Source organism: Rhodococcus sp. NPDC047139 (assembly GCF_040643435.1).
Classification (GTDB): Bacteria; Actinomycetota; Actinomycetes; order Mycobacteriales; family Mycobacteriaceae; genus Rhodococcus.
In genome coordinates this window covers 1-225,571 of the sequence record NZ_JBEYUH010000007.1, presented here as the reverse complement: position 1 = coordinate 225,571, position 225,571 = coordinate 1, and the positions used below count along the sequence as shown (strand labels likewise).

Sequence of the window (225,571 nt, the reverse complement as noted above, 5' to 3'; positions counted from 1 at the left end):
GGCGACGGTCGTCGTAGCGGGCATCGGCGGATCTCTCGCCTTCGGCCGGTGGCTCGGCGTGGGCTGGACACAGCGCCTGCTCATCGCGTGCGGGTTCTCGATCTGCGGTGCAGCGGCAGCGGCAGCGGTCGACGGCGTGATCGATTCTCGCAAGCGCGAACTCGTGACCACGGTTGCGCTCGTGGTGGTGTTCGGCACGGCGATGATCCCGCTCGTTCCGCTCGTCGCGGAGTTGTGTGGACTCGGACCGCGGACCGCCGGGCTCTGGGCGGGCGCGGCGATTCACGAGGTCGCTCAGGTCGTCGCCACCGGCACCGCTCTCGACGCCGCTGCGGGAGGAGTCCTCGCGGCGGCAGTAACGGTCAAGCTCGCGCGGGTCGCCCTGCTTGCTCCGGTGGTCTCGATCATCGGCGTCGTCGCCCGTCGCCGCGGCGACGCACGCGGCGACGATGAGGCACCCCCGATCATGCCGTTCTTCCTGCTGGGTTTTCTCGCATGCGTCGCCCTGCGATCGACGGGACTGCTCGGCCCCCTCGCCCTGGACACGGCGCAGACCGTACAGACCGCGCTGCTCACGACCGCGATGTTCGCACTGGGGGCAGGGGTGCGCCGGGAGGTGCTCCGCGGAGTGGGGTGGCGCCCGATCGCGCTCGCAGCGGCGGCAACCGTCTGGGTCGCGGCGGTGGCACTGGCCGGCGTGCTGTCGGTCAGTCCTCGGTGAGGATCAGTACCACCGACGAGATCGTGAGCACCATGACCGTGACGGTGACGGCGAGATTGCGCCACCAGAAGTAGGGCGCGCGACCTTCGACCAGACCGCGCACCCGCGCGCGGTGCCCCACCCGGCCCGCTAGCAGCACCACGAGAGCCGGCGCGAGACAGACGAGCCCGATGGTCGCGACCACGGGGCCAGGACCGGGAACGAACCTCATGAAGCCGAGCACCACTGCCCCGAGTACGGCACCGGTGCGCATCCACGCCAAGCTGGTCCGCTCGGGCTGCAACCCCACGTCGCCGTGTTGCAGATCGTCCGGCCTCACCGCGCCCCCTTCTCACCGGATGATCGCGACGGCGAGCACCACCCCTGCGGCCGCGAGGGCCGCGGCGAGCAGATAGGCCGTCCACGGCACCGGAAGGGGACGTCCGGTCCGCATCGCGTGTTCGACACTGTGCCAGCGGATGAGCGCGAAGACCACGAGCACGGTAGCGAAGGCGAGAAGGGTACAGACGACCGTCGTGCGGACTCCCCCGGAGATGATGTCGCCTGCGAACGCCTCGAGTCCGATCGCCGCGGCGATGATGCCGAGCGAGGTGCGAACCCACGCCAGGAAAGTGCGCTCGTTGGCGAGCGTGAAGCGAGGATCGGGATCGTTGCCTTCGCGCAGCGCCTTCGGGCGCCAGCCTCCGCGGGTCTCCACGGAGCGGACTCTATCCCCGCAGACGGTCAGCCCACGACGAGATCGGATCCGCGAGCCGCCACGGGACGGGACTTCAGGGGGCGTTTCGCCGGTCCATCGACCGGCACCCCGTCGAGGTCGAAGCGGCTGCCGTGACACGGGCAGATGATGCGGTCGCCCTCGACACCGCTGAGATTGCACCCCTGGTGACTGCAGATCGCGATGAAGGCGCGGAAGTCGCCCTCCGCGGGCTGGGTGAGGACGAGCCTGTCCGATTCGAGGAGCACGCCACCACCGACCGGCACGTCGGCGACGGCCGCGACGACCTCGGCTTCGGGGCCGGGGGGCGCGGTGGTTGTGGGTGCCTGCGCTGCCGGCCGATCCTCACCGGCGTCACCGGACGATCCGCAGGCTGTCAGTGCCGCCCCGGCGGCAACCACGCCCGCGCCTCCGATGAGTGTGCGTCGCGTCAACGCCGTACGGTCGAGGAAATCGTTGCTCATGCACATGTCCGTTCGGGTCGAGATCTGGTCTCCCGAGCCTATCGACGAACGTTCGAACGGGCCGCGACCTGGGTCACCTGCACGCCACTACCTGCGCAGCGACGCGAGCAGCGGCAGGCGACGACGGCGGCGGCCGACCTCGACGAGGGTCTCCCGATCGGTGATCTTGACCCGCGGGCGGCCCTGGTCACGCCCGGCCCTGCGCTCGGCGGAATCGATCGCCTTCCAACCGTCCAGGTCCACACGATCCGGCCTGCGCCGGTCGAGCAGTCTGTTCAACGCACGGCGGTCGCCACGAGGTGCGGTGAGCACCCCGGAGTCGAAATCGGACAGCAGCGCTGCGACCGTCTGCTTCGCGCAACCCTTGTTGGTCCCGATGACGCCGCTCGGCCCGCGCTTGGCCCAGCCGGTGACGTAGACGCCGGTGTCGACGCGACCACCGGTGTTGGGGACGACACCGCGGGCGTCGTCGAACGGCACTCCCGGCACGGGTACCCCGCGATAGCCGATCGACCGCAGAACGAGCGTCGCGGGCAGATCCTCGAACCGGCCGGTGGGACGGGCGGTGAGGCGAGCCCCGTCCTCGACGAGTTCGGTGCGTTCGACCCGCACACCGGTCACGTGGTCGGCTCCGAGGAGTTCACTCGGCGCGGCGAGATAGCGGAAGACGATACGGCGGTGACCGGGACGCACGGGGCGTCGGGCGTACTCGCGGGCGAGCCGCACACGCAGCGCGGTGGCCGGATCGTCTTCTGCGGCGCGCGCGCTGAGCGGATCGAGTTCGAGCTCCGCTTCGTCGATCACTACATCGACACCTGCGAGCTCGCCGAGGGCGAGGAATTCCGGATTGCTGTACGCGGCCTGGGCCGGACCACGCCGTCCGAGTAACACGACTTCCCGGATGTTGCTCGCCCGCAGTGCCTTCAGCGCGTGGTCGGCGATATCGGTGCGCGCGAGCTCGTCGACGTCCATCGTGAGGATCCGCGCGACGTCCAGAGCGACGTTGCCGTTCCCGACGATCACGGCGCGTTCACCGGACAAGTCGAAATCGCGGTCGGCGTAGTCGGGATGGCCGTTGTACCAGGCGACGAACTCGGTGGCGGCATGACTGCCGGGCAGATCCTCCCCGCTGATGCCGAGTCGCCGATCGGACGACGCCCCCGTCGCGTAGATCACGGCGTGATGGTGGTCGAGCAGCTCCGTGTGGGTGATATCGCGACCGACCTCGGTGTCGAGATGGAGGGCGAACTCGTCTCGCCGGAACGACCATTCGAACGACTCCGTGACAGCCTTGGTCCCAGGATGATCGGGAGCGACACCGGCACGCACCAACCCGAAGGGGGTCGGGAGCCGATCGAACATCTCGACCTCGACGTCGGATCGTTCGAGCAGTTCCTGCGCGGCGTAGCAGGCGGCGGGACCGGCACCGACGATCGCGACCCGCAAGGTCCCGCGATCGCGCGGGGGCGCCGGAGTGGGTGCGAGAGGTTGCCAGCCCTCCGGCGCGGGGTGGCTCTCGTACCACGCTGCGTTGATCTCGGCGAACCGGGCCTGGGAGGGGGCGAGCTTGTCGTCGGGAAGGATCGCCTCGACCGGGCAGGCATCGGCACACGCACCGCAGTCGATACAGGTCTGCGGGTCGATGTGCAGCATCTCCGCCGTCGCGAATTCGGGCTCGTCAGGCGAGGGATGGATGCAGTTCACGGGGCAGACCGCGACACAACTCGCGTCGTTGCAGCAGGTCTGGGTGATCACGTAGGCCATGGAAAGGTCCTCGCAAGCCGGGCGGAGTACCCGCCAAGTTCATGTAACAGTCCGTAACAGTTAATACGACTCTAGCGTCAACCTTCCCCGGTTCGCAAGAGAACCTGCGACCGCGTGCGGAAGCTGCGAGAATCGCACGATCCGATCCGAAGCGGGGGACTCATGGCCACGCCGACGCCGACAACCGATCAGCCCTGGACCCGGCCGTTGACGGCACTACCCGACGGCGCGAACCCCTACTCGACGGTGCGCACCGTCCGCACGGGCGATGTCGACACCGGGAAGCGACTCCGACTCGACGGCGTCGCCCGCTATCTCCAGGACATCGGTACCGACAACCTCATCGCAGTGGGCGCGAACGACTCCGACCCTTTGTGGATCGTCCGGCGCACCGTCGTCGACGTCCATCGCCCGGCCGAATACGGCCGAAACCTCCGCCTTCGACGTTGGTGCGACGCCCTGTCGACGCGCTGGGCGAATGTCCGTGTTCGACTGGACGATCCGGACGACGATCCCCGAGGGCCCCTTATCGAGACGGCGGCGTTCTGGATCGACATCGGGCCGACGACCGGTGCCCCGACCCGGATCAGCGACGGACTGTTCGCACACATGTCCCGCTACGCACAGGACACACGTCTCAAGTGGAAGGCCTGGTTGCCCGGCCGCGCACCGGACGAGGTGGACGACGAGCGCGTTTTCCCCTTGCGCGCCACCGACTTCGATCCGTTCGGGCACGTGAACAATGCCGTCTACTGGCACGGCCTCGAAGAGGTCCTCGCCCTGCAACCCGGCCTCTCGGCCGCACCCTGTCGCGCCGTGATCGAGCACCTGCGCCCCACCGCCGCCGGCGAGACCATCACCCTCAGGACCAGCCTGCGCGAGGACGGAATGACGGTGTGGTTCACCGTCGAGGATCACAGTCGTGCAGTCGCGTGGATCGCCCGGAATCCGGACGCTCTACGGTGGACCCCATGACCCGTACCCTGATCTTGCTGCGCCACGGCAAGTCCGCGTACCCGGACGACGTGGACGATCACGACCGGCCCCTCTCCCCCCGCGGACGCCGCGAAGCCGGACTCGCCGGCCGCTGGATCCGGGCGAATCTGCCCGATGTCGACGCCGTGCTGTGTTCCACGGCCACGCGGGCGCGCAAGACACTGACCGAGGCCGCGGTCGAGGCACCGGTGAAGCATCTCGAAAGTCTGTATCACGCGAACCCGAAGACGCTGATCGCCGAGATCCGGGGAGTTTCCGACGACGTGCACACCCTGCTGGTGGTCGGACACGAGCCGACGCTGTCGGCCACCGTGCTCGGATTGATCACCGACCACAGCACCGATGCCGCCCATCAGGTGGCCGAGAAGTTCCCCACCTCCGCCCTCGCGGTTCTGACCGTGAGGGGCTCGTGGGCCGAATTATCCCATGGCGCCGCAGAACTCGTGGACTTCCATATCGCGAGGTAACCCGCCGAGACGCATCGATGCCGATCTCGACGGCACACCGGGCCCACCGCGAGATGCTCCCTCCCGGGAAATGACGAAGGCCCCGCCCCCGAAGAGAAGAGGGCGGGACCTTCATCGCCTACTACGGCAGCGAACTACCGGTAGTCGTTGGAGTAACCGTAATCGTCCAGCGGTACCGCAGCGCCGGTGTTCTGGCCGAAGCCGTCCGGCGAGTAGTACTGGTCGTCGTACGCCGGGATGGCGTACGCGGCTGCGCGGGCCTCCTCGGTCGGCTGAACCTCGATGTTCCGGTACTTGTTGATGCCGGTACCGGCCGGGATCAGCTTGCCGATGATCACGTTCTCCTTGAGACCGATCAGCTTGTCCGAGCGGCAATTGATCGCCGCGTCGGTCAGCACGCGAGTGGTCTCCTGGAACGACGCCGCCGACAGCCACGAGTCGGTGGCCAGCGACGCCTTCGTGATGCCCATGAGGACCGGGCGACCGGCGGCCGGCTCGCCACCCTCCTGGACCACCCGGCGGTTCGCAGCCTCGAACTCGCTGCGCTCGACGAGCGAACCGGGCAGGAACTCCGTCGAGCCCGAATCGATGATCGTCACGCGACGCAGCATCTGGCGCACGATGACCTCGATGTGCTTGTCGTGGATCGACACGCCCTGGCTCCGGTAGACCTCCTGGACCTCGTGGACCAGGTGGACCTGAACCTGACGCGGGCCCATCACGCGCAGCACCTCGTGCGGATCGGCAGAGCCCTCGAGCAGCTGCTGACCGACCTCCACGTGGTCGCCGTCCGAGAGCACGCCCTCGGTGCCGTCGGCCTTGCGGATGACGTGCAGACGCTGACGCTTGGACAGCTTGTCGTACACGACCTCCTCGCCACCGTCGTCGGGAACGATCGTGATCTTGTAGAAGCGATCGTCGTCCTCGAGACGGATACGTCCGGAGACGTCGGCGATCGGGGCCTTGCCCTTGGGGACACGGGCCTCGAACAGCTCCTGGACACGCGGCAGACCACCGGTGATGTCCTCACCGACGCCACCCTGGTGGAAGGTACGCATCGTGAGCTGCGTACCGGGCTCACCGATCGACTGGGCGGCGACGATGCCGACGGCCTCGCCGATGTCGACGAGCTTGCCCGTCGCCATCGAACGGCCGTAGCAGGTCGCGCACACGCCGGTGCCGGTGTCGCAGGTCAGGACCGAACGGACCTTGACCTTCTGGATACCTGCCTCGAGCAGCGCTTCGATCGCCGGATCGCCGAGGTCGGAACCACGCTCGACGACGACGTTACCGTTCGCGTCGACCGCGTCCGTCGCCAGCGTCCGGGCGTAGGTGCTGGTCTCGATGTGAGCGTCGCGCACGAGCTCGCCGGTCGGCTGACCACTCGCGTCGCGAGCAGGCTCGGCGATGGTCATCTCGATGCCACGCGGCGTGCCGCAGTCGACCTCGCGGACGATGACGTCCTGCGAGACGTCCACCAGACGACGGGTCAGGTAACCCGAGTCGGCGGTACGCAGAGCGGTATCGGCCAGACCCTTACGCGCACCGTGCGTGTTGATGAAGTACTCGGCGACGGTCAGGCCCTCACGGAAGGAGGACTTGATCGGGCGGGGAATGAACTCGCCCTTCGGGTTCGTCACCAGACCCTTCATACCCGCCAGCGAGCGGATCTGGGTCATGTTGCCCGCAGCGCCGGACTTCACGATCGTGGGGATCGGGTTGTCGTCCGGGTAGTGCGCCTCCATGACCTGGCCGACCTCTTCGGTCGCTTCCTGCCACAGCTTCACGAGGGAGTCGCGACGCTCGTCCTCCGAGAGCTTGCCTCGGTCGTACTGCCGCTGGATAGCGTCGGCCTGCGTCTCGTACCGCTCGAGGATCTCCTTCTTCTCCGGCGGAACGAGGACGTCCGCCATCGAGATGGTGACACCCGAACGCGTAGCCCAGTAGAAGCCCGCGTCCTTGAGCTTGTCGACGGTCTGCGCGACAACGATCATCGGGTACCGCTCGGCCAGGTCGTTGATGATCGCGGCCTGGCGCTTCTTCGGCATGATGTCGTTGACGAACGGGTAGTTCGTCGGGAGCAGCTCGTTGAACATCACACGACCGAGGGTGGTGTGCGTGGTCCACGGCTGACCGAACTTCCAGCCCTCCGGGAACAGCTCGCTCTCGACATCGCGCGGCGGACGCTGCTGCGTCAGACGCACCTTGATCGGAGCCTGGACCGACAGCACGCCGCGGTCCACGGCCATGATGGCCTCGGCCGGCGACGAGTACACACCCTGCTCGGGCTCGTCGGCCGTCGCGGGCTTGTAGGCGCCGGGGGCATCCTCGACCAGACGGGTCAGGTGGAACAGTCCCGTCACCATGTCCAGACGCGGCATGGCGAGCGGACGGCCCGATGCCGGCGACAGGATGTTGTTCGACGACAGCATCAGGATCCGGGCCTCGGCCTGCGCTTCCGCCGACAGCGGAAGGTGCACGGCCATCTGGTCGCCGTCGAAGTCGGCGTTGAAGGCCTCACACACGAGCGGGTGCAGCTGGATGGCCTTGCCCTCGACGAGCTGCGGCTCGAACGCCTGGATACCGAGGCGGTGCAGCGTGGGTGCGCGGTTCAGCAGCACCGGGTGCTCGTTGATGACCTCTTCGAGGACGTCCCACACCTGCGGACGCTGACGCTCGACCATGCGCTTGGCGGACTTGATGTTCTGCGCGTGGTTGAGGTCGACGAGACGCTTCATGACGAACGGCTTGAACAGCTCGAGCGCCATCAGCTTCGGCAGGCCGCACTGGTGCAGCTTGAGCTGCGGACCGACGACGATGACCGAACGGCCCGAGTAGTCGACACGCTTACCGAGCAGGTTCTGACGGAAGCGACCCTGCTTGCCCTTGAGCAGATCGGACAGCGACTTGAGCGGGCGGTTACCGGGACCGGTGACCGGCCGGCCACGACGGCCGTTGTCGAACAGCGCGTCGACGGACTCCTGCAGCATCCGCTTCTCGTTGTTGACGATGATCTCGGGAGCACCGAGGTCGATCAGTCGCTTGAGACGGTTGTTGCGGTTGATGACGCGGCGGTACAGATCGTTGAGATCGGAGGTCGCGAAGCGGCCACCGTCGAGCTGCACCATCGGACGCAGCTCCGGCGGGATCACCGGAACAGCGTCGAGCACCATGCCCATCGGCGAGTTGCCGGACTGCTGGAACGCCGCCACGACCTTCAAGCGCTTGAGAGCACGGAGCTTCTTCTGGCCCTTGCCGCTGCGGATGGTCTCGCGCAGCGACTCGGCCTCGGCGTCGATGTCGAAGTTCTCGATGAGCTTCTGGATCGCCTCGGCACCCATGGCCCCGGTGAAGTACTCGCCGTAGCGGTCCTGGAGCTCGCGGTAGATCATCTCGTCGACGATCAGATCCTTCGGCTTCAGCTTCGTGAAGGTCGTCCAGATCTCGTCGAGACGGTCGAGCTCACGCTGCGCACGGTCGCGGAGCTGACGCATCTCGCGCTCGCCACCGTCCTTGACCTTGCGGCGGACGTCGGACTTGGCGCCCTCGGCCTCGAGCTCGGCGAGGTCGGCTTCGAGCTTCTGTGCCCGGGCCTCGAGGTCGGCGTCGCGCTGATCGGCGACCGCCTTCTTCTCGACCTCCATCTCGGCTTCGAGCGTGGAGAGCTCGTTGTGGCGCAGTTCGTCGTCGACCGACGTGATGACGTACGCGGCGAAGTAGATGATCTTCTCGAGATCCTTCGGCGCGAGGTCGAGCAGGTAGCCGAGGCGGCTCGGCACACCCTTGAAGTACCAGATGTGGGTCACCGGAGCGGCGAGCTCGATGTGGCCCATGCGCTCACGGCGAACCTTGGCGCGGGTCACCTCGACGCCGCAGCGCTCGCAGATGATGCCCTTGAAGCGGACACGCTTGTACTTGCCGCAGTAGCACTCCCAGTCCCGGGTGGGACCGAAGATCTTCTCGCAGAACAAGCCGTCCTTCTCGGGCTTGAGCGTGCGGTAGTTGATGGTCTCGGGCTTCTTGACCTCGCCGTACGACCAGTTACGAATGTCCTCGGCGGTGGCCAGGCCGATTCGGAGTTCATCGAAGAAGTTGACGTCGAGCACGTAACTTCCTTTCCCCTGTGCGGGTTGTATTGCTGCTAGTTGTCGCTATCGCTGCCGGGACCCGACGCGGTACGCCCGGTTGAATCCGGTTGCGTACCGCATCGGCTCGGCTCCTAGTTCGCGAGGTCGTCGACCGTGGCCGACTCGTTGCGGGAAAGGTTGATGCCCAGGTTGGCGGCCGCCCGCTCGAGGTCCTCGTCGTCGCCGTCGGCCATGGCGATGGCCGCGCCGTCGCTGGAGAGCACCTCGACGTTCAGGCACAGCGACTGGAGTTCCTTGAGGAGCACCTTGAACGACTCGGGGATACCGGGCTCGGGGATGTTCTCGCCCTTGACGATCGCCTCGTAGACCTTGACGCGGCCGACCACGTCGTCGGACTTGATCGTGAGCAGCTCCTGGAGCGTGTAGGCGGCACCGTAGGCCTGCATCGCCCAGCACTCCATCTCACCGAAGCGCTGGCCACCGAACTGGGCCTTACCACCGAGCGGCTGCTGCGTGATCATCGAGTACGGACCCGTCGAACGCGCGTGGATCTTGTCGTCGACGAGGTGGTGCAGCTTGATGATGTACATGTAGCCGACCGAGACCGGGTACGGGAACGGCTCGCCGGAACGGCCGTCGAACAGCGTCGCCTTGCCGTCGGGTCCGACCATGACCTCACCGTCGCGGTTCGGCAGCGTCGAGGACAGCAGACCCGTCAGCTCCTCCTCGCGGGCACCGTCGAACACCGGGGTGGCGATGTTGGTGTCGGGCTCGGCCGCGAGCATCTCCTCGGAGAGGTTCTGCGCCCAATCGGGACGGCTGCCGTCGTCGGCGACCTGGATCTTCCAGCCCGCCTTGCCGATCCAGCCCAGGTGCGTCTCGAGCACCTGACCGATGTTCATACGACGCGGAACGCCGTGGGTGTTCAGGATGATGTCGACCGGCGTGCCGTCGGGCAGGAACGGCATGTCCTCCTGCGGGAGGATCTTGCCGATGACGCCCTTGTTGCCGTGGCGGCCGGCGAGCTTGTCGCCGTCCTGGATCTTGCGCTTCTGCGCCACGTACACGCGGACGAGCTCGTTGACGCCCGGAGGCAGATCGTCGTCGTCCTCGCGCGAGAAGACGCGCACGCCGATGACCTTGCCGTTCTCACCGTGCGGCACCTTCAGCGAGGTGTCGCGAACCTCACGCGCCTTCTCGCCGAAGATGGCGCGGAGCAGACGCTCCTCGGGCGTCAGCTCGGTCTCGCCCTTCGGCGTGACCTTGCCGACGAGGATGTCGCCGTCGCGGACCTCGGCGCCGATGCGGACGATGCCGCGCTCGTCGAGGTCGGCGAGGACCTCGTCCGAGACGTTCGGAATGTCGCGGGTGATCTCCTCGGCACCGAGCTTGGTGTCGCGGGCGTCGATCTCGTGCTCCTCGATGTGGATCGAGGTGAGCACGTCCTCCTCCACGAGGCGCTGCGACAGGATGATCGCGTCCTCGTAGTTGTGGCCCTCCCACGGCATGATCGCCACGAGCAGGTTCTTGCCGAGCGCCATCTCACCGTTCTCGGTGCAAGGGCCGTCGGCGAGGACCTGGCCGGCCTCGACACGCTGACCCTCGTCCACGATCGGACGCTGGTTCGAGCAGGTGCCCTGGTTCGAACGATCGAACTTGCGCAGACGGTAGGTCTTGCGGGTTCCGTCGTCGGCCATCACGGTGATGAAGTCGGCGGAGACCTCTTCGATCACGCCGCTCTTCTCGGTGACGATGACGTCGCCGGCGTCGACGGCAGCACGAAGCTCCATGCCGGTACCGACGATCGGGGACTCGCTGCGCACCAGCGGCACGGCCTGACGCTGCATGTTCGCACCCATGAGGGCACGGTTGGCGTCGTCGTGCTCGAGGAACGGGATCATCGCGGTCGCGACCGAAACCATCTGGCGCGGCGAGACGTCCATGTACTCGACCTGGTCGGCACCGACGTACTCGATCTCGGCGCCCTTCTTACGGACGAGCACGCGCTCGTCCGCGAAGCGGCCGTCGGAACCGATCGGCGAGTTGGCCTGCGCGATGAGGTAGCGATCCTCCTCGTCTGCGGTCAGGTACTCGACCTCGTCGGTGACGACTCCGTCGACGACCTTGCGGTAGGGCGTCTCGATGAAGCCGAACGGATTGACCCGCGCGTACACCGACAGCGAGCCGATCAGGCCGATGTTCGGGCCTTCCGGGGTCTCGATCGGGCACATGCGGCCGTAGTGAGACGGGTGGACGTCGCGAACCTCGAGGCCGGCGCGCTCACGCGACAGGCCGCCGGGGCCCAGTGCCGACAGGCGGCGCTTGTGGGTCAGACCCGACAGCGGGTTGTTCTGGTCCATGAACTGCGACAGCTGGGAGGTTCCGAAGAACTCCTTGATCGCGGCGACGACCGGGCGGATGTTGATCAGGGTCTGCGGCGTGATCGCCTCGACGTCCTGGGTCGTCATACGCTCGCGAACCACGCGCTCCATGCGGGACAGGCCCACACGGATCTGGTTCTGGATGAGCTCACCCACCGTACGCAGGCGACGGTTTCCGAAGTGATCGATGTCGTCGACCTCGACGGGGACCTCGACGCCACCGGGGACCGTCATCTTGTTCTCGCCGGCGTGCAGTCGCACGAGGTACTCGATCGTGGCGACGATGTCTTCCTCGGTGAGGGTGGACGCCTCGATCGGCTGGCCCGTGTTCAGGCCGAGCTTCTTGTTGATCTTGTAGCGGCCCACGCGCGCCAGGTCGTAGCGCTTGTCCTTGAAGAAGAGGTTCTCCAGCAGGGTCTGCGCGCTCTCCTTGGTCGGCGGCTCACCCGGACGGAGCTTGCGGTAGATGTCGAGCAGCGCTTCGTCGGTGCCCGCGGTGTTGTCCTTCTCGAGCGTCGACATCATGATCTCGGAGAACCCGAAACGCTCGACGATCTGCTCGGTGGACCAACCGAGCGCCTTCAACAGCACGGTGACCGGCTGGCGACGCTTGCGGTCGATACGCACACCGACGGTGTCGCGCTTGTCGACGTCGAACTCGAGCCAGGCACCGCGACCCGGGATGACCTTGACGCTGTGCAGGTCCTTCTCGGTGCTCTTGTCGACGGTCTTGTCGAAGTACACGCCCGGCGAGCGCACGAGCTGGGACACCACGACACGCTCGGTGCCGTTGATGATGAAGGTGCCCTTGTCGGTCATCATCGGGAAGTCACCCATGAAGACCGTCTGGCTCTTGATCTCACCGGTGTTGTTGTTGATGAACTCGGCAGTGACGAACAGCGGAGCCGCGTACGTCATGTCCTTGTCCTTGCACTCCTCCACGGAGGCCTTGACCTCGTCGAACCGAGGATCGGAGAAGGAAAGGGACATCGAACCCGAGAAGTCTTCGATCGGCGAGAGCTCGTCGAGGATCTCCTCCAGGCCACCGACGACGTGGCCGTCGCCGCGCTCGGCAGCCTTCGCGCGCCAGCGCTCCGAGCCGATCAACCATTCGAACGAATCGGTCTGTAGATCGAGGAGCCCGGGAACTTCCAGGGGTTCGCGAATCTTCGCGAACGACACCCTCGTCGGGGCTCCGGGGATTCCGGCTACTGCCTTGGTCTGGCTAGAGACTGCCAAGATGCGTCCTTCCAGCACCTCACGCGGGCCGCTCCAACCGGTGCGACCGCCGCTGTACCTGCTTCTTCATGTGGGGCGTTTTCGCTGGTCGCAACCCGATTGCGAACCCCACCGACACAACGGGACGGTCTCGCCCGTACGGGCGAATTCCGACTCGACGATCAGAAGGTGAACAGGAGGCAGCCAGCGCAAAGAACTAACGTACACCTGAAGAGGCGAAATGTCCACAGGGGTGCCTGAAAGAAACCTGGCAAACGACCACGAGCGGCTCATGAGGAGGCCTCGGGTCGAACAGGCGTACCGATAGAGTGACCGCTCGCGTCGCCTTCGTCAAGACTGGACGTCCGGAAGAGTGGGCGCGTCGCACGCGCGGACCCCGCCGTCCGGGGCAATTGCGCCCCGTCGTCACCGATCGGCCGTCACTGGTCGCGAATCTCCGATACCAGCCATCGCCCGTCGGACTTCTCCATTCTCACCAGCAGTGGCGCAGCGGCACTCCCCTGCGCGATGCCGTCGCCGGTGGCGCTCACGTTGATGTAGGCGGCTACCTCGGCGCGCGTGTCGTCGAGCATCGTCGCGCCGATGTGCTCCACCATCACCTCGGTCACGGTGCGGGTGTCGACCGCGGCCTTCTTGGTCACCTCGGCCGTCGAATCGAATTCCTCGAGCCGCTCCGGGGTGAGCAGATCCCGGATCTGCGCGAAGTCCTCGTCGATGGTCTGGTAGTCGTAGCCGTGCATCGTCTCGATCGCGACCTTCGCGGCCTCGGTGACCTCCTGTGTGGCCGCGTTGTCGACCCAGGCGGCATTCGAGACCTCGGCACCGGGGCGGAAGGCGGCGACCACCGCGAACACAGCGAGCACCACCGCCACCGTGCCGACCGAGAGCACCGGGCGCCACCCACCGGAGGCATGCGGTACGTCGGTATCTCCCGGACGTCCGGGAGAGGTTTCCGGCTTCTTCGGTGTCCCGGTCTCGGCGGTGGGGCTCTGGCTCTCTCGCGCAGCCGTGCCGGTCGCCGGCTTCTCCAGGCTCACCTCGGCGGGTGGTGTCTGCGTGGGGGGAGCGTCCGCCGGTTCGGAAGGTGTGACCGGCCGGTCCGGTGCGGTCGAGCGCTCGTCCTGGGCAGGTGTCACCCGGGGCGGGCGGGACGATCCCGCGACCTTCGGCCGTCGGCGCGGGGGTCCGCTCGGGCCGGATTTCCGTCGCTGTTGCGGGGGCACTACACGTTCTCCTTCGTCGACTCGCCGAACATCACGGACCGGCCTCTCCCTCGGGTGCGGTCTCCGCTCCGGGAGCAGGGGCACCGGGCGCGGGCGCCGGCGGCGGTGCACCGGCTACCGGGCCCGACTCCATCTCGACGGAGGCGAGCGGTTCGATGGTCTCTGCCTTCCACACGTCGCCGTCCTTGCGCAACGACACGAGTACCGGCACCTTGTTGGTCGCGAAGAGCTCGGGAGTCTCCGTCCGCACCGCAAGCACCACGAGGGCCTTGGCCACTTCGTCGTCGGTGTTGAGCTCGGTGAGCGTTCCGAACAGAGCCTCGGCCGACATGCTCGTGCCGGTCTCGGCGACCCGGGCCCGGATGTCCTCCTCGGTCGCTTCCAGATCGTTGCGCAGCGCGTCGCCGGTGATCGACGATCGCATGTTCTCGATGGACAGGTCGACATTCTCCGCGTCGACGCTGTTCAGGTTGACGGCTGCCTGCACGGCTCCGGACAATGCGGCATCGCGCGCCTCCGCAGCGGCGCGATCCACCAGGAGCGCGCGCCCCCAGCCGTAACCGAACCACACCGCCGCCGCGAGAGCGATGACAGCGAGCACCGAGACCACGATGAAAGCGGTCCTGCGTGCCGTGCCCGTCACCCGCACACCCGCCCGCGACTCGTCGCCGGCGGATGTGGACGGGATGGACGGAGCGTCGGAGGATCTTGGTGCACTCACTCCACAAACCTACTTACTGCTCACTTCGGGGTGACTCCGAGCAACGGCGCGAGCTGCGTCGCGATCGGATTCAGGTTGAGCCTGTCGGGGTCCTTCTTCGGCTTGAAATCCCAGGGTTGAATCGTATTGGGGTCGGCGAAGACGATGCGGTTCGCGCTCCGCACGCCGGTGACACTGCCCTGCGGAACCTCGCACGAGACGTTCGTGTCGTAGGGGAAGTCCTGCTGGGTGTCGTCGAAGTCCGGATTCTCCGCGCGCAGACGAGCCAGGAGTTCCTGCGTTCCTTCGTACCCGATGGTGCACGACGGCGGATTGTTGGTCTCGAGCACGATGCCCTGCCGCACCGCGCCGTCGCCCGGCGCGACCGTACTCGCGCTACCCGCGACGGCAGGCAGGAAGGCCAGCAGCGGCTGCAGAGCGATCGCCTGCGGCGCAGCCGTCTCCGCCAACGCCGCGAGATTGGTCAGATCGGTCGTCAGACCCGGCCCGGAACCCTCGATGAGTTGCGAGAGCTGGTCGCCGGCATCGGTGCCGGTCTCGATCAGGCGGCGCAGATCGGGGTCGCTGTCGCGGAGCTGTGCGGTCACCAGGTCCAGATCCGAGCTGAACTGCTGGATCGCCGACGCCTGCTCCGACTGCGTGTCGAGGACCGTGAGGCTGTCCCGGATGAGAGTGACCGTCTGCGGCAGGCTCTCCGCCCCCTTCCGGCTGAGACCGGAGAGCGCGTCGACGAGCACCTGCAGGTCGTCGCCCCGCCCGTCGAACGCCGCCCCGAGTTCGGTGACGACGGTGCGCAGCGGCTCTAGCGGAACCGAATACACGAGGTCGTTCGTGCTCACCAGCAGCTCTTCGACCGGTGTGGGCAGATCTTCCTCGGTGCCCTCGATGACGGATCCCTCTTCGAGGTAGGGGCCCTCGTCGTTCGGGGGCTGCAGGTCGACGTACTGTTCACCGATCGCCGACCGGTTCGCCACCACGGGCGTGGCCGACGCGGGGATCCGAGGTCCGCCGTTGTCCAGACGCAGCTCGACGTTGATGCCGTCGTCGGTGAGGCTGAGCGAACCGACCCGCCCCACGGGCACGCCGCGGTAGGTGACCTCGGCGTTCGGGAAGATGCCGCCGGCGGTCGGGAACCGGCTGTTGACGGTGTACTGACCGAACCCCAGCAGGTTGTCGAGGCGCACGTACTGCGCGCCGACGAACACTATGCCGAACAGCGCGATGATCACGAAAAGCGCGAGTTGCACTTTCACCAGGCGCGATCTCACTGTCCACCCCCGAGTCCGAGCCGATTCAGCAATCCTTCCAGCGGCCCCGGTGGCGGAGCCGGTTCACCTTCGGTGCTCCTGTCCGCGCCTGCATCGGTGACGCCCGGAATCTCGATCCCGTCGGGCAGCACGCCGTCGGGCAGTGTGAGCCCTTCCGGCAGGCGCGGGGCAGGCAGCACCGGCAGCAGCGACACGGTGGGCCAACCGGGTGCGGGCCCGTTCCCGCCGTAGTACGGATTGGACGGGTCGACCAGAGGTTTCGGATTTCCGAACCGCGGCTCGCGGTAGACCGGCTCACCCTGGCCCACGCCGAGCGCGGCCAGCGCATCACCGATCTGCAGGTCGACCACGAGGAAGAGGTTCACCGAGTTGCCCAGCGCGATCTTCTCCACACCGTCCGGGAAGGGCACGGTGGGCACGAAGGCGAGTGCCTCGACGAGGTCGTCGCCCGACGCTGCCAACTGCTGAAGGGTCGGACGCAGTGCGAGCAGATCCGCGATCAGGTCTTCCTTGGACTGGTCGAGAATGTCCACGCCCGTGCTGCCGAGCCGGTCGAGCTGGGCCAGCAGCTGCGTCAGCTCCGGCCTCTGCTGCTCGAGTACCTCCGTCGCGACCGGCAGTTCGTCGAGTATCCCGGCGATCTTCTCGTTCTGCTCGGCGACCCGCACCGTCAGCTGATCGAGGCCGTCGAGTGCCCGGGTGATGTCGTCGCGTTGCTGTTCGAGGCCGGTGATGAGTGCCTCGGCTTGCTCGATGAGACTGCGCGTGGTGTCCTCGCGCCCGTCGAAGGCCGTCGACAACTCTCTGACGATCGGCGCGAGCTGACCGACCCCGCCACCGTTGAGCAGCAGCGACAGCGCGCCGAGCACCGGTTCGAGTTCGGTGGCGTGCCGCGTACGTTCGAGCGGGATGACGTCACCGTCGGCGAGCCGTCCGGTCGGAGGCTCGTCCTCGGGAGGGGTGAGCTGGACGAACTTCTCGCCGAGCAGGCTCGACTGCTCGACGGTCGCGAACGCGTTCGCCGGTAGATCCACCGTCGAATCGAGCACGATCCCGACGTCCGCGGTCCAGCCGAAGTCCGATGCCACCGAGATGGATTCGACGCGCCCCACCGGCACACCGTCCACCTTCACACTCGACTGCGGAACCAGGTCGAGCACGTCCTCGAACTGAATGGACAGACGGATCGGGTTGCTACCCACGTCGGCGCCACCGGGCAGCGGGATGTCGGACAGACCGCCGCAGCCCGTGATCGTCACCGCGACCACGCACGCGCCCGCGCCGAACGCACCTGCGCGACTCGCCCTCTTCGCGCCGCTCACCGATCTCCTCCCTGGATGTCCAACCGAGGCGAGACCACTCCGGGCACCGTGCCCGGGGTGACCTGCCGCTGGATGTTCTCGCCGCTGAGGACGCCGAACGGCAGGATCAGATCCGGGGACCTCTGGTCCTCGGTGATCTGCGTCGCGATGTCGCGGCAACGGTCGATCAGGGGCTGCATCTGCCGGCCGAGTTGCTCGAAACGTGGGTCGCCCGGAACGAGATTCCCCAGGTCGATGAGCTTGCACACCGTTCCCGCGGGATCCTGCAGGTCGGGCAGAACGAGCCGCGACGCGAGCACCCCGGCTTCGGCGTCGTAGGAGTTGACGAGATTGCTCACGGCGAGCGGCAGCAGGGTCAGCGAATCCACGAGTTCCTGGCGACGATTCGCCAATGTCTCGGTGATCGGCACCAGCGCGTCGACGTTGTCCTTCACGGCCGCCTGATTGTCGCGGACGAACGTCGCGACGTCGCCGAGGGTGACCGACAGGGTGTTCAGAGCCTCTCCGAGATTCTGCCGCTCCCCCGCCAGGAAGCCCGACAGATCGGCGAGCTGCGCGTTGAACTGCCGAACCTGCTCGTCGTTGGCCGCGAGCGCACTGACGAAGACCTGCAGGTTCTCGATCGTGCCGTAGAGATCGTCACGGGACTGGTCGAGTGTGCGTGCGGCCGCCGACAGGTTCTCGATGCTCTGGCCGAGTGCCTCACCGTTTCCGGCGAGGTTCTGGGCTCCGACCTCCACGAAGTCGGTCAGCGCACCCTCACGGTTGGCGCCGTTCGGACCGAGCGCGCGCGACAGCTCGTCGATGCTCGCGTAGAGCTGGTCGACCTCCACGGGGGTGGCGGTGCGATCGCGTTCGATCACCGCGCCGCTGCTCATCTTGTCGCCCCCGCTGTAGGCCGGGGTGAGCTGCACGTACCGGTCGGCGACCACCGAAGGCGTGATCTGCACGGCCCGGGCGTCTGCCGGGATGTCGATGCTCCGATTCACCCTCAGGCCGACCTTCACGAGATCGCCCTGAGGTTCGACGGACGTCACCGTCCCGACCTCGACACCCAGCACTCGGACGTCGGAGCCTTCGTAGATCCCGACGGCTTTGTCGAAATAGGCGGTGATCTCGGTGGTGCCCAGACGGGTGAACAACCACCACCCCACCCCGGCCAGTGCCACCGCACCCGCCACGACGGCCGCGATCAGCGCGATGCGCCCGCGATTGCTGCGGGACTCCCCGTTTTCGGAGTGTGCCATCAGTTGCCCCCTTCCAGGCGGCGCCCGGGCTCGCGGTATCCGGGGATCTCCGGCAGACCCGGCGGGGTGAGGTTCACGATGACCTGGTCGAACCACCGGCCGTTACCGACGACGTTGGTGTAGACGCGGACGAAGGGCTCGTACAGTTCCATGGCCCGATCGAGGTTGTCGTTGTTCTCCTGGAGGATGTCGACGACACCGCGCAGCTGCTGCAGAGCGGGACCGATGGTCTCCCGGTTCTCCTCGACGAGCCCCGTGAGTTCGGCCGACAACCGTTTGGTGCCGTCGAGCAACTGGGAGATCGCCTGCTGCCGGTTGTTGAGTTCGGCGACGAGCAGGGCACCGTCGGAGAGCAACCGGTTGAACTCGGCATTGCGGTCGGCGAGCACCTTCGAGACGTTGCCGGTCGCGTCGAGAAGCTTCTTCAGCTCCTGATCTCGGCTCGAGATCGTCTCGGACAGGCGGCTGACGCCGTCGAGCGAGGCCCGGATGTCGTCGGGCGTCTCCGAGAACGCCTCCGACAGGGTCTCGAAGCCCGTCGCGAGCTGTTCGGTGTCGATCTCGCCGATGGTCGTGGCCGCCGACGAGAACGCCTCGATCACGTCGTACGGCGCCACGGTCCGGTCGAGGGGGATCCGATCGTCCGGGTCGAGCACCTCCGAACCCCGCGGGTCGAGCGCAAGGTATTTCTGCCCGAGGATGGTCTTGATCTGGATGGAGGCAGAGGTGTCGTCGCCCACCCAGGCGTCCTGGACCTTGAACGAGACGATCACCCGGTCTCCCTCGAGGTCGACTCCGGTGACCTTTCCGACCTTCACACCGGCGATCCGCACCTCATTGGTGGGCTTGAGACCCGCGGCCTCGCTGAACTCGGCCTTGTAGGTCGCGCCCGCCCCGATGATGGGCAGTTCGTCGAGGAAGAAGGCGGACAGTGTCCCCAGCAGCACCACGACGATGCCCAGAGCACCGGCGGCCGCCGGACTACGACGTTTGCTCATCGTCCCTGCAACTCCTGCATCCCGTCCTGCGAGCAACGCTTCGCCGCATTCGTATAGATGGGTTGGTTCACGGTGGGCAGCCCCGTCGGCAGGTTCAGGTACGGAACCGAACCGGGACCTGCGACGACGTCGATGCCGCACAGATAGAACTGGAACCACGAACCGTAGCTGGCCACGCGCCCGAGCTTGTCGAGCTTGACCGGCAGGGTCTCGAGGACCCGGTCGACCTCGTCGCGGTTCGCGTTGAGATTCGAGGTCACCTGTTCGAGAGCCGTGATGGACTGCGCGATCGACGGACGGGTCGGTTCGAGCACGTCGGAGACGGCGTCGGTCAGCCCGGCCAGCGACTGCACGGCCGATCCGACCGTGGCCCGGTCGGCCGACAGCCCGCTGACCAGGGCCTGCGTGTTGACCAGCAGCGAATCGAGCTGCGCGTCGCGCTGGTCGATCGTGGCGAGGACGGTGTTGAGGTTGTCGATCACCGCACCGATCACCCGGTCCTTGTCGGCGATGGTGTTCGTCAGCGACGCGGTGCTGCGGACCAGATCGTCGATCGTGCCGGCCTCGCCCTGGAACACCTGGATGATCTGGAACGAGAGCTTGTTGACGTCGTCGGCGCTCAGGGTCTGGAACAGCGGCCGGAAGCCGTCGAAGAGCGTCGTGAGGTTCACCGCCGGTTTCGTGCGTTCGATCGGGATCGTGTCCCCTTCCGTGATCCTCTCGCCCTGCGGCCCTTCTCCCTGACCGAGGGCGATGTACCGCTGGCCGACGAGATTGCGGAACCGGATGGTCGCGGTGGCACCCGCCGGGAGCCAGTCGCGCTCCTCGAGTGAGAAGGTCACCCGCGCCTGCCGCTCGTCGAAGACGGAAATGTCCTCGACCTGCCCCACTCGCACCCCCGCGATGCGGATGTCGTCACCGGGGTTGAGCGAGGTGACGTCGGAGAAGATCGCATGGAATTTCGTTCCCCCTCCACCGCCGACACTCGCGATGGTCGCGGCGAGGACACCTGTCGCGACGACGGTGACGACGGCGAAGACGACGAGTTTGATCAGTGGTGCTGCCAGGCCTCTCACTGGAAGCTCACCTCCGTCCCGCGAATCGCCGGAGCGCCGAGCCGGGTGGTCCAGGACGGAACGTCCTCGGGTTCGACACCGGTGGCCTGTCCGTAGATCACGTCGAGCGTGTCCTGTTCCAGACGCGACCCCGCATAGGAGACGGGAGTCGCTCCGGCGTTCGGGGTGCCGATGATCTCGCCGACCGAGTCGGGCACGCCGGATCCTTCCGGAGCAGGGAAGAACTCGATGTTCTCCGGGCCGGGGTTACGCGACGGGATCTGATACGAGCCATCGTTCACCGAACCGCCGGGATACTGCGGGAACTTCCGGCCGGGGGCGGTGACGTCGTCGTAGCAGGCCGGCCCGCGATCGTCGAGAAGCCGGGGTTCGTCCTGATTCGGCAGATAGCGGCCCTTTGGATTGGTGAACTGGACGTTCGCACGCACCCCCGGGAACGGGTCGTCCACGGCGAGCAGGTCGGTCGCGGCCGGCTTCGCGTCGGCGAAGCCCTTCAGCGCACAGGGGAAAGACGGCGAGTACCGCGCGAGCAGTTGCAGGGCCTCCTTCGAGTCCGCCGACAGCCTGATGATCGAACGGGAGTTCTGCTCGAGGAAATCCGCCGTCTGCGACGACGCCGCGGTCGCACTGGCGAGCAGCGTGCGGATCTGGTTCTGCTGTTCGACGATCGTCCCACCGGTGGTGCGCAGGTTGTTCAACGCCTCGACAAGATCCGGTGCGGCCTCGGAGTAGGTCTGGGAGAAGTCTGCGAGTCCACGCAGGTCCTCCTGCAGCGTGGGCAGTTCGACGTTCACCTCGCGGAAGATCCGTTCGAGATCGTCGACCGTCCGTCCCAGCTTCTCGCCGCGTCCGCTCAGTCCCTGTGCCAGGGCACCGAGCGTGTTGGCGAGATCCTGCGGTGGAATCGCCTCGAGGAGCGGGAGCAACCCGTCGAGCACGTCGCCGAGTTCGACGGTGCGTTCGCTGGTGTCCTGCACCAGGACGTCGCCGTCGGCGACTGGGCGACCCGGATCGTCGGGAAGGATCAGCGAGACGTATCGCTCGCCGAACAGGGTCTTCGGCAGCAACTGAGCGGTAGCGTTCACCGGAATCTGGGCGGCCTTGTCGGGGTGGAGGGCGAGATGTGCCGTGACCTCTCCGCCTTCGGCGCTCGTTCCGCGCACTTCACCGACGAGCACACCGCGCGCCTTGACGTCGGCGTTGAGCGGGAGTGCGTTGCCGATGCTGTCGGTACGGAGATCGACCTTGACCACCTTGGTGAAGGTCTTGTTGTACATCGCGATCGAGACGTACAGGAACAACGCCAGCACCACGAAGAAGATCAGTCCGAGGGTGCGGCGACGCAGCGGAGACGGGGTCGTATCGCTCATCCGGCCACCCTCACCGTGGTCGTCGTGCCCCAGATCGCGAGGCTGAGGAAGAAGTCGAGGATCGCGATCGTGACGATCGCGGTGCGCACCGCACGACCCACTGCCACACCCACACCGGCCGGTCCGCCGCTGGCATGGAAGCCGTAGTAGCAGTGGATGAGGATCACAACGAACGCGAAGACCAGCACCTTCGCGAACGAGTACAGGACATCCTCGGGTGGCAGGAACAGATAGAAATAGTGGTCGTACGAGCCGCTCGACTGGCCGTTGAACAAGGTGCTGATCGTGCGTGTCGCGAGGTAGGCAGCGAGAAGCCCGATGATGTACAGCGGGATCACGGCGACGAATCCGGCGATCATCCGTGAGGTGACCAGGAACGGCAACGACGGCACGGCCATCACCTCGAGAGCGTCGATCTCCTCGCTGATCCTCATGGCGCCCAACTGTGCCGTGAAGCCGCAGCCCACCGTCGCCGACAGCGCGAGGGCCGCGACGATGGGGGCCAGTTCACGGGTGTTGACATAGGCCGACAGGAAGCCGGTGAGCACCGACGAACCGAGCTGCTCGAGCGCGGCGTAACCCTGCAGTCCCACCACGACGCCGGTGAAGCCGGACATCATCGCGATGACGCCGATCGTGCCGCCGATCACGGCGAGCGCACCACTGCCGAAGGTGACCTCGGCGAGCAACCGCAGGACTTCCTTGCGGTAGTGGGTGAGGGTTCTCGGTGTCCACGCCACGGCCCGCGCGTAGAAGGACATCTGGTCGCCCGCGCGGTCGAGCACGTCGAGCGGTGCGCGCACCGCTCGGCGACCCCGGAGAAGGACGAGATCTCCGCGGCCTCTGGAGACTGTCATCTGGTCAGGATCCCTTCGCAGGAACGATCTGCAGGTACACCATCGTCAGGATCAGGTTCGCGAAGAACAGCAGCAGGAACGTGATGACGACGGTCTGGTTCACGGCTTCGCCCACACCTTTCGGTCCCGCGCCCGGGTGCAGGCCCTTGTACGACGCGACGACCCCGGCGATCAAGCCGAAGATGGCGGCCTTCAGCTCGGCGACATACAGGTCGGGTAGCTGTGCGAGAGCCGAGAAGGATGCGAGATAGGCGCCGGGTGTGCCGCCCTGCAGGACAACGTTGAAGAAGTAGCCACCCGCGATACCGACCACGGAGACGAGTCCGTTGAGCAGGATCGCGACGAGCACCATCGCGAGTACGCGCGGAACGACGAGACGCTGGACGGGGTTGATGCCCAGCACCTCCATCGCGTCGATCTCCTCGCGGATCGTGCGCGAGCCGAGATCTGCGGTGACCGCCGAACCGGCGGCGCCGGCGATCAGCAGGGCTGTCACGATCGGACTGCCCTGCTGGATCACCGCGAGCACGCTCGCCGCGCCCGTGAACGATTCGGCACCGAGCTGCTTGATCAGCGAACCGGTCTGCAGCGACACGACCGCCCCGAAGGGGATCGCGACGAGCGCGGTCGGCAGAATCGTGACGCTGGCGATGAACCACGCCTGTTCGATGAACTCCCGGAACTGGAACGGTCGGCGGAAGGTATTCCGCACGACGTCGACGAACAGTTCGACGATGTTGCCGGCCTGGGTGAGTGCGCCGTGAACCGGTCGCACGAGCGAGCTGCCCGCCCCCATCTAAACTCCTACTTCTCCAGCCTGCGGCTGTACTTCTTCTGGGGCTGTACTACCTCGGGGCTGTATTACTTCTGGACCTGCGCCTGTTCGTATCCCTCTCCGGAGTAGACGGGAATGACCTGGGTGTCGTCGTCGGTGTAGCCACTGTGAGCGGCAGGCGCGCCGCCGTGATCGAGCGATTCGAGGATGGCGCTCTGCGCGGCCTGGGGCAGGGTGTGCAGGATCGACCGGACCCGCTCCTGACGCCGCCGCACCGCCTGACGTTCCGGCATCCCCGGGGTGGCCTGCATCTGCGGCACGATGCCTTCGATGTCGTCCACACCACCGGCGTGATGACCGGCTTCGACGAGCGCCTGCTCGTGTGCCATGGTCGCTTCGTCCTTCTCCTCCGACATGCCGATCGGACCGATCATCGTGCCGTTGAGGAACTGCTTGACCACCGGCTCGTCCGAGGTCAGCAACACTTCCCGTGGACCGAACATCACCAGCTGCCGCCGGAACAGCATGCCGATGTTGTCGGGCACCGTCCGGGCCAGGTTGATGTTGTGCGAGACGATCAGGATCGTCGCGTCGATCTCGGCGTTGATGTCGATCAGCGTCTGCGAGATGTAGGTGGTGCGCACCGGATCGAGGCCCGAGTCGGGCTCGTCGACGAGGATGATCTCCGGGTCGAGCACCAGCGCCCGGGCCAGTCCGGCGCGCTTGCGCATACCACCGGAGATCTCACCGGGCAGTTTGTCCTCCGCGCCGAGCAGGCCGACGAGTTCGAGCTTGCTCATCACGATCTGCCGGATCTCGGATTCGGGCTTCTTGGTGTGCTCGCGCAGCGGGAATGCCACATTGTCGTAGAGATTCATCGAGCCGAACAGCGCACCGTCCTGGAACAGCACGCCGAACAGCTTGCGGATCTCGTAGAGTTCCTTGCTCGAGCACTGCAGGATGTCTGTGCCGTCGATCACGATCGAACCCTGCTCCGGGCGCAGCAGGCCGATCAGCGACTTGAGGAACACCGACTTACCGGTACCCGACGGGCCGAGCAGAGCGCTGACCTCGCCCGCCGGCAAGGTCAAGGTCACGTCCTGCCAGATGCGCTGCGAGCCGAAGGACTTGGTCAGCCCCTCGACGGAAACCTCGACTCCCACTATTACCTCCGCTGTCCGATACCGTCGCCCCCGTGTGGGTTGGGCCACTCTATCGCATGGATAGTGGTACCTGTGACAAGCGATCCTACTCATGAGTAAGGATCTCGGACAAGGGGGTTCACATATGTTGAGTTACGCCGTGACCTGCGCGAACACGGGCGGAACCATTTTCGCGATACCGGGCGTTTTGCTCGGAGTTCCTTTTCAACGATATGCAGAAGGGCCGTTTCCGCGAAGCGAATTCGCGGAAACGGCCCTTGTGCGAAACCGTTTCCGAAGAGCGCCGGAGCGCTCTCGGAAAGTCCGGAAACCGTCTTACTTGACGGTGACCTTGGCGCCGGCCTCTTCGAGCTTGGCCTTGGCGGCGTCGGCAGCGTCCTTGGCGACCTTCTCGAGGATCGGCTTCGGAGCACCCTCGACGAGGTCCTTGGCTTCCTTCAGGCCCAGGCCGGAGACGATCTCGCGAACGACCTTGATGACCTGGATCTTCTTCTCGCCGGCACCCTCGAGGATGACGTCGAACTCGTCCTGCTCCTCAGCAGCCTCGGCAGCGGCAGCCGGGGCGCCGGCAGCAGCGACGGCGACCGGAGCAGCAGCGGTGACCTCGAAGGTCTCCTCGAATGCCTTAACGAACTCCGAGAGCTCGAGCAGGGTCAGTTCCTTGAACGCGTCGAGCAGCTCTTCGGTGGTGAGCTTCGCCATGGTGGCGGTCCTTCCTGATAAGTCCCATGTCGCCGGTCCGCGACTCGATGGGATGGTGCGTACCGGAGCACGCGTGGATGTATCTTTCGCGGTGATGCGGATTCGCAATGATGCGGATCAGCGTCAGGCGGCTTCTTCGCCCGCCTTCTTCTCCTGCAGAGCGGCCGCGAGGCGGGCCACCTGCGAAGCGGGGGCGTTGAACAGGCCTGCGGCCTTTGCCAAGTTGCCCTTCATCGCGCCGGCGAGCTTGGCCAACAGCACCTCGCGGGACTCGAGGTCCGCGATCTGGTTGACCTGCTCCACGGACAGCGCAGCGCCGTCCATGTAGCCGCCCTTGATGACGAGTGCCTTGTTGTCCTTTGCGAAGGTCTTCAGGGCCTTCGCAGCGTCCACCGGCTCGCCCTTGACGAACGCGATGGCGGTCGGACCGACGAACAGATCGTCGAGACCCTCGACGCCCGCCTCAGCGGCGGCACGCTTGACCAGGGTGTTCTTGGCGACGGAGTAGGTGGCACCCTCTCCGAGAGCGCGACGCAGCTCGGTCAGACGTCCCACCGACAGACCACGGTATTCCGTGATCACGGCGGCCGTGGAGGTCTTGAACTGCTCGGTGATCTCCGCAACCGCGGAAACCTTCTCGGGCTTTGCCATACTTCGCCTCCTCTCAGTAACAGTCGTTTTCCCGGTGTCCCGACTGGGACGCTCCACCGGGGGACCGCAGGATCCGGAAACGACGAACGCCCCGGCGCAGGGCACACGGGGCGTACAGGAGGAGGAACATCGATCGCGCTCGAAGCACGTTCGCGGTTCACATCTTTCCTGACCTCGTCCTCCTGCGTGGGCCGCCGGACGAATCCGGACCTTCAACCGATCCGCACGCGGATTCGGTGACCAACGGTCTTGGGTAGAACATGATCGGGGTGGAGATCGGCACACGCCGAACTACCCGACCACTGTAGCGGATGACGTCGCCGCGATGCAAAACGGCCGGCACAGCAATGCTGTGCCGGCCGTTCGGATGCGTACCTACTGCGCAGGACCTGTTGCAGTAGTGAACCTGCAGTGCGAATCTACTCCGCGGTCTCGAGGAGGTTGCGGGTGCGCTGCGGATCCACCGGGATGCCCGGGCCGGTGGTCGTAGCGATCGTGACCTTCTTGATGTAGCGGCCCTTCGCGCTGGACGGCTTGGCGCGGAGCACCTCGTCCAGAGCGGCGGCGTAGTTCTCGACCAGCTTGGTCTCGTCGAACGAGGCCTTGCCGATCACGAAGTGCAGGTTGGCGTTCTTGTCGACGCGGAAGCTGATCTTGCCGCCCTTGATGTCGGTGACGGCCTTCGCGACGTCCGGGGTGACCGTGCCCGTCTTCGGGTTCGGCATGAGACCGCGGGGACCGAGGACGCGGGCGATACGGCCGACCTTCGCCATCTGGTCGGGGGTCGCGATCGCGGCGTCGAAGTCCAGCCAGCCGCCCTGGATACGCTCGATGAGATCCTCGGCGCCGACCACGTCGGCACCTGCGGCCTCTGCCTCTGCAGCCTTCTCGCCCACCGCGAAGACGATGACGCGAGCGGTCTTACCCGTGCCGTGCGGCAGGTTGACCGTGCCGCGCACCATCTGGTCCGCCTTACGGGGATCCACACCGAGTCGCATGGCGACCTCGACGGTGGCGTCGTAGTTCTTCGAGGTGGTCTCCTTCGCGAGCTTGGCAGCTGCGAGGGGGCTGTACAGAGAATCCGAGTCGATCTTCTCGGCCGCGGCGAGGTATGCCTTGCTGCGCTTTGCCATGTTCTTTCCTAACTTCTCACCATCAGGTGAATGGTTCGGGCGTGGTAGCGGGCCTGGCCGGCCCTCCCACGAGTGCTACAGCGGGTTGGGGTCGTCCCCCACCCTGTCGAGGACTCAGCCCTCGACGGTGATGCCCATCGAGCGAGCGGTGCCGGCGATGATCTTCGCGGCCGCCTCGATGTCGTTGGCGTTCAGGTCTTCCTGCTTGGTCTTGGCGATCTCGCGCACCTGATCCATCGTCACCTTCGCAACCTTGGTCTTGTGCGGCTCGCCGGAGCCCTTCTGCACACCCGCAGCCTTGAGCAGCAGCTTCGCGGCCGGCGGGGTCTTCAGCTTGAAGTCGAACGAGCGGTCCTCGTAGACCGTGATCTCGACCGGCACGACGTTGCCGCGCTGCGACTCGGTCGCGGCGTTGTACGCCTTGCAGAACTCCATGATGTTGACGCCGTGCTGACCCAGCGCGGGGCCGACCGGCGGAGCCGGGTTGGCCTGGCCGGCCTGGATCTGGAGCTTGATGAGCCCGGCGATCTTCTTCTTCTTGGGGGGCATCTCTATTCCTAGTTTCTTGCTCGGTGTGGTTCTTGCGTACTGCTACTGCAAGCTTGTGCGCCGCATGCCGGCGCCGTCGGGTCCGAAGGACCGTCAGATCTTCGACACCTGGTTGAACGACAACTCCACGGGAGTCTCACGGCCGAAGATCGACACCAGGACCTTGAGCTTCTGCTGCTCGGCGTTCACCTCGCTGATGGACGCCGGCAGGGTGGCGAACGGCCCGTCCATCACGGTGACGGACTCGCCGACCTCGAAGTCCACCTCGATGGTGGGCTTCGCAGCGGCGGCGGGAGCCTGCTCCCCGGCTGCCGGGGCGCCTGCCGCCGGCTTCTTCTTCGTCTGCTGCGGCAGGAGGAACTTCACGACCTCCTTGATCGTCAGCGGCGACGGGCGGGAGGTGGCTCCGACGAAACCGGTCACGCCGGGCGTGTTCCGCACGGCACCCCACGACTCGTCGTTGAGTTCCATCCGCACCAGGATGTAGCCGGGCAGGACCTTGCGGTTGACCTGCTTGCGCTGACCGTTCTTGATCTCGGTGACCTCTTCGGTCGGAACCTCGACCTGGAAGATGTAGTCGGCGAGGTCCAGGTTCTGCACGCGGGTCTCGAGGTTGGTCTTCACCTTGTTCTCGTAGCCGGCGTACGAATGCACGACATACCAGTCGCCGGGCTCGCGCCGCAGCTGCTTCTCGAGGGCCTCGGCCGGATCGACCTCCTCGGCTGCCTCTGCGTCGTCGGAGCCGGCAACGTCGGACTCGGAGACCTCGGTGTCCGCATCCGCCGACTCGGCCGTCACGTCGTCAACCAAGGCCTCGTCCGAAACGTGGTCCTCGGCCGAAGCCTCGTACGAGTCGTTCTCGGGGGTGCTCACCGGGCACTTTCCTCTCGTCGATCACATTTTTCGTCTCGCGCGGACAGGCGCTAACCGAACAACCAGCTGACACCCTGCACGAACGCCAGATCCAATCCGAAGATGAACGCCGTCATGACGGTCACGAACGCAAGGACCACGATTGTGTAGGTGGTCAGCTGTTTGCGATTGGGCCAGATCACCTTGCGGAGCTCGGCGACGACCTCACGGAAGAATCGGGCGAGACGCTTGAAGATATTCTCGGACTTCGCGGCGGGGTGATCGCGCACGGCCGTGGCCGTGCGGGGAGCCTTCGTCGTGGACACCCCACTCGTCGCTGCGGCGGAGCCCCGACGGGCAGCACGCTTTCCGGTGGGCCGAGCGGCCACGGAGGAACCGTCGGGGGTCGCGCCGGTGGCCGTGTCGGCATCGCCGGGAGTGTTCCCTGCGGTACCGGTGTGGCGCTGACCGCGCTCCTCGCTCACATCGTTCCTCTCGGTCGCTGGCAGTCCGGGGGCAGGGGCGACAGGACTTGAACCTGCAACCTGCGGTTTTGGAGACCGCTGCTCTGCCAATTGAGCTACGCCCCTTTGGTCGGACATCGACACTCCTCGTACGAGGCGAGTGTCCGGAACCGACCCATCTGTGACCACATGACACGCGCGCTACTCCGTCGGGCCCGTCGGGGCCTTCGAAGAGCAGCGCGCTGCTACGCGATCCCAGAAGCCTAAGTGTACTGCATTGCCCCGGGACAAACCCAATCCGCTCGGCCGTCAGGCCAAACGGACCGTTGCCGTGGCCCGTCCGAAGATCTTCCGACCCTCCGACTTCGCCACGATAGCGACCACTGCTGTCTTGCTTTCCTCGTCCACCGACTTGATCTTGCCGGTGAACTCGATCTCGGCGGCCTTGTCGGCCTCCACATATACCGGACTGGTGAATCGAACGTTGTATTCGATCACCGCTCCGGGGTCGCCCAGCCACTCCGTCACGAAGCCGGCCGCGATGCCCATCGAGAGCATGCCGTGCCCGACGACATCGCGCAAGCCGGCCAGTTCGGCAACCTTGTCACTCCAGTGGATCGGGTTGGGATCCCCCGATACACCGGCATAGTTGACCAGATTTCCGCGGGTGAGCGTGACGACCTTCGACGGAAGTTCGTCACCCACCGCGATATCCACGAAGCTACGGAGTGTCACTGTGCATCACCACATCCTTGACCGCATGCGCGATGTTGTCGTCGACCTCGCCACCGGATCGCGCCACGAGCGTCGTCCAGGAGGTGAGGACGAGGTTGTCGTGCTGATCCGTGATGACGTTCTTGGTGGTGATGATGTCGCTGCCGGCCGCCTGACGGAAATCGTCGAGGTGGACGTCGCAGAACAACCGGTCTCCGGCCTGGATCGGCCGGTGGTAGACCATCCTCTGGTCGGTCTGCATGATCTGGCTGAGGTCGTATCCGGTGACGATCTCTTCGAACAGCTTGCGCTGAGCGATCATGCCGATGATCGACACGAAGGTCAGGGGTGCGATCACTCCGTCGTAACCCAGGCCTCGGGCCACTTCGTCGTCGTGATGCGCCGGGTGCGAATCCCGCACGGCACGGGCGTACTCGCGAATCTTCTCGCGACCCACCTCGTAGTAGTCGTCCACCCGGTAGTGGTGCCCGACCATCGACTTGGCGTGCGCGGCGACATCGAACTGGATCCCGGCCTGTTCGGTCGCGTCTACCGATTCCTGGTTCTCGAGTACGTTCGTCATACGCAAAACCTCCGCAATTCCGACGACGCCAACTGGCGCGGTCGATATTGCGGAGACCTTACGCGTCGACGTCGTTCCTACCGGCTACTTCGACTCGCGGTGCGACTGGTGCGTACCGCAGTTCGGGCAGAACTTCTTCAGCTCGAGCCGGTCGGGGTCGTTGCGACGGTTCTTCTTGGTGATGTAGTTACGGTGCTTGCACACCTCGCAGGCCAAGGTGATCTTCGGCCGAACGTCAGTAGAGGAGGCCACGGGATGCCTTCTTTCGCGTCAATCCGATCAGTATCGATCAGGGTGGATCAATGAACTTTTGGTAGCGGTGACCGGACTTGAACCGGCGACGCAACGATTATGAGTCGTTTGCTCTACCAACTGAGCTACACCGCCTCGGTGCCGAGTGTCGCTACGAAGGCGGCACCCCAATCCAGCGAGCCCCCTGACGGAATCGAACCGTCGACCTTTTCCTTACCATGGAAACGCTCTGCCGACTGAGCTAAGGGGGCGTGGCCTTCGGAGCATCTCTGCTCGCTGCGGCCTCCAAAAGATTACACACACTCCGTCGGAGTGCAAAATCCGCTGGTAGTGGCACATAAACGTGGCTCCTTCCCCAACCCGACGAACCGAACCCCGGCTGCGGACCGATACGGGACGGCACCGGACACCACGATTCGGGACGCACCGGACACAGGGATTCGGGGACACCCCCCGGAACGCAGAACGGCCCCGGTTCCGAAGAACCGGGGCCGTTCCGGTGGCAGGTGTAGGATTCGAACCTACGTAGGCGTAAGCCGACGGATTTACAGTCCGCTCCCATTGGCCGCTCGGGCAACCTGCCGGGTGCGATCGGGACCGCGTCCTCGATGCGTTTGGAAGAATACAACGCACACCCCCCCGAAACGCAAACCGGGTGGTCACAGCCCCGATGGACCCGATAGCGTCGGCTGGGTAACAACCGTTGAAGATCGATCCGGAAGTGAGTGAGACGTGGCTGATTCGTCGTTCGATGTGGTGAGCAAGGTCGACCGCCAGGAAGTGGACAACGCACTGAACCAGGCAGCGAAGGAGATCGCCAACCGCTTCGATTTCCGGAACACCGGGGCCCACATCGAGTGGTCGGGCGAGGAGGCCATCACGATCACGGCCGAGACCGAGGATCGTGCTCTCGCCGCACTGGACGTCTTCAAGGAGAAGCTGATCCGCCGCGACCTCTCGCTGAAGTCCTTCGACGCCGGCGAACCGACCCAGTCCGGCAAGGTCCACAAGATCACCGGCACTCTGGTGCAGGGCATCAGCCAGGAGAACGCGAAGAAGATCTCCAAGCTGATCCGCGACGAGGGCCCCAAGGGCGTCAAGGCCCAGATCCAGGGCGACGAGCTGAGGGTCAGCAGCAAGAAGCGCGACGACCTGCAGGCGGTCATCGCCCTGCTCAAGAATGCCGATCTCGACATCGCCCTGCAGTTCGTCAACTACCGCTGAGGCATTCCACCCCTACGGCTCCGCCCGCGGCCATCGTCGCGGGCGGAGCCGTGTTCGAGGTGGGATCGGCATCGCCGCGGGGATCAGCGGATCCCGGCCATGCGCTCGAGACGGACGATGCGGTCCGCCATCGGCGGGTGCGTCGAGAACAGTCGGCTCATCTTGTCGCCCGTCCGGAACGGGTTGGCGATCATCAGGTGCGACTGCGCCGCGAGCTGCGGCTCGGGCGGTAACGGCGCGACTTGGGTGCCCGCTGCAAGTTTCCGCAGCGCCGATGCGAGGGCCAGCGGATCACCGGTGAGCTCGGCACCCGACTGATCGGCCTGGTACTCGCGCGACCTCGACACGGCGAGCTTGACCACCGACGCCGCGATCGGGCCGAGCAGGGAGACCAGCAGAAGCGCCAGTGGATTCGCTCCTCCCTCCCGATTACCGCCGAAGGCGGAAGCGAAGAACGCGAAGTTCGCCAGACCCGAGATGACGGCGGCCATGGCCCCGGCCACCGACGAGATGAGGATGTCGCGGTTGTAGACGTGCGCGAGTTCGTGCCCGAGCACCGCACGTAGTTCCCGCTCGTTCAGGATCTCGAGGATGCCCGTCGTACAGCAGACGGCGGCGTTACGCGGATTACGCCCGGTCGCGAATGCGTTGGGTGCGTTGGTCGGACTGATGTAGAGGCGCGGCATGGGCTGGTGCGCTGTGGTCGCCAGCTCGCGCACGATCCGGTACATCGCCGGCGCCTGCACCTCGGTGACCGGTTGGGCGTGCATCGCCCGCAGCGCGAGCTTGTCACTGTTGAAGTACGCGTAGGCGTTCATCCCGACCGCGAGGACGATCGAGACCAGCAGGATCGTCGAGTTGCCGAACAGCGCCCCGATGAACACGATCAGCGCGGACATCCCGATGAGGAGACCGGCCGTCTTGAGACGGTTCGAGTACCCGTGCACGTCGCACTCCTTCCGCACCACGATTGCCCACTCGTTCGTCCAACGAACAAGCTCGCGGTGCGGTTCCCGGCCGTCGCCGCAGCGACGTGCACGAGGGCCGTCTAACCGACCCTGGCGACCGTGAAGTCCACGAGACGACGCAGGGCCTCGTTGGCCGGCCCCTGCGGCAGGGCGGCCAGCTCGGTGTGGGCACGCTCGGCGTAGGTCGCGAGCGTCGCCTTCGCCGCAGCCATCCCGGGCGAGGACACGAGCAACTCCAGCGCCTCGGCTACGTGTGCTTCGTTCTCGAGAGGCCCGACGAGCAGTTCGCGCAACCGGTCGGCGTCCGGTCCGGTCTCCTGCAAGGCATAGAGCACGGGAAGGGTGTGCACGCCCTCGCGGAGATCCGTTCCCGGTGTCTTGCCCGACTCCGAGGTGTCCGACGAGATGTCGATGATGTCGTCGACGATCTGGAAAGCCGTACCCACTGCATCACCGAGTCGCTCGAGGCGCTCGACGTGTTCCTGGTCGGCTCCCGAAAAGGTACCGCCGAAGCGTCCGCTTGCGGCGATCAGCGACCCGGTCTTCTCCCAGATCACCCGCAGATAGTGCTCGACCGGATCGTCGTTCGCGCGTGCGCCGATCGTCTCGCGCATCTGGCCGGTCACCAGTTCGGCGAACGTCTCCGCGATGATCTGCACGGCGGAGGGACCCAGGGTCGACACCAACCGCGAGGCGTGCGCGAACAGATAGTCACCGGCGAGGATCGCGATGCTGTTGCCCCAGCGCACGTTGGCGCTCGGTGCCCCACGCCGCATCGTGGCCTCGTCCATCACATCGTCGTGGTACAGCGTCGCGAGATGCACGAGTTCGACGACGGTCGCCGCGGTCACCACGGCGGGGTCGGTCGGCTGCGGCCCCAGCTGCGCGGTGAGGATCGTGAACAGCGGCCGGAACCGCTTGCCGCCCGCCTTCGCCAGGTGCAGTGCGGCCTCGGTCAGAAAGTCCTCACCATCGGACAGCTCGTCGACCAGGAGTTTCTCGACGCTCGCGAGGCCGTCCCTGACGGTCGCAGCAAGGATCGGATCGCCGAGTTCCACACCGGCCACGACGGTGCTCGGCGCCGCATCGGCCGAACCGGCGGTGCGTGCCGCCCCCTCAGTGCTCACGATGACGTACCCATCCTGTTCTGTCGCCTCGACTCCACGGTAGTGAACCTAGTCGTTCGGTCCCCCGTCCACCTCGTCGAGGCAGCCGATCGCGGCCTGAGAAGATGGAACGGTGGTGGCCGAACACGCCGCGCGAGATCCGCGGCAACCCCAGTCCTGCGTCCCCGACACTACCGATGTTCTCGTCGTCGGCGCCGGTCCAGCCGGTTCCGCTGCCGCCGCGTGGGCTGCCCGAGACGGTCGCGACGTTCTGCTCGTCGACGCCGCAACCTTCCCCCGCGACAAGACCTGCGGGGACGGACTGACGCCACGCGCCGTCGCCGAACTGGACGAACTGGGACTCGGCGACTGGCTGCGGACACGCACCGTCAATCGCGGTCTGCGCCTCGAGGGCTTCGGGGGACGCTTCGAACTCCCGTGGCCCGAGTCGTCGTTCCCCCGGGTGGGCAGCGCCGTGCCCCGCACCGAGCTCGACGCCCGAATCCGGCAGGTCGCGCTCGATTCCGGTGCACGCGCCGTGGACGGCACGAAGGCCGTCGACGTCGAACGCGACGGCGACCGGGTCACCGGCGTGGTCTTCGACACGGCCGAGGGCCCGAGGACCGTCGCCTGCCGGATGCTCGTCGTGGCCGACGGAGTGCGCTCGCCGCTCGGCAAGGTGCTCGGCCGCCGTTGGCATCGCGACACCACGTACGGCGTGGCTGCGCGCGCCTACGCCAGCTCCCCACGCAGCGACGATCCGTGGATCACCTCGCATCTCGAATTGCGCGACGACACCGGTGCCGTCCAGCCGGGCTACGGCTGGGTGTTCCCACTCGGCACCGGCGAGGTGAACCTGGGAGTGGGAACCCTCGCGACCGCTTCGCGGCCCGCGAAGGGATCGCTGCGACCGCTCATCGACCTCTACGCGCGCCAGCGCCGCAGCGAGTGGGAACTCGGAGAGGTGACGCGCGTGGCATCGGCACTGCTCCCCATGGGCGGAGCCGTATCGGGTGTCGCGGGGAGGAACTGGGCGCTGATCGGCGATGCCGCGGCCTGCGTCAACCCACTCAACGGCGAAGGCATCGACTACGGACTCGAAGGCGGTCGCCTGGTCGCCGGGCTGCTCGACGCGGACGACCTCACCGTTCTGTGGCCCGAGATGCTGCGCTCGCACTACGGCCGCGCATTCTCCACCGCGCGCCGTCTCGCGAGTCTGCTCACGATTCCGAAGTTCCTGCCGACGACGGGCCCGATCGCGATGCGGTCGCGGATGCTCATGTCGGTTGCGGTGCGGGTGATGGGCAACCTCGTCACCGATGAGGACGCCGACCTCGTCGCCCGGCTATGGCGGACGAGTGGTCACTTCTCGATGCGATGGGATCGGCAACCGCTGTTCGTCTGAGTCGCTGCACACCGCCCGGTCGAGGCGTGGCCGCTACCGCACCGCGTGGTGCAGAGCGGTGATTCCGCCGGTGAGATTGCGCCACTTCACGTCCGCCCACCCCGCGGCCTCGATGCGCCGGGCGAGTTGCTCCTGGTTCGGCCAGGCCCGGATCGACTCGGCGAGGTAGACGTAGGCGTCGGGGTTGCTGCTGACCGCCCGCGCGACGCGCGGCAGCGTCCGCATCAGATATTCCATGTAGACCGTGCGCAGCGGTTCTCGCACGGGAGTGGAGAACTCGCACACCACGAGGCGCCCGCCGGGCTTGACCACCCGCGCGATCTCACGCAGACCCTCGTCCGGATCGGCGACGTTGCGCAGACCGAATGAGATGGTCGCAGCATCGAAGACCGCATCGGCGAACGGCAGTCGCATCGCGTCCCCTGCAACCATGGGAACGTTGCGGAACTCGCCGGCCTGCAACATTCCCTTGGAGAAGTCGGTGGCCACGACCCACGCGCCGGACCGCCCGAGTTCGACCGTGGACACTCCGGTTCCCGCTGCGAGGTCGAGAACGCGTTCTCCCGGCTTCAGGTCCAGGGCCGCGCGCGTCGCCCGTCGCCAGCCGCGGTCCTGACCGAACGACAGGACGGTGTTGGTCAGGTCGTAGCGTGCAGCCACCCCGTCGAACATGGACGCGACCTCACGCGGGTCCTTGTCCAGGGACGCACGTGATCCGTGAGTTGTTGCCACGGCCGAAACGTTACCCGCTCCCCTACCGGACACCGCCCGTCGTGCGGCACCGGGAGAGGCGTGTGCGGGCCCGGGGTCGTTCCGCTCGTCACACCTGCGGGTCTCCGCGCCTCGGCACGAGGTCGTCCGCGGGCGCTGCGGTTCTGCGCCGGATCAACATCAGAATCGGCACGGCCACCGCCCATGTGACGACAATCACCGAGCCGGTGGGCACCAGCGCGACGCGCGCATCGCGACCGGTCACGCGCACGAGATCCGGATCACTGCGTGCGTATTCGACAGCGATGCGCTGCCCCGTGGTCAGTCCGGTCGGGTACAGGATTCCCAGTTCCGGGTTGTGCGTGACCCCGTCGGGAGTGACGAAACTCACTGCCGAGCGGAGAGATCCCGCGGACAGTACTTCCGCGACGGCCGTACCCGTGTCCGAGCGGATGGTGTGGTCGTTGCGCAAGGCGCCGAGGAAGAGGATCACCGCGAGCGCGGAGATCGCCACGGCGACGACGAGAACCGCGCGACGTGCGCGCTCGGGTCCGCTCACAGCTGTGCCCGCACCGCCGCGTGGAGTTCTCGCAAACCCGCACGATCGGTCGTCACCTCGACCACGCGGATACCCGTGGGGGGCGCCGCGGTGTCCGCGAGAGCCAGGGCCAGGCCCTGCAGGTCCACTCTCTCGTGCGGGATCCGGTAAGCCGCGCACAGCGCAGCGAGATCCATGCCGTGCGGTGTGCCGAAGACCCGCTCGAAAACTCCCGCGTACTGCGGATCACCCTGTTCGAGCAGTTCGAAGATGCCGCCGCCGTCGTCGTTCGCGACGACGATGGTGAGATTGCTCGGGCGCGGTTCGGAGGGCCCGAGGAGCAGACCCGAAGCATCGTGGAGAAAGGTCAGGTCGCCGAGCAGCGCCACGGTCCGTCCCTGCTCGTAGGCCAGTGCGGCGCCGACCGCCGTGGACACCGTGCCGTCGATCCCCGCGACACCGCGATTGGACAGCACCTTCACACCCGGCTTCGGGTAACTCACGAGTGCCGCGTCGCGCACCGGATTCGACGCGCCCAGCAGCAGCTGGTCGCCTTCCTTCAGCGCGTCCGTCACCACCGCGGCGACGTGCAGGCCGGTGGCCTTCGGATGTCCGTCCAGCTGGGCGCGCACGGCCTTGTCGGTGTGGGCCGACAGCTGCCGGCAGCGTTCGAGCCACGCCTCGTCGGGCGTTCCGGACACCACGGCTCGGGTGCCGGTCGCGATCACGTTGCCCGACACGTCGGGCCAGCGTGGACCGGTGGTCAGGGCGTACACGGTTACCGCTGGGTCGGCGAGCAGGTTGGATACGGGGCGGTGCAGCGTGGGCCGGCCGGTGATGATCGCCTGGCGCGGCTTCAGGTGCGGCAGCGCCATCGGATGCAGCGGGATGCCGTGCAACGGCGCGGTGGGTTCTGCGACGGTCGGCAGACCCGACAGTTCCGGCCGGTAGGCGGAACCGTGACCGGAGACCACCACCGTGTCCGGGGTCAGTTCGATCTCGAGCGGGACGTCGAGGGTGGCATGCACCGTGGTGGTCCATGCCTTCCCGTCAGGGCGCCCCTCGGGCTCCGGGCCCTTCGCGTCGAGTTCGGGAACGAGGGGCTCGCGTAGGGGGATGTCGAAGTGGACCGGTCCGGCGTTGCCCGAGCGGGTTCCGCGGGCGGCGGCGAGGACACGTGACACCGCCGAACGCCACTGACTGTTCTGTTCGATGCCCTCGGCGAGACCCAGGCTGATCGTCGCGCGCACCTGGGTTCCGAACATCCCCAGTTGTTCGACGGTCTGATTCGCGCCGGATCCGAGCAGTTCGTAGGGACGGTTGGCGCTGAGCACGACCAGCGGGACGCGGGCGTAGTTCGCTTCGAGCACGGCCGGGGCAAGATTGGCCACGGCGGTACCGGAGGTCATGACGACGGGGACCGGCCGCCCCGACGACAGCGCCAGACCGATCGCGAGGAATCCGGCGGTGCGCTCGTCGATGCGCATGTGCAGCCGGAGTCGTCCTGCTCTGTCGGCGGCCTCGAGCGCGAAGGCAAGCGGCGCGTTGCGCGAACCCGGGCACAGGACGACGTCCCGGACACCACCCCGGGCGAGTTCGTCTACGACAGCGGTGGCCTGGGCAGTGGACGGATTCACGGAGTCCAGGGTAGTTGCGCCTGAAGCACGGCCGGTCCGGGTGTGGTCAGAATGGAGGCCGTGCGCAGAGTATTCGATCCCACCGAGTCGAGTCCGGGCCGCTTCTACGGGCTTCTCACCGCGACCGTCGTCCCACGACCGATCGCGTGGGTGTCGACGGAGTCGGAGGACGGTGTGTTCAATCTCGCGCCGTACAGCTTCTTCACCGTCGCCAGTACGAACCCACCCGTCGTCCAGTTCACATCCGTGGGGCGGAAGGACAGCCTGCGGAACATCGAGCAGACCGGCGAGTTCGTGATCAACATCGCGACTGTGCGGTTGATGGATCAGGTCAACGCCTCGTCGGCGCCGTTCTCCCACGACGTCGACGAGTTCGCGGAGGTGGGCCTGCACGCCGAGCCGAGCGAGCGGGTCCGGCCCCCGAGAGTCGCCGAGGCGCCGGCATCGATCGAGTGCCGGTTGCGCCGCGTGATCGAGGTCGGCGATTCGTTCGTCGTGATGGGCGACGTGCTTGCCCTGACGGTCGATCCGGAGGTGCTGGCCGAGGACGGCATGCCCGACTTCGCGGCCCTCGGCGCGGCGAGCCGGCTGGGGCGGACGGAATGGGGTCTGACCCCTCGGGTGCGGAAACTCGAGCGGCCCGGCAGCCCGGTCTGAGGTCGCCCCGCGGCGAACGCGGGGCGGGACGTCGCCGAGACGTCACCCGGGCGAAACGACGAACGTCGCGGTACCGACCGGAGAAACCGGTTCGGGACCGCGACGTCCTGTCGTCGACGAATCAGCCGGCGTGCTTCTGGATGAGAGCACCCACGCGCGGCAGCGCCTCGATGACGTGCTTCTTGGCCGAGGGGCGCAGCGAGTCGTAAACCTTCTTCACAGCGCTCTTCGACGAGCCCTCGATGCGCTCGTCGGTCACGCCGAGGAGAGCGTCGGCGACGGTCTCACCGCGAGCGACCAGGAAATCGGCGAACGATCCGTTGCCCGCGTACTCCACCCAGAAGGGCTGGAGCTTCTCGACGAATTCGGGCAGCAGGCCTTCGACAGCGCCCGGCACGATGTTCGGGCCAACCTTCTTCACTGCTGCGTATCCGCCCTTGAGGGCAAGACCGGACGCACCCTTCTTGTCCGACACCTCTGCATCGATCAGGGCCTCGACGTCTGCCTTGACCGCCGGGAACTTGTCGGCGCCGAGGAGGGCATCGCCCAGAGCTGCAACCACTTTCACTGCCTCCGTAGATGTGACACTTGTGACTGTTGGGACTCGGGGAACGATATACGACGATCCCGCCGCATCACAGCCCGCATCCGGCGAGCACGCTGCGGCACCGCCTGAGGCGTTCGTACCACCACTCGGTCCGGTCGGGCGCAGCTCGCACGGCGGCGAGCATGTCCGGATCCGGGGCGACGGTGGCGAGGTCGAGCGCTCCCTCCGAGATGCGCAACGGCGGAGCGACATCGGCGTCGAAGAATCCGCCGGTGCCGAGACCGCAAGCGTACGGAAGCGCAGGTAGGGAGGCCGCGGCTGCGAGCCCGCTGGCGATACCCACCACCGAGTCGAGGGCGCTCGACACCACCACATCGACACCCTGTCCGGCGAGTTCGTCGGCGAGGGCCACGAGACGCCGGACTCCTCCGAGCGGCGCGACCTTCACGACAGCGACGTCGGCTCCACCGGCGCGCACGACGCGGAGTGGATCCTCGGCTCGGCGGATGCTCTCGTCCGCGGCGATACGCACCCCGGGAAGGCGCCGGCGAACCTCGACGAGTTCGGGCACGCTCGCGCACGGCTGCTCTGCGTACTCGAGTGGCCCGTCCGCCGTGAGCGCGGTCAGTGCCCGAACGGCCTCGTCCACGCTCCAGCCGCCGTTCGCATCGATCCGGACGTTCGGCAGGTGCTCGCGTACGGCTCGGACCCGGGCGAGATCCTGCGCGAGGTCCTGGCCCGGTTCGGCGACCTTCACCTTCGCGGTACGTGCGCCGTCGAAACGAGCGAGAATCTCGGGAATCCGCTCCGGCCCGACGGCGGGCACCGTCGCGTTCACCTCGATCCGCGATCGGTGCGGGGCGGGGTGGCCCTGCCAAGCCGCCTCGACCGCCGACTGCAACCAGTGCGCGGCCTCGCTGTCGCCGTACTCGGGGAACGGTCCGAACTCGCCCCACCCCGCCGGTCCGTGCAACAGGAGCACCTCGCGCTCGGTGATGCCCCGGAAGCGGACCCGCATGGGCAGCGAGACGACGACGGCTCCGTCGAGGAGTTCGTCGGCGGACGGCAGAAGCCGGGTGTTCACGGTTGGCCCGGCAACAGTTCGATCATCAGGGCTTCGCAGTCTGCGAGCAGGGCTCCGTCGAGGTCGCGCAGTTCGGCCTTGCAGAATGCCTTGCGCCCCTCGACGCGATCGACCCAGCCGTCGACCACGAGTTCGGTCTCGATCGGGGTGATCTTCCGGTAGTTGACGTGCAGATACGCGGTGCGGGCGATCGGACGGCCGTTCGCATGGATGACCATGCCGAACAGGTCGTCGAACAGCAGTGGCAGTGTTCCGCCGTGCGCGGCACCGTTGCCCCCGAGGTGGAAGCGACGAAAGACACCGCGTTCACGGACCCCGTCCGGCCCGTATCGCTCGATCGTCCACGGCAGGAGCAGCGAGCTGCCCCGGCCGGGCAGGTCGACGTTGAAGCCGGCGGGCGACCGCCCTTCGGACACGGCATGATCGGCGAGAAGATCGACGAGGGCCTCGGTCTGCTCGATGGCGCGGTCGACGACCTCGTCCGGCGGGTTCGTCGACACCATGAGGTCCTGCAACCGCCGGAAGCTCTCGACGAAGCGACCGTAGTTCGGTCCGGCCTTGACCGGTTCGTAGACCGGGAAGCCACCGTGGTGCTCGTACTCGTCCCGGGGATCGGTCTGCTCGCTCATGCCTGTGCACGTTATCGGGCCGCAGGCCGCGGCGGACCGGTGCCCGGGCCTTTATGGTGACGAGGTGACCTTCGATCCAGAACTGTGGCGCCCGGTACCCGGGTTCGAGAACCTCACCGACATCACCTATCACCGGCACGTGACGCAGGGCACCGTCCGCATCGCGTTCGACCGTCCGGAGGTGCGCAACGCATTCCGTCCGCACACGGTCGACGAGCTCTTCCGCGCGTTCGACCATGCGCGGACCACCTCCGATGTCGGAGTCGTGCTGCTCACGGGAAACGGCCCGAGCCCGAAGGACGGCGGTTGGGCGTTCTGTTCGGGGGGCGATCAGCGCATCCGCGGCCGCAGCGGTTACCAGTACGCCAGCGGTGAGACCGCCGACACCGTCGACAAGGCACGCGCCGGCCGACTGCACATCCTCGAGGTCCAGCGGCTGATCCGATTCATGCCGAAGGTTGTGATCGCACTGGTCAACGGATGGGCCGCAGGCGGCGGCCACAGCCTGCACGTGACGTGCGACCTCACGCTCGCCTCACGGGAGCACGCCCGGTTCAAGCAGACCGACGCCGATGTGGGCAGCTTCGACGGTGGCTACGGCAGCGCCTATCTTGCGAAGATGGTGGGCCAGAAGTTCGCGCGGGAGATCTTCTTCCTCGGTGACACCTATACGGCCGAGGAGATGCACCACATGGGAGCGGTCAACAAGGTCGTCGATCACGACGACCTCGAGAACGTCGCACTGGAGTGGGCGCAGAAGATCAACGGCAAGTCGCCGCAAGCCCAGAGGATGCTGAAGTACGCCTTCAACCTGCAGGACGACGGGCTGGTGGGACAGCAGTTGTTCGCAGGTGAGGCCACGCGTCTGGCGTACATGACCGATGAGGCGATCGAAGGTCGCGATGCGTTCCTCGAAAAGCGTGACCCCGACTGGTCGCCCTATCCGCACTACTACTGATCCTCACGCGACGAACCGTGGTCCGCTTTCCCCGGAAGGGATGCGGACCACGGTTCGTCGCGTGGAGAACTGTGGGATCAGACGCAGTCGCGGCAGTACGCGTGATCGCCTACGACGCCGGCGCGACGGCTGTGGTGCTGGACCAGGAAACAACCCATGCAGGTGAATTCGTCGGACTGCTTCGGCAGTACCTGAACCGAGAGTTCCTCGGCCGACAGTGCAGAAAGGTCGGCTCCGGGAAGGACGAGGGTCTCGAGGATCTCTCCCTCGTCGGTGTCGGCGGCCACCGTGGGCTTCAGGTCCAGCTCGTCGAGGGCAGTGCCACCGCCACCCAGGATGTCGGTGGTGCGGGGAGCGTCGTAGTCGGTCGCCATGCAGATCTCCTCACTCGTTTTCGGCGGCATCGCGCAGTCGGAAATTCGGCTGCGACAGAGTCGCTGTGGCAGGGGCGGTGCTGTCATGGGCACCGTTGCCGTCAGTAATGTCCCAATGGGAGCTTCGTCAAACGCATATGTGGAGTTACGTTCAAGATCTGTGCTCTCGGGCACACTTGGGGTCATGAGCGACCGGCAGACCCCGCGCACCGCACACATACGCCCGGATGGTGTCTCCGACGCCACCGTGGAAGCGATGGGCAAACTCTCGGAGGCCTTCGAGATCGTCGAGCGGGCACGCGGCCACCTCTATGCCTTCCACCAGTTGATGGGCCGTGCCGACCTGTACGCCGGAGACGCCGAGGACCTGCTCCGCGAGGCCGGACACCCCGATATCGCCGAGCGGCTCGCCACCGGGATCGTCGGACGCAACATCGTCGAGGGCCGATGGACCTTCCAACTCGTCGAGGAGTTCGACGACGGCTACTGGTCGGATTTCCGGAACTTCGAGAAGCAGGTGCGCGACGAGCTCGTCGGCGGCCGGCGTCATCTCTTCGAAGCGGAGATGAAGGAGTCGCGGCGCACACACGGCCGGCGTCACCACGAAGCCCGCCCGCTCGAGGGGCAGTGACGTGGAAATTCTCAGCAGCCGCACCATCCTCCGACCGCGCGACTACGAGGCCACCCTCGACTTCTACGGCTCGACCCTCGGGCTGGCCGTCGCCCGCGAGTATCCCGCCGGAACCGTCTTCTTCGCGGGGCAGTCGCTCATCGAGATCGCTGCGCACGGCAGATCCGACGACAACGACGGGGTCTTCCACGGAGCGTTGTGGCTCCAGGTGCGGGATGTCTACGACGCAGAGGCCGAGCTGACCGTCAAGGGAGTTCGCATCGTCCGGGGCGCACAGCAGGAGCCCTGGGGACTGCACGAGTTGTGGATCGCCGATCCCGACGGGATTCCGATCGTGCTGGTCCAGATCCCCGAGGATCATCCCCTGCGCCGCGATCTCCGCTGAAGAACAGCGATACCCGGATCGAAGCGAGGTCGATCCCCCGGGCGCGGTGATCTTGCACACAAGCCCCACGGTCCGCTCTCGCCTCCGCTCATGGTCGGAGTCGGAAACCACCGCCGGAGTCCGTCGGTGAGGCGCAGAGTTCACAGTGCCGTCGCTGTACATTCACGTGCCCGCTACCCCACAATCGACAGACGTGACCGCAGAGTTCGTCGTGCTCCTGGTGGTGGTCGTCACTGCCCTCGCATTCGATTTCACCAATGGCTTCCACGACACCGGCAATGCCATGGCGACATCCATCGCCACCGGCGCCCTCAAACCCAAGACCGCGGTCACTTTGTCCGCGATTCTCAACCTCGTAGGCGCCTTCCTCTCCGTGGAAGTCGCGGCGACCGTCGCGAAGGGTGTCGTCGACCTCGACACCGTCGGTGGCAGCGATCTGTTGCTCATCGTCTTCGCAGGCCTGGTGGGCGCAATCCTCTGGAACATCGCGACCTGGCTGTTCGGGTTGCCGTCGAGTTCTTCGCACGCCCTGTTCGGCGGACTCGTCGGTGCGGCGCTGGCGTCCATCGGCGTCCAGGGCGTGGTGTGGGACGGAGTGCTGGGCAAGGTCCTGCTTCCCGCAGTGCTCGCGCCCGTCATCGCGGCTCTGGTGTCCACGGTGGGCATCTGGTCGATGCACCGTCTGACCCGCTCGGTCTCCACGGAGCACCGCGACCGGGGATTCCGGATGGGCCAGATCGGTACCGCGTCCCTGATGTCGCTCGCCCACGGCACCAACGACGCCCAGAAGACCATGGGCGTGATCTTCCTGGCCCTCGTGGCGCACGGGAGCATCACCGCCGAGACCGAGATGCCGTTCTGGGTCAAAGTGGCCTGTGCCGTCGCCATCGCTCTGGGGACCTACCTCGGCGGGTGGCGCATCATCCGTACCCTCGGCAAGGGTCTCGTCGAGATCGCCCCGCCGCAGGGTCTGGCCGCCGAGTCGTCGTCGGCTGCCATCATCCTCACCTCGAGCCATTTCGGTCTGCCGCTGTCGACCACGCATGTCGCCACGGGATCGATCCTGGGCACCGGACTGGGTACCAAGGGTGCCGAGGTGCGCTGGTCCGTGGCGCGGCGCATGGTGGTCGCGTGGCTGATCACCCTGCCGTGTGCCGCCGTCGTCGGAGCAGTCTGCTGGGCGATCGCCCATATGATCGGCGGCATGCCCGGTGTGCTCGTGGTCTTCGCCATCCTGTGTGCGCTGGCCCTGCTCATGTGGCTCCGCTCGCGCCGGCAGCCGGTCGACGCCTCCAATGTCACCGCCGACTGGGACGACTCGCGCGCCCCGGCGACGGAGACCTCCGGAACGGTCGTCGGGGAAGGACGCTCGTGAACCTGTTGACACACACCCTCGACTCGTTGTGGCAGGTCGTTCTCGTGGGCCTGCTCCTCGGCGCCGGTCTGCCCTCGCTCTTCGCCCTGGGGGTACGCGCGCTCGACACCGGTCGCGGCAGCGACGGCGCGCCGACTCCGACCGCCAAGTCCGCAGCCGTCCTGTGCTTCGCTGTCGTGGCATGCGCCGTCCTGGCAGGAATCCTCCTGCTGGCCGACGACTTCCTGGCCGGAACCTTCGGCATCGACCTCTTCTGATCGGGGTGACGGGTGGCTCTCCCGCCGTTTCTCGCTTCCATCGTCGAGTGGCTCCGCGCCGGCTACCCCGAAGGGGTACCGGAGCAGGACTACGTCCCGCTCTTCGCACTCCTCGCGCGGCGCCTGTCCGACGAGGAGGTCGCCCAGATCGCGGACACGCTCGTCGAGGACGGTGACCTCCCGATCACCCGTATCGACATAGCCGTCCTGATCAGCAAGATCACCAACAATATGCCGTCGTCCGACGATGTGGACCGTGTCCGCCGCCAGCTCGAGGCCGGCGGATGGGACACGACACAATTCGATCTGTGACCACACTCGAACTTCTTCCCGTCCCGGCCGGGGCAGCTGTTCGCACCGTCCTGCCCGCTCTGCACCGGATGCTGTGCGGCGACGGCCCGGCGCTGCTCCCCGTCCCGGCCGGGGACGACCGGGAGACCTTCCGGCTCTGCGACGCGCTGCGGCCCGGTGAGCCGGTCGCGGGAGGCGTCGGGCTGGTGGTCGCGACCTCCGGTACGACCGGGATCCCGAAGGGAGCGCAGCTGTCTCCGGACGCGCTGCGCGCGAGCGGTGACGCCACCCATTCCCGGCTGGGCGGAAGGGGCTCGTGGCTACTCGCACTGCCCGCCCACCACATCGCGGGGATGCAGGTGCTGCTGCGCAGCGTGCTCGCGGATACCGAACCCGTGGTCGTCGACGTGTCCGCCGGTTTCGATCCCGGCGACCTTCCCGCGGCGGTGGACGCCATGCCGGGACCGCGGCGGTACAGCTCGATGGTTCCCACTCAGCTGATCAAAGCCCTCGACCATCCCGACGCCACCGCAGCGCTCGCACGTCTCGACGCGATCCTGCTCGGCGGTGCCGCGACCCCGCTACCGGTTCTGGAACGAGCCCGTGCGGCCGGCATCACCGTCGTACGCACCTACGGCATGAGCGAGACGTGCGGCGGCTGTGTCTACGACGGCGTTCCGTTGGACGGCGTGCACATCCGCGTGGACGCCGACTCGCGAGTGTGGCTCGGGGGCACGACCCTCGCATCGGGCTATCGGGGTCTTCCCGACCATCCGGCCTTCGCCGAACCCGGTTGGTTCCGTACCGACGACGCGGGGATCCTCGAGGACGGGGTCCTGCGCATCCTGGGACGACTGGACGAGGCCATCTCGACCGGTGGACTCACGGTGGTTCCCCAGGTGGTCGAGACCGTCCTCGCCGAGCATCCGGGTGTGCGGGAGGTCGCGGTGGTCGGTCTGCCCGACGAACGACTCGGGCAGCGGGTAGCGGCGGTCGTGGTGCCCACGCCCGGCGCCGCGCCGACGCTGGAGGAATTGCGCACGCACGTCGAAGCCACGCTCGACGCGACCGCGGCACCTCGTGAACTGCGGCTCGTCGATGCGCTGCCCCTGCGCGGACCGGGCAAGGTGGACCGCCACACCCTGGTATCGCGCTTCTCCTGACGGGTGCGCGCCACTCGCCGCCCCGGCTCGAGTGCAAAGATCGGTTCATGGCAACGGCTGGTCAATGGATCGAAGGCGCTCGTCCGCGCACACTCCCCAACGCGATAGCGCCGGTCCTGGCAGGTACCGGTGCCGCCGCGGCGCTCGGAGAGGCCGTGTGGTGGAAGGCGCTGCTGGCACTCGTCGTGGCGCTCGGCCTGATCATCGGCGTGAACTTCGCCAACGACTATTCCGACGGTATCCGCGGTACCGACGACGAACGGGTCGGGCCGATGCGGCTGGTGGGTTCGGGAGCTGCGAGCCCGGGTGCGGTCGAACGGGCGGCCTTCGTGTGCTTCGGCATCGCGGCGGTCGCGGGTCTCGCGCTCGCGGTCACCACCGCATGGTGGCTCGTCCTCGTCGGTGCGCTCTGCATCGCCGGCGCCTGGTACTACACGGGCGGGAAGAATCCCTACGGCTACAGCGGTTTCGGGGAGATCGGCGTATTCGTGTTCTTCGGCCTCGTAGCGGTCCTGGGGACACAGTTCGTGCAGGCCGGCAGCGTCGACTGGGTGGGTCTGGCGTGTGCGGTCGCCGTCGGTTCGCTGTCGACGGCGGTGCTCGTGACGAACAACCTCCGCGACATCGCCACCGATGCGGAAACCGGCAAGCGGACCCTCGCGGTGAAGTTGGGTGATCCGAGGACCCGTACGCTCCACCTCGTCCTCGTCGTCGTGCCGTTCGTGATGTCGCTCCTGCTGGTCGCCGCGACGCCGTGGGCGCTCGCAGGCTTCCTCGCGGCTCCGTTCGCGATCCGGGCCCATCGGCCGGTGCGTGCCGGGGCACTCGGGCTCGCCCTGATCCCGGCGCTGAGCGATTCGGGCGTCGCGATGCTGGTGTGGGCGGTGGCCACCGCGCCCGCGCTGGCCTTCGGCTGACCTCGCGCGGGTTCGGCGGCGCACGCGATCAATCCCGGTCGGGTACGACCAGGCCGAGGACGAAGTTCACGATGGCGATGATGATGCCGCCCCACAGCGCCGGCCAGAAGCCGCTGATGGTGAGGCCGTACTCGGTGAAGCCGCTGAGCCAGGCGGTGAGCAGGAGCATCAGGGCGTTGACGACCAGCAGAAACAGCCCCAGAGTGAGGATCACCAGCGGCAGCGACAACATTTTCACGAGCGGTTTCACGAGGGCGTTCACGACGGTGAAGATGAGCGCGAGGACGACGAGGGTGATGATCCTGCGCGTCGTGTCGGTCGTGCCCGCCGGGTCCGTGAAATCGATTCCGTCGACGAGTTCGACCGCGAGCCACAACCCGACGGCGTTGATGATCAGCCGTAGTATCAGAGAAATCATGGTGCCACTGTGGCACATGTGAGCTGACCGCCGGAACGGTCGAAACGGACGCCGGTGGGGGCGCCCCTCCCCACTGGGAGTCGGCTCGATGAGGGTCGGTAGCGTCGACGGGCGTGCGTTCACGTCTTCTCCCTCTGGTCCTCTCCCTGACCGGCCTGCTCCTCGTGGTCACGGGCTCGATATCTGCTTGGCTCGACACTCCGGAGACGACGGTCGTCGCGGTTTCGGAAGAGACCGCCCCCTCGACGGAGGGAGTCGACGCGGCGCGCAGCAACCTTCAGCGAGCCGGACTGCCGTTGTCCGTGCTCGACGGCGGCGTCGGGCAACTCACCGAGGGAAGCACCCAGTTGAACGACGGTGCCCACCAGCTCTCGGACGGCCTCCGGCAGGCTCGCGAGGGCGGGGAGCAACTCGCTGCAGGGCTCGGGGAACTCGACGGCGGTGTAGACCTGCTGGGTGACGGTGCGCGCCAGGTCAGCGGCGGGGTCGACGAGGTCGTCGGGCGGCTCTCGGGTTTCGGTGAGATGCAGGGCGACGTGACCACCCGTCTCAGCGCCGTCGCCGATACGCTCGGCGTCTCGCCGGACCCGGTCTCGCGGAACGCGGCCGCACAGGTGCGCGAGCTCGTCGAGACGCTCGACACGCAAGGCCTCGGCCCGGACACCCTCGGCCAGCTCGCGCAGTTGCGGGAGGGAGCCCGGCAACTCGCCTACGAACTCACCGATCCGAATGCCCGATTCGTCGCCGGTATGGCGCAGGCCGCCGACGGGTCACAGCAGCTCCGGGACGGCCTCGTGCTTCTCGACGACGGCGGGCGGGCGCTGACGGACGGTACCGGACAACTCGTCGACGGTGTCGGGCCGGTGGCCGATGTGGTGGGAGGCATCGCAGACAACGTCCGCTCGGCCACCGAGGCGCTTCCTCGGACCGCGGCCGGTGCCGCCGAGGCTCAGCCCGACCCGGTGGTCGCGACGGCCGATCGGCAGTGGTGGCCGTATGCGGTGATCGCGATCGGCGCGATGCTGCTCGTCGCGGCGGTCGTTCTCCCGATCGCGGCGCCGGAGCAACCGTCCCGGCGTTCCCGCTCGGACGTCTGAGCGACCGAAAGGTCAGGCAGCGGTGTCGAGGTGCGTGTTCAGCCGCTGCCGAAGTTGCTCGCGCGGAATTCGGGCTTCGACGAGGGCGGTGGTCGACGGATCGTCGCTGCGCAACAGTCCGAGCAGGATGTGCTCGGCCCGGATGACGCGTTCGCGGCGCGCGATCGCCTCGCGGAGCGCGAGTTCGAGAGATTTCTTCGCTGCCCGGTCGAACGGAATATGTCCGAACCGGCTCGCGAGACCTCGCCGGCCTGCGCTTCCCCGGTCGAGTACCCCCTTGCCGAAGGTCGCTTCGAGACGGGCCCGGACCTCGTCGAGATCGATGCCGATCGCTTCGAGCGCCGCGGCGTCCTCGGCTCCGAACGGGGAGTCGTCGTCGGCGCGTGCGGCGCGCTCGGAGCGGAGAACGTCGACCGTGAGCCCGGCCTCTCCGAGCAGCGCCCGGAGCGGTTCGTCCGCAGCGATGGCCGCCCCGACGAGCAGGTGCGACGCCTCGATGCGGGGCTCGTGGACCCGGACGGCCTCCTGCTGCGCTGCAACGACGACGGATCGGGCATTGTCGGCGAATCGTTCGAACATGTCGATCACCTGCGCTTCCGGTTGTGTTTCTGGTGTACCGCCTGTCGGCTGACCCCGAGTTCGTCGGCGATGGCCTGCCAGGACCAGCCTCCTTCGCGAGCGTTGGCAACCTGAACCTCTTCGAGCCGTTCCAGCAGCCGACGCAGGGCGCGTACGGCTCGCAGGCCCACTGCGGGATCGGAACTCGCGGCAGCGGCGGCGAGGGTGGTGGCTTCACTCATACTGTCAATATAAATTGACACCGAAGGCGCGTCAACAAAAGTTGACACCCGAATTCGCGCGCCCCGCCCTATCGCGCCGTCACTTCACCAGGGCCCGCTCTACCAGGACCCGCTTTACCAGGACCCGCTTTACCAGGACCCGCTTTACCAGGACCCGCTTTACCAGGACCACTGCCCGGTGGCCGTGAACTTCTCGAGCCTCGCGAGGGGAGCGCCCAGATCCATGCCTTCCGCAGCGACCCACTCGTCGGAGAAGTAGGTGCCGGTGTAGCGCTCACCGCCGTCGCACAGCAGGGTGACGACGCTCCCCTCTCGACTGTCCGAGAGCATCTCCGCAATCAGCCCGAAGGCTCCCCACAGATTCGTGCCGGTGGACCCACCCACGCGACGTCCGAGCAGGGCACTCGCGTGGCGCATGGCGGCGATCGACGCCGCGTCGGGCACGCGGATCATCCGGTCGACGACTTCCGGCACGAAGGAGGGTTCGACGCGTGGCCGTCCGATCCCTTCGATGCGCGAGGGCATGCCCGTGGTGAAGTCCGCCGATCCCGTCTCGTAACCGCCGAAGAAGGCGGAATTCTCCGGATCGACGACCGCGAGGCGCGTGCGGTGCCGGCGATAACGGATGTACCTGCCGAGGGTCGCGCTCGTCCCGCCGGTCCCCGCTCCCACCACGATCCATTCGGGGACGGGATGACGCTCGAGCCGCATCTGCGAGTAGATGCTTTCGGCGATGTTGTTGTTTCCGCGCCAGTCGGTCACCCGCTCGGCATTGGTGAACTGGTCCAGGAAACAGCCACCGAGTTCGTCGGCGAGGCGCTGTGCCTCGCTGTAGATTTCCGGCGGGCGATCGACGTAGTGGCACCGGCCACCCTGCGCCTCGATGAGCGCGACCTTGGCCGGCGACGTACGGCGCGGCACCACGGCCACGAAATCGAGGCCGAGAAGCCGCGCGAAGTACGCCTCGCTCACGGCGGTGGAACCGGACGACGCCTCGATGATCGGTGTCCCCTCGCGGACCCACCCGTTGCACAGCGCGTAGAGGAACAGCGAGCGTGCCAGACGATGCTTGAGACTGCCTGTGACGTGCGTCGACTCGTCCTTCAGATACAGATCGATCTTCCAGTCGGCCGGCAGTGGGTAGCGCAGCAGGTGGGTGTCGGCACTGCGTTGAGCGTCGGCCTCGATGAGACGGACGGCGTCGTCGACCCAGCCCCGGGGTGCGCTGCGATCGACGACCGCGCCGGTGCCGGTCACCGACCGTTCTCGCCACGCATGCGGTTCTCGAGGTCGGCGCGTTCCGTGCGACGGCGCTCGTCCACCGCAGCGATGCCTTCGTTGACCCGGCGACGGAGGGAGGAGAACAGCACGAGCGAGAGGGGCAGCGCGATGAGCACCGCGAACAGAGCCGCGATGAGGAGGGGGATTTCTACACCGAATACGCGCGGAACATAGAGAATGAGCAGGGTGAGCACTACCACGAGAGCGAGGCGGGCCACCGAGTACAGCGCGACATCCTTGATCAGGGAGCCCGTCCCCGCCCGACGACCGGCTGCGGTCGCGCCTTCGCCGTGAGGAGTCGGAGTGCGCTGAGAGGAGGTGTTCGAGGGTTCGTTCCGGCGTTCATCGTTCACAAGTCCAGGTTAACCGGCCTCGGAGCGCGCGAAATCGCGGTCGATTCCCCGGAGTAGGACACTCGTCCGTTTTGTCTATTACCTCCGCTTTACCAACCGTAGACCGTTCGAGCAACCAGGGGTATCGGTGCCACCATGTGCATGGACATCCCGATCGAACAACTCGATCACCTCGAAAAACTCGATCACGACAACCGGGAGGACATTCGCAATGAGCGCACCCACTTTCAACGGCGCGAAGGAATCCCTGCTGACCCCGGGACAGGTGGCCGCCCTGTTCCACGTGGACCCCAAGACCGTCACCCGGTGGGCTCACGCAGGCCGGCTGGGCTCGCTGCGGACGCCCGGTGGCCACCGCCGATTCCGTGAGTCCGAGGTTCTCGCACTCCTCCGCTCGCTCACCACGGAGGCGACGCGCTGAATTCGAGGATCTGCATCTCCGGCGTGCATATGCGGGACCCCGGCCACCCGCCCCACGGAACCCACGTGCCGGATCCGGTTCCGCACACATAGAATGTGGACAATCCGGTCGCCGGTAGCCGTCGGCCGGAAGTGTACGGAAAGGGAACACCCACGTCCGGCACTGCCACGGCCAGGAGGTGCAACGTGCTCTATCTGTTGGCACTCATAGGTGCGGCGACCCTCGCCGTCCTGCTGTGGAAGGCGTACGGTCCCGCCTCGCGGCCTCCGACACGGGTGGTGGGACCGGACGACGACCCCGACTTCCTGTGGAAGGTCGATCGGGAGGTGCACCGTCGCCGCGGCGGCAGCGAGGGTCCGACGGATTCCGATCAGGAACGGGGCGACTGACCGCCCGGACGACGCTGGGATACCGCGAAGCCGTCGGCGATATCGGCGGCGAGACCGAGCAGCGCTCGGCGCGTTCCCGACTGCAAACGTTCCAATTCGATCTCGGCCCCCTCTTCGAGGTGAGGGTCGAAGGGTAGGACGTGCACGGCGCGGCAGCGCTGTGCGAAATGGCGCACCACGAGATCGAGATCGACTTTGCCCGACCGTGGACGTACCGCGTTGACCACGGCCACCGACCCCTCTACGAGTTCGCGATAACCGTGAGCGTCGAGCCAGTCGAGGGTCGCCGATGCGCTGCGGGCACCGTCCACCGAACCGGAGCTGATCACCACCAGCGTGTCGGTCTTCTCGAGGACCGCATTCATGGCCGAGTGCATGAGCCCGGTGCCGCAATCGGTGAGGACGATGCTGTAGAACCGCTCGAGCAGCGCCAGCGTGCGCTCGTAGTCGTCGGCGCTGAACGCCTCCGAGACAGCGGGGTCGGTGTCGGAGGCGAGCACCTCGAGACGATGCTCGTTCTGTGAGGTGTAGGCCCGGACGTCCGCATACGTCTCGAGCAGCGCTTCGTCCCGCAACAGTGTTCGTACGGTGGCCGGTGTCTGTCCGGCGACCTTCTGACTCAGCGTGCCGCGGTCCGGATTGGCGTCGACCGCCACGATCCGATCACCGCGCAGGTCGGCGAACGTCGAGCCGAGAGTGACCGTAGTGGTCGTCTTCCCCACTCCGCCCTTGAGGCTGAGCAGAGCGATCCGGTAGCAGCCGTGCAGCGGTGCACGCACCCGCTCGGCCAGTTCGTCCTTGCGCTGTTGCCGGGCGCTCTCTCCCATGTGGACGCGGCCGCCGGTTGCGCGGTAGACCACGCGCCGCCAGCCCTTTCTCGGTGGGGCCGCGATCGGGCGTACCAGTAGCGACGAGTCCAGCGCCGTCGCGTTCAACGAGTTCGCGTCGAGCCCCGACGAATCGATGCCGGCCGCATCCACCTGTTCTCCCCCCGCCGACTGTCATGGACGACGGCGCGACGATAGCAGTCTCAGTTGAGTCCGGCGTACGAGTGCAGGCCCGAGACGACCATGTTGATGATGAACAGGTTGAACAGCACCGTGACGAAACCGACGACGTTGATCCACGCCGCGCGGGTGTTCCGCCAACCGGAGGTCGCACGCGCGTGCAGATAGGCGGCGTAGACGACCCACGAGATGAACGAGACCGTCTCCTTCGGGTCCCAGCCCCAGAATCGTCCCCATGCGGCCTCGGCCCAGATGGCGCCGAGGATGATGCCTGCGCCGAACAGGGGGAAACCGATGATCGTGGTGCGGTAGGCGAGCCGGTCGAGGGTCTGGGCGTCGGGCAGTCGCTCGGCGATCGCCGCGAGCACACCGCTGCGTGCCTCGCCCTTCGGGAAGCGGATGCGCAGCAGGAACAGCACGCTCGCGACACCCGAGACGAGGAAGATGCCGCTGCCGACACTGATGATCGTCACGTGGATGGGCAGCCAGAAGGACCGGAGCGCGGGAACCACGGGGGCAGCGTCGGCATAGAGCACCGTCGCAGCGAGGAACATGAGGATCAGCACCGGCACCAGCAGGTACACCCACATGATCCGGTAGGCGGGCTTACGGAGGACGATCAACCCGAAGATCACCGCTGCGGTGCACGCCATCGAGACGAACTCGTACATGTTGCCGAGCGGGAAACGCTCGGTGGCCAGCCCGCGCAGCACGATCGAGGCGACCTGCAGTCCGGCGACCACGACGACGAGCGCGCGTCCCATGTTGCCGAGACGCTGCGACAGGCTGCGCTTCGGTGTCTGCTCGATCCTGCCCGGCCCGGCCGCGCGCTCCACGCTCGCAGGAGCCTGCTTGCCGGCGGCCACGAGTTCACGTTCGCGCTCCGCCACGACGTCGGCCCGGTAGGTCGCGTACTCGGCGATGAGCAGGACCAGAGCCAGCACGAGCACAGCGAAGGCCGACTCGAAAGCCCAGTCGCTGTACTGCGCGAGGGTGTCGTTCTCTGTCATCAGTTCTTCTTCTCCTGTGCCGCCTGGGCGGAGGGTGCATCATCGCCGAGAAGGCGCTCGACCAACCGGTCGAACTCGTCGCCCCATCCGGCCTGATCGGTTCGTGCGAGACCGCCGAGTTCTACTACGGTTCGTCGTTCGCCGTCGTTCACTGTACCGTCCGGGTACGCCCGCGCCCACACTCTGCGTCGTTTGACCAGCAGCGACACGAGCAGTCCGCCCATCATGAAGATCGCCGCGACGAGCACCCACTGCTGGGCCGGGTCGTGCGAGACCTGCAGGTTGACGAAATCGGTGGCCTTGTCGAACCGTACCTGCGTGCCGTCGGCGAGCGTCACGCTCTCCCCCGGCCGCAGATTGACGCGGTCCTGCTTCACCAGGCGGCCCTGGTTGATCAGCTCCTTGTTGAGCGAGAACAGGGACTGCGGGTTGCCGGTGTCGAGGCCGGAGTCGCCCTTGTAGACGTCGATCGCCACGGCCGGGTCGAGCATCGCCGGGAAGGTCGACGTCAGCAGCGTGCCGTGGAAGGACGCCGTCGGGGCGAACAGCCCCTCGATCGCGATCTGGTTCTTCCGGCGCTCGTCGGCGTCGGGGAACATCCCGCCGGGCGGGTCGAAACGCATCGCCCCGCTGCTGAGGAAGGTCGTCGCGTCGTCGGGTGCCCACTGCAGCGTCTCGGTGCGGGTCTCACCGTTGGGCCAGGTGACCGTGAACGTCGGGGCGTATCCGTGGCCCTGCAGGTAGACGCGGTCGCTGCCCACTCGCAGCGGATGGTTGACCTTCAGCTGCGTCTCGCGCCAGGTGTTCGTGACGAGGTCCTCGCCGTACTGGTATTCGATGTCGGAGGTGAACATCTCGGCCTGACCGTTGTCGAGATAGTCGGCTGCGAAGGTGTTCACCCGCACGCACAGGGGATTGAGGCCGGTCCCGTCCAGCGTGGTTCCGGCCCGGAACGAGTCGAACGAAGCCGGGGAGGTCGTGCAGAACTCCTCGCCGTTCGCGACCAGGATGCGCTGCCCCTCGTAGCCGAAGAGCTTGCCGACAGCGACGGCGACGAGCAGCCCGACCAGGGAGATGTGGAAGACGAGGTTGCCGGCCTCGCGCAGATAGCCCTTCTCCGCCGACAGGGTCAGCTCACCGTCGCGCCCCCGGGCGTCGCCCTCGCGCCGTACGACCTTCCATCCGCGCAGCTGCGCCTGGATGCGGTCGAGGGCCGCATCGGGGGTCTCGTCCACGGTGGTCTCCGCGTGATGCGGAAGACGCTTCAGGTTGCGGGGTGCGGCGACCGGCGGTGTCCGCAGAGCGCGCAGATGCTCGACACAGCGCGGCAGGATGCAGCCGACGAGCGAGATGAACAGCAGCACGTAGACGGCCGTGAACCAGAAGCTGCCGAAGACGTCGAACAGCTCGAACCGGTCCATGATGGGTCCGAGAGCCGGACGGGCCGCGATGTACTCGTCGACCTTCTGGGCGTTGAGGCTGCGTTGCGGCAGGAGCGCACCCGGGATCGCTGCGAGCGCGAGCAGGAACAGCAGGACCAGCGCGGTCCGCATCGAGGTCAGGCCGCGCCAGGTGTTGCGCACGAGAGCCATTGCACGTCCGACAGCGCTCTGCCGCGGCGGAGACGACGGCTGAGGTGCGGGAGTCGGGGTGTCTGTCGCGGTCATATGGGGAGAACCACTTCCGAGATGAACGAGTCCCGGACCCAGGACACGAACAGGTCCCACGCACCGGTGACGAGAGCGATACCGACGGCCATGAGCATCACGCCGCCGACGATTTGCACGGTACGCGCGTGCCTCCGCAACCAGCCGACCCCCCGCAGTGCGCGCGCCGAACCGAGCGCGAGCACGACGAACGGCAGGCCCAGACCGAGGCAGTACGCGACGATCAGCGCGACACCCCGAGCGGCGGTCGTACCCTCCGTACCGGCGGCGAGTGAGATCACCCCGGCAAGGGTCGGCCCGAGACAGGGGGTCCATCCGAGCGCGAACACCGCCCCGAGCAACGGCGCTCCTGCCAGGCTGGAGATGCGCCGCGGCGTCGGCCGCGTGTCGCGCTGCAAGGCCGGGATGAGACCGAGGAAGACCAGGCCCATGACGATGGTGATCACGCCACCGATACGCATGAGCAACTCGCGGTTGACGGCGAGCGCGGAGATCGCACCGAAGATCGAGGCTGTCGCCAGGACGAAGACCACCGTGAAACCCGCGACGAACAGCGCTGCGGCGCCCGCCACCCGGAGCCGCCCGTCGCTGCGGACGGTCGTCGTGCGGGCACCGGCCTGCTCGGCGGTGACCGCGGGAGCCTCCGCCCCGACGACTCCTGCGAGATAGGACAGATAGCCGGGCACGAGCGGGACGACACAGGGGGAAGCGAAGGAGACGAGGCCAGCCAGCAGGCACGCGCCCATGGCCAGCAGCAACGGGCCCGACAGAGCCGCGTTCTGGAAGGTCTCCCCCACTCCCGACGCAAGGATCACGATTACCGCTCCGAATCCGGCTCTGCCGCGACGCGCTCGACGACCGGTTGCAGGTCTTCGGCGAGCAACTCGGTCAGGTACACCGCGGCGACGCGATGCTCACGGTCGAGGACGACCGTCGTGGGCACCACCGAGGTGGGGTAGTTCCGTCCGAGGGCGAGCAGGGAACGCATCGGCGGGTCGTAGATCGACGGGTAGCCGATCTGCTGGTCGGTCACGAAGTCCTGCGCCTTGTCGCGCTGGTTGTCGCGGACGTTGATACCCAGGAACGCCACCCCGAGATCCTTGGTGGCCTCGTAGACCTGCTCGAGGTCGTCGGCCTCGCTGCGGCAAGGTGCGCACCACTGGCCCCAGACGTTGAGGACGACCACCTGTCCCTCGAAATCGTCGAGGGAGATGGTTTCACCCTCGTTCATGAGGTCCTCACCGGACAGTTCACCGAGGGTGCCGCGTTCGGCCGGCGGGTCGTAGAAGATCCGGGTCTGGCCACCGGGAGAGACGAAGTCGAAGGTGCCGCCGGTGGCGACGGCGTCGTCTCCGGTGGCACAGGAGGTGAGAAGGACGGCGCCGAGTATCGCAGCAGCCGCCGTTCGGAATGCCTTTCTCATGCGCCGTGAACGTTCGGGTCGGAGGCACCGGCCGGCTCGGAGTACACCAGGTCGACCAGGGTGTCGCCTTGGTAGACCAGCGAGGTCAACGACGCGAGGCTGCACTGGCGGCGGCGCGGATCGTGCCACAGGCGCTCGCCCTCGAGGAATCGGCGCAGTGTCCACACCGGAAGTTGATGGCTCACGCACACCGCTTCCCGCCCCACCGCGGCCACACGGGCGGCGTTCACGGCGGCGAGCATTCGGTGGGCGATCTGGAGGTAGGGCTCGCCCCACGAGGGGGTGAACGGATCGCGCAGCTTCCACCAGTGCCGCGGGCGGCTGAGCGCACCGTCGCCGACAGAGACCTTCAGGCCCTCGAAGTCGTTGGCGGCTTCGATGAGGTTGTCGTCGGTACGGATCTGCAATCCGTGCTTCTCGGCGATCGGAGCAGCCGTCTGCTGCGCCCGCTCGAGCGGAGACGCGACCACGTGGGCGATGTCGTGATCTGCGAGCGACGCCGCGACCGCTCGTGCCTGTGCTTCGCCGGTCACCGACAACCGGAAACCGGGCAGGCGACCGTAGAGGATTCCGGAGGGATTGTGCACCTCTCCGTGGCGTAGCACGTGCACGATCGTGCGGGTCTCGGACGGGGCGGCGTCGGTCACGTCGGTGTTCCTCGAGGGTGTGGGAGGGCGGGCTCGTCTGGTCGGGAGGGGTACGGCTACTGCGCGCTCGCCGCGGCGGCCGCGCGCGCGGCATGCGGCAGTGCATCGGCGATCCGCGAGAGGGCGTCGTCGTCGAGCGCGGACGAGACGAACCATGTCTCGAAGGCGCTCGGGGGTGCGTAGACACCGCGCTCGAGCAGGGCGTGGAAGAAGGCGGGGAAGCGCCAGGTCTGCGCGGCCTTGGCCTGCTCGTAATTCGTCACCGGCTCCTCGGTGAAGAACACGCTGAACATCGTGCCGGCGTACTGGACGCGGTGCGGCACCCCTTCTGCGGCGAGCGCGTCACCGAGCAGGCGGCCGAGAGTCTCGGCGTTGCGGTCCAGCGCTGCGTAGACGTCGGCGTCCGCGGCACGGAGGTTCGCGAGGCCGGCGGCGACGGCGACCGGGTTACCGGACAGGGTTCCGGCCTGGTAGACGGGACCGCTCGGGGCCAGGTGGGCCATCACGTCGGCGCGACCGCCGAAGGCAGCGGCAGGAAGGCCACCGCTCATGACCTTGCCGAAGGTCATCAGGTCGCCGGCGACCCCGTCGATGCCGTACCAGCCGGTCGCGCTCGCGCGGAAGCCGGTCATCACCTCGTCCATGATCAACAACGCGCCGTGCTCACGGGTGAGCTCGCGCAGCCCCTCGTTGAAACCGGGCACGGGCGGCACGGTGCCCATGTTGCCGGCAGCAGCCTCCGTGATCACCGCCGCGATCTCGCCGGGGTTCGCCTCGAAGACGGCACGCACGGCGGCGAGGTCGTTGTAGGGAACGACGACGGTGTCACCTGCCTGCGCGCCCGTGACGCCGGGCGAGGTGGGCAGACCGAAGGTCGCAAGGCCGGAACCGGCTTCGGCGAGCAGGGCGTCCACGTGACCGTGATAACAGCCTGCGAACTTCACGATCTTCGAGCGACCGGTGAATCCGCGCGCGAGCCGTACCGCACTCATCGTCGCCTCGGTCCCGGAGTTGACCAGACGGACCTGCTCCACGGGAGCGATGCGCGCGACGATCTCCTCGGCGAGCTCGACCTCGCCCTCGGTGGGGGCACCGAAGGACAGGCCGGCCGTAGCGGTGGATCGGACGGCCTCCACGACGGCGGGATGAGCGTGTCCGAGAATCATCGGGCCCCAAGAACACACCAGGTCGACGTAGGTATTTCCGTCGACATCGGTCAGCAGCGGACCGGCTCCCGAGGCGAAGAACGGCGGGTTGCCACCGACCGATCCGAATGCGCGAACCGGCGAGTTGACACCCCCGGGTGTCACCTTCGATGCCCGGTGGAAGAGTGCGGCGGAGCGGGTGTCGCGGGTGGACGAAGCATCGGGGGTCGCAGTCACGACTTCCAGTGTCCGTAGTTTCGCGAGATTTGCCAAAAATCCGCCTCACCAAACCTGGTGTGTCATTTCTCCCGTACCAGGAAAATCGGGCGCCGCGAGTGACTTCGCGCACCTATCGTCTTCAGCATGCCGACCACAGCTGAACACCTCCGCAGAGCCCTCGACGGCGCGTGGCACGAAGCCCGCGAACGCGCGCGCACCGACCTCGCGCACGAGAAGTTCGCACCGCACTACACCCCCGAGATCGACAAGGCCCGGGCCATCACACTCGAGCAGATGCGCCTACTCGCCGATCACGGCTATGCCGCCTCCGGCTTCTCCGTCGAGTCGGGCGGCACCGGTGATGCGGGCGGCGCGGTCGCGTCGATCGAGATGCTCGCGATGTCCGATCTGTCGCTCATGGTCAAGGCCGGGGTGCAGTGGGGGTTGTTCGGCGGCGCCATCGAGAACCTCGGCACCGAGCGCCACCACAAGAAGTACGTCGAACGGCTCATCGATCTCGATGTGCTCGGCTGCTTCGCGATGACCGAGACGGGGCACGGCAGCGACGTGCAGTCGCTCGAAACCACGGCGACCTACGATCCCGACACGCAGGAGTTCGTGATCCACTCCCCCACGCCGTCGTCCCGGAAGGACTACATCGGCGGTGCGGCGCAGCACGCCCGGTTCGCGGCGGTCTTCGCCCAGCTCGTCACGAAGGGCGAGACCCACGGGGTGCACTGTTTCGTCGTGCCGATCCGCGACGACGCCGGAAACGACCTGCCGGGAGTGACGACCTCGGACTGCGGATACAAGGGCGGTCTGCCCGGCGTCGACAACGGCCGCATCGTGTTCGACCAGGTGCGCGTTCCGCGCGAGAACCTGCTCAACAAGTACGCGGACGTCGAACCGGACGGCACCTACGTCTCCGGCATCGACAGCCCGAGCCGACGGTTCTTCACCATGCTGGGCACGCTGGTCCGTGGCCGGGTGACCGTCGGTGGATCGGCCGGTGCCGCCGCGCGGGTCGCCTTGACGATCGCCACCCGCTACGCCGAGAAGCGCCGCCAGTTCGACGCGCCCGGCCGCGACGAGGAGGTGCCGATCATGGACTATCTCGTCCACCAGCGTCGCCTGCTGCCGCTGATCGCCCGCTCGTACGCGCTCGGTTTCGCCCAGAACGAGCTGCTCACCACGATGCACCGGCTGCAGTCGATGTCGCTGGAGGATCTCGATCCGCAGGAGCAGCGCGAACTCGAGGGACGTGCGGCCGGTCTGAAAGTGGCCAATACGTGGCATGCCTCGCGAGCGATCCAGGAATGCCGCGAGGCCTGCGGCGGTGCCGGTTACATGGCCGAGAACCGGCTGACGGCGCTCCGCGCCGACGTGGACGTGTTCACCACCTTCGAGGGGGACAATCACGTCCTGACCCAGCTGGTCGCGAAGGAACTTCTCACCTCGTACGCCGACGAGGTGCAGGGCATGAGCCCGGTCGAGTGGATGCGTTTCGCCGCCACCACGATCTCCGACATCGTCAAGAAGCGCACCGCGGCGCAGCAGATCATCCAGACGATCGTCGACACGCGCCAGGACAACGAGGAGGACGGCAGCCTCTTCAACCGCGGCACGCAGGTGGCGATGTTCGAGGACCGCGAACAGTACCTGCTGTCCACGGCAGCGCGTCGTCTCCAGGCCGCCATGAAACGGGAGGACAATCCGTTCGACGCCTTCAACTTCGTGCAGGATCACGTTCTGCACGCGGCCCGGGCGCACATCGATCGGGTCGTGCTCGAGGCGTTCGTCGCGGCGATCGAGGACTGCACGGACGAGACCGCCCGCGATCTGCTCACGGAATTGTGCGATCTCTACGCGCTGACGATCATCGACGAGGACAAGGCGTGGTTCATGGAGCACCGCCTGCTCTCGGTCGAACGCGCCAAGGCGGTTCTTCGCGGCATCAACGAACGGTGCCGCTCCCTGCGTCCGCACGCACTCACGCTCGTGGAGGGGCTGGGTGTGCCCGAGTACCTGCTCGGTGCCGCCATGCTCGAACGCGAGGGTGCGGTGGTTCCGCCTCAGGACGTCGCGGTCTGACCGGAGTCGCCGACGAGCTCCTCGAGCCGTGCTCGAAGCTCGTCGGCGTCCTTCGCCCACGCGCGCACGAACACACCCCCCTTCAACCGCAACCCGACGGCGGTGCGGCGACGCGGCACATCGGACAGCTCTCCGAGACTGCGGGCGGTTTCCCAGCGTTGGGGTTCCCGTCCGTCGTCCGGCGGGGGCAGCACCGCTTCGATCTCGGCGACCGGCAACTCCTCCGTGCCCTGCCGCAGGGTGGTGGGTGTCAGTTCGACGCTGACGTGCCGGCGGGCCGCCACGACCGTGACGTACGAGAAACCGGCCAGGACGACCGCGAGGATCGGGAGCGCGAGCCAGTGCACGACGGGTCCGGTGACGAGTTCGACGACGAGCGCCACCATGCAGAACGCCGGGCCGAGGGCTACAGCTCCCCATCGCGCTCCGGGTTCGTGGAACAGCGGTCCGGCACCACCGGTCGCGTCGGACCCGGGTCGAGCGGTCAAGCGGCGAACGCGCCGGGGATCACCAGCAGCACCGTGGTCAGCAGGCCGAGGACGGCGATGAGAGTGATCAGCACCAATTCGCGACGGCGCCCATAGGGCCGCGGTTCCACCTGCATGACGTCCTTCTCGCTCGGAGGAAGGGCCGTAAGGCCCCCGGATGGTGAGCCCACCGTACTATTCCCTCGCGCGCAATGAAACCGAGTGGTCCGTCTACTCTTCCGGCAGCCGCAGGAAGAAGCGGTTCGCCTCCCGCCGATGCATGAGCACGATCGCGCCGACTGTCGCGACGGCTTGCAAAATGCCCACCACACCGAGTATCCACCCGGCGCCGCCCTCCCCGACGCCCACGCCGAAGACGGTGGGCAGAGTCGACAGGGACATGAACACGCCGAGCAGGGTCAGCAGCATCCGGGCCCAGTTCTTGGCCTTCAAAAGCTGCCTGACCACCAGATACAGCAGACCGACGAAGGCAAGACCGACGGCTGCGGTCAGCGCGACGAGCATCGGGACCGCCGATTCGAGCTGCTGTGTGGTGACGCCTTCGAGTGCCTGCTCCTCGGCCATCGTGGTCATGAGCTCGAGCAGTTCGTCGCGTCGGCTCAGCAGGTCGACGAGACTTGCCGCCAAACTCACGACGGCGAGGGCGAGTACGCCACACCACAATTGATAGGCCGTCGTGACGTCTCCGGGGACGGGGCGATTCGTGGCCGGACCGGGTCCGGCGGGCGGTGCCGGGAAACTCATGACAGCCGCCCCGCGACCTCGGCGGCCCAGTAGGTGAGCACGATGTCCGCACCGGCGCGCCGGATACCGACGAGCGATTCGAGGATCGCCGCGTCGCGGTCGATCCAGCCCTTCTGCGCAGCCGCGGTGATCATCGAGTACTCCCCCGAGATCTGGTAGGCGGCCACCGGCACGGGCGAGCGGTCGGCAACCTCGCGCAACACGTCGAGATACGACATCGCAGGTTTGACCATCACCATGTCGGCGCCTTCGGCGAGGTCGAGATCCACCTCGTGCAGCGACTCCCGGCGGTTGGCCGGGTCCTGCTGGTAGGTACGACGGTCACCCTCGAGGGACGAACCCACCGCTTCCCGGAAGGGGCCGTAGAACGCCGAGGCGTACTTGGCGGAGTAGGCGAGCTGACCGACCTCGGTGTGTCCCGCCTCGTCGAGGGCGGCACGGATGAATCCGATCTGTCCGTCCATCATTCCGCTCGGACCGAGCAGATGGGCTCCGGCCTCGGCCTGGGCGACGGCCATCTCCGCGTAACGCTCGAGGGTCGCGTCGTTGTCGACGACGCCGGAATCGGTGAGTACACCGCAATGCCCGTGATCGGTGAACTCGTCGAGACAGGTGTCGGCCATCAGGACCGTCGAGTCGCCGAGTTCGCTGCGCAGCGAGCGCAGTGCGCGGTTGAGTACGCCCTCCGGATCCGTCGCGGCGGTGCCGGCCGCGTCCTTGTCCTCCGGGCTGGGCACACCGAAGATCATCAGTCCGCCGACACCGGCGGATACGGCCTCGGCCGCAGCTTTACGCAACGAGTCGGCGGTGTGCTGGTACACCCCGGGCATCGAGGCGATCTCACGTGGTTCGTCGATCCCGTCGGCGACGAACATCGGAAGCACGAGGTGACGTGGTTCGAGGGAGGTTTCTGCCACGAGCCGCCGGATCGCTGGGGTACGGCGGAGCCGGCGGGGTCGGATGTCGGGGAACACGGTGAGAACACCTTCCATACAGGTCGTGCGCGGTTCCGGTAGTGGCGACTACCGGAACCGCGCACGAGTGGTCGAGAACATCAGCGGCGGGCGCGGGACTTCTTCCGCGGAGGGGGCAGCGCTCCCTCGGCCCGGAGCCGGGCCGCGTGCTCGGCGAGCGCATCGACCAGTGGCCCTATCTGCGCGGTCTCGGGCTGCACATCCACCCGCAGGCCGAACTCGATCGCAGTCTCGGCCGTCTTCGGGCCGATGCAGGCCACGATCGTGCGAGCGTGCGGCTTGCCGGCGATACCCACGAGGTTGCGGACGGTCGACGACGACGTGAAGCACACCGCGTCGAAACCGCCGGTCTTGATCATCTCGCGGGTCGCGGCCGGCGGCGGAGCAGCACGGACGGTGCGGTAGGCGGTGACGTCGTCGATCTCCCAGCCGCGCTCGCGCAGGCCCTCGGCGAGTGTCTCGGTGGCGATGTCCGCGCGGGGCAGCAGCACCCGGTTGACCGGATCGAAGACGTCGTCGTACGGCGCGAATTCCGCGAGCAGACCGAGGCTGGACTGTTCACCACTCGGAACGAGCTCGGGGATGATCCCGAGCGAGCGCACCTTGTCGGCGGTCGCCTCACCCACGCAGGCGATCTTGACGCCCGAGAATGCCCGTGCGTCGAGACCGAAAGCCTCGAACTTCTCCCAGACCGCACGCACGGCGTTGGTCGAGGTGAACACGACCCACTGGTAGCGACCGTCGACCAGACCCTTGACCGCACGCTCCATCTGAGCCGGGCTGCGCGGCGGCTCGACGGCGATCGTCGGCACCTCCATGGGGATGGCACCGTGGGTGATGAGCCGCTCGCTCATCTCCCCTGCCTGATCCTTGGTGCGGGGCACGAGCACTGTCCAGCCGTACAGTGCGCGCGACTCCCACCACGACATCTTGTTCCGGTTCGAGACCACCTTGCCCACCGTGACGACGAGCGGCCCCACCAGTTCGGAGCCCGCGTCGTTGAGGGTTGCGAGCGTCGCCTCGACGGTGCGCTGCTGACGCGTGGTGCCGCGCACGGTGATCGCCGCGGGTGTCTGCGGCGCGAGCCCGTGTTCGACCAGCGCACTGGCGGTCTCGGCGAGATGGCCGGAGGTCGCGTGGAGAACGAGGGGGCCGGGGGCGGCGGCGAGCGCGGCCCAGTCGACCTCACCGCGCACGTCGACCTCGGTGTGGCACGAGCCCAGCGCCATGCCGGCGTAGCTCGGCACCGACGATCCGGCAGGCAGACCCGGGAGGACCTCGAAGACCACCTGCGTGCGGGCGACGGCGTTGACCTCGGCGATCACCGAATCGGTCGTGAGGGGGTCGCCGGCTACCAGGCGCACTACGTCGCGCCCGGCCTTCGCTTCTGCGACAAGCGTTTTGGCGACCTCGGCGGGCTCACCGAGGGCGGGACGGACCTCGGCCACCGGCTCACCGGTCTCCGGATCGGTGCCGTGATCGACACCCACGAGGGCCACGACGCCCTTGTCGACATCGGGGTCGGTGAAGGCGATCGTGGCGCCCGCCAGCACGTCGCGCGCGCGCACGGTGAGCAGCGCAGGATCTCCCGGACCCGATCCCACGAACAGGATGCGTCCGGGGTTGTGCTTACGGACTCGGCTCATCGGTCATTCTCCAGTGCGGTCAAATCAGGGGTAAGGGCAAATCGGGTGTTGGTCACGGCTGCGTCAATCATCGGCAGGGCCGGTCTCGGGAACGACTCCGTGCTCGACCATGAGCTCGCGCGCGCCGAGTTCGAGCAGTTCGCGGGCGATCCGGCGGCCGAGCTCCTCGGCCCGTTCCGGCGCCCCCACCGCGCTCGCTCGCAGCACATCCGATCCGTCCAGGGCGGCGGCGCAACCACGCACCGACAATTCCTCGATCACGCGGCCGTCGTCGTCGAGCGATTCGACGACCTCGGCGATCGCACCGACCGGTGCGGTGCATCCGGCTTCGAGTTCGGCGAGCAGCGAGCGCTCCGCGATCACCGCCGCGCGGCTCGGCGCATGGTCGAGCCCCGCGAGCAGCTCGATCATCTCGGGATCGTCCGCGCGGCACTCTACGGCGAGCGCCCCCTGCGAGGGCGCCGGAAGCATCTGCACCGGTTCGAGGGACTCGGTGACCCGGTCCAAGCGGCCGATCCTCGACAGGCCCGCGCGAGCGATGACGATGGCGTCGAGTTCCCCGGAGTCGACCTTGCCGATGCGGGTGTCGATGTTGCCGCGCAGCGGTTCGATCTGCAGTCCGAGTCCGAGGGCTGCGAGCTGGGCCCGACGCCGCGGCGCGGAGGTGCCGACCTTCGATCCGGGCGGCAGTTCCCCGAGCACGAGTCCGTCGCGGGCGACGAGGGCATCGCGCGGATCCTCCCGCTCGGGGACGGCCGCGATGACCAGGCGCGGATCCTGGAAGGTGGGCAGATCCTTGTAGGAATGCACGGCGACGTCGACCTCACCGGCGAGCAAGGCTTCCCGCAACTCGGCGGTGAACACCCCGACACCGATGCGCTGCACGGGGCCGGGAGTGACGTCGCCCTTGGTGGTGATGATCACGAGCTCGGCCGGACGACCGGCGGCGACGAGTGCGTCGCGCACGGTGCCGGCCTGCGTTGTGGCGAGAACGCTGCCGCGGGTACCGATCCGCAGGGGACGATCCTGCCGAGCAGCATCGTCGCGGGTAACCGATGCGGCCTCGGTGCTCATGCGGTGCCGTCCTTTCGTGAAGCCTGAAGTTCGGTGGTCACAGCGGGGTCCAGTGCGGCGGACAGATCCGCCGCCAGGGTGGGATCTGTCAGCGAGGTCAGTTCCTTGGTGGGCGTCGCGACGGCCTCGGCCGAGCCCGGACTGAGTTCGAACAGCTCCCGCAGTGCCTCGGCGTACTGGTCGCCGCCCGGCGTCGACGCGAGTTGCTTGATCCGCACCGTCGGTGCGTGGAGCAGCTTGTCGACCACCCGCCGGACCGTACGGGCGACCTCGCCTCGCTGGCCGTCGTCGAGATCGGGCAGTCGCGACTCGAGCCGCATGAGTTCGGCCTCGACGACCTCGGCGGCGCGCTGGCGCAGCGCCGTGACGGTGGGGGTGACCTCCGCGAGGCGCTGCGCGGCGAGGTATTCCGCCAACTCGGCGGCGACGATCTTGCGCGCGGCCTCCGCATCGGATGCCGCGGCGCCGGCCGACGGATCGCGCTGCAACGACTCCATGTCGAAGACCTGCGCGCCGGGAAGACCCGCCACGGCGGGATCGACGTCACGGGGCAGACCGAGATCGCAGATCGCGAGGGGACGTTCGCCGCGGCCGGGCTGCGCGAGCGCGCGGTGCGCGTCGGCCAGCGTGACGACCGTCCCCACTGCACCGGTGCAGGTGACGGCGACGTCGGCACGGCCCAGCGCGGTCGCGAGATCGTCGAACCCGACGACGTCCGCGTCCACTCCGGCAGCGCGCGCGGTCTCGGCGAGTCGCTCGGCGCGATCGCGGGTGCGGTTGGCGACGACGATGGAGCCGACCTCCGCCCTGGTGAGATGTGCGACGGCGAGACCGCCCATGGCTCCCGCCCCGATGACGGCGGCGGTACGGCCGCGGAGCCCGCCGTCGCCGAGGAATTTCGCGGCCTTGTCGAGCGCGACCGACACGACGGAGGCACCGGCGGCGTCGATGCCGGTCTCGGAATGAACCCGCTTGCCGACGCGCAGCGCCTGCTGAGCGAGTTCGTGCAGGGTGCGGCCGGCGGCCTGCTGGGCGTCGGCGGCGGCATAGGCCGTGCGAATCTGACCGAGGATCTGCTGCTCACCCACGACCATCGAGTCGAGACCGCTCGCGACGGAGAACAGATGCTCGGCGGCCGCCTCGCTGTAGCGGACGTAGGCATGCTTGTGCAGTTCGGTGACATGTAGACCGGAGTGCTCGGCGAGCAGTTCGCTCACTGCGGCCAGCGCACCGTGGAAGGCATCCACGACCGCATAGATCTCCACCCGGTTGCAGGTGGAGACGATCATCGCTTCGGAGATCTTGTCCGACGCCAGCATCTTGTCGGTCAGCTTGGGGCGGTCGGTGTCCGTGACCGCCACTTTCTCGAGCACCGGGACCGGTGCGCTCCTATGCGATATCCCGACGAGGAGAACACTCACGGCGCGATCACCGATCCGTTTCTGGTCGCGGCCGAGCCCATAGGACCCGCCTTTCCTGTTGTGGTACGCCGAGCAGAGCTTCTGGTGGAGACCCGTGAGATACCGGCAGGGCGTACCTCACCGGCTGCGGGGCGAACATCTGTGCTCGCGGCAGGGGCGGTCTCGTCGTGGCGCGTGCTGTTGAACGACAGGACCTGCATCTCCACCGACAGGTCGACGCGGCGGACCTCGACGTGTTCGGGCACATCGAGTTCGACGGGCGCGAAACTGAGGATGCTGCGCACTCCGGCGAGGACGAGCCGATCGCACACTTGCTGCGCCACCTCGTCGGGGGTGGTCACGACACCGATCGTCGCGCCGAGTTCGCGTGCGACGGCCTCGAGACCGTCGACATGGCGTACCACGAGATCGCCGACCTGCGTGCCGACGACGGCCGGGTCCGAGTCGAACAGTCCGGCCATGGTGAAACCGCGACGGTCGAAACCCGGATAGCGGGCGAGGGCGCGGCCGAGACTGCCCACTCCGACGAGCACGACACGGTGACCCCGGTCGAGCCCGAGGGCCGCTTCGATACGGGACTGAAGGCGCAGGACGTCGTAGCCGACCCCACGCACTCCGTTGGGCCCGAGGAAGGACAGATCCTTGCGCAGCTTGGCGGAACCGACTCCCGCCGCCGCCGCGAGTTCCTCACTGGAGACGATGAGCGTGCCGGCTTCCGCCAAGGCACCGAGGACCCGGAGATAGGTCGCGAGACGCGTCACAGTAGCCTGTGGGATATCGCGGACCGGAGGGGTGGGAGTGGCACCCTCGCCGGACCCGGCTGTGCCGCGAGCGTCCTCGCCCTGCGGTGGGTGCAACTGCGTCACGGTACGTGGCTCCTCGTCCGGCCGGTGGACACACGCCTGGCCTCACGGTGATCCGGGAAAATCGTTCACACCACGGTAACCGCTTGTGAAGCCATGCACAAAGTTGCTCGATCGGCCCCGAATGTGCTTCCCACCTGCTGTACGAGGACGACGCGGGGGCTCAGCGAGCGAGATCGGCACGCAGGCGCGGCTCGTCGACCTCCCAGTAGCTGTGCTCGCGGCCGTCGAGAAGAACGACGGGCAGACGGTCTCCGAATTCGGCCCTCAGGTCGGGATCGGTTGCGGCAGCGATATCGACATCGATGCAGGTGACCTCGACCCCGAGCTCCTCTCCGAGAGCCTCGAGCTGTTCGCGCGCGGGGCCGCACGCGCCGCATCCCGCGCGGACGAGAAGCGTCAGATGATGGCCGCTCACGGACCCGGTCGCTGCCGAAGAAGGTAACCCGTTCATGCCTCCACTGTGCGGCACGAGCTGTCGAGATGAACGTCACACCCGGTGGAGGCGGCGACGACCTGCCCGTGACGAGCTGCTTCGCGGGCTAGGCTTGGCCCGGGCCGACCGCGAACGCGGCGGGCACGGCCATGCACGTTTCGAAGCCCCGACCGTTACGACACCGGAGGTGCGAGTGCCAGGACGTTCGTTTCCCTACGGCTGGGGCATGGGTGAGACATGGGCGCGCATCATCCGCCCCGGACGTCGGCTCTTCTCTCGCAAGTTCGGGCCGAGCGAGGAAGAGGTACGCGCCAACCTCGCAGGCGAGGCGAGCGCCGACGCGGCTCTCGCGTTGCAGGAATCCCGGGTCGAGCCCGAGCCCTCTCCCGCCACCCCGCCCGTTCCGCACGACCTGACCGCGGCGGCCTTCTTCGACGTCGACAACACGATGGTGCAGGGCGCATCGATCATTCACTTCGCCCGTGGTCTCGTCGCACGGAACTACTTCGATAAATCCGACCTGTTCGAGTTCGCATGGCAGCAGGTCAAGTTCCGTCTCACCGGCAAAGAGAATCTGAACGACGTGGCAAGCGGCCGCGACAAGGCCCTGTCGTTCGTACAGGGCAGGTCCACCGAGGAACTGCGCCGTCTCGGCGAAGAGATCTACGACGACATCATCGCCGACAAGATCTGGCCCGGTACCCGCGCGCTGGCACAGATGCACCTCGACGCAGGCCAGCAAGTGTGGCTCGTCACCGCCACACCGGTCGAGCTGGCCGATGTCATCGCCGAACGTCTCGGGCTCACGGGTGCGCTGGGGACTGTCGCGGAGTCGGAGAACGGTCGGTTCACGGGCCGGCTGGTCGGCGACATCCTGCACGGTCTGGGCAAAGCGCATGCGGTCCGCGCCCTGGCCATCCGCGAGGGTTTGAACCTGAAGCGGTGCACTGCTTATTCCGACAGTCACAACGACGTGCCCATGCTCTCGGTGGTGGGCACGGCAGTTGCGATCAATCCGGATCCGGATCTGCGGCAGGTCGCGCGCACCCGGGGGTGGGAGATCCGTGATTTCCGGACCGCGCGCAAGGCCGCGAAGGTCGGGGTGCCGACCGCGCTCGGACTCGGAGCGGCCGGGGGCGCGGTCGCGGTCCTCGTGGGTCGCCGCCGAGATCGCGCGGCCTGACCGCACGGCGGTGACTTTCACCGCGTTCACTTCACACGGTGCCGACGACACCGCCGCACCACAGGCCGGGGTTCGGACTCAGCCGAGGAATACGTTGCGGCGCCGCGTGAGGAGTTTGTAGAGCGTCTGCTGGATCGTCTCGCGCACGTGGTCGGTGACCTCGAACAACACCATCGGGTCCTCGGCCGACGCTTCGTCGTAGACGTCGGTGACGATCGGTGTGCCGAACTCGATGTACCACTTCGACGGAAGCGGTACGACCCCGAGTGGACCGAATGCCGGGAAGAGCGGGGTGATCGGGAAGTACGGCAGACCGAGCAGGCGCGCGAGCGAGCTGAGATCGGCGATGTTCGGATAGATCTCCTCGGATCCGACGATCGAGCACGGGACGATGGGCGCCTGGGTCCGCAACGCCGCCGACACGAATCCGCCGCGTCCGAAACGCTGCAGTTTGTAGCGTTCCTTGTACGGCTTGCCGAGACCCTTGTAGCCCTCGGGGAACACCGCGACCACCTGATCCTGGGCGAGGAGACGCTCGGCGTCGGGATGACATGCGAGGGTGTGCCCCGCTTTGCGCGTCACGGTGCCGACGACGGGCAGGCCGAAGGCGAGGTCGGCGGCGAGCATGCGCAGCGGCCGGTTCGCGTGGTCGTGCACGGCGACGGATGTCATGAGCGCGTCCACGGGAAGCGTGCCGGCATGGTTGGCGACGACGAGCGCCCGGCCGTCCGCAGGGATGTTCTCGATACCGCGGACCTCGACGCGGAACCACTTGTCGAACAGTGGCCGCAGGACCGGCAGGACGACGTTGTCGGTGAAGTGCGCGTCGAATCCGAACTCGTCCACCTCGTAGTCGCCGGTCATGCGGCGGCGGACGAACTCTGCGGTGGCGCTGATCTGCTGCGCGAGGGTGCTGCGCATGTCGTCGAAGAAGCGGTCGGTGCGGCTCATCTGCTCGTCGGTGGGCGGCGGGCCCATCGACGGGTGAGGCGTGCGTATGACCCGTTCACTCGGGCGCCGGTTGCCGCCGCGCAACGGGATGACCTTTGCGACCTCCGTCATCGCGCCTCCCTCGTCTGTCCGAGCAGGGAGTGCGCCATCGATTCGACCTTGTCCACCCATTCGGTCTTGGCGATCCGGGTGAGTGCGAGGCCCCGGGCGAAATCGTCGAGCGCTTCCCTCGTGCTCCATCGTGGTTCGAAGCCGAACTCCTGGCGCATGCGCGTGGTGTCGAGTCCGCATCCGAAGTGGAAATAGTCGAGCTCCTCCTTGGTGAAGGAGTTCATCACCGAGCCCATGAGCGCGTGCCCCACCGTGCGGAACAGCGAGTAGGGCATCGGAACCGTGAGACCGCCGGCGCGACGGACGGCCTGGGTCATCATGACGATCCCCTCCCCGGCGATGTTGTACGTCCCGGGCGGTCCGGCGATCACGGCGTGTTCGAGCGCACCGAGGGCGTCCTCTTCGTGCAGCAACTGCAGGCGCGCGTCGCGACCGAGCACGTTCGGGACCAGCGGAGACGTGAGATAGCTCGACACAGAACCCGGCAACCTGTTCCCGACGGTGGGTGCGAGTCTGAGGATGGTGGTCGCGATGTCGCTGCGCCGTCGGGCCACTCCACGCAGATACCCCTCGACCTCCATCATGTCGCGGGCGAACGCACCGGTGGGCCGGCGGCGTGCGCTCATCTCCTCGGTGAACTTCGCGGGATCCTTGGCACTCGAGCCGTAGACGACGGAGGACGATCGCAGCACGATTCTGCGCACCGACGGCACCTTCTGGCAGACCGCGAACAACTGCATCGCCCCGAGGACGTTCATGTCCTTCATCGCGGTGCGACTGCCGGACTTGGGTGCCTTCGTCACAGCAGAGGCATGAACGACGGTGTCGACGTCCATGTTGCGGATGATCTTGCCGATGAGCGGATTACGTATGTCGGCCAGCACGAACTCGGCTCGTCCCATCCGTCGGAGCATGTCCTTGGTGGGCGACTGGGTGTCGACGGCGATCACCCGCTCGATGTCCGGGTTCTGGGCAAGTCTGGTGACGAGGAAACCGCCGAGGAACCGACTTGCACCAGTGACCAGCACGACTCGTGGTCGTGCCACAACGTGCCCCTGCGAAACCACTCGTGAAACCCCCTGCTGCCACACACGCGTCGTCGGTCACATTCGTCCCGGTGCGGTATGCCGTCCCACAATACGGGCACTCGGCCGACGTCGCACGACAGCGGAGCCTTCCTCGCTCGAGATGCACACACGCACGATGCCCGCCACCGCGGAGGTGACGGGCATCGTGCAGGCGCAGGGCTTACTTGCCGAGTTTACGACGCTGCACTCGAGTGCGGCGGAGCAGCTTGCGGTGCTTCTTCTTCGACATGCGCTTACGGCGCTTCTTGATCACAGATCCCATGTGGGCATCCCTCACGTTCCTTGTAGCGTTCCTGCGCACGCCGGTGACGTACGCCTGATGTATGTCGACGCTGGGCCTCGTGGCGACGAGTTACAGCGCCTCACGACACCGGCTGGCCGGTACGACGACAAGCAATCCTACCGGGGCGGCGCACCAGGGTGAAACCGAGGTCCGTCCCGGCACGCGACTTCCCTCACGCATCGGATGCCACTCGTCGAACAGTCGTCCCCCGACGACCTGCCGACTATCGTCCCGACGACACGGACCGTCCCTATCCGACGTCGAAGTACGACGTCTCCAGATAGTCGTGGACGGCCTTCGCGTGTACGCGGAACGAGCGTCCCACACGCACTGCGGGGAGTTCGCCGCTGTGCACCAGCCTGTACACGGTCATCTTCGACACCCTCATGAGAGCTGCCACTTCGGCAACCGTCAGGAACTGGGTACCGGCGAGAACCGACTGTCCGTCTTGAGGTTGACCCTTCGACGGCGTGTTTCCTGAAACCATTACACACCTCCGGCACGCCCGCGCCGCCGGCTTCCCCTCCGGCGGAACAGACACGCACGTGCTGATTCGAGCTTAGCGTGACGAATGGTTCCTGTGCGACGATGCAGCTGGAGAATTTCCGGCGGGCGAGGCATTCGTCGCCACGCTACGCCTCGCGTGGACGCCTGTCAGGCGGTTACGGAAGGGCCGGCTCAGGGGGTGGCCGGCGGCTGGTCCGAAGCCGCACCGAGCTGAGCGGAGCGACGTTTCGCGGCGTCGAGCGCCTCGTAGAAGGCCGTGCGCAGGCCCCCGCGTTCGAGTTCCCGGAGCGCCGCTGCGGTGGTGCCTCCCGGCGAGGTGACCGCAGCACGCAGGTCAGCGGCATTGTCGCCCGATCGCGCGAGCATGGCCGCCGAGCCGGTCATGGTCTGCACAACCAGGTCGGTGGCCACCGTCCGTGTCAGGCCGAGCGCCACACCGGCGTCGACCATCGCCTCCGCGACGAGGAAGAAATAGGCGGGGCCGGATCCGGAGACTGCGGTGACGGCGTCGATCTGCGATTCCGGGACGACCGAGACCGTTCCGACACTTGCGAGGATCTCGCGCACGGTGTCGAGGTGATGCTGCTTGACGTACCGGCCGGCGGCCAGGACGCTCGCACCCTCACCGACCAGCATCGGGGTGTTCGGCATTACGCGCACAACGGGGAATCCGGCCGGAAGTTTGGTCTCGAAGCGGACCGTGGGGATACCCGCCGCGAGCGACACCAGGATCTGCTCGTCGTCGTTGTCGGCATCGATCGCCGCCAGGTCCGTGACGACGGCATCCACATCGTTGGGCTTGACGGCTACGACCACCACGTCGGCGCCTTCGGCGGCGTCGGAGGTGCTGCCGGTGACCCGGATCGAGTAGTCCCGGCCGAGCTGTTCACGTCGTTCCTCGAACTTCTCGGCGACCACGAGATCCTTCGTCGCGAAGCCGTTCTTCAGCAGACCGGAGACCAGCGCCTCGCCGATCCTTCCGCCACCGATCACTGCGATTCTCGTCATGGGGACAGCCTGCCACGACAGCTCATCCGGTCCGCATCACGGTGGGCCGGCAGCGGGATCGGCCCCACCTCGCGTCAGCGGGGCATCATGGCGAGCTGCCGTGACTGCACGACCACCGCGCCGGTCGAGTCGACGACGGTGTGGTCCTCCTCGAACCAGGTGTTGCCGAGGACACTGCTCTCGGCGGTCACGCGCAGCCATCCCGGAGCCGGCACCTGCCTCAGGTAGGCCGTGAGCTGCACGGTCGGCACCCAGCCGAACCTACCGAGGTTCATGGTGACCGGCGCCGACACGTCGCCGCACATGAGGGCGAACAGCACCGAGGTGTCCACATCGGCTTCGTCGCCCGGTAACGGCTGCGTCCACATCGACACGACCGGCTCCCCTTCCTCGCCGTCGAGGAACCGCGCGGTGGAGGCGTCGATCCGGAGGCGGGAGGCCGACGCGAACTTCACGATCCGGCCCATCGGGTGATCCGGCGTGATCAGCACCGACTCGGCCGGCGGGTCCGCAGGCATGACGGAGGCACGGTGCGGCACGGAGTGCACAGGCTTCTCGCTGTCCGGAGTACCGAGCGTGATGGTCGCGCGCACCGCCACGCGGCCCGCCTGGGACAGCTCGACGTCGACGACACCGACCTGCTTGCCCTGCTTGCGCAGGACGGTGGTCAGATCGACGTCGCCGGGTTCGGGCGCGGCGACGAACGAGGCACTGACCGCGAGGGGCTGCGTGATCGGGTCGACGCCCGCGTCGAGCACCGACCGTCGGGCTGCGGAGGCGCACACCGCCAGCATGCAGCCGCCGTGCACCTTGGGTCCGATGCTCCATTCCGGGGCGATGTGGGCGTGCCAGAGGGCGGTCCCCTCCGGGGCGTCGCTCGGCACCCGGGTGACCGAGGTGAGGTCACGGAAGGGCTGGTCGGTGATGGTCACTTCTACTCCCGGTGGTCGTGCGTGGCTGGATCGCCACTGGTCGTGGGAGGTTCGTCCGAGCCGAACCTTCGGGCGGCGAGATGCTGATGGGCCAGTCGGCGCATGGCCGTGAGCACCGGCTCGTAGAGGGCCGTACCGAGTACGGCGGCCTCCACGGTCGCTTCCCTCGAACGTGTCGGCAGCAGCTCGAGGTCGACCTCGGCTATGGCGCGGACGTGCCGGCCGTAGGTGTCGATACGTCGTTCCCCCATCCGCAGGCCGGCGGCTTCGAGTGCCGCGAGTGCATGTTCGAGTTGCGCCACGGCGGCGAAACGCGGGTCGTACAGCTGGCCGAGACGTTCGAGCAGCCGGCGGGCCCGGGGAAAGTCGGGACCGGCCGAGTCGTCCACATAGGGCGGCAGGGCGGCGATCGCGTGGCCGAGCTCGACGAACAGATCGTCGCGGGGATTGTCGACGAGATCGACGACGGTCTTGATCTTCTCGAGTGGCAGACCCTGCGCGGCGAGTGCCCGGACGAGAGCCAGACGGCGGACGTGGCCCTCGTCGTAGATCGCGGACGTGGCGCTCGTCGCCACCCCCGGTATGAGCAGTCCTTCTCGCAGGTAGTACTTCACCGTGGGCAGCGGCACGCCGGAGCGCTCGGCGAGTTCCGAGATACGCACAGTCCACCTCCGTCCTTGACATCGGATACTACAGCTATCCAATATTGGACAGAGAAACTATCCAGCGTGGTGGAACTGCCCGAGGAGGGCGTCATGCATCCGCTCGTGATCATCGTTCTCGGCGTCACCCTGCTCACTGTGGTGGGCATCGCCTTCGGGGGCACCTTCCTGTTGCGGGTCGCTGCAGGCGGAGTGCCGGCCAACGACCTGCAGAAGACCTTCTTCCGTGCCGGTCACGCCCACGCCGGCGTACTGGTCGTCCTCGGGCTTCTGATCGCCGTGCTCACCCATGTGGTCGGCGCGTCACCCGGCTGGTCGGCAGCGGGCACCATCGCAGTGCTCGTGGCTGCCATCCTCATGCCGGCAGGGTTCTTCCTGTCGGTAGTCGGCGCCGACCCTCGACGTCCCGGCCGCATGTTCGTCTCGGTACCGATCGGCGCGGCCTGCCTCACTGCGGGCGTGCTGATCTCAGGCGTCGCCGTGCTCGCCGCCGGAATCACCGCTCTCTGAGGCGGCAGGGATGCGTGCGATGTCCGCATGCCGGGGATTCTCGGGCGCTGTCGTGATCGCGCGCCTGGCGGAGCGGTTCAGATGCGTGCGCGCGAAGGCGAGCGAACGTGCCAGCATCCCCGCGCGCTCCGCACGCGTACGCGCACTCTGCGTGCTGATCTCGAGCACCACGTGGCCGCCGAAATCGCTCGCGGCGAGCCGGCGGCAGATCTCCGCGCACGGCTGCGTACCTGTCCCGGGGACGAGATGCTCGTCGAGCGAAGAACCCCTGCCGTCCGCGAGGTGGAGGTGCACAAGCCCCTCCCCCATCCGGTCCGCCAGCGCGGAGGCGTCCGCTCCTGCGGTCGCGGTGTGCGACAGGTCGAGCGTGTAGTGCGCGAAGCCGGTGTCGGTGGGGTCGAGCGACGGGCTGTAGGCCGACACCGCACGTCCGGGGCCGCGCCTGCGCAGACGTTCGGCGCCGCGATCACGGCCGCCGAACAGAACGTCGGCTCTCATCGGATACATGTTCTCGACCGCCACCGCGACGTGGCTGTCGGTCTCGAGTGCTGCGACCTGGTCGGTGAAGCCGTCCGCGTAGCGGCGTTGCCACCGGAAGGGAGGATGGACCACCACGGTCTCCGCCCCGAGGATCTCGGCGGCATGCACCGAACGATCGAGCTTGGCGGCGGGATCCGCTCCCCACACCCGCTGCGAGATGAGCAGGCAGGGCACGTGGACGGCAAGAACCGGGATGCCGTATTTGCGCACGAGGCGTTCCACCGAGACAGGTTCCTGACTCAAAGGCTCCGCCCATACCATCAGTTCGATGCCGTCGAATCCGAGGTCCGCGGCGAAACGGAATGCCGCTTCGGTGTTCTCCGGATAGACCGAAGCGGTGGACAGTCCTACCCGGATTCCCTGCGCGGTCGCCATCGGCTCACCCGCCGGGCAGTAGGAACAACAGGGGTCCGAACGAGACGAACGCTCCCACGGCGAGCGCGATGAGCTGACTGGCGATGTCGTCGGTGCGCCGCAGGACACGCACCAACGCGACGAGGCCGACTATCACGAGCAGCGCCAGGGCGAATGCGATCCACGGCATCAGATCCCACAGCCGTTCGAAGCCTTTGAACAGCAACCCGCCGGCCACGATGGCCGCGAGGCTCTCGCCGATCAGCAACACCCACTGCTTCAGGCTGCTGCCCTGCTCCGCGTCCTCCGAAGTCTCGTCGTCCGCATCGACACGCGCCGAGTCGTCGGCCGCGGTCGCCTTGCTGCGCGACTTCCGTGAACGCGTCGACGGTGCCGTCTCGCCGGAAACCGGATCGGACACCCCGGCGGCGGGGCCGAAGGTCTGGGTCGCAGCGTCGGCGTCGGAACCCGTGCCCTGCAGGTCGCTGGCGGGACCGGAGAGCAGTCGCGGCTCGGCGACATCGGGCTTGGACACCGGCACCGCAGGTTCGATCGGCGCATTCTCGGATTTCTTCGGCCCGGACGCAGCCGTTCGCGCCACACCTTCGCTGGACCGCGAGGCCGTTGCGCCGACCGTGTCGAGATGTGCCCGCGCCCGGCGTGGAAGCGCCTCGGGGCGGATGATCTCGGTCGGCGACTCGATCTTCGGCGGAGTCGCGGTCGATGCGCTCGGCTTCGCTGTCACCGACGGCACCTTCGGCTCCGCCGTCACCTTCGGCTCCGCCGCGACCGGCGGTTCCTTCGCGTCCACAGCGGCCCGCGGCGTCACGGTGGTCTTCTCGACGTCGGACAACGCGAAGCTTGACGACTTCTGCACGGCCGCCTCGGGCGCCGGGGCAGCTTTCCGAACCGGCAGGATCTCCGGCTCGCGGGAATCCGCCTCGACGGCCGCTACAGGGGCGACCGTAACCGTCCGGTCGTCGGTGCTGCCGGAGTCCGACGGTCTGCTTCCCTCGTCCTCACCGCTGGACGGCCGGGTGACGGGAATCTCGCCCGTCAGCTCGGCGACCGAGATGCCCCCGCCTGCACCGCGCCGGCGTCGTCCGCCGGCCCGCGTACCCACCTTCTGGCCGTTACGCGCCAACAGCTCGGCAACGGAGATCTGCCCCGTGTCATTGCTGCGATTCCCGCTCATCCGGTTGCCACCACCAGTTCGCCACCCATGTTCGTATCGAGCTTCCGAAGAATCAGCCCTTCCCGCAACGCCCACGGGCAGATCTGCAGCGTCTCCACCCCCAGGGCGCGCATGCTCGCCTCCGCGACGAGAGCGCCTGCGACGAGTTGCTCGGACCGGTCCGAACTGACCCCTTCCAATTCTGCACGGTCGGCCGTGGTCATCCGCGAGATGAAGGCGATGAGCTGCCGCAGGCCGCTCGCCGTCAGGGTTCGTTGTACCCGCAAGCCGGCCGAAGACGGAGCAGCACCGGTCAGGCGAGCCAGCGTGCGGAAGGTCTTGGAAGTCCCCACACACAGATCGGGATCTCCGGCGCTGCGCAGCATCTTCGCCGGCTCGGCCAGTTCGGCGTCGAGCCAGTCACGCAGCGCCGCGATGCGGCGTTTGCCGGGCGGGTCCTCGCGGAACCAGTCGCGAGTGAGCCGGCCCGCACCCAGTTGAAGGGAATAGGCGATCTCGGGATCCTCGTCGCCACCGAAGGTGAGCTCGAGCGAACCACCGCCGATATCGAGATCGAGGATCCGTCCGGCGCTCCAGCCGTACCAGCGCCGCACGGCGAGGAAGGTCAGCCGCGCTTCGTCCTCCCCGGAGAGCACGTCCAGTGACACCCCGGCCTCGAGGCGCACCCGGGCGAGGACCTCGTCCGAGTTCCCCGCATCACGCACTGCGGAGGTCGCGAACGCCATGAGCTCTCCGCATCCCGAGGTGCGGGCGATGCTGGCGAACTCGGCAGTGGTCTCGACGAGCCGGTCGGCACCCTTGCGGGTGATGTCACCGTTGTCGTCCATGTTCTCCGACAGCCGCAAGGTGGCTTTCGTCGAACTCATCGGCGTGGGGTGCCCACCCCGATGAGCGTCCACCACCAACAGGTGAACGGTGTTGCTTCCCACGTCGAGTACCCCTAAGCGCACATCAATACGGTACTGGGTCTACCGTCGGGTTCTGTGACAGCAGGTATGTCCCACGCCCCACACAAACTCGACCCGGCTCCGGAGGTCCCACTCGACTTTCCGCGGGAGTGGGTCGAGTTCACCGATCCCGACAACGACGAGCACGTCATCGCAGCAGACATGACATGGCTGCTCTCGCGGTGGACCTGCGTGTTCGGCACCCCCGCATGCCAGGGCATCATCGCCGAACGCCCCGACGACGGCTGCTGCTCGCACGGGGCTTTTCTCTCCGACGACGACGATCGCAAGAAACTGTCGAAGGCAGTGAAACACCTCACCCCGGCCGATTGGCAGTTCATGGACAAGGGTCTGGGCAAGAAGGGTTACCTCGAGGAAGACGAGATCGACGACGAGCCCGCTCTGCGTACGCGCCGTTACAAGGGTGCGTGCATCTTCCTCAACCGGACGGATTTCGAAGGTGGACCGGGATGCGCGCTGCACACGATGGCGCTGCGACGCGGCATCGAGCCTCTCGAGATGAAGCCCGATGTGTGCTGGCAACTGCCGATCCGGCGCACCCAGGACTGGGTCGAGCGCCCCGACGGCACCGAGGTGCTACGCACCGTCATCACCGAATACGACCGGCGCGGCTGGGGCGAAGGCGGTCACGATCTCGACTGGTACTGCTCGGGTTCCCCGGACGCGCACGTCGGCGAGCGCCCGGTGTGGCAGTCGTACGCGCCCGAACTCACCGAACTCCTCGGTGCGGCGGCCTACGACGAACTTGCACGCCTGTGCCGGCGGCGTCAGGGACTCGGCCTGATCGCGGTCCATCCCGCGACCGCCGCAGCCCGAGCCGCTTCCGGTCAGGCCTCGAGCTTGTAGCCCAGACCGCGCACCGTCACGAGGTGGCGCGGTTTGGCAGGGTTCTCCTCGATCTTCGAGCGCAGCCGCTTGACGTGGACGTCGAGGGTCTTGGTGTCGCCGACGTAATCGGCTCCCCATACCCGGTCGATGAGCTGGCCGCGGGTCAGTACTCGTCCGGAATTGCGCAGTAGATACTCGAGCAGGTCGAATTCCTTGAGCGGCAAGGCAACCGGTTCACCCTTGACGTGCACGACGTGGCGGTCGACGTCCATCCGCACCGGCCCCGCCTCGAGCAGGCCGTCGGCTGGGCCGGTCTCGGTCTCGGTCTCGGCCCCCCTCCTCAGAACCGCCCGGATCCGTGCGATCAACTCACGCGCCGAGTAGGGCTTCGTGACGTAGTCGTCTGCGCCGAGCTCGAGTCCGACGACCTTGTCGATCTCACTGTCGCGGGCCGTGACCATGATGACCGGAACACCGGAACGTGTCCGCAACTGCTTACACACGTCCGTGCCGCTCATGCCGGGGAGCATGAGATCGAGCAGGACGATGTCGGCGCCCTGCCGATCGAACTCGGCGAGGGCCGACGGGCCGTCGCCGACGATCGTGGTCTCGAATCCTTCCTTGCGCAGCAGGAAGGCCAGCGGATCCGCCAGCGATTCCTCATCCTCGACGATCAGCACACGCGTCACGACCTGGTCCTCCGTTTGTTCCTCGATGTCCGTCCACCCGGGAAGCCGGGCTGCTTCTGCGTCACGATCCGACCGCCTTCTCGGCGTGCAGATCGGTCTCGTCGTCTTCGCCTTCCCCGACATGGACCGGGATGAGCAGCGTGAACGTGGAGCCCGTGCCCGGCTTGCTCCACAGCGTGATCTCACCGTGGTGGTTCGCCGCGACGTGCTTGACGATGGCCAACCCGAGACCGGTCCCGCCGGTGGCCCGCGACCTTGCCTTGTCGACGCGGAAGAAGCGTTCGAAGACACGTTCCTGGTCTTCCTTCGCGATCCCGATACCGCGGTCGGTGACGGCTATCGCAACCTTGCCGTCGCGCAACGACCTGCTGATCGTCACCGGCGAACCGGACGGCGAGTATGCGATCGCGTTCTCGATGAGATTGGTCAGGGCGGTCACGAGCAGCGTCCGGTCGCCGCACACCTCGTACCCGCTCGGCCGGTCGGTGCTGATCGTGATGGACGCGTTCTCGGCGGTCAGACGTGTCCGGTCGAGGGCTTCCGCCACCACGGTGTCGACGTCCACCACTTCGAGATCCGGTAGTTTCTCCGCACCCTGCAATTTGGACAGGGCGATCAGCTCGGTCACCATGTTGCCGAGGCGGTTCGCCTCGTGTTGCACCCGCTCACCGAAATGGCGGACGGTGTCGGGATCGTCGACCGATTCGAGGAGGGCCTCCGCGAGCAGCGCCATCGCCCCGACCGGAGTCTTCAGCTCGTGGCTGATGTTGGCGACGAAATCGCGTCGGGTCGCCTCCATCCGGACGTGCTCGGAATCATCGAAGGCGTACAGCACGACGAAGCGCGGGTCGCGGTCCAGCAGCGGACGGACCGTGCAGCGAACGGCGACGGGTTCACGGCCGAGTGAGGGCTTCGTGCACAGGTCGAGTTCGACCGGCTTTCTCGTTTCGAGTACCCGAGTCGCGGCCGCCCAGGCCCGATCCTCGATCAGCCGGTGGCGGACCAGTCCGAGCTCCTCGGCCCGGGGATTGAACAGGATGACGTCGTGGAACTTGTCGACCACGGCGATACCGATCGGTGCTTCACGGACGACGCGGTCGAGTACGTCGATCATCGTGAGGTCGGCCTCGTCGGCACCGTGTGCGCGACGCTGCGCCATCTTTCCGAGGGCAACGGTGACGACACCGCCGAGGACGGCGGCGACCACGGCCAGTAAGACGGCCTGCGTAACACTCACATATGGAATCGTAATGACACCGCTACCCCGACGAACAGCGGGTCGTCGTCTTTTTGCGCACGTCACACCGCCTTTTTCGGCTGTTGGAGTGTTGTTAACCCGATGTTTGCCCAACGGAGACGAGCCGACCCCGCCGCCGGTCGGCGACGGGGTCGGGTCTCCACGGCGGGAACCGGCTACTTGGCGCCCTGGTTCGCGACGGCGGCCGCACCTGCGGCCGCGGCCTCGGGGTCGAGATAGGTGCCGCCCGGATTCAGCGGGCGCAGGTTCTCGTCGAGGTCGTAACGCAGCGGGATGCCCGTCGGGATGTTGAGGCCGGCGATGTCGTCGTCGGAGATCCCGTCGAGATGCTTGACGAGCGCACGCAGCGAGTTGCCGTGAGCGGTGACCAGCACGGTCTTGCCCGCGAGGAGGTCCTTCGAGATCGTCGACTCCCAGTACGGGACCAGACGCGCGACGACATCCTTCAGGCACTCGGTGAGCGGAACCTCGTCGAGGTCCGCGTACCGCACATCGGTGTCCTGGCTGTACTTCGAACCCGGCTCGACCGGCGGCGGAGGCGTGTCGTAGCTGCGACGCCACAGCATGAACTGCTCCTCGCCGAACTCGTCCTTGATCTCGGACTTGTTCTTGCCCTGGAGCGCACCGTAGTGACGTTCGTTGAGACGCCAGTCGCGGATCACGGGGATCCAGTGCCGATCGGCGACGTCGAGCGCGAAATTGGCGGTGCTGATCGCGCGGCGCAGCAGAGAGGTGTACGAGACGTCGGGCAACACACCGTGCTCGGCGAGGAGGGCACCGGCCCTCTTCCCCTCGGCGATCCCCTTGTCGGTCAGGTGTACGTCCACCCAGCCGGTGAACAGGTTCATCGCGTTCCATTCGCTCTCGCCGTGGCGGAGCAGAACAAGTGTTCCGATACTCATGGTCCAATCCTGACACGCGCGGATGTCGATTTCGCCTACGGGCGCCCCGATTGTCGGCTATATCTGACAACGCGCGTTGCCTACAACTGTTCGGTCCGCATCGCGCGTCACGCTCTACGGTCGTCGAGCCTGGGGGTCCCATGTCCGATTCACGTCTGTCCCGCCGCACCGTTCTCACCGCCCTGGGCGCGCTCGGCGGCGCCGCCGCCTTCCCGCCCACGGCGGCGGCCCGTCCCGCGCGGCGCTCACCGGCGGTGCATTCGAGCGGGCGACGAGTCGCGGTCCTCGGAGGCGGAATGGCGGGTCTCACCGCCGCACACGAACTGATCGAACGCGGTTTCGACGTCACGGTCTTCGAACCGACAGCCCTCGGCGGAAAGGCTCGCAGCATCCCTTCTCCCGGCACTGCGGCCGACGGGCGGCTCGATCTGCCGGGCGAGCATGGTTTCCGATTCTTTCCGGGCTTCTACCAGCACATTCCGGACACGATGCGCCGGATCCCCTTTCCCGGAAACCCGAATGGCGTTTTCGACAATCTCGTCTCCGGAGACGCCTTCCGGATGGCCATCCCCGGCGCCCCCGATCTCACCGCACCCGCTTCGATAGCGCCACTGCGGTTCGACGTCTACGACCCGCTCAGTCTGCAGGAAAGCCTGTCGGCGGCGTTCTCGCTCGGCGGTTCGATCCCCGCGAACGAACTGGCGATCTTCATGCGCAAACTCGTCATGTTCCTCACCAGCAGTATCGAACGCCGGAACGATCAGTGGGAGAACGAGACCTGGGCGCAGACCCTCGAGGCAGAGGGGAAATCGCAGGGCTACCGGGAGATCCTGGTCTCGGCCCTGACCCGGCAACTCGTCGCGGCGCGACCGCAGAGCGCGTCGACCCGCACGATCGGCATCATGGGCCAGGCCTTCGTCTGGAACGCCATGGGCGCGGTCCCGCAGTACGGTCATCTCGACCGTGTGCTGTCGGCGCCGACCAACGAGGCGTGGATCGACCCCTGGGCGCAACTCCTGCGCGATCTCGGCGTGAAGTTCGAGATGGGCTGGGGAGCAGAAGCTCTGGAGATCGTCGGCGGGAGGATCACCGGCGCGCGGGTCGTCGACCGGTCGGGTGCCCGCGCAACGGTGGACGCCGATTGGTACGTCGCAGCGATGCCGGTCGAACGCGCCATCCCTCTATGGTCCCCGCAGGTCCTCGCACTGGACCCACGCTTGGAGGCGATGAACGACCTCGTCACCGACTGGATGGTGGGCATCCAGTACTTCCTGCGCCGTCCCACTCCGATCACACCCGGTCATGTCGCGTATCTGGGTTCCCCGTGGGCACTGACCTCTATCAGCCAGGCACAGTTCTGGCGCGGCAACTTCGCAGACCGTTACGGTGACGGCTCGGCGCACGACTGCCTGTCGGTGGACATCTCCGACTGGGACACCCCGGGCATCCTCTACGGGAAGCCCGCGAAACAGTGCACAGCGGAGGAGATCGCCCGCGAGACCTGGGCACAGATGGCGGCCTGCCTCGAGGACGGCACCGGAGCGATCGACGAGAACGACATCGTCTCGTGGTTCCTCGACCCCGGGGTTCGCTGGGGACCGTCGGGAAACACCAACGACACACCGCTTCTCATCAACACTGCCGGATCGCTCGCGAGTCGCCCGGAGGCACGGACGGCGATACCGAATCTGTTCCTCGCGGGCGATTACGTGCGGACCGACATAGACCTCGCGACGATGGAGGGCGCGAACGAATCGGCCCGAGCGGCTGTGGGCGCCCTACTGCAGGCCGCGGGTTCGCCCGCACGACCACCCGCGCAGTACCGCTTGCACGAACCTCCCGAACTCGAACCGCTGCGGCGCATCGACGCCGACCGCTACCGGGCGGGACTTCCGCACATCCTCGCCGGCTGACCGCCGGAAGGCTCACTCCCGCAGTGTGGTTCCGGTGGGCGATCACCGGAACCACACCAGCGGGCTGAGGTCGTCAGCTCTGCAGGGCGCGCAGATCCTTCCGGAGAATCTTGCCGGCAGCGGATTTCGGCACGATATCGATGAACTCGACCTGCCGGACCTTCTTGTGCGGCGCGACCCGCTCGGCCACGAACGAGATCACCTCGCCCTCGGTGAGGGTCGCATCCGGCTGTCGTACGACGAACGCCTTGGGGACCTCCTCGCCCTCCTCGTCGCGCACCCCGATCACCGCGGCATCCGCGACCTGTGGATGCGTGAGCAGCAGTGCCTCGAGTTCGGCCGGGGGAACCTGGTAGCCCTTGTACTTGATGAGTTCCTTGAGCCGGTCGACGATCCGGACGACGCCATGCGCATCGACGGTGGCGATGTCACCGGTGTGGAGGAAACCGTCCTCGTCCAGGGTGTCGGCCGTGGCCGCGGCATTGCCCAGATAGCCGGCCATGACGTTCGGTCCCTTGCACCACAGTTCACCGGGCGCCGAGACACCCTCACCCGTCGGGTACTCGACCTCCTCACCGGTCGCGGGGTCGACGATCTTGCACTCCATGTTGGCGATCGTCGGACCGACCGAATCGAGTTCGGTTTCGTTGTCGTCGAAGGGAATCGCATGGGAGACGGGGCTCATCTCCGACATCCCGTAGCCTTGCCGGACATTGCAGCCGAGTCGCTTCGCGACGGCACCTGCGAGTTCCTTGTCGAGCGGGGCGGCACCGGAGAACACCGTGTGCACGCTCGACAGGTCGTACTGGTCGACGAGCGGATGCTTGGCGAGCGCCACCGCGACCGGCGGCGCGATGAACACGTACGTGCACTTGTGCCTCGCGACAACCGAGAGGAAGTCGACGAGATCGAATCTCGGCATCGTCACCAGCGACGCGCGGTTGTACAACGCGGCATTCAGCAGGACGGTCATTCCGTAGATGTGGAAGAAGGGCAGCACCGCGAGGACGCGATCGTCGGGGCCGATACCCATACGCGGGGTGATCTGGCAGACGTTGGCGACGAGGTTCCGGTGCGTGAGCATCACGCCCTTGGGCCGGCCGGTCGTGCCCGAGGAGTACGGCAGCACCGCCAGATGGACCGCCGGATCGAACTCGACGGAGGGTGCCGGCGCACCCTCGGCGAGCAGATCCCGCAGGGAGGGATGACCCTCGGCGCCGTCGAGCACCACGAGCAGTTCGTCGGGAAGCCCGACGGCCGCCGCGGCCTCCTTCGCCTGCGGCAGGAAGGCTGAGATCGTGAAGAGCGCGGTCGCACCCGAATCGTCGAGCTGCTTCGAGATCTCGCCGGCGGTGTAGAGGGCGTTGACGGTGGTCGCGGTGGCCCCGGCTCGCAGGATGCCATGGAAAACCGAAGCGAAGGCGGGCACGTTGGGGGCCAGCAGTCCGACGACCTGCCCGACGCCGATACCCCGTGCCGCGAGCGCCCCGGCCACGGCGTCGATCTGCGCGACGAGCGTGCGATAGTCCGTGACCGCCCCGGAGGCCCCGTCGATCAGTGCGGGACGCGCGAGGTCGGTTTCGTCGAGCGAGCCGAACAGAAAGTCGTAGACACTCGATGCCGGAATCTCGACGTCGGGAAAGGGACTGCGGAAACTCATTTTCATCCTCCGGGCATTCTGACTGGCACGCGGTGCCGAACTTCGGCCGAGGTCACACTAGCGCATCTCTGTGAAACCCGTCACATGCGTCGTGTGAGGGTACCGGGCACATCGCAGACAGGCCACGAAAGCGCGAACCCCGCGTGCGACGAATCGCACGCGGGGTTCGGAAGCTGTTCGAGTCGCGCTCAGAAGTACTGACCGCACACCGGCCATGCGCCGATGCCCTGTCCGGCGAGTACGTTCTCGGCGACGCGGATCTGCTCCTCGCGCGAGGCGTTGTGGGCGTATCCGGAGCCCCCGTAGGCCTCCCAGGTGCTCTGCGAGAACTGCAGGCCACCGTAATAGCCGTTACCGGTGTTGGTCGCCCAGTTTCCGCCACTCTCGCACTGCGCAACGGCATCCCAGTTCCCGGACGCGGCGTTGGCGGTACCTGTGCCCAGAGCGAAGGGGGTCGCGACGAGTGCGACGGAGGCAGCGAGGGTGCCCAGGGCACGCTTGATCGTGAACTTTGCCATGTGGATGAATCCTTTCCGGCTGCTTGCGAGGCCCCCGACTCATGGGTCCGCCACGTGCTGGTGGACTGTCGGTGCCGGCAACCCGGTGCGGCGCTGATGCACGCACGGTCGCTCTCTCGCCTCACCCCCGAGGGGCGGGATTTCGGATCCCGCGGGGTGGAACGAGCGGCTGCGGGCCGGTCTGTAACGCCCGTCTGTATCGGGCCTACAAACACGATAAACCCGGATCACGGATAGGTCACGGCCCGAAATTCTGGTACGCCCGTACCAGAATTCGCCTCACGGACAAGTGTTTTCGCTGGTATGCCGGAGGAACTCCGCGTTTCCCCGTTCCGATCAGGAGAATTCGATTGTGCGCATGGTCACATGAAAGGCCGGTGCAGACCTCTCGAATCGGACACCCTCACGGGGTTGATAACGACCCGAGACCAAGAAATCACCCGTTCGCTTCGCGGCGATCCTCGGTGTCGTCGTCGTTTGCATCCGGGTCGAAATGCGTACCGGTTTCTTCTTCGATCAGGTGCCGAAACGGCTCGAGATTGCGCAGCGACTCGCCACGGGAGACGCGCCACTCCCACTCGCGCTTGATCGACGTGATGAAACCGATACCCAGAATAACGTTGAAGTCGTAGTCCGCCGCCTCGAGGACCTGTCCCAGGACGGCGTCGATCTCCTCGGGGGTCACCGCGTGAGCGGCGATGCGTCCGACGAGATAGATGTCCCCGACCTTGTCGAGGGTGTAGGCCACCCCGTACAGGCGCCGGTTCCGCCGCAGCAGATAGCGATAGACCGATTCGAAATTCTCGTCCGGCTTGCGGCACACGAATGCCTCGACCCTCACACCGTGCTGTCCCACACTGAGCAAGGTGGTCGTCTTGAGCTTCTTCTCGCCGGGAAGATCGACGACGAAATGTCCGCCTTCCTTGACGGAGAACTCGAGCTCACGATCACGCAAGGTCGATTCGATCAATTCGACGATCCGGTCGCTCATGCGGTGACTCCCCTCGTGCGTCGCAACTTCCACACCCCGCGCTGCCGCCGGAGCGAGTGCTCGCCTGTACCGAAGCTCCGGTTGCGGCGCATCCCGGCTCGCCGGTAACTGTCGAGCAGTCCTTCCGCGGTGTGTTCCCACGAAAAGGACTCCGCATGCAGGGGCGCGGCCGCTGCGAAACGTGCGAGACGATCGGGATCGCCGACGAGGGAACGCAGCGCCGTCGCCCAGTCGTCGATCCGGTGCCCGTCGACGAGCATTCCGGTCCGTCCGTCGCGAACCGCCACACCGAGCCCGCCCACGTTCGCGGCCAGCACGGGTGTCCCGCATGCCTGCGCTTCGATCGCGACGAGACCGAAGGATTCCGAATAGCTCGGCACTGCAACAAGATCCGCCGCCCGATAAACCTGCACGAGACGGTCGGGGGGTTGCGGCGGAAGGAAGGTGACCCTCGATGCGATACCCAGCGCGGACGCGAGTTCGATGAGCGCGTCGGGCCGCTCGAGGCCCGTACCGGAAGGGCCTCCCACCACGAGAACTCGCAGCGGCAGGCCGGGTTCGTCGGCGAGAGCGCGCGCGGCGGCCTCGAGAAGGACGTCCGGGGCCTTCAGCGGCTGGATCCGGCCCACGAACGCGACGACCGTCTCCCGCGGGTCGAGTCCGAGTTCGGTACGAGCGGCCGCCCGGTCGCCGGGCCGGTAACGGTTCAGGTCCGCCCCCGGTGCGACGACGTCGATCTTCGCCGGGTCGGCACCGTAGATGCGCTCGAGTTGCTCGGCCTCGTCGGCGGTGTTGGCCACCAGCCGGTCGGATTCCGCGACGACCTGCTGCTCTCCGATCTGACGGGCGACCGGTTCGGGGGTGTCGCCTGCAGCGAGCGACGCATTCTTCACCGCGGCAAGAGTGTGGGCGGTGTGCACGAGCGGCACACCCCAGCGGTCACGCGCCAGCCATCCCACCTGTCCGGACAACCAGTAGTGCGAGTGCACCAGATCGTAATAACCCTGTGGATGCCGTGCTTCTTCACGCAACACGCCGGCGGCGAACGCACACAGCTGGGTCGGCAGGTCATGCTTGTCGAGGCCTTCGAAAGGTCCCGCCTCGATGTTGCGGACGAGGACGCCGGGCGCGGCCTGTTGCACGGCCGGATCGGCGGAGGAGGTCGCACGGGTGAAGATCTCGACTTCGACGCCACGACGTGCGAGTTCGACAGCAGTCTGCAGGACGTACACGTTCATGCCGCCTGCATCCCCCGTTCCGGGCTGCGCCAGCGGCGAGGTGTGGACCGAGATCACGGCCACGCGGTGCGGGCGGCTGGGCTGGGACGTCACCCCTCCATACTGCCCTGCCCGGATTCACCCCGCGTCTCCGACTCCGCGGTGGCCTTCCGGGTGAACTCCCTCACCTCGGCGACGAACCGCTCCGGATCCTCGACGAACGGTCCGTGGTCGACTCCCTCCCAGATCGAGGTCGTGGCGCCGCGCAGCAACGACGCGGCGTGACGGGCGGCGGAGACGTCGACGACCGAATCCTGGTCCCCGTGAAGCACGAGGACCGGCAGACCCAGGCCGGCCAGCAGTTCGTCGTTGCTCGCTGCGCGGTCGAACAGGGCCGCCCGCACCCGCGGCGGCGTGCAGAGACTCGCACCGAACAATGCCTGCGACGTCGCGCCCCTGCCCTCGACGGGGCCGGTGAGGGCGTTACCGAAGGAGCCGAGCGCGCGCACGGCCTCCCGCGGGTCCTCCGACATCGCGGCGGGGATCGCAGCGCGCATCGCGGCACCGACCCGTCCACCCTTCTCACCGCGGCCGATGCTCGTGATGGCCCCGACCAGCACCAGGCCGGCGACCGCATCGGGACCGTGCACCGCGAGGTAGTCGCAGATCACGAGGCCGCCGTACGACCAGCCGAGCAGGACCGCCGGGTTCTCCGCGGAGACGTTCTCGGCGCGGAGAACCGCGTCGAGGTCGCCCGCCCAGGCGTTGCGATCGGCGTATCCGGTCTCCGGCGCCTGCGAGTATCCGTGTCCGCGCAGGTCGACGGCGATCACGTGGAAGTCCTGGGCGAGTGCTTCGAGAACCGGCTCGCCCCAGCAACGTGACGACTGCGCCCAGCCGTGCACCAGTACGAGAGCGGGCGCCTCACAGGAACCGAACGAGCGGTAGACGAGTGCCGTGCCGTCGTCACCGATCACTTCACGAACTGCCATGCGCGTCACTCTAACCGTGCCCGGCGATGGACGACCGCCGCGCACGCGAACGCCAGGACTCCCGCCGCAACGGCGACGGAGTATCCGGCGCCGGCTCCGGACCTGTCGATGACCTGGCCCACGAGCGCCGAACCCGCGGCGACACCGACGCCGAGCCCGGCGACCGTCCACGTGATGCTCTCGGTGAGTTGTCCGGCCGGCACGATCTGCTGGGTGAGCGATGTCGCGACGATCATGATGGGCGAGATCGCGCATCCGGCAACGAAGTACAGAACCACCAGTACAGGCACAGAACCCGCGAGCAGCAGTGGGGACAACAGGACCGCGAGAACAGCCGTCGCCACGAGCAACTGGCGGGTGGGAGCGCCCGAGCCCACCCGAGCACCGAAGATCAGGCCGCTCGTCGCCGATCCCGTCGCGAACAGTGCGAGCGCGAAGGTCGCGGACCCCGGCGCATCCTGTTCGGCGGTGAAAGCAACGGCCGCGACGTCGATCACTCCGAAGACCACACCCACCGCCACCATCACGACCACGATCGACAGGAGGACGGGCAGGCGCAGGACGCTCGTCCGCGGTGCGCCCTCCACGTGCGGTCGCACCGGAGGTTCGGTCCCACGCTGAGCTACGAGGACCACGGTGCCCACGAGCAACAGCAGCGCCCCGAGCAGTGGACCCGCCTCGGGGAAGACCGCCACACTCAGTCCCACCGACAGCACGGGACCGACGATGAAGCACACCTCGTCGACCACCGCTTCGAGCGCGAAAGCGGTGCGCAGCCGACCGGTGCCGCCGTACAGCTGCGTCCAGCGCGCCCGCACCATCGCACCGATCGTCGGCATGAGCCCGGCAGGGATCGCGCATGCGAACAACCACGCCGTGGGCACCCCGAAGCGCACTCCCGCCAGCATCGTGAGAGTGGAGGCCGCGCTCACGGCTGCGGCCGCAGGCAGAATCCTGCGCTGGCCGTACCGGTCGACCGCGCGCGAGACCAGCGGTGTGAGCACGGCGTAGGACAGCGCGAACAGTGCCGACAGTGCGCCGCCGAGCGCGTAGTTCCCCTCGAGTTGCGAGAACATCGTGACGATGCCGATTCCGATCATCGCGATCGGCAGACGCGCCACGAATCCCGCCAGGCAGAATGCCGCCGCACCCGGTGCTGCGAACAACTCACGGTACGAGCCGCTGCTGGTTCCTGTCACGTCCTTCTCACGTTCTCTTCGATCCGTCCCTGCGCGGACAACGGTATGGGTGGTGAGCCACGGGAATGCGGGCACCTCCCCGCGCCGGGGCTCCACGCCCGAATCCCTGTGTTCTGTGACACGGGCGTCCATGCTGGGTACACGGACGGAACGGATACTGCGGATCGACAGAGCGGAGCGGGCATGCCAGTGCACGGGCGATTCTCACCGAAGGGTCTGTGGACGCGCTATCGCGCGTCGGGAGCCGATCTTCCCTTCGGGGATCCGCTCTCCGCCCACGGTGTCGCGATGGAGGGCTACTTCTGGCGGTTCACCCAGCCCGACACGGGCCGCGTCGTCATCGCGCTGTGCGGGGTCAACCGCGCGGACGACGTGAGCGAGGCCGGGACTCACTGGGCCACCCTGGGCCTGGCCGCCCATCCCGGAGGTTTCCTGCGCACCGCTGCGCATCCGGTGGCCGCGGCCGACCCCGATCGTCTCGGTGCATCGGCCGGTGAGGTATTCCGCGGCGACGACGAACGCGTGTGGATGGATCTCGGCGACGACGCCCGTCTGGACGTACGCCTGTCGGACCTCCGGCCGTGGCCGCGGCGACTCTTCGGCGCGTCGAGCGTGTTCCACTCCGTCCCCGCCTTGAACCAGTACTGGCACTCCTGGCTGCTCGGCGGCCGGGCCGAGGGCTACGCGATCCTCGGCGACGAGAAGTGGGATCTGACCGGGGCTCAGGTCTACGGCGAGAAGAACTGGGGCAAGGGCGGTTTCCCGGAATCGTGGTGGTGGGGCCAGGCGCAGGGATTCGCCGAGCCGCAAGCATGCGTGGCCTTCGCCGGCGGGCAGGTGTACTCGGGCCCCATACGCACGGAGGTGACCGCGGTGGTCGTCGCACTGCCGGACGGGCGCGTCGTGCGCCTCGGTAATCCCGTCACCTCTCCTGTGCGTGCGCAAGTCACCGACGAGAGCTGGGTACTGCGTGGACGCAATGCCCGATGGAGCGTGGAGATCACGGGAAGCTCGCCGATCGGGGCTGCCCACGTTCTGCCCGTCCCCCTGCCCGCGGAACGACGCAATGTCGCCGGATCGATCGAGCACCTGGGCGGTTTCATGAGCGTGACCGTCCGCGACCGCGGCCGGCTGGTGTGGTCGGGCGAATCATCCTCGGCCGCACTCGAACACGGGGGCCTCGACCGCGCTCGGGCGGAGCTCGACCGCCGGGGCGCGGCTGCGGACGCGACGGACTCACCTCCGGCCACGTGAGCAGGACCGGTTCCGGTCAGAGCCCGGTTCGCTTCATCGCCGCGATCGGATCCGAGAACAACGAGCTGAGCGACACGACGCCCGCCGCGTGGGCCTGCACTCGATTCCCGAATCCGCTGATCCGGATATCCTTGCGCGGCAGGGTGGTCGAGGCGGAGAAGGCTCGGGCGACGTGCGGAACCGCAGCCGGATACTCGGTGAAGGCCTGTCCGCCGAGGATGACCCGGTCGGGGTTGAACAGGTCTCGGAGCATGGCGACGGCGCGGCCGAGCACCGTTGCCCGCTCGACGAGCAGTCCGTGGGCGGCTGCGGACCCTTCACGCGCGAGGCGGTAGAGCGACTGCACGCTGGTCTCGCCGTCGCCGAGGATGCCCTCGGCGACCGCTCGCTGCACGACCGCGCGATCGCTGACGGCCGCTTCGAGGCATCCCGTCCCGCCGCACGAGCACTGCGCCGACGAGCCGGTGGGGAAATGACTCACCGATCCCGGCCCACCGGCGGGGGTGTGCACCTTTCCATCGAAAGTTATTGCAACACCTGCTGTCTCGCGAGCATAGAAGTACAGTCCCGTGCCTTTGGCGTCGGGAGCGTCGCGATCGGGAGTGAGGAGCAGTTCGGATGCGGCCATCGCCTCGACGTGCGCGGCAACCGATACCGGCAGGCCCAGGCCACCACCTACGATCGCTCCGACCCGGGCGTCCACCCAGCCCAGGCGCGGGTGCGTCACGACGGCTGTGGTCGAATCCACCCGGCCACCGAGGGCCACACCCGCCCACAGCGGGATGCGACGGTGCCACCGACCTGCGAAAGCCCTGGCGCTCGACGTGATCGATGTGAGCGCGGCGTTCTGGTCGCCCGTCGGTGTGGGAACCTCGACCGCGCCGATGATGCGCCCGCGCAGATCGCTCGCGACGATGCCGGTGGTGACGGCACCGATATGGATTCCGACCGTCAGATAACGCTCGTGGTCGACCTCGACGGGGACGCGCGGCCGCCCGACTGCACCCGGTTCGGCCAGGTCGGCGCGTTCACGCAGCAGGCCGGCGGACAACAACGCCGACACCTGACGATTGACGGTCGCGATGCTCGCTCCGGTGACCTTCGCGATCACGTCCCGAGAGACCGGACCGCGGTTGGCGATGACGCGAAAAACCGATGCCCCGGTGCCGTCGGCGATTCGCAGGTCCGGCGGAACGATCCTGGCCTGGCCCGAAGTGCCGGTCGAGCGGGGAGGGACCACCGCCGCACGGGTGGAACCGCGGACGGTGGAGGCGGGACGGCGGAGTGCGGGAGTCCGCGAGGGAAAGGAAATGGGCGGCGAGAGAGTGGGTACCGACACGGCACTGATCCTTGGCTGCTGATCCGGACATCACGACCGGAGACGGGCGGGAGGCGATCGACGCACCGAATCCCCCGCCGATGGAAGCACCATCGGCGAACCGACCCGCACAAGGCGAGCGGAAACGGTGCGGACTTACATTCCGCAGCAGCGACAACAGAGTTCGCGCGCCAGAGGCAGCCGTGATCCCAGCGCGGCGGTCACGTATGTGACCCGCGGTGCGGAGTTGTGGCCGACTGACATGGTGATCAAACTATCCGCCGGACGGCCCGGTGTCCACTCGTCACCGGATCGGTACGGAATTCCCCGCTCCGCCTCCGCGTGCCAGCACGGTCTCCGTCGAAACCGGTCCCAGCAACAACGCTTCCCATGCGTCGACGAGTGCCGCCAGTTCGGCCGCAGTGGGAAATTCGTTCGCTCGGTGATATCGCGCGAGCGCGCCGACGGTCCCGGAGTAGACCAGGCGCAGGCGCTGACCCACCAGGTCGTCGGGCAGATGCCCGAGCAGAGCACGCAGCGCCGTGTCGGTCCTGGATCCGCTCTCGGTCCCCGTCGGTCCGGTCACTTGGAAACACTCGGCGAAGCGTTCGTGATGCGACAACCGGTCGAGAAAAGCGACATAGTGGTTGTTGCGTCCGAGCGTGTTCGCGAGAGGCCGGATGATCGCCCACAGCAGGTCGCGTACGCGCAGCGCGTCCTGGTTCCGCATCATCTCCGCGACGAGTTCTTCACGCTCGGCATTCACGGCAGACAACCGGTGGGAGAAGATCGCGTGCAGCAGTCCCTCCTTGGTTCCGAAGTAGTACCCGATGACTGCCGAATTGTGCTGCCCGGCAGCCTTACGGATCTCGGCGAGCGTGACGCCCTCGTATCCGCGGCGCGCGAAGAGACGTTCGGCTGCTTCGACGAGCCTGATCCGGGTTTGTTCTCCCGAGCTGTTTCGGCCACGAACGGTCGTCATACGCCGCAGGGTAGCCCCGCAGAAGCGACCCCGCAGGCCGAGAGGTTCGGCGGTATCCGGTGCCCGACATTACGATTGCCCCATGAGCATCTCTCCCGATTCCCGTGTCGCCGTCGTCACCGGAGCGTCCTCCGGCATCGGTGAGGCGACCGCCCGTACGCTCGCCGCCCAGGGCTTCCATGTCGTGGTCGGCGCGCGGCGACTCGATCGCCTGCAGAAGCTGGCCGACGAGATCGGCGGCACCGCGCTCGAGCTCGACGTCACCGACGAGGATTCGGTGGAGGCCTTCACCACGGTCCTGCCGCGGGTCGACGTGCTGGTCAACAACGCCGGGGGCGCCAAGGGGCTCGCACCGATCGCCGAGGCCGTCGAGGACGATTGGCGATGGATGTGGGAAACCAACGTCATCGGCACGCTCCGGATCACCAAGGCACTGATCCCCAAGCTCATCGCCTCGGGCGACGGCTTGATCGTCACCGTCACCTCAGTCGCGGCGTTCGAGGCGTACGACAACGGCGCCGGTTACACCTCCGCCAAGCACGCCCAGGCTGTGCTGCACCGGACTCTGCGCGGCGAACTCCTCGGACAACCGGTCCGCCTCACCGAGATCGCGCCGGGTGCGGTGGAAACCGAGTTCTCGCTGGTGCGATTCGAGGGCGACCGGGACAGAGCCGACAAGGTGTACGAGGGCATCACCCCGCTCGTCGCGCAGGACATCGCCGAGATCATCGGGTTCGTCGCCTCCCGCCCGTCGCACGTCGACCTGGACCAGATCATCGTCAAGCCGCGCGACCAGGCGAGCGCGGGACGGTTCCACCGCGTGACCGACTGAGTCCGGGGCAGCCGCGGCGGGCATGCCGGGAATGTCCCGTCCGCCGCCGCCGGTACTGTCGCAGAACATGCGCCAACGACGCCTCGCTCCCGGGCCGCTTCTCGACGACGGTGTGCTCGCCGAGGTCGGCTGGAGCACTGCGGAAGTCCGCGCCTACGACCGGAACCGGGTCGCGGCGTCGCGATTCCGGATCAAGGAATGGGATTACTACTGCGTCCTGTCCGACGGCGAGTCGGGGCCGTTCGGGCTCGCGCTGACCGTCGCCGACAACGGCTACGTCGGTTTGCTCGGAGTCAGCGTGCTCGACCTCGCGGCCCGTTCCGAGACCACCGAGAACGCCCTGGTCCCCTTCCCGCTGGGCCGAATGCGGATGCCGTCGACCGCCGACCACGGCGATGTCGTCGTCGATCACGGCCGCATCCGGATCGAGTACCGCCACGAAGGGGATGCGCGACGGTTGCTCGTCGACCATCCCCGCTTCGGCGGTGGCCGCGGACTGACCGGTGAACTCCTGCTCACGCAACCGGCCGACGACCGGATGGTCGTCGCTACACCCTTTCCCCGGGCACCGAAGTCCTTCTACTACAACCAGAAGATCAACTGCCTGCCGGCGCAAGGCACCATCACCGTCGGGGGACAGGATCTGGTCTTCGATCCTGCCACCTCGTTCGGAGTGTTCGACTGGGGTCGCGGCGTGTGGACCTACGACAACACCTGGTACTGGGGTTCCGCGTCGGGAATCCACGACGGGGTGCGATTCGGATTCAACATCGGTTACGGGTTCGGTGACACCACCGCGGCGAGCGAGAACATGCTCTTCCACGACGGGGTGGCCCACAAGCTCGACCGCGTGCACTTCCATCTGCCCGACGGCAGCTACGACGGCGCACCGTGGCGGTTCACCAGCAGCGACGAGCGCTTCGAGATGGACTTCGAGCCGATCCTCGATCGGGCCGCCGACGTGAACGCCCTCCTCGTACGGTCCACTCAGCATCAGGTCTTCGGGCGGTTCACCGGAAGCGTCGTGCTCGACGACGGCAGCCGGCTCGAGATCGAGAACCTGCTCGGATTCGCGGAGGAGGTCCGCAATCGCTGGTGACCGGCATTCGGCCGGTCAGATCACGCAGTCGACCGTGACGGGTTCCGGATGAAGACGGACGCCGAAGGCGTCCTCGACGCCGTCCCGGACCGTGCGCGCCAGGGCCACGAGGTCCGCGGTCGATGCCCGTCCGCGGTTGGTGAGCGCCAGCGTGTGTTTGGTCGACAACCGTGCCGGCGCGTCGGCCGCGGGAAATCCCTTCCCGAAGCCTGCCCGTTCGATGAGCCATCCCGCCGACAGCTTGGTCCCGCCGTCGGCAGGGAACCGGGGGATCCGCACGTCCTCTCCCAGCCGGGCCGCGATGGCCGCCAGTACACCGGGCAACCGATCGTCGGGTATCACGGGATTGGTGAAGAAGGATCCTGCGCTCCAGGTGTCGTGGTCGGCGGAGTCGAGCACCATGCCCTTGCTCCGCCGCAACGCGAGAACGTGCTCGCGCACCTCGCTCGCGGGCCTGCGTTCGCCTTCCTCCGCCCCCAGCGCGACCGCGAGTTCGCGGTACGCGAGCGGCGCGCTCGTACCGTCGCCCCGCAGCTCCAGTTCCACTTCGAGAACGACGGCGGTATCGGTGTGCTTGAGGACGCTGGTGCGGTAGCCGAGACCGAGCGCCTCGGGTCCGACCCAGGAGTCCTGTCCGGTGCGGCGGTCGAGCAGTCGGACTCCGCGCAGGACCGAGCCCACCTCGACGCCGTAGGCCCCGACGTTCTGCACCGGTGTCGCGCCCGCGGAGCCCGGAATACCCGACAGACATTCGAGCCCGCCGAGTCCGGACTCGACGGTGGCGGCGACGACCCCGTCCCATTCGGCTCCCGCATCCACCCGAACGTGATCTTCGCGGAGATCGACTCCGGTCGTCGCGATGCGGACCACGACTCCGTCGAAGCCGCCGTCCCCGATCACCAGATTGGAACCGCCCGCGAGGAGCAGTACCGGGACACGCTGCGCGTCGAGCAAGCGAACGACCTCGATCAACGACGAGGTCGACCTACATTCGACGAGATAGCGGGCCGGGCCACCGAGCCGGAGGGTCGTGAAATCCGACAGCGGCACCTGCTCGGACACCGCAGCTCCTGTATCGGCGAGCCGGGCCCTGGTACGTGGATCAAGCACCAGCAAACGGTAGCGTGCCCCGTATGGGCAGCCCTATAGACCACACTGCGAACTACTCGTACCCCTCCACTGCGGTGCACGCGGCCTTCGTCGATCCGCAGTACTGGCAGACCCGGCTGCGCGAGGTCGGCGGACCGGGCGCAGCAGTCGAGCGGGTCGACAGCGGTGACGGCGGGATCGAACTCGATCTCAGTCAGGCGATCCCGGCCGAGCACCTGCCGAGCGTGGTCACGAGCATCCGCCCGGGCGATCTCGTCATCCGGCGCCACGAGGCGTGGGGCGCATTCGGCGATGACCGCGCCGAGGGCAAGTTCTCGGCGCGTGTCGACGGGATGCCCGGTGAGGTCTCCGGTTCCATGACGCTGCTCTCCGACGGTGCGGGTTCGTCCGTGATCATCGAGGGCACCGTGGAGGTCAAGATCCCGTTTCTCGGTTCCAAGATCGAAGGGATGATCGTCGAGCAGCTGATCGAACTCTTCGACGCGGAACGCCGCTTCACCGAGCAGTGGCTGGAGGGCAACCGCTTCGCCTGACGGTCGCCACCGCCTTCCCGTCGCCGTGCCGACCCCGGCCCACGATTTCCGGCCGGGGCACCGGACGCGGTAGCCTGGCCGGTCGTGGCACGGCGTATCGACTACTCCGCCCGCTTCGTCCATCCACCGGAGCGGGTGTACGAGGCACTCGCCGACCCCGACCATTGGGAAGCGCGGATGACCGAGATGCGCAAGTACTCGGAGAACCACGTCCGTGAGTTGACCGCCTCCGAGTCCGGCATCGTGCTGGTACTGCACCACGTCCTGCCGCGTGCGGACCTGCCGGAGCTTGCCCGCACGGTGATCAAGAAGGACATGATCATCACCCGCACGGAGACCTACGGTCCGTTCACCGATGGGGCCACCGGCACGTATCAGGCGTCGATCCCCGGGGGTCCGGGCAGCCTGAGGGGCACGATGGAACTCTTCGCCGGCGAGCACGGCTCCACTCTCCGGACGACGTCCGAGGCCAAGGTCCACCTCCCACTCGTCGGCGGCAAGCTCGAAGAACTCATCCTCACCAATCTCGTCGACGTGTTTCGTGCCGAAGCGGCCGTCACCGCAGACTGGCTCGCCCGACGGTAAGCGGTGCGAACTCGAGGACCCGTCGGTGTGGTCACGCGCGGCACCACCGGCATCAACCGGCTGCGCCGCTGCGACCGCTGGGCCGTGCACGACCCGCAGATCGCGAGGGCGTTGACGGATTCCGCCGACCCGCTCGTGGTCGATCTGGGCTACGGTGCCATGCCGGTGACCACCCTCGAACTCGCCGCGCGCCTGCGGCGGGTGCGGAGCGACCTGCGGGTCGTCGGCCTCGAGATCGACCCCGAACGCGTGGTTCCGGGTCGCGACGGCGTCGAGTTCGCCCGAGGTGGCTTCGAACTCGCCGGCCTGCGCCCCACCCTCGTCCGTGCGTTCAACGTGCTCCGGCAATACCCGGAGGAAGCGGTCGAACCGGCGTGGGCGCGTCTGCGGTCCGGCCTCGCCCCGGGCGGGCTGCTCATCGACGGCACGTGCGACGAATTGGGTCGCCGGTGCGCCTGGGTACTGCTCGACGAGCACGGTCCCCGATCGCTGACCCTGGCGTGGAGCCCGTTCCATGTGCAGACACCGTCGGACGTCGCCGAGCGTCTTCCCAAGGCGCTGATCCACCGGAACGTGCCGGGCGAGCCGATCCACAACCTGCTCCGCGCGGCCGACCGGGCGTGGGCGACGAGCGCCCCGCATGCGGCGTTCGGTCCGCGGATCCGCTGGCAGGCGACAATGGAATTGCTGCGCGAGCAAGGCTTTCCGGTTCGCGTTCCCCGTCGTCGCCTCCGTGACTGCGTACTGACGGTGCCGTGGAGTGCGGTGGCCCCGGCAACCGCCGTCCGAGCACGTTCAGCCTGAGGCGAGTAGCGCCAGCTCGATACGGTCCGCCACCGCGGCCGGCTGGTTCGCCACCGCGACGCGCAGTTCGTCCGAGTCCAGCCGTCCCAGTGCGAGCGCGTCGCCGACGAGTTCGTCCAGCACTTCCTGGGAGACACCGCCCGCCGCGAGGTCGATCGCTGTCCGGGCAGGCGTGGTGATCCGGAAAGCGCCGACGACCTCGCAGTCCTCGGCGGCCAGCGCCCGATGATGCAGCGCGAGGCGGTTGCTCGGCACGGTGCGCTGGTCGGGGGTGGACAGGTGCAGGAAGCGGGGCTGAAGGTGACCCATGCCGTGCAGGTCGGCTGCACTCTGGTGCGAGACGACTGCCTCCCCCTCGTACCAGGTACACCACTGGGCGAACTCGTCGAACTTGGTCCGCGGGCTGTCGCCGAGACGGAACAACTCGGTCTCGACGCGAATCCACAGACCCGCTTCGAGACGTTCGGCGAAGTCGTGGGTTGCTATTCCGTGGCAGACTGCCTGTCGCGCGGTGAAGAAGCCGGCTTGTGTGGCAGCGAGGCGCCGCAGCGAGTCGTCGGCATCGGCACGCCCGGTTGCGTCGTGACCTGAATCCGTCCACCCAGTCATGGCGCCCAGAGTAGCCGACTCATGTGGTGCACCTCACACATTTTCCTCATCCTGCGGTCGTGTGCTCAGTCGATCCTCAGAGTTCTGCGGAACAATCGGCGAGCATGACGCAACGGAAGCGCAACCGCCTCGTCACGATCGCCGTCGTTCTCGTCGCGGCACTCGTCGCCGTACTGGTCGGTGCGGAGGTCTACGTCCGTAACCGCGCGACAACCTGCCTCGCCCAGTCCTTCGAGAGCGAACTCGGTACGGGAGTCGACGTCGACCTGAGCTGGAAGCCGGTGCTGCTGCAACTCGCCGACCGGCAGGTACCCTCCGTGACCCTCGACAGCGACGACACCGCCTTCGGGCCGGCTCAGCAGATGCAGGTGCACGCCGAAGTCCACGACGTGGATCTGCGTGAGTCCGCGGAGGGCGCCGGCACCATCGGCAGCTCGAGCGCAGACCTGTCGTGGCCCACCTCCGGAATCCTTGCGACGGTTCAGAGCCAGTCGGTGGGGGGCCTCGTCACCGATGTCATTGCCGACGAGGGTGCGGACACCTTGACGTTCACGGTCGGCGGGCAGGGTCTCGCCGAGTTCACCGCGCGACCGGTGGTGAACGACGGTGTGGTGACGATCGAGACCACGGACGCCTCCATCCTCGGGATCGGGCTGCCGACGGCTCTCGTCGACGGAGTGGTGGAGATCCTCACCTCGGGCCTGCAGCAGTACCCGCTGGGCATGCAGGCCACCGAGGCGAACGTCACCGACTCCGGCGTCGAGTTGCGCCTCGAAGGTGGGCGCTTCGTGTTGCCGGAGGCTCCCGAAGGACAACAGCAACAGCAGCAGGGCGACTGCGGCATCCTGGCGTGATCGAGCGGGTCAGTCCGCCAGTCCGTCGAGCACTGCGCGACTGCCGGACAACCCGAGACGGGTCGCGCCTGCCTCGATCATCGCGACCGCAGCCTCGGCGGTACGGATCCCTCCGCTGGCCTTGACGCCGAGTCTGCCGCCCACCGTCTGCGCCATGAGGGACACCGCGTGGGTGGTGGCACCTCCCGCGGGGTGGAACCCGGTTGACGTCTTCACGAAGTTCGCTCCGGCCCTCTCCGCTGCGCGACACACTTCCACGATCGCGTCGTCCGAGAGCGCTGCGGATTCGATGATCACCTTGAGGACGGGATCGAAACCGATCGACTCACGCACGGTGAGGATGTCGGCGAGGACCGCGTTGTAGTCGCCGCTCACGGCAGCGCCGACATCGATCACCATGTCGATCTCTCGCGCCCCCTCGTCCACGGCGAGTCGTGCTTCGGCGCCCTTGATGAGCGAGTGGTGCTTCCCCGAGGGGAAACCCACCACCGTTGCGATCGTGATCCCATCGGCCCGCAGGGGCAGCATCGACGGCGACACGCACACCGCATACACGCCGAGTTCGACGGCTTCGTCGACAAGGGCTCGAACGTCCTGCGACGACGCTTCCGGCTTGAGGAGGGTGTGGTCGACGATCGACGCGACCTGCGCACGGGTCAACGAGGTTCCGGACATGGCTGCAGCTTGTCATACACCCCGATCCGGTGCTTCGACGTGCCTTCACACCGTGCCGGGTCGTCGCCACCCGTGGGCGGCCCGTAGGACCGGGAAACGGCTCTGATTCGACAGCACGGCATGGTCTCGCGCCGCACAATGAGCGGGTGCCGATCCCTGCCCCTCGAGGAGCAACGATGAACGACGCACAACACACCGGCACGTCCGGCTCCGACTCGCCGTGGTCCGACTCCGCGGAAACCGCCCGGACCTTCGACGCGGCGAGTCGCGGTTTCGATGCGCTGACCCCGGCGCTGTGGGGACCGGCCGGACAGGCTCTCGTCTTCCAGTTGGGCGTCTCGCCCGGCGAGACGGTGCTCGACGCGTGTTGTGGAACCGGGGCGTCCGCTCTTCCCGCCGCCGCGGCCGTCGGTCCCGAGGGACGTGTCCACGGGGTCGACATCGCCGACGACATGCTCGAACGTGGCCGTCTCACGGCAGAACGCCGCGGCTTGAGAAACATCGAGTTCGTCTGCGCGGACGCATCACGCTGGGAGGCGCCGTCGGACGTCCCCGCTGCCGGCTACGACGTCCTGTCGATCTCGTACGGAGTGTTCTTCCTCCCGGACATGGACCGGTCCTTCTGGCGTCTCGTCTCACTCGTGCGGCAGGGTGGCCGGGCCGGGGTGACGGTGTGGCAACACGGCGCCATGGAGGAGTTCTCGTCGATCGTGTTCGACGTCGCGGCCCGCCACTCCCCCGGACTGCGCGACCGCGCCGGCCTGCGCGACCGCACGCCGCTGCATCGGATCGACACCGCGGCGAAGCTCGAGGCGTGGCTCGCGGATGCGGGGACCGATTCCGTCGAGGTCCGCACGCTGTCCAATCTGCTTCCCGCGACGGAGGAACTGTGCTGGTCGCTCGTGGCGGGTACCGGTCTGCGTGCGGCCCTGACCGGACTCGACGCCGAGGAGGTGGCGTCGGTGCGGCAGGAGATCGCCGAAGAGGTCACGGCGCGAGGACTACACACGATCGATGCCTCGACCCTGGTCGCCACGGCCACTGTGCGGCGTCCTCCGGTCTCCGGCTGACGACCGGGGAATGGGCCCCGCACGTCACCTGAGACAATCGGGGCATGACGCTCGCCTCATCCGCCGACGACCGACGTTACGTTCTGACTCTGGGCTGCCCGGACACCACCGGGATCGTGGCTCGCATCTCGACTTTCCTCGCGGAGGTCGGTGGTTCGATCGTCGAAGCGGCCTACCACGCCGACCAGGACACCGGCTGGTTCTTCACCCGGCAGGCAGTTCGTGCGTCGTCGATTCCGTTCGGTCTCGACGAGTTGCGAGAGAAGTTCGCGAGCGTGGCCGCAGACATCGGCCCGCAGACCGAATGGACGCTGTCGGATACCGGTAAGCGCAAGCGGATCGTGCTGCTCGTGAGCAAGGAGGGTCACTGCCTCCACGACATCCTCGGCAGGGTCGCAGGGGGAGAACTCGACGCCGAGGTGTGCGCCGTGATCGGTAATCACCGCGATCTCGAACCGGTCGCGCAGCGGCACGGCATCGAGTACCACTACGTATCGTTCCCCAAGGACCCCGCCGAGCGGGGCCCGGCCTTCGAGCAGGTGCGCAAGCTCGTCGATGCGTACGACCCGCACGCGGTGGTCCTCGCCCGCTTCATGCAGGTGCTACCGCAGTCGCTGTGCGAGCACTGGGCCGGGCGGGCGATCAATATCCACCACAGCTTCCTGCCCTCGTTCATCGGTGCACGGCCGTACCACCAGGCCTTCACCCGCGGTGTGAAACTCATCGGCGCGACCTGCCATTACGTCACGGCCGAACTCGACGCGGGCCCGATCATCGAGCAGGACGTCATCCGGGTCAGTCACAGCGACAGCGTCAGCGACATGGTCCGTCAGGGCCGCGACGTCGAGAAGCTGGTGCTCTCCCGCGGTCTGCGCTGGCATCTCGAGGATCGCGTTCTGGTGCACGACAGCAAGACGGTCGTCTTCCGGTAGCCCGGCCCGCGAGCGGGGAGCTCGCTCAGCCGACGGGCACGCCGGCGCGTTCGACGAGGTGGGCGACCTCCTCATCGAACCTGTCGATCGCTTCGACGGAGCTCATGTGCCCGATACCGTCGAGCACGACCAGACGTTCGAGATTGCCGGCACATTCGAGTTCCTCGGCGAGACGCCGAGCGTGGACGGGCGGAGTGAGGCGGTCTGCCGACCCGACGAGTACCGTCGTCGGGACGGTGAGGTTCTGCAGCCCCTCCCGGATGTCGAGAGCACTCAGCGCCCTGCCCCAGCCGCCGCGCGTGCGTGGCGGGCAGCCGAGCACGATTCGTTCGCAGAAGGCCACCTCCGCGGTGCTCGCGCCGGGCGACAAGGCAACGTACCGCAGTGCTCGCGTCGTCACCGGAGACGGCGCCAGCGGCACCGTCATCCCCATGAGCCGACTCGCAACGGGCACCGGCACCCGCGGGAACCGTTGTGGCAGCGGCACGATCGCCGAGTCCGCGACCAACCGGTCGGTGCCGGTGCTGGCGAGCAGTACGCCGGCGACCATGCGGTCGACGTTCTCGGGATACTTCTCGGCCCACGCGATGATGCTCATACCACCCATGCTGTGGCCGGCGAGCACGGCTTTCGTTCCGGGCCGGACCGCTGCATCGAGGACCGCCTGGAGGTCGTCGGCGAGTACGTCCGCACCCAGCGGTCGCGTCCCGGCCTCGCTGTCGCCGTGTCCGCGCTGGTCGTACACCACGACGCGGTAGTTCTCCGCGAACGCGTTGATCTGCGGCGTCCAGTAGGCAGCGTTGCACGTCCACCCGTGGCAGAACACCAGTACCGGCGCGTCCGCGTCGCCGTAGGCGAGCACGTTCAGCCGGGTTCCGTCCTCGGTGCGGACGTCGACGGGCTCGGGTTCGATGTTCGGTTCTCTCAGCAGCGAGTGCGGTGCGACGTCCTCGGTCCGGACGACCCTGCGGCGGCGTCGACGGACGAAGACGGCGGTGGCGGCCGCTGCGACGCCGAGGGCGATCGACCCCGCAACGATCGACGCGGCCGGGGACGGTTTTCTCACTGGTGGGAATCTCCTGTCGATTCGGCGGAACAGCGGCTGCGAGGTCACATGACGTGTGCGCGACGCAGCAGCACGGTGGAAGGACCGCCGATCAGGCCCACTTCGTCGAGGAACTCGATCGTGCGGCGAGTGCCCTGGCGGAGTTTGTCGTGATAGTGCTTGTTCTTCTGCGCCGCCTTCTTCGCTTCGGCGACGTCGAGTCCGGCAGCGGCATAGACCTGATCGTTCACGAGGCTGGTGACGACGAAGTAGGCGCTGACCCCGAGGTGCATCCGGATCCACGCTCGCTCGAGGCGGCCGAGACGCGCCGACCGCTTGCGGGTTTCCTCCCGGGCGTAGCGGATGTGCCGGGACTCCTCCACGACGTGGACGTGACTGACGGTCCGGGTGATCGGCTGCACCCTCTCGTCGCGCATGAAGTCGCGCTGCATCATGTCGAGAATTTCCTCGGCGAACAGAGTGCCGCCGTAGGCGAGGGAACCCCGCGCGACCGCCTTGAACAGGCGACCGGTCTCCCGCACCCAGCGCTTGGGTCGGTAGGAGGGGATCCCGTTACGCTGCGCCGACCGGGCGAACATGATCGAGTGACGGCATTCGTCCGCGATCTCGGTGAGCCCGAACTGCACGTAGGGAGTTGCGGGATCGTGCCGGTAGAGATCGCGGACGAGCATCTGCATGAGGATCATCTCGAACCAGATGCCGGTACCGGCGATACTCGCAGCTTCGTGCTTCGTAAGGGTGATGCGCTGTTCCTCCGACATGCGTTCCCACAGTTCGGTGCCGTAGAGGCTGCACCACTCCGGTGTCATGCCGTACTTGCCATCCACCAGCGGAGCGTCCCAGTCGATCTCGAGAGCGGGATCGTAGGACAGTCGCGCGGACGAATCGAGCAAGCGTTGCGCGGTCTCCTGCCGGTCCTCGGTGGGATGTTCACCCGGCAGGCTGTCGTGCTTTCGCAGGAGCGTCATCGCAGACCACCTCGTCTCGGAAATTATCCGTTACCCGAAGTGTCATTATCTGGATCACACTTGTCAAGCGCTGCGCACGAGCGCGTCACGACGCTTACGCCCATCCCGGCCGACCGCCAGCGAGAAAGCCGGGTCTCCACGGCCACCACCGAGGATGCGGAACTCCCCCGTCACCAGCGGGGACGCTGAACCTCCTCGACACGCGGCCGGACGTCCACGAGATACACACAGACCGCGACGACGGCGATGATGCCCAGCAAACCGACCGCACCGAACACGACGAGCACGAGCAGTGCCGCCACGAGGATGCCGAGCCAGACGGGCTTGGTCAGCTTGTCGACGGCCGGAAACGCCTCGGACGGCTGGCGCACCGCATGGAACAGCGCGAATCCCGCCCCGGCGATGGCGATGATCTGCAGCGCGAGGATGATCAAACCGGCAAGTGAATCGACATTCGTCACCTCACCAGTCTACGAGAATCGGCCCCCGCGCGAGTTCACACGGGGGCCGATCGGTCAGTGCAGGTCAGGAGCCGCTGGTCTTGCGCGGCGCCGCCTTCTTCGCAGGAGTCTTCTTGGCCGGAGCCTTCGCCGGGGTCTTGGCGGCGGCCTTGGCCGGAGCCTTCGCCGGAGTTTTCGCCGGGGCCTTCGCGGGCGTCTTCTTGGCAGGCGCCTTCGTAGGGGGCACCTCCACGGGCTCGACCGGGGTAGCGACGGACTCGACCTTCTCCGCGGCCTTGTCCGCTGCCTCGCGAACTTCGCCACGGGCGGACTCGACCCGTCCGGCGGTCTCCGAACCCGTCTCCTCGGCGCGCTCGCCGAGGCCGACGACGCTCTCGGCTGCCTTGTCGCCGGCACGCGAGACCGCCTCGCTCACGTCCTCGCTCGTCTCCGAGATGCGACCGGCCGCGCGACCCGCAAGCTTCGCAGCCTGTTCGCCGACCTCACGGGTTCGGCGCGCCACCGTCCCGAGCGCTTCCTCGGTGATGTCGGCGGCGTCACCGAGGACCGCTTCGGCGCGGCCGATACCGTCCTCGAGTGCGGGCTGGGAGCGCAGGCGTTCGATCGTCTCCTCACCTCGTTCGGCGAGGGCGGTGTAGAGATCGGAGGCAACCTTCAGATACGCCTCGGCCACCTTGCGAAGTTCTTCGGCACTGAAGCGCTCACGCAGTTCGGCGAGTTCCTCGGGCAGTTCCGCCGGAAGCTCCGCGAGACGCTCACGGAGCGACTCGACGGTCTCGGTGAGATCGGCGGGCAGGGTCGCGAAGCGGTCGCGGGCGGTCTCGACCCGCTCGGCGACCTCGTTGCGGTTGCTCTCCGCACGCCGGCGCGCCTGGGCGACGAGGTCGGCAACGGCCTGGACGACAGCGTCGCCCGCACCGACGGCGGCATAGAGGGACGTTCGGATGTTGGGATCGGTCATGGGGATTCCTCCTCGTCGAAGTCTGTCGGATTGTCGGGCCGAGCATCGTCGGCGTCCTGACGGTTCTCCCGGCAGAACGAGTCGTAGATGTCGAGCAGGACCTGCTTCTGCCGTTCGGTGAGAACGGCATCGACGAGCACCGCATCGCGCACGGCACTCTCCGCTCGATGCTCGAGGATCCCGGCACGTACGTAGAGGACCTCTGCCGAGAGCCGCAGCCCCTTGGCAATCTGGGCGAGCACTTCTGCGGACGGCTTGCGCAGCCCCCGTTCGATCTGACTCAGGTACGGGTTGCTGACACCGGCCAGTTGCGACAACTGCCGGAGCGAGACCTGCGCGGCCTCACGCTGGGACCGGATGAAGGCGCCGATGTCCTGGGCGGCGTTGTTGACCACCCGCGCGGCGATATCCCCCGGCCCGGAGCTTTCGTCCGGCGTGTCCGAGCCCTCGATCGGATCTGGTTCCGTGGACACGAGCCTCACTCTACGTCCGAGTGCTAACTACAGCAAGCACTCTGCTAGCAGGTGACGCAGCTCACGAGAACAGCAGTTCCGACACCGTGTAGATCGCGAGTCCGGCCAGCGAACCGACCACCGTGCCGTTGATCCGGATGAACTGCAGGTCGCGACCCACGGCGAGTTCGATCTTGCGGCTGGCCTCCTCGGCGTCCCAACGTTCGACGGTCTCACGGATGACGGAGGTGATCTCGTCGGCATAGTTCGCCGCGATGAACCGCACCGCATCGAGCAGCCAGCCGTCGATCTTGGTTCGCAGGTCGGCGTCCTCGCGCACCCGGATACCGAACGCCATGACGTTCTCCGCGACCTTCGTGCGCAGGGTGCTGTTCGGATCGTCCACCGAGTCGAGGATCATCCGTTTCGCCGCGCGCCAGGTCGCGGCGGCGAGCTGGGTGATCTCGTCCCGCCCCATGATCTCCGCCTTGACCTTCTCGGCCTTGGCGATGGTGACCGGGTCGCTCTGCAGGTCACGGGCGTAGTCGGCGAGGAAGCGATTGACCGCGAGCCGCACTTCGTGCTCGGGATTCGAACGGATCTTCCACGTGAACTCCACCAGTTCGCGGTGGATCCGCTCACCGAGCAGCAGGTCGACGAACTTCGGGGACCAGGAAGGTGAATCGCGGCTGATCACGCGATCGATGGTCTCCTGGCTGCCGAGAGCCCACTGGTGTGCCCGCTCGGCGAGCATGTCGACGAGCGGGAGGTGCCGGTTCTCGGCGAGCAGTTCGGTGAGCACACGCCCGATCGGCGGTCCCCATTCCGGTTCGGCGATGCGCTTGACGATGGTCTGATCGATGATCTGCTGGATGTCGTCCTCGCGCAGAATTCCGACCACACCACGCAGGACCGTCGACGTCTCCTTCGCAACCCGGGCGGCGTTGTCGGGCTCCGCAAGCCAGGTACCGACACGCAGCGGAATCTGCGCCGACTCGACCTTCGCCGACACCACCTCGGGCGCGAGGAAGTTGTTGCCGACGAACGAACTCAGGTTGGCCCCGAGCTGATCCTTCTTCCGCTTGATGATCGCCGTGTGCGGCACGGGTATCCGCAACGGATGCCGGAACAGCGCGGTCACGGCGAACCAATCGGCGAGAGCGCCGACCATCCCGGCCTCGGACGCCGCCCGCACATAACCCACCCATTCGCCTGCACCCCGGGACTCCTGCCACCGGCAGAAGAGGTAGATGATCGCGGCGAGGACGAGGAAACCGGTTGCGACCGCCTTCATACGGCGAAGATCCCGGCGTTTGATCTCGTCGTCGGTCGTCAGAAGCTGCACGCGATCGATTGTGCCGAAATTCCGAACTCGGCGATGGAACGGCCTCGAGTTCTGAAGTACGGAAGTTCGGACCGTAGACTGAGCCGACGATCGAAACCGAACGGATGTGCCGCACAGTGTCCAGCAGACCGCAGACGACTTCGAACCCCACCACGACCGAGGCCGCCCAGCCCGTCAAGCAGGACGGCCGCAAACGGCGTTGGCACGAGCACAAGATCGCTCGTCGAGAAGAACTCGTGGACGGCACCATAAACGCGATCCGCTCGCGTGGGCACGAGATCGGCATGGACGAGATCGCCGCCGAGATCGGCGTCTCGAAGACGGTGCTCTACCGCTACTTCACCGACAAGAGCGACCTGACGACCGCGACGATGCTGCGGTATGTCGAAACGGTTCTCGCGCCCCGGATCTATGCGGCCGTGGCGGAGGATCTCGACGAGTACGGGCTCACCCGCGAGGCCATCACGGCGTATGTGGAGACCGTGGCCGACGATCCCGAGGTCTACCTGTACGTGATGAGCAACAGCACGTCGGCGGGTCGCGATGTGGTGGCCGACTCGGAGCGGATGATCGCCGAACTCGTCGCCACCGTCCTCGGGGAGCGGCTGCGCCTGCTCGAGATGGATTCGGGCGGCGCCGTGCCGTGGGCGTACGGAATCGTCGGTGGCATCCAGCTCGCCACCCACTGGTGGATCTCGAACAAGTCGATGACCACGGAAGACCTCATCGACTACCTGACGATGATGATCTGGGGTGGCATGACCGGCATCGCCGGTGTCGCGGGGTCACCGCTGCGCTTCAAGTCGCAGTCGCACCCGCTTCTGCCGGAGTCGTCGCCCGCGCCTTGATTCGGCCACTTTACTGTAACCACAAGTAGCACGTATAGTGCCGGCATGAGCGACCATGCGGACGATCCGCACGACGAGGACGACCTCGGCTATCGCGGGCCCGCCGAGATCGCAGTGGGTGATCGCAGCGTCGTCGTCGATGTGGAGATCTCCGGACGATTCGATCCCCTGCTCGGCCGCCACGTATGGCGAGGCCGGCTCCGCAAGCTCACGGAGGCCCTCGGCGAAGCACCCTCACCCCCACCGGGAACGGCGGTGACCATCCGGGTGGCGGGCGCCCCGGACGCTGCGACCGCCCGCATCTCGGAGATCGATCTGTGGGGTAGTCACATGGTCGACGGCATCTCCCGGCCGCCCTATCCGCTGCCGACCGACGAGAACGGTGTCGATCCCGCCTGAGACCGGCGAATGTGACACGCTTCTCCCATGCCGAAGGACGCCGTCTTCCGACCCGCCTCGATCGTCGAAGCACTCCGGGCAGGGCCCGAGACACGCGTCGCCGAGATCGCGACGAATGCAACGCCGGGATTCGAGGGGGACAAAGCCGCAGGCGAACGCCTACTCACCGAACGCGGCGCCACTCTGTCCGGATTGCAGGAGATGCTGTTCGCGGAGGGACGGACCGGCGGTACCCGCTCGGTACTCCTGATCCTGCAGGGCATGGATACCGCCGGAAAGGGTGGCATGGTGCGCCACGTCATCGGCCACGTGGATCCACAGGGGGTCGACCATACGGCCTTCGGCGTTCCTACACCCGAAGAGAAGCGGCATCACTTCCTGTGGCGGGTCAGGAAGGCCCTCCCGCGCAACGGCCAGCTCGGCGTCTTCGACCGCTCGCACTACGAGGACGTGCTCGTCGCCCGCGTGAGATCGCTGGTACCCGAGAGCATCTGGCGCGGACGTTACGACGAGATCAACCGATTCGAGAGCGAACTCGTCGACGAGGGCACGACCATCGTGAAGGTGGCGATGTTCGTCTCGTTGGACGAGCAGAAGAAGCGCCTCGCCGAACGTCTCGAACGCCGCGACAAGCACTGGAAGTACGATCCCAGCGACGTCTCGGAGCGCGCCCTGTGGCCGCAGTACCAGCAGGCCTATCAGGACATGCTCGATCGGACGCGCACCGATTCGGCCCCTTGGTACGTCATTCCGTGCGACCGCAAGTGGTACAGCCGGCTCGCGGTCACGGAACTACTCATCGACGCCTTCGAGGGTCTCGATCTCGATTGGCCGGAGCCGACGTTCGATATCGAAACGGAGAAGCGCCGACTCGCAGAGTCGTGATGCCGAACGGACTCGCGGAGTCGTGATGCCGAACGGACTCGCAGAGTCACGGCCGCGCGTCGGTGGCATCGCTCAGAACAGGTGCGGGGTGTCGATATGGCGCCGGTGATCGCGGCGAACGGTTCCGACCATCATGCCGAACGCCGCTCCGAGCGCGACGACCGCTGCGATCGCAGTGATGAGCGCCCAGCCGGAGAAGCCGTATCCCGCCGCGACGAGTGTCAGAGCGATCATCAGGATCGAGGTCAGCGCGAGCCCGTAGGTGCTCCACGCTACGAAAAGGTTGAGTTTCACGACCGCCTCCTTGGACGAGGTGTGTCCCGCTCGATGCCGACGGTACCGTCCGGTGATCCGCATCACAACTTTTCTGCCGCTTGGAGCACCTCGTACCGGGCGACTGCGAATTCGCCGCTCTGCCCCACCTCTGTCAGATGCATCTCCACGTGCCGCGGAAGCAACGGGCGACCCGAGCCGATCGTCACCGGCGCGAACGAGACGATCAGTTCGTCGAGCAGGCCGTGGTCGGCGAACTGCCCGGCGAGATCACCACCGCCCACCATCCACAGGTCACGGCCGTTCGCGGCCTCTGCCATCTCGGTGTAGACCTGCCGGACATCCTTGCGCGTGAAGCGGATGTCGCCGGGTTCGCTTCCCGCCCGTGCCACAGGCAGGTCGTCGCGATGAGTGAACACCCAGCAGGGCAGGTCGTACTCCCATTTGTCCTCACCCGTGTGGTCGAGAACCCAGCGGTAGGTCGACGAGCCCATCACGATGGCGCCGATACCGGCGATGAACTTCTCGTACCCGACGGGCCCGCCGTCCCCCGTCTCGCGGGTGAGCAGCCAGTCGAGCGAATGATCCTCGGTCGCGAGGAATCCGTCCAGTGTGCTTGCGGTGTAGTAGATCATCCGGGTCATGGGCTGTTCCTGTTCCAGTCGAGTGGATCGCCGTGATCGACGTCGAGGCCCGCCGCCCGCATCATGTGCCGGGCGAGTTGGCGGCGGTGCGCGGCGAAGGTGAGGACATGGGTGACCACCCCTGCGAGGACGAAGCTCTCGGGAGGGTCGCACAGGGCATCGATGAGTACGTCGCCCCAGGCACCACGGCGATGGATGTCGCGGATCGTCTCCACCCATCGCGGCGCCACATCATCGAAACGTGCTGCCAGCAAGTCGATTCCACAGTCGTCTTCCACGGGCTGGTCGGCACCGACCATCGAGGCCAGCCAGACCTCCTTGGCGCGCACGAGGTTGCCGAGCACCCGCGACACGGATTCCTCGGGTCCGTCCCACTCGAGCACGACGAGACCGGGGAACCGGATTCGCTCGCGTTCGTCGGCGTCGAGTTCTGCGGCACGGCCGAGGAGATGGCGGGTGTCCGCAAGATCGTGCTGCACCATCTGCGCCAGGACCTCGGCATTCGGATAGGCAGGTGCCGTGGGCCGTTGCCCGTCGTCCTCGACCCAGAGATTGGTGGGCGGATGGAAGTGGACGCCGTTGGGAGCGGGAAGCCAGTGATCACTGCCGCCGGTGCCGAGCACCCGGGCGGCCGCGCTCGGTGGATAGCCGTAGACGCGGGCGAACGCGCGTCCGAACCCTTCGACGCTGTCGTAACCGGCGGCGAACGCCGCATCCGTGACCGAGCTGCCGTGGCGCAACTGCCAAGCGGCGCGTTCGAGCATCACCCGGCGCCGCAACGCCACCGGCGACTCGCCGGTACCGACCGCGAAGGTGCGGCTGAAATGCCACGGCGAGGCGTAGGCGTGCTGCGCCATCCGTTCGAGGGTCGCGTTGTTCTCGTCGAGAACGGCGTCGAGCAGTTCCCGGAGTCGGTCACGGCCGAGGGTCATGCGTTCAGTGTCGCGCGCAGACCCCGCCGCCGCCCGACCGTTCTTGCTCTCTCCTGGCCCCGCCTCGACGTCAGCCCGGCATGGTCTCACCGCCGAGCGGAGCGAGCACTTCGCCGCTGTAGTACGAGGACATCGTCTCCGAGGCGAAGAAGACGTAGGAGGGGGCGATCTCGTCGGGCTGCGCGGCACGTCCGAAGGGTGCCTGCTGTCCGAATTCGGAGACCTTCTCGGCGTCCATCGTCGCGGGGATGAGCGGTGTCCACACCGGTCCGGGCGCCACACAGTTCACGCGGATCCGCCTGTCCCGCAGCGCCTGTGCGAGTGAATACGTCAATGCGATCACGGCGCCCTTGGTCGCCGAGTAGTCGATGAGCGACTTGTTTCCGCGGAGACCGTTGACCGACGCGGTATTGATCACGGCACCACCCGGCGTCAGATGCGGCAAGGCCGCTTTCGTCACGTGGAAGAAGCTGTCGATGTTGACTGCGAAAGTGCGCCGCCACTGGTCGTCGCTCAGATCGGCGAAGTCGTCCACCGGCTGCTGAGTGCCGACGTTGTTGACGAGAATGTCGAGTCCACCGAGTTCCTCGGCCGTCTCGGCGACCACCGACCGGCAGTGCTGCACGTCGCCGAGATCCCCTGCGATCAGGTGACACTTCCGTCCCTCGGCTCGCACGAGAGCTGCGGTGTGCTCGGCGTCCTCATGCTCTTCGAGGTACGCGATCGCGACGTCGGCCCCCTCCTTCGCGAAGGCGATCGCGACCGCCCGCCCGATCCCGGAATCGCCACCCGTGACCAGGGCCCTGCGTCCCGCCAGCAGACCACGTCCCACATAGCCGCGCATCTCGTCGGAGGGACGCTCCGCCATATCGCCGGTGTCACCGGGATAGTCGATGGTGTGGGGTTCTCGTTCGCGGTCCTCAGTCATGGCAGCCGAATACCCGCCCGGGCGGCCGATATGCACAGCTCGTGCCGCTCGCGGCCGTTTTTCGGAACCCCGGAGCGGGTAACCGGGCCGTATGGCTCATGAGACCCGGATGTGCGACAGTCACGAAGCTCCGCTGCCCACACCGCGCGGACCTGTTTCCGCCGAGGTCGTAGAGCGGCTCTGCGGTCCTGCGGACCATTCCGTGTGGGACATCGCGACCGACGGCGCCGATGCCTACGGTGAGGACGTCCAACTCGCCCTGTCGGTGCTCTACGAACTCCACTACCGCGGGTTCGCGGGCGTCGACCCCGCTTGGGAGTGGGCGCCGGGTCCGCTCGGGGTTCGCGCCCGCCTCGAGCGCATCTTTCTCGACCGGTTGCGTGCGGACGTGCCGGCTGCGGACGACCCGCAGAGTGTCCTCGAGGAATTGTGCCGTGAACCGCACGACGCCTGGGGCGTCTCCCACGAACTCGCCGCGAACGGCACGTGGGAGATGATGCGCGAGTTCTTCGTGCACCGCTCCGTTTACCACCTCAAGGAAGCGGATCCGCATGCCCTCGCGATCCCCCGGCTGTCCGGTCGCGCCAAAGCCGCGCTGGTCGCCGTAGAATTCGACGAGTACGGCGGCGGACGAGCAGAGCGGATGCACTCACGGCTGTACGCCGACCTGCTGCTCGCAGCCGGCCTGAAGGACGACTATCTCGGCTATCTCGACGTCGTCCCCGCCGTCACCCTCGCAACGGTGAACTTCATGTCGCTCTGCGGCCTGCACCGCGCGTACACGCCGATGCTCGTCGGCATGTTCGCCGCAGCCGAGATCACCACCGCCCCGAGCGCGCGGCGCATGGTCGAGGCGCTCGAACGACTCGGAGCGGACGAGGCATGCACCTTGTTCTACTCCGAGCACATCGAGGCAGACGCCGTCCACGAGCTCGTCCTGCGGCACGACGTGGTGGGCTACCTGCTCGAGCAGGATCCGACCTGCGCGCAGGACATCTCGTTCGGTGCGCAGGCCATCGAGTTCCTGGAGGGCCGGCTCGGAAGTCACCTGCTGGGCAGTTGGGCGGCCGGTCGCACGTCGCTGCTCACACCGATCGAGGCGCCGGCGTGAGCAGCGAGCACGTGTTGCACTTGTTCAGTCGATGAGACCGGGTTCGTGCGTAGGGGTACCACCCGAACCGCGAAGCCGGCGGCTACGGAGATTGAGGGCCGACATCACGAGCCCGACGACGATGAGTACTGCGGCGGCGATGGCTCCGACGAGTACCCATCCTTCGAATCCGTCACCCGCCGCGTAGAGGACGAGTGCGACTACGGCGATACCTGCGAGTACACAGGCGTAGCCGATCCAACCCGAAGCCCGGGATGCAGTGGTGGGTGCGTGAGCCCGATTCGATGGTTTCGTCATGGTCGCGGATACCGCATTCGCGCCGTCACGAAACCCGCGGACATCATCCTCGCGGAAGGAGAACCCTTGCGACGTAAAGTGTTACGCGCTAGGACGGGATCCGCCGGTCGAGAGGACCGCGCTCGACGAGGGCGGCGAGCCGCTCCCGGGCTGTCCGCGCAGTGAGCACGGGGCTGTCGGTGCCCGCCCGGCTCCGCATTCCCTGCACCGTCTCGGCCCATGTCTCCGGGCCGTCGTGTTTCGGCGACCACCCGAGTTCCTCGCGGGCCCTGCTGCAATCGAGCAGCGGGCAGTTGTATGCAAGATCGATCCAGCCACCCTGCACCGGCTGCAGCCGCAGCCGCCAGGTCGCTTCGGCGAACGCCGACAGAGCCCGCCACGGCATCGGCACCGTCGGGCAGTCGAAGGGAGCGGCGAAATCGTCCGCCCCCACCGGGGTCGGCGCCCCCAGATTGAACGGCCCGGGTACTCGCCGTTCGAGTGCCGCGACCAGGGCGCTCGCCACGTCGTCGGAATGCACCGCAGGGATTGCGAGGCTGTGGTCGATCGGTATCACCGGCAGATGGTTCGTGATCCCGCTGGGAACGAACTCCGGCAACACATAGCGTTCGAGGCCGGAACCCGACACCAGTTGTCCGATGAATCCCGGACGGAACCGGGTGAGGACCGGGGTGTTCGGCTTCGTCTCGTAGTCGTCGAGAACATTCTCGGCCTCGACCTTGTCGACGCTGTACACACAGGTGGGCACGCCGTCGCGAGCCCAGGCCTCGTCCACCGTTCGCCGATAGGCGCCGCGGGAGTAGACGGCGGCGGACGACATATGGACCAAATGTCCGACGCCGGCCTCCGACGCTGCTGCGGCCACGGCGCGCGTACCGTCGACAGCGACGCGACGGAGATAGTCGCGGCGATGCGAAGGCTGAAACCCCCATGCCAGATGGACGACGGCGTCGGCTCCCGCAAAGGTCCGGGTCAGTACGTTCGCAACGTCGGGATCCGCCAGGTCGACGGCACTCCAGGTCGCTCCCGCATACGGATCGCGCGCCGGAGGAATCCGGCGCGCGATCGCGACGATATCGGGTTGTGCGGGATGAGCAGTCAGGCGGCGCAGCAGTGCTGTGCCGACGTTTCCGCTCGCACCGGTGACGACGATCCGCCCGGGCAGACCCGGCTGGAATCCCGGAGCCATCGCCGCCCTCGCATTCGTCCTGTCGTCCTGGTTCAGCGGGCGGATTCTGCCGCGTCCTTCTCGGTCCGCGCGTCCGCGTTCGGGAGCACACCGGCAGCGTTCTCGAGGTGGGCGCGAACGAACCACTGGAACTTCTCGAGCTGGCCGGTGTGCCCGATCAGAATGTCCTCGGTGATCGGGTCGAGCTTGCCGACCTCCTCGATCGCCTTGCGATTGTCGGTGATCACACCGTCGTAGACGAGATCGAGCGCAGCGAGGTGCGCCTGGGCGGTGTCGCGTCCGACCGAGTAGTCGTCCCACGTACGGTTCTTCTCGATCGCCCCGGGCGTCCCCTTCGGAGATGCACCGAGCGCCGCGATCCGCTCGGCGACCTCGTCCGCGTAGCCGCGCACGAGCTCGACCTGCGGGTCGATCATCTCGTGGACGCCGATGAAGTTCGGGCCGACGACGTTCCAATGGATGTGCTTCAGAGTGAGGTGCAGGTCGTTGTAGGCACTCAGGCGCTCCTGGAGAACCTGTGCGGTGCGCGACCCGTCGGCATCACTCAGTCCCGGAACCGTGTAGCTCGACTTCGACATTGTGCTTCCTCCAGAGTCCTTCGGGTATGTCGAAGAGCGAATACCCGGGCGGCGGCGCGGTCCAAACATTCGGCGGACGCGGGAAGCACCCGGTCCACCAGGGCTCGAGCAACGTCGAAAATTCCTTGGTGACAAACGTTTGGAATCGGACCAACCCGGCTATTCGTCCGCCAGACTCCGAAGCTGCAGGGCTACGGACACGACATCCGAGGTGGCGATAATGATCATTCTGGGCCTGATTCTTCTGGTGGTGGGTTTCTTCACGGGGATCTCGATCCTCACCACCCTGGGCGTGATCCTCCTGGTGGTCGGCGTGATCCTTGCGATCCTGGGTTCGACCGGTCGGGCCATCGGCGGGCGTGCGCACTGGTACTGACGCCACAATTACCGACCGCGCCTGAAGAAGGCGCGAACACGAGACGAACGACGAATCCCGGGTGCTCGGAGCACCCGGGGTTCGTCGTTTCGGTGCCTGTGCGGACGCAGCGTATCGAGATACGCAGCGCTCGAGATACGAAAATGTCCGGGCCGACCTGTCGGCCGGCCCGGACATCACACTTTCATCGTGGGATCGGTCGATCGGGATCCTCAGGGGTTCTCCGCGCCGGCGCAGCCGTCTACCGTCTTCGAAGCGCGGACGAGAGTGCGATGGCTCGTGTCGCAGAGTGGATACAGGGCACTGCGGTGGCAACGGCACACCGCCACCACGAATCTGTCCGATACCACCTCGGCACCGTCGTCGGCCACGATCCGCACAGGTCCTTCGACGAGGGTGGGTCCGCCTCGCACCTGACGCACCACACGCGCTTCACGCTCACCGTCCTCGGTGATCCGCGTGATCTTCGGTGCCCGGTTCAATGTTCTCAGCTCCTCACGCGGGGACTATCGGCACGAACCACAACCACCTCTTCGGTGAGGGTGCCCGGCTCAGCCAGCTGCGACGAGTACAGATACTCCGCCCGGCTGCGCAGCACCGGACCGAACGGGATCCGGCTGCGGGCTACGACGGACGCCTTGAGATCCACATCGCGCAGACGAGACAACGTCGCGTCGACGCCCGTGAACTCCGAGTGCACGATCAACGCGAAACCGCCGGGTGCGAGCAGGTCGGGAAGGCTGTCACAGAGCGGATCGAGCACACATCGGCCGTCCGTACCTGCGTCCCAGCGTGGATCGCGGGTCTCCCCTTCACACGGAACGTACGGTGGGTTGGACAAGACCACGTCGAACGGGCCGTGCCGCACCGCCTCCTCGAGTCCACCTCGGCGCGCACGGATCGGTAACCCGCGTGACCACGCGTTGACACGTGCGCTCAGCACGGCACGTGGAGCGATGTCGAAGGCCGTCACCGAAGCAGCACCGAGCTGAGCAGCATTGACTGCCAGAAAACCTGTCCCGGTACAGAAGTCGAGCACCTTGGCGCCCTTCGTGCCACCAGCGTCCGCCAGTGCAGCTGCGAGCAGATACGAATCCTCCTGGGGGCGGTACACCCCGGGAAGGCGCCATATCCGCGGCGAATCCGATCCGTCCAGCGCCAGGGAAGCTGTCACGTCACACCACCTCGGTATCTCTGATCGGACACGATTTCCACGGCCCCCGACCCGAGACCGGCTCCGTCCGTTTCGCGAGCGGATACCCGAGCGACATCGATGTGAAACACACCACGAATCCGCATGGTTTTCTGTGGGCGCTACGAGAACAGTCTCCGGCGTGCCGCATTTCGTACGCGACGGGCCACCGGTGCGGTTCGCTTCGTATCGTCGAGGGCGGCACGAGCGGCATTCCAGCCACCCATCCCGTGGACTCCCCCGCCCGGATGCGCGCCTGCGCTGGCGAGGTACACCCCTTCGACGGGAGTTCGCGGACCTCCGAAACCGGGAGTGGGCCGGAGGAACAACTGCTGGTAGACCTGCGCGGTACCGCCGTTCACGGCACCGCCGACGAGATTCGAGTCGGCTGCTTCGAGGTCGCCGGGTCTCTGAACGTGGCGCCCGACCACCCTCGAACCGAATCCCGGTGCGTACGCTTCCAGTTGGGCATCGACACGTTCGGCGAGATGGTCGGCGGCCGTATCGTCGGTTATGCCCCGAGGCAGATGTGTGTAGGCCCAGCAGCTTTCGGTTCCCTCCGGCGAACGCGTCGCATCCGTAGTGGTCATCTGCCCGAACAACAGGAACGGGGATTCGGGTACGGTCCCGGTGGCCAGATCGGCCGACCACCTGATCATTGCGTTCGTGTCGGCTCCGACGTGCACTGTGCCGGCCCCGTTCAACGAAGGCGAGCGCCACGGCACAGGGCGGTCGAGAGCGTAATTCACCTTTACCACGGGTGTGTCCCATTCGAAGCGACGGAGATCATCGCGCACCCGCGAACCGACCGCATCCGCAGGAAGGAGACGCGTGTACAGAGCCGGAGCCGAGACGTCCGCGAGGACGGCACGCCGAACCTTCACCCGTTCACCACCGGAAGTACGCACGGCAGACACAGTTCCGGCCTCCAATTCCACGGCGACCACCGGAGAATTGCAGCGCACTTCGGCGCCCGCCGATTCGCACCGCCGGACCAGCGCGTCGCTCAGTGCCCCTGCACCGCCGACCGGCGCGGGAAATCCGACGTCCTGCGCGAGCATCGTCAGGATGTATCCCATGACGCCGCTGCCCGGCGCTTCGGGTGGCGTGTCGGCGTGCATGGCGTTGCCGAGGAGCAGCAGGCGGGCGGCCGAACCGCGGAAGAGTTCGGCGGACATCCGGGTGACCGGCAGCGCGAGCATGCGTGCATAGCGCAGCAGGTCCCCTGTCTTCATGCTCCGCAGCAGGTCCACGGAGCCTCGGACGGGAGGAAAAGGCCCCAGGAGCAGTTCGAGCAGCGCACCACGGACCTGTTTCCACTGCTCGAACAGCGCGAGCCACGCCGCGCCGTCACCCGCACAACGTCGCTCCAGATCTGCCGCTGTATCCACCGGATCGGGCGAAACGACGATCGCATCCTCGTCGTCCGGCGAGAGGGGATGGCCGAATGCCTTGGGCGATCGTGCCCAGCGAAGGCCGTGCGACGCCAGATCCAGGGCCTGGAAGGCAGGTGAGACCACGCCGAGCGGATAGAACGCACTGAACAGATCGGCTCGGAAGCCGGGGTGGAGTTCGGCGCTGCGCACCGCCCCGCCGGGGTCGGGTTGTTCTTCGAGCACGAGAACGTCCCACCCCGCGTCGGCGAGCACCGCAGCGGCAGTGAGACCGTTCGGGCCGGCACCGACGACCACGGCATCGACCGCATCGCCGCTCATTCCGTGGCGCCTTCGGCGAGCAGCACCAGCCGTCGCAGGCATTCCTGGTTGCGCGGCAACACCAGTTCCTCCTGGACACGATCGGGAACCAGGGCGTACGGTCCCGCGACGACGTGCTCGGCCATACCGACCCGCGTGCCACCGGCGGGAGTCGGTTCGAGCGTGATTCGTATCTCGGCCTTACCGAAGAGCCAGGCCCGTGCACGCAGCACGAGTTCTCGCTCGGGCACCATCGATCGAACCTCGGTGCGGTCGTCGAGCAGTAACGGCCAGAGCCCCACCGAGTGGTGGATTCGGGTACCCGCTTCGGGCCAGGCGGTATCGACCGCCCGGATGCGTGACGCACCGACCACCCATGCCGCGTATCGCCAGCCGTCCGACAGGATCTCCCATACCCGTGCCGGCGCCACCGGCGCCTCGACAGTCGCGATCCTGGCCATGCCCACTCCTCAACCCTGGACGAGAGCTCGCTTGCGGCACACGCATACCCCGCCAGCGGATCCGTCACACGGAGTCGGGTGTCACCGCTGTTCGGAGGGGGTATACGGGCAGGCATGGAACCCGAGAACAGCGCCACCAAACCCTATGGCTTCGTCTTCGCCCCCGCGCCCCTCCTCACCGTCACGCTCGAGAAGGCACCGGACGGAAGCACCGAACTCCATGTGCACCCGGGCGGCCAGGGCTTCTGGATAGGGCGCATGGCCTCGATTCTGGGAATGGATGTGCACCTGTGCGGTCCGTTCGGTGGCGAATCCGGATCCATCCTCGTCGACATCATCGAGCGTGAAGGCTTGACGGTGCACCCGGTGAAGACGGCGTCGGCGAACGGTTCCTACATTCACGACCGTCGCGAGGGTGAGCGGAAGGAGATCGCCGACATCTCCCCGCCCGCACTCACCCGGCACGAGATCGATGATCTGTTCAGCGCTTCGCTGGCTTCCGCGATGTGCGCGAAGGTCGCGATGCTCGGCGGCCCCCACCACGACGCAGCCGTGCCCGCCGAGATGTACACCCGGCTGTGCGCCGATCTCGGTGCACTGGGCATTCCGGTCGTGGCCGACCTGTCCGGTCCTACGCTGCGCGCGGCCCTCGAAGGAGGCGTGAACGTTCTCAAGGTCAGTCACGAGGATCTCATCGAGGACGGGCTCGCCGAGTCCGACTCACTCGACGATCTCCTCGAGGCCATGCAACGTCTCCAGGACGACGGTGCCGAGTCGGTGGTCATCTCGCGTGCCGGTGATCCGGCGATCGCCTTCGACAACGGTAATTTCTGGGAGGTCGAGGCACCCTCGGTACAGACGGTGGATCACCACGGGGCCGGCGACTCCATGACCGCAGGTATCGCTGCCGCCTACGCGGCGGGTGAGAAGTTCGAGGACGCTCTGCGACTCGGCGCCGCAGCGGGCGCGGTGAACGTGACGCGCCGGGGCCTGGCGACCGGCAACAGCGCCGCAGTCGAGAAGATGTCGGAGAAGATCGAGGTCAGAAAACTGAAGGGAAAGCGCTCATGAGAGCACTGATCGTCAACGACGACGGCATCGACAGCCCCGGTCTCCTGCTGCTCGCTCGGGTCGCCGTCGATGCAGGATTCGACGTTCAGGTCGCGGCCCCGCACGTCGAGCGCAGCGGTGCGAGCGCGTCGTTGACGGCGCTTCAGGACGAGGGAAAGCTCCTTCTCAGCCGGCGACCTCTCGATGGCCTCCCCGATGTGGAGTCCTACGCGGTGGAGGCCTCCCCCGCTCTGATCACCTTTCTCGCGGCGTACCGCGCTTTCGGACCCGAGCCGGACATCGTCCTGTCGGGAATCAATTTGGGCCCCAATACCGGTCACGCAATCCTGCATTCGGGCACGGTGGGTGCGGCACTGACTGCGGCCAGCCACGGTGCCCGCGCAGTTGCGTTGTCCCTCAACGGTACCGAGCCGTCGCAGTGGGAAACTGCAGAACTCGTGGCGCAGAGGGCCCTCGACTGGGCAGTCGAGCACAGCCGTCCGGGCACGGTGCTGAACGTCAACATTCCCGACATCCCGATCCACGAACTCCGCGGGCTGCGTAGTGCGCCGCTCGCGGAGTTCGGCGCGGTGCAGGCAGAAGTCGGCGAGGTCGAACAGGATGGCGATGTCTCACGCGCCGTGCCCGTCACGTTCCGGGCCGTCGAACTGGACGAGTCCCACGACAGTGACGCCGTGCTCGTGTGTCGCGGGTGGGCGACGGCTACTGTCCTGACGATGCCCTTCGAGGTGGCCGAGGCCGATCTCGGCGCACTGGAATTCGCTCACTCGGGTAGTTCCCAGACGTGAACGACAGACCGCTCGGCCGAGTATCGCCCGGCCGAGCGGTCCGCTCTGCAACCGCTCAGGCGACCGCCGAGTTCGGACCGAAGCCGGAAATCGGAGTCTTCAGAGTCTTTTCCACACTTCTGTCCGACCCGGTGACCGAGCGCACGAAGTTCCCGGCTTCTGCGATCGCGCGTCGGCTCTCGGGAAGGCCGTCGGCGAAAATCGGGAAGGCGTGCACCTGGTGTCGCCATACGTGCAGATCGCAGCTCACTCCCGCTTCCCGCACCGCCCGGGCCATGGATTCGGCATCACTGCGCAGCAATTCGTCGTCGCCGGCGTGGATCATCACGGGCGGGAGAACACTGAGGTCGTTGTCGAGGGGGCACATCAGCGGCCCAGGCTCTCCGTCCACGGTCAGGCGCATGTGAGTGCCTTCGATGTACTGCACGAGCGACCGCACGGCCGAGCCCGGGAACATCGGGCAGGCAGCCTGCATGTCGTGTTCGGCGCGACGATCCGAGTCGAGGTCGACGAGCGGAGACAGCGCGACGATCCCTGCCGGCCGGGGCAGGTCGGCTTCGGCGAGTGCGAGCGCCGTCATGAACGAAAGATAGCCTCCGGCGGAGTCACCTGCGATGACGATGCCCTCTCCGCGGTAACCCTTCTCGCACAACCATTCGTATCCGCGTATCGCATCGTCCACCGCGTGCGCGATGGGAGCATCCGGGAGCATCCGGTAGTCGACGTTGAGAACCGCGCCGTCCGAACGATCCGACAGCCTCACTGCCAGCGAGCGATGAGTGTTCAGCCCGCACATGAGGAACGCGCCACCATGCAGATACAACACCGCGCGTTTGGTCGACCGGCCCTCGGCACGGATCCACTCCGCTCCGCAGGATCCCAGATCGACGTCGATGTACTGCGCTCCGGACGGCCTGGGAAGCAGAGAGGCAGCGCTGTCGACGATCGTCAGTGGCCACGCGAGGTCCGGCCGTGCCATCCATGCACCGACGACAGGTTTCGCGAGGGCGCGCACTGCCCCCCGCACGAACAGCGAGCGCATGCTCCCGCCGCGGTGGGTGCGGCTCACGCCTCCACTCCCACAGAAATCGTCGCTCTCAGAGGGCAGCACTGGAACCTCCCCGTGGATCACCCCACGAAACTTGTCGTTTCTGCCGTTTTACACAGCAACAGTAGTGCGGTTTACCCTTCGCTTTACGAAGCCGAAACCTCGAGCGTCGAACCAAGAGAAAACGATCCGTAGCCGAGAACTCGGTAAAGAGACAGGTGACGCCGCGTGCTGCGGGTGAGGCCGATCGTTTACCGCTTCGCCGGACGAGGTAACCAGCGCACATGTCTACCGAGACCACGGTGTCCCTGTGGCGGGATCGCGCTCCACGGACCGCGGCGTACGACGACTGGACGGCCCGCCGGGAGCGCTACGACGTCGTGGTCGTCGGCGCGGGCATCACGGGCACCGTCACGGCACTGCTCCTCGCCGAGCGAGGACTGCTCGTCGCGGTCGTCGAAGCCCGCGACATCGGAGCTGTGACCACCGGAAACACGACCGGCAAGCTGAGCGTCCTTCAGGGCACCCGCCTGTCGCAGATCGGTCGCCGGCACTCCGCCGCGATACGCCAGGGTTATGTGGACGGAACGCTCTCGGCGCAACGGTGGGTGGTCGACTTCTGCACGCGGCACGGACTCGATCTCGACCGGGCGAACGCGTACACCTACACCCAGGACCCCGCGAACGCGGGCATGATCGAGGCGGAGTACCGCCACTGTCGCGCCGCCGGCCTTCCGGCCGAGCAGGTCGACGAGACCCCGCTTCCCTTCCCTGTGGCTGCGGCGGTGACGATCCCCGACCAGATACAGGTCGATCCCATGCCTCTTCTGTTCGAGGTCGTCGACCGGGCACGCGCGTCCGGCACCCACGTGTTCGTCGGTCGGCGTGTGAAGACGGTGGACACCGACGGCGAGGGATGCATTGTCCGGACCGACGCCGGCGACGTCCGCGCAGATCGCGTGGTGCTCGCGACCGGTACCCCGATCCTGGACCGCGGGGGATTCTTTGCACGCCTCGAACCGGACCGGTCGTACTCCATCGCCGTCGAGGTACCCGGCGGGCCCCCGGAAGGGATGTACCTTTCCGCGGACAGTCCCACACGATCACTCCGCACCGCTTCCGCCGCAGGGACATCGTCGTCGGCAGATCGTCTGTTGCTCGTCGGCGGTAACGGCCATGTGGTGGGCCGGCACCATTCCGCACGCTCTGCCTACGACGACCTGCTGCACTGGAGCCAGCGGACGTTTCCGGGAGCGCGCGAGCTGTACCGCTGGTCGGCGCAGGATTACTCCGATATCGACAGCCTCCCCGAGGTCGGACCGGTCCTGCCGGGAGCCGACCGGATCTGGGTGGCGACCGGTTTCGGCAAATGGGGAATGACGAGCGGAGTCGCCGCGGCCCAGATCATCGCTTCCCGGTTCTCGGAGTCACCCGATCGCGGTGTCGAGGCATGGGCACCCGCCATGACCGCCTGGCGCACCGAACTGGTGACGGGTGCGCCGACGGCGGTACGACTCAACGCCACAGTGGCAGTGCAGATGGCCAAGGGCTGGCTGCAGGCCGAGATGTCTTCGGGATCCACCCCCGGGGAAGGCGAGGGGCGGGTGGTCCGCAGTTGCGGACGACCCGTCGGGGTGTCCACGGTCGACGGACGGACACGACGGGTGAGCGCGGTCTGCCCGCACCTGGGGGGAATCCTGCGTTGGAACGACGCCGAGAGCTCGTGGGACTGCCCGCTGCACGGATCTCGATTCGCCGCCGACGGAAGCTTGCTGGAGGGTCCCACCACCAGCGATCTCTCACCTCGATGAGACCGCGGGTGAAACACGAGGTGAAAGATCTTCGTTTGGTTCTCCTTCGTCCCGGGTAGACCCCAGAGCAGTCGAGAAAGGACTATACGAACATGACTTCCGCCGATGGGGCACGCCTGTCCGGACTGACCATCGCCGTACTCGCCACCAACGGGGTCGAAGAGGTCGAACTCGTCGAGCCACGCCGGGCTCTCGAGAACGAAGGGGCCGCTGTCCGGCTCGTCTCCCTCGAGCAGGGTGAGATCCAGGCCATGGAGAAGGACGTCCACGCAGCCGGCAAATACACCGTGGACCACGTGGTGGCAGAGGTGTCCCCCGAGGATTTCGACGGTCTGGTACTCCCCGGTGGAACCACGAACCCGGACCAGTTACGGCAGGACGACGAGGCCGTTTCGTTCGTGCGCGAGTTCGTCACCTCCGGCCGCCCGGTCGGCGTGATCTGCCACGGGCCGTGGACACTCGTCGAAGCCGATGTGGTGCGCGATCGCACTCTCACGTCGTATCCGAGTGTTCGTACCGACATTCGCAACGCCGGTGGACACGTCGTCGACAAGGAGGTCGTCGTCGACGGGAACCTCGTGTCGAGCCGCAATCCCGGCGATCTGCCGGCCTTCTGCGACGCGCTCGTCGACCTCTTCGCCGCGCACCGTGCAGGTTGACTCCGCCCGGATCCGCGCTCTCCCACCACTGCGACCGCAGGATCGCAGTTCTCTCCTGCCCTTCGAAAGGATCTGAAGATGTTCGAGCAGAGCTCCGGCGCCGGTTCCCCGGCCCCCGTTTCCTCCACACTGCACCAGGGGGTGCGGTTCAGCACTGCAGAGATCAAGAAGCGCATCGGCGAGATGTTCGACGATGCACCCGCGCTGGCCGTACCCAGCGAGAACTGAATCGGACTCCGCCGGCCGTACGCTGTCTTGCGGCCCCTCACCCGCCTTGATAACAAGAACCGGTCGATTCGAACATTCGGGATTGATGCGCCGTGAGGCAGTAGTACAAAGGCGGGATAATGAACGAACCGAACTCCTACGATTTCGTAGTCGTCGCAAACCGATTGCCGGTGGATCTCGAAACTCCGGCCGACGGTGGCCCACCGGTATGGCGCCGTAGTCCCGGCGGCCTGGTCACCGCGATGGAGACCGTCCTCCGGTCCAGTGAGGGCGCCTGGGTCGGATGGCCCGGAACGCCCGACGTCCGCGTCGACCCGTTCGAAGAAGATGGGCTGGCACTGTATCCGGTGGAGCTCTCCGCCCAGGAGGTGGAGGAATACTACGAAGGCTTCTCGAACGACGCCCTGTGGCCGCTCTATCACGACGCATTGATCCCACCCACCTTCGATCGCCGCTGGTGGCGCACATACAGGCAGGTCAACGAGCGGTTCGCCGAGGCGGCCGCTCGTGCCGCAGCTCCGGGGGCCACTGTGTGGGTGCACGACTATCAGCTTCAATTGGTCCCCCGGATGTTGCGCGACCTCCGCCCTGACGTGACCATCGGCTTCTTCCTCCACATCCCGTTCCCGCCCACGGAACTCTTTCTCCAGCTGCCGTGGCGCAAGGAGATCGTGGACGGCCTTCTCGGCGCCGATCTCGTCGGCTTCCACCTCCCCGGCGGAGCTCAGAACTTCCTGTATCTCGCAAATCGCCTCTTCGGCCTTCCTTCGCCGCGTGGAACGGGCACGGGCGGCACGATCGATCTCGGCGACCGAAGGGTGCGGGTAGGCGCCTATCCGATCTCCATCGACTCCGCACAACTTCGGGATCGCTCCCGAGAGAAGAGCATTCGCGATCGTGCTGCCGAGATCCGCCGGGATCTGGGCGATCCTGAGGTCATGTTGCTCGGCGTGGACCGGCTCGACTACACCAAGGGAATCGACATCCGCATCGAGGCGCTCTACGAACTCTTCGAGGAAGGCACACTCGACCCCGAGAAGGTGGTGATGGTGCAGCTGGCGACTCCGAGCCGGGAGCGGTTGACCGCCTATGCGCGCCTTCGTGATCAGGTAGAGCGCGAAGTGGGCCGGATCAACGGGGAATTCGCGCGGCTCGGTTCCCCGGTCGTCCACTATCTGCATGCTTCCGTCGACCGGGACGAGCTACTCGCCATGTACACCGGGGCCGACGTCATGCTCGTCACCCCTCTACGAGACGGGATGAACCTCGTGGCAAAGGAGTTCGTCGCCTGCCACGAGGATGGCAGCGGATCGTTGGTGCTCAGTGAATTCGCTGGGGCAGCAGCCGAATTACGCCGGGCCCTGCTGGTCAATCCCTACGATCTCGAGGATGTGAAACGAGCGATCGTAGCGGCGATCGAAGAAGACCCCGCAGAGCGCACGAGGCGTATGGAGACCATGCATTCGCACGTCATGACGCACGACGTCGCTCTGTGGTCGCAGACCTTTCTAGACGATCTGCGCGCCACTTCGGGTGCCCCGGTCGACATCTCCTGAGACGAGATGCCCGTCCTTCTCCGGCCGGATGCCGGCGAAGGACGGGCAACCCCCGCCTACTGGGTCGGCTGCGGCACCTCGCACTCCACTGCAGGATTGACTCCCGCGTAATTGAGCGGTCCCGCCACTACTGTGATCGCCACTGTTGCGAGACTGCTGCAGTTCTGTTCCGAACTCTCGAAGTAGCCCCGCTGACCGGCCGCCACCGCACCGATGACCAGCCAGATCAGGACGACAAGACTCAACAAGCGCACGATCTCACCTCGATCCGTCTCACCCGCCGGACCGTCCGGCCGGGTAGCAATACCCGGGTCCGAAACCGCACAAACACAACAAAAGTCGCGATCCGAGCGTATAGGACCAAACGCCCACGAACGCGAGCTCTGTCCGGATGGCATGCGGACGGTTGATTGAGTGCCCGCCGCGAGGGTAACCGAAGGTCGAATCGCGCCCTGCGCCGAACGAAGCGCACGTGCGCCCTTCGAAGTGAGGAGTGCCATGACCCAGGATGTGGAAAAACGTTGGAACGATCCTCGTACGGCCAGGAAGGCCGGTGGTTACGCAGTCGCCGTGATCGTGGTGGCACTCGCAGTGATGGGCGGCGCGATCGCCTGGGGCACGAGTTCCGGGCAGGACTGCACCGATGCGGCGTTCGCCGTCTGCGCCGATCCCGAACGCCAGGTCCTGGTCTTCGGACCGACTCTGGTACTCCTGCTCGGCGGTCTCGGCGCACTGCTGATGGCCTACCGAACCTGGAAGCGCGGTGGCCGCTGGCCGATCTGGCAGGGCGCTGGCTGGGTGCTCCTGGTATTCATGGTCGTCTACGCGACCATCTCCGCACGGTCGATGATCTGACTTCGTCAAGGCCGGATCCCCGGTGACAGTGAATTCCGCCATCGAGGAGCATTTTTCGGTTCACATCTCGCCTTCCTGCCGGTTTACCCGTCTCGGCGCACGGGAATGCAGACGAGGTGAAGATCGCGATGGTTGCCGGCCAAGTGAACCCCCTGATCTGCCACGGCTCGCAGCCGAGTGCGCCGCCGCAGGGCCTGCACATACATGTCACCGAACTGTCCTCGGCCTTGACGCGGGCAGGCCATGAGGTGGTGATCTACACCCGCCGGGAGGACAGCGCCGCTCCGGAGAGACTGGCGGCTCCCGGCGGATACGAACTGGTGCACGTGCCGGCAGGCCCTCCATCCCCCATGCGTCCCGATGAGACCGCTTCTGCAATGGGCGAATTCGGGAACTTTCTCGAGAGGGAGTGGCGTGGACGCCCACCGGACATCGCACACGCCCATTATTGGCTGTCGGGACTGGCCACGCAGCTCGCCACCCGATCACTCGGAATTCCTGTGGTTCAGACGTTTCACTCACTGGGCACGGTCGAGCACAGGGTTCGCGAGAGAACCTCCATGGACAAGGCCTCGAGAGATCGAATTCGACTGGAACGACTCATCGCACGAGGTGCTACGCGCATGATCGCGACCAGCTCGGACGAAGTCTTCGAACTGGCACGTATCGGACTCCCTCGCACACGCACGACGGTGGTCCCCAGCGGCGTCGATACCGAACACTATTGCACCGCAGCATCTCCCGTTCCCACGCGAGCCCGTCGGCCTCGCCTCGTCACAGCCGGCCCCCTCGAACCCGCATCAGGGTTCGATACCGCCATCGAAGCACTGGCAGGTATCCCCGATGCCGAACTGGTGATCGCGGCGCATCCGGCTCCCGCTCGTGCGCCGCGGCGCCTCGACGAGGAGGAGAACTCCCGCCTCGCAAAAATCGCAAGAACACACGGAGTAGACGGACGCGTTCACATCCGTCGCGAGGTCGGGCGGGCGGAGATGCCCGCGCTGTTGTGTTCCGCCGATGTCGTGGTGTGCACGCCCTGGCACGATTCGTCCGGAATGCTCGCTCTGCAGGCCATGGCCTGTGGTCGTCCGGTGATCGCATCCGCCTCCGGCGGAACGCTCGACACCGTCCTCGACGACACTACAGGCGTGCTCGTGCCCATTCGATCTCCCGAAGCCGTGGCCGCCGCGGCCCGCCGGCTCCTCACCGACACAACGGCACGCGCTACCTTCGGCATCGCCGCACGCGACCGCGTAATGGCCAGATACACCTGGGATCGGGTTGCCGAGGACACTCTGCGGACCTACGAGCGGTGCGTGCCGGTCCGGCGCACTGCACACCGAACTGCACGGACCGGTGTGCAGTGACGCGATGAACGGACACCGGACCGATCAGGGGTTCTGATCGGTCCGGTGCGCTCCCGGCCTACCGGCGGTGTCGATTCGACCCTCACCGACCGGCCCCGCCTCCGTGGACGGTTCCGCCGAACCGGCGGCGCGGGTGCTCGACCCATCCTGGGCGGTCGTGGAACGGGGGTCCAATTCCTCTGCGCGACGGCGACGTTCGTCGAGTTCTGCGCGTGCGGACTCGGCCGCCCGTCGTTCCTCGTCGGACCGTGCACGCAACCGCTCCGCTTCCGCCGCCTTCGCTTCTGCGTCCGCGGCAGCGCGACGAGCTTCCGCCTCGGTGCGATCGGCCGACGCGGCGCGTTGCTCTACGGCGGCCTTGTTCTCCTCGACGCTACGTCGCAGCCGCTCGGCTTCGGCACGTCGCCGCTCGGCGCCGCGCTTACGGAGTGCCCACACCGACACCGCAAGCAGCGCCACTGCGACGGCCACCACTACCACCAGCAGAATCCAGTCGTTTGTATCCATCTCACCCTCCTCGGTTCAGGGGGCGGATTCCCCGAGGCCGAAACGGCGAAACGGGCAGAGCGGACTCGTACGGCGAGCAGCTCCGAACAGGCCCGTTGCCGTCCGGATCTCCGAACGGCAACGGTGTGAATGACGTGGCAGGTCTTCCGGCCACGTCGTGTGGTCGGATCTCCCGCCGTCTAGGTCTCGCGAGCGAGCGCGGCAAGCACTCCTTCACGTGTCCTGTACGACTTGGCCGCGATGGCAGAGTCTGCGGCCCGTAGCAATCGTTGTACCGGTCGGCCGCCCAGGATGGCCCACCGCACGTTCAGAGCGCTCGCGCGCTCATCGAGCTCGTCGAACACCGACAAGCCGGCCGCGCCGAAGAATTCGACACTCGCGAGATCGAGGACCATGCGTGGCGAGCCCTCGATCTGCTGGTGAGCAAATGTGAAAAGAGCGCGCGCATTGCGGATGTCGATCTCACCACGCACGTCGACCCATACCAGGTCCGGCTCGATCCGCTGGGCGCTGAACTCTGCGCCCACTACCCGCTCAGCGGGGGCGTCGGACCTGATCGGCCTGGCCGACCACGTGGTCGGAGTGGAATCGGCCGAGCCTGAAATTCGCTGAGGAACAGTCATAGCACTTCCCAACATCGAAAATTGCGGGAAGCACGACCGGAGCGGCAGGCACGACCGATGTCCTCATGGAAACCTCCCGCAACGGGCGGTGCTTCCGTGTTCTCGGCTGTGTGCTCAACCAAGCCCCAACCATAGTCCATGTACGAGCACCACTCAACACGCGGACCGCACATTCCGGACATCCGCGTATGCTCGACCAGGTCGAGGTCGGTGGATTGAATTCTCAGGAGCTGGGTAATCTCTGCGACGACCCGGACAGACACGACCCCCTATGCTTGCCCCCCGGCCCGTACTGGAGATATCACGCTCATGGCGAAATCCGCGTCGATCGAATCGGCACGCGACAGCAATCCCCCGGCAGTCGAACTTCGAGTAGAGGCACACCCCGACCAGCTCGCCGTGCTCCGCGCGGTGGCAGCTGCGATCGCGCTGCAGCACGACTTCGACCTCGACACCGTGGCGGACGTGAAGCTCGCCGTCGACGAAGCCGCCACCCGGCTCATCATGGGCGCACCCCACGACGCAGTCCTGTCCTGCTCGTTCCGCGCAGCGGTGCCGCTGCTGCACATCAGCCTGTCGGCACCGACCAAGGATGCCTCTGCGATCGGCCAGCCGCGTTCCTTCGGCTGGCACGTGCTCAACTCGCTCACGGAGTCGATCTCGGTGACCGCCGACGATTCTCGAGCCAGGATCGACATGTCCATCTCCGAAGGCAGCAGCGATCGGTGACTCGCAACACCGGCAGGTCGAGCGACGAGTACGCCGACGTCACCGAAACCCTGAAAACACTTCTCGCACTCGGAGAGGACGACCCCACCCGGACCCGGATCAGGGACGAGGTGGTCGAACGATGCCTTCCGCTCGCCGAACACATCGCTCGGCGATTCGACGGCCGCGGTGAAGCCTTCGAAGACCTTCTGCAGGTCGCGCGTCTGGGACTGGTCAACGCGGTGGACCGCTTCGATCCCGAACGTGGTTCGGATTTCGTCTCGTTCGCGGTCCCCACGATCATGGGCGAGGTACGTCGGCACTTCCGCGATGCGGGCTGGGCCGTTCGTGTGCCCAGACGCATGAAGGAATTGCACCTGGCTCTGAGCAAGGCGACCTCCGAACTCTCCCAGCAGCTCGGTCGCGCCCCCACCGCGTCCGAACTGGCCGAAGAGCTCGGGATCGATCAGGAAGAGGTACTGCAGGGTCTCGTGGCCGGCAATGCCTATCAGACCGTCTCTGTCGACCGGTCCTCGCCGTCCGGAGACGACGGGCTCACCCTGGCCGATACGCTCGGCGACTACGATGCCGCACTCGACGAGGTCGAGAACCACGAGGCTTTGCGGCCTCTGCTCGAAGCACTCCCGCCGAGGGAACGGACGGTCGTGCTGCTGCGGTTCTTCGGCAACATGACGCAGACGCAGATCGCCGAGCGAGTCGGCGTCTCCCAGATGCACGTCTCCCGCCTGCTGACGAAGACACTCGCCCAGCTGCGCGAGCAACTGGGCGACAACTTCTGACGAGTCGACGTCCCGGGCTCGCGCTCGGGACGTCGACGACTCGTCAGAAGGTCGAAGCGTCGATCACGAAGCGGTAGCGCACGTCGCTGGCCACCACTCGGTCGTAGGCCTCGTTGATCCGGTCCGCGGAGATGAGTTCGATTTCTGCTCCGATGCCGTGCTCGGCGCAGAAATCGAGCATCTCCTGCGTGTCGGGGATGCCACCGACGTTCGACCCGGCCATCGCACGGTCGTTCACGGCCAGCGAGAACGCACGCACCGACAGCGGCTTCTCCGGAAGGCCGAGGCCGACGAAAGTGCCGTGAAGCCGGAGCATCGACAGATAGCGATCGAGGTCCAGGTTGACCGACACGGTGTTGAGAATCAGATCGAACTTCCCGCGCAGCTCCTTGAAGATCGCCTCGTCCTCGGTGGACCGGTAGTCGATCGCACCGAACCGCAGACCGTCGTCCCTCTTCGACAGCGAGTGGCCGAGCACGGTCACTTCCGCACCCATCGCCGCCGCGATCTTCACACCGACATGCCCGAGGCCGCCCATACCGATGATCGCGACCTTGCTTCCCGGTCCTGCCTTCCATCGCTTCAGTGGGGAGTACAGGGTGATTCCCGCGCACAGCAGCGGCGCCGCGGCGGCCGGGTCGAGGCCGTCCGGGATCCGCAGGACGAAGTGTTCGGTGACGACGATGTGGGTCGAGTAGCCGCCCTGGGTGACGCTGCCGTCGCGGTCGACGGAGTTGTACGTCCCCGTGGCCCGGTTGATGCAGTGTTGCTCGAAACCGGTCCGGCACGGATCGCATTCACCGCACGAGTTCACGAAACAGCCCACCCCCACACGGTCGCCGACAGCGTGTCGCGTGACCTCGGAACCGACCGCGGCGACGGTGCCGACGATCTCGTGACCCGGCACGACCGGATACTTCGTGCCGCCCCACTCGTTTCGGGCCGTGTGGATGTCCGAATGGCAGATGCCGGCGAACTCGATGGCGATGAGCACGTCGAGTGGACCGAGAGCACGACGTTCGACCGTCGTCTTCGACAGCGGTGAATCGGGAGCTGTGGCGGCGTAGGCGGCGACGGTGATCGTATCGGATGAAGAGGACGTCATTTCTCCACAACTACCCCGTCACGCGACGGTACGCACCCGCGGGGGCTCCCGCGGGTGCGTACCGTCGATGCGATCTTCTTCTATCCGGCCTGCTGTTCGGCCCGCCGGCGCAGTCTGCGTGCTGCAGCCACGAGATTGCGCAGCGACGGTTCGAGCTGCCAGTGGTGGCGTGTCTTGAGACCACCGTCCGGATTTGCCCACAAGCGGTCGAGTTCCACCGATTCCGCTGCTTCGGTAAGCAACTCGTCGAGTTCGTCGATGTCCGGGATCCGGGCGGACCGCGACTCGTAGACACCCGGGCCGACGCCGTGGGACAGCGCACGATCCTTGATCGCCTCGAGCACCCAGCGGATCGAGCGCGTCGCCACGATCGCAGTGACGTCCGCATCGAGGCGCTCGATCGCGTCGACGACCGACGCCTGACCCGAATAGGTCAGGTGCGTGTGGATCTGAGTCTCCGGCTTGGCACCGCCCGTAGCGAGACGGAAGGCGTCGACCGCCCAGTCGAGATACTCGGCGCGCCCGTCCTGCCTCAACGGAAGCAACTCACGGATGGCAGGCTCGTCCACCTGGATGATCGCGATACCGGCCCGCTCGAGATCCGCGATCTCGTCGCGGATGGCGAGCGCAAGTTGATCGGCTGTCTCGTGCAGGGGCTGATCCTGACGGACGTACGAGCGTGCCAGCATCGTCACCGGACCGGTGAGCATGCCCTTGACGGGCCTGTCGGTCAGTGACTGCGCGAACGAGATCCATTCCACGGTCATCGGCTTCGGACGCACGATGTCGCCGTAGAGGATCGGCGGGCGTGTGCAGCGCGAACCGTAAGCCTGCACCCAGCCGAAGTGCGTGGTGGCGAAGCCTTCCATCAGCTCGGCGAAGTACTGCACCATGTCGTTGCGTTCGTGCTCGCCGTGGACGAGCACATCGAGGCCGATGTCCTCCTGCAGACGGATGGTGGACTCGATCTCCTCCTGGATCCGCTTGACGTACTCGTCGTACGACAGACGCCCCTGACCGAGATCCTTTCGCGCCCGGCGGATCTCCTTGGTCTGCGGGAAAGACCCGAGGGTCGTCGCCGGCACCGGCGGCAGATTCAGTCGCTTCTGCTGAGCGGCACGACGCTCCTCGTATGGGGCACGCATCCGGTGCGCGGGGGTGACCGCGTTCAGCCGCGCACGCACGGTGTGCTTCTGCTTGAAATGCACCGACACGGGCGGCTTGCGCCAGCGTTCCTCGGCTCCGGTCGTGAGCGCCTTGGCGAGCGAGACGACCTCGCCCACCTTCTGCTTCGCGAACGCGAGACGATCGGCGACATCGCCGGGGATGTCGTACTCGACGAGCAGGTCGTAGGGCACGTGCAACAGCGAGCACGAGGTCGAGACGACGAGGTCGGGCGCGACCGCCGCGATCGACTTCAGGTACTCGAGAGTCCGGTAGCGATCGGCCTTCCAAACGTTGCGTCCGTCGACCACACCGGCGTAGATGCGCTTGCGCTTCAGTCCCGGCACCGCGGCCAGTTCCTCCGCGCTGATACGTCCGTTGACCAGATCCAGACCGATCGCCTCGACCTTCGATGCCGCCAGGATCGGCAGCGCCTCACCGAGGTGACCGTACGGTCCGGTCACGAGCAGACGCGGCCGCAGCGGAGCATGCGAGAGCACATCGTAAGCACGCGCGAGCGCTGCGAGTTCCTCCTCGCTGCGATCCTCGGTGAACGACGGCTCGTCGAGCTGGACGCAGGTCGCACCGGCACGCGCCAGCTGCTCGAAGAGCTTCTCGTATTCGGGAAGCAGCGCGTCGAGCAGGTCGAGTGTGCGGAAGCCCTCCTTCGTCGATGTCGGCGCGACCTTCGACAGCAGCAGCAGCGAGACCGGACCGAGCACCACCGGTCGCAGCTCGACGCCCTCGGCCTTCGCGCGCTCGAACTCGTCGAGCAGAGCCGCCGAGTTCAGCCCGAAGGAGGTGTTCTCGTCGAGTTCGGGCTGGCGGTAGTGGTAATTACTACCGAACCAGCGCACCAGCTCGAGCGGCGGGAAGTCCTCGCGGCCCCGGCACAGCGTGAAGTACAGGTCGAGTGGGTCGAGTTCGTCGGCCAGCGGCCGGAACCGCTCGGGGAGCGCCCCGAACAGCAGGGCGTTGTCCAGAACGTGGTCGTAATAGGAGAACGTGTTGCCGGGCACCTGAGTCAGACCCGTGGCTGCGAGTTCGCGCCAGGTGTTCTCCTGGAGCTCGCGAGCGGTCGCGACGAGTTCGTCACGTGTGCCCTCCCCGTGCCAGTAGGCCTCGAGGGCGAACTTGAGCTCGCGGCGGGGTCCGATGCGTGGGTACCCGAGGATGCTTGATCCGTATCCGTCGGCAGGAGTTGCCATGGGGGGTCGACCTTTCCCTCATGCACACCGCGCCCGTGCACCGGCGATCAGTGTGGGAACACTGTTGCCGGGCACGGGCGCCGTGTGCGGTGGTGCTACCTGGCTAGCCGGCCTTCTTGACCGTGCGGCCGTTGTCGGCGTACTCGTAGAAGCCGGCGCCCGACTTCTTACCGACGAGCCCCGCCTCGACCATGCGCTGCAGCAGCGGCGGTGCCGAGTACAGGGGTTCCTTGAACTCCTGGTACATGGAGTCGGCGATCGACTTGACGGTGTCCAGACCGACCAGGTCGGTCAGTGCGAGCGGCCCCATGGGGTGCGCGCAGCCGAGGACCATCGTCTTGTCGATGTCCTCCTTTGTCGCGAAACCGGACTCGACCATCCGGATCGCCGAGAGCAGGTACGGCACCAGAAGAGCATTGGCGATGAAGCCTGCACGGTCGGACGAGCGCACGACCTGCTTGCCGAGCACGTCGGCCGCGAATGCTTCAGCACGCTCGGACACCGTGGGGCTGGTCTTCAGGGTGGTGACGAGTTCGACGAGCGGGAGCACCGGCACCGGGTTGAAGAAGTGCATTCCGATGACCCGCTCGGGGGCACTGGTCGCGATTCCGAGCTTCATGATCGGAATCGACGACGTGTTCGATGCGAGCACCGCGTTCGGGTCGGTGACGATCTTGTCGAGCTCGGCGAAGATCTCGCTCTTGACCTTCTCGTCCTCGACGACGGCCTCCACAACGAGCTGCCGATCGGCGAAATCACCGAGGTCGGAGGTGAAGCGCAGGCGCCACGCAGCCTGTTCACGCTCCCGTTCGGTGATCTTGCCGCTGCTCACACCTCGGTCCAGGGACCGGAGGATGCGGGCGCGCCCGGCAGCCGCGAGTTCGCGGGTCTGCTCGAAGACAAGTACGTCGACATGAGCGCGTGCGCACACCTCGGCGATACCTGCGCCCATGATGCCGGCGCCGATCACGCCGACGCGCTGAATCTTTTCGCTGGTCACGTCAGCTCCTTCTCGTTGTGGGGGTCGTGGCCGAGGCCATCGGTGCATTACGGAAAGCAGGGGTGCGAACGCACCGGAATTGCTCCTGATGCGCACGCACCCCGCGGCGGGACACGGGGACCTGTGGATCCCGCCGCGGGGTGGTGGACCTCGGAGTGGCGCTTGTTCCTAGTGGAACTGGCCTTCCTCGGTGGAGCCCTTCAGGGCAGCCGTGGAGGTGTTGGGATCGACGGTGGTGGCGATGCTGTCGAAGTAGCCGGCACCGACCTCGCGCTGGTGCTTGATGGCGGTGAAGCCGCGCTCCTTGGCAGCCTTGAACTCGCGCTCCTGCAGGTCGACGAAGGCCGTCATGCCCTCACGGGCGTAGCCGTGGGCCAGGTCGAACATGCCGTAGTTGAGCGAGTGGAAGCCGGCGAGGGTGATGAACTGGAACTTGAAGCCCATCGCGCCGAGCTCGCGCTGGAACTTCGCGATGGTCGCGTCGTCCAGGTGAGCCTTCCAGTTGAAGGACGGCGAGCAGTTGTAGGCGAGGAGCTGGTCCGGGAACTCGCTGCGGACGCCCTCGGCGAACTGCTTGGCGACCTCGAGGTCCGGCACGCCGGTCTCCATCCAGATCAGATCGGAGTACGGAGCGTAGGCCTTCGCACGGGCGATGCAGGGCTCGATGCCGTTCTTGACGTGGTAGAAGCCCTCGGCGGTGCGCTCACCGGTGATGAACGGGCGGTCGCGCTCGTCGACATCGGAGGTGATGAGGGTCGCGGCCTCGGCGTCGGTGCGGGCGATGACCACGGTCGGGACATCGGCGACGTCGGCTGCGAGACGAGCCGAGGTCAGGGTGCGGATGTGCTGCTGCGTGGGGATGAGGACCTTGCCACCGAGGTGACCGCACTTCTTCTCCGACGCGAGCTGGTCCTCCCAGTGCGAACCGGCGACGCCGGCCGCGATCATGGCCTTCTGCAGCTCGTAGACGTTGAGCGCGCCACCGAAGCCGGCCTCACCGTCGGCGACGATCGGGGCGAGCCAGTTCTCGACCGAGGTGTCGCCCTCGACCCGGGCGATCTCGTCGGCGCGCAGCAGCGCGTTGTTGATGCGGCGCACGACCTGCGGGACCGAGTTGGCCGGATACAGCGACTGGTCGGGGTAGGTGTGGCCCGAGAGGTTGGCATCGCCGGCGACCTGCCAGCCGGACAGGTAGATGGCCTTCAGGCCGGCGCGGACCTGCTGGACGGCCTGGTTACCCGTGAGGGCACCGAGCGAGTTGATGTAGTCCTCGTTGTTGACGAGATCCCACAGGATCTCCGAACCGCGGCGAGCGAGCGTGTGCTCTTCGACGACGGTGCCCTGCAGCTTGGCAACCTGCTCAGCGGTGTAGTTGCGGGTGATGCCCTTCCAGCGCGGATTGGTGTCCCAATCCTTCTGGATCTCTTCTGCAGTCCTCGGGGTGCCGGTGGTCGACATCAAATCTCCACTCTCTAGATCTGCCCCGCTCGGGATGAAGCAGTACGCCTGTACGACTTCACATCCTTTGCGTGCCGTTCGGATGTACAACAACGACAATGGCACAGACCAAATACCGCGTCTACCTGTTGCTAATGCCAATCTCGGTTATTTTCGCAACAGCCATTGCAAAGTTTGCGAATCGATGGTCGGTCCAACTACCCGAATCGGACAAGGCGTTTATTACCCGTCAGTAGGATTTACCTCGCGTTTTGCCCCTCTGATACCCGCTCCCGGGTGCGCAAACACCGGTCGACCGATCGCGCGCCGATCGGACGATCGGACACCTGTCTGTGGTCACCTTCACAACGCACGACCCCGACCACCGGACCCCCATGGAACTCTCGGGTCACGCCCGTAACATGACTCCGTCCGGATCGGGGCCGGCCGCCGTGCAGCGTTCGTCCGCCCCGAGGCCCGGCCGAGCAGCCAACCGAACAGAGGAGTCGACATTCTCTCGAGCACGTCGCGGTCGATCGTCGAGGCGACCCTGCCGGCGGTCGGCGCCGAAATCGGCACGATCTCCCGCGTCTTCTACAGCAAGCTCTTCCGTGCCCTCCCCTCCCTGAAGGACACCTTCAACCGCACCAACCAGGCCAACGGCGACCAGCAGCGGGCACTCGCCGCCTCGGTCGCCTCCTTCGCGTCACTTCTCCTCACCGAGGAGCCGGCGGACATCGATCCGATCATGGAACGGATCGCCGCCAAGCACGCCTCCCTCGGCGTGCGCTCCGCGCACTACGAGATCGTGCGGACGCATCTCTTCGCCGCGATAGCCGAAGTGCTCGGCGAAGCCGTCACCCCGCAGGTCGCGATCGCGTGGCACGAGGTGTACACACTGATGGCCAATTCGCTGGTCGAGCAGGAGACGAAGCTGTACCGGCGAGCCGGCGTCGCCCCCGGCGATGTCTGGCGCTCGATGGTCGTGGCCGAGCACGAATACGACGGCGCGCATGCTGCCACCCTTCACCTTCGGCCCGCCGACCACGAACCACTGCCCGGTTTCCTTCCCGGTCAGTACATCTCGGTCAAAGTCCCTCTCCGTGACGGATCCGCGCAGATCCGCCAGTACACGGTGTTCCCGGGACGGTTCCGCAACGAATGGGCCATCACCGTCAAACGCACACCGGGCGGACTCGTCTCCCCGGTGCTGTGCGACGACCTGCGAGCCGGCGACCCCCTCGTCGTGTCGCTGCCGTTCGGCAGTCTCGTCCTCGACGACAGCGATGAGCCGCTCCTGCTCGTCTCCGCCGGGATAGGGGTCACGACGACCATCGCCGCGCTACGCGACCTGCAGTCCCGACGCGCCGAGCGGAAGGTCGACGTCCTGCACGTCGATCGCACGCCCTACGAACAACCGCACCGGACAGAGATCCGGGCACTCGTCGACTCGCTGCCGGACGCCCGATTGCACGTGCGCTACACCGAATACGACGAGATCCGCAGCGACGGACGAACCCCTTTGGCCGGCATGAACATTCCGTCCGACGCGCGAACCTATGTGTGCGGACCGGTCCCGTTCATGCGCGCCATCCGCGCCGACCTCGTGGCCGCCGGTGTCGCTCCCGAGTCCATTCACTACGAGGCATTCGCACCCGGCTCGTGGTTCGGTCTCGAGAACGTGCCCACCACCGATTAACAGGCTGCGAACGCCGCCTTGCGAAGACTGCGAGGCAGTTCTACCCTGGGCGAATGGCCAAGACCTATGTGGGCGCCCGGCTGCGGCAGCTACGCACCGAGCGAGGACTCAGCCAGGCAGCGCTCGCCAAGACACTCGAGATCTCCGCGAGCTATCTCAACCAGATCGAGCACGACGTCCGGCCGTTGACGGTGCCTGTCCTGCTGCGTATCAGCGAGGTCTTCGGAGTCGACGCCACCTTCTTCTCCTCACAGGACGACACGCGCCTCATCGCCGAGATGCGTGAGGTAGCGCTCGACCGGGAGATGGGCATCGAAGCCGACGCCCAGGAGATCGCCGAGATGGTCGCCGCCCACCCCACGCTCGCGCGCGCCATGGTCAACCTGCACCGGCGCTTTCGCAACACCACCGCACAACTCGCCGTCGCCACCGAGGAGCGGTACAGCGACGGAAGCGGCAGCGGCGCAATCACCATGCCGCACGAGGAGGTGCGCGACTACTTCTACCAGCGGCAGAACTATCTGCACGATCTCGATACCGCAGCCGAGGAACTCGCCAACCGCATCCGCTTCCACCGGGGTGATGTAGGGGGCGAGATCGCCCGCCGCCTGACAACGGTCCACGATGTGCAGATCGTCAAGCGCATCGATCTCGGGGAGAACATCCTCCACCGCTACGATCCCGAGACCCGGGTCCTCGAAGTCGCACCACAACTGTCCGGAGGCCAGCAGGTGTTCAAGCTGGCCCTCGAACTCGCGTATCTGGAATGCGGTGAGCTCATCGATCGTCTCGTCGCGGAAGGTTCGTTCACCAGCGACGCCTCGCGGGCACTGGCACGCCTCGGTCTGGCCAACTACTGGGCGGCAGCGCTGATCCTGCCGTACACGCAGTTCCACGACATCGCCGAGGATTTCCGGTACGACATCGAGCGCCTTTCCGCCTTCTACGGTGTCAGTTACGAGACCATCGCGCACCGGCTGTCGACCCTGCAACGTCCGAAACTGCGGGGAGTCCCGTTCTCGTTCGTTCGAGTCGACCGCGCCGGCAACATGTCGAAGCGACAGTCCGCCACCGGTTTCCACTTCTCCACGAGTGGCGGCACCTGCCCGTTGTGGAACGTATACGAGACCTTCGCCTATCCGGGCAAGATCATGACGCAGATCGCGCAGATGCCGGACGGTCGCCGGTACCTGTGGGTCGCGCGCACCGTCGAACGTCGTGCTGCGCGCTACGGTCAACCCTCCAAGACGTTCGCGATCGGGCTCGGTTGCGAACTGCGGCACGCGCACCGCCTCGTCTACGCCGACGGCCTCGAACTCGACGAATCCAATCCGGGTACACCGATCGGCTCGGGGTGCCGAGTGTGCGAGCGGATGAACTGTCCGCAACGGGCCTTCCCTCCTCTGGGCAAGGAGATCGACATCAACGAGCACCGCAGCTCCGTCTCGCCCTATCTCGTACGGTGACGGCCGCCGGTAGGCTCGTGGCATGGCACGTACCCCCGATGCGATAGGCGCGAAGGCACTCGAGTTCCTCACCGAGTACCGGCTCGCGACGCTCGCGACCCTCCGCAAGGACGGATCGCCGCACCTGGTCGCAGTCGGGTTCACGTGGGACGCCGACGCCGAAGTCGTCCGCATCATCACCTTCGAGGGGTCACAGAAGACCCTCAACGTCGAGCGCAGCGGATACGCCTCCGTGAACCAGGTCGACGGCGGCAGGTGGATCACCCTCGAGGGCCCGGCCCGGGTGACGCGCGAACCTGCCGATGTCGCCGAAGGCGAGCGTCGCTACGCCGCCCGCTACCGCGAGCCACGACCCAACCCCCGGCGCGTCGTCATCGAGATCGCCGTCGAGCGCGTCATGGGCTCGGTCCTCGAACCGAAGTAACCTTCCCGCTCACTCGCCGGCCGTCCGCCGCAGCCGTTTCCGCTGCGGTGACGAAGCCTGCGGCAGGTAGGTGTGCGGACCTTGTAACACGGACGAAATGCAGGTCACGCAACCGTGACCGGAAGATATTCTCGCGCAACAACACCCTTCTACTGTTTGGCCTCACGGATACAGCGCTGTATACGCCTCCCGGATACACCGGGGCCCCGGCCACACATGCAAGGAAGGGCTCTACATGTCTGTAGTCAGGTCCAGGCTCGCCACCCGCGCCATCGCGGCCCCCGCAGCACTCGTCGCAGTCGGTCTCGTGCTGACTGCCTGCGGAAGCCGCGCAGGTGACGATGGCGCGACGACCGCGTCCGGCGCGGCCTCGTGCGTCGACACCTCGGGCGACACCATCAAGGTGGGCTCGCTCAACTCGCTGTCCGGCACGATGGCCATCTCCGAGGTCACAGTCCGCGATTCGATCGCGTTGGCCGTCGAGGAGATCAACGCCGACGGAGGCGTCCTCGGCAAGCAGATCCAGATCGTCTCCGAGGACGGCGCCTCCGAGCCCACGGTGTTCGCCGAGAAGGCCGAGAAGCTCATCGGATCCGATTGTGTCGCTGCGGTGTTCGGTGGTTGGACATCCTCGAGCCGCAAGGCGATGCTGCCGGTCTTCGAGGATCGTAATGCGCTGCTGTACTACCCTGTCCAGTACGAGGGACTCGAATCCTCGTCGAACATCTTCTACACCGGGGCGACGACCAACCAGCAGATCGTTCCGGCGCTGGAATACCTGAAGGAACAGGGCGTGAAGTCGCTCTACCTCGTCGGCAGCGACTACGTCTTCCCGCAGACCGCCAACCGGATCATCAAGGCGTACGCCGAGGCCAACGGTATCGAGATCAAGGGCGAGGACTACACCCCGCTCGGGTCCACCGACTTCTCCACGATCGTCAACAAGGTCCGCACCGCCGACGCCGACGCGGTCTTCAACACACTCAACGGTGACTCCAACGTCGCCTTCTTCCGTGAGTACACGAACGCCGGCCTGAACGCGAAGGACATGCCGGTCGTCTCGGTGTCGATCGCGGAGGAGGAAGTGGGCGGCATCGGTGCGCAGAACATCGAGGGCCAGCTCACTGCCTGGAACTACTACCAGACCGTCGATTCTCCCGAGAACAAGTCGTTCGTCGAGGCGTACAAGGCGAAGTACGGAGCGAACAAGCCGACCTCCGACCCGATGGAAGCCGCATACACCTCGGTCTACCTGTGGAAGAACACCGTCGAGAAGGCCGAGTCGTTCGCGGTCGAGGACGTGATCGCCGCGGCCGACGGCGTGTCGTTCGAGGCACCCGAGGGCACCGTGACGATCGACGGCGACAACCACCACATCACCAAGACCGCTCGTATCGGTGAGATCCGCGGCGACGGCCTGATCTACACGGTGTGGGAGTCCGACGGTGCGATCGATCCCGATCCGTATCTCGAGTCGTACGACTGGGCCGCGGGCCTGTCCGGCAACTGACACCCGACCGGAAGGTCGACGAGGGGAGACGACATGGATGTCCTTGTAGGACAGATGTTCACAGGATTGAGTATCGGATCGATCCTGCTGCTGGCGGCACTGGGGCTGTCGCTGACGTTCGGCCAGATGGGCGTGATCAACATGGCCCACGGCGAATTCATCATGGCCGGCAGTTACACCGCGTTCGTCGTGCAGCAGGTGATCTCCTCGGCCGGGGTGTCCCTGTTCGTCTCCCTGCTCGTCGGCTTCCTGGTCGGCGGCGCGATGGGGGTGCTGCTCGAAGTCACCCTCATCCGCCGCATGTATCACCGCCCGCTCGACACCCTGCTGGTGACCTTCGGTGTGGGCCTGCTGCTGCAGCAGGCCGCCCGCGACATCTTCGGGGCCCCCGCGGTCAACGTGATCGCCCCGTCGTGGCTGTCGGGCGGGGTCGAGATCTTCGGCGCCGTGGTTCCGAAGACCCGCCTGTTCATCCTCGCGCTCGCGGTGATCTGCGTGGTCGCTCTGATCACGGCGATGAAGTACACCTCGATGGGACGACGGATCCGCGCCGTCGTGCAGAACCGTGATCTGGCCGAGACGGTGGGAATTTCCTCCCGCCGCACCGACATCACCACATTCTTCCTCGGTTCGGGTCTTGCCGGTCTCGCCGGCGTGGCCTTGACGCTGATCGGTTCGACCAGCCCCACCATCGGGCAGTCGTACCTGATCGACGCATTCCTCGTCGTCGTCATCGGCGGTCTCGGCCGTATCGAGGGCGCGGTGCTCGCCGCGGTCGCGCTGGGACTGCTCAATTCGTTCATCGAGTACTCCACGACCGCGTCGATCGCGAAAGTCATCGTGTTCGTGCTCATCGTGATCTTCCTGCAGGTCCGCCCGCAGGGCCTGTTCGCCGTCAAGACGAGGAGCCTGGTCTGATGTCCACGACACTCTCGGCCCGCACCTTCACCCGTCCCGGACCCGCCCGTACCGCAGCAGGTTTCGCTCTCGCGGCACTGATCCTGTTCGGCCTCGCTCCGGCCGTCCTGTCCGACTTCCGGCTCGGTCTGCTCGGCAAGTTCCTGTGTTTCGCGATCGTCGCCGTCGGTATCGGCCTCGCATGGGGTCGCGGCGGCATGCTCACCCTCGGCCAAGGCGTGTTCTTCGGCCTCGGCGCCTACATCATGGCGATGCACCTGAAGATCGCCGACGCGCAGTTCCGCGGCGACACGGTCCCGGACTTCATGCAGATCGCGGGTATCCGGGAACTGCCGGCCTATTGGGTGCCCTTCTCCTCCCCCGCCGTCACGGTGCTGGCAATCCTGATCGTGCCCGCCCTGATTGCCGCACTGCTCGGCTTCGGGGTCTTCGCCCGCCGGGTCAAGGGCGCCTACTTCGCGATCCTGTCGCAGGCGCTGGCCGCAGCGTTCGCCATCCTGCTCGTAGGCCAGCAGTCGACCGGAGGCTCCAACGGCCTCAACCGGTTCCGCACCTTCTTCGGCTACGACCTGTCCGATCCGGTCAACAAGCGGATGCTGTTCTTCATCGTCGCCGCGATCCTGCTGCTCGTCGTCGCGGCAACCCGCCAGCTCATGCAGTCCCGTTACGGCGAATTGCTCGTCGCGGTACGCGATCAGGAAGAACGCGTCCGCTTCCTCGGCTACGACCCGGCCCTGATCAAGGTGGTCGCCTACACCGTCGCGGCGTTCTTCGCCGGTATCGCCGGTGCGATGTTCGTGCCCATCGTCGGCATCATCTCCCCCGCCGACGTCGGCATCGTCCCGTCGATCGCGTTCCTCATCGGTGTCGCCATCGGCGGGCGCAACACCCTGCTCGGCCCGGTCCTCGGTGCCGTCGGCGTGGCCTGGGCACAGACCGCTCTGTCGGAGAACTTCCCGTCCGCGTGGACCTACGCGCAGGGTCTGCTGTTCATCGTCGTCGTCGGCTTCTTCCCCGCCGGCCTGGCCGGGATCGTCGCCCTGCTCCGTCGGCGCCGCCGCAGCACTCCATCGGATCCGACGCCCCCCACCGCACCCGCCGACCTTCCTGCAATGGAGCCAGTCCGATGAGCAAACCCGTCTACGGCGGCAACGCCGGCATGAGCAGCGACTACCTCGAGATCCGCGACCTGCGCGTCACCTTCGACGGCTTCACCGCCGTCGACGGCGTGGACCTGACACTCCTCCAAGGCGACCTGCGGTTCCTCATCGGACCCAACGGCGCCGGCAAGACCACGCTCGTCGACGCCGTCACCGGCCTCGTCCCCGCGACCGGCTCGATCACCAAGTCCGGTGTCGAACTGCTCGGCAAGAAGACCCACAAGATCGCACGCCTCGGCGTGGGCCGCACCTTCCAGACCGCCTCGGTCTTCGAAGAACTGTCGGTCCTGCAGAATCTCGACATCGCCGCAGGCGCCGGCCGCTCCCCCTGGCAACTGTTGCGCCGGCGCAGTGGCGTGCTGCCCGAGATCGAAGAAGCACTCGAGACGATCGGCCTGACCGCCCACCGCGACACCCCCGCCGGCATCCTGGCCCACGGGCAGAAGCAGTGGCTCGAGATCGGCATGCTGCTCGTCCAGAACGCCGACGTGCTGCTGCTCGACGAACCCGTCGCCGGCATGAGTCACGACGAACGCGAGGAGACCGGGCAACTGCTGCGCCGCATCGGCGCCCAGCGCACGGTGGTCGTCGTCGAACACGACATGGACTTCATGCGCGCGTTCGCCACCTCCGTCACCGTTCTCGCCCGCGGAAAGGTCATCGCCGACGGCACCGTAGACCAGGTCCAGAACGACCCGCAGGTCCAGCAGGTCTATCTCGGGACCGCCACCGCGCCCCAGGAGGCATGATGCTCGAACTCGTCGACGTCCACGCCGGCTACGGCCGCACCGAGATCCTGCACGGCATCTCGCTCACCGTCCCGTCGGCCGGCACCGTCGCGGTCATGGGGCACAACGGCGCCGGCAAGACCACCCTGCTGCGCGCTGCCGTCGGCCTGCTCCCGGTCACCAAGGGAAAGATCCTCTTCGACGGCGAGGACATCACCTCCCTGCGACCGTCCGCGCGCGTCGCCCGGGGTCTCGCCTACGTCCCCCAAGGGCAACAGTCCTTCGGTCAGCTCACCTGCCGCGAGAATCTGCAGGTAGTCGCCGACACACGGCGCAACGGACGCGCACTCGTCGCCGAGATGCTCGACCTGTTCCCCGCCCTCGTCCCGCTTCTCGATCGGCGTGCCGGACTGCTCTCCGGCGGTCAACGCCAGCAACTCGCCATCGCCCGCGCCCTGATCACCGAACCACGCATGCTCATCCTCGACGAACCCACCGAAGGCATCCAGCCGTCGGTCGTCGCCGAGATCGAGAACACCATCGTCGAACTCGGCCGCAGCGGCGACCTCGGGGTGCTCCTCGTCGAACAACACATCGGCTTCGCCCTCGACAACGCCCTGCGCTACTACGTCCTCGAATCCGGACGCATCACCTCCACCGGAGAGGGCGGTGCCGACGCCGCCTCCACAGTCCGCGCGGCAATGGCGATCTGATGGCCGGCGACACCCGGCGCGAGCGGGTCTACAAGGCACTGCGCGCCCACCTGATGTCCGGTACACCCTCGCCCGACGAGCGGCTCAGCGAGGAACGTCTCGCCGAACAGTACGGAGTGTCGCGCACCCCGGTGCGGGAAGCACTCGCCCGGCTCGTCTCCGACGGGCTGGTCGAACGTCGTGAGCACGGCCTGTATCCCTACCGGCCGCGCTTCGACGACCTCGCCGATCTGTACGAACTGCGGACCACCTTGGAGCTGCGCGGGATCCGTCGTGCGCTGGAAGGAGAGCCGGTGCGACACGACCCGGATCTCCTCGGCGCCGAACTGGAACGCTGGTACGACATCCGCAACGATCCGCCCGACCCCGACGCGGGCTTCGTCACGCTCGATGAGCGTTTCCATCTCACATTGCTCGCATCCTCGGGTAATCGCGCCCTGTGCGACGCTCTGGCCTCGGTGAACGCCAAGGTCCGTCCGGTGCGGATGTTCGACTACCTGACCCCCGATCGCATCTCGGCGACCGTCGACGAGCACATCGAGGTCGCCGAACTGGTCCTCGCCGACAAACTCGACGAGGCGTACGACCTGCTGCTCGCCCACATCGACACCTCGCGATCGGTGGTCGTGCAACGCGCCGAGGAGGCGCGCGCGTTCGCCCGGCTCGCCCGCGCTGTACGAGACTGACCGCATCCCCGGCCTGCCGGTCCGATTCACGTGTCCCGGCGGATGCGTTCGGGCAAACTGACGCTCATGACAGCCCGCATCCCGCCCGGACGTTTCAAGCAACTCGGCCCGATCAACTGGGTGACATGGAAGGCTCTGTCCGCAGCCGCAGGAACCTCGGACGCACACCTGTTCAGCACCCTCGGCCGCACCGGCCGGTTGTTCCGCGGATGGCTGCACTATGCCGGCATGCTCATGCCCTTCGGCCGCCTCGGCCGCTTCGATTCGGAGGCGGTCATCCTGCGCGTCGCGCACCTGCGCAAGTGCGGATACGAATTCGACCACCACACCCGGCTGGGCCGGCGTGCGGGCATCACCGACGAGATCCGCGATCGGATCCTCGTCGGACCCGAAGCCCTCGGCTGGCAACCACGTCACCGCGCGCTTCTCACTGCAGTCGACGAACTCGTGACGACGAAGCAGATCTCCGACGAGACGTGGTCGTCGCTCGCGCAGTTCTACGACGACCGTCGTCTCGTCGAGTTCTGCCTTCTGGTCACGCAATACGACGCCCTCGCCACGACCATCGACGTCCTGCGGATCGAACGCGACTTCTGACGGTTCCTCCCGCGGGATCTCCCGACAGGGCCGAAGATCATCTAACAAGGCTGTTACACAACGTCACAGCAGCGTCATTGCTGGTCCATAGCGTATACAGCCATGTCCACAAAGACGTATACAGCAGCGCCGGTCTCGTCGACCTTCGCCTTCGACACCCTGCTCGTCGCCAATCGCGGCGAGATCGCCTGCCGCATCATGCGGTCGGCCCACAAGCTGGGGTTGAAGACCGTTGCGGTCTACTCGGACGCCGATGCGTCGGCCGCGCACGTCGAACTCGCCGACGTCGCGGTACGACTTGGTCCGGCTCCCGCCGCCGAGTCGTATCTGCGCGCCGATCTCGTCATCGAGGCAGCACTCGAGACGGGTGCCGGGGCGATCCACCCCGGATACGGTTTCCTCTCCGAGAACGCCGAATTCGCCGCTGCCTGCGAAGCAGCAGGGATCGCGTTCGTCGGGCCGACTCCCGAACAGCTGCGCGTCTTCGGCGACAAGCACACCGCTCGTGAAGCTGCCCGCGCGGTGGGCGCTCCACTCGTCCCGGGCAGTGGCCTGCTCGACTCGCTCGACGACGCACTCGCCGCAGCCACGACCATCGGATATCCCGTGATGCTCAAGGCAGTCGGCGGCGGCGGGGGCATCGGAATGCAGGCCTGCCACAGCGCCGACGACCTGCGTGAAGCCTACGAACGTGTCATCCGGCTCGCCGCGGCGAACTTCTCGTCCACCGGAGTCTTCCTCGAGCGGTTCATCCCGCGTGCCCGGCACGTCGAGGTGCAGGTCTTCGGTGACGGGCACGGCCGGACGATCAGCCTCGGCACACGCGACTGTTCGCTGCAGCGCCGGAACCAGAAGGTCGTCGAGGAGGCGCCCGCCCCGAATCTTCCCGACCACATCGTCGAGCAGATGCTCTCGTGCTCGCGAGATCTCGCGTCGTCGGTCCGGTACCGCTCGGCCGGCACGGTCGAGTTCGTGTACGACGTCGAGCGCGGCGAGGTGTCCTTCCTCGAGATGAACACCCGCCTGCAGGTGGAGCATCCGGTCACCGAGGAGGTCACGGGGGTCGACCTCGTCGAGTGGATGCTGCTGCTCGCGCGCGGTGACGAGAGCATGCTCGACGGGCTGCCGGACTCCGGACCGGAGATCACCGGCCACGCCGTCGAAGCTCGCGTGTACGCGGAGGATCCCGGCCGTGACTATCGTCCGAGCGCCGGCCTGCTCACCCAGGTCGAGTTCCCCGCTCACACACGCATCGAGACGTGGGTGGACACCGGTGCCGAGGTCGGTTCGTTCTACGATCCGATGCTCGCCAAGGTGATCGTGCACGGCGAGTCGCGCCGCACCGCGTTCGCGGCGCTGTCGGAGGCACTCGACGACACCCACTTGTACGGCGTGCAGACCAATCTCTCCCAGCTGCGCAGGATCTGCACGGAGAAAACGGTTCTCGAGGCCGATCACGTCACGACCACTCTCGCGGGCATGCGCGCGACCGGCCGTCGCATCGATGTGTTGCGCGCTGGCACGATGACCACCATTCAGGACCATCCTGGTCGAATCGGACTGTGGGAAGTGGGTATTCCGCCGTCCGGGCCGATGGACGACCTGTCGTTCCGTGCTGCGAACATCGCTGTCGGCAACCCGGAAGGCATCCCCGGCCTCGAGTGCACCCTGCTCGGTCCGCGCCTGGAATTCTCCGATCCGACCGTCGTGTGCGTCACCGGTGCACCCTCCGAGGTCACCGTCGACGGTGAGCCGGTGTCGATGTGGGAGCCGGTGGAGGTTCCGGCCGGGTCGGTCCTCGAGGTCGGCACTCCCACCGACGCGGGTCTGCGCACCTACATCGCGGTGCGCGGCGGACTCGACGTTCCGCTCTACCACGGCAGCGCGTCGACGTTCACCCTCGGTGGATTCGGCGGGGTGACGGGCAAGGCGGTCGCGACCGGCGACGTCCTCGGTCTCGCATCCGCCGGGAGCATCGCCGATCCTGCACCCGTCCCCGCAGAGATCCGCCCCGAGTTCGGGCACACCTGGCATCTCGCGGTCACCGAAGGCCCCCAGCCTGCCCCGGCGTATTTCACTGCCGAGGATCTGCAGCAGTTCTACGACACCACATGGACGGTGCAGACCCATGCCAACCGCACCGGTATCCGACTCGACGGTCCGAAGCCGACCTGGTCGCGTACCGATGGCGGTGACGCAGGTCTTCACCCGTCCAATCTGCACGACAATCCGTACAGCGTCGGAGCACTGAACGTCTCCGGCGACACCCCGATCCTGCTCGGCCCGGACGGTCCGAGCCTCGGCGGATTCGCGTGCCCGCTCACAGTGGCCTCCGGACATCGCTGGAAGCTCGGCCAGATCCGTCCCGGCGACTCGTTGCGATTCGTTCCGGTCTCCGACGAGGGCGCCGTCGAACTGCGCAGCGATGCAGCACGCGGCGCCGACCTTCCGTCCGTCCCTCGGCAGGACAAGTCCGACGGTGGCCGACTCGGACGCATCGAGCCGTTCCTGGACCGGCCGGAAGTGGTGTACCTGCGCGGCGGGGACGACAACATCCTCGTCGAGTACGGCGAGATGGTGCTCGATCTGGGTCTGCGCATGAGGGTGCACGCTCTGTCCGAGGCACTCGCCGCCGCGAACCTGCCCGGCATCGTCGACGTCACGCCGGGCGTACGTTCGCTGCACATCCACTTCGACCCGGACCTCCTCCCCCAGTACCACCTGCTCGGTGTCCTGCAGGATCTCGAGATCGAACTCCCCGCCACACGAGATCTGGTGGTACCCAGCCGCACCGTCCGCCTGCCCTTGTCGTTCGACGACCCGTCGATCACCGAGGCGATCTCGCGGTACCGCAGCGGAGTCCGTGACGAGGCGCCCTGGTTGCCGTCGAACACCGAGTTCATCCGGCGCATCAACGGTCTCGACTCGGTCGAGCAGGTGCGCGACACCGTCTTCGACGCCGAGTACCTCGTCCTCGGTCTCGGCGATGTCTATCTCGGTGCGCCCCTGGCGGTTCCGCTGGATCCACGCCATCGGCTGGTCACCACGAAGTACAACCCCGCCCGCACGTGGACTCCGTCCGACGCGGTGGGCATCGGCGGCAAATACCTGTGTGTGTACGGCATGGAGTCACCCGGCGGTTACCAGCTGGTCGGCCGGACCATCCCGATCTGGTCGGGATATCGGCAGACCGGACCGTTCGAGGACGGAAAGCCGTGGCTGTTCAGGTTCTTCGACCGAATCGTGTGGGAACCCGTGACGCCCGAGCAGTTGCTCGAATACCGGGCGGCGGCGAAGGCGGGCAGGTTCGACGCCGACATCTCCGAGGGAACCTTCGCGCTCGCCGATCACCTGCGTTTCCTCGAGGACAACGCCGCGTCGATCGACGAGTTCCACGCCGCCCAGTCCCGCGCGTTCGAGATCGAGAAGCAGGCATGGCGTGATGCGGGAGAGTTCGACCGCGTCGACACCGAACCGATCGAAGTGACGGCGCCCGACGATCCCCTCGAGGGTATGCCTGCCGGCGCCGTCGTCCTCGAGGCACCGATGGTCGGCAATGTGTGGCGCGTCGAGGTCGCCGAAGGCGACACCGTCACGGCCGGCAGTACAGCGGTGATCCTCGAGGCGATGAAACTCGAGATGCCCGTACCGGCGGAGTCCGCCGGTACGGTTCTGAAAGTCCTCGTGGGTCCGGGCACGAAGGTCGCGCCCGGCACACCCCTTCTCGTGATCGGAGTGCAGTGATGAGTATCGGCAGTACCCTCGGTACCTCGGAGACCGCGTTGGCGGCGTCCGGTCCCTCGGCGAGGGTGTCCGCCACCGATCGAGTTCACGCAGCCCTGCGTCGGATCGAGGAGGTCGACCGGCCCGAAGTGTGGATCACGTTGCGCAGTGCCGACGATCTCCTCGCCGATGCCGCCGCTGTCGACGCCCGGGTCGCCGCCGGTGAGTCGCTTCCGCTCGCCGGACTGGTCGTCGCGGTCAAGGACAACGTGGACGTCGCTGGGATCCCTACCACCGCCGCATGCCCCGAGTTCGCGTACGTTCCCGAGGACACGGCTTCCGGTGTCGAGCGCTTGATCGCTGCCGGTGCCGTGGTGCTCGGTAAGACCAACCTCGACCAGTTCGCCACCGGTCTCGTCGGGACCCGCAGCCCGTACGGGGCGGTACGCTGCGCGTGGGACCCCGAGAGGGTTTCCGGGGGTTCGAGTTCCGGCTCGGCGGTCGCGGTGGCGCTCGGCATCGCCGACATCGGGCTGGGCACCGACACGGCCGGCTCAGGGCGCGTCCCCGCTGCTCTGCACGGCCTCGTCGGATTCAAGGCGACGCTCGGTGTCGTCCCCGCGCACGGCGTCGTCCCGGCGTGCATCGACTACGACTGCCTCACGGTCTTCTCGACGTCGCTCGACCTGGCAGCCGAGGCCGTCGCGGTGATGGCCGGACCCGAGCCGCGGGATCCCCGTAGCCGGACATGGCCGGCCGATGTGCGGCTCGCCGCGTCGAACGCTCTGCGTGTCGCGGTTCCGCGATCCCAGGATCTCGAGGCGTTGTGCGCTGAATATCGCGACGCCTTCGACCGGACGGTGGCGGCGGCGAAGACTGCCGGCATCGAGGTCGTCGAGGTGGACATCTCCCCCCTGCTCGATGCGGCGTTGCTGCTGTACGACGGCGCCGTAGTGGCCGAGCGCTACGCGGCGGTCGGCGAGTTCCTGACCACGGACCCGGCGGGCGCCGACCCCACCGTCGCCGCGATCGTCGCCGGGTCGAAGGCACCCGCCGCCCACGAACTCGTCGACGATCTCGACAAGCTGACCCGGGTGAAAGCCTTTGCAGGTGAACTACTCGCGGACGTCGACGGGTTGCTGCTCCCCACGACGACCGAGCACCCGACGATCGCGGCAGTGGAGGCAGACCCGATCGGCATCAACCGGCGTATGGGCACCTTTACGAACTTCTGCAACCTGCTGGACATGGCGGCCGTCGCGGTTCCGGGGGAGCCCACGGTGACCGGGGATCCGTTCGGTGTGATGGTCGTGGTCCCGGCCTTCGCCGACCAGGTGGCGGTGGACGTCGCTGCCGCACTCGTCGGAACCGATGCCCCCTCCGTGGTCGAGGCCGGTGTCGAACTCGCGGTGTTCGGCGCACATCTGCGCGGGCAACCCCTGCATTTCCAGCTCGAGGATCTCGGAGCGCGGTTCGTCGAGGAGGTGCGCACCTCCGATGCGTATCGTCTTGCGGCGCTGAACACGACGCCACCGAAGCCGGGTCTCGTTCGGCACGGCCCGGGACAGGGGGCCGGGATCGTCGGCGAACTGTTCCGCATCTCGGAAGCAGGACTCGGGCGCTTCCTCGCCGCCCTGCCCGCCCCGATGACGCTGACGAGCGTCGAACTGTCGGACGGGCGGTGGGTGGTCGGCTTCGGTTGCACGCACGACGCGGCATCCGACGCGGTCGACATCACCGAGTTCGGTGGGTGGAAGGCCTATCTGCAGTCCTGATATCTGTGCGAACGCGCAGTCGCCGCCGAGAATTCTCGACGACGACTGCGCGTTCGACGATGGTCATCGGGGCGGAGGATCGACGGCCACACCGCCGCCGGCGTGTTCGGGGCCGGCATCGGGATGTTCGGCGGGCAGCCGCCTACGGAACCGGGCTGCCTCACTGGGGACGGGCCCACCCTGGGAATCGTCTGTACGACGGTACGGTCCGGGCTTCGGCCTCGCCTTGCCGCCCGGGAACGCCAACCGGGCGATCGTGCGGTGCACCATGAGCCACTGTTTACCCAGTGGACCCGAGTTGTAAGGCAATTCGTAGCGTTCGCAGATGTCCTTGACCTTCGGCGCCACCTCCGCGTAGCGAGTGCTCGGCATATCGGGGAACAGGTGGTGTTCCACCTGATAGCCCAGATTCCCGCTGAGGATGTGGAACAGGGGGGAGCCTTCGATGTTCGCGGCCCCGACGAGTTGCCTCACGTACCACCCGCCGCGCGACTCGTTCTCGACTTCCCGCTTCGAGAAGGTGTAGGTCTGGTCGGGAAAGTGCCCGCAGAAGATGATCGCGTGTGCCCACACATTGCGGATGATGTTGGCGGTGACATCGGCGAGAAGTGTCGCAAGGAAGGTCTTCTCGACACCCGGCAGATAACGATCCGCGAGACCTGCTGCGGCGCTCCACTTTCCCGACCCGGAACCGATCGAACGCAACCTGCGCGCGATGCGCGAGGTCTTCGGCTGCGGCAGTCTGCCTTGCAGCGCTGTCTGTGCGAGACCGAACAGCGCCGCACTCACCAGCGGCCAGCCGACGTAGTCCTTGACGAACTGAGCGCGCGCCTTGCCGGCGATCCCCTTCAACTCCTCGAGCACCTGGCCGGGCGTCTTCTTTCCCGCCCACAATGCTTCGAGGTCGAGGTCGTGCAGGGCGACACCCCATTCGAACAACACCGTGAGCAAGGCGTTGTAGAAGGGTTGGGCGAGGTAGACCGGATGCCACTTCTGCTTCGGATCGATCCGCATGATCTCGTATCCGAGATCCTTGTCGAGGCCGCGGATGTTGGTGAAGGTGTGGTGGATGTAGTTGTGAGAGTGCTTCCACGCCTCCGCGGTCGATGCGGTGTCCCAGTCCCACACCGACGAGTGGATGTCCGGATCGTTCATCCAGTCCCACTGGCCGTGCATGACGTTGTGGCCGATCTCCATGTTCTCGAGAATCTTCGCGACACCGAGGCAGGCGGTGCCGGCCACCCACGCAGGTTTGTACGACGACGCGAACAGCAGCACTCTGCCCGCGACGACGAGCTGACGCTGCGTCGCGATCACGTTCTTGATGTAGCGCCGGTCCTTGTCGCCGAGACTCGAGTACACCTCGTCGTGGATAGCGTCGAGTTCCTTCGCGATCCGTTCGAGGTCGTCCTCGCTGAGATGGGCGAGCGGACTCTGCGGTTCCCGTGAGTCGGTTGCGTTCCTGTCGATGCTTCTCGTCACGACGCCCCCTGTTTTCGAAGCGGATGCTTCACAGTTCGATTTCGATGTCACCCTCCGCGGTGTGGATGCAGGTGCGCACCGCAGCCCCGGTGGGCTCGCTCACCTCGTCGGTCCGCAGATCCCGGAGTTGCCCGGAACGCAGCGTTCCGACACAGGTGTGGCAGATGCCGATACGGCAGCCGTACGGCAGCTTCAGGCCGGCTTCCTCACCTGCGACCAGGATGGGTGTTCCTCCGTCGCAGTCCACCTCTTTCTCGCTGTCGAGGAAGTGGATGGTGCCGCCCTCGCCGCTTCCGGCATTCCCACCGATGATCGGCTGGAAACGTTCGAGGTGAAAACGCTTCGGGTCGCCGTGCTCTTCCCAGTACTCCTCGAGAGCGTCGAGCAGTTCGCGCGGTCCCGAACAGAAGGCGTCGCGCTCACGCCAGTCGGGGCACAGTTTCTCCAGGTCGTCGGGGGTGATGCGGCCTCTTTCGCCGCTGAGCCACAGCTCGAGACGCAGCCCGCTGTGGCGGTCGTCCAGGTCGTTCAGGACCGAAGAGAAAATGACGTCGTCGGGGGTGTGAGCGGAGTGCACGACAACCACGTCGTCGATCCGGTCGCGGTGATCGAGGCTTCGTAACATGCTCATGATCGGCGTGATCCCACTGCCGGCGCTGATGAACAACAGCTTCTCCGGCAGCGGGTCGGGCAGCGTGAACACGCCCTCGACCTCGCCGAGCCGGACGATATCGCCCGGCTCGAGCTTCCGGACCAGATAGGGCGAGACAACTCCGTTCTCGACGAGCTTGGGCGTGACGCTGATCAGACCGTCGACCGGATCAGGATCGGAAGTCAGCGAGTAGGCACGCCAGTGGTAGACACCGTCGATGATCACCCCGAGGCGCACGTATTGGCCGGGCTCGTGTCCCCGCCATTCGTAGGCCGGACGGATGAGCACCGACGCTGCGTCGCCCCCCTCCGGGACCACACGTTCGACACGGCCACGCAGTTCGCGAGTCGTCCACAACGGATTGATCATCTCGAGATAATCGTCCGGCCGCAGGGGGGTGAACAGATGCCGCACCGTGCGCAGCAACCATCTGCGAGCCGGATGCACGTGTGGGCGAGCGCCTCGTTCCGCCATGTCGTCACACTACGCGCGCCGCTGCGCCATATGCGCAGGTTCGTCCCGGATATGACGACCTCGACCTGCCGTCGCCGGGTTCTTCGGCGCGAACCGACGAGCAGCGCAGGATCGTCCGGCCGCGAGAGTCGGGTGCGGCGAACGAGACCGGAACGACGTCAGCCCGTGGCGACGGTCGGGTCGCCACGGGCTGAGCCGGTACATCCGAGCGGGGATCCGCCCACACGGAAGGCTGTGGGTCGCGGGCCGATACGGCCCGCGGTCCTCAGAAGTTGATCATGTGACCTGCGAGGCCGTGGATGGCCTCCTGCAGCGCCTCGCTGAGGGTCGGGTGAGTGTGCACGTTGCGCGCGAGCTCGTTGACGGTCAGGTCCCACTTCTGGGCGAGAGTCAGCTCGGGCAGCAACTCGGAGACGTCGGGGCCGATGAGGTGGCCACCGAGGAGCTCACCGTGGGTCTTGTCGGCGATGAGCTTGACGAAACCGGTGGGATCACCCAGGCCGTGCGCCTTGCCGTTGGCGGTGAACGGGAAGGTCGCGACCTTCACGTCGTAGCCCTCGTCCTTTGCCTGCTGCTCGGTGAGACCGAAGCTCGCGACCTGCGGCTGGCAGAAGGTTGCGCGCGGCATCATGCGGTAGTCGCCGAGTTCGAGGGTCTCGGCTCCGCCGATGGTCTCGGCCGCGACGACGCCCTGTGCCTCGGCGACGTGGGCGAGCTGCAGCTTGGCGGTGACATCGCCGACGGCGTAGATGCCCTCGACGTTGGTGCGCATACGCTCATCGATCGCGATGGCACCGCGGTCGGTGAGCTCGACACCGGTGTTCTCGAGGCCGTACCCCTCGACGCGCGGCGCGAAGCCGACCGACTGCATCACCTTGTCGACGGTGACGGTCTCGACATTGCCGGACTTGTTGTCCTTGATCTCGACGGTGACCTTCGAGCCGTCGTCGGAAATCTTCTGGACGGCAGCGCCGGTCTTGATGGTGATGCCCAGCTTCTTGTACGCCTTGGCGATCTCCTTGGAGACGTCGGCGTCCTCGTTGGGCAGTGCGCGGTCGAGGAACTCGACGATCGTGACGTCGACCCCGTAATTCTTCAGGACGTAACCGAACTCCATGCCGATGGCGCCGGCGCCGACGATGAGGATCGACTCGGGGAGTTCGCGAGTGAGGATCTGCTCCTCGTAGGTGACGACATTCTCGCTGAGCTCGGTGCCCGGCAGCAGCTTGGTGACCGAACCGGTCGCGATGATGACGTTGTCGAAGGTCACCTGTTCGGTGCCGCCCTTGGTGAGGGCCACCTCGATGGTCTTGGCGTCGACGAACGAGCCCATACCGTCGTATTCGGTGATCTTGTTCTTCTTCATGAGGAAGTGCACGCCCTTGGTGCGCCCGTCCGCGACCTTGCGGCTGCGATCGTAGGCGGCACCGAAGTCGAAGGACACGTCCCCCGAGATGCCGAAGGTCTTGGCCTCTTTGTTGAAGAGATGCGCCAACTCGGCATTGCGGAGAAGTGCCTTGGAGGGGATGCAGCCCACGTTCAGGCAGACACCGCCCCAGTACTTCTTCTCGATGATGGCGGTGCTCAATCCCAGCTGTGCCGCGCGGATAGCAGCGACGTACCCACCGGGACCGGCTCCGAGGACAACGACGTCATAGTGTGAGGTCACGGATATACAGGGTAGTCCCGCCCGATTCCGGTGTCTGCCGATGGTCCGGTTACCGGCCGGTAGCAACGGTGTGCTCGGGGTCGACGGGCCCCGGCGTCAACCCAGGATCCCCCGGTTGTAGGCCACCGCGACCGCGGCGGCTCTGTCCTTCACCTCGAGCTTGGCGAAGATGTGGGTCAGGTGGGTCTTCACCGTGGCCTCGCTGACGAACAACTCCCGGGCGATGGCCCGATTCGACGTGCCCTTCGCGACCAGCGAAAGCACCTCGCGTTCCCTGGCGCTGAGCACTTGTGGGGTCACAGGTGTCCGCATGCGGGTCATCAACCGCGAGGCGACCACCGGCGCGAGCACCGATCGGCCCTGAGCAGCCGCACGTACCGCGTCGAACAATTCGTCACGCGGGGCATCCTTGAGAAGGTAACCGGTGGCTCCGGCTTCGATCGCGGGGAAGATATCGGCATCCGAATCGTAGGTGGTGAGAACGAGCACCCGGCTTCGCGCCTGCCGGTCCCTGAGGTCGGCGATCGCTGCCGCTCCCCCACCGCGTGGCATGCGCAGGTCCATCAACACCACGTCGGGATCGAGTTGCAGCGTGAAGATCACGGCCTCGTGCCCGTCCGATGCCTCACCCACGACCACGAATTCCGTCGTCGCAGAGAACATCCCGCGCAGCCCGTCCCGCACCACGGGATGATCGTCGACGATGAGCACCGAGATCGGTTCGCCCGAAGCCGTCACGACACGTCCTGACTCACCGGAGTCGCGCTCTGGAGCGGGATCAGCACCGAAACAGCCGTCCCCTCGCCTGGTGCCGACTCGATTGTGACGGTGCCGTCCACTCGGGCAGCACGCGATCGCATTCCGCGCAGCCCGAACCCACGCGCCGGTTCCATGGGGGCGAACCCGTTTCCGTCGTCGCGAACATCCACGCTCACTTCGCAGTCCATATACGAGAGCGTGACACCTACCCGTCGCGCATCGGCATGTTTACCGACGTTCGTCAGTGCCTCCTGAACGATCCGCAGCATGGTTGCACCGACGTCGTCGTGCAGAGGGACCGGTGTGCCTGTGACGGTGAACTCGGCGCGGACCCCGGTCTCCCGCGACCACACGGCGAGCGTGTGAGCCAGCACGACATCGAGCGCGTCGTGCTCGAGCGCTTCCGGGACGAGGTCCTGCACCGATCGACGGGCGTCGCCGAGACTGCGTCGAGCGAGTGCAGTCGCCGTTTCGACGTGACGGCGTGCTGTTTCCCGATCGGCGGCGTCCTGCGCGGCCTGCAACTGGGTGACGATCCCGACCAGCCCCTGCGCGAGGGTGTCGTGGATTTCGGCAGCGAGACGACGTCGCTCGTCGTCGATCCCCGCTTCCCGGGCATGCACCAGAAGCTGAGCGTGGAGGGCCTGATTCTCGGCCAGCGCCCGCTCGAGCTGCTCGTTCGTCCGTTCGAGTTCGCCGATTACCTCGAGCCGCTCGAGACTTTGCTGCTCGTCGCGTTCGGCGAGCCTCATCATCACCAGCGAAATCGAGGCGTTGAGGGCTATCAGGAGACCGAAAGCAATCCACATGGTGCGGCTTTGCGGCGGCATCCCCCCGGCCTGTGAGCCCGCCACCGTCACCGCCGTTACGATCACGCCCAACCGGATCCAGCGCTCCGGCAACATCACGTGGGCATCCAAGTAGCCTGCTGCGGCATAGAACGCGAAGAACGGGTTGAGCCAGCTCAGAGCGAACGCCAGGCCCGACCGGACCACAAAATGACCGGTGTCCTGTTCCTGCATCGAGCGGCGACGAAGCGACCGCTGTAGTTCCCAACCCGCTGCGACGACTGTGAGCACCGCTGCCACGTACCGCTCGGCAGGGCTCATCAGCAGCGACGCGCTACCGGCGGACATCACCGTGCCGGTGGCCAGTAGAGCAGGTGGCCCCCACCTGTAGTACCGCGTCCAGTGGTCCTGAGCAGTCGTCGACGCCGTCACGTCTTCCAGAATGACGGTCGGCCGGCTCACTGCCAACGGAACCATCGGATCGCAATCCCGCTGAGCACGACCGTCCAGCCGATGACAATCGCCATCCCACCGAGGTCGAGCCCGCCTCCGGCTGCGGTCTGGTCGAGGAGTTGCGCTGCAGCACCGAAAGGTGTCAGTTCCACAATCCGCTGCAGCAACTCGGGCATCGTCTGCACCGGCAGCCATACGCCGGCGCAGAACAACATCGGGAAGAACACGATCGTCCCCAACGTCTGGGCGATGCGCACCGACGGCGACACCGCGGCGAGCATCGCACCCAGGCTCAGTGCCGCCGCAAGAGTGACGAGGACGGCGAGGCCGTAACCCCACGGTCGAGCGGGGAACTCCACCGCGAAAGCGATTCGCCCGACGAGCAACGCGAGAACTACGGACGCCAGGACCGTCACGGCGTGCGTCACGATCTGCGCGATCAACAGATCCGCCGGACGGGCCGGAGTCACTGCCAGCCTACGTAGGATGCCGCGTTCCCGATAGGAAGCCAACACGGCGGGCATCGTCTGGATGCCGGCCACGATCATCGCCACCAGAATGGCCACGGGGACATACAGATCGATCACGCGCAGGCCACCGAGTCCGGGATCGGGCTCCCGGAAGGCCGGGATCAGACCGAGGATCGACATGATCAGCGTGGGGAACACGAGAATCCAGAACATCGCACCGGGTTCTCGTGTGAACAGACGTGCCTCGGTCCGTAGGACGGCGAGCAACGCCGAGGATTTCGGGCCGTCCGTCTGCGACGTCTCGACCAATCGACTTCTCATGACGTGGTTGTTCACGGCAGTGTCCCGCTTTCGGTCAGATCGAGGTAGGCATCGTCGAGGGTCGCTTCGACGATGCGGAGGCGCTCGGCTGTGAGTCCCCGGGAACCGAGCAGGGTGAGTACCGCATGGATGGAATCCTCGTTGCCGTCGACGACCACCCTCTCCTGGACGGTCCGCACGGAGACCACACCGGGCAAGGACTCGAGCAGCGCGAGGTCGAGCGGGCCGGACGGGTGGAACGAGACGACAACTGCTGCCGACGCCTGCCCGATCAGTTCCCCCGGGCTGCCCAGCGCCCGGATGCGCCCGGAGTCGAACACCGCGACCCGATCACACAGTCGCTCCGCCTCTTCCATGAAATGGGTGACGAGCAGGACAGTGACGCCCGAATCACGGACCTCTTCGATCAGCGCCCAGGTGTCGCGACGCCCCCGCGGGTCGAGCCCGGTGGTGAGCTCGTCGAGGACGACCACCCGCGGCGACCCGATCAGTGCCAGCGCGATGAAGAGCCGCTGTTTCTGTCCCCCGGACAGTTTCGCGAACCGGCTGCCGAGCAGACCGCTCAGGCCGAGCCGTTCGGCGAGGAGAGCGCCGTCGGCGGGCCGGGCGTAGAACGAAGCGTAGAGATCGAGTGCTTCCCGGACGGTCAGCTTCGCCTGGAGCTCGCTCTCCTGCAATTGGGTCCCGAGCAGTTCCGTGACCGTGTTGCGGTCGGCGATCGGGTCCAGACCGGCCACCCGGACGATGCCGGCATCGGGTTTCCGGAGGCCGGAGACGCATTCGACGGCCGTGGTCTTGCCCGCCCCGTTCGGTCCGACGATCCCGAAGATCTCACCTTCGTGGACCTCGAAGCTCACGTCGTCGACGACGACGCGGCCCTTGTACGACTTCCGCAAGTTGTTCACTTCGACGAGTGGCATGTCCAGAGAGTGCTGCACGGCGCCGATCGTGCACATCGCCCGACCGTCTCGACCGGTATCCACCGATCGGATGATGACGCATGCCGGTCGATTCGGGCATGATGTCGCCGTGCGTGTTCCCCGTCGAGAACTACCCGCGCGGCGCGAGGCCGCTCGGGTGTTCGACACGGGAGAACACACATGGAATACAACGCGATGATCGAACTCGACGTCTACATCGATCTGCTGACCGACGATGAGATCGTCGACTTCATCGAGCCGATCGCCGGGCATCACGGCGCGCTGGGTCGTGGCGACAACGGCCGTGTCCTTCTCACGATCACTATCGACTCCGTCGATGCGATCCACGCGACGCGGTTCGTGCGCGACCTGATGCGCATCTCGTATGCGCCTTATCGCGTCAACTCGGTGGATGTGCTGCCCACCAGCGCTTTCGACGCGATCTTCGGGTTCGGTGACTACTTCTGCTGACGCGCGGGGGTGGGGTGCGATTCCTTGCGGACCCCACCGTCGTGCGTCAGCGTGCGAAGGAGCGCATCTTGCGTAGGTAACCCGGGATCGAACGGAACGGGACCCGGACGGGCCAGTCGTCCGGCCGGAAGTACGCCTCGGTTCCACCGTCGACGACCACGACGCTGCCTGCCATGAAGTCCGCGGCCGGCGACAGCATGAACTCGACCCACTGCGCGATCTGGTCGGCCTGCCCGAAGCCGCCGACCGGGACCGGGAAACTCTCCACGGCCTTCTTCAGGGGGCTTTCGAGCTGAGCGTCGAGCAACGGGGTGGAGATCGCTCCCGGGGCAAGCACGTTCATGCGGATACCGGATCCCGCCCACTGGGGAGTCACCGCGGTACGCCGCACCCACCGGGTGACCGCGATCTTCGACGCCGCGTACGTGAACGCCGGCCCCGACGCTCCGATGCGGGTGGCGCGAGCGACACCTTTGTCCATGTCCCCGGCGAGGAATGCCTTCACCGCCGAATTCGGCACGCCGGGCGTGGTGGTCGCCGAATTCGACCCGAACACCACGACCTTGCTGTCGCCGGTCGCGGCGAGCGCGGGACGCCAGCCGACCAGCAGGTCGAGCACCCCGCGCAGGTTGACCTGCGCGATCAGTTTCTCCTTGCCGGGCGTCGGCCCCAGCCCGGCGGCAAGGACGGCACCGTCGAGCCGGCCCTCCGCCCGGTCGAGCGTCGCCCGAACGGCGTCCGAACGGCCCTGTGGAGTCGACAGATCCGCAAGGATCTCGGTGTCCTTCAGGTCGATTCCGATCACTGTGTGTCCAGCAGCGCGCAACCTCTCCGCGCTCGCCCTGCCCATTCCGGACGCAGCGCCGGTCACCGCGTACACCGCCATGTGGTTCTCCATCCTTCGGTCCGAGGCACGTTAGCGCGAGGTGACCGCCTCGCGCAGCAGTGCGACGTACCGAGCGAGACCGGCCACGTCGACGACGTCGGGTGAGGTGGTGACCGACAACGTCACCGTGTCGCCGATCCCGTGCACGCCGTGGGTGAGAGCCTGGACGGGCGACAGGCCCGGAAATCCGGAGGTGAACCGCACTCGGCCGCCTCCGAGCACGAGATCTGCAGGGCCGCGGTGGACGCTCGAGACCACGGTGTTGCCCGTGACGGTGGGCGGGACGACCGACAGGTCGAGACGGTCGGTGCCGAATCGCAGCAGGGGCGCCGGGACGTGGTCGTCGGTGCGGGCACGGACGGCCATCGCCGGATGACGAGCACGGGTGCGCTGCCGCGCGAGATCGGCGGCGATCGCCGCGGCGCGTGCGGCCGGATCCGCGATCCCGCAGTGCAGGTCGACACCGACGTTGCGGTAGCTGTTGCGGGAGGTGCCCGGCGCCACCGCGACCGGCACCTCCGCCGACAACTCGTCGACCCCGAGGAAGGCCGACAGTGCAGCACCGATCGCGGTGAGTGCGCCGGTGGTGACGGTACCCAGGCGGCGCAGTTCGGCGGCGTCGCACACGAGCATGCGCACGATCCGGCGCGGTCCGGGTGCGGTGTTCACCGCGACCAGCGGCCGACCCGGGGTGGGCTGCGGAACCGAGGGGTCGGACAGTTGCTTCTCCGCCGCCACCGCGCGTCGCCCGTCAGCGATCACGCGGGGAATCGACAACGGCAGCCGCAGCGCAGCCCGCGCGAGCATCCCGGCCGGTGAGGGGGCGCGCGGCGGAGAAGTGGGCGGCGCCGTCCCCGACAGCAGATCACGAGCGAGTGCCGAGGTGCGCACTCCGTCCGCGAACGCGTGCGACATCTGCAGGACGACGACGAGCGCGGGACGTCTTCCGCGCGGAGCACCGGTGACCTGGGGAAAGAGGTGCAGGCGCCAGGGCGACGTCCTGACGTCGACGCGGGTCCCGACGAGACCGGACAGCACATCGAGCATCGATTCGTAGTCGTCCACCTCGTGCACGGCGACATCGTCGTCGGCCGGTCCGCGAGCCGTCCAGTAGGGATAGTCGAGACCGCCGGGCACCTCGACCATGCGAACCTGCAACTCCCCCATGGCGCGCGCGTGCGCCCGCAATTCGGCGAGCACTTCCGCGAACGGCACGGCGGGTGCGTCGAAACAGTAGAGCGCGAAAAGGTCGCTCGGGATGCGGTCGCCGGTCCATTCCCGGCGCGCGTCCGACGGATGCATCTGCACGAGGTCACAGTCTGCACGGTGCCCGCCACCCACCCGAGGCGGGTATGAATGGGTTCATGAGCGACGACACGACCGATCCGCACCTGTGGCTCGAAGACGTCACCGGTGAGGAACAACTCGACTGGGTGCGTGCCCACAACGACCGGACGGTCGAGGCGTACACCCGCGCCGACAGCTTCACCGACCTCGAATCCCGTATCCGCGAGGTGTTCGACACCGACGCCCGTATCCCGTACGCGCGTCGGCGGGGTGAGTATCTCTACAACTACTGGCGGGACGCCGAGCACGTGCGCGGTCTGTGGCGACGCACCACGATGGAGCAGTACCTGCGGGAGGAGCCCGAGTGGGACGTCCTCGTCGACCTCGATGTCCTCGCTGAGCAGGAAGGCGAGAACTGGGTGTGGTCGGGCGCCCAGGTGTTGCGGCCCGATCAGACTCGCGCGCTCGTCAGCATGTCGCGCGGCGGTGCCGACGCGAGCGTGATCCGCGAGTTCGACCTCGTGAGCCGACGGTTCCTCTCCGGTCCGGACAGCTTCGAACTCCCCGAAGCGAAGACGGACATCGGCTGGATCGACGCCGATACCGTCTATGTGGGCACGGATTTCGGGGACGGCTCACTCACCGACTCCGGTTATCCGCGCCTCGCCAAGAGGTGGCGGCGCGGCACGCCGATCGAACAGGCCGAGACCGTTTTCGAGGGTGAACGCGCAGATGTCGCCGTCTCCGCCTGGTACGACAACACCCCCGGTTTCGAGCGCAGCTTCGTCGACCGGGCGATCGATTTCTACCGGGCGCATCGTTTCGAACTGCGGCCGGACGGCGAGCTCGTGAAACTGGATGTCCCCGACGACGCGCGGGTGAGCGTGTACCGCGACCATCTGCTCGTCCGCACCCGGTCCGAATGGCTCGGTCATCCCGCCGGCACGTTGCTCGCCGCGGACTATCCGGCATTCCTCGCCGGCTCCCGGGAGATGAGGGTGCTCTTCGCCCCCGATGAGCGCACCTCGCTCGAGCAGTACGCGTGGACGCAGAACCACCTGCTCGTCGTCACCCTGCGCGACGTCCGGACCCGAGTGCGAGTACTCACTCCCGGAGACGACGGCTGGACCGACGAGGAGTTGCCGGGCGTCCCCGACGCGACGTCGACCTCGATCATCGACGTGGATCCACTCACCGGCGACGACGTCTTCCTCAATTCGAGCGGCTTCACCGTTCCGGCGACGCTGCTGTCCGGAACCGTGGGCAACAGAGTCGAGGCGATCAAGCAGGCACCGTCGTTCTTCGACGCCGAGGACATCGCCGTCGAACAATACTTCGCGACGTCCGACGACGGCACGCAGGTACCCTACTTCGTGGTGGGCAAGAAGACCGAAATACCTACTCCCACAATGCTGTACGGGTACGGCGGTTTCGAGAACTCGATGGTGCCGGCCTACAGCGGCAGCGTCGGGCGGGCCTGGCTCGAGCGCGGATACACCTATGTCGTCGCCAACATCCGCGGCGGTGGAGAGTACGGACCCACCTGGCACACCCAGGCGCTCAAGGAGAATCGCCACAAGGTCTTCGAGGACTTCGCCGCGGTCGCGAAAGATCTCGTCGCGCGCGGGATCACCACCGCCACACAACTGGGCATCCAGGGTGGCAGCAACGGCGGCCTGCTCATGGGCGTGATGCTCACCCGCTATCCCGAACTGTTCGGGGCGATCGTGTGCCAGGTGCCGTTGCTCGATATGAAGCGGTACCACCTGCTGCTGGCCGGTGCGTCGTGGATGGCCGAGTACGGCGACCCGGAAGACCCCGACGAGTGGGCGTTCCTGAGCAAGTACTCGCCGTACCAGAACACCGACCCCGACGCGAAGTACCCGCCGATCCTCCTCACCACCTCGACGCGTGACGACCGCGTGCACCCCGGCCACGCGCGGAAGATGGTCGCGCGCCTCGAGGAGCAGGGCCACGAGGTCTGGTACTACGAGAACATCGAGGGCGGCCACGGTGGCGCCGCGGACAACGCGCAGGCGGCGTTCAAGTCGGCGTTGACGTTCACCTTCCTGGCCGAAAAGCTCACCGACCGGTGAACTTCCGGGAGGTTGTGTGCGTTTCCGTCGCGGAAATCGCATACGACCTCCCTCATCGTGCCGCACCGGTGGACTCGCGGACGACGAGCTGGGTGGGGAGGACGAGTTCGTCGGCCACCGCGACCCCGCCGTAGGCCTGACGGCCGAGCATCTCGATGGCGCGCGCGCCGGCGTCCTCGGGGCGTTCGGCGAGCGTGGTGAGCGACGGCCGGCACAGCTCCGAACCGAAGACGTTGTCGAAACCGATCACGCTCATGCGCCCGGGCACCGCCACTCCGCGTTCACCGAGACGTCGCAGCACACCGATGGCGAGCATGTCGTTGTGACACACCACCGCGGTGGCGTCGGCCGCCACGGCTGCGTCCGCTGCGGCGGCACCACCACCGAGGGTCGGGGAGTACGGACCGAAGCGGCGCACCTGCATTCCGCGTTCCGACGCGGCAGTCCGTAGACCGGCCCACCGCCGCGCTCCCGACCACGATTCGGGTGGGCCCCCGAGGAACAACAGCGATCGATGCCCGAGTGACGCGAGATGGTCGACGATCTGACGCGTTCCCGCCTCGTAATCTGCTACAACACAAGAAATGCCGCGAACAGCGCGGTTGACGAGAGTCACGGCGTCGAGTTCCGCGATGCGCCGCAGGTCGTCGTCGGGAATACGAGAGGCGGCCAGGACGAAGCCGTCCACCGCCGGTCCGAGCCTGCGAACGATGCGCGCTTCGCCGGCCGCACTCTCCTGGGAATCGGCGAGGACCAGCGTTCGACCGGACGCGGCGGCGGACCGTTCGGCACCCTTGATCACCCCGGCGAAGAACGGATTGGTGATGTCGGGGACGAGAAGCGCGAGCGTGTTGGTACGCCCCGATTCGAGTGCGCGCGCCGCCGCGTTCGGCGCGTAGCCGAGTCGTTCCGCGACCTCGAGGACGTGCTGCCGGGTGACGGCGTTGACCCTGCCGGGCACGGTGAACGCACGGGACACGGTGGACGGGGCCACTCCTGCTTCCCGGGCGACATCGGTGATGGTGGCCCGTTTCCTCGCACGCGGTGCAGCCGACATAGCGCCAGTATGGCAAAAAATGGCAAACGATTGCCGTGCGCTGCGCCACACTCCTACCGTCGGTGTGTATCCGACACTGCAGACACCCAGAAGGCATCCGATGACAGAGAACACCGCAGTGCAGCGCACGCCCCGCAAGGCGGCACTCGCCGCGTGGAGCGGCAGCGCACTGGAGTACTACGACCTGGCGATCTACGGCACCGCCGCCGCGCTCGTCTTCCCCGAGATCTTCTTCCCCGAGGGGAACCAGGCGGTGGCGACCGTCGCCTCGCTCGCCACCTTCGGTGTCGCCTACGTCGCCCGGCCGTTCGGTTCCATCCTGATGGGCCACATCGGCGACCGCTTCGGCCGCAAGTTGATCCTCGTGGGCACCTTGCTTCTGATGGGTTTCTCGACCTTCCTCATCGGCTGTCTGCCCACCTACGGACAGATCGGGATGGTCGCACCGATCCTGCTGGTCGTGTTGCGACTCCTCCAAGGTCTGTCCGCTGCGGGCGAGCAGGCCGGCGCGAACTCGATGTCGTTCGAGCACGCACCCGACAACCGGCGCGGCTTCTTCACCAGCTGGACACTGAGCGGCACGCAGGGCGGGCAGGTGCTCGCGCCGCTGATGTTCCTGCCCGTGATCGCCCTGCTCTCCGAGGAGCAGTTGCAATCCTGGGGCTGGCGGGTGCCCTTCTGGATCAGCGCCGTCATCGTCCTGATCGGTTTCCTCATCCGCCGCAGCCTCGACGAGACCCCCGAATTCCACGCCGAGAAGAAGACCGACACCGCCCCGAAGGCGCCGCTGACCGTGCTGTTCCGGCACCACCGGACCGGCGTGCTCCGGGTGTTCTTCGCCGCCTTCATCGCGATGGTCAACACCGCTTTCCAGGTGTTCGCCCTCAATTTCGCCACGGCAGACGAATACGGCATCGGCATCAGCGACAGCACGATGCTGTGGCTGGCGATCATCGCCAATGTCATCGCTGTGGCAACCATCCCCCTGTGGGCTCTGCTGTCGGACCGGATCGGTCGCAAGCCGGTCTTCGTCTCAGGCCTGATCGGCAGCGCCGTCATGGTCACGGCATTCCTCTGGTCGATCTCGCGGGGCGATGTGCCGCTCGTCCTCGTCACCGGAATCCTGCTCGCCGGCGTCGTCTACAGCATGCCCAACGCAGTGTGGCCCGCCACCTACGCCGAGTACTTCCCCACGAGCGTCCGTCTGTCGGGCATGGCCATCGGTACCCAGTTCGGCTTCGCGCTCGCCGGCTTCACCCCGGCGATCGCGGGCTCGCTCATGGGCGGCAACGCCGACAACTGGTATCGCGTGGCCCTGTTCTGCGTCGGCGCCGTCGTCATCTCGCTGATCGCGGTGGCCACCGGACCCTCCGGCACCCACCGCATCCCCACCCGTGAGGTCGGCCTGCGGCCGCACGACCACAGCACCGCATCCGCTCCTGCCGGAGTCGCATCGTGAACGCACGTCCGACGATCGCGGTACTCAACGGGCCCAATCTCGCTCTGCTCGGTCGACGCGAACCTCATCTCTACGGCACCGCCACGCTGGCGGACATCGAGAGGTCGTGCCGCCGCACCGCCGACGGCCCGGGTTTCGACATCGACTTCCGACAGACCAACCACGAGGGAACCCTCGTCGATCAGATTCACGAGCTGCGCGACTCGGCAGTCGGTTTCGTCATCAACGCGGCCGCGTACACGCACACCTCCGTCGCACTGCACGATGCGCTCGCGACCGTCACGGCACCGATCGTGGAAGTCCACCTGACCAATGTGCATGCACGTGAAGCGTTCCGGCACCGATCGTTCGTCGCGCCCGTCGCGAAGGCCGTGATCGCCGGATGCGGACCCGAGGGCTACACCTTCGCCGTCCGCCACCTGATCGCGCTCGCCACCGACACCGAGGAAACTGCTCCATGACCACCTCCGTTCCCCCGCGGAACTCCATCCTGCTGGGACTTCTCGGCGCCGGCATCGGCGGTTCTCTCACCCCTGCCATGCAGGAGCGGGAAGGATCCGCCGCAGGCCTGAATCTGACCTACCGCCTGCTCGACGCCGAGCAGATCGGTTACGCCGCCGACGATCTTCCCGACATGCTCTACTGGGCGAAACGCTTCGGTTTCGACGGATTGAACATCACCCACCCGTTCAAGCAGGTGGTCATTCCTCTGCTCGATGAATTGTCCGACGACGCCGAAGATCTCGGCGCCGTCAACACCGTGGTCTTCCGGGACGGACGTGCCCTCGGACGCAACACCGACTGGTCGGGCTGGGGGCGAGCCTTCCGCCGCCGGTTGCCCGCTTCGGTCTCCGACCGTGCCGTACTCGTCGGGGCGGGCGGTGCCGGCTCGGCCGTCGGGTATGCACTGCTCGCACAGGGCGCCGAACACGTCTCGATCGTCGATGTCGACGTCGAGAAGGCACACGCCTGCGCCACACGTCTCGCCAAGCGGTTCGGTGACGACCGGGTCTGCGCGACCACCGACCTCAGCGGTTCCCTTGCCACCGCGCGGGGACTCGTCAACGCCACCCCGACGGGGATGACCGGCCATCCGGGCCTGCCGGTGCCCGCCGACCTCGTGCGCGAGGACCTGTGGGTGTCCGACGTCGTGTACTTTCCCCTCGAAACCGAACTGATCCGTCTCGCCCGTTCTCGCGGATGCCGCGTCGTGCCAGGCGGCGGAATGGCCGTCTTCCAGGCCGTGGGTGCCTTCGAATATTTCACCGGACGCGAGCCCGACGCCGAACGAATGGCCCGACACTTCGAGGAGCTGACCAGCTGATGCGCCGTGGAATCGCTACCGTTTCACTATCCGGCGTTCTCGCCGACAAACTCGACGCGATCGCCGAGGCCGGTTTCGACGGGATCGAGATCTTCGACAACGATCTGACGGCCTCACCGTTGTCCCCCACCGAGGTGGCGCGTCGATGTTCCGATCTGGGACTGACCGTCGATCTGTTCCAGCCGATCCGCGACATCGAGGGGATCGAACCGGCGCGGTTCTCCGATGTCCTGCACCGCGTCCGACGCAAGCTCGAAGTGATGGACCAGCTGGGTGCGAGAACCTTCCTGGCGTGCTCGAATGCGCTGCCGACCGCACTCGACGACCCCGGCCTCTCGGCCGCACAACTGCACGCCGTCGGCGAGCTCGCCGCCGATTTCGGCGTCACCTTCGCCTACGAAGCACTGGCCTGGGGGCGGCACGTCAACCGCGTCGGACAGGCATGGAGCCTGGTCCAGCGCGCCGACCACCCGGCCGTGACACTGGCCGTCGACACATTCCACATGCTCGCCCGCGGCGACGACGGAACCGCCCTGGCCGGTATCCCGGGGGATCGAATCGGTTTCCTGCAGGTCGCCGACGCCCCCGTGCTCGACATGAACGTCCTCGAATGGAGCCGGCACTTCCGGTGCTTCCCGGGCCAGGGCATGCTCGACGTCTCGGGTGTCGTAGCGGCCGTTCTCGACACCGGATACGACGGTCCGTTGTCGCTCGAAGTCTTCAGTGATGTGGTCCGCGAAGCGGATCCGTATGTGACTGCACGCGACGCGATGCGCTCGCTGTTGTTCCTCGAAGATCGGCTCGGCGCGCGGGTCTCGGGTGTCGCCCGGGAGAAGGTGACCGTCGCCCCGCCCCTGCCGGCGCGTACCGACGCTGCGTTCGTCGAACTGGCCGACCCCGACCGCAGCGAATATCCGGCCCTGCTGACCGGTCTCGGCTTCCACCTCGCCGGCAGGCATCGCAGCAAGCCGGTCACGTGGTGGCGCAACGGAGGTGCGAACGTCGTCCTCAACGAGCGGTCCGCGGCGGGACCGGCGCCGACCGCGCTGGGACTCGTCGCGCCCGATGTCGCCGCGGTGTCGGAGCGGGCCGCGAACCTGCTGTGGCCCGCTGTCGACCGGACGCGTGGGGAGGGTGAGGCCGACCTGCCGGGCATCACGTCCCCGTCCGGTCTTCACGTCTTCGTCAGTGCCTCGCCCGGCGAACCCGACGACTGGCGTCGCGACTTCCTACCGCACGACGGCACTGCGGAGCCGCAACCGGGCGGGAACGACTGGCTCGGCCTGGACCACGTCGATGTCACCGTCACCGCCGATGATCTGAATCAGGAGATGTCGTTCTTCCGCACCCTGTTCGGGCTGCGGCCGGAGGATCCGGAGGAGTACATCCAGCCCCATGGCCGGCTGCGGATCCGTGCTCTGCGTGCCGAGCAGGGCGACCTGCGGGTCGCATTGCAGGTCTCGGAGGCCGGTTCGGCGCCTCGACGCCGTGGCATCACGCAGTTGGCCTTCGCGACCGCGGATGCGGTCGGGGCGGTGCGCCGTGCCCGTGCGCGGGGTGTCGAATTCCTACGACCACCCGCCAATTACTATGCCGATCTCGATGCACGCTTCGCCCTGGGCACCGACCTTCTCACCGTGCTGCGGGAGAACGATCTGTTCTACGACCGCAACGACGAGGGCGGTGAACTCCTGCACGCCTACACCCTGCCGGTGCAGGGCGGATTCCAGGTCGAGTTGCTCGAACGACGCGGCGGTTACTCGGGCTACGGCGCCGCCGACGCGCACGTCCGGCTCGCCGCTCTCACGGCACCGACAACGGTCGCGTCAACGGTCACGTAGCCAGGCGACGACCTCGGCGACGGTGTCATCACTGTCGCGGATCCACCCGTTGTGACCGAGCGGCCGCGGGTTGTGCCATTCGGTGATGTCGGCGCGCGGCAGTTTCCCGAGCAGGTGTCGCGCGGAGGCCACAGGTGTGAGGTTGTCGTCGTCGATGGTGATCGACAGAACGGGCAGAGTCAGCCTGCCGACGCGTTCCTCGTAGTCGATGTCCGCCCCTTCAGGTTCGAATCGCCCTGTGCGAGCGAGTCCGGCCCAGTCGGAGATCAGCACACGCGACTGCCGGCCGAAGCCGCCGACGTCGATACGGTCGCCGGGCCAGAACCCCGCGAGAGCCGCGGTGAGCGACATCGCGGTCGCGCCGACCAGCAGACCCGGCCCCCGGATTCCACTGTGGTGCCGGTAGTACGGGGTTCCGGAGGCGACGAGAATCAGTCCGCCGAGGCGGCCGCGGACACGGGCGGCGTAGAGCACGCCGAGTTGCCCACCCATCGAATGGCCGAGCAGATACGGCGTCGAGTCGGGAAACCTCTCCCGCACGACTTCGAACACCGCGGGAAAATGCGTGGCGACGATCTCGTGGTAACCATAGGTGCTGTCCGGACCCGGACGAGGCCGGCTGTCTCCTTGACCGGCGAGCTCACAGATCGCCGCGTCGAATCCGTGATCGGCGAGGGCCTGGGCGAAGGGTTCGTAATAGCCGGCCGGAATCCCGAGTCCGGGCACGACAACCACCACGGCGCGGGAGGCGTCGCGGCGCGTCTCGTGTTCGTGGTCGGGTCCCGGAAACAGGCGCACCGGCGTGGTCGTGCCACCGGGTAGCTGGATCGGTACGGTCTCCACCGGCCCAGACTAGGCCGATACGTGCGCACCGGTCACCGATTTCCGCGCCCACCCCGAGTCCGGTTCTCGGGGTCGGGATGGGGGACGCGCCCCGATGTGCTCGGGTGGGGGCGCGGCGGACGATCGAAGGGTCCGATCCCGTAACCCTCGGAGGATCCCATGCCAGACCGCCCCGAACACTCCCGCTTCGCGACCGCCACCTTCACGGGCGCTGCCGTGTCACTGGGAGCCGTCGCCCTTCTTCTCGGAACAGGTACCGCCACAGCACAACCCGCCCCGGTCGTCGTCGGCATGAACGAACGCGCCGCGGTCGACGTGCTTACCGCGACCGATGTGCCGTACGCGATCGTGAACCGTTCCGGCTTCGCCGGCGGCCACTGCACCGTGACCTCCCAGCGCGACCGGGGGTACCACACCGTCGTCGAGTACGAATACGACCGGGCCGACGGCGAGTTCGACCGCATCGAACGTCAGGTGTGGCGGGGCATCGGACTGACGATCGTCTGCCGCTGAGCGGTCCGCGGCGGCGTCGACCCCCAGAAGAAGATCAGGGTCGAGATCCGGGTCGGTCCCCGATGTGCCGGAACTGCTGCCGCGACAGGATGAGTGCATGAACTTCGAGAATCAGTCTCCCCGCCCCTTCACCCGCTCGTCGTCCCAGCGCATGCTCGGTGGTGTATGTGCCGGGCTGGCCGACTATTTCGGCATCGACATCAATCTCGTCCGCGCCGGCGCAGTGCTGGCAGCCTTCATCACCGGCGGCACCGCCGTGCTGCTCTACCTCGCACTGTGGATGTTGATGCCCGAGGGCTGAACCGAATTCCCGAAGGGTCGACGAAGCTCGCAGGGTCGAGATAAACCTCGCAGCCCCGGTGGTTGTCCACCGGGGCTGCGAGGTTTACGTACGCCTTGCGTACTTCGAGGCGAGAGTTACTGGACACTGCCCTCGAGTACCGCGCTGCCGCTTTCGAGCAGCTCGCCGGCGCTACCGGTCTCCGGCAACTCGGAGCTACCGAACACCTGAAGGACCGAGGCCAGAAGTTCGAGAATAGCGTCCATGTCAATCTCCTTCGTTCGATGAATCCGAACGGATCTCGTTCAGTTCTTCCGTGAACCCGAATTCCAACGGGCTCGGTCCATTTTGAACACAGATGTGCAGATGTCGCGAGCCGAGAAATCGAATCAGCCACTGTGACGGTAATCACATTTAATATTGCGATCACATAGATGCAGTTCGGGGCAGGTTTCGCCGAGTCGACAAATATTCGCACCCATAATGCATGTTTCGTATCGATAATTCCGAATCGCCTCGAATATGCGACTCGACCACCGCTGTGCGGGGCACCCCGCCCCGGAACGCGCCGCTCCATTCTCCGGAAATCAATTCACCCGAGCACTTTTACGCTCACCTACTCGACGCCCCAGCTCACGGGTACTTGCGGACCCGGAGAAAACACGAGCCCGATCCCACCGCAGCGGGATCGGGCTCGTACAGTTCGGGGAGGGGCAAAAATGCGTCGCACTGCCGCCCCGGGTCGATGGCGGGATTACAGCGAGCCGGTCAACAACTCCGGACCGATCACCAAGAACAGCTGGATGAGCTGACCGACAACTTCGAGGCCGTTCGAAATGCTTCCCATCTTTCCTCCAGGTATTTGCCGAAGACGTCAGATCTCCGGTCATCGGGTACAGCAGGACGGAACAGTGCAGAGCGGTGTCGCGCGAGGAACAGCGTCAGCTGAAGAACTGCGCGCTCTGGGAGAGCAGAGAGAAGATGAACGTGATGACTTCGGTGATCGTGGTGCTACCCATGAAGCCTCCTTGGACGTGGGGAAGTGAAGAAACTGCGACACAACAACTTTCAGGCGCCCTGTGCCGTAGGTCACATTACGGCCGGCGAACCGGCTCGTCAATACCCTGGAAAGAACAAGTAAAATTGAAACATGTTACACAAGAACAGCTTCCAGCATCGACCCGCGAGTCCCACCAGGAGCGGGACACGCTCGGAATCCTTCCGGTCGATCAGGACTCGATAGCCCTCGCAATCATCGGCCACGAGTTGTGGAGGTCGTCCTGCCAGTACCCCCACGAGTGGGTGCCGGCAGCGCGGAACTCGAAATGTGCCGGGATACCGAGCTCTCCGAGGCGGACGGCGAGACGACGGGTGCAGTCGTCGACAGCCGCCTCGATGATTCCGCCCACCACAACCTGATTCGCCAACAGCGCCGGGTCGCCGTCGACCGATCGCGCATCGAGATGCTCGTGCCGGCCCGGCAGACCGCTGGCGGACGAGATGTACAGCGCGTGTCCGCGTAGCCTGTCGGCGTTCACATAGGGGTCGTTCTCGATCCACCCCTGTCCGTCCGACGGTCCCCACATGTTTTCGACATCTGCCCTGCCACGACTTTCGACCACGGTGCGGACGTAGAGTCGGCCGAGTTCCGTACTGGTCTCGGCACAGCCGCTGTACGCGCCGACCGCCCTGTACAGTCCCGGACGCGAAATCGCCAGACTCAGAACCGATGTCCCCGACATCGACAGTCCCGCGATCGCGTTGACGCCGGTGGTTCCGAACTGCGCGTCGATGATCGGCGGGAGTTCGTGGGTCAGAAAGGTGGTCCACTTGTTGCGACCCAGCGCAGGATCGTCCCGCATCCAGTCGGTGTAATAGCTGAACGCCCCGTCGAGAGGGGTCACCACGTTGACGTTCTTGTCCGCGAAGAAGGCGTCGATATCCGTCTGCGCGTCCCAGTTCGCGATCCCCTCGCCGCCGCTGGCTCCGTTGAGAAGGTACAGCGTGGGGCGCGGTCGATTCGTATCGGCGGGCGTCCGCACCCGCAGTCGCACGACGCGATCCATCGCGGCCGAGTACACGTGGGCGACGACCGTGCGGGCGTTCTCGACTTCGACCCGGGACAGATGAGGAGCCGGCCGCGCAGACGTTCCGGCCGGAAAGCCGAGGAGGATCACCGCGATCACCGAGACGGCAACCAGGATCCGTCGAACTCCAGCCGAGATCATCGCACCCCCATCTCCGCCTGAGCGGAAAGAGTCCGGTTTGCCGTTCCCCGACAACGGGACTATGTATACCCGATGGTCCGCGCAAAAGCGACGAATCGGTCGAGTTCGTCTCGTACGGCCATGGAGCGCAGTCCGTCGGGGTGTCGACAGACGGAGAGGAAATCCCGTACCCCCGATTCCATTGAGGTACGCGTAATACGGCCTACCGGAGCGACGAGAGTCGATCGGCGGGACTTCGTCGGCGGTCGACCCCACGGCGTTGCCCGATTTCGCACTGTGGATTCTGATGCCCAATAGCCCGCAGCCGGATTGCACTATTTCACCACTCGTAATTCGACGATATACATTCGTTATATATTCGCGAATCTGCCACCCGACCAGCGCCGAGTAGAGACGATTTCGTTATCTGGCTCTGCGAGCCCTCGAACACTGTGTGACACTCGCATTGCGCTCACAGTTGGGCGTGAGAAGAAAGAATGGCAGCAGCGCTGTCGAAGAACCGAAGGGAGACAACATGCTGGATCTTCTGAATCAGCTCGTACAGGTCGGCTTCGAGGGCATCCGTGACGTTCTCGGAATCCTCGGAACCGGAAGCGTCGAACTCGGTGGTTCCGTGAGCGGCGCTGGGGCGTAACGCTCCTCGATGGGGGATCGGAGGGTTTTCCCATCGAATTGCTACCGGGGGTCGGCCGTGGCGGAAGTACGCTGCGGCCGGCCCCCGGTCCACATCGATCTTCCTGCGCAATCTCCCATGAGTGGGTGCCGGTCGGCCGGAACTCGAGATAACGGAGGATGTCGAATTCTTCGTTCCTCGTCGCTGGTAGCAGAGTGCAGCCGATCCACGAATGCTCCGATAATGCCTTTGAGCATGCCTCGATCATCAGCACTTCAGGCGTGACCGGCGTCGATGAGGCGCTGGATCGCATTCGAAATCGTATTCGCCAGGCAGTCCCCGTAGCCGACGAGATATACAACGTGCTGCCTCGCAAAAGCTCAGCGCGCGCAAATGTTCGCAATTTCGGCCGGTGCAAGTCCGCTTCGACCACGGCCGCAGCCGAGAAGGACATGGCCCGGCGTGAGGTCCACGCACTCAACTCGGGCACGAGCACGAGGCCCGACCCCACCTGGTGGGATCGGGCCTCGTGTGGCTCAGGGGCGGATCAGAAGTCCATGCCGCCCATGCCGCCGGTCGGGTCGCCCATGGGAGCGGCGGCCTTCTCCGGCTTGTCGGCGACAACTGCCTCGGTGGTGAGGAACAGCGCCGCGATCGACGCAGCGTTCTGCAGCGCCGAGCGGGTGACCTTGACCGGGTCGTTGATGCCCGCAGCGAGCAGGTCCTCGTAGTCGCCGGTCGCAGCGTTCAGGCCGTGGCCGGCCTCGAGGTTGCGGACCTTCTCGGCGACGACACCGGGCTCGAGGCCGGCGTTGAAGGCGATCTGCTTCAGCGGCGCCTCGAGGGCAACCTTGACGATGTTGGCACCCGTGGCCTCGTCACCCTCGAGCTTGAGGTCGTCGAGGACCGGAGCGGCCTGCAGCAGGGCCACGCCACCACCGGCGACGATGCCCTCTTCAACGGCAGCCTTCGCGTTGCGGACGGCGTCCTCGATGCGGTGCTTGCGCTCCTTGAGCTCGACCTCGGTCGCAGCGCCGGCCTTGATGACGGCGACGCCGCCGGCCAGCTTCGCGAGGCGCTCCTGCAGCTTCTCGCGGTCGTAGTCCGAATCCGAAGCCTCGATCTCGGCGCGGATCTGGTTGACGCGACCGGCGATGGCATCGGGATCGCCCGCGCCCTCGACGATGGTGGTCTCGTCCTTGGTGACAACGACCTTGCGTGCCTGGCCGAGCAGCTCGACGCCGGCGGTCTCGAGGGACAGGCCGACCTCTTCGCTGACGACCTCGCCACCGGTGAGGATGGCGATGTCGGCGAGCTGGGCCTTGCGGCGGTCGCCGAAGCCCGGAGCCTTGACGGCAACCGACTTGAAGGTGCCGCGGATCTTGTTGAGAACCAGGGTGGACAGAGCCTCACCCTCGACGTCCTCGGCGATGATCAGCAGCGGCTTGCCCGACTGGATGACCTTCTCGAGCAGCGGCAGCAGGTCCTTGACCGTCGAGATCTTGGAGCTGACGAGCAGGATGTAGGGATCCTCGAGCACTGCCTCCTGACGCTCTGCGTCGGTGGCGAAGTAGAGGGAGATGTAGCCCTTGTCGAAGCGCATACCCTCGGTCAGCTCGAGCTGGAGGCCGAAGGTGTTGGACTCCTCGACGGTGATGACGCCTTCCTTGCCCACCTTGTCGATGGCCTCGGCGATGAGCTCACCGATCGCGGGGTCGCCGGCGGAGATGCCTGCGGTCGCAGCGATCTGCTCCTTGGTCTCGACTTCCTTGGCGGTGTCGAGCAGCTTGGCGGTGACGGCCTCGACGGCCTTCTCGATGCCGCGCTTGAGGCCGAGGGGGTTGGCGCCGGCAGCAACGTTGCGCAGACCCTCGCGAACGAGAGCCTGGGCGAGCACGGTTGCGGTGGTGGTGCCGTCACCCGCGACGTCGTCGGTCTTCTTGGCAACTTCCTTGACCAGCTCGGCGCCGATCTTCTCGTACGGATCCTCGAGCTCGATCTCCTTGGCGATGGAAACACCATCGTTGGTGATCGTGGGGGCGCCCCACTTCTTCTCGAGAACAACGTTGCGACCCTTGGGGCCCAACGTCACCTTGACTGCGTCGGCGAGGCTGTTGAGGCCACGCTCGAGGCCGCGACGGGCCTCTTCGTCGAACGCGATGATCTTGGCCATTGCGAAGTGATCCTCCGGGTATGGGGGTGACACCGGAGCGATCGCTCGTCGGATCGCTCCATGTACGCCTGCGGCCGGAATCAGTGCCCGCGACGGACGACCAGGGGTGTCGAAAACCCGGTCTCACCGTCCCGACCTGGCACTCACGTGTTGCGAGTGCTAAGTGCATTCTTAGCACTCGGGGGTGGCGAGTGCAAGATTACCGGCACCCGCCACCCCCGTCAGGCGATCCGCCGATCGCCGACTACGCGCTCGACTCACCGCGGCGTGGAACCGACCCCCACGGCGCACCACTGGCCCGTCGCGGTGTTGACCGCGAACGACTGAGCCCCGACGCACGTGACACCGGTGGTGTCGGCGGTAGCGCCGGACCCCCAGCCCGCGATGGACACGGTCGTCGCCGGGCCCTGCGCCCACGAGTGGCTCAATCCCCCGCCGAGTGCGTATGCATAGGAACGACCGCCGTCACGAGCCGCACTGAGCGCCGTGCCGAAGCCCGTCGCGTGGGCTTCGGCGGCGCCGGAGGTCTGGGCCACCGACACTGCGGTGCCGCTGTCGGCCGCATAGGAACGCGCGAAGGCGTCCTGGGCGGTGGCGCCGCAGCTGGCGGCCTCCGATACCAGGATCTCGTTGGCAGAAGGAGGGGACACACAGGTCACCGGCGCGGCCGCGGCAGTGCCGGTACCGAACAGCGCGGCCGAGGCCACCCCGACGGAAACCAATACACCGGCGCGGAGCGAACGACGCGCGGTGAGAACGGAACGGAAGAAACGGATGGACAAGAACGGCTCCTCTGCACTGGAGTGCCTCTACGCGAAAGGCTGCGTCTACGCGAACGGGACGAACGCCCCGGCGGTAGGGTACCGACCACATCCGCCTCACGCGAGAGCACGTGTCACAGGCTGCCGAGGAGTTCGGGAAGATCTGCGACCGAATCGATGACGTGGTCCGGACGGTCGACCGCCAGATCCAGTACCGACTGCCGAAACTTGCCGGTGCGCACCAGAATTCCGGTCATTCCGAGACGCTGACCGGGGACGACCTCCCCCGCCAGATCGTCTCCGACGACCACCATCCGATCGGGTTCGACCCCCAGCCGCTCCGCCGCGGCGAGGAAACCGCGCAACGAGGGCTTGCCGACCGAGACCACCGAACGACCGGTGAGTTCCTCGAGTCCCGCCAGGTAGACCCCGGTGTCGATGCGGAGTCCGTCGGCGGCCTGCCAGGACAGCGCCCGGTGCATCGCGATCACCGGCACGTCCTCGAGCATCAGTTCTGCGACGCGGCTCATCGCCCGGTGGGTGAAGCTGTCGCCTGCACCGCCGAGGATCACGACCTGCGGATCGTCCTCGTCCAGGACGATGCCCTCCAGGTCTGCGGCGATGTCCCCCTCGTTGAGGACCCAGCAGCGCAGGCCCGGATAGGTCTGCCGGACATGGTCCACGGTGAGGGACACCGCAGTGACGATCTCGTCCGGCGCCACCTCCATCCCCAGATCGGTGAGGCGCTCCGCGATCTGCGCGCACGTCCGGGAGGTCGTGTTGGTGAGAAAGGAGCGGCGGACGCCCTCGGCGCGCAAGCGTGCCAGTACGTCCGCCGCTCCTGGGACGGGCTGCCAGTCGGTGACGAGCACACCCTCGATATCGAACAGCACCCCGTCCACATGCGTCATGGGTCGAGCCTATCTGCGGGATCTCTCGCGGCGAAACGCTCGGGCTACACGCTTCCCGCGAGACGCTCGGCGAGCAGTCGGGTGAAGCGTGCCGGGTCCTCCACCTCGCCACCCTCGGCGATCAGAGCCATACCGTGGAGCAATTCGGCGACGTCGGCGAGCGAGGCGTCGTCCGGCCGTTCGGCCCGGGCGGTGCGCAGACCCGACACCAGTGGGTGATCGGGGTTGAGCTCGAGGATCCGCTTGACCCGCGGCACGGGCTGGCCCGACGCCTTGTACATCCGCTCGAGTGCGGGCGACATGCTGAAGGTGTCGCCGACGATGCAGGCCGGGGAGGTCGTCAGGCGCGACGAAAGCCGCACATCCTTCACCTGGTCGTCGAGGGTCTCCTTCATCCACGACAGCAGGTCGCCGAACTCCTTTTCCTTCTCCTCGCGTTCGGCTTCGGCCGCCTTCTTCTCGTCCTCGGTTCCGAGGTCGACGTCACCCTTGGCGATGGACTGGAAGGGCTTGCCCTCGAACTCGGGAACCGAGGTGACCCACATCTCGTCCACGGGGTCGGTCAGCAGCAGGACCTCGATGCCCTTGTCCCGGAACGCCTCCATGTGCGGAGAGCTCTCGAGCAGTTGCCGCGACTCGCCGGTCAGATAGTAGATCGCGTCCTGGCCGTCCTTCATGCGCTCGACGTATCCGGCGAGCGTCGTCTGCTCCTCGTCGCTCGCGGTCGAGTCGAACGACGAGATCGCCAGCAGCGTATCGCGGTTGTCGGTGTCGGAGATCAGGCCTTCCTTGACGACCCGGCCGAACTCGCGCCAGAACTTCTTGTACTTGTCCTGATCGTTCGCCGCCATGTCCTTGACGGTCGCGAGCACCTTCTTCGTCAGGCGCCGGCGAATCGCCCGAATCTGCCGGTCCTGCTGCAGGATCTCACGAGAGACGTTGAGCGACAGGTCTTGCGCGTCCACCACACCCTTGACGAAGCGGAGGTACTCGGGGACGAGATCCTCGCAGTCGTCCATGATGAACACGCGCTTGACGTACAACTGCACACCGGTCCGGCGTTCGCGGGCGAACAGGTCGAACGGTGCGTGTTCCGGGATGAACAGCAGAGCCTGGTATTCGAAGGTTCCCTCGGCCTTCATCGGGATGATTTCGAGCGGCTCGTCCCAGGCGTGGGCGATGTGCTTGTAGAAGTCCTTGTACTCGTCGTCGGAGACTTCGTCCCGCGAACGCGCCCACAGCGCCTTCTGCGAATTGAGGGTCTTCGTCTCGAAAGTCACCTCGTCGGTGCCGTCCTCCGACTTCGTGGTGCGCGAGACCTCCATGCGGATCGGCCACGCGATGAAGTCCGAGTACTTCTTGACGATCTCCTCGAGCTTCCACTGCGAGGTGTAGTCGAACAGATGGTCCTCGGCGTCCTCGGGCTTGAGATGCAGGATCACGGCGGTGCCCTGAGGTGCGTCGTCGACCTCCGCGATGGTGTAGGTGGATTCACCGCTCGACTCCCACCGGGTGCCTGCGCTCTCCCCGGCCTTGCGGGTGACGAGGGTGACCTTGTCGGCGACCATGAACGACGAGTAGAAGCCGATACCGAACTGACCGATCAGTTCCTCGGATGCCGCAGCGTCCTTGGCCTCCCGCAGTTTCTGCCGCAGCTCGCCGGTACCGGATTTCGCGAGGGTGCCGATGAGGTCGACCACCTCGTCGCGGGTCATGCCGATGCCGTTGTCGCGCACGGTGAGGGTGCGTGCGTCCTTGTCGACCTCGAGCTCGATGTGCAGGTCCGAGGTGTCGACATCGAGATCCTTGTTTCGGAACGACTCGATCCGGAGCTTGTCGAGAGCGTCGGACGCGTTGGAGATCAACTCGCGCAGGAAGGTGTCCTTGTTCGAGTAGATCGAGTGGATCATCAGATCCAGCAACTGCCGCGTCTCGGCCTGGAATTCACGCTGTTCGACGTTCGTACTCATTCCGGTTTCCCTTTCCACAAGCAGAACTTCCCCGGAAATAGTAAGCCGTCGGCGAGTCCGGCCCGGCAGGCGCTTCCGGGGCATGATGGAGGGACTGGCTTCGTGACTGGGGAGGTTGGCGATGGCCGTGCGTCGAACAGTGATCGTGGGTGCGGGGATCGTGGGCCTGTCCACCGCATGGTTCCTGCAGGAGCGCGGTATCGAGGTCACCGTGCTCGATCGGACCGGTGTCGCCGGTGACGCGTCGTGGGGGAACGCGGGGTGGATCGCCCCGGCGCTGACGCTCCCGCTGCCCGAGCCGGCCGTCCTGCGCTACGGGCTGCGGTCGATGTTCCGGCCGTCCTCCCCGGTCTACATACCACCTACTACTGATCTGCGTCTGCTGCGCTTCCTCGCCGACTTCGCCCGGCACTGTACGGCGCAGCGCTGGACGTCGGCGATGGAAGTGTTCGCGCGCGCCAACCGGCTCGCACTCGACGCATACGGCCAACTCGCCGCAGGTGGCGTCGCGGAACAGACCCGGCTCGCCGACCCGTTCCTGGCAGCGTTCACCTCGGACTCCGATCGCGAGACACTGATCGAGGAGTTCGGTCGCGCGCGCCGAGCCGGTAGCGAGATCGACTTCGATCCGATCGACGCGGACACCCTCCACTCACTCGAGCCGCTGCTCGGTGATGCCGTGCGGGCGGGTGTGCGGATTCGGGGGCAACGGTTCGCCGACCCGCCGCGGTTCGTCGCATCGCTGGCCGATGCGGTACGCGCGCGGGGCGGCGAGATCGCGACAGGCACCGAGGTTGTGCGGGTGCGCGACACCGGGCGCGGAGTGGATGTCGTCGTCGACGGCGGGGACTCCCGTTCCGCGGATGCTGCGGTACTCGCGAACGGGGCGTGGCTGGGACCGCTCGCGCGACCGTTCGGCGTGCGCACGCGGGTCCAGGCGGGCCGGGGATACAGCTTCAGCGTGCGGCCCCCGGGCATTCCGAAGAACCCGATCTACTTTCCGGCTCAGCGGGTGGCGTGCACACCCTTGCACGACAGGTTCCGGATCGCAGGAATGATGGAGTTCCGCAGCGCCGATGCGCCGCTCGACCCGCGACGTATCCGAGCGATCGTCGAGGCGACGCGACCACTGCTGAGGGATGTCGACTGGGAAGAGCGACGCGAGGAATGGGTGGGTTCGCGGCCGTGCACGGCCGATGGGCTTCCGCTGATCGGCCGCACCCGCTCGGATCGGGTCCATGTCGCCGGTGGACACGGGATGTGGGGTGTGGCGCTCGGTCCTCTCACCGGCCGGCTGCTCGCCGAGGCGATGACCGGCGAGCCGGATCCGTTGCTCCGCTCCTTCGATCCTCTTCGCTGACCCGCTCGACTCGACCGGCGTCGTCGGACTCGAGATCGAGACGGTCGCACACGCGGCCGAACCATTCGAGGACCGCGCGTTCGTAGAGGATGCCGAAATCGAGTGTCGCTGCGGCGTGCGGCGGGAGATCCTCCGCGATCGACTCCTGTTCGTACGCAGCCAGCTGGTGCTCATGCTTCTTCCGGTGCTCGGCGAGGATCGCCGCGAGACGACCGGCGGGAAGATGCTCGCCGAGAGCCACCGTGAGCAGCAACGGGTGACGGATGTTCTCGTCACCGGGCTCGCGTTCGATCCACTCGGCGAAGGCCCGGCGTCCGGCCTCGGTCAGCACGAAGGGCTTGCGGTCGCGTGGCCCCTTCTCCCCTGCTTCGATCAGCCCCTTCCGCTCCATGGCTGCCAGTTCCCGGTAGACCTGACTCGTCGTCAGCGACCAGAACTTGCCGATGCGTTCCTGGGCGGTGGAGACGAGATCCCAGCCCGTTTTCGGGCCTTCGTGCAGAAATCCGAGCAGGGACGCGGCAGTGGCGTTCAGCGGACGTCCGGTCATTTCCGTCGTTCCTCCGATCGGTCGGCGAAAAGGGGTTGACATTCCACTGTGGCATATCCACTCTGGAAGTCGGCGATATTCCACTGTGGAACATCTTGGAGGCCACCATGGAGTACACATCCCCCGCCGCCTCGCCCGATCCCGAGACTCCGGCCCGAGCTCCGCTGCGCATCTCGGACGCCGAACGCGAAGCACTCGTCGACGAGCTGGGACGCCATCTCACCGCCGGAAGGCTGACGATCGCCGAGTTCGACGAGCGTGTGGCCCGGGTCTACCACGCGACGACGCGGGACGACGCGGCCACCGTCCTGGCCGACCTGCCGTCCGCGCCGCCGGCCGCCCCTGCCCGCAGCGCCGGGAATCCCGCCCCGCGCCTGGGCCCACCCCTCCACCAACGCCTCGAGTGGGGCGCATGGGTGGCCGCGGGATCGATCAATCTCGTGGTGTGGGCAGCGGTTTCGCTCGGTTCCGGCTCGATGGTCTATTTCTGGCCCTTCTGGGTCATCGTTCCGTGGGGCATCGTGCTGGCGGCCCGCAGCATGCTCGGGATCGACGGTGGGCGGGCCCGCCGGACGGTCGACGACCACGCACTGCGCGCACACCGGAAGCAGCTGCGCCACGCGGCCGTCACGCACCGGCGTGCACTGCCTCCGCACTGTGCACGATCGAGCCGAACCTGGTGCTGATGTTCTCGAGATAGTGCGGGTGGGTCAGGATGTAGGGAACGTCGAGCGAGATTCCGCGCACGACGATCTCACCGGCCGTCTCGGGCGCCATCCCGGCGTTTCCGCCCTTGATGTGTTCCACCTGCCGGACCTCACCACCGAGCCGCGCGGTGCTGTCGTCGAGCCCCGAACGTACGAGGCCCGGACAGAGAACCGATACACCGACCCCGTGCGGGGCGAGTTCGGCACGTAGCGCTTCGGACATGGAGACGACGGCGGCTTTCGCGGCGCTGTACACGCCTCGCCCCGGCACACCGGCGGTCAGCCCCATGACCGAGGCCGTGTTGACGATGTGCCCGTGCCCACGCTCCCGCAGGTCGCTCGCGAAGGCCGAGACACCGTTGAACACCCCGGTGATGTCGATGTCGATCACGGTGTCGAAGACACGAGGATCCAGATCAGCGAAATCGGTTCCGTTGAACCCGATTCCGGCGTTGTTGACAAGTACGTCGACCGGCCCGAAGGCCTGCTCGGCCTCCTGCTTGGCGGTGCGCCATCCTTCGCGGTCGCGTACATCGAGGACGGCGCCGCCGAAGGCACCGGACCGCTCGGCGAGCGTCACCTCGATCGCAGCAGCGTCGATGTCGGCGATCGTGACAGCCACCCCGTGCCGGGCGAGCGCATCGGCGATCCCCCGGCCGATACCGCTCGCACCGCCGGTGACGAAGGCGTGCCGCGCGGAGGCGATGTCCATGACGAGTTCCGTTCTCGAGGAGGAGTTCCAGGTCGTGAGGGGTCCGGACGGGCCGGCGACGCTCAGCCGGGCCTGCGAATCTTGCCGAAGTCCCAGCTCCGCAGGCTGTGCGGAGTGACTCGCAACCATGCATGGCGCCCGTCGGCCGTGAACTCGTCCCGGCCGGCGTATTTGCGCGCGAAGGAGAGTTCGACTCCGCGCAGCAGCTCGTCCTCGGTGGTGCGTGACACCACCTCCGGACTCGACCCGCGCGGGACGTCGCCGACGCTCACCGCGGTTCCACGTACCTCCACACCACGCAGATCCGTGAACTGTTCGCCACCGTCGACGACGACCGCGATACGCGGATCCTTCTGCAGGTCGGCCCACCGACGACTGCGCACGAGCGAGTTCAGCCACAGGAAGGCGCCGTCCCAGACGAACCACAGTGGAGCGACGTGAGGGCCGCCGTCACCACCGAGCGTCGCGACACGGCAGGTTCTCTCGGTCGAGAGGAAGAGGTCGATCTCCTCTTTCGTCATGGAAATTCCGGCGCCGCGTTTGCGCAGCGTGCCGCTTCCGCCCATCACCCCTCCTACGTGCAGAATCCGCACCAAGAACAATATTCTCAGTAGTGAGAGAGATGTTCTCATCCGAGCAGTGCGAAAACAACCGTCCGAGCAGTACCGGTCGTCTGGGATAGTCGGGCCAGTCCTGCCCCATGCCGGAGACGGAGCCGCCGATGTTTCTCCTCGACGACAGGCCGGTTCTCGGCACGGGAGATCTCACCCGTGCGGCCTCCTGCGAGTTCGCCTTCCTTCGCGCACTCGACTCGGCTCTCGGCCGGGTTCCCCGTTCGCGATCGGAACCCGACCCGCTGTTCGAACGAGTCGCCGCGATCGGTGGCCACCACGAGCAGCGCGTCCTCGACCGCTTCCGCATGCAGGTGGGCGCAGAGAATGTCGTCGAGATCCCTCGACCCGACTACACCGCAGAGGCCCTCGCAGAAGCGGCCCACGCGACACTGGAAGCCGTTCGTGCCGGAACACCCGTCGTCTACCAGGGCGCATTCCTCGACAGCGCGTCCACTTCGGCCGGGTCGAGTCCGGTCGGCATGCTCGGTTTCTCCGACTTCCTCGTACAGGAGGACGACGGATATGCCGTGTACGACAGCAAACTCGCGCGCCGCGCGAAGGTCGAGGCCCTCCTCCAACTCGCCGCCTACGCGGACGCCCTCGAACGCACCGGGACGGCCGTGTCCTCCCACGCGCATCTCGTCCTCGGCGACGGTTCGATCGCCTCCTATCCGCTCGCGGACATCCTCCCCGTCTACCGGCGTCTGCGCACGGCCGTCGTAACCCTCCTAGAGGAGCACCGCGTCGCCGGGGGTCCGGTGCGCTGGGGGTCGGGAGACCACACCGCGTGCGGCCGGTGCGAGGAGTGTGCTCCCGAGATCGAACGGCACCGCGACCTGCTGCTCGTCGCCGGGATGCGCCGCGCGCAGCGACTGCTCCTGATCGAAGCCGGCGTGGCGACCATCGACGACCTCGCCACCCGGAAGACACCCGTGGACGGGATCGCGCGCCGCACCTTCGACAACCTGCGAGCGCAGGCACGAGCCCAGCTCGAACAGCAGAAGCAGGGCCGGCCCTATGCCGAGGTCCACAACGCCGCCCCGCTCGCTATCCTGCCCGCCCCCGACGACGGCGACATCTTCTTCGACTTCGAAGGCGACCCGCTGTGGTCCGAAGACGGTAGTTCCGAGTGGGGCCTCGAGTATCTGTTCGGCGTCGTGGAAGCCTCGGCCGAGGCCCCGAACTTCCGGCCGTTCTGGGCACACGATCGGGAGCAGGAGCGCCGGGCACTTCTGGACTTCCTCGACTATGTCGCCGAGCGTCGACGTCGGTACCCGAGGATGCACATCTATCACTACGCCCCGTACGAGAAGACCGCCCTGCTGCGCCTGGCGGGTCGCTACGGGGTGGGCGAGGAAACCGTCGACGACCTCCTGCGCGAGGGTGTCCTCGTCGACCTCTATCCCGTGGTTCGGGGCGCGATCCGGGTGGGCGCACCGTCGTACGGGCTCAAGGATCTCGAACCGCTCTACACACAGGCGCGGGAAGGTGAGGTCCGTGACGCGGGCGCATCGATCGTCGCGTATGCGGACTACTGCGCGCTGCGCGATGCCGGGCGACACGAGGAGGCGGAGCAGGAACTCGCGTCGATCGCCTCCTACAACCGGGACGACTGCGTCTCGACCCTTCGCCTGCGCGACTGGCTGCTCGCCCACGCGCGCGAGCACGGTGTCGCCCCGAGCGAGATGCGGCACGACGAAGCAGCCGTCGCGGCGGAGCCGCACCCTGCGGAGACGAAGCTGCTCGAATACGTCGGGGGTGCACTCGCCGGGGACCGCACCCCGGAGCAGCAGGCAGCCGCCCTGCTCGCCGCCGCGATCGGATACCACCGTCGGGAACGGAAACCGTTCTGGTGGGCACACTTCGATCGACTGTCCGTGCCGACGGACGAATGGGCCGACAGCCGCGACACGCTGGTCGCCGCGAGTGTCGTGGTCGAAGCCGGCTGGCACAAGGCCACACCCCGGCAGCGACGGCTCCGGCGCCGGTTGCGCATCTCGGGTGAGTTCGATCCGGGCAGCTCGTTGCGGCCCCAGGACTCGGTCTTCCTGCTGTACGACGTGCCGGGGCCGGACGGCCTGCCCGACGGCGGTGCCGGGACGCGCGCGTGGTCGGGTGGGACGGTCGTCGAGCGCACCGCGGGGTCCGATCATCCCGACGTGCTGGTCGTCGAGGAATTGCTGCGGACCGACGAGCAGTACTCGGCACTCCCTGTGGCCGTCACGCCCGGCCATCCGATCTCGTCTCCGAACATCGAAGCGGCGATCGCCTCCGCGGCCGAGGCGATGTGCAGCGAGTTGCCGGCACTGCCGTCGACCGCGGCGGTGGACGTGCTGCGCCGCATCCCCCCTCGCCTGCGCTCCGGTCCGGGTCTGCCACCACTCGGCGACGATGCCGCGGAAGCGATCACCACGGCCGTTCTCCACCTGGACAATTCGTATCTGGCGGTGCAGGGTCCACCCGGTACCGGCAAGACGTACACCGGAGCCCGTGTCGTGGCGTCGCTGGTGCGCGATCACCGCTGGCGCGTCGGCGTGGTCGCACAGTCGCACTCGGTGGTCGAGAACATGCTGGCCGGCATCGTCGGAGCGGGAGTCCCGCGCGATGTGGTCGCCAAGGCGAAATGTCAGAGCGCGGAACCGGCCTGGACGGCCTTCCCGGACGCGACGAGTCTTGCCGCGCATCTCGACAGTTCGCAGGCGGGTTATGTGGTGGGCGGAACCGCCTGGGACTTCACGAACCCGAAGTGCATCGCGCCCGGCAGCCTCGACCTGCTCGTCGTCGACGAGGCCGGCCAGTTCTGCCTTGCCAACACGGTCGCGGTGGCCACAGCCGCATCGAATCTGCTGCTGCTCGGCGATCCCCGGCAGCTCCCCCAGGTCTCGCAGGGCGTCCATCCCGAACCGGTCGACGAGTCGGCACTCGGATGGCTCACGGAAGGGCACGGCACCTTGCCTGCCGAGAGAGGTTATTTCCTGCCGGTGACCTGGCGGATGCATCCGGATCTGTGCGCGCGAGTGTCCGATCTGTCGTACGAGGGACGACTGCACTCGAAGTCCGATCTCACGACGCGCCGAGCGCTCGACGGTGTCCGGCCGGGAGTTCATCTCGTCGAGGTGGCACACGACGGCAACGCGACCTGTTCGGCCGAGGAGAGCGCCGAGATCGTACGCAGGATCGGTTCCGTGCTCGGGACCGCCTGGACGGAGGACGCCGACTCGCCGCCGCGCCTCCTGGGCGAGGAGGATGTCCTGGTCGTCGCGCCGTACAACGCGCAGGTCGCTCGCCTGCGGCAGGACCTGGCCGCAGCCGGCCTGCACCGCGTACAGGTGGGCACGGTCGACAAGTTCCAGGGCAGGGAGGCACCGATGGTGTTCGTGTCGATGACCGCCTCCGCCGTCGAGGACGTGCCGCGAGGCATGTCGTTCCTGCTCTCCCGCAATCGTCTGAACGTCGCCCTCTCACGCGGCAAGTGGGCGGCGGTGGTCGTGCGGTCCCGACTGCTGACCGATCACCTGCCGTCGACTCCCGGCGGCCTGGTCGAGCTCGGAGCGTTCCTGCGCCTCACCGAGCCCGCCCGCACCGTCGAGTGACCGCACTCACATTGTCCGTTAGGATCGACCGCAATCCCGTTACTTCGGGTAGCAGATATACGGGAACCCGATTCCTCGAGAACAGGAGTACACGTGTCGAAGACGCTCGAGGCCACGATCGAGATCGCCGCCTCCCCCGAACAGGTGTGGCGAGTTGTATCCGACCTGAAGCGAATGGGCGAGTGGAGCCCGCAGTGCCGCCGGATGATCGTGCGCGGTGGACCGGTGTCGGAAGGCACCACCACGATCAACATCAACAAGAAGGGCCTGCTGGTGTGGCCGACGACCGCGAAGGTCGTCGCGTTCGAGCCCGGCCGCCGCTTGAGCTTCCGAATCAACGAGAATCGCACGATCTGGTCGTTCACCCTCGAACCCTCTGCCACCGGCACGCGGGTCACCCAGCGCCGCGAAGCCCCTTCCGGAACGAGCAAACTCTCGCAGACGCTGATCAAGTATGTTCTCGGCGGCACCGAGGCGTTCGACGACGAACTGACCATGGGGATGAACGCGACTCTCACACGCCTGAAGAACGAGATCGAGGCAGGCGCACGGGTCTGACCCTCCACCTTCGGCTGACGTACGCTGGAGTGCCTGTGGACCGACAGGACCCGCCCACTCACGGGCGGGTCCACTGCGGTCCACAGCTCACCGATCGCCAGCGATAAGAGGAGCCCGTGGCACGAAAGCCGACGCCCGCCGGAACACCCCCCACCAGCGGTGTAGCCCACCTGGTCGACCTTGTCAGGCATGTGATCCCGCCCATGCATCCAGGCGGAATCCCCTTCGTCGCAGCTCCCTTGGCCGTGGCGGCACTCGGCCGCCGTAAGCCCTGGCTGCGCCGCGCCGGCCTCGCATCGGCTCTCGCGAGCGCCACCTTCTTCAGGCATCCGCATCGCGTGCCCCCCAACCGGGTCGGAGTGGTCGTCGCTCCGGCCGACGGCGAGATCGCCCTCGTCGACAGCGCAGTTCCGCCCGCCGAACTCGGCCTCGGTACCGAAGAACGACCGCGGGTCAGCATCTTCCTGTCCGTCCTCGACGTACACGTACAGCGCAGCCCCGTGGGCGGAACGGTCCGCTCGGTGGTCCACACCCCCGGCAAATTCCTCTCCGCCGATCTCGCCGACGCGAGTGAGGTCAACGAGCGCACGAGCATGCTGCTCGAGACCCGCGACGGCGCCGAGGTGGCGGTCGTCCAGATCGCAGGGCTGCTCGCGCGCCGCATCGTCAACGAAGCGCAGGTCGGCGACACCCTGCCGATCGGTGACACCTACGGCCTGATCCGCTTCGGCTCGCGTGTCGACACGTATCTGCCGGTCGGCAGCACGCTGCTGGTCGAACGCGGTCAGCGGACGATCGGCGCGGAGACCGTGCTCGCCCAGTTGCCCGCGATGTCGTGAGTCCGCATCCGCAGGGGGCGCGTGCGGTCGCGGCCGCGCCGCCCCGGAACCGGTCGAATGTCGTTCGCCTGTTGCCGAGTGTCATCACGATCCTGGCGTTCTCGGCCGGTCTGTCGGCAGTGAAGTTCGCGCTCGACGGCGAGCTCGGTATCGCCCTCGGCATGATCGGCGCCGCAGCGGTGCTCGACTCGCTCGACGGCCGCATCGCCCGCATGCTCGACGCGACCAGCAAGATCGGCGCCGAACTCGACTCCTTGTCCGACGCCGTGGCCTTCGGGGTCGCGCCGGCGCTGGTGCTGTACGTGACGATGCTCGACGGCAGCCCCTTCGGCTGGATCGTCGCCCTGTTCTACGCGGTGAGCCTGGTGCTCCGACTCGCACGTTTCAACACTCTCCTCGAGGACGACAGCGTCCCTGCCTATGCGCGCGAGTACTTCGTCGGTGTACCGGCTCCCGCCGCCGCCCTCGTCGCACTCGTGCCGGTCGCGGCCTACATCCAGTGGGGCGAAGGCTGGTGGACCACCTACGCACTGGTAGCGGCGTGGATCCTCGGGACGGCCGGCCTGGCGGTCAGCCGAATCCCCACCTTCGCGATGAAGTCGGCGTCGGTGCCCGCACGCCTCGCGGTCGTGCTGCTCGTGCTGGTCGCGGTGGCTGCGGCGGCGCTGGTCACCTACCCGTTCATCCTGATGCTCGTGCTGGTGGGGATCTACCTCGCGCACATTCCGTTCGCGGTCCGCTCGCGGCGGTGGGTCGCGGCCCGGCCGGAGACCTGGGACATCAAACCCTCGGAGCGGCGCGCACTGCGGGCACGCAACCGCGCGGAGCGTCCCCGCCGCGTCGCGGCCCGGCGGGTGGCCACGACGGCGAGATCACAGGCCCGACTCGGCTTGCGCCGCCCGCGCGGACGCTAGTCACGTTCTAGGCTCGGCGGAGTGACGACCCCACAACTCTCACTCACCGTCCGGCTCAATACGTCCGCTGCCGACGCACGCCGCGGTGTCGTGCGTCTGCACCCCGAAGCGCTGGCCGCACTGGGCCTGCGGGAATGGGACGCGATCGCACTCGTGGGTGCCCGCCGCACTGCGGTGGTGGCGGGCCTCGCGCCGGTCGGCACCCCGACCGGCACGATCCTGCTCGACGATGTCGTGCTGTCCAATACCGGGCTGAAGGAGGATGCGAGCGTCGTCGTCTCCCCCGTGACGGTGTACGGGGCTCGCACGGTGACGGTCACCGGATCGACCCTGGCGCGGCAGTCGATTCCGGAGACCACACTGCGGCAGGCGCTGCTCGGCAAGGTGGTCACCGTCGGCGACGCGGTGTCGCTGCTGCCCCGCGATCTCGGACCGGGCACGAGCAACGCCGAGACGACGCGGGCGCTGTCACGGACGTTCGCGATCGCATGGACCACCGAGTTGCTCACCGTCTCGGCGGTCGATCCGGCCGGACCGGTGAGCGTGCAGCCGAACACCGCCGTGGTGTGGGGTGGCGGCCCGGCCTCCGCCTCCCTACCGTCCGGGTCCGCATCGGCCTTCTCGTCCCCCGCGACCGTCCGGCCCGAGCCTGCAGCCGCATCGGTTCCCGCACCCCCGCCGGTCGAGGATCTCGTGGGCGTACAGGCTCAGGTCGCGAAACTCACCGAATGGCTCACGCTCTCGCTCGACGAACCCGAACTGCTCCGCACCCTCGGCGCCTCGCCGCATCTCGGCGTGCTCGTCACCGGCCCGGCCGGGGTCGGCAAGGCGACCTTCGTGCGTTCGGTCGTCGCGGACCGGCGTCTGGTGGAGGTCGACGGACCGAGTATCGGCGCGCTCGCCGCCGACGAGCGGCTGCGACGAATCTCCGCCGCGGCCGACTCCGTGCGCGGCGGTGGTGTCCTGCTGCTCACCGACGTCGATGCCGTCCTGCCCTCCGACACCGAACCGGTCGCGACGTTGATCCTCGACGAACTGCGGCGGGTCGTCGACACCGAAGACGCGGTGCTGATCGCCACCACAGCGCACCCCGACGGCGTCGACGCCCGATTACGTGCCCCCGAGATCTGCGACCGCGAACTGTCCCTGCCGTTGCCCGACAGTGCGACCCGCCGCGCCCTGCTCGACGTGCTTCTGCGCTCGGTGCCTTCCACCGATCTCGATCTCACCGCCGTCGCGGGTCGCACCCCCGGTTTCGTCGCCGCCGATCTCGCCGCGCTGTGCCGCGAGGCCGCGCTGCGCGCGGCGTCCCGGGCGAACCGTGACGACGAGAAGCCGTCGCTCGTCCAGGGCGACCTGCTCGGCGCCCTCGAAGTGATCCGTCCTCTCTCACGCTCGGGCACGGAGGAGCTCGCGATCGGCAGTGTGAGCCTCGATGACGTCGGCGACATGGTCGAGACCAAGCAGGCCCTGACCGAAGCCGTCCTGTGGCCCCTGCAGCACCCCGACTCCTTCGAACGTCTCGGCGTCGATCCGCCACGCGGTGTGCTGCTGTACGGCCCGCCCGGGTGCGGCAAGACCTATCTCGTCCGTGCTCTCGCCGGCACCGGACGCCTCAGCGTCCACGCGGTCAAGGGCGCCGAGCTGATGGACAAATGGGTCGGGGCCTCCGAGAAAGCGGTACGCGAGCTGTTCGAGCGTGCCCGCAACTCCGCACCGGCGATGATCTTTCTCGACGAGATCGACGCCCTCGCGCCGCGCCGTGGACAGAGCTCGGATTCCGGAGTGTCCGATCGGGTGGTCGCCTCGTTGCTCACCGAACTCGACGGTGTCGAACCGCTGCGTGATGTCGTGGTGGTCGGGGCGACCAACCGGCCCGACCTGATCGACCCCGCGTTGCTGCGCCCCGGTCGGCTCGAACGTCTCGTGTTCGTGCCGCCGCCGGATGCCGACGCGCGTGCGGCGATCCTGAAGACGGCGGGACGGTCGGTGCCGCTCGACGACGACGTCGATCTCGACGACCTCGCCGCCGGGCTCGACGGATATTCGGCCGCGGACTGTTCTGCGCTGCTGCGTGAGGCCGCGCTCGCGGCGATGCGGCGCAACGTCGATGCTGCGGTGGTCACGGCGGAGGACGTCGCGGTGGCCCGCGAGAAGGTGCGACCGTCACTCGACCCGGTCCAGGTCGCACATCTGAAGGCCTATGCGGAGGGCCGTTGAGATGCCCGTCTCCTCGGCGGTCCGGGTCGCCGGGCCCGCAGCCGTCCTCGCGGCCTTCCTCGCGGCGGCCGTCGCCGTGCTCGTCCCGGCCGCAGGTGATTCCGTACTGCCGGACGGCGCCCGCAGCGACGCGGCCCCCGTGATCATCGCTGCTCTGGCCGTCCTCTCGGCGGCCGGACTGCAACGGACCGGTTCCCGGCGCACCGCGTGGATGCTGGCGGCGGGCGCCGTCGTGGTCCTCGGCTCGGTCCGCTATCTCGTGCCCACCGGGATCTCGACCGACAGCCTGACGGTCGTCGGATGGGTGATCGCGGCGACCACCGGTGTACTGCTCGGTGCGGCGACCGCGGGCTCATGGGGTTCGGCGACGGGCCAGTGGGCGCTGATCGCCGGTGGATGGGCGGCCTTCCTCACTGCCGCGGCCGTCGGCTCCGAGGCGCCTGTGGACGAGATGCGCTGGACGGTGCCCCAGTGGGCGATCGCCTTCGCACTGGTCGCGACCGTCGCGGCGGCGTTGACGGTGCCGGCGGGCATGCGCGTGCAGCGGGCCGATCCGCGCTTGCTCGCGATCGTGGTCACCGCCGCGGTGGCGCTCCCCGTCGGTTACCGCCTGCTCGGGGACTTCGTGGGCGTCCGCGCGACAGGCACGGGCGTTCTGACATGGGTGATCGCCGGCGGAGCGCTCGCGGTCGCCGTCGTCGGTGCCGAACTCCTCGCGCGGGTCGTCCCGCCCGGAGACGACAGGTTCGTTCTCACGGTCACGGGTGCGGTGGCCGCGGCGTATCCCGTGCTCGTCGAGTTGTGGTCGGGCATGCAGACGTCGAGCCTCCCGTGGTGGGTGCTGCTCGTCGCGGTGGGTGCGGTGGCCGCCGGGGTCCGGCTCGCCCCGTACACGCCGTACGCGCTCCCCGGCCTGGTGCTCGCAGCCGCGGTGTCGGCAGCCACGGTGTGGTGGCCTGAGGAGATCGGTGAGGGCATCCCCCTGGCGGTACGGGTCGCGCTCGTCGCCCTGGGTACGGGCCTCGCGCTCGGCGCATCGCTACCGGGTTCGGCTTCGGTTGCAGCTCTCGGAATGGCGCTTCCGGTACCCGCGACCGCCGTCGTCGGAGCGGTGTGGATGCTGCCCGTCGACCCGCAGTGGCCCGCTCTCGCACTGTTCACCACAGCTGCAATCTGCGCATGGCAGGTGCGCTAGTAGCGCACTCCGCCCGATTCGCAAGCCTGCGAAGCCAACCGTTAGGATGGAACAATCCGTTTTGCCCGATGACGGCGAGCGGCGTGCATGTCGGGGCGATCCCCGTTTCGTCGGTGTGCCGTGCGCTGTAACGACAGCGGGCCTCACAGCCCGCAGTCAGCTTCACCCCGCCGACTGGCCCGACCCCGACGGAGTGCCTTTTGATCGCCATACTCTTCGCCCACGCGGTTGCCGCCCTATTGGCGCCGCCTCTGGTCAGAGTCATGGGGAGAAACGCATTCCTTCCACTCGCGCTGGTGCCCCTCGCGAGCCTCGGCTGGGTCGTCGCCAATTGGGGAACAGAGCAGCGACTGCAGATCACCTGGGCATCGACGCTGTCGATGAACTTCGATCTCCGTTTCGACACCCTGTCCGCGATCATGTGCGTGCTCGTCCTCGGGATCGGCGCACTGATCCTGCTCTACTGTTCGCGCTACTTCGAGGACGACGAACCCCGCCTGGGGATCTTCGCTGCCGAGATGGTCGCCTTCGCGGGTGCGATGTTCGGCCTGGTCGTCAGCGACAACATGCTGCTGCTCTACACCTTCTGGGAAGTGACGACCGTACTGTCGTTCCTGCTCGTGGGGCATTACGCCGAGCGTGCGTCCAGTCGCCGGGCCGCCACCCAGGCACTCCTCGTGACCACCGCGGGTGGTCTGGCAATGCTGGTCGGCATCATCATCCTCGGGGAACTCGTCGGGAGCTACAACCTCTCCGATGTCGTCGCGGCAGCTCCGGGCGGGTGGCTCGCCGGAGTGGCCGTGGTGCTCGTGCTCATCGGTGCGCTGTCGAAGTCCGCGGTCGTCCCGCTGCACTTCTGGCTGCCCGGTGCGATGGCCGCCCCCACTCCGGTGTCCGGTTATCTTCACGCCGCCGCGATGGTCAAGGCCGGCATCTATCTCGTGGCCCGCCTCGCGCCCGGATTCGCCGACAGCGCCACGTGGCGTCCGATCGTCATCGGTCTCGGTCTCGCGTCGATGATCCTCGCCGGCTGGCGAGCGTTCCGCGCGTTCGACCTCAAACTCATCCTGGCCTTCGGCACCGTGAGCCAGCTCGGTTTCCTCGTCGCCCTCGTGGGCACGGGCAGCCGGGAAGCAGCACTGGCAGGCCTGGCGATGATGATCGCCCACGCCCTGTTCAAGGCATGTCTGTTCATGGTGGTCGGCATCATCGATCACTCGACCGGCACTCGCGACATTCGCAAACTCGCCCATCTCGGTACCGCCGCTCCCTACCTGATGCTGGTCGCGATACTCGCGGCGGCGAGCATGGCGGGCCTGCCGCCGTTCATCGGTTTCGTCGCGAAGGAAGCCGCGCTCGAATCGGCGCTGGTCGCCGACGTGCTGCCCGACTGGGCCCGCATCGCCACCACTGCGGGCATCGTGGTGGGCTCGATCCTCACCCTCGCGTACAGCATCCGGTTCATCTGGGGCGCCTTCGGGCGTAAGCAGCTCAAGCGTCCCAGCCCCGCGGTGCAGAACCTGCACGCTCCCGGACCGCTGCTGCTCACGGCCCCGACCGTTCTCGCTTTCGCCGGTCTCGGTGCGGGCTTCGCGAGCTCGTGGATCGACCACCTCATCGCCCCCTACGCGGACGAACTGCCCACCGCGCTGACGAAGCCCTACCACTTGGCACTGTGGCACGGATTCACGTTGCCACTGGGCCTGACCGTCGTGGTTATCGCGGCCGGTACGGCCTTGTTCCTCGCGCACCGCACCATCGCGCGGCTGCGCTTCGAGCATCCCCCGCTCGGTAACGCCGACCGCATGTACGACGCGACGCTGCAGGGCATGGACACCCTGTCCCTGCGCCTGACCGCCTTCCTGCAGCGCGGTTCGCTGCCACTGACCCAAGCGACGATCCTCATCACCTTGGTGGCGCTCCCGACGGTGCTGATGTTCTATTTCGGGGCGAGTGCGATGCCTGCGACCCGTGCCTGGGACTCGATCTGGCAGCTCGCGGTGGGAGTACTCATGATCGCCGCCGCAATCACAGCAACCGTGCTGCGCAATCGTCTCGGCGGTGTCCTCGTCGTCGGCGTGACGGGTTACGGGCTCGGAGTGCTCTTCGCCTTCCAGGGAGCCCCCGACCTCGCACTCACCCAGTTCCTCGTCGAGACCGTCACCCTGGTGATGTTCGTCCTGGTCCTGCGCAAGCTGCCCGCCGAGACCGACCCCACGGCAGTCATGGGCAGCAAGTTCGCCCGCGCTCTGCTCGGTGTCGCAGTCGGCACGGTCGTGGCCGGACTCGGTGCCTACGCGATCGCCGCACGTACCGTCGACCCGATCTCGCTGCTGCTGCCCGATGCCGCCTATTACGGCGGCGACGGCAAGAACGTCGTCAACGTCCTGCTCGTCGACATCCGTGCCTGGGACACGCTCGGGGAGATCTCGGTGCTGCTCGTCGCCGCGACCGGCGTGGCGAGCCTGGTCTTCCGCACCCGCCGCTTCGGTACCGCTCCGCGCGTCTCCGATGCACCCGCCGCACAGCTCGACGCCGTTTCGGCCAGCAACGAGACGACCTGGCTGCGCGGCGGCGACCTCATCGACCCGCGCTACCGCTCGCGGGTCCTCGAGGTCACCACCCGGCTGGTCTTCCCCACCATGATGATCCTGTCGGTGTACTTCTTCTTCTCCGGTCACAACGCTCCCGGCGGTGGATTCGCGGGCGGTCTCGTCGCGGGTCTCGCGCTCGTCCTGAGGTATCTGGCCGGAGGACGCTACGAGCTGGGAGAGGCGGTTCCCATCGACGCCGGAAAGATCCTCGGCCTCGGCCTGACCTTCGCCGCGGGAACGGCGCTGGTGTCGATGTTCCTCGGTGCCCCGGCGCTGTCGTCGGCGACCATCGAGCTGACACTGCCACTGCTCGGCGACATCAAAGTCGTCACCGCACTGTTCTTCGACCTCGGTGTGTACCTGATCGTGGTCGGCCTGATCCTGGACGTACTGCGCAGCCTCGGTGCGCGCCTCGACGCCGAGACCGTGGGTGAAAGCCGATGACCGCGAACATCACTCTTCTCGCCGTCGTCGGTGTCCTCGTCGCCGCCGGCGTGTACCTGCTGCTCGAGCGGAGCATCATCAAGATGCTGCTGGGCCTGTTGCTTGCCGGCAACGGCATCAACCTGCTGGTTCTCACTCTCGGCGGTCCCTCCGGCCACGCCCCCATCGTCGGGGTGGAGAGCGAACTGAGCGAGGACATGGCCGATCCCCTCGCGCAGGCGATGATCCTCACCGCGATCGTGATCACGATGGGTGTGGCGGCCTTCGTGCTGGCGCTGACCTACCGCTCGTACACCTACCGGGCACGTGACGAGATCGAGAACGACCCCGAGGACACCCTCGTATCGCAGCGGCGCAGCCTCGCCGACCTGCCCTCTCGCGACCGCTCCGACGATCCGCTCACCGGTATACCGAGCAAGAGCGGCGACGCCTTCGACTCGGCGGGCAATCCCATCCCGCTCGATCAGCTCAAGAACATCGAGGATCTCGAAGCGTACGAGGATCTGCACGACGGCGACTTCGACGACCCGACCGACTCGGCCTACAGCGAGCACCACAACGGGCCGGAAGGGATCCACAGCGACAGGGGCAACGGACGCGGCTCGGAGGAACCCGACCCCGACGGCAGTGATCGCACCAGGGACGACGACAAGACCGGGAAGGAGGATCGGCGATGAACCTGAGCCCCGCGAACCTCGTTCCTCTTCCGGTACTCATCCCGCTGCTCGCCGCGGCGATGACGCTGATCGTCGGCCGGCGTCCTCGTGTTCAGCGGTGGATCACCATTGTCGCGCTGGTCGCCTCGCTCGTCGTGTGCGCGGCGTTGCTCTACTACGCCGACGCCGATGGCATTGCCGTCCTCCAGGTCGGCGGGTGGCAGGCGCCGATCGGTATCTCGCTCGTCGTGGACCGATTGTCCGCGCTGATGCTGGTCGTCTCGGCGATCGTGCTGCTGTCGGTGATGCTGTTCGCCGTCGGTCAGGGTATTCACGACGGCAACGACCAGCAGCCCGTCTCGATCTTCCTGCCCACCTACCTCGCGCTCACCGCGGGCGTCAACATCGCCTTCCTCGCCGGTGACCTGTTCAACCTCTTCGTCGGCTTCGAGGTGCTTCTCGCCGCGTCGTTCGTCCTGCTGACGCTCGGCGCGAGCGCCGACCGTGTTCGGGCCGGTGTCTCGTACGTCATGGTCTCGATGGTGTCCTCGCTGGTGTTCCTCGTGGGCATCGCCTTCGCGTACGCCGCGACCGGAACGTTGAACCTCGCCCAGATGGCAGTTCGAATGGACGACATCGCACCGGGCACCCGGGTGGCGATCTTCGGCGTGCTACTCGTGGCGTTCGGTATCAAGGCCGCGGTGTTCCCACTGTCGTCCTGGCTGCCCGACTCCTACCCCACCGCCCCCGCGCCGGTGACGGCCGTCTTCGCCGGTTTGCTGACGAAGGTCGGTGTGTACGCGATCATCCGCGCCCAGACCCTGTTGTTCCCGGGCGGCGAACTCGACGACGTTCTGCTGGTCGCCGGTCTCCTCACGATGATCGTCGGTATCCTCGGCGCGATCGCGCAGAACGACATCAAGCGTCTGCTGTCCTTCACGCTGGTCAGCCACATCGGTTACATGATCTTCGGCATCGCGTTGTCGTCGCAGACCGGCCTGGCCGGCGCCGTCTACTACGTGGGCCATCACATTCTGGTCCAAACCACCTTGTTCCTGGTGGTGGGTCTCATCGAGCGGCAGGCGGGATCTGCTTCGCTGCGCAGACTCGGCAGCCTGGCCGTGATGAGTCCGCTGCTGGCGATCCTGTTCCTCATCCCCGCGCTCAATCTCGGCGGTATCCCGCCGTTCTCCGGGTTCATCGGCAAAGTGGCCCTGCTCCAGGCGGGTGCGCAGAACGGATCCGTGCTGGCCTGGATCCTTGTCGCCGGCGGTGTTCTGACGAGCCTGCTCACGCTGTACGTCGTCGCGCGTGTCTGGACGAAGGCGTTCTGGCGGGCACGGGCCGATGCCCCGGAGGGCGACCTCGCCGACATCGGCCCGTCGGCACTGATCGACGAATCCGCCACCGACATCTCGTTCGAGGAACGCCCGGACGTGGGCAGGATGCCGCCCGCGATGCTTGTACCCACGGTCTGGCTCGTGGCCATCGGCGTCTCGTTGACGGTCTTCGCCGGCCCCCTCCTCGACATCAGCAACCGTGCCGCGGCGAATCTGCTCGACCGCACGGTCTACATCGAGGCCGTGCTCGGGGGTGTGCCGGAATGATGAAACGCGCCAATGTCCTGCGGATGTTCGTCCTCGGGTGGACGACCCTGGTCTGGGTCCTGCTCTGGGGAACCTTCAGCATCGCCAACATCCTCGGGGGCCTGCTCGTCTCGATCATCATCATGTTCGTGTTGCCGCTGCCCCGAGTCCCCGTCGAGGGTCGCGTGCACGTGTGGTCGGCAATGCGCCTCGGTGCGGTGATCTTCGTCGAGACGATCCGCTCGACGATCAACGTGGCCTGGCTCGCGATCCGGCCGGCACCGCCGCCGGTGACGGGTGTCCTGCGCTGCCGGCTCACCATCAAATCCGACCTGGTGCTGACCCTGTGGACGGACATCATGAACAACATCCCGGGCACGATGGTGCTCGAGATCGATCAGGTCCGGCGGATCATGTACGTGCACGTCCTCGATGTGAGTACCGACAAGGCCGTCGCCGACTTCTATCGTTCCGCCCGGATGATCGAACACCTGCTCATCCGGACCTTCGAACGCAAGTCGGAATGGCAGGAAAGTCCCTGGCGCAGCGGAACGGAGGAACGGACGTGACCGTGACACTCGCGATCGCGGGGGCGCTGCTGTTCGCCTCGGCGGTCCTGATCACCTACCGCGTGATCGCCGGCCCCAATTCGCTGGACAGGCTCGTCGGCGTCGACGCGCTCCTCGCGCTCGGGATCTGCGGGATCGCGATCTGGGCGGTGTACACCCGCGACACGTCGGTGTTGCCGGCCACGGTGGCGTTGTCCCTGGTGGGCTTCATCGGTTCGGTGTCCGTGGCTCGATTCCGGGTGCGTGACGAACAGTGACGACGATCCTCGATACCTTCGCCCACATCCTGATCCTCATCGGAGCAGTGATCTCGCTGACCGCCGCGATCGGAGTGGTTCGTTTCCGCGACACACTCTCGCGCATGCATCCCGCCACGAAACCCCAGGTGGTGGGTCTCCTGTTCGTGCTGGGCGGGGCGATCATCGTGCTGCGCAGCTCGATCGACATCTGGATGATGGCGCTGTCGGGCATGTTCATGATTCTCACCGCGCCCGTGATCGCGCATCGCGTCGGACGCATCGCCTACCGGGAACAACTCGGTCGCGACGGTCTGCTCGACGAGGATGCCCCGGGCGGAGCCTGAGACCCGATCAGGCCGGAAGTCCGCGGCGGGTCACGTCCTGAGTTCCTCGACCAGCGAGTCGACGACGGCGACGAGATCCCCACCCGTCCGTTCCGCTATCCGACGCTGGCGCTGATAGGACGCACCCCGAACGGGGATGTCCGCGACCCGCGCGAGTTCGTCGGCGCAGCCGAGTCGCACCGCGGTCGGCATGATCTGCTCGAGAAGGTCGTTCAGGTCATCGGTGACGAGCCGTTCGGTACACACCGGGTCGAGGATGACCTCGGCTTCGAGTCCGTACCGCGCTGCACGCCACTTGTTCTCCTTGACGTGCCACGGCTGCAGCACGGGAAGTTCTTCGCCCCGGTCGAGACATTCGTCGAAGTACACGACCAGAGCGTGCACCAGCGCGACCAGCGCCGACAGTTCGGTCCGGTTGGTCAGGCCGTCGAAGACCCGCACCTCGAGTGTTCCCCATTTCGGGGCGGGACGGATGTCCCAGTGCATTCCTCCCGGGGTACTGATCACGCCGGACTTGAGCTGATCGGCGATGAAACTCTCGTACTGGGCCCAATCGGAGAAGTGGTACGGCAGCCCGGCAGTCGGCAGTTGCTGGAACATCAACGCCCGGTTGCTCGCATATCCCGTGTCGTAACCCGACCAGATCGGGGACGAGGCAGACAACGCGAGCAGATGGGGATATTTGACCAGCATCGCATTGAGGATCGGAACGACCTTCGCCGCCGAGGAGACGCCGACGTGGACGTGCACGCCCCAGATGAGCATCTGGCGGCCCCACCACCGGGTGCGGTCGATCATCTCGTCGTAGTGCGGGGACCTGGTGACGAGCTGGTCGGTCCACTGCGCGAAGGGGTGAGTGCCCGCGCACATCAGGTCGACCCCGTACGGGTCGGCGGCGCGGCGCAGCAGCGAGAGCGACTCGGACAGGTCGTCGACGGCCTCGGCGACGGTGTCGTGCACGTCCGTGACGAGTTCGACGGTGTTGCGCAGGAACTCTTTGGTCAACCGCGGGGTCTGTCCGGCGATGTCGTTCACTTCGTCGAAGACGACGGCCGCGCTGTTGGAGAGATCCCGGGTGGTCTTGTCCACCAGAGCGATCTCCCACTCCACGCCGATGGTGGGGCGGGGTGATCCCGGGAACGCGACAGCCACGACCTGATCCAACCACAGGGCCCCGCAGACGGATGTCCGTCTGCGGGGCCCTGTGGTCGGAATTACGGAAGTATCCGCCCGTTCGGCGAGCCGAACAGCTCGTCACACGGGGGAAGTCACTCGATCACACCGCAGGCGAGGCGCTCACCGAGGTTGTCCTGGTGCACGATGACGGAGGTGCCGTCCTCGCCCTGCAAGTCGTCGAGAGTGAACTGCGAGGTGGTCACGGTCGCGGTGGCCGAACCGTCCTCGTGGACGACGAGGGAGGCCAGGTCGCCGCTCTCGGGCACCGAGGTGTTTCCTCCGGCCTGCAGGTGTGCGCCCGCGGCGAGGAAGGCACCGGGCTCGCCGCCGGCGGGCGCGCTGGACTGCGCCTCGCAACGACCGAACTCGTGGACGTGAACACCGTGGTAGCCGGGCTCGAGCCCCTCGACCTCGATGGTCACCTCGACCTCGCCATCGTTCTCGGCGAACGACACGGTTCCGGCAGAGTTCCCGTCGACCGTGCGCAACTCGGCGGTGAGCGCGGGTGCGGACGCCGCAGCACCACCTGCAGCGCCACCTGCAGCGCCGCCGGTCGTCGACTCGGTTTCACCCTCCGTGCTGTGGTCGTCACCGTGGGCCTCGGATGCGGGCGCGGGCGAGCCGGTCCACACCGGCGGAGTCGTCCCCGGCACGGTGCTCGGCTCCTCGTTGTTCGAGCACGCTGTCAGGCCCACCGCGGCGATCGCGACGATCGGGGCCAGAGCACGCCAGGACATGCGACGGGTGGAACTGGAGGCCATCAAACCGCTCCTTCGAAGTGCCGAAAAGTCACCCGATCATAACCGGGCCCCTCCGGCAACTCCCCGGTGGCGGACCGACACCACCCCTGACTATCGGGAAGTGACGATGACGATCACTCCCGGCGCGGCGTTCTGCAACCCCTCGAAGCGAGGCTGCGCCGACACTCCGAGCGCCTCGGCGACAGCTGTCGCGGTCTGCTGTTCACCCGGGCTTGTCCCGTAGAAAACCGACGTCTGTGCGAGGAGACCCTCGCTGTAGTTGCCGGTCTCGGAGACGGTGAATCCTTCGTCCTCGAGGAAAGTCGCGGTCTGCGCGGCGAGCCCGGCCACCTCGGAGTTGTTCAGCACGCGGACGGGCGCCGCGGTGGCGGCGGCACTGTCCACGACGTCGGCGGTCGTCGTCACGGTCGCCGGCGACAGCTCGGCGGCCGAAGTGGCCGAGGCAGCCGGTCCGGAGGTGGGAGCGCGCCCGGCACCGGTGGCAGGAGAAGCGGCGGACTGTGCACCTGGCGCAGCCGGTGCCGCGGAAGTCGTGGTGGGTGCGGCGGAAGGAGCCGCGTCGTCGTCCGAACCACCGAGTGAGGCAAAGCCCAGACCTGCGAACAGGATTCCCAGGGAGATCAGGACCATCGCGAACGCACGCAGGGGCGGCCCCGAAGATGCGGGCGCGCGGTTGGGGCTCTCGGGGGTTCTGCTCACGACCTCGACCATAGTTGCCCGAGCGCACGCGGTGCTGCCGACCGGCCGCGTGTCGACCCGGCCGGACCCACCGCGAAACGTCTCCGACTAGCGCGTGTCGAAGCCGAGACGACGAGCCGCGCGAGCCTTCTGACGGCTCGCACGCAGCCGACGCAGCCGCTTGACCAGCATCGGATCGGCGGCGAGCGCCTCAGGACGGTCTACCAGAGCGTTGAGCACCTGGTAGTAGCGGGTCGCGGAGAGACCGAAGAGTTCCTTGATGGCGTCCTCCTTGGCACCGGCGTATTTCCACCATTGCCGTTCGAACGCCAGGATGTCGAGATCGCGACGGCTCAGGCCGTTCGCCTCGTCTCCGGCGGGCGCCTGAGCGAGTGCGCCGTCGCCCTGCGGGGACGCGAGATCGGACCGGTCGTTGCCGTGCGCTGTTGCGCCGTCCATTTCCCTCCTCGACTGACTGGAATCACACCGACCACGAAGACCACTTCGTCTCGGCGGAAGTCATTCAACCACGGGGTACGGACACATACCGGTTCGAGAACTCCGCGAGTCGCTCCCATTATCCTGTCTCACCATGGCCATTCTTCCGATCGTCATCGTCGGCGACCCCGTCCTGCACAACCCGACCCGGCCGGTGACGGAGTCACCCGCCGAACTCGCCCAGTTGATCGGCGACATGTTCGAGACGATGGAGGCGGCCAACGGCGTGGGTCTCGCTGCCAACCAGGTCGGTGTCGACAAGAGACTGTTCGTCTACGACTGCCCCGATCGGGACGCGTCCGGCTCGGTGGTCCGACGGCGCGGCGTCGTCGTCAACCCGGTGCTCGAGACCTCGGAGATCCCCGAGACCATGCCCGATCCCGAGGACGACCTCGAGGGCTGCCTCTCCGTGCCGGGTGAGAACTTCCCGACCGGGCGCGCCGACTGGGCGAAGGTCACGGGCACCGACGAGAACGGTGAGCGCGTCGAGATCGAGGGCCACGGATTCTTCGCCCGCATGCTGCAGCACGAGGTCGGGCATCTCGACGGCTTCCTCTACGTCGATGTATTGATCGGACGCAATGCTCGCGCCGCCAAGAAGACGATCAAGCGGGCCGGATGGGGCGTGCCGGGCCTGACCTGGCTGCCGGGGTCGGTGGAGGACCCGTTCGGCCACGACGAAGACGACGACTGACGGATCACCGATGACGACCGACCGATCGGCCGCGCCCGTACCTCTCGGCACCCGAGTGGTGCTGCGTTACCGGCTTCCCGTCGGGTACAGCCATCCGATGACCGACGTCATCGGCGAACTCGTCTCCCTCGAACCGGTGATCGCGGTGCGCACCGCCGACGGACGGGTCGTCCAGGTCTCGCCCGCCTCGGTCGTCGCGCTCAAGGAGATCGCGGCACGCCCCATCCGTGTTTCCGAGATCCGTGCGCTCGAGCATGCGGCCGCGGCGGGGTGGCCCGGGCTGGAACGTGACTGGGTGGACGGCTGGCTCGTGCGGGCAGGGCACGGCTTCACCGGACGCGCCAACTCGGCGACACCGCTGGGTGAACGCGGGACGGTGGCCGATCCGGCCGATCCGGCCGTCCGTGCCCGGCTACGCGACTGGTTCGCAGCGCGCGGGCTGCCCTTGCGGCTGCTCGTGCCCGACCGTCTCGCCCGGATACCGGACGGCTGGCCGACCTCCGATCCGGTGCTCGTCATGGGAGCGGACCTCGCGAACGTACCGCTGCCGCCGGAACCGACGCCGGTCACCGTCACCGCGCAGCCGGACGCCGAGTGGATGTCGGTGTACCGGGGTGGCGACACCCCTGCGGTCGCACCCGAGGTACTCGGCGCCGTGGCCGGGGGAATTCTCGGCTTCGGACGTATCGGGGCCGCCGGGCAGCCACCGCTCGCGATCGGCCGGGCAGCGGTGACCGACGCGCCCGACGGCCGTCGATGGGTGGGACTGTCGGCCGTGGAGGTCGCTTCCGGACACCGTCGCCGCGGACTCGGCACGCTCCTGTGCGGCGCGCTGCTGAAGTGGGCCCGCGATCAGGCTGCCACCCATGCCTACCTGCAGGTCACCGAGGACAACCTGGCGGCCCGGGCGATGTACCGCGAACTGGGCTTCGTCGACCACCACCGCTACCGGTACGCCTCCGAACCGGTCGGCTAGGTCGCCTACAGTGGGCGTGTGCGTCTTGCTACCTGGAATGTGAACTCCGTCCGTGCCCGTACCGACCGCATCCTCGACTGGCTGCAGCGAACCGGTACGGATGTGCTCGCGATGCAGGAAACCAAGTGCAAGGACGAGCAATTCCCGTACGCGCGTTTCGAAGAACTCGGATATCAGGTGGCTCACGTCGGGCTGAGTCAGTGGAACGGTGTGGCCATCGCGTCGCGTGTCGGCCTCGACGAGGTGCAGATCGGATTCGAGGACCAGCCCGGATTCTCGAAGGATCCGGAGGCCGACCCGGCGCTCGAGGCACGAGCGATCGGCGCGACGTGCGCCGGCGTGCGCGTGTGGAGTCTGTACGTCCCCAACGGCCGCGAGCTGAACGACCCGCACTACACCTACAAGCTCGATTGGCTTGCCAAGCTGCGCGCCGACGCGCACGCCTGGGCCACCGCGGCGCCCGAGCAGCCCATCGCACTGGTCGGCGACTGGAACGTCGCCCCCACCGACGACGACGTGTGGGATCCGGCCTTCTTCGAGGGCAAGACGCACACCTCACAGCCCGAGCGTGACGCCTTCCACGCATTCACGGAAGTCGGCTTCACCGATGTGGTGCGTCCGCACGCCCCCGGCCCCGGGGTGTACACCTACTGGGACTACACCCAGCTGCGGTTCCCCAAGAAGCAGGGCATGAGGATCGATTTCGTCCTCGGGTCACCGGCTTTCGCGGCGCGGGTGACCGGCGCGGAGATCGACCGCAACGAGCGTAAGGGCAAGGGCGCGAGCGATCATGCGCCGGTGATCGTCGACCTCGACGTCTAGAGCGGACGGTTCAGCCCTTACGGGCCGGCACCGGGCGCTGCGGCTCGAGCCGAACGACGATGTCGCGGTAGTTCTCGTGCGAGGCGAGATACCGCTGCACATAGGTACACACCGGTCGCACCCGCCAGCCCCGCCGGCGCGCAAGATCGAGAGAACCGCCCACGAGGACGGCCGCGAGGCCACGGTGGCCGAAGTCCTCGACGATCACGGTGTGCATGAAGTCGACGACCGGCGGGTTGGGAGCGGTGACGCGCTCGAAGTCGTAGTAGCCGAGGATTCCTACGAGATCTCCGTTGAGGCGCAACTCGAACCGGTTCTGGTCGGAGTTGTCCGACACTTCGAGGTCCGGCGAACTCGTGTTCATGAGCGCCTCCAAGGGTGATGCCGTAATCGAACTGTGACCTGTGCCACTATAGAACACACATGCACGGACTGCCGTCAACGTTGTCGCATGTCGGGATCGATGGTTGTCGTGGCGCAGGCCGCGCGGTGATCGAGCACCCTCTCGGTAGGGTGTCTGCGTGGAACTTCTGCCCTTGTCGCCCCGAGGCGAGACCCCGGTTCGAGCACTCACCATCGCCGGCACCGACTCCGGCGGTGGAGCCGGCATCCAGGCCGACTCGCGCACGATGGCGATGTGCGGTGTGCACGCATGCGTCGCGGTGGCGGCCGTGACCGTCCAGAACTCCGTAGGAGTTCGAGGGTTCCACGAGATCCCTGCAGCAACTGTGGCCGATCAGGTGCGGTGTGTGGTCGAGGACATCGGTGTCTCGGCGGCGAAGACGGGCATGCTCGCCTCCACCCAGATCATCGAGGCCGTCGCCGAGGTGTGTTGTGAGGTGGGCATCGGCCGCGACCGGCAGGTACCGCTCGTCGTCGACCCGGTGTGCGCGTCGATGCACGGCGACCCGCTGGTGCACTCCGACGCGCTCGATGCGATCCGGGGTGTCCTCGTCCCCCTTGCCACCGTGGTCACACCCAACCTCGATGAGGTACGGCTGATCACGAGCATCGAGGTCGTCGACGACGCCTCGGCCCGTCGCGCCGCCGAAGCTCTCCATGCCCTCGGCGCTCAGTGGGTGATCGTCAAGGGCGGACATCTACGTAGTTCGGAGACGAGCACCGATCTGCTCTTCGACGGCGACCGCTTTCTCGAGTTCAGCACCCCGCGGATCGAAACCGGCAACGATCACGGCGGTGGCGACACACTCGCGGCCGCCATCACCTCGGCCCTCGCAAACGGCAGGTCGGTGCCCGAGGCCGTGGAGTTCGCGAAGGAATGGATCACCAAGTGCCTCGAGTGGTCGTACGATCTCGGCCACGGCCACGGTCCTGTGAATCCGCTGTGGCGCCTGCACGAGAGGTGAGCCCGAGTCCGCTCATTCGGTGAACTCGGCCCGCGCCTGCGCCCGTTGTTCGCCGGTCGGAACCCCATCGGGTCCCACGACCGACAGCGCGTAGACCCCCGTGCCGTAGGCGACGGAGGAGGCCGCCGCCGCGAGCGCGTCGCGATCGATATCGGCCAGAGTGTCCTCGGGAGTGTGGTAGTTCGGATCGAAGGGTTCGTCGGCGGTGCCGCCCCACTCGGCGGCCTGCTCGGCCGTCTTGACGTCCTCGGCACCGGTGAAGACCCCGCCTGCGGGGATACCGAAGGCGACGAACGGGCCGTAATCGGAGCGCCCGTCGAAATCCGTGCCGTCGACGTCGATCCCACGGTCGCCGAAGAACCGCGCGAAGGTCCGTTCGATGCCTGCCGAGCCTTCCGGACCGGGTCCTTCGCCGACCGCATCGGAGTCGTCGCCGTCGAACACCAGATAGCCGGCGTTGGGTGAGCCGAGCATGTCGAAGTTCAGGTAGAGGGCGATGTCGAGGCGTTCGTCGTCGGACAGCGACTCGACGTACCTGCTCGACCCGACCAGCCCGACCTCCTCGGCGCCCCAGAACGCGAACCGCACGGCGTTCGTCGCACCCGGTGCGCTGCCGAGTTGCAGCGCGGTCTCGAGGACGGCGGCCACCCCGGTTCCGTTGTCGTTGATGCCCGGCCCCTCGGGGACGCTGTCGAGGTGCGCGCCGACGACGACCACGTCGTCGGTCGAACCGGTACGGGTCTGGGCGATCACATTGCGCGAACGCTGTTCCTCGGTGCGGGTCTCGAGTGTCATCGTGACGGTGGACGCGGCGGCAAGGCGATCCGCGTCCGTCCCGGCGACGCCGCCCACCGGGATCCGGGGCCGTGCATCGGCACCGAGTCCGGCGGCGGCGAGCGGCCCGTCCTCGTTGTTGGCGACGAGCAACCCGGCCGCTCCCCGGTCGGCGGCAACCTGTTCCTTGACGGCGAAGGTGCACACTCCACGATCGACGACGACCACGGCACCGGCGGCGTCGACGGAGTCGTAATCCGTCGGCTCACAACCAGGGGTCTCGTCGGGAGCGATCCGCACGACGCGCGCGGTGAGTCCGCCCGGCCCGGTCGACGGCGACATGCCGAGTGCACGAACCTCCATCGGCTCGCCGTCGACGGTGAGCTGCTCGTTCTCGACCTCGAACAGCGTGGCGTCGAAGTCCGGTGTCTGCACATCGAATCCGGCACCCCGGAGGGCGCCGGCGATGTAGTCGACGCTCGCGTCGTAACCCGAGGTACCGAGCGCGCGGTTGCCACCGTTCTCGCCGGCGATCCGTTCGAGTTCCGCGAGGTGCCCCGTGACGGCATCGATCTGCACGGAGTCGGCCAGCGCGGACGGATCCAGCGATGGGGGTTGCGCCACCCCTTCGGAACATCCCGAGAGCAGGAGCACCCCGGCGGCGATCAGAGTCGCTCCCCGCATGCCGTACTTCGCCTCCACCCGTGCCATCGTTCGAGAGTACAAAAAAAGCACTGCGCCGCACCGGCAATCCGGGCGGCGCAGTGCGGGCGGTGCGGAGCTCACGCGTCGCGGCGGTCGACCACCACGAGCGAAACAGCGAACACCAGAAGCGAGAAGGCAGCGAAGTACACGATCGATCCCCAAGGACCCCAGTGGAATTCGATTCCCTGACTCATACCGAGGAAGTTGTTCGCGTTCGCGAACGGCAGGAACGGCTGAATCTCGCGCCCCACCGAGCCGAACAGCGCGAACAACGACTCGAGGAGCAGCGGCCACAGCATGAGCAGGGCAATCGTGCCCGCGGACTGCCGCAGCAGTGTGCCGACACCGATCGCGAGGAAGACACACAGCAGCGCGTAGATCGACGTGCCGTAGACCGCACGCCAGGCCGTGTCCCCGCTGAGCACGAGCTCCCGACCGGCATCCGGTCCGGCCAACGTCTTCGCGAGATAGAAGGCTCCGAGCGAGACCACAAGCGTCAGCACGGCTCCGAAAACGCCGATGAGCAGGGCTTTCATCGTCAGCAGCAGAGGACGGTTCGGAGTGGCCTGGAAGGTCGTGCGGATGACCCCGAAGCGGTACTCGCTCGTGACCGACAGGGCGGCGAGGATCATGAGGACCAGCACGCCGAAACCGGTGACGCCGCTGACTGCGGCATCCACGGTGGGATAGAAGCGTCCCATGTCGTCGTCCAATCCCACCGAGGCGCGTGAGACCGATCCGAGAATCGCGGCCAGCCCCAGCCCCAGGGCCACGATCACGACGGTGCACCACAGCGGTGACTGCACCGTCGTGAGCTTGATCCGTTCGGCCCGCAGCGTATCGAGCGCCGTGCTCATCACAGCCCACCCTTCATGACGTCGTCGGCTCCGGAGCCGTGGTACTCGACCTCGCCACCGGTGAGTTTCATGAACGCTTCCTCGAGCGAGGCGTCACGGCCGGTGAGTTCGTGCAGCACGATCGACCGTGCCGCAGCGAGCTCCCCGATCTCCGCCGCCCGGGCTCCCGCGACGTGCAGGGCACCGTCGTCCTCCCGGACGCTGTACCCGCCTTCGGTGAGAGCCGTACGCAGTTGCTCGAGTTGGGGACTGCGCACCACGACGAACGAGTCCGCTGCCCGGTCGACGAACTCCTTCACCGAGGTATCCGCGATGAGCCGTCCGCGACCGATGACGACCAGATGGTCGGCGGTCTGCGCCATCTCCGACAGCAGGTGGCTGGACACGAGCACCGTGCGGCCTTCAGCGGCCAGCGCCTGCATGAAGCGCCGGATCCACATGATGCCCTCGGGGTCGAGACCGTTGACAGGTTCGTCGAACAGCAGCACTCGCGGGTTCCCGAGCAGTGCTGCGGCGAGACCGAGCCGCTGCGACATACCGAGGGAGAAGCCGCCCGCGCGCTTACCTGCGACCTCCGTCAGGCCCACCTGCCGCAGGACCTCGTCCACCCGCGAGGAAGGCAGGCCGTTCGACGCCGCCAACCATGCGAGATGGGAGCGCGCGGACCGATTGGGATGCACCCATTTCGCGTCGAGCAGGGCCCCGACCGTCGTGAGCGGCCGCGTCAGTTGGCGATACGGCTTGCCTTCGATCAATGCGGTTCCCGAGGTCGGCCGGTCCAGCCCCAGGATCATGCGCATCGTGGTGGACTTCCCTGCCCCGTTGGGGCCGAGGAAGCCGGTGACGATGCCGGGGCGAACCGTGAACGTCAGGTCGTCGACCGCGGTCGTGGACCCGAAGGTCTTGGTCAAGCCGGTCACTTCGATCATGCGCCCTACCCTACGTGCGGCCGGGCAGGAGCCGATCCCGCGCCTACCGTCCGACACACCGTGTGACGCAGCGCCGTCGGAGGACGAACACTGCCGTCGTGACCGGAATGCTCGGACGGCCGGTCCGCTCGGCGAGCCGGACCCGGCCCGTCACGGCTCCAGAGGCGATGATGCCTGCGCCCAGAAGCGCTTCGGGATCCGTCCGGCATGCCGCGCACGGAAACCTGCGTCGACGGCGTGCCGCATCGCCGAGGCCATCAGCGCAGGATCCTTCGCGCGGGTGACGGCGGTGGCGAGCAGGACTGCGTCGCATCCGAGCTCCATCGCGAGTGCGGCATCGGACGCAGTGCCGATCCCGGCGTCGAGGATCACCGGTACGCCCGCCGCTTCGACGATCATCTCGATGTGATGCGGGTTCGAGATACCGAGGCCGGTGCCGATAGGCGAACCGAGGGGCATCACTGCGGCGCAGCCGACATCCTCGAGCCGTCGTGCGAGAACCGGATCGTCGGTGGTGTAGGGCAGGACGACGAATCCGTCGTCGACGAGTTGCTCTGCTGCGGAAACGAGTTCGATGGCGTCGGGAAGCAGGGTGCGCTCGTCGGCGATGACCTCGAGTTTCACCCAGTCGGTTTCGAGCGCCTCCCGGCCGAGTTGCGCGGTCAGCACCGCTTCCTTCGCGCCGCGGCAACCGGCGGTGTTCGGTAGCGGCTCGATTCCGAGGCGGCGCAGCAGGTCGAGGACACCGGTCCCGGACGCCGCGTCGACGCGGCGCATCGCGACGGTGGTGAGCTCGGTGCCCGACGCGACGAGTGCTTCCTCGAGCACGGCCAGGTTCGCCGCGCCGCCCGTACCGGTGATCAGCCGCGACCCGAAGGTGCGGCCGCCGATGGTCAGCTTCGGCAGATCGGCGCCGGAATCGTACGTCTCAGCCACCCTGCACCGCCGTGAGAATCTCGATGGTCGCACCACGGCCGACCGGTTCCGACCAGCGTCCACGCGGGAACACGACGCCGTCGACGGCGACCGCGATCCCCTTCTCGGGCAGACCGAGTTCGTTCAGCAACTGCGACACGGTCGGCGCCGTGTCGTAGTACTTGTCCTCACCGTTGACGGTGATACCCACGGACACCTCGTTCGTCATCCCACACTCGCTTCCGTAATTCGTCGGGGACAGGCGTGCTTCGCGTCGGAGAGCGACTGCCCGCCGAGTTCGGCGAGCACCGCGTCGACGGTGAGCGGGGTCAGCAGCACCCCGTTGCGACCGTGCCCGGTCGCGGCGATCACGCGATCGGAGAGCCGGCCGATGAGCGGCAGGTTGTCCGGGGTCATCGGGCGCAGTCCCGCACTCGCATCGAACAGTTCGTACTCACCGAGCGCCGGGAAGACCGTCTCGGCATCGGATATCAGATCGCGCACTCCCGCCACCGTGACCTGCGTGTCGGATGCCTCGTACTGCGTCGCACCGACCACGAGACCGTCGTGGCGGGGAACCAGATAGGCGGGTCGCCCGTGCACGCTCGCACGCACCGTCCGCTGCGGCGGCGGAGTCGCGCCCGGCCGCACCCGCAGACGCAGGATCTCCCCTTTGACCGGTCGCACCGGAAGTCCGGGCCACAATCGCGCCGACGCCGCACCGGCCGCGAGCACCAACTGGTCGTCGCGAAGGTCGGCGAGATCGTGCACCACGGCATCCGAGAAACGCACACCGGATTCGGTGGCCGCTACGCGTAGTGCGTCGACGAGCGCCCGGTTGTCCACCGACATTTCGGTGGGGGCGAGCAATCCCAGGCGGACACGCGGCCCGAGAGAAGGTTCGAGTTCACGGATCTCGGAACGCGAGAGCAACCGCATCTCGTGCCCCCTCGCCTGGACCCATTCGGCCACGGTCCGCAGGTCGGCGGCGTCCGCCGCGTCGAGCGCGAGGGTCAGGGACGCCTCGGCGGTGAACACGTCCACCTCGGTTTCCGCGCGCAGCGCATCCGCGAAACCGGGCCAGCGGTCGAGCGAGGCCGCACCCAGCGACAGGACGTGATCCTCACCTGGCCAGCCCTCGGACAACGGTGCCAGCATTCCGCCGGCCACCCACGAGGCTCCACCACCCGGATTCGGGTCGTGGACGGTCACAATGTGCCCTGCTCGTGCTGCGCGCCAGGCGATCGACAGTCCGATCACTCCGCCACCCACGACGGCCACAGTCGCCACTGTTCCCCCTCACTCCCTGCGCCGGCATGATCCGGGTCAGGTCATAACGGTCGGGGCCGGCAAGCCCCCTCTCAGCCCCGCGATCCCCGGGACTCCCGTGTCGTCACCTTCTCCCTAGAGGCTACCGTCTTGTTCGTGACCACCTATCGCGGCAACCACCCCGACCCGCGCGGCCGACTCGCGACCGCCCGGTTGTATCTGTGCACCGACGCCCGCCGCGACACCGGCGATCTCGCGCGGTTCGTCGAGGAGGCGCTCGCCGGCGGGGTCGACATCGTCCAATTGCGTGACAAGGACTCGGCCGGCGAGAAGAAGTTCGGACGCCTCGAGGCACGTGAGGAACTCGCCGCCCTCGAGGTCATCGGTGCGGCGTGTGCTCGCCACGGAGCGCTTCTCGCCGTCAACGACCGGGCCGACATCGCACTCGCGGCCGGCGCCGACATCCTGCACCTCGGCCAGGGCGACCTGCCGGTGCGGCACGCGCGGCAGATCCTCGGCGACGAGATCGTCATCGGCCGCTCGACGTCGAGCCGGGCGCAGGCCGCGCTCGCCGACATCGAGGAGGGCGTGGACTACTTCGCCTCCGGGCCGGTTTGGGACACACCGACCAAACCGGGCCGTACCGCCGCGGGATTGGAGGTGACGCGCGAGGTCGCGCAGTCGCAGCCGGCACGCCCGTGGTTCGCGATCGGCGGCATCGATCTCGAGCGACTTCCCGAGGTGCTGGACGCAGGTGCCACGCGCGTTGCGGTGGTGCGAGCGATCACGAAGGCCTCCGATCCGCGGGCAGCAGCGGAGGCACTGAAGGCGGCCCTGCCGGCCTGATCGGAGGCACTGAAGGCGGCCCTGCCGGCCTGATCGGAGGCACTGAAGGCGGCCCTGCCGGCCTGATCGGTGCGGCTACAGCCAGGACAGGACATCCGACGGCGACATCGCGATCGTGCCCTCCGGTAACCGCGCGCGCAGCCCTCGGTCGGCGGTGACCACGACCGTCACCCCGGGGTCGAGCGCGGTCGCCGTGGTCTCGGCGAGCCGGGCCAGTTCGTCGTCGCCGCTACCGTTCGCGGTGTGCACGGGAATGCGGACGTCATCGATCGTCGCACCGCGGGCCTGCCCTTCGAGCACCGCCTCGACGCGGGGAACCCACCCGAACGATCCGTCCGAGAATTCGACCGTGCGGGGCAGCACGGCCGCGAGGTCGGCAAGCAGAACGCTCGTCGCTCCGGGGCGGTCGCGCCACCACCCGGTGGGACCGTTCGCCCCGAGGACGTTCGCGGTGTCGAGCAGCATCCGCACCGGCAAGGTGCGCAAGGACGGCCACGAGGCAGCGAAGCCACTGTGCAGCGGCATCGTCTCGACCTCCGGTTCCGGCACCCAGCGCAGTTCGGTGCTCTCCTGGTTGAGGCTGGTGGCGAGCCTTTCGGTGGCGTCGGCGACGACGGTGGTGTAGGTCCACCCGCCGGGCAAACCGGAGGTGATCCGTTCGGCGCGGACCGACACCGCCGCCACGTCGATCCCGGCTTCCTCGTGCGCCTCTCGCACGGCCGCGTCGACGGTGCTCTCGTGGGAGTCGCGGGCACCGCCGGGGAGCGCCCAGGTTCCGCCCTGATGGCTCCACGCCGCTCGGTGCTGCAGGAGTACCGCCGGCCGGCCGTCGGCCAAGGGCGCACGCAGCAGCAGACCGGCGGCGCCGTGCCGTCCCCAGCGCTTCCCGCCGTCCGGTCCGACCGTCCAGCCGTCCCCGTCTCCCCGCATTGCGTCCGCCTCTCCGATCCGGTCCGGTACGGACCCGAGCCCCGGGCATCGGACCACCCTGTCCGTGGACGGAAACGATACCGCCGGGCTGCTTATATGCTCCCCTCGGACCGGCCGACACGAGAAAGGGGGCGCCGTGGATGTACGTTTCACTCCTCCCTTCGCTCCGCTCGAGAGCCGCGTGAGGGAGACCGCCGATCCGGACACCGCGGACGTCCGGTTCGACGAGTTCCGTGCCGTGCTGCGATCGACCCCGGCACGGTTGCTCGCTCTCGGGGCGATCCTCACGATGTTGCTCGGCGTGTCGGCCGCGGTGTCCGCGAGCACGGTCGCGGGGCGGCAGGCCACCCACGACCGGCTCCTGGCATCCGTCGAGCCGCTCGCGAGTGCCGCCCAGAATCTCTACAGCGCGCTGTCGGTGGCCGATGCCGCCGCGGTGACGGGTTTCATCTCGGGGGGCCTCGAACCCGCAGCGGTGCGCGATCGCTACGTTCGGGCGACGAGCGAGGCTGCGGAGTATCTGATCATCGCGGCGACGGGTCTGACGGACGCCGACCGCGACACGGCCGACGATCTGACCGAAATCGGACGCCTGTTGCCGGTCTACACCGGATTGATCGAGACGGCACGGGCGAACAACCGCAGCGGCCATCCCGTCGGTGCCGCCTATCTGGGCGAGGCGTCGTACCTGATGCAGACCGAACTGCTTCCGGCAGCGCAGGCACTGCACACGCGTGGTATCGCCGCCGTCGAGGACACCCAGCGTGACGCCGTGAGGCCGCCGTGGCTCGCGATCGGGTTGCTGCTGGTCACGGTCTTTGCTCTGTGCGGGGCCCATGTCTTCGTGAGCCGAATCTGCCGCCGCACCCTGAATCTCGGAATCATCGCCGCGATCGCCGCGACCGGTGTCCTCCTGTGCTGGATGCTCGTCGCAGGCCTGGCATCGTCGGGTGCGACCGAACGCGCCGTCGAAGAGGGCGCCGAGCCGCTCGCTGCTCTCACGGAGGGACGCATCCTGGCCCAGCAGTCGCGCACGGCCGAAACCCTGCTGCTCGCCCGGCGCGATGCGACCGGCGCCTACGACGCCACGTTCGAGACCAACATGGCCCGGCTCGGTGACATTCTCGACGAGTATGTGCGCGACTCCGATCTCGAAGCCGGATCCGACTCGGTCGCCGCCGCCCGTTCCGCGCACGAAGCCTGGATCAATTCGCACGCGCGCATGGTGGACGCGCTCACGCGTGGCGATTACACGGCCGCTACGGTCCTCGCAGTCGGCTCCGAGCCCGACGAATCCACTGCCCGTTTCGCCGCTCTGGACGAGGCCATCGGAGCAGCGATCGACGAAACTCGTACGGAGTTGCGCGACAACGAGTTCCGCGCCTCGCGCAGACTCACCGCCCTCGCTCCGATGTCGACGGTGCTGCTGACAGCCGCACTCGCCGGAGTTTGGTTCGGCCTGTGGCGACGGTTGAAGGAGTACCAGTGAGGACGCGCGTTCTCGCCGCGGGCATGTGTGTCCTCGCCGCACTCGCCACCGGATGTGCGACCGATCCCCCGCCGCGGGCTCCCGGCCGGCCGGTTACGTCGGTCTCCCTCCCGTTGCCCGAGAACGCGCGACTCGTCGAGCCCTCGGTGTCCACACCGGCCGCACCCGACTGCGTCGATGCGACCGCGTCACTGCCGCCGGATCCGGTCGCGACAGGACCCGCGATCGAGCGGATCCGGGCACGCGGCCGGCTCGTCGTGGGACTCGACACGGGCAGCAATCTCATGAGCTACCGCGATCCCGCCACGGGCCGGATCACCGGTTTCGACGTCGATATCGCGCGGGAGATCGCCCGCGATCTGGTGGGCGATCCCGACCTCGTCGAATACCGCATCCTGAGCTCGGCGGAACGCGAGAAGGCGCTGCAGGATTCGACGGTCGACATCGTCGCGAAGACGATGAGCATCACTTGCCCCCGCCGGGAAAGGGTCGATTTCTCGACGGAGTACTTCCGCGCCCAGCAACGGGTACTCGTCGTCAAGGGTTCCGGTATCCGCTCCGCCGCGGATCTCGCCGGGCGACGGGTATGCGTCGTCGAGGGCACCACCTCTCTGGAGCGGACACGGCAGGTCCAGCCGTCGGCGTCGATCCTCGCCGTGCCCTCGTGGGCCGATTGTCTCGTCGTACTCCAGCAACAGCAGGTCGACGCCGTGAGCACCGACGACACCATCCTTGCCGGTCTCGCCTCGCAGGACCCCTACCTCGAACTCGTCGGCCCTCCGCTGGGCTCCGAGTCGTACGGAATCGGGATCCGGAAGGGCAACGACGATCTCGTGCGGTTCGTCAACGCCACCCTCGAGCGGATCCGATCGGACGGTACATGGACGGCGCTGTACGACAAGTATCTCCGGGTGCTCGGTCCGGTTCCGTCACCCCCGACGCCGAGATACCGGGAGTGACGGAACATGATCGACGAACCCGGGCAGGACGACAGTCCGCCCCAGGATCCGGGCCCCGCGACGGCGCCGGCGACGGACCCCTCCGGGTCCGCAACCGAACGCGGCCCCGCCCCCTCTCGCTCCGGTTCCACACCACGGGCCACGATGTGGTCGGGTCCCTCCTCCCAGCGGTCGACGAGTCGCCGCGTGCGCGGAACGCGAGGCCGCAGGATCGCCGGTCTCGTCGATGTGCCGGTACCCACTGCGAAGGACCCCCTCGACGCGGTTCTCCGCAATCCCCATGTTGCGGAGGGAAAGCGGTTCTGCTGTAAATGCGGAGAACCGGTCGGCCGCAGCACAGCGTCCGGTCCGGGACCGACCGAAGGTGACTGCCCGAAGTGCGGAACCCACTTCGAGTTCACCCCCGCCCTGCACCGCGGCGACCTCGTCGCTCGGCAGTACGAGGTGCAGGGCTGTCTCGCACACGGCGGCCTGGGCTGGATCTACCTTGCGATCGACCGCAACGTCAGCGATCGCTGGGTGGTCCTGAAGGGTCTGCTGCAGGGTGGCGATGCCGAAGCCCAGGCGGTGGCGGTGGCCGAGAAGCAGTTCCTTGCGGAGGTCAGCCATCCGAGCATCGTGCAGATCTACAACTTCGTCGAACACCCTCTGCCGGACGGCACACCCATGGGCTACATCGTCATGGAGTATCTGGGCGGCCACACCCTGCGCACGGTGCTCGACGACTACCGTCCGCCCAGCCGTATTCCTGTCGAGCAGGCCATCGCGTACATGCTCGAAGTGCTTCCCGCATTGCAGTATCTGCACGACACCGGCCTGGTCTACAACGATCTCAAGCCCGAGAACATCATGGTCACCGACGAACAGATCGAGCTCATCGACCTCGGGGCGGTCTCCGCGATCGAGGGCTACGGCCATCTGTACGGAACATCGGGATTCCAGGCTCCCGAGATCGTCCGCACCGGGCCGACGGTCGCGAGCGACATCTACACGGTCGGCCGCACTCTCGCGGTGCTCACCCTCGACATGCCGTCGAACGAGGGTCGCTACCTCGACGGGCTCCCCACCCCCGAGCAGGCACCCTTGCTCGCAGAGTTCGACTCGTATCACAGACTCCTCCTGCGTGCGACGAATTCCGATCCTCGGCAGCGCTTCTCGTCCGCAGACGAGATGCAGGGCCAGCTCACCGGAGTGCTCAGGGAGATCCTGTCGAAGAAGCTCGGCACGGAGCATCCCGGCCTGTCGGGCCTGTTCAGCCCACAACGTACGACCTTCGGTACCGATGAGGCACTCGTACCCACGGACGTGTACACCGACGGCGTCGAACGCGACGCCAAACTGCGGGGACGGGATGTTGCCGCAGCGCTGCCCGTACCGCTGCTGGACCCCGACGATCCGAGTGCCGCGCTGCTCGCAGCGGCGGTCCACAGCGAACCACAGCAGACCCTCGACTCGATCCGGCACGCCCGGCAGAACGGCGCCGGGCAGGTTGCCGGTGTCTCCGACGTGTCGTTCTCACCAGAGATCGCCCTTGCAGAGGTCCGTGCCCATCTCGATCTCGCACAGGTCGACAGCGCTGCCGAAATCCTCTCACGCGTCGAGCGCGAGAGCGGCGGCGACTGGCGCATCGACTGGTACGCCGGTATCGCCGACCTGCTCCAGGACGACTACGAAAAGGCATTCGACCGGTTCGACAAGGTGCTGCAGGCGCTTCCCGGCGAGATCGCTCCGAAGCTCGCACTGGCCGCCACCGCCGAACTGACTCTGCAACATTGGGAGAGCGACGATCCCGCCGCCTGGGAGCGCTTCTGCGAGGACTCCTACCGGGTCGTGTGGCGCACAGATCATACGGTCGTCAGTGCCGCGTTCGGACTCGCACGCAGACTCACCGCGCGCGGGGAGGTCCGGGCCGCCGTGGATGTGCTCGACGAAGTCCCGACGACATCCCGGCACCACAGCGCTGCGTCCATGACCGCCGCGCTGGTCCTGCTGCGCGGCGGTCGCATCGAGACAATCACCGAGAGCGACCTGCGAGAGGCCGCGCACCGGATCGCATCGCTCCCACGCGACGAAGGACGCGCTCTGCAGATGCGCGCACTCGTACTCGGCACCGCACTCGAATGGGTATGCAGTGGAAAGACATCGAGCCGCGATCACGATCGTCTCCTCGACGCACCGTTCACGGAGAAGGGGCTACGCCTGGGTGTGGAGGCGGCCCTGCGGCAGCTCGCCCGCGAGGCCACCACCCGCACCCACCGCTACGCCCTCGTCGACCTCGCGAACGCGATCCGTCCGCGCAGCCTCACCTGAGCCACGTCACGTCCGGGCGAATTTCGCTGCGGCCCTGGCGATGGCAAGCTCCTCGTTGGTGGGCACCACGAGCACCTCCACCCGCGAGGAGTCGGCCGAGATCCGGCGTTCCCCGCGCCCGTCGGCGGTGTTGCGGGCATCGTCGACGACGATGCCGAGGCGGTCGAGGCCCGCAAGGCTGTCGCGCCGAACATCGACGTTGTTCTCGCCCACTCCTCCGGTGAAGACGATCGCGTCGACCCCACCGAGTTCGAAGGTGTACGCGCCCAAATACTTCCGGATGCGGTGCACGTAGACCTCGTACGCGAGTCGCGCGTCCTCGTCCCCCTCGCCGACGAGATCGAGCAGGGCACGGAAGTCGTTGACACCCGACAGACCCTTCAGGCCCGAACGCCGGTTGAGCAGGTCGTCGATGGCGTCGACACCGAGGCCCGCCGCCCTGTTGAGGTGCATGACGACTCCCGGATCGATATCGCCGCTGCGCGTTCCCATCACGAGACCTTCGAGGGGCGTCAGGCCCATCGACGTGTCGATCGGCCGTCCACCCGCGATCGCCGATGCCGACGCACCGTTACCGAGATGAAGCACGACGAGATTCAACTCCGTGATGTCACGACCGAGAAACTCTGCCGCGCGATGCGAGACGAATTCGTGCGAGGTGCCGTGGAATCCGTATCGCCGGATGTCGTGCTCACGCGCGACGTCGCGGTCGATCGCATAGGTCGCCGCGTACGCGGGCAAGCTGTGGAAGAAAGCGGTGTCGAAGACCCCCACGTGTGGTACGTCGGGCAGTTCCTCCCTCGCCACCTCCATACCCACCGCGTTCGCCGGGTTGTGCAGGGGGGCGAGAACCGACAGTTCCTCGACGGCGCGCACTACGTCGTCGTCGATGAGTGTCGGTTCGTAGAACACCTTGCCGCCGTGGACGAGACGATGCCCGACCGCGATGATTCCCACCTCGTGCAGAGGCCGGCCCAGCCCTTCGAGCATGTCGAGCACGGTGCGCAGCCCGGCGCGGTGATCGGGGATCTCCGCGATACGTTCGTCCACACCTGTCGTGTGGTGGAACACGATCCTGCCCTCGGGCTCACCGATACGTTCGATCAGACCGTGTGCCAAAGACTTCCCGCTCTCGGGTTCGATCAGCTGAAACTTGATCGACGATGAACCGGAGTTGAGAACCAGCACTGTGCCTGCGGTGGCCGGGTTCGTAGGGGTCACGCTTGCTCCTCCTGCGCCTGGATCGCGGTGATCGCGATGGTATTGACGATGTCCTGAACGAGGGCACCGCGAGACAGATCGTTCACCGGCTTGTTCAATCCCTGAAGTACGGGTCCGACCGCGACGGCGCCGGCACTGCGCTGGACGGCCTTGTAGGTGTTGTTACCGGTGTTCAGGTCGGGGAATACGAATACCGTGGCGCGGCCGGCCACCTCCGAGTCGGGCAGCTTCGCACTCGCGACCTTCGGTTCGATCGCTGCGTCGTACTGGATGGGACCTTCCACCGGAAGGTCGGGGCGCCGCTCCCGCACGTACGCCGTGGCGGTACGCACCTTGTCGACGTCGGCGCCAGAACCGGATTCACCGGTCGAATACGACAACATCGCGACCCGGGGTTCGATACCGAACCGGCCGGCGGTCGCAGCCGACGAGATCGCGATGTCCGCGAGCTGGTCGGCGGTCGGATCCGGTACGACAGCGCAGTCGCCGTAGGCGAGGACGCGGTCGGCGAGACACATCAGGAAGATGCTCGAAACCGTCGACACGCCGGGTTCGGTCTTGATGATCTCGAGTGCGGGACGAATCGTGTGAGCGGTTGTGTGCGCTGCGCCCGAGACCATGCCGTCGGCGAGACCCTGATGCACCATCATCGTGCCGAAGTACGAGACGTCGCGCATGATCTCGTGTGCACGTTCCACAGTCATGCCCTTGTGAGCGCGCAATTGCGCGTATTCCTCCGCAAACCGGTCTGCGTACTCGGAGGTGCGGGGGTCGAGGATCTGAGCCTCCGACAGGTCTACGCCGAGTTCCGCCGACCGCTGCCGCACAGCCGACTCATCGCCGAGGATCGTAAGTTTCGCGATACCTCGCTGGAGTACGCGTCCTGCGGCCCGGAGGACGCGGTCGTCCTCGCCCTCGGGCAGCACGATGTGCCGTTGTTGCGTCCGCGCCCGGTCGATGAGTTGGTATTCGAACATCTGCGGAGTCGTCACGGACGGACGTGGCAGCCGTAGCCGGTCGAGGAGGGCATGAGAGTCGACGTGTCGTTCCATCAGCGCGAGAGCAGTGTCGATCTTGCGCTGCGCACCGAGGGCCATGCGCCCGCGCGTGCGGTCCGCAGCCGAAGCGGTGTCGAATGTGCCGAGGTCGGTCGTGAGGATCGGCAGCGACGGCTTGAGGGCGGCGACGAGCTGGGCGATCATCGGGTGAGGCAGCAGCCCGCCGTTCATGATGATGCCGGTGAGCGTCGGAAACCCCTCGGCCGCATTGGCATTGACGAGGGCGAGAATCACGTCGGAACGGTCGGCCGGGACGATGACGACGACGCCTTCGGTGAGCCGCTCGAGAATGCGCTCGGCGGTCATGCCACCGACCATGATGCGCAGCGCTTCACGCTGCAGCAGGTCGGGGTCGCCGCTGTAGAGCTCTCCGTCGATTGCGGTCTGCAGTTCCGCCATCGTCGGGGCGACCAGGGAGGGAACCTCGGGAAGCGTCCACACCGGCTCTCTGCGTTCGCCCAGTGCCTCGGCCACTTCGTCGAGCGCTTCGGGATCGCACCGATTCACCACGACCGCACCGAGGTGGGCGTGTTGTGCTGCGAGTTCACTCGCGCACACGGCAGCGAGCTGAGCGATCTCGGCCGGGGTGCGACGGGAACCGCGCAGGACGAGCAGGACCGGCGCGTCGAGGTTCGCGGCGACGCGGGCGTTGTAGGACAACTCGCTGGGATTCGCGATCTCGGTGTAGTCGCTACCGACGATGACGACCGCATCGCAGCGGTCGGCCACCGCATGGTATTTGCCCACGATGTCGCTGAGCGCCCTGTCGGGGTCGTCGTGCACGGCGTCGTAGGTGACACCGATGCAGTCCTCGTAACCGAGGTCGACGGTGGTGTGTTCGAGCAGAAGTTCGAGGATGTAGTCGGTGTCGCTGTCGGAACGCGCGATGGGCCGGAAGACACCGACGCGGGCCGTGGAGGCGCACAGCGTCTGCAGTACACCCAGCGCGATGGTCGATTTCCCGGTGTCCCCTTCGGGACCTGCGATGTAGATGCTCGATACAGAACCTGGCTCGACGCTCATGTATGTCACCCTAGTGCGGGGCGCCCCTTCAGGAGGGGCACCCCGCGCCACATCGCAGGACGTGGATCAGGCGAGGGCGCGCAGTCGGGGTGCGAGGTCCCGCTCGAACAACTCCAGGAACCGCTTCTGATCATGCCCCGGCGCATGGAACACCAGATGATTCAACCCGGCCTCCACATACGCCCC

The 225,571-nt window shown here is 67.0% G+C and carries 225 protein-coding genes, 4 tRNA genes, 2 pseudogenes and 1 riboswitch (1 of these 232 cut by a window edge); of the genes and pseudogenes, 88 read left to right on the top strand and 143 right to left on the bottom strand.

The window, feature by feature from the left end:
• Positions 1-721 carry the 3' portion of a putative sulfate exporter family transporter gene (locus tag ABZ789_RS11935; protein WP_358423748.1) on the top strand. The gene continues 305 nt to the left of window position 1, outside the view, so 721 of the gene's 1,026 nt are visible here — the last part of the coding sequence; its start codon lies off the left edge, out of view; its stop codon occupies positions 719-721.
• On the opposite strand, the gene ABZ789_RS11930 is transcribed toward ABZ789_RS11935, so the two are convergent.
• The 4 genes from ABZ789_RS11930 to ABZ789_RS11915 all read right to left on the bottom strand — a co-directional run bounded on the left by ABZ789_RS11930 (position 708) and on the right by ABZ789_RS11915 (position 3,664).
• Complete coding sequence (locus tag ABZ789_RS11930) at positions 708-1,040, bottom strand: DUF202 domain-containing protein (RefSeq protein WP_358423745.1); 333 nt, start codon at positions 1,038-1,040, stop codon at positions 708-710. The genes ABZ789_RS11935 and ABZ789_RS11930 overlap by 14 nt on opposite strands.
• Before the next feature lie 12 nt (positions 1,041-1,052).
• Positions 1,053-1,418 (bottom strand): DUF202 domain-containing protein, encoded by a 366-nt coding sequence (locus ABZ789_RS11925; RefSeq protein ID WP_358423742.1) that lies wholly within the window; start codon positions 1,416-1,418, stop codon positions 1,053-1,055.
• Positions 1,419-1,444: 26 nt separating this feature from the next.
• Complete coding sequence (locus ABZ789_RS11920; RefSeq protein ID WP_358423739.1) at positions 1,445-1,900, bottom strand: Rieske (2Fe-2S) protein; 456 nt, start codon at positions 1,898-1,900, stop codon at positions 1,445-1,447.
• Between the two features lie 87 nt (positions 1,901-1,987).
• Positions 1,988-3,664 carry an FAD-dependent oxidoreductase gene (locus ABZ789_RS11915; protein ID WP_358423736.1) on the bottom strand — a complete coding sequence of 559 codons (1,677 nt, stop codon included), beginning with the start codon at positions 3,662-3,664 and terminating at the stop codon, positions 1,988-1,990.
• 162 nt (positions 3,665-3,826) lie between these two features.
• Here ABZ789_RS11915 and ABZ789_RS11910 point away from each other — a divergent pair, with 162 nt between their 5' ends.
• Both ABZ789_RS11910 and ABZ789_RS11905 read left to right on the top strand, forming a co-directional pair.
• The gene (locus ABZ789_RS11910) at positions 3,827-4,639 is read left to right on the top strand and encodes an acyl-ACP thioesterase domain-containing protein (RefSeq protein ID WP_358423733.1); all 813 of its coding nucleotides are present in this window, start codon (positions 3,827-3,829) and stop codon (positions 4,637-4,639) included.
• Complete coding sequence (locus ABZ789_RS11905) at positions 4,636-5,127, top strand: histidine phosphatase family protein (RefSeq protein ID WP_358423730.1); 492 nt, start codon at positions 4,636-4,638, stop codon at positions 5,125-5,127. Before ABZ789_RS11910 ends, ABZ789_RS11905 begins: the two co-directional genes overlap by 4 nt.
• Positions 5,128-5,261: 134 nt before the next feature.
• Here the strand turns inward: ABZ789_RS11905 and ABZ789_RS11900 are convergent, their stop codons facing one another.
• The 26 genes from ABZ789_RS11900 to ABZ789_RS11775 form a co-directional block, all read right to left on the bottom strand.
• On the bottom strand, positions 5,262-9,233 hold the full coding sequence (locus ABZ789_RS11900; RefSeq protein ID WP_358423727.1) for a DNA-directed RNA polymerase subunit beta': 3,972 nt from the start codon (positions 9,231-9,233) through the stop codon (positions 5,262-5,264).
• Between the two features lie 113 nt (positions 9,234-9,346).
• Complete coding sequence (locus tag ABZ789_RS11895; RefSeq protein ID WP_358423724.1) at positions 9,347-12,853, bottom strand: DNA-directed RNA polymerase subunit beta; 3,507 nt, start codon at positions 12,851-12,853, stop codon at positions 9,347-9,349.
• A gap of 401 nt (positions 12,854-13,254) precedes the next feature.
• The gene (locus ABZ789_RS11890; protein ID WP_358423721.1) at positions 13,255-13,971 is read right to left on the bottom strand and encodes a hypothetical protein; all 717 of its coding nucleotides are present in this window, start codon (positions 13,969-13,971) and stop codon (positions 13,255-13,257) included.
• Positions 13,972-14,089: 118 nt separating this feature from the next.
• Positions 14,090-14,659 carry a hypothetical protein gene (locus ABZ789_RS11885; protein WP_358423916.1) on the bottom strand — a complete coding sequence of 190 codons (570 nt, stop codon included), beginning with the start codon at positions 14,657-14,659 and terminating at the stop codon, positions 14,090-14,092.
• Positions 14,660-14,799: 140 nt separating this feature from the next.
• Positions 14,800-16,047 carry an MlaD family protein gene (locus ABZ789_RS11880; RefSeq protein ID WP_358423717.1) on the bottom strand — a complete coding sequence of 416 codons (1,248 nt, stop codon included), beginning with the start codon at positions 16,045-16,047 and terminating at the stop codon, positions 14,800-14,802.
• Positions 16,044-17,369 (bottom strand): MCE family protein, encoded by a 1,326-nt coding sequence (locus tag ABZ789_RS11875; RefSeq protein WP_358423714.1) that lies wholly within the window; start codon positions 17,367-17,369, stop codon positions 16,044-16,046. The genes ABZ789_RS11880 and ABZ789_RS11875 overlap by 4 nt, the downstream gene beginning before the upstream one ends.
• On the bottom strand, positions 17,366-18,616 hold the full coding sequence (locus tag ABZ789_RS11870; RefSeq protein WP_358423711.1) for an MCE family protein: 1,251 nt from the start codon (positions 18,614-18,616) through the stop codon (positions 17,366-17,368). The genes ABZ789_RS11875 and ABZ789_RS11870 overlap by 4 nt, the downstream gene beginning before the upstream one ends.
• Positions 18,616-19,614, bottom strand: coding sequence for an MCE family protein (locus ABZ789_RS11865; RefSeq protein ID WP_358423708.1), 999 nt, complete (start codon positions 19,612-19,614; stop codon positions 18,616-18,618). The genes ABZ789_RS11870 and ABZ789_RS11865 overlap by 1 nt, the downstream gene beginning before the upstream one ends.
• Positions 19,611-20,690 (bottom strand): MCE family protein, encoded by a 1,080-nt coding sequence (locus tag ABZ789_RS11860; protein ID WP_358423705.1) that lies wholly within the window; start codon positions 20,688-20,690, stop codon positions 19,611-19,613. The genes ABZ789_RS11865 and ABZ789_RS11860 overlap by 4 nt, the downstream gene beginning before the upstream one ends.
• Entirely contained in the window at positions 20,687-22,060 is a 1,374-nt protein-coding gene (locus ABZ789_RS11855) for an MCE family protein (protein ID WP_358423702.1), read from the bottom strand. The genes ABZ789_RS11860 and ABZ789_RS11855 overlap by 4 nt, the downstream gene beginning before the upstream one ends.
• Entirely contained in the window at positions 22,057-22,917 is an 861-nt protein-coding gene (locus ABZ789_RS11850; protein WP_358423699.1) for an ABC transporter permease, read from the bottom strand. Before ABZ789_RS11850 ends, ABZ789_RS11855 begins: the two co-directional genes overlap by 4 nt.
• Before the next feature lie 4 nt (positions 22,918-22,921).
• A complete protein-coding gene (locus ABZ789_RS11845; RefSeq protein ID WP_358423696.1) occupies positions 22,922-23,713 on the bottom strand; it encodes an ABC transporter permease in 792 nt (263 codons plus the stop codon).
• Between the two features lie 65 nt (positions 23,714-23,778).
• Positions 23,779-24,858, bottom strand: coding sequence for an ABC transporter ATP-binding protein (locus tag ABZ789_RS11840; RefSeq protein ID WP_358423914.1), 1,080 nt, complete (start codon positions 24,856-24,858; stop codon positions 23,779-23,781).
• Between the two features lie 312 nt (positions 24,859-25,170).
• Positions 25,171-25,557, bottom strand: a complete 387-nt coding sequence (rplL, locus tag ABZ789_RS11835; RefSeq protein WP_016932673.1) for a 50S ribosomal protein L7/L12 — start codon at positions 25,555-25,557, stop codon at positions 25,171-25,173.
• A 123-nt stretch (positions 25,558-25,680) separates the two neighbouring features.
• Entirely contained in the window at positions 25,681-26,208 is a 528-nt protein-coding gene (rplJ, locus tag ABZ789_RS11830; protein ID WP_016932672.1) for a 50S ribosomal protein L10, read from the bottom strand.
• 419 nt (positions 26,209-26,627) lie between these two features.
• Positions 26,628-27,341, bottom strand: a complete 714-nt coding sequence (gene rplA / locus ABZ789_RS11825) for a 50S ribosomal protein L1 (protein ID WP_358423691.1) — start codon at positions 27,339-27,341, stop codon at positions 26,628-26,630.
• Positions 27,342-27,455: 114 nt separating this feature from the next.
• Positions 27,456-27,890 (bottom strand): 50S ribosomal protein L11, encoded by a 435-nt coding sequence (gene rplK, locus ABZ789_RS11820; RefSeq protein ID WP_006552290.1) that lies wholly within the window; start codon positions 27,888-27,890, stop codon positions 27,456-27,458.
• Between the two features lie 93 nt (positions 27,891-27,983).
• A complete protein-coding gene (gene nusG, locus ABZ789_RS11815; RefSeq protein WP_358423687.1) occupies positions 27,984-28,763 on the bottom strand; it encodes a transcription termination/antitermination protein NusG in 780 nt (259 codons plus the stop codon).
• Positions 28,764-28,813: 50 nt separating this feature from the next.
• Positions 28,814-29,227: a preprotein translocase subunit SecE gene (gene secE / locus ABZ789_RS11810; RefSeq protein WP_358423684.1), complete on the bottom strand. Its 414-nt coding sequence runs from the start codon at positions 29,225-29,227 to the stop codon at positions 28,814-28,816.
• A gap of 32 nt (positions 29,228-29,259) precedes the next feature.
• Positions 29,260-29,332 (bottom strand) — tRNA-Trp (locus tag ABZ789_RS11805).
• 183 nt (positions 29,333-29,515) lie between these two features.
• Positions 29,516-29,941, bottom strand: coding sequence for a (3R)-hydroxyacyl-ACP dehydratase subunit HadB (hadB, locus tag ABZ789_RS11800; protein WP_358423681.1), 426 nt, complete (start codon positions 29,939-29,941; stop codon positions 29,516-29,518).
• Positions 29,928-30,503 carry a (3R)-hydroxyacyl-ACP dehydratase subunit HadA gene (hadA, locus tag ABZ789_RS11795; RefSeq protein ID WP_358423678.1) on the bottom strand — a complete coding sequence of 192 codons (576 nt, stop codon included), beginning with the start codon at positions 30,501-30,503 and terminating at the stop codon, positions 29,928-29,930. The genes hadB and hadA overlap by 14 nt, the downstream gene beginning before the upstream one ends.
• Positions 30,504-30,587: 84 nt before the next feature.
• Complete coding sequence (gene rpmG / locus ABZ789_RS11790; protein WP_003941903.1) at positions 30,588-30,755, bottom strand: 50S ribosomal protein L33; 168 nt, start codon at positions 30,753-30,755, stop codon at positions 30,588-30,590.
• A gap of 59 nt (positions 30,756-30,814) precedes the next feature.
• A tRNA-Met gene (locus tag ABZ789_RS11785) sits at positions 30,815-30,890 on the bottom strand.
• A gap of 43 nt (positions 30,891-30,933) precedes the next feature.
• Positions 30,934-31,006 (bottom strand) — tRNA-Thr (locus tag ABZ789_RS11780).
• Between the two features lie 249 nt (positions 31,007-31,255).
• Positions 31,256-31,338, bottom strand: a tRNA-Tyr gene (locus ABZ789_RS11775).
• A 149-nt stretch (positions 31,339-31,487) separates the two neighbouring features.
• Here ABZ789_RS11775 and ABZ789_RS11770 point away from each other — a divergent pair.
• Positions 31,488-31,979 carry a YajQ family cyclic di-GMP-binding protein gene (locus ABZ789_RS11770; protein WP_358423675.1) on the top strand — a complete coding sequence of 164 codons (492 nt, stop codon included), beginning with the start codon at positions 31,488-31,490 and terminating at the stop codon, positions 31,977-31,979.
• An 83-nt stretch (positions 31,980-32,062) separates the two neighbouring features.
• On the opposite strand, the gene htpX is transcribed toward ABZ789_RS11770, so the two are convergent.
• On the bottom strand, positions 32,063-32,926 hold the full coding sequence (gene htpX / locus ABZ789_RS11765; RefSeq protein WP_358423672.1) for a zinc metalloprotease HtpX: 864 nt from the start codon (positions 32,924-32,926) through the stop codon (positions 32,063-32,065).
• 101 nt (positions 32,927-33,027) lie between these two features.
• Positions 33,028-34,074, bottom strand: a complete 1,047-nt coding sequence (locus ABZ789_RS11760) for a polyprenyl synthetase family protein (RefSeq protein ID WP_358423670.1) — start codon at positions 34,072-34,074, stop codon at positions 33,028-33,030.
• 115 nt (positions 34,075-34,189) lie between these two features.
• Between ABZ789_RS11760 and ABZ789_RS11755 the strand changes: the two genes are divergently transcribed.
• Positions 34,190-35,458: a geranylgeranyl reductase family protein gene (locus ABZ789_RS11755; RefSeq protein ID WP_358423667.1), complete on the top strand. Its 1,269-nt coding sequence runs from the start codon at positions 34,190-34,192 to the stop codon at positions 35,456-35,458.
• Positions 35,459-35,491: 33 nt separating this feature from the next.
• Here ABZ789_RS11755 and ABZ789_RS11750 read toward each other — a convergent pair whose 3' ends face one another.
• The 3 genes from ABZ789_RS11750 to menD form a co-directional block, all read right to left on the bottom strand.
• Complete coding sequence (locus ABZ789_RS11750) at positions 35,492-36,190, bottom strand: demethylmenaquinone methyltransferase (protein ID WP_358423664.1); 699 nt, start codon at positions 36,188-36,190, stop codon at positions 35,492-35,494.
• A gap of 88 nt (positions 36,191-36,278) precedes the next feature.
• Positions 36,279-36,728 (bottom strand): DUF3592 domain-containing protein, encoded by a 450-nt coding sequence (locus tag ABZ789_RS11745; RefSeq protein WP_358423661.1) that lies wholly within the window; start codon positions 36,726-36,728, stop codon positions 36,279-36,281.
• Positions 36,725-38,344, bottom strand: coding sequence for a 2-succinyl-5-enolpyruvyl-6-hydroxy-3-cyclohexene-1-carboxylic-acid synthase (gene menD / locus ABZ789_RS11740; RefSeq protein ID WP_358423658.1), 1,620 nt, complete (start codon positions 38,342-38,344; stop codon positions 36,725-36,727). The genes ABZ789_RS11745 and menD overlap by 4 nt, the downstream gene beginning before the upstream one ends.
• A gap of 51 nt (positions 38,345-38,395) precedes the next feature.
• Here menD and ABZ789_RS11735 point away from each other — a divergent pair, with 51 nt between their 5' ends.
• Positions 38,396-39,001, top strand: a complete 606-nt coding sequence (locus ABZ789_RS11735) for a flavin reductase family protein (protein WP_358423912.1) — start codon at positions 38,396-38,398, stop codon at positions 38,999-39,001.
• Positions 39,002-39,122: 121 nt separating this feature from the next.
• On the opposite strand, the gene ABZ789_RS11730 is transcribed toward ABZ789_RS11735, so the two are convergent.
• From ABZ789_RS11730 to ABZ789_RS11720, 3 genes are all read right to left on the bottom strand, one after another.
• Positions 39,123-39,563: a hypothetical protein gene (locus tag ABZ789_RS11730; RefSeq protein ID WP_358423910.1), complete on the bottom strand. Its 441-nt coding sequence runs from the start codon at positions 39,561-39,563 to the stop codon at positions 39,123-39,125.
• A gap of 73 nt (positions 39,564-39,636) precedes the next feature.
• The gene (locus ABZ789_RS11725; protein ID WP_358423655.1) at positions 39,637-40,632 is read right to left on the bottom strand and encodes an o-succinylbenzoate synthase; all 996 of its coding nucleotides are present in this window, start codon (positions 40,630-40,632) and stop codon (positions 39,637-39,639) included.
• The gene (locus tag ABZ789_RS11720) at positions 40,629-41,261 is read right to left on the bottom strand and encodes a PaaI family thioesterase (RefSeq protein ID WP_358423652.1); all 633 of its coding nucleotides are present in this window, start codon (positions 41,259-41,261) and stop codon (positions 40,629-40,631) included. The genes ABZ789_RS11725 and ABZ789_RS11720 overlap by 4 nt, the downstream gene beginning before the upstream one ends.
• A gap of 64 nt (positions 41,262-41,325) precedes the next feature.
• Between ABZ789_RS11720 and ABZ789_RS11715 the strand changes: the two genes are divergently transcribed.
• On the top strand, positions 41,326-42,219 hold the full coding sequence (locus ABZ789_RS11715) for a 1,4-dihydroxy-2-naphthoyl-CoA synthase (protein ID WP_358423649.1): 894 nt from the start codon (positions 41,326-41,328) through the stop codon (positions 42,217-42,219).
• Positions 42,220-42,296: 77 nt separating this feature from the next.
• Here ABZ789_RS11715 and ABZ789_RS11710 read toward each other — a convergent pair whose 3' ends face one another.
• Positions 42,297-42,593: a DUF4193 domain-containing protein gene (locus ABZ789_RS11710; protein ID WP_358423646.1), complete on the bottom strand. Its 297-nt coding sequence runs from the start codon at positions 42,591-42,593 to the stop codon at positions 42,297-42,299.
• A 184-nt stretch (positions 42,594-42,777) separates the two neighbouring features.
• Between ABZ789_RS11710 and ABZ789_RS11705 the strand changes: the two genes are divergently transcribed.
• From ABZ789_RS11705 to ABZ789_RS11675, 7 genes are all read left to right on the top strand, one after another.
• Positions 42,778-43,224: a hypothetical protein gene (locus ABZ789_RS11705; protein ID WP_358423643.1), complete on the top strand. Its 447-nt coding sequence runs from the start codon at positions 42,778-42,780 to the stop codon at positions 43,222-43,224.
• A gap of 1 nt (position 43,225) precedes the next feature.
• Entirely contained in the window at positions 43,226-43,609 is a 384-nt protein-coding gene (locus ABZ789_RS11700; protein WP_358423641.1) for a VOC family protein, read from the top strand.
• Between the two features lie 193 nt (positions 43,610-43,802).
• Positions 43,803-44,984, top strand: a complete 1,182-nt coding sequence (locus ABZ789_RS11695) for an inorganic phosphate transporter (RefSeq protein ID WP_358423638.1) — start codon at positions 43,803-43,805, stop codon at positions 44,982-44,984.
• Positions 44,981-45,241: a hypothetical protein gene (locus ABZ789_RS11690; RefSeq protein ID WP_358423635.1), complete on the top strand. Its 261-nt coding sequence runs from the start codon at positions 44,981-44,983 to the stop codon at positions 45,239-45,241. The genes ABZ789_RS11695 and ABZ789_RS11690 overlap by 4 nt, the downstream gene beginning before the upstream one ends.
• A 12-nt stretch (positions 45,242-45,253) precedes the next feature.
• Positions 45,254-45,553: a DUF3349 domain-containing protein gene (locus ABZ789_RS11685; protein WP_358423633.1), complete on the top strand. Its 300-nt coding sequence runs from the start codon at positions 45,254-45,256 to the stop codon at positions 45,551-45,553.
• The gene (gene menE / locus ABZ789_RS11680) at positions 45,550-46,695 is read left to right on the top strand and encodes an o-succinylbenzoate--CoA ligase (RefSeq protein WP_358423630.1); all 1,146 of its coding nucleotides are present in this window, start codon (positions 45,550-45,552) and stop codon (positions 46,693-46,695) included. Before ABZ789_RS11685 ends, menE begins: the two co-directional genes overlap by 4 nt.
• A gap of 47 nt (positions 46,696-46,742) precedes the next feature.
• Positions 46,743-47,612: a 1,4-dihydroxy-2-naphthoate polyprenyltransferase gene (locus ABZ789_RS11675; protein ID WP_358423627.1), complete on the top strand. Its 870-nt coding sequence runs from the start codon at positions 46,743-46,745 to the stop codon at positions 47,610-47,612.
• Between the two features lie 28 nt (positions 47,613-47,640).
• Here the strand turns inward: ABZ789_RS11675 and ABZ789_RS11670 are convergent, their stop codons facing one another.
• A complete protein-coding gene (locus tag ABZ789_RS11670; protein WP_358423624.1) occupies positions 47,641-48,030 on the bottom strand; it encodes a phage holin family protein in 390 nt (129 codons plus the stop codon).
• Positions 48,031-48,143: 113 nt separating this feature from the next.
• On the opposite strand from ABZ789_RS11670, the gene ABZ789_RS11665 reads away from it, so the two are divergent.
• A complete protein-coding gene (locus ABZ789_RS11665) occupies positions 48,144-49,127 on the top strand; it encodes a hypothetical protein (protein ID WP_358423621.1) in 984 nt (327 codons plus the stop codon).
• A 12-nt stretch (positions 49,128-49,139) separates the two neighbouring features.
• On the opposite strand, the gene ABZ789_RS11660 is transcribed toward ABZ789_RS11665, so the two are convergent.
• The 4 genes from ABZ789_RS11660 to ABZ789_RS11645 all read right to left on the bottom strand — a co-directional run bounded on the left by ABZ789_RS11660 (position 49,140) and on the right by ABZ789_RS11645 (position 51,561).
• A complete protein-coding gene (locus ABZ789_RS11660) occupies positions 49,140-49,706 on the bottom strand; it encodes a Clp protease N-terminal domain-containing protein (protein ID WP_358423618.1) in 567 nt (188 codons plus the stop codon).
• 5 nt (positions 49,707-49,711) lie between these two features.
• On the bottom strand, positions 49,712-49,927 hold the full coding sequence (locus tag ABZ789_RS11655) for a helix-turn-helix domain-containing protein (RefSeq protein WP_358423615.1): 216 nt from the start codon (positions 49,925-49,927) through the stop codon (positions 49,712-49,714).
• Between the two features lie 159 nt (positions 49,928-50,086).
• Positions 50,087-51,184: a PLP-dependent cysteine synthase family protein gene (locus ABZ789_RS11650; RefSeq protein ID WP_358423612.1), complete on the bottom strand. Its 1,098-nt coding sequence runs from the start codon at positions 51,182-51,184 to the stop codon at positions 50,087-50,089.
• Positions 51,181-51,561, bottom strand: a complete 381-nt coding sequence (locus tag ABZ789_RS11645) for a DUF4229 domain-containing protein (RefSeq protein WP_358423609.1) — start codon at positions 51,559-51,561, stop codon at positions 51,181-51,183. The genes ABZ789_RS11650 and ABZ789_RS11645 overlap by 4 nt, the downstream gene beginning before the upstream one ends.
• A 211-nt stretch (positions 51,562-51,772) precedes the next feature.
• Between ABZ789_RS11645 and ABZ789_RS11640 the strand changes: the two genes are divergently transcribed.
• Together ABZ789_RS11640 and ABZ789_RS11635 are read left to right on the top strand one after the other, a co-directional pair.
• Positions 51,773-51,982, top strand: a complete 210-nt coding sequence (locus tag ABZ789_RS11640) for a BldC family transcriptional regulator (protein WP_006552323.1) — start codon at positions 51,773-51,775, stop codon at positions 51,980-51,982.
• A gap of 185 nt (positions 51,983-52,167) precedes the next feature.
• Positions 52,168-52,371, top strand: coding sequence for a hypothetical protein (locus tag ABZ789_RS11635; RefSeq protein WP_358423605.1), 204 nt, complete (start codon positions 52,168-52,170; stop codon positions 52,369-52,371).
• Here the strand turns inward: ABZ789_RS11635 and ABZ789_RS11630 are convergent.
• Genes ABZ789_RS11630 through hemL form a run of 7 tightly spaced genes read right to left on the bottom strand, consistent with a single transcriptional unit; the run spans position 52,353 to position 59,507 of the window.
• Positions 52,353-53,351, bottom strand: a complete 999-nt coding sequence (locus ABZ789_RS11630) for a MinD/ParA family protein (protein ID WP_358423602.1) — start codon at positions 53,349-53,351, stop codon at positions 52,353-52,355. The two genes, ABZ789_RS11635 and ABZ789_RS11630, sit on opposite strands and share 19 nt — an antisense overlap.
• A gap of 50 nt (positions 53,352-53,401) precedes the next feature.
• On the bottom strand, positions 53,402-54,388 hold the full coding sequence (gene ccsB / locus ABZ789_RS11625) for a c-type cytochrome biogenesis protein CcsB (protein ID WP_358423599.1): 987 nt from the start codon (positions 54,386-54,388) through the stop codon (positions 53,402-53,404).
• Positions 54,388-56,055: a cytochrome c biogenesis protein ResB gene (locus tag ABZ789_RS11620; RefSeq protein WP_358423596.1), complete on the bottom strand. Its 1,668-nt coding sequence runs from the start codon at positions 56,053-56,055 to the stop codon at positions 54,388-54,390. Before ABZ789_RS11620 ends, ccsB begins: the two co-directional genes overlap by 1 nt.
• Complete coding sequence (locus ABZ789_RS11615) at positions 56,052-56,870, bottom strand: cytochrome c biogenesis CcdA family protein (RefSeq protein ID WP_358423593.1); 819 nt, start codon at positions 56,868-56,870, stop codon at positions 56,052-56,054. Before ABZ789_RS11615 ends, ABZ789_RS11620 begins: the two co-directional genes overlap by 4 nt.
• A gap of 2 nt (positions 56,871-56,872) precedes the next feature.
• On the bottom strand, positions 56,873-57,478 hold the full coding sequence (locus ABZ789_RS11610; protein WP_358423590.1) for a TlpA disulfide reductase family protein: 606 nt from the start codon (positions 57,476-57,478) through the stop codon (positions 56,873-56,875).
• On the bottom strand, positions 57,475-58,125 hold the full coding sequence (locus tag ABZ789_RS11605) for a histidine phosphatase family protein (protein ID WP_358423587.1): 651 nt from the start codon (positions 58,123-58,125) through the stop codon (positions 57,475-57,477). The genes ABZ789_RS11610 and ABZ789_RS11605 overlap by 4 nt, the downstream gene beginning before the upstream one ends.
• 56 nt (positions 58,126-58,181) lie before the next feature.
• Positions 58,182-59,507 carry a glutamate-1-semialdehyde 2,1-aminomutase gene (gene hemL / locus ABZ789_RS11600; protein WP_358423584.1) on the bottom strand — a complete coding sequence of 442 codons (1,326 nt, stop codon included), beginning with the start codon at positions 59,505-59,507 and terminating at the stop codon, positions 58,182-58,184.
• A gap of 126 nt (positions 59,508-59,633) precedes the next feature.
• Here hemL and ABZ789_RS11595 point away from each other — a divergent pair, with 126 nt between their 5' ends.
• Positions 59,634-61,580, top strand: coding sequence for an acyl-CoA dehydrogenase (locus ABZ789_RS11595; RefSeq protein WP_358423582.1), 1,947 nt, complete (start codon positions 59,634-59,636; stop codon positions 61,578-61,580).
• Here ABZ789_RS11595 and ABZ789_RS11590 read toward each other — a convergent pair.
• The 8 genes from ABZ789_RS11590 to ABZ789_RS11555 form a co-directional block, all read right to left on the bottom strand.
• Entirely contained in the window at positions 61,562-62,068 is a 507-nt protein-coding gene (locus tag ABZ789_RS11590; protein WP_358423579.1) for a hypothetical protein, read from the bottom strand. The two genes, ABZ789_RS11595 and ABZ789_RS11590, sit on opposite strands and share 19 nt — an antisense overlap.
• Before the next feature lie 210 nt (positions 62,069-62,278).
• Complete coding sequence (locus ABZ789_RS11585) at positions 62,279-62,812, bottom strand: hypothetical protein (RefSeq protein WP_358423576.1); 534 nt, start codon at positions 62,810-62,812, stop codon at positions 62,279-62,281.
• Positions 62,809-63,786: a porphobilinogen synthase gene (gene hemB / locus ABZ789_RS11580; protein WP_358423574.1), complete on the bottom strand. Its 978-nt coding sequence runs from the start codon at positions 63,784-63,786 to the stop codon at positions 62,809-62,811. The genes ABZ789_RS11585 and hemB overlap by 4 nt, the downstream gene beginning before the upstream one ends.
• 80 nt (positions 63,787-63,866) lie before the next feature.
• On the bottom strand, positions 63,867-65,432 hold the full coding sequence (locus ABZ789_RS11575; protein ID WP_358423571.1) for a bifunctional uroporphyrinogen-III C-methyltransferase/uroporphyrinogen-III synthase: 1,566 nt from the start codon (positions 65,430-65,432) through the stop codon (positions 63,867-63,869).
• Positions 65,433-65,495: 63 nt separating this feature from the next.
• Positions 65,496-66,506, bottom strand: coding sequence for a hydroxymethylbilane synthase (gene hemC, locus ABZ789_RS11570; RefSeq protein WP_358423568.1), 1,011 nt, complete (start codon positions 66,504-66,506; stop codon positions 65,496-65,498).
• The gene (locus ABZ789_RS11565; protein ID WP_358423565.1) at positions 66,503-67,927 is read right to left on the bottom strand and encodes a glutamyl-tRNA reductase; all 1,425 of its coding nucleotides are present in this window, start codon (positions 67,925-67,927) and stop codon (positions 66,503-66,505) included. Before ABZ789_RS11565 ends, hemC begins: the two co-directional genes overlap by 4 nt.
• The gene (locus tag ABZ789_RS11560) at positions 67,924-68,793 is read right to left on the bottom strand and encodes a redox-sensing transcriptional repressor Rex (protein WP_358423562.1); all 870 of its coding nucleotides are present in this window, start codon (positions 68,791-68,793) and stop codon (positions 67,924-67,926) included. The genes ABZ789_RS11565 and ABZ789_RS11560 overlap by 4 nt, the downstream gene beginning before the upstream one ends.
• Positions 68,794-68,953: 160 nt before the next feature.
• On the bottom strand, positions 68,954-69,244 hold the full coding sequence (locus ABZ789_RS11555) for a glutaredoxin family protein (RefSeq protein WP_358423559.1): 291 nt from the start codon (positions 69,242-69,244) through the stop codon (positions 68,954-68,956).
• A 208-nt stretch (positions 69,245-69,452) separates the two neighbouring features.
• Here ABZ789_RS11555 and ABZ789_RS11550 point away from each other — a divergent pair, with 208 nt between their 5' ends.
• Positions 69,453-70,409 (top strand): HAD-IB family hydrolase, encoded by a 957-nt coding sequence (locus ABZ789_RS11550; RefSeq protein ID WP_358423908.1) that lies wholly within the window; start codon positions 69,453-69,455, stop codon positions 70,407-70,409.
• A 78-nt stretch (positions 70,410-70,487) separates the two neighbouring features.
• On the opposite strand, the gene ABZ789_RS11545 is transcribed toward ABZ789_RS11550, so the two are convergent.
• The 7 genes from ABZ789_RS11545 to ABZ789_RS11515 all read right to left on the bottom strand — a co-directional run bounded on the left by ABZ789_RS11545 (position 70,488) and on the right by ABZ789_RS11515 (position 75,951).
• Positions 70,488-71,471, bottom strand: coding sequence for a lysophospholipid acyltransferase family protein (locus tag ABZ789_RS11545; protein ID WP_358423556.1), 984 nt, complete (start codon positions 71,469-71,471; stop codon positions 70,488-70,490).
• Complete coding sequence (locus ABZ789_RS11540; protein WP_358423906.1) at positions 71,468-72,499, bottom strand: NAD-dependent epimerase/dehydratase family protein; 1,032 nt, start codon at positions 72,497-72,499, stop codon at positions 71,468-71,470. Before ABZ789_RS11540 ends, ABZ789_RS11545 begins: the two co-directional genes overlap by 4 nt.
• A gap of 220 nt (positions 72,500-72,719) precedes the next feature.
• Positions 72,720-72,821, bottom strand: coding sequence for an AURKAIP1/COX24 domain-containing protein (locus ABZ789_RS11535; protein WP_003402602.1), 102 nt, complete (start codon positions 72,819-72,821; stop codon positions 72,720-72,722).
• A 271-nt stretch (positions 72,822-73,092) separates the two neighbouring features.
• Positions 73,093-73,329: a helix-turn-helix domain-containing protein gene (locus ABZ789_RS11530; RefSeq protein ID WP_006552345.1), complete on the bottom strand. Its 237-nt coding sequence runs from the start codon at positions 73,327-73,329 to the stop codon at positions 73,093-73,095.
• A gap of 191 nt (positions 73,330-73,520) precedes the next feature.
• Entirely contained in the window at positions 73,521-74,357 is an 837-nt protein-coding gene (gene proC / locus ABZ789_RS11525; RefSeq protein WP_358423551.1) for a pyrroline-5-carboxylate reductase, read from the bottom strand.
• A 74-nt stretch (positions 74,358-74,431) separates the two neighbouring features.
• Positions 74,432-75,283 (bottom strand): thioesterase family protein, encoded by an 852-nt coding sequence (locus tag ABZ789_RS11520; RefSeq protein ID WP_358423904.1) that lies wholly within the window; start codon positions 75,281-75,283, stop codon positions 74,432-74,434.
• An 8-nt stretch (positions 75,284-75,291) separates the two neighbouring features.
• A complete protein-coding gene (locus ABZ789_RS11515; RefSeq protein ID WP_358423548.1) occupies positions 75,292-75,951 on the bottom strand; it encodes a MerR family transcriptional regulator in 660 nt (219 codons plus the stop codon).
• 93 nt (positions 75,952-76,044) lie between these two features.
• On the opposite strand from ABZ789_RS11515, the gene ABZ789_RS11510 reads away from it, so the two are divergent.
• Positions 76,045-76,461 (top strand): hypothetical protein, encoded by a 417-nt coding sequence (locus ABZ789_RS11510; protein WP_358423902.1) that lies wholly within the window; start codon positions 76,045-76,047, stop codon positions 76,459-76,461.
• On the opposite strand, the gene ABZ789_RS11505 is transcribed toward ABZ789_RS11510, so the two are convergent.
• From ABZ789_RS11505 to ABZ789_RS11495, 3 genes are read right to left on the bottom strand one after another with little or no spacing between them, the layout of a single operon-like run.
• Entirely contained in the window at positions 76,420-77,376 is a 957-nt protein-coding gene (locus ABZ789_RS11505) for a sugar phosphate isomerase/epimerase (RefSeq protein WP_358423545.1), read from the bottom strand. The genes ABZ789_RS11510 and ABZ789_RS11505 overlap by 42 nt on opposite strands.
• A gap of 4 nt (positions 77,377-77,380) precedes the next feature.
• Complete coding sequence (locus tag ABZ789_RS11500) at positions 77,381-78,550, bottom strand: hypothetical protein (protein ID WP_358423542.1); 1,170 nt, start codon at positions 78,548-78,550, stop codon at positions 77,381-77,383.
• On the bottom strand, positions 78,547-79,500 hold the full coding sequence (locus tag ABZ789_RS11495; RefSeq protein WP_358423539.1) for a Ppx/GppA phosphatase family protein: 954 nt from the start codon (positions 79,498-79,500) through the stop codon (positions 78,547-78,549). The genes ABZ789_RS11500 and ABZ789_RS11495 overlap by 4 nt, the downstream gene beginning before the upstream one ends.
• Positions 79,501-79,545: 45 nt before the next feature.
• On the opposite strand from ABZ789_RS11495, the gene ABZ789_RS11490 reads away from it, so the two are divergent.
• A complete protein-coding gene (locus ABZ789_RS11490) occupies positions 79,546-80,364 on the top strand; it encodes a hypothetical protein (RefSeq protein ID WP_358423900.1) in 819 nt (272 codons plus the stop codon).
• Here the strand turns inward: ABZ789_RS11490 and ABZ789_RS11485 are convergent.
• From ABZ789_RS11485 to ABZ789_RS11475, 3 genes are all read right to left on the bottom strand, one after another.
• Positions 80,346-81,035 (bottom strand): response regulator transcription factor, encoded by a 690-nt coding sequence (locus ABZ789_RS11485; RefSeq protein ID WP_358423536.1) that lies wholly within the window; start codon positions 81,033-81,035, stop codon positions 80,346-80,348. The two genes, ABZ789_RS11490 and ABZ789_RS11485, sit on opposite strands and share 19 nt — an antisense overlap.
• A 61-nt stretch (positions 81,036-81,096) precedes the next feature.
• A complete protein-coding gene (locus ABZ789_RS11480; RefSeq protein ID WP_358423533.1) occupies positions 81,097-82,272 on the bottom strand; it encodes an ATP-binding protein in 1,176 nt (391 codons plus the stop codon).
• A 176-nt stretch (positions 82,273-82,448) separates the two neighbouring features.
• Positions 82,449-83,195 carry a phosphoglyceromutase gene (locus ABZ789_RS11475; RefSeq protein ID WP_358423530.1) on the bottom strand — a complete coding sequence of 249 codons (747 nt, stop codon included), beginning with the start codon at positions 83,193-83,195 and terminating at the stop codon, positions 82,449-82,451.
• Between the two features lie 140 nt (positions 83,196-83,335).
• Here ABZ789_RS11475 and ABZ789_RS11470 point away from each other — a divergent pair, with 140 nt between their 5' ends.
• On the top strand, positions 83,336-85,108 hold the full coding sequence (locus ABZ789_RS11470; protein ID WP_358423527.1) for an FAD-dependent oxidoreductase: 1,773 nt from the start codon (positions 83,336-83,338) through the stop codon (positions 85,106-85,108).
• 73 nt (positions 85,109-85,181) lie between these two features.
• Here ABZ789_RS11470 and ABZ789_RS11465 read toward each other — a convergent pair whose 3' ends face one another.
• From ABZ789_RS11465 to ABZ789_RS11440, 6 genes are all read right to left on the bottom strand, one after another.
• Positions 85,182-86,768, bottom strand: a complete 1,587-nt coding sequence (locus ABZ789_RS11465) for a 4-coumarate--CoA ligase family protein (RefSeq protein ID WP_358423524.1) — start codon at positions 86,766-86,768, stop codon at positions 85,182-85,184.
• 188 nt (positions 86,769-86,956) lie between these two features.
• Positions 86,957-87,286 carry a transglycosylase family protein gene (locus tag ABZ789_RS11460; protein ID WP_358423521.1) on the bottom strand — a complete coding sequence of 110 codons (330 nt, stop codon included), beginning with the start codon at positions 87,284-87,286 and terminating at the stop codon, positions 86,957-86,959.
• 436 nt (positions 87,287-87,722) lie between these two features.
• Entirely contained in the window at positions 87,723-88,277 is a 555-nt protein-coding gene (locus ABZ789_RS11455) for a YbjN domain-containing protein (RefSeq protein ID WP_358423518.1), read from the bottom strand.
• Positions 88,274-89,608 (bottom strand): D-inositol-3-phosphate glycosyltransferase, encoded by a 1,335-nt coding sequence (gene mshA, locus ABZ789_RS11450; RefSeq protein ID WP_358423515.1) that lies wholly within the window; start codon positions 89,606-89,608, stop codon positions 88,274-88,276. The genes ABZ789_RS11455 and mshA overlap by 4 nt, the downstream gene beginning before the upstream one ends.
• Positions 89,605-90,486: an alpha/beta hydrolase gene (locus ABZ789_RS11445; protein WP_358423512.1), complete on the bottom strand. Its 882-nt coding sequence runs from the start codon at positions 90,484-90,486 to the stop codon at positions 89,605-89,607. Before ABZ789_RS11445 ends, mshA begins: the two co-directional genes overlap by 4 nt.
• 5 nt (positions 90,487-90,491) lie before the next feature.
• On the bottom strand, positions 90,492-91,685 hold the full coding sequence (locus ABZ789_RS11440) for an MFS transporter (protein ID WP_358423509.1): 1,194 nt from the start codon (positions 91,683-91,685) through the stop codon (positions 90,492-90,494).
• 183 nt (positions 91,686-91,868) lie between these two features.
• On the opposite strand from ABZ789_RS11440, the gene ABZ789_RS11435 reads away from it, so the two are divergent.
• Positions 91,869-92,939 (top strand): tocopherol cyclase family protein, encoded by a 1,071-nt coding sequence (locus ABZ789_RS11435; RefSeq protein ID WP_358423506.1) that lies wholly within the window; start codon positions 91,869-91,871, stop codon positions 92,937-92,939.
• Positions 92,940-92,955: 16 nt separating this feature from the next.
• On the opposite strand, the gene ABZ789_RS11430 is transcribed toward ABZ789_RS11435, so the two are convergent.
• Positions 92,956-94,179 (bottom strand): ROK family transcriptional regulator, encoded by a 1,224-nt coding sequence (locus ABZ789_RS11430; RefSeq protein ID WP_358423898.1) that lies wholly within the window; start codon positions 94,177-94,179, stop codon positions 92,956-92,958.
• Between the two features lie 382 nt (positions 94,180-94,561).
• A complete protein-coding gene (locus ABZ789_RS11425) occupies positions 94,562-95,239 on the bottom strand; it encodes a helix-turn-helix domain-containing protein (RefSeq protein WP_358423503.1) in 678 nt (225 codons plus the stop codon).
• An 82-nt stretch (positions 95,240-95,321) separates the two neighbouring features.
• Between ABZ789_RS11425 and ABZ789_RS11420 the strand changes: the two genes are divergently transcribed.
• On the top strand, positions 95,322-96,071 hold the full coding sequence (locus ABZ789_RS11420) for an SDR family oxidoreductase (RefSeq protein ID WP_358423500.1): 750 nt from the start codon (positions 95,322-95,324) through the stop codon (positions 96,069-96,071).
• A gap of 67 nt (positions 96,072-96,138) precedes the next feature.
• Positions 96,139-97,170 (top strand): DUF2804 domain-containing protein, encoded by a 1,032-nt coding sequence (locus ABZ789_RS11415; RefSeq protein WP_358423497.1) that lies wholly within the window; start codon positions 96,139-96,141, stop codon positions 97,168-97,170.
• A gap of 15 nt (positions 97,171-97,185) precedes the next feature.
• On the opposite strand, the gene ABZ789_RS11410 is transcribed toward ABZ789_RS11415, so the two are convergent.
• The gene (locus ABZ789_RS11410; RefSeq protein WP_358423494.1) at positions 97,186-98,280 is read right to left on the bottom strand and encodes a UDP-N-acetylmuramate dehydrogenase; all 1,095 of its coding nucleotides are present in this window, start codon (positions 98,278-98,280) and stop codon (positions 97,186-97,188) included.
• A 23-nt stretch (positions 98,281-98,303) separates the two neighbouring features.
• Between ABZ789_RS11410 and ABZ789_RS11405 the strand changes: the two genes are divergently transcribed.
• The 3 genes from ABZ789_RS11405 to ABZ789_RS11395 all read left to right on the top strand — a co-directional run bounded on the left by ABZ789_RS11405 (position 98,304) and on the right by ABZ789_RS11395 (position 100,202).
• Positions 98,304-98,813 carry a DUF2505 domain-containing protein gene (locus ABZ789_RS11405; RefSeq protein WP_358423491.1) on the top strand — a complete coding sequence of 170 codons (510 nt, stop codon included), beginning with the start codon at positions 98,304-98,306 and terminating at the stop codon, positions 98,811-98,813.
• Positions 98,814-98,897: 84 nt separating this feature from the next.
• Positions 98,898-99,398 carry a DUF2505 domain-containing protein gene (locus ABZ789_RS11400; protein ID WP_358423488.1) on the top strand — a complete coding sequence of 167 codons (501 nt, stop codon included), beginning with the start codon at positions 98,898-98,900 and terminating at the stop codon, positions 99,396-99,398.
• Between the two features lie 3 nt (positions 99,399-99,401).
• A complete protein-coding gene (locus tag ABZ789_RS11395) occupies positions 99,402-100,202 on the top strand; it encodes a class I SAM-dependent methyltransferase (RefSeq protein WP_358423487.1) in 801 nt (266 codons plus the stop codon).
• Here ABZ789_RS11395 and ABZ789_RS11390 read toward each other — a convergent pair.
• Positions 100,194-100,811: a type IV toxin-antitoxin system AbiEi family antitoxin gene (locus ABZ789_RS11390; RefSeq protein ID WP_358423484.1), complete on the bottom strand. Its 618-nt coding sequence runs from the start codon at positions 100,809-100,811 to the stop codon at positions 100,194-100,196. The genes ABZ789_RS11395 and ABZ789_RS11390 overlap by 9 nt on opposite strands.
• A 104-nt stretch (positions 100,812-100,915) precedes the next feature.
• On the opposite strand from ABZ789_RS11390, the gene ABZ789_RS11385 reads away from it, so the two are divergent.
• Positions 100,916-101,665, top strand: a complete 750-nt coding sequence (locus ABZ789_RS11385) for a DUF2993 domain-containing protein (protein WP_358423482.1) — start codon at positions 100,916-100,918, stop codon at positions 101,663-101,665.
• A 9-nt stretch (positions 101,666-101,674) separates the two neighbouring features.
• Here the strand turns inward: ABZ789_RS11385 and deoC are convergent, their stop codons facing one another.
• Positions 101,675-102,340, bottom strand: a complete 666-nt coding sequence (deoC, locus tag ABZ789_RS11380) for a deoxyribose-phosphate aldolase (protein WP_358423480.1) — start codon at positions 102,338-102,340, stop codon at positions 101,675-101,677.
• 176 nt (positions 102,341-102,516) lie between these two features.
• Between deoC and ABZ789_RS11375 the strand changes: the two genes are divergently transcribed.
• Both ABZ789_RS11375 and purU read left to right on the top strand, forming a co-directional pair.
• Positions 102,517-103,410: a class I SAM-dependent methyltransferase gene (locus ABZ789_RS11375; RefSeq protein WP_358423477.1), complete on the top strand. Its 894-nt coding sequence runs from the start codon at positions 102,517-102,519 to the stop codon at positions 103,408-103,410.
• Between the two features lie 44 nt (positions 103,411-103,454).
• On the top strand, positions 103,455-104,342 hold the full coding sequence (gene purU, locus ABZ789_RS11370; RefSeq protein ID WP_358423474.1) for a formyltetrahydrofolate deformylase: 888 nt from the start codon (positions 103,455-103,457) through the stop codon (positions 104,340-104,342).
• Positions 104,343-104,367: 25 nt separating this feature from the next.
• Here purU and ABZ789_RS11365 read toward each other — a convergent pair whose 3' ends face one another.
• From ABZ789_RS11365 to ABZ789_RS11340, 6 genes are all read right to left on the bottom strand, one after another.
• Positions 104,368-105,408, bottom strand: a complete 1,041-nt coding sequence (locus ABZ789_RS11365; RefSeq protein ID WP_358423471.1) for an alpha/beta hydrolase — start codon at positions 105,406-105,408, stop codon at positions 104,368-104,370.
• Positions 105,409-105,452: 44 nt separating this feature from the next.
• Positions 105,453-106,376 carry a diiron oxygenase gene (locus ABZ789_RS11360; RefSeq protein WP_358423469.1) on the bottom strand — a complete coding sequence of 308 codons (924 nt, stop codon included), beginning with the start codon at positions 106,374-106,376 and terminating at the stop codon, positions 105,453-105,455.
• Between the two features lie 170 nt (positions 106,377-106,546).
• Positions 106,547-106,837, bottom strand: coding sequence for a DUF2516 family protein (locus tag ABZ789_RS11355; RefSeq protein ID WP_358423466.1), 291 nt, complete (start codon positions 106,835-106,837; stop codon positions 106,547-106,549).
• 64 nt (positions 106,838-106,901) lie between these two features.
• Entirely contained in the window at positions 106,902-107,798 is an 897-nt protein-coding gene (locus tag ABZ789_RS11350) for a heparin-binding hemagglutinin (RefSeq protein WP_358423463.1), read from the bottom strand.
• On the bottom strand, positions 107,795-108,271 hold the full coding sequence (locus ABZ789_RS11345) for a helix-turn-helix transcriptional regulator (protein ID WP_358423460.1): 477 nt from the start codon (positions 108,269-108,271) through the stop codon (positions 107,795-107,797). Before ABZ789_RS11345 ends, ABZ789_RS11350 begins: the two co-directional genes overlap by 4 nt.
• Before the next feature lie 61 nt (positions 108,272-108,332).
• Positions 108,333-109,604 (bottom strand): DUF445 family protein, encoded by a 1,272-nt coding sequence (locus tag ABZ789_RS11340; protein ID WP_358423896.1) that lies wholly within the window; start codon positions 109,602-109,604, stop codon positions 108,333-108,335.
• A gap of 95 nt (positions 109,605-109,699) precedes the next feature.
• On the opposite strand from ABZ789_RS11340, the gene ABZ789_RS11335 reads away from it, so the two are divergent.
• From ABZ789_RS11335 to ABZ789_RS11325, 3 genes are read left to right on the top strand one after another with little or no spacing between them, the layout of a single operon-like run.
• Positions 109,700-110,443 carry a TetR/AcrR family transcriptional regulator gene (locus ABZ789_RS11335; protein WP_358423457.1) on the top strand — a complete coding sequence of 248 codons (744 nt, stop codon included), beginning with the start codon at positions 109,700-109,702 and terminating at the stop codon, positions 110,441-110,443.
• Positions 110,444-110,488: 45 nt separating this feature from the next.
• Positions 110,489-110,842: a DUF4873 domain-containing protein gene (locus ABZ789_RS11330; protein ID WP_358423454.1), complete on the top strand. Its 354-nt coding sequence runs from the start codon at positions 110,489-110,491 to the stop codon at positions 110,840-110,842.
• Between the two features lie 27 nt (positions 110,843-110,869).
• Positions 110,870-111,727: a polyphosphate kinase 2 family protein gene (locus tag ABZ789_RS11325; protein ID WP_358423451.1), complete on the top strand. Its 858-nt coding sequence runs from the start codon at positions 110,870-110,872 to the stop codon at positions 111,725-111,727.
• Positions 111,728-111,799: 72 nt separating this feature from the next.
• On the opposite strand, the gene ABZ789_RS11320 is transcribed toward ABZ789_RS11325, so the two are convergent.
• The 4 genes from ABZ789_RS11320 to ABZ789_RS11305 all read right to left on the bottom strand — a co-directional run bounded on the left by ABZ789_RS11320 (position 111,800) and on the right by ABZ789_RS11305 (position 114,504).
• The gene (locus ABZ789_RS11320; RefSeq protein ID WP_358423448.1) at positions 111,800-112,021 is read right to left on the bottom strand and encodes a hypothetical protein; all 222 of its coding nucleotides are present in this window, start codon (positions 112,019-112,021) and stop codon (positions 111,800-111,802) included.
• A 62-nt stretch (positions 112,022-112,083) separates the two neighbouring features.
• A complete protein-coding gene (locus tag ABZ789_RS11315) occupies positions 112,084-112,644 on the bottom strand; it encodes a dihydrofolate reductase family protein (protein ID WP_358423445.1) in 561 nt (186 codons plus the stop codon).
• Positions 112,641-113,576 (bottom strand): helix-turn-helix transcriptional regulator, encoded by a 936-nt coding sequence (locus ABZ789_RS11310; protein ID WP_358423442.1) that lies wholly within the window; start codon positions 113,574-113,576, stop codon positions 112,641-112,643. Before ABZ789_RS11310 ends, ABZ789_RS11315 begins: the two co-directional genes overlap by 4 nt.
• A 70-nt stretch (positions 113,577-113,646) precedes the next feature.
• Entirely contained in the window at positions 113,647-114,504 is an 858-nt protein-coding gene (locus ABZ789_RS11305; RefSeq protein ID WP_358423439.1) for an SDR family oxidoreductase, read from the bottom strand.
• A gap of 91 nt (positions 114,505-114,595) precedes the next feature.
• Between ABZ789_RS11305 and ABZ789_RS11300 the strand changes: the two genes are divergently transcribed.
• The gene (locus tag ABZ789_RS11300) at positions 114,596-115,615 is read left to right on the top strand and encodes an iron-containing redox enzyme family protein (protein ID WP_358423436.1); all 1,020 of its coding nucleotides are present in this window, start codon (positions 114,596-114,598) and stop codon (positions 115,613-115,615) included.
• Positions 115,616-115,639: 24 nt separating this feature from the next.
• Here ABZ789_RS11300 and ABZ789_RS11295 read toward each other — a convergent pair whose 3' ends face one another.
• The 3 genes from ABZ789_RS11295 to ABZ789_RS11285 all read right to left on the bottom strand — a co-directional run bounded on the left by ABZ789_RS11295 (position 115,640) and on the right by ABZ789_RS11285 (position 117,679).
• The gene (locus ABZ789_RS11295; protein ID WP_358423433.1) at positions 115,640-115,912 is read right to left on the bottom strand and encodes a hypothetical protein; all 273 of its coding nucleotides are present in this window, start codon (positions 115,910-115,912) and stop codon (positions 115,640-115,642) included.
• Positions 115,913-116,000: 88 nt separating this feature from the next.
• On the bottom strand, positions 116,001-117,101 hold the full coding sequence (locus tag ABZ789_RS11290) for an NAD-dependent epimerase/dehydratase family protein (protein ID WP_358423430.1): 1,101 nt from the start codon (positions 117,099-117,101) through the stop codon (positions 116,001-116,003).
• Positions 117,102-117,133: 32 nt separating this feature from the next.
• The gene (locus ABZ789_RS11285) at positions 117,134-117,679 is read right to left on the bottom strand and encodes a DNA starvation/stationary phase protection protein (protein ID WP_358423427.1); all 546 of its coding nucleotides are present in this window, start codon (positions 117,677-117,679) and stop codon (positions 117,134-117,136) included.
• 220 nt (positions 117,680-117,899) lie between these two features.
• On the opposite strand from ABZ789_RS11285, the gene ABZ789_RS11280 reads away from it, so the two are divergent.
• Positions 117,900-118,055 (top strand): DUF6131 family protein, encoded by a 156-nt coding sequence (locus tag ABZ789_RS11280; protein ID WP_358423425.1) that lies wholly within the window; start codon positions 117,900-117,902, stop codon positions 118,053-118,055.
• A gap of 212 nt (positions 118,056-118,267) precedes the next feature.
• Here the strand turns inward: ABZ789_RS11280 and ABZ789_RS11275 are convergent, their stop codons facing one another.
• From ABZ789_RS11275 to ABZ789_RS11260, 4 genes are all read right to left on the bottom strand, one after another.
• Positions 118,268-118,537 carry a CDGSH iron-sulfur domain-containing protein gene (locus tag ABZ789_RS11275; protein WP_358423422.1) on the bottom strand — a complete coding sequence of 90 codons (270 nt, stop codon included), beginning with the start codon at positions 118,535-118,537 and terminating at the stop codon, positions 118,268-118,270.
• Positions 118,538-118,542: 5 nt separating this feature from the next.
• The gene (locus ABZ789_RS11270; RefSeq protein ID WP_358423893.1) at positions 118,543-119,169 is read right to left on the bottom strand and encodes a HemK2/MTQ2 family protein methyltransferase; all 627 of its coding nucleotides are present in this window, start codon (positions 119,167-119,169) and stop codon (positions 118,543-118,545) included.
• A 200-nt stretch (positions 119,170-119,369) separates the two neighbouring features.
• Entirely contained in the window at positions 119,370-120,962 is a 1,593-nt protein-coding gene (locus ABZ789_RS11265; protein ID WP_358423419.1) for an NAD(P)/FAD-dependent oxidoreductase, read from the bottom strand.
• Positions 120,959-121,402 carry an SRPBCC family protein gene (locus ABZ789_RS11260; protein ID WP_358423416.1) on the bottom strand — a complete coding sequence of 148 codons (444 nt, stop codon included), beginning with the start codon at positions 121,400-121,402 and terminating at the stop codon, positions 120,959-120,961. The genes ABZ789_RS11265 and ABZ789_RS11260 overlap by 4 nt, the downstream gene beginning before the upstream one ends.
• A gap of 114 nt (positions 121,403-121,516) precedes the next feature.
• On the opposite strand from ABZ789_RS11260, the gene ABZ789_RS11255 reads away from it, so the two are divergent.
• Positions 121,517-122,473 (top strand): PfkB family carbohydrate kinase, encoded by a 957-nt coding sequence (locus ABZ789_RS11255; RefSeq protein ID WP_358423413.1) that lies wholly within the window; start codon positions 121,517-121,519, stop codon positions 122,471-122,473.
• Entirely contained in the window at positions 122,470-123,261 is a 792-nt protein-coding gene (locus ABZ789_RS11250; RefSeq protein ID WP_358423410.1) for a 5'/3'-nucleotidase SurE, read from the top strand. Before ABZ789_RS11255 ends, ABZ789_RS11250 begins: the two co-directional genes overlap by 4 nt.
• A gap of 55 nt (positions 123,262-123,316) precedes the next feature.
• Here ABZ789_RS11250 and ABZ789_RS11245 read toward each other — a convergent pair whose 3' ends face one another.
• Positions 123,317-124,330, bottom strand: coding sequence for an alpha/beta hydrolase (locus tag ABZ789_RS11245; RefSeq protein ID WP_358423407.1), 1,014 nt, complete (start codon positions 124,328-124,330; stop codon positions 123,317-123,319).
• Between the two features lie 263 nt (positions 124,331-124,593).
• Here ABZ789_RS11245 and ABZ789_RS11240 point away from each other — a divergent pair, with 263 nt between their 5' ends.
• From ABZ789_RS11240 to ABZ789_RS11225, 4 genes are all read left to right on the top strand, one after another.
• The gene (locus ABZ789_RS11240; protein WP_358423404.1) at positions 124,594-126,120 is read left to right on the top strand and encodes an FAD-dependent oxidoreductase; all 1,527 of its coding nucleotides are present in this window, start codon (positions 124,594-124,596) and stop codon (positions 126,118-126,120) included.
• Positions 126,121-126,212: 92 nt separating this feature from the next.
• Positions 126,213-126,779 (top strand): type 1 glutamine amidotransferase domain-containing protein, encoded by a 567-nt coding sequence (locus ABZ789_RS11235; protein ID WP_358423402.1) that lies wholly within the window; start codon positions 126,213-126,215, stop codon positions 126,777-126,779.
• Positions 126,780-126,857: 78 nt separating this feature from the next.
• Entirely contained in the window at positions 126,858-127,007 is a 150-nt protein-coding gene (locus ABZ789_RS11230; RefSeq protein ID WP_358423399.1) for a hypothetical protein, read from the top strand.
• A gap of 119 nt (positions 127,008-127,126) precedes the next feature.
• Positions 127,127-128,563 carry a trehalose-6-phosphate synthase gene (locus ABZ789_RS11225; RefSeq protein WP_358423396.1) on the top strand — a complete coding sequence of 479 codons (1,437 nt, stop codon included), beginning with the start codon at positions 127,127-127,129 and terminating at the stop codon, positions 128,561-128,563.
• A gap of 56 nt (positions 128,564-128,619) precedes the next feature.
• Here ABZ789_RS11225 and ABZ789_RS11220 read toward each other — a convergent pair whose 3' ends face one another.
• On the bottom strand, positions 128,620-128,820 hold the full coding sequence (locus ABZ789_RS11220; RefSeq protein WP_358423891.1) for a hypothetical protein: 201 nt from the start codon (positions 128,818-128,820) through the stop codon (positions 128,620-128,622).
• A gap of 241 nt (positions 128,821-129,061) precedes the next feature.
• On the opposite strand from ABZ789_RS11220, the gene ABZ789_RS11215 reads away from it, so the two are divergent.
• Both ABZ789_RS11215 and ABZ789_RS11210 read left to right on the top strand, forming a co-directional pair.
• The gene (locus ABZ789_RS11215; protein WP_358423394.1) at positions 129,062-129,418 is read left to right on the top strand and encodes a hypothetical protein; all 357 of its coding nucleotides are present in this window, start codon (positions 129,062-129,064) and stop codon (positions 129,416-129,418) included.
• Positions 129,419-129,546: 128 nt separating this feature from the next.
• Entirely contained in the window at positions 129,547-130,785 is a 1,239-nt protein-coding gene (locus tag ABZ789_RS11210) for a glycosyltransferase (RefSeq protein WP_358423391.1), read from the top strand.
• A gap of 24 nt (positions 130,786-130,809) precedes the next feature.
• Here the strand turns inward: ABZ789_RS11210 and ABZ789_RS11205 are convergent, their stop codons facing one another.
• Both ABZ789_RS11205 and ABZ789_RS11200 read right to left on the bottom strand, forming a co-directional pair.
• Entirely contained in the window at positions 130,810-131,292 is a 483-nt protein-coding gene (locus tag ABZ789_RS11205) for a hypothetical protein (protein ID WP_358423388.1), read from the bottom strand.
• A 179-nt stretch (positions 131,293-131,471) separates the two neighbouring features.
• Positions 131,472-131,819 (bottom strand): STAS domain-containing protein, encoded by a 348-nt coding sequence (locus ABZ789_RS11200; RefSeq protein WP_358423385.1) that lies wholly within the window; start codon positions 131,817-131,819, stop codon positions 131,472-131,474.
• Between the two features lie 405 nt (positions 131,820-132,224).
• On the opposite strand from ABZ789_RS11200, the gene ABZ789_RS11195 reads away from it, so the two are divergent.
• Positions 132,225-132,644: an ATP-binding protein gene (locus ABZ789_RS11195; RefSeq protein WP_358423382.1), complete on the top strand. Its 420-nt coding sequence runs from the start codon at positions 132,225-132,227 to the stop codon at positions 132,642-132,644.
• Positions 132,641-133,423, top strand: a complete 783-nt coding sequence (locus ABZ789_RS11190) for a SigB/SigF/SigG family RNA polymerase sigma factor (RefSeq protein ID WP_358423379.1) — start codon at positions 132,641-132,643, stop codon at positions 133,421-133,423. Before ABZ789_RS11195 ends, ABZ789_RS11190 begins: the two co-directional genes overlap by 4 nt.
• Before the next feature lie 43 nt (positions 133,424-133,466).
• On the opposite strand, the gene ABZ789_RS11185 is transcribed toward ABZ789_RS11190, so the two are convergent.
• The 4 genes from ABZ789_RS11185 to aceA form a co-directional block, all read right to left on the bottom strand.
• On the bottom strand, positions 133,467-134,528 hold the full coding sequence (locus ABZ789_RS11185; protein ID WP_358423376.1) for an NAD(P)-dependent alcohol dehydrogenase: 1,062 nt from the start codon (positions 134,526-134,528) through the stop codon (positions 133,467-133,469).
• A gap of 80 nt (positions 134,529-134,608) precedes the next feature.
• Positions 134,609-136,900 (bottom strand): 5-methyltetrahydropteroyltriglutamate--homocysteine S-methyltransferase, encoded by a 2,292-nt coding sequence (metE, locus tag ABZ789_RS11180; RefSeq protein WP_358423373.1) that lies wholly within the window; start codon positions 136,898-136,900, stop codon positions 134,609-134,611.
• Between the two features lie 103 nt (positions 136,901-137,003).
• Complete coding sequence (locus ABZ789_RS11175) at positions 137,004-137,900, bottom strand: 3-hydroxybutyryl-CoA dehydrogenase (RefSeq protein WP_358423370.1); 897 nt, start codon at positions 137,898-137,900, stop codon at positions 137,004-137,006.
• A gap of 168 nt (positions 137,901-138,068) precedes the next feature.
• Positions 138,069-139,358: an isocitrate lyase gene (aceA, locus tag ABZ789_RS11170; protein WP_358423367.1), complete on the bottom strand. Its 1,290-nt coding sequence runs from the start codon at positions 139,356-139,358 to the stop codon at positions 138,069-138,071.
• A 490-nt stretch (positions 139,359-139,848) separates the two neighbouring features.
• Here aceA and ABZ789_RS11165 point away from each other — a divergent pair, with 490 nt between their 5' ends.
• The 12 genes from ABZ789_RS11165 (at position 139,849) to atzF (ending at position 154,736) form a co-directional block, all read left to right on the top strand.
• Positions 139,849-141,036, top strand: a complete 1,188-nt coding sequence (locus tag ABZ789_RS11165; RefSeq protein WP_358423889.1) for a globin domain-containing protein — start codon at positions 139,849-139,851, stop codon at positions 141,034-141,036.
• Between the two features lie 53 nt (positions 141,037-141,089).
• Positions 141,090-142,502, top strand: coding sequence for an acetate metabolism transcriptional regulator RamB (ramB, locus tag ABZ789_RS11160; RefSeq protein ID WP_358423364.1), 1,413 nt, complete (start codon positions 141,090-141,092; stop codon positions 142,500-142,502).
• A gap of 22 nt (positions 142,503-142,524) precedes the next feature.
• The gene (locus tag ABZ789_RS11155; RefSeq protein ID WP_358423361.1) at positions 142,525-142,926 is read left to right on the top strand and encodes a PPOX class F420-dependent oxidoreductase; all 402 of its coding nucleotides are present in this window, start codon (positions 142,525-142,527) and stop codon (positions 142,924-142,926) included.
• 235 nt (positions 142,927-143,161) lie between these two features.
• The gene (urtA, locus tag ABZ789_RS11150) at positions 143,162-144,436 is read left to right on the top strand and encodes an urea ABC transporter substrate-binding protein (RefSeq protein WP_358423358.1); all 1,275 of its coding nucleotides are present in this window, start codon (positions 143,162-143,164) and stop codon (positions 144,434-144,436) included.
• Between the two features lie 33 nt (positions 144,437-144,469).
• The gene (gene urtB / locus ABZ789_RS11145; RefSeq protein ID WP_358423355.1) at positions 144,470-145,354 is read left to right on the top strand and encodes an urea ABC transporter permease subunit UrtB; all 885 of its coding nucleotides are present in this window, start codon (positions 144,470-144,472) and stop codon (positions 145,352-145,354) included.
• Positions 145,354-146,484 (top strand): urea ABC transporter permease subunit UrtC, encoded by a 1,131-nt coding sequence (urtC, locus tag ABZ789_RS11140; protein ID WP_358423352.1) that lies wholly within the window; start codon positions 145,354-145,356, stop codon positions 146,482-146,484. The genes urtB and urtC overlap by 1 nt, the downstream gene beginning before the upstream one ends.
• Positions 146,481-147,263 (top strand): urea ABC transporter ATP-binding protein UrtD, encoded by a 783-nt coding sequence (urtD, locus tag ABZ789_RS11135; RefSeq protein ID WP_358423349.1) that lies wholly within the window; start codon positions 146,481-146,483, stop codon positions 147,261-147,263. Before urtC ends, urtD begins: the two co-directional genes overlap by 4 nt.
• Positions 147,263-147,955 (top strand): urea ABC transporter ATP-binding subunit UrtE, encoded by a 693-nt coding sequence (urtE, locus tag ABZ789_RS11130; RefSeq protein ID WP_358423887.1) that lies wholly within the window; start codon positions 147,263-147,265, stop codon positions 147,953-147,955. Before urtD ends, urtE begins: the two co-directional genes overlap by 1 nt.
• On the top strand, positions 147,955-148,641 hold the full coding sequence (locus tag ABZ789_RS11125; protein ID WP_358423348.1) for a GntR family transcriptional regulator: 687 nt from the start codon (positions 147,955-147,957) through the stop codon (positions 148,639-148,641). The genes urtE and ABZ789_RS11125 overlap by 1 nt, the downstream gene beginning before the upstream one ends.
• A gap of 66 nt (positions 148,642-148,707) precedes the next feature.
• On the top strand, positions 148,708-149,238 hold the full coding sequence (locus ABZ789_RS11120; protein ID WP_358423346.1) for a carboxymuconolactone decarboxylase family protein: 531 nt from the start codon (positions 148,708-148,710) through the stop codon (positions 149,236-149,238).
• Positions 149,239-149,340: 102 nt separating this feature from the next.
• Positions 149,341-152,982, top strand: coding sequence for an urea carboxylase (uca, locus tag ABZ789_RS11115; protein ID WP_358423344.1), 3,642 nt, complete (start codon positions 149,341-149,343; stop codon positions 152,980-152,982).
• The gene (gene atzF / locus ABZ789_RS11110; RefSeq protein ID WP_358423341.1) at positions 152,982-154,736 is read left to right on the top strand and encodes an allophanate hydrolase; all 1,755 of its coding nucleotides are present in this window, start codon (positions 152,982-152,984) and stop codon (positions 154,734-154,736) included. Before uca ends, atzF begins: the two co-directional genes overlap by 1 nt.
• A 63-nt stretch (positions 154,737-154,799) precedes the next feature.
• On the opposite strand, the gene ABZ789_RS11105 is transcribed toward atzF, so the two are convergent.
• The 7 genes from ABZ789_RS11105 to ABZ789_RS11075 all read right to left on the bottom strand — a co-directional run bounded on the left by ABZ789_RS11105 (position 154,800) and on the right by ABZ789_RS11075 (position 162,724).
• Positions 154,800-156,218 carry an acyl-CoA desaturase gene (locus tag ABZ789_RS11105; protein WP_358423339.1) on the bottom strand — a complete coding sequence of 473 codons (1,419 nt, stop codon included), beginning with the start codon at positions 156,216-156,218 and terminating at the stop codon, positions 154,800-154,802.
• 28 nt (positions 156,219-156,246) lie between these two features.
• Positions 156,247-157,344: a ferredoxin reductase gene (locus ABZ789_RS11100; protein WP_358423336.1), complete on the bottom strand. Its 1,098-nt coding sequence runs from the start codon at positions 157,342-157,344 to the stop codon at positions 156,247-156,249.
• A gap of 265 nt (positions 157,345-157,609) precedes the next feature.
• A complete protein-coding gene (lpdA, locus tag ABZ789_RS11095; RefSeq protein WP_358423333.1) occupies positions 157,610-159,013 on the bottom strand; it encodes a dihydrolipoyl dehydrogenase in 1,404 nt (467 codons plus the stop codon).
• A gap of 96 nt (positions 159,014-159,109) precedes the next feature.
• Positions 159,110-159,751: a response regulator transcription factor gene (locus tag ABZ789_RS11090; protein ID WP_358423330.1), complete on the bottom strand. Its 642-nt coding sequence runs from the start codon at positions 159,749-159,751 to the stop codon at positions 159,110-159,112.
• Complete coding sequence (locus ABZ789_RS11085; RefSeq protein ID WP_358423327.1) at positions 159,748-160,992, bottom strand: sensor histidine kinase; 1,245 nt, start codon at positions 160,990-160,992, stop codon at positions 159,748-159,750. The genes ABZ789_RS11090 and ABZ789_RS11085 overlap by 4 nt, the downstream gene beginning before the upstream one ends.
• A 26-nt stretch (positions 160,993-161,018) precedes the next feature.
• On the bottom strand, positions 161,019-161,804 hold the full coding sequence (locus ABZ789_RS11080; RefSeq protein WP_358423324.1) for an ABC transporter permease: 786 nt from the start codon (positions 161,802-161,804) through the stop codon (positions 161,019-161,021).
• Between the two features lie 11 nt (positions 161,805-161,815).
• Positions 161,816-162,724, bottom strand: coding sequence for an ABC transporter ATP-binding protein (locus ABZ789_RS11075; RefSeq protein WP_358423321.1), 909 nt, complete (start codon positions 162,722-162,724; stop codon positions 161,816-161,818).
• A gap of 180 nt (positions 162,725-162,904) precedes the next feature.
• Here ABZ789_RS11075 and ABZ789_RS11070 point away from each other — a divergent pair, with 180 nt between their 5' ends.
• On the top strand, positions 162,905-163,195 hold the full coding sequence (locus tag ABZ789_RS11070) for a hypothetical protein (RefSeq protein WP_358423318.1): 291 nt from the start codon (positions 162,905-162,907) through the stop codon (positions 163,193-163,195).
• A gap of 46 nt (positions 163,196-163,241) precedes the next feature.
• Here the strand turns inward: ABZ789_RS11070 and ABZ789_RS11065 are convergent, their stop codons facing one another.
• Both ABZ789_RS11065 and ABZ789_RS11060 read right to left on the bottom strand, forming a co-directional pair.
• Positions 163,242-164,081, bottom strand: a complete 840-nt coding sequence (locus ABZ789_RS11065) for an SDR family oxidoreductase (protein ID WP_358423315.1) — start codon at positions 164,079-164,081, stop codon at positions 163,242-163,244.
• 30 nt (positions 164,082-164,111) lie between these two features.
• Positions 164,112-165,383: a WS/DGAT domain-containing protein gene (locus ABZ789_RS11060; protein WP_358423885.1), complete on the bottom strand. Its 1,272-nt coding sequence runs from the start codon at positions 165,381-165,383 to the stop codon at positions 164,112-164,114.
• A gap of 62 nt (positions 165,384-165,445) precedes the next feature.
• Between ABZ789_RS11060 and ABZ789_RS11055 the strand changes: the two genes are divergently transcribed.
• Complete coding sequence (locus ABZ789_RS11055) at positions 165,446-167,464, top strand: prolyl oligopeptidase family serine peptidase (protein ID WP_358423312.1); 2,019 nt, start codon at positions 165,446-165,448, stop codon at positions 167,462-167,464.
• A 52-nt stretch (positions 167,465-167,516) separates the two neighbouring features.
• Here the strand turns inward: ABZ789_RS11055 and ABZ789_RS11050 are convergent, their stop codons facing one another.
• The gene (locus ABZ789_RS11050) at positions 167,517-168,521 is read right to left on the bottom strand and encodes a LacI family DNA-binding transcriptional regulator (RefSeq protein ID WP_358423309.1); all 1,005 of its coding nucleotides are present in this window, start codon (positions 168,519-168,521) and stop codon (positions 167,517-167,519) included.
• 100 nt (positions 168,522-168,621) lie between these two features.
• Between ABZ789_RS11050 and ABZ789_RS11045 the strand changes: the two genes are divergently transcribed.
• From ABZ789_RS11045 to ABZ789_RS11030, 4 genes are read left to right on the top strand one after another with little or no spacing between them, the layout of a single operon-like run.
• Entirely contained in the window at positions 168,622-169,980 is a 1,359-nt protein-coding gene (locus ABZ789_RS11045; protein WP_358423306.1) for an MFS transporter, read from the top strand.
• The gene (gene aroQ, locus ABZ789_RS11040; RefSeq protein WP_358423303.1) at positions 169,977-170,441 is read left to right on the top strand and encodes a type II 3-dehydroquinate dehydratase; all 465 of its coding nucleotides are present in this window, start codon (positions 169,977-169,979) and stop codon (positions 170,439-170,441) included. The genes ABZ789_RS11045 and aroQ overlap by 4 nt, the downstream gene beginning before the upstream one ends.
• Positions 170,438-171,304, top strand: coding sequence for a shikimate dehydrogenase (locus ABZ789_RS11035; RefSeq protein ID WP_358423300.1), 867 nt, complete (start codon positions 170,438-170,440; stop codon positions 171,302-171,304). Before aroQ ends, ABZ789_RS11035 begins: the two co-directional genes overlap by 4 nt.
• Positions 171,304-173,145, top strand: coding sequence for a TIM barrel protein (locus tag ABZ789_RS11030; protein ID WP_358423297.1), 1,842 nt, complete (start codon positions 171,304-171,306; stop codon positions 173,143-173,145). The genes ABZ789_RS11035 and ABZ789_RS11030 overlap by 1 nt, the downstream gene beginning before the upstream one ends.
• Here ABZ789_RS11030 and ABZ789_RS11025 read toward each other — a convergent pair.
• Positions 173,131-173,988: an alpha/beta fold hydrolase gene (locus ABZ789_RS11025; protein ID WP_358423294.1), complete on the bottom strand. Its 858-nt coding sequence runs from the start codon at positions 173,986-173,988 to the stop codon at positions 173,131-173,133. The two genes, ABZ789_RS11030 and ABZ789_RS11025, sit on opposite strands and share 15 nt — an antisense overlap.
• Positions 173,989-174,147: 159 nt before the next feature.
• Here ABZ789_RS11025 and ABZ789_RS11020 point away from each other — a divergent pair, with 159 nt between their 5' ends.
• Both ABZ789_RS11020 and ABZ789_RS11015 read left to right on the top strand, forming a co-directional pair.
• Positions 174,148-174,501, top strand: coding sequence for a hypothetical protein (locus tag ABZ789_RS11020; protein WP_358423291.1), 354 nt, complete (start codon positions 174,148-174,150; stop codon positions 174,499-174,501).
• 97 nt (positions 174,502-174,598) lie between these two features.
• A complete protein-coding gene (locus tag ABZ789_RS11015; RefSeq protein WP_358423288.1) occupies positions 174,599-174,802 on the top strand; it encodes a PspC domain-containing protein in 204 nt (67 codons plus the stop codon).
• A gap of 116 nt (positions 174,803-174,918) precedes the next feature.
• Here ABZ789_RS11015 and ABZ789_RS11010 read toward each other — a convergent pair whose 3' ends face one another.
• The 6 genes from ABZ789_RS11010 to htpG all read right to left on the bottom strand — a co-directional run bounded on the left by ABZ789_RS11010 (position 174,919) and on the right by htpG (position 183,437).
• A complete protein-coding gene (locus ABZ789_RS11010; RefSeq protein WP_358423286.1) occupies positions 174,919-175,047 on the bottom strand; it encodes a hypothetical protein in 129 nt (42 codons plus the stop codon).
• Positions 175,048-176,010: 963 nt separating this feature from the next.
• Positions 176,011-177,009 (bottom strand): alpha/beta hydrolase family protein, encoded by a 999-nt coding sequence (locus ABZ789_RS11005; protein ID WP_358423283.1) that lies wholly within the window; start codon positions 177,007-177,009, stop codon positions 176,011-176,013.
• Between the two features lie 1,160 nt (positions 177,010-178,169).
• Positions 178,170-179,795, bottom strand: coding sequence for a chaperonin GroEL (groL, locus tag ABZ789_RS11000; protein WP_358423280.1), 1,626 nt, complete (start codon positions 179,793-179,795; stop codon positions 178,170-178,172).
• 257 nt (positions 179,796-180,052) lie between these two features.
• On the bottom strand, positions 180,053-180,577 hold the full coding sequence (locus ABZ789_RS10995) for a DUF6764 family protein (protein WP_358423277.1): 525 nt from the start codon (positions 180,575-180,577) through the stop codon (positions 180,053-180,055).
• 113 nt (positions 180,578-180,690) lie between these two features.
• The gene (locus tag ABZ789_RS10990; RefSeq protein WP_358423274.1) at positions 180,691-181,467 is read right to left on the bottom strand and encodes an HAD-IIA family hydrolase; all 777 of its coding nucleotides are present in this window, start codon (positions 181,465-181,467) and stop codon (positions 180,691-180,693) included.
• Between the two features lie 44 nt (positions 181,468-181,511).
• Complete coding sequence (htpG, locus tag ABZ789_RS10985) at positions 181,512-183,437, bottom strand: molecular chaperone HtpG (protein WP_358423271.1); 1,926 nt, start codon at positions 183,435-183,437, stop codon at positions 181,512-181,514.
• Positions 183,438-183,558: 121 nt separating this feature from the next.
• On the opposite strand from htpG, the gene ABZ789_RS10980 reads away from it, so the two are divergent.
• Positions 183,559-184,797, top strand: a complete 1,239-nt coding sequence (locus ABZ789_RS10980) for an FAD-dependent oxidoreductase (RefSeq protein WP_358423268.1) — start codon at positions 183,559-183,561, stop codon at positions 184,795-184,797.
• Positions 184,798-184,834: 37 nt separating this feature from the next.
• Here ABZ789_RS10980 and ABZ789_RS10975 read toward each other — a convergent pair.
• A pseudogene (locus ABZ789_RS10975) lies at positions 184,835-185,344 on the bottom strand (PadR family transcriptional regulator); the annotation flags it as partial.
• A 107-nt stretch (positions 185,345-185,451) separates the two neighbouring features.
• On the opposite strand from ABZ789_RS10975, the gene ABZ789_RS10970 reads away from it, so the two are divergent.
• Entirely contained in the window at positions 185,452-186,030 is a 579-nt protein-coding gene (locus ABZ789_RS10970) for a DUF1707 domain-containing protein (RefSeq protein ID WP_358423265.1), read from the top strand.
• Here the strand turns inward: ABZ789_RS10970 and ABZ789_RS10965 are convergent.
• Both ABZ789_RS10965 and ABZ789_RS10960 read right to left on the bottom strand, forming a co-directional pair.
• The gene (locus ABZ789_RS10965; RefSeq protein WP_358423262.1) at positions 185,972-186,763 is read right to left on the bottom strand and encodes an SDR family oxidoreductase; all 792 of its coding nucleotides are present in this window, start codon (positions 186,761-186,763) and stop codon (positions 185,972-185,974) included. The genes ABZ789_RS10970 and ABZ789_RS10965 overlap by 59 nt on opposite strands.
• A 62-nt stretch (positions 186,764-186,825) precedes the next feature.
• Positions 186,826-187,329, bottom strand: coding sequence for a pyridoxamine 5'-phosphate oxidase family protein (locus ABZ789_RS10960; protein ID WP_358423259.1), 504 nt, complete (start codon positions 187,327-187,329; stop codon positions 186,826-186,828).
• Between the two features lie 155 nt (positions 187,330-187,484).
• Between ABZ789_RS10960 and ABZ789_RS10955 the strand changes: the two genes are divergently transcribed.
• The 12 genes from ABZ789_RS10955 (at position 187,485) to mnhG (ending at position 203,128) form a co-directional block, all read left to right on the top strand.
• Complete coding sequence (locus ABZ789_RS10955; RefSeq protein ID WP_358423256.1) at positions 187,485-190,970, top strand: TM0106 family RecB-like putative nuclease; 3,486 nt, start codon at positions 187,485-187,487, stop codon at positions 190,968-190,970.
• Positions 190,971-191,063: 93 nt separating this feature from the next.
• Complete coding sequence (locus ABZ789_RS10950) at positions 191,064-191,528, top strand: SRPBCC family protein (protein ID WP_358423253.1); 465 nt, start codon at positions 191,064-191,066, stop codon at positions 191,526-191,528.
• A 116-nt stretch (positions 191,529-191,644) separates the two neighbouring features.
• A complete protein-coding gene (locus ABZ789_RS10945; RefSeq protein WP_358423250.1) occupies positions 191,645-192,367 on the top strand; it encodes a phosphatidylserine decarboxylase in 723 nt (240 codons plus the stop codon).
• Positions 192,364-193,281, top strand: coding sequence for a phosphatidylcholine/phosphatidylserine synthase (locus ABZ789_RS10940; protein ID WP_358423247.1), 918 nt, complete (start codon positions 192,364-192,366; stop codon positions 193,279-193,281). The genes ABZ789_RS10945 and ABZ789_RS10940 overlap by 4 nt, the downstream gene beginning before the upstream one ends.
• A gap of 21 nt (positions 193,282-193,302) precedes the next feature.
• Positions 193,303-195,501, top strand: coding sequence for an AAA family ATPase (locus ABZ789_RS10935; protein ID WP_358423244.1), 2,199 nt, complete (start codon positions 193,303-193,305; stop codon positions 195,499-195,501).
• Between the two features lies 1 nt (position 195,502).
• Positions 195,503-196,696 (top strand): hypothetical protein, encoded by a 1,194-nt coding sequence (locus tag ABZ789_RS10930; protein WP_358423241.1) that lies wholly within the window; start codon positions 195,503-195,505, stop codon positions 196,694-196,696.
• 200 nt (positions 196,697-196,896) lie between these two features.
• Positions 196,897-199,734, top strand: a complete 2,838-nt coding sequence (locus tag ABZ789_RS10925; RefSeq protein ID WP_358423238.1) for a Na+/H+ antiporter subunit A — start codon at positions 196,897-196,899, stop codon at positions 199,732-199,734.
• Complete coding sequence (locus ABZ789_RS10920) at positions 199,731-200,411, top strand: Na(+)/H(+) antiporter subunit C (protein WP_358423235.1); 681 nt, start codon at positions 199,731-199,733, stop codon at positions 200,409-200,411. The genes ABZ789_RS10925 and ABZ789_RS10920 overlap by 4 nt, the downstream gene beginning before the upstream one ends.
• Complete coding sequence (locus tag ABZ789_RS10915) at positions 200,408-201,997, top strand: Na+/H+ antiporter subunit D (protein WP_358423232.1); 1,590 nt, start codon at positions 200,408-200,410, stop codon at positions 201,995-201,997. Before ABZ789_RS10920 ends, ABZ789_RS10915 begins: the two co-directional genes overlap by 4 nt.
• On the top strand, positions 201,997-202,545 hold the full coding sequence (locus ABZ789_RS10910; protein WP_358423883.1) for a Na+/H+ antiporter subunit E: 549 nt from the start codon (positions 201,997-201,999) through the stop codon (positions 202,543-202,545). Before ABZ789_RS10915 ends, ABZ789_RS10910 begins: the two co-directional genes overlap by 1 nt.
• On the top strand, positions 202,542-202,802 hold the full coding sequence (locus tag ABZ789_RS10905) for a monovalent cation/H+ antiporter complex subunit F (RefSeq protein WP_358423229.1): 261 nt from the start codon (positions 202,542-202,544) through the stop codon (positions 202,800-202,802). The genes ABZ789_RS10910 and ABZ789_RS10905 overlap by 4 nt, the downstream gene beginning before the upstream one ends.
• The gene (gene mnhG, locus ABZ789_RS10900; protein WP_358423226.1) at positions 202,799-203,128 is read left to right on the top strand and encodes a monovalent cation/H(+) antiporter subunit G; all 330 of its coding nucleotides are present in this window, start codon (positions 202,799-202,801) and stop codon (positions 203,126-203,128) included. The genes ABZ789_RS10905 and mnhG overlap by 4 nt, the downstream gene beginning before the upstream one ends.
• A 30-nt stretch (positions 203,129-203,158) precedes the next feature.
• On the opposite strand, the gene ABZ789_RS10895 is transcribed toward mnhG, so the two are convergent.
• The 4 genes from ABZ789_RS10895 to ABZ789_RS10880 form a co-directional block, all read right to left on the bottom strand.
• Entirely contained in the window at positions 203,159-204,280 is a 1,122-nt protein-coding gene (locus ABZ789_RS10895; protein ID WP_358423223.1) for a glutamate--cysteine ligase, read from the bottom strand.
• A gap of 116 nt (positions 204,281-204,396) precedes the next feature.
• Positions 204,397-205,065 (bottom strand): superoxide dismutase family protein, encoded by a 669-nt coding sequence (locus ABZ789_RS10890; protein WP_358423220.1) that lies wholly within the window; start codon positions 205,063-205,065, stop codon positions 204,397-204,399.
• Between the two features lie 90 nt (positions 205,066-205,155).
• Positions 205,156-205,776: a LytR C-terminal domain-containing protein gene (locus ABZ789_RS10885; RefSeq protein WP_358423217.1), complete on the bottom strand. Its 621-nt coding sequence runs from the start codon at positions 205,774-205,776 to the stop codon at positions 205,156-205,158.
• Positions 205,777-205,851: 75 nt separating this feature from the next.
• Positions 205,852-206,202: a DUF3263 domain-containing protein gene (locus ABZ789_RS10880; protein ID WP_358423214.1), complete on the bottom strand. Its 351-nt coding sequence runs from the start codon at positions 206,200-206,202 to the stop codon at positions 205,852-205,854.
• Positions 206,203-206,335: 133 nt separating this feature from the next.
• Here ABZ789_RS10880 and ABZ789_RS10875 point away from each other — a divergent pair, with 133 nt between their 5' ends.
• The 3 genes from ABZ789_RS10875 to ABZ789_RS10865 are packed head-to-tail and all read left to right on the top strand — an operon-like array spanning position 206,336 to position 208,733.
• Positions 206,336-206,935: a peptide deformylase gene (locus ABZ789_RS10875; RefSeq protein ID WP_358423211.1), complete on the top strand. Its 600-nt coding sequence runs from the start codon at positions 206,336-206,338 to the stop codon at positions 206,933-206,935.
• Between the two features lie 10 nt (positions 206,936-206,945).
• Positions 206,946-207,911: a GNAT family N-acetyltransferase gene (locus ABZ789_RS10870; protein ID WP_358423208.1), complete on the top strand. Its 966-nt coding sequence runs from the start codon at positions 206,946-206,948 to the stop codon at positions 207,909-207,911.
• An 18-nt stretch (positions 207,912-207,929) separates the two neighbouring features.
• A complete protein-coding gene (locus ABZ789_RS10865; protein ID WP_358423205.1) occupies positions 207,930-208,733 on the top strand; it encodes an exodeoxyribonuclease III in 804 nt (267 codons plus the stop codon).
• Positions 208,734-208,743: 10 nt separating this feature from the next.
• Here the strand turns inward: ABZ789_RS10865 and ABZ789_RS10860 are convergent, their stop codons facing one another.
• Positions 208,744-209,097 carry a GNAT family N-acetyltransferase gene (locus ABZ789_RS10860; RefSeq protein WP_358423202.1) on the bottom strand — a complete coding sequence of 118 codons (354 nt, stop codon included), beginning with the start codon at positions 209,095-209,097 and terminating at the stop codon, positions 208,744-208,746.
• Positions 209,098-209,254: 157 nt separating this feature from the next.
• On the opposite strand from ABZ789_RS10860, the gene thiD reads away from it, so the two are divergent.
• Positions 209,255-210,100 (top strand): bifunctional hydroxymethylpyrimidine kinase/phosphomethylpyrimidine kinase, encoded by an 846-nt coding sequence (thiD, locus tag ABZ789_RS10855; RefSeq protein WP_358423199.1) that lies wholly within the window; start codon positions 209,255-209,257, stop codon positions 210,098-210,100.
• Between the two features lie 12 nt (positions 210,101-210,112).
• On the opposite strand, the gene ABZ789_RS10850 is transcribed toward thiD, so the two are convergent.
• The 6 genes from ABZ789_RS10850 to thiO form a co-directional block, all read right to left on the bottom strand.
• On the bottom strand, positions 210,113-211,558 hold the full coding sequence (locus tag ABZ789_RS10850; RefSeq protein ID WP_358423881.1) for a M20/M25/M40 family metallo-hydrolase: 1,446 nt from the start codon (positions 211,556-211,558) through the stop codon (positions 210,113-210,115).
• Positions 211,559-211,656: 98 nt separating this feature from the next.
• Complete coding sequence (locus ABZ789_RS10845) at positions 211,657-212,436, bottom strand: ABC transporter permease (protein WP_358423196.1); 780 nt, start codon at positions 212,434-212,436, stop codon at positions 211,657-211,659.
• A complete protein-coding gene (locus ABZ789_RS10840) occupies positions 212,436-213,365 on the bottom strand; it encodes an ABC transporter ATP-binding protein (protein WP_358423193.1) in 930 nt (309 codons plus the stop codon). The genes ABZ789_RS10845 and ABZ789_RS10840 overlap by 1 nt, the downstream gene beginning before the upstream one ends.
• Positions 213,366-213,515: 150 nt before the next feature.
• Entirely contained in the window at positions 213,516-214,301 is a 786-nt protein-coding gene (locus ABZ789_RS10835; RefSeq protein ID WP_358423190.1) for a thiazole synthase, read from the bottom strand.
• Positions 214,294-214,509: a sulfur carrier protein ThiS gene (gene thiS / locus ABZ789_RS10830; protein WP_358423187.1), complete on the bottom strand. Its 216-nt coding sequence runs from the start codon at positions 214,507-214,509 to the stop codon at positions 214,294-214,296. The genes ABZ789_RS10835 and thiS overlap by 8 nt, the downstream gene beginning before the upstream one ends.
• Positions 214,506-215,561, bottom strand: a complete 1,056-nt coding sequence (thiO, locus tag ABZ789_RS10825; RefSeq protein WP_358423879.1) for a glycine oxidase ThiO — start codon at positions 215,559-215,561, stop codon at positions 214,506-214,508. The genes thiS and thiO overlap by 4 nt, the downstream gene beginning before the upstream one ends.
• Positions 215,562-215,566: 5 nt before the next feature.
• Positions 215,567-215,679, bottom strand: a riboswitch (TPP riboswitch).
• 26 nt (positions 215,680-215,705) lie between these two features.
• On the opposite strand from thiO, the gene thiE reads away from it, so the two are divergent.
• Positions 215,706-216,395: a thiamine phosphate synthase gene (gene thiE / locus ABZ789_RS10820; RefSeq protein ID WP_358423184.1), complete on the top strand. Its 690-nt coding sequence runs from the start codon at positions 215,706-215,708 to the stop codon at positions 216,393-216,395.
• Positions 216,396-216,470: 75 nt separating this feature from the next.
• On the opposite strand, the gene ABZ789_RS10815 is transcribed toward thiE, so the two are convergent.
• The gene (locus ABZ789_RS10815) at positions 216,471-217,325 is read right to left on the bottom strand and encodes an NUDIX hydrolase (RefSeq protein WP_358423181.1); all 855 of its coding nucleotides are present in this window, start codon (positions 217,323-217,325) and stop codon (positions 216,471-216,473) included.
• Positions 217,326-217,461: 136 nt separating this feature from the next.
• Here ABZ789_RS10815 and ABZ789_RS10810 point away from each other — a divergent pair, with 136 nt between their 5' ends.
• The 3 genes from ABZ789_RS10810 to ABZ789_RS10800 are packed head-to-tail and all read left to right on the top strand — an operon-like array spanning position 217,462 to position 222,083.
• The gene (locus ABZ789_RS10810) at positions 217,462-218,814 is read left to right on the top strand and encodes a hypothetical protein (RefSeq protein WP_358423179.1); all 1,353 of its coding nucleotides are present in this window, start codon (positions 217,462-217,464) and stop codon (positions 218,812-218,814) included.
• 23 nt (positions 218,815-218,837) lie between these two features.
• A complete protein-coding gene (locus ABZ789_RS10805) occupies positions 218,838-219,773 on the top strand; it encodes a glutamate ABC transporter substrate-binding protein (protein ID WP_358423877.1) in 936 nt (311 codons plus the stop codon).
• A 6-nt stretch (positions 219,774-219,779) separates the two neighbouring features.
• Positions 219,780-222,083, top strand: coding sequence for a tetratricopeptide repeat protein (locus tag ABZ789_RS10800; RefSeq protein WP_358423176.1), 2,304 nt, complete (start codon positions 219,780-219,782; stop codon positions 222,081-222,083).
• A gap of 6 nt (positions 222,084-222,089) precedes the next feature.
• Here the strand turns inward: ABZ789_RS10800 and ABZ789_RS10795 are convergent, their stop codons facing one another.
• The 3 genes and pseudogenes from ABZ789_RS10795 to ABZ789_RS10785 all read right to left on the bottom strand — a co-directional run.
• Positions 222,090-223,304, bottom strand: a complete 1,215-nt coding sequence (locus tag ABZ789_RS10795; RefSeq protein ID WP_358423173.1) for an acetate kinase — start codon at positions 223,302-223,304, stop codon at positions 222,090-222,092.
• Positions 223,301-225,385: a phosphate acetyltransferase gene (pta, locus tag ABZ789_RS10790; protein WP_358423170.1), complete on the bottom strand. Its 2,085-nt coding sequence runs from the start codon at positions 225,383-225,385 to the stop codon at positions 223,301-223,303. The genes ABZ789_RS10795 and pta overlap by 4 nt, the downstream gene beginning before the upstream one ends.
• A gap of 66 nt (positions 225,386-225,451) precedes the next feature.
• Positions 225,452-225,571, bottom strand: a pseudogene (locus ABZ789_RS10785) (glucose-6-phosphate dehydrogenase (coenzyme-F420)); the annotation flags it as partial.

What these genes read in the sequence shown, in the direction of transcription:
- ABZ789_RS11920 (WP_358423739.1), bottom strand. Translation starts at nt 1,900, where the DNA reads ATGAGCAACGATTTCCTCGACCGTACGGCGTTGACGCGACGCACACTC.
- ABZ789_RS10890 (WP_358423220.1), bottom strand. Translation starts at nt 205,065, where the DNA reads ATGGCCTCCAGTTCCACCCGTCGCATGTCCTGGCGTGCTCTGGCCCCG.
- ABZ789_RS11350 (WP_358423463.1), bottom strand. Translation starts at nt 107,798, where the DNA reads ATGACCGATCCCAACATCCGAACGTCCCTCTATGCCGCCGTCGGTGCG.
- metE (WP_358423373.1), bottom strand. Translation starts at nt 136,900, where the DNA reads ATGGCAACTCCTGCCGACGGATACGGATCAAGCATCCTCGGGTACCCA.
- ABZ789_RS11610 (WP_358423590.1), bottom strand. Translation starts at nt 57,478, where the DNA reads ATGAGAAAGGCATTCCGAACGGCGGCTGCTGCGATACTCGGCGCCGTC.
- ABZ789_RS11465 (WP_358423524.1), bottom strand. Translation starts at nt 86,768, where the DNA reads ATGAGTTTCCGCAGTCCCTTTCCCGACGTCGAGATTCCGGCATCGAGT.
- ABZ789_RS11210 (WP_358423391.1), top strand. Translation starts at nt 129,547, where the DNA reads ATGGTTGCCGGCCAAGTGAACCCCCTGATCTGCCACGGCTCGCAGCCG.
- ABZ789_RS11015 (WP_358423288.1), top strand. Translation starts at nt 174,599, where the DNA reads ATGAACTTCGAGAATCAGTCTCCCCGCCCCTTCACCCGCTCGTCGTCC.
- ABZ789_RS11075 (WP_358423321.1), bottom strand. Translation starts at nt 162,724, where the DNA reads ATGCCACTCGTCGAAGTGAACAACTTGCGGAAGTCGTACAAGGGCCGC.
- ABZ789_RS11260 (WP_358423416.1), bottom strand. Translation starts at nt 121,402, where the DNA reads ATGGCCAGGATCGCGACTGTCGAGGCGCCGGTGGCGCCGGCACGGGTA.
- ABZ789_RS11045 (WP_358423306.1), top strand. Translation starts at nt 168,622, where the DNA reads ATGACAGAGAACACCGCAGTGCAGCGCACGCCCCGCAAGGCGGCACTC.
- ABZ789_RS11280 (WP_358423425.1), top strand. Translation starts at nt 117,900, where the DNA reads ATGATCATTCTGGGCCTGATTCTTCTGGTGGTGGGTTTCTTCACGGGG.
- ABZ789_RS10815 (WP_358423181.1), bottom strand. Translation starts at nt 217,325, where the DNA reads ATGCGGGGAGACGGGGACGGCTGGACGGTCGGACCGGACGGCGGGAAG.
- ABZ789_RS11300 (WP_358423436.1), top strand. Translation starts at nt 114,596, where the DNA reads ATGGCTCATGAGACCCGGATGTGCGACAGTCACGAAGCTCCGCTGCCC.
- ABZ789_RS10850 (WP_358423881.1), bottom strand. Translation starts at nt 211,558, where the DNA reads ATGCGGGGAGCGACTCTGATCGCCGCCGGGGTGCTCCTGCTCTCGGGA.
- ABZ789_RS11720 (WP_358423652.1), bottom strand. Translation starts at nt 41,261, where the DNA reads ATGAGCGAGCAGACCGATCCCCGGGACGAGTACGAGCACCACGGTGGC.
- ABZ789_RS11010 (WP_358423286.1), bottom strand. Translation starts at nt 175,047, where the DNA reads ATGGACGCTATTCTCGAACTTCTGGCCTCGGTCCTTCAGGTGTTCGGT.
- ABZ789_RS10805 (WP_358423877.1), top strand. Translation starts at nt 218,838, where the DNA reads ATGTGTGTCCTCGCCGCACTCGCCACCGGATGTGCGACCGATCCCCCG.
- ABZ789_RS11845 (WP_358423696.1), bottom strand. Translation starts at nt 23,713, where the DNA reads ATGGGGGCGGGCAGCTCGCTCGTGCGACCGGTTCACGGCGCACTCACC.
- ABZ789_RS11735 (WP_358423912.1), top strand. Translation starts at nt 38,396, where the DNA reads ATGGAGGCCGTGCGCAGAGTATTCGATCCCACCGAGTCGAGTCCGGGC.
- ABZ789_RS11285 (WP_358423427.1), bottom strand. Translation starts at nt 117,679, where the DNA reads ATGTCGAAGTCGAGCTACACGGTTCCGGGACTGAGTGATGCCGACGGG.
- ABZ789_RS11620 (WP_358423596.1), bottom strand. Translation starts at nt 56,055, where the DNA reads ATGACCGCGACAGACACCCCGACTCCCGCACCTCAGCCGTCGTCTCCG.
- ABZ789_RS11020 (WP_358423291.1), top strand. Translation starts at nt 174,148, where the DNA reads ATGCCAGACCGCCCCGAACACTCCCGCTTCGCGACCGCCACCTTCACG.
- ABZ789_RS10990 (WP_358423274.1), bottom strand. Translation starts at nt 181,467, where the DNA reads ATGACGCATGTGGACGGGGTGCTGTTCGATATCGAGGGTGTGCTCGTC.
- ABZ789_RS11420 (WP_358423500.1), top strand. Translation starts at nt 95,322, where the DNA reads ATGAGCATCTCTCCCGATTCCCGTGTCGCCGTCGTCACCGGAGCGTCC.
- ABZ789_RS11195 (WP_358423382.1), top strand. Translation starts at nt 132,225, where the DNA reads ATGGCGAAATCCGCGTCGATCGAATCGGCACGCGACAGCAATCCCCCG.
- urtC (WP_358423352.1), top strand. Translation starts at nt 145,354, where the DNA reads ATGTCCACGACACTCTCGGCCCGCACCTTCACCCGTCCCGGACCCGCC.
- ABZ789_RS11850 (WP_358423699.1), bottom strand. Translation starts at nt 22,917, where the DNA reads ATGACAGTCTCCAGAGGCCGCGGAGATCTCGTCCTTCTCCGGGGTCGC.
- hemC (WP_358423568.1), bottom strand. Translation starts at nt 66,506, where the DNA reads ATGAGCACCGAGGCCGCATCGGTTACCCGCGACGATGCTGCTCGGCAG.
- hadA (WP_358423678.1), bottom strand. Translation starts at nt 30,503, where the DNA reads ATGACGAACGTACTCGAGAACCAGGAATCGGTAGACGCGACCGAACAG.
- aceA (WP_358423367.1), bottom strand. Translation starts at nt 139,358, where the DNA reads ATGTCGACCACCGGCACCCCGAGGACTGCAGAAGAGATCCAGAAGGAT.
- htpG (WP_358423271.1), bottom strand. Translation starts at nt 183,437, where the DNA reads ATGAGTACGAACGTCGAACAGCGTGAATTCCAGGCCGAGACGCGGCAG.
- ABZ789_RS11030 (WP_358423297.1), top strand. Translation starts at nt 171,304, where the DNA reads ATGCGCCGTGGAATCGCTACCGTTTCACTATCCGGCGTTCTCGCCGAC.
- ABZ789_RS11360 (WP_358423469.1), bottom strand. Translation starts at nt 106,376, where the DNA reads ATGACGCTCCTGCGAAAGCACGACAGCCTGCCGGGTGAACATCCCACC.
- ABZ789_RS11530 (WP_006552345.1), bottom strand. Translation starts at nt 73,329, where the DNA reads ATGGTTTCAGGAAACACGCCGTCGAAGGGTCAACCTCAAGACGGACAG.
- ABZ789_RS10920 (WP_358423235.1), top strand. Translation starts at nt 199,731, where the DNA reads ATGACCGCGAACATCACTCTTCTCGCCGTCGTCGGTGTCCTCGTCGCC.
- ABZ789_RS11005 (WP_358423283.1), bottom strand. Translation starts at nt 177,009, where the DNA reads ATGATCTCGGCTGGAGTTCGACGGATCCTGGTTGCCGTCTCGGTGATC.
- ABZ789_RS11865 (WP_358423708.1), bottom strand. Translation starts at nt 19,614, where the DNA reads ATGAGCAAACGTCGTAGTCCGGCGGCCGCCGGTGCTCTGGGCATCGTC.
- ABZ789_RS10970 (WP_358423265.1), top strand. Translation starts at nt 185,452, where the DNA reads ATGGAGTACACATCCCCCGCCGCCTCGCCCGATCCCGAGACTCCGGCC.
- ABZ789_RS11065 (WP_358423315.1), bottom strand. Translation starts at nt 164,081, where the DNA reads ATGGCGGTGTACGCGGTGACCGGCGCTGCGTCCGGAATGGGCAGGGCG.
- deoC (WP_358423480.1), bottom strand. Translation starts at nt 102,340, where the DNA reads ATGTCCGGAACCTCGTTGACCCGTGCGCAGGTCGCGTCGATCGTCGAC.
- ABZ789_RS11655 (WP_358423615.1), bottom strand. Translation starts at nt 49,927, where the DNA reads ATGAGTGAAGCCACCACCCTCGCCGCCGCTGCCGCGAGTTCCGATCCC.
- ABZ789_RS11255 (WP_358423413.1), top strand. Translation starts at nt 121,517, where the DNA reads ATGGAACCCGAGAACAGCGCCACCAAACCCTATGGCTTCGTCTTCGCC.
- ABZ789_RS11120 (WP_358423346.1), top strand. Translation starts at nt 148,708, where the DNA reads ATGACAGCCCGCATCCCGCCCGGACGTTTCAAGCAACTCGGCCCGATC.
- ABZ789_RS10910 (WP_358423883.1), top strand. Translation starts at nt 201,997, where the DNA reads ATGAAACGCGCCAATGTCCTGCGGATGTTCGTCCTCGGGTGGACGACC.
- ABZ789_RS11315 (WP_358423445.1), bottom strand. Translation starts at nt 112,644, where the DNA reads ATGACCCGGATGATCTACTACACCGCAAGCACACTGGACGGATTCCTC.
- rplJ (WP_016932672.1), bottom strand. Translation starts at nt 26,208, where the DNA reads ATGGCAAAGCCCGAGAAGGTTTCCGCGGTTGCGGAGATCACCGAGCAG.
- ABZ789_RS11155 (WP_358423361.1), top strand. Translation starts at nt 142,525, where the DNA reads ATGGCACGTACCCCCGATGCGATAGGCGCGAAGGCACTCGAGTTCCTC.
- ABZ789_RS10960 (WP_358423259.1), bottom strand. Translation starts at nt 187,329, where the DNA reads ATGGGCGGAAGCGGCACGCTGCGCAAACGCGGCGCCGGAATTTCCATG.
- purU (WP_358423474.1), top strand. Translation starts at nt 103,455, where the DNA reads ATGACGCTCGCCTCATCCGCCGACGACCGACGTTACGTTCTGACTCTG.
- ABZ789_RS11460 (WP_358423521.1), bottom strand. Translation starts at nt 87,286, where the DNA reads ATGGCAAAGTTCACGATCAAGCGTGCCCTGGGCACCCTCGCTGCCTCC.
- ABZ789_RS11915 (WP_358423736.1), bottom strand. Translation starts at nt 3,664, where the DNA reads ATGGCCTACGTGATCACCCAGACCTGCTGCAACGACGCGAGTTGTGTC.
- urtA (WP_358423358.1), top strand. Translation starts at nt 143,162, where the DNA reads ATGTCTGTAGTCAGGTCCAGGCTCGCCACCCGCGCCATCGCGGCCCCC.
- pta (WP_358423170.1), bottom strand. Translation starts at nt 225,385, where the DNA reads ATGAGCGTCGAGCCAGGTTCTGTATCGAGCATCTACATCGCAGGTCCC.
- groL (WP_358423280.1), bottom strand. Translation starts at nt 179,795, where the DNA reads ATGGCCAAGATCATCGCGTTCGACGAAGAGGCCCGTCGCGGCCTCGAG.
- ABZ789_RS11535 (WP_003402602.1), bottom strand. Translation starts at nt 72,821, where the DNA reads ATGGGATCTGTGATCAAGAAGCGCCGTAAGCGCATGTCGAAGAAGAAG.
- ABZ789_RS11705 (WP_358423643.1), top strand. Translation starts at nt 42,778, where the DNA reads ATGAGCGACCGGCAGACCCCGCGCACCGCACACATACGCCCGGATGGT.
- ABZ789_RS11240 (WP_358423404.1), top strand. Translation starts at nt 124,594, where the DNA reads ATGTCTACCGAGACCACGGTGTCCCTGTGGCGGGATCGCGCTCCACGG.
- ABZ789_RS10840 (WP_358423193.1), bottom strand. Translation starts at nt 213,365, where the DNA reads ATGATCGAAGTGACCGGCTTGACCAAGACCTTCGGGTCCACGACCGCG.
- ABZ789_RS11855 (WP_358423702.1), bottom strand. Translation starts at nt 22,060, where the DNA reads ATGAGCGATACGACCCCGTCTCCGCTGCGTCGCCGCACCCTCGGACTG.
- ABZ789_RS11225 (WP_358423396.1), top strand. Translation starts at nt 127,127, where the DNA reads ATGAACGAACCGAACTCCTACGATTTCGTAGTCGTCGCAAACCGATTG.
- ABZ789_RS11505 (WP_358423545.1), bottom strand. Translation starts at nt 77,376, where the DNA reads ATGGCGACCGCGCAGGGAATCCGGGTAGGACTGTCCACCGCTTCGGTC.
- ABZ789_RS11100 (WP_358423336.1), bottom strand. Translation starts at nt 157,344, where the DNA reads ATGGCGGAACGAGGCGCTCGCCCACACGTGCATCCGGCTCGCAGATGG.
- ABZ789_RS10965 (WP_358423262.1), bottom strand. Translation starts at nt 186,763, where the DNA reads ATGGACATCGCCTCCGCGCGGCACGCCTTCGTCACCGGCGGTGCGAGC.
- ABZ789_RS11205 (WP_358423388.1), bottom strand. Translation starts at nt 131,292, where the DNA reads ATGGATACAAACGACTGGATTCTGCTGGTGGTAGTGGTGGCCGTCGCA.
- ABZ789_RS11550 (WP_358423908.1), top strand. Translation starts at nt 69,453, where the DNA reads ATGGGTGAGACATGGGCGCGCATCATCCGCCCCGGACGTCGGCTCTTC.
- ABZ789_RS11510 (WP_358423902.1), top strand. Translation starts at nt 76,045, where the DNA reads ATGCATCCGCTCGTGATCATCGTTCTCGGCGTCACCCTGCTCACTGTG.
- ABZ789_RS10915 (WP_358423232.1), top strand. Translation starts at nt 200,408, where the DNA reads ATGAACCTGAGCCCCGCGAACCTCGTTCCTCTTCCGGTACTCATCCCG.
- ABZ789_RS11415 (WP_358423497.1), top strand. Translation starts at nt 96,139, where the DNA reads ATGCGCCAACGACGCCTCGCTCCCGGGCCGCTTCTCGACGACGGTGTG.
- ABZ789_RS10955 (WP_358423256.1), top strand. Translation starts at nt 187,485, where the DNA reads ATGTTTCTCCTCGACGACAGGCCGGTTCTCGGCACGGGAGATCTCACC.
- ABZ789_RS11230 (WP_358423399.1), top strand. Translation starts at nt 126,858, where the DNA reads ATGTTCGAGCAGAGCTCCGGCGCCGGTTCCCCGGCCCCCGTTTCCTCC.
- ABZ789_RS11445 (WP_358423512.1), bottom strand. Translation starts at nt 90,486, where the DNA reads ATGGCAGTTCGTGAAGTGATCGGTGACGACGGCACGGCACTCGTCTAC.
- ABZ789_RS11305 (WP_358423439.1), bottom strand. Translation starts at nt 114,504, where the DNA reads ATGACTGAGGACCGCGAACGAGAACCCCACACCATCGACTATCCCGGT.
- ABZ789_RS11035 (WP_358423300.1), top strand. Translation starts at nt 170,438, where the DNA reads ATGACCACCTCCGTTCCCCCGCGGAACTCCATCCTGCTGGGACTTCTC.
- ABZ789_RS10930 (WP_358423241.1), top strand. Translation starts at nt 195,503, where the DNA reads ATGCCCGTCTCCTCGGCGGTCCGGGTCGCCGGGCCCGCAGCCGTCCTC.
- ABZ789_RS11675 (WP_358423627.1), top strand. Translation starts at nt 46,743, where the DNA reads ATGGCAACGGCTGGTCAATGGATCGAAGGCGCTCGTCCGCGCACACTC.
- ABZ789_RS11235 (WP_358423402.1), top strand. Translation starts at nt 126,213, where the DNA reads ATGACTTCCGCCGATGGGGCACGCCTGTCCGGACTGACCATCGCCGTA.
- ABZ789_RS11710 (WP_358423646.1), bottom strand. Translation starts at nt 42,593, where the DNA reads ATGGCGACCGACTACGACGCTCCCCGCACCACCGACATCCTGGGTGGC.
- ABZ789_RS11475 (WP_358423530.1), bottom strand. Translation starts at nt 83,195, where the DNA reads ATGAGTATCGGAACACTTGTTCTGCTCCGCCACGGCGAGAGCGAATGG.
- ABZ789_RS11290 (WP_358423430.1), bottom strand. Translation starts at nt 117,101, where the DNA reads ATGGCTCCGGGATTCCAGCCGGGTCTGCCCGGGCGGATCGTCGTCACC.
- ABZ789_RS11385 (WP_358423482.1), top strand. Translation starts at nt 100,916, where the DNA reads ATGACGCAACGGAAGCGCAACCGCCTCGTCACGATCGCCGTCGTTCTC.
- ABZ789_RS10800 (WP_358423176.1), top strand. Translation starts at nt 219,780, where the DNA reads ATGATCGACGAACCCGGGCAGGACGACAGTCCGCCCCAGGATCCGGGC.
- ABZ789_RS11265 (WP_358423419.1), bottom strand. Translation starts at nt 120,962, where the DNA reads ATGAGCGGCGATGCGGTCGATGCCGTGGTCGTCGGTGCCGGCCCGAAC.
- ABZ789_RS11215 (WP_358423394.1), top strand. Translation starts at nt 129,062, where the DNA reads ATGACCCAGGATGTGGAAAAACGTTGGAACGATCCTCGTACGGCCAGG.
- ABZ789_RS10875 (WP_358423211.1), top strand. Translation starts at nt 206,336, where the DNA reads ATGGCCATTCTTCCGATCGTCATCGTCGGCGACCCCGTCCTGCACAAC.
- ABZ789_RS11470 (WP_358423527.1), top strand. Translation starts at nt 83,336, where the DNA reads ATGTCCGATTCACGTCTGTCCCGCCGCACCGTTCTCACCGCCCTGGGC.
- ABZ789_RS10860 (WP_358423202.1), bottom strand. Translation starts at nt 209,097, where the DNA reads ATGAACACGAGTTCGCCGGACCTCGAAGTGTCGGACAACTCCGACCAG.
- rplK (WP_006552290.1), bottom strand. Translation starts at nt 27,890, where the DNA reads ATGCCCCCCAAGAAGAAGAAGATCGCCGGGCTCATCAAGCTCCAGATC.
- urtD (WP_358423349.1), top strand. Translation starts at nt 146,481, where the DNA reads ATGAGCAAACCCGTCTACGGCGGCAACGCCGGCATGAGCAGCGACTAC.
- ABZ789_RS11660 (WP_358423618.1), bottom strand. Translation starts at nt 49,706, where the DNA reads ATGTTCGAACGATTCGCCGACAATGCCCGATCCGTCGTCGTTGCAGCG.
- ABZ789_RS10885 (WP_358423217.1), bottom strand. Translation starts at nt 205,776, where the DNA reads ATGGTCGAGGTCGTGAGCAGAACCCCCGAGAGCCCCAACCGCGCGCCC.
- ABZ789_RS11070 (WP_358423318.1), top strand. Translation starts at nt 162,905, where the DNA reads ATGGAATACAACGCGATGATCGAACTCGACGTCTACATCGATCTGCTG.
- ABZ789_RS11910 (WP_358423733.1), top strand. Translation starts at nt 3,827, where the DNA reads ATGGCCACGCCGACGCCGACAACCGATCAGCCCTGGACCCGGCCGTTG.
- ABZ789_RS11335 (WP_358423457.1), top strand. Translation starts at nt 109,700, where the DNA reads ATGTGCCGCACAGTGTCCAGCAGACCGCAGACGACTTCGAACCCCACC.
- ABZ789_RS11375 (WP_358423477.1), top strand. Translation starts at nt 102,517, where the DNA reads ATGAACGACGCACAACACACCGGCACGTCCGGCTCCGACTCGCCGTGG.
- proC (WP_358423551.1), bottom strand. Translation starts at nt 74,357, where the DNA reads ATGACGAGAATCGCAGTGATCGGTGGCGGAAGGATCGGCGAGGCGCTG.
- ABZ789_RS11500 (WP_358423542.1), bottom strand. Translation starts at nt 78,550, where the DNA reads ATGAGCGGGAATCGCAGCAATGACACGGGGCAGATCTCCGTTGCCGAG.
- ABZ789_RS11870 (WP_358423711.1), bottom strand. Translation starts at nt 18,616, where the DNA reads ATGGCACACTCCGAAAACGGGGAGTCCCGCAGCAATCGCGGGCGCATC.
- rplL (WP_016932673.1), bottom strand. Translation starts at nt 25,557, where the DNA reads ATGGCGAAGCTCACCACCGAAGAGCTGCTCGACGCGTTCAAGGAACTG.
- urtB (WP_358423355.1), top strand. Translation starts at nt 144,470, where the DNA reads ATGGATGTCCTTGTAGGACAGATGTTCACAGGATTGAGTATCGGATCG.
- ABZ789_RS11545 (WP_358423556.1), bottom strand. Translation starts at nt 71,471, where the DNA reads ATGACGGAGGTCGCAAAGGTCATCCCGTTGCGCGGCGGCAACCGGCGC.
- thiS (WP_358423187.1), bottom strand. Translation starts at nt 214,509, where the DNA reads ATGACGAACGAGGTGTCCGTGGGTATCACCGTCAACGGTGAGGACAAG.
- ABZ789_RS11125 (WP_358423348.1), top strand. Translation starts at nt 147,955, where the DNA reads ATGGCCGGCGACACCCGGCGCGAGCGGGTCTACAAGGCACTGCGCGCC.
- uca (WP_358423344.1), top strand. Translation starts at nt 149,341, where the DNA reads ATGTCCACAAAGACGTATACAGCAGCGCCGGTCTCGTCGACCTTCGCC.
- rplA (WP_358423691.1), bottom strand. Translation starts at nt 27,341, where the DNA reads ATGGCAAAGCGCAGCAAGGCATACCTCGCCGCGGCCGAGAAGATCGAC.
- ABZ789_RS11555 (WP_358423559.1), bottom strand. Translation starts at nt 69,244, where the DNA reads ATGAACGGGTTACCTTCTTCGGCAGCGACCGGGTCCGTGAGCGGCCAT.
- ABZ789_RS11060 (WP_358423885.1), bottom strand. Translation starts at nt 165,383, where the DNA reads ATGCATCCGTCGGACGCGCGCCGGGAATGGACCGGCGACCGCATCCCG.
- atzF (WP_358423341.1), top strand. Translation starts at nt 152,982, where the DNA reads ATGAGTATCGGCAGTACCCTCGGTACCTCGGAGACCGCGTTGGCGGCG.
- ABZ789_RS10980 (WP_358423268.1), top strand. Translation starts at nt 183,559, where the DNA reads ATGGCCGTGCGTCGAACAGTGATCGTGGGTGCGGGGATCGTGGGCCTG.
- ABZ789_RS11050 (WP_358423309.1), bottom strand. Translation starts at nt 168,521, where the DNA reads ATGTCGGCTGCACCGCGTGCGAGGAAACGGGCCACCATCACCGATGTC.
- ABZ789_RS11670 (WP_358423624.1), bottom strand. Translation starts at nt 48,030, where the DNA reads ATGATTTCTCTGATACTACGGCTGATCATCAACGCCGTCGGGTTGTGG.
- ABZ789_RS11585 (WP_358423576.1), bottom strand. Translation starts at nt 62,812, where the DNA reads ATGAGTTTCCCGGCACCGCCCGCCGGACCCGGTCCGGCCACGAATCGC.
- ccsB (WP_358423599.1), bottom strand. Translation starts at nt 54,388, where the DNA reads ATGACAGAGAACGACACCCTCGCGCAGTACAGCGACTGGGCTTTCGAG.
- ABZ789_RS11455 (WP_358423518.1), bottom strand. Translation starts at nt 88,277, where the DNA reads ATGAGCGACCGGATCGTCGAATTGATCGAATCGACCTTGCGTGATCGT.
- ABZ789_RS11390 (WP_358423484.1), bottom strand. Translation starts at nt 100,811, where the DNA reads ATGACTGGGTGGACGGATTCAGGTCACGACGCAACCGGGCGTGCCGAT.
- ABZ789_RS11575 (WP_358423571.1), bottom strand. Translation starts at nt 65,432, where the DNA reads ATGAGCCGAGTCCGTAAGCACAACCCCGGACGCATCCTGTTCGTGGGA.
- ABZ789_RS10880 (WP_358423214.1), bottom strand. Translation starts at nt 206,202, where the DNA reads ATGGACGGCGCAACAGCGCACGGCAACGACCGGTCCGATCTCGCGTCC.
- ABZ789_RS11325 (WP_358423451.1), top strand. Translation starts at nt 110,870, where the DNA reads ATGCCGAAGGACGCCGTCTTCCGACCCGCCTCGATCGTCGAAGCACTC.
- ABZ789_RS11425 (WP_358423503.1), bottom strand. Translation starts at nt 95,239, where the DNA reads ATGACGACCGTTCGTGGCCGAAACAGCTCGGGAGAACAAACCCGGATC.
- ABZ789_RS11250 (WP_358423410.1), top strand. Translation starts at nt 122,470, where the DNA reads ATGAGAGCACTGATCGTCAACGACGACGGCATCGACAGCCCCGGTCTC.
- ABZ789_RS11905 (WP_358423730.1), top strand. Translation starts at nt 4,636, where the DNA reads ATGACCCGTACCCTGATCTTGCTGCGCCACGGCAAGTCCGCGTACCCG.
- ramB (WP_358423364.1), top strand. Translation starts at nt 141,090, where the DNA reads ATGGCCAAGACCTATGTGGGCGCCCGGCTGCGGCAGCTACGCACCGAG.
- ABZ789_RS11435 (WP_358423506.1), top strand. Translation starts at nt 91,869, where the DNA reads ATGCCAGTGCACGGGCGATTCTCACCGAAGGGTCTGTGGACGCGCTAT.
- ABZ789_RS11295 (WP_358423433.1), bottom strand. Translation starts at nt 115,912, where the DNA reads ATGACGAAACCATCGAATCGGGCTCACGCACCCACCACTGCATCCCGG.
- ABZ789_RS11330 (WP_358423454.1), top strand. Translation starts at nt 110,489, where the DNA reads ATGAGCGACCATGCGGACGATCCGCACGACGAGGACGACCTCGGCTAT.
- ABZ789_RS11185 (WP_358423376.1), bottom strand. Translation starts at nt 134,528, where the DNA reads ATGACGTCCTCTTCATCCGATACGATCACCGTCGCCGCCTACGCCGCC.
- ABZ789_RS11310 (WP_358423442.1), bottom strand. Translation starts at nt 113,576, where the DNA reads ATGACCCTCGGCCGTGACCGACTCCGGGAACTGCTCGACGCCGTTCTC.
- ABZ789_RS11490 (WP_358423900.1), top strand. Translation starts at nt 79,546, where the DNA reads ATGTCCCACGCCCCACACAAACTCGACCCGGCTCCGGAGGTCCCACTC.
- ABZ789_RS11640 (WP_006552323.1), top strand. Translation starts at nt 51,773, where the DNA reads ATGAGCGCACCCACTTTCAACGGCGCGAAGGAATCCCTGCTGACCCCG.
- ABZ789_RS11595 (WP_358423582.1), top strand. Translation starts at nt 59,634, where the DNA reads ATGCCGACCACAGCTGAACACCTCCGCAGAGCCCTCGACGGCGCGTGG.
- ABZ789_RS10870 (WP_358423208.1), top strand. Translation starts at nt 206,946, where the DNA reads ATGACGACCGACCGATCGGCCGCGCCCGTACCTCTCGGCACCCGAGTG.
- urtE (WP_358423887.1), top strand. Translation starts at nt 147,263, where the DNA reads ATGCTCGAACTCGTCGACGTCCACGCCGGCTACGGCCGCACCGAGATC.
- ABZ789_RS11405 (WP_358423491.1), top strand. Translation starts at nt 98,304, where the DNA reads ATGGGCAGCCCTATAGACCACACTGCGAACTACTCGTACCCCTCCACT.
- ABZ789_RS11055 (WP_358423312.1), top strand. Translation starts at nt 165,446, where the DNA reads ATGAGCGACGACACGACCGATCCGCACCTGTGGCTCGAAGACGTCACC.
- ABZ789_RS10845 (WP_358423196.1), bottom strand. Translation starts at nt 212,436, where the DNA reads ATGAGCACGGCGCTCGATACGCTGCGGGCCGAACGGATCAAGCTCACG.
- ABZ789_RS11080 (WP_358423324.1), bottom strand. Translation starts at nt 161,804, where the DNA reads ATGAGAAGTCGATTGGTCGAGACGTCGCAGACGGACGGCCCGAAATCC.